The 205,014-nt window shown below is 59.4% G+C and carries 184 protein-coding genes, 3 tRNA genes, 1 rRNA gene and 3 pseudogenes (1 of these 191 running past the window's edge); 92 read left to right on the plus strand and 99 right to left on the minus strand.

The window, feature by feature from the left end; translation table 11 throughout:
• The 4 genes and pseudogenes from KGB21_RS29530 to KGB21_RS02550 all read left to right on the plus strand — a co-directional run.
• A pseudogene (locus tag KGB21_RS29530) lies at nucleotides 1-84 on the plus strand (cache domain-containing protein); its annotated part reaches 939 nt to the left of the window's first position; the annotation flags it as partial.
• A 93-nt stretch (nucleotides 85-177) separates the two neighbouring features.
• Nucleotides 178-942 (plus strand): methyl-accepting chemotaxis protein, encoded by a 765-nt coding sequence (locus tag KGB21_RS29535; protein ID WP_411741311.1) that lies wholly within the window; start codon nucleotides 178-180, stop codon nucleotides 940-942.
• Nucleotides 943-1,137: 195 nt separating this feature from the next.
• On the plus strand, nucleotides 1,138-1,410 hold the full coding sequence (locus tag KGB21_RS02545) for a type II toxin-antitoxin system Phd/YefM family antitoxin (RefSeq protein ID WP_034148568.1): 273 nt from the start codon (nucleotides 1,138-1,140) through the stop codon (nucleotides 1,408-1,410).
• The gene (locus tag KGB21_RS02550; protein ID WP_034148567.1) at nucleotides 1,407-1,739 is read left to right on the plus strand and encodes a type II toxin-antitoxin system RelE/ParE family toxin; all 333 of its coding nucleotides are present in this window, start codon (nucleotides 1,407-1,409) and stop codon (nucleotides 1,737-1,739) included. The genes KGB21_RS02545 and KGB21_RS02550 overlap by 4 nt, the downstream gene beginning before the upstream one ends.
• A gap of 8 nt (nucleotides 1,740-1,747) precedes the next feature.
• Here KGB21_RS02550 and KGB21_RS02555 read toward each other — a convergent pair whose 3' ends face one another.
• From KGB21_RS02555 to KGB21_RS02575, 5 genes are all read right to left on the minus strand, one after another.
• Nucleotides 1,748-2,350: a DUF924 family protein gene (locus KGB21_RS02555; protein WP_223503429.1), complete on the minus strand. Its 603-nt coding sequence runs from the start codon at nucleotides 2,348-2,350 to the stop codon at nucleotides 1,748-1,750.
• A gap of 3 nt (nucleotides 2,351-2,353) precedes the next feature.
• Nucleotides 2,354-3,364, minus strand: a complete 1,011-nt coding sequence (locus KGB21_RS02560) for a class 1 fructose-bisphosphatase (RefSeq protein WP_223503431.1) — start codon at nucleotides 3,362-3,364, stop codon at nucleotides 2,354-2,356.
• A 276-nt stretch (nucleotides 3,365-3,640) separates the two neighbouring features.
• Nucleotides 3,641-5,011, minus strand: a complete 1,371-nt coding sequence (locus tag KGB21_RS02565) for a DUF3999 domain-containing protein (RefSeq protein ID WP_034148564.1) — start codon at nucleotides 5,009-5,011, stop codon at nucleotides 3,641-3,643.
• Nucleotides 5,008-8,217, minus strand: coding sequence for a DUF2339 domain-containing protein (locus KGB21_RS02570; RefSeq protein WP_034148563.1), 3,210 nt, complete (start codon nucleotides 8,215-8,217; stop codon nucleotides 5,008-5,010). The genes KGB21_RS02565 and KGB21_RS02570 overlap by 4 nt, the downstream gene beginning before the upstream one ends.
• 149 nt (nucleotides 8,218-8,366) lie before the next feature.
• Nucleotides 8,367-10,817, minus strand: coding sequence for a glycogen/starch/alpha-glucan phosphorylase (locus KGB21_RS02575; protein WP_223503434.1), 2,451 nt, complete (start codon nucleotides 10,815-10,817; stop codon nucleotides 8,367-8,369).
• Between the two features lie 257 nt (nucleotides 10,818-11,074).
• On the opposite strand from KGB21_RS02575, the gene KGB21_RS02580 reads away from it, so the two are divergent.
• Nucleotides 11,075-11,512, plus strand: a complete 438-nt coding sequence (locus KGB21_RS02580) for a YkgJ family cysteine cluster protein (RefSeq protein WP_034148561.1) — start codon at nucleotides 11,075-11,077, stop codon at nucleotides 11,510-11,512.
• Between the two features lie 186 nt (nucleotides 11,513-11,698).
• On the opposite strand, the gene typA is transcribed toward KGB21_RS02580, so the two are convergent.
• On the minus strand, nucleotides 11,699-13,519 hold the full coding sequence (gene typA / locus KGB21_RS02585; protein ID WP_034148560.1) for a translational GTPase TypA: 1,821 nt from the start codon (nucleotides 13,517-13,519) through the stop codon (nucleotides 11,699-11,701).
• A gap of 139 nt (nucleotides 13,520-13,658) precedes the next feature.
• Nucleotides 13,659-15,113 carry a tRNA uracil 4-sulfurtransferase ThiI gene (thiI, locus tag KGB21_RS02590; RefSeq protein WP_223503435.1) on the minus strand — a complete coding sequence of 485 codons (1,455 nt, stop codon included), beginning with the start codon at nucleotides 15,111-15,113 and terminating at the stop codon, nucleotides 13,659-13,661.
• A 328-nt stretch (nucleotides 15,114-15,441) separates the two neighbouring features.
• Here thiI and glnA point away from each other — a divergent pair, with 328 nt between their 5' ends.
• The 4 genes from glnA to ntrC all read left to right on the plus strand — a co-directional run bounded on the left by glnA (nucleotide 15,442) and on the right by ntrC (nucleotide 20,417).
• On the plus strand, nucleotides 15,442-16,848 hold the full coding sequence (glnA, locus tag KGB21_RS02595; RefSeq protein WP_034148558.1) for a glutamate--ammonia ligase: 1,407 nt from the start codon (nucleotides 15,442-15,444) through the stop codon (nucleotides 16,846-16,848).
• Between the two features lie 202 nt (nucleotides 16,849-17,050).
• Entirely contained in the window at nucleotides 17,051-17,575 is a 525-nt protein-coding gene (locus KGB21_RS02600; protein WP_223503437.1) for a DUF4124 domain-containing protein, read from the plus strand.
• 323 nt (nucleotides 17,576-17,898) lie between these two features.
• Nucleotides 17,899-18,984: a nitrogen regulation protein NR(II) gene (glnL, locus tag KGB21_RS02605; RefSeq protein ID WP_034148557.1), complete on the plus strand. Its 1,086-nt coding sequence runs from the start codon at nucleotides 17,899-17,901 to the stop codon at nucleotides 18,982-18,984.
• Nucleotides 18,981-20,417 carry a nitrogen regulation protein NR(I) gene (gene ntrC, locus KGB21_RS02610; protein ID WP_223503440.1) on the plus strand — a complete coding sequence of 479 codons (1,437 nt, stop codon included), beginning with the start codon at nucleotides 18,981-18,983 and terminating at the stop codon, nucleotides 20,415-20,417. The genes glnL and ntrC overlap by 4 nt, the downstream gene beginning before the upstream one ends.
• 520 nt (nucleotides 20,418-20,937) lie before the next feature.
• Here ntrC and KGB21_RS02615 read toward each other — a convergent pair.
• Nucleotides 20,938-21,378: a hypothetical protein gene (locus KGB21_RS02615; RefSeq protein WP_223503442.1), complete on the minus strand. Its 441-nt coding sequence runs from the start codon at nucleotides 21,376-21,378 to the stop codon at nucleotides 20,938-20,940.
• On the opposite strand from KGB21_RS02615, the gene trmL reads away from it, so the two are divergent.
• Nucleotides 21,377-21,832, plus strand: a complete 456-nt coding sequence (gene trmL, locus KGB21_RS02620; protein ID WP_034148554.1) for a tRNA (uridine(34)/cytosine(34)/5-carboxymethylaminomethyluridine(34)-2'-O)-methyltransferase TrmL — start codon at nucleotides 21,377-21,379, stop codon at nucleotides 21,830-21,832. The genes KGB21_RS02615 and trmL overlap by 2 nt on opposite strands.
• A 162-nt stretch (nucleotides 21,833-21,994) precedes the next feature.
• On the opposite strand, the gene secB is transcribed toward trmL, so the two are convergent.
• From secB to KGB21_RS02635, 3 genes are read right to left on the minus strand one after another with little or no spacing between them, the layout of a single operon-like run.
• Nucleotides 21,995-22,480: a protein-export chaperone SecB gene (gene secB, locus KGB21_RS02625; protein WP_034148553.1), complete on the minus strand. Its 486-nt coding sequence runs from the start codon at nucleotides 22,478-22,480 to the stop codon at nucleotides 21,995-21,997.
• 43 nt (nucleotides 22,481-22,523) lie between these two features.
• Nucleotides 22,524-22,778, minus strand: coding sequence for a glutaredoxin 3 (grxC, locus tag KGB21_RS02630; protein ID WP_007939440.1), 255 nt, complete (start codon nucleotides 22,776-22,778; stop codon nucleotides 22,524-22,526).
• 1 nt (nucleotide 22,779) lies between these two features.
• On the minus strand, nucleotides 22,780-23,193 hold the full coding sequence (locus KGB21_RS02635) for a rhodanese-like domain-containing protein (protein WP_034148552.1): 414 nt from the start codon (nucleotides 23,191-23,193) through the stop codon (nucleotides 22,780-22,782).
• A 154-nt stretch (nucleotides 23,194-23,347) separates the two neighbouring features.
• Between KGB21_RS02635 and gpmI the strand changes: the two genes are divergently transcribed.
• The 4 genes from gpmI (at nucleotide 23,348) to KGB21_RS02655 (ending at nucleotide 28,553) form a co-directional block, all read left to right on the plus strand.
• Nucleotides 23,348-24,877 carry a 2,3-bisphosphoglycerate-independent phosphoglycerate mutase gene (gene gpmI / locus KGB21_RS02640; RefSeq protein ID WP_034148551.1) on the plus strand — a complete coding sequence of 510 codons (1,530 nt, stop codon included), beginning with the start codon at nucleotides 23,348-23,350 and terminating at the stop codon, nucleotides 24,875-24,877.
• A gap of 252 nt (nucleotides 24,878-25,129) precedes the next feature.
• Nucleotides 25,130-26,422 carry a murein hydrolase activator EnvC family protein gene (locus KGB21_RS02645; RefSeq protein WP_034148550.1) on the plus strand — a complete coding sequence of 431 codons (1,293 nt, stop codon included), beginning with the start codon at nucleotides 25,130-25,132 and terminating at the stop codon, nucleotides 26,420-26,422.
• 32 nt (nucleotides 26,423-26,454) lie between these two features.
• Nucleotides 26,455-27,774, plus strand: a complete 1,320-nt coding sequence (locus KGB21_RS02650; protein WP_034148549.1) for a S41 family peptidase — start codon at nucleotides 26,455-26,457, stop codon at nucleotides 27,772-27,774.
• Nucleotides 27,775-27,776: 2 nt separating this feature from the next.
• A complete protein-coding gene (locus tag KGB21_RS02655) occupies nucleotides 27,777-28,553 on the plus strand; it encodes a divergent polysaccharide deacetylase family protein (protein ID WP_034148548.1) in 777 nt (258 codons plus the stop codon).
• A 106-nt stretch (nucleotides 28,554-28,659) separates the two neighbouring features.
• Here the strand turns inward: KGB21_RS02655 and KGB21_RS02660 are convergent, their stop codons facing one another.
• From KGB21_RS02660 to KGB21_RS02690, 7 genes are all read right to left on the minus strand, one after another.
• Nucleotides 28,660-29,415 carry a substrate-binding periplasmic protein gene (locus tag KGB21_RS02660; protein ID WP_034148547.1) on the minus strand — a complete coding sequence of 252 codons (756 nt, stop codon included), beginning with the start codon at nucleotides 29,413-29,415 and terminating at the stop codon, nucleotides 28,660-28,662.
• Nucleotides 29,416-29,493: 78 nt separating this feature from the next.
• Nucleotides 29,494-30,264, minus strand: a complete 771-nt coding sequence (hisF, locus tag KGB21_RS02665; protein WP_034148546.1) for an imidazole glycerol phosphate synthase subunit HisF — start codon at nucleotides 30,262-30,264, stop codon at nucleotides 29,494-29,496.
• Nucleotides 30,265-30,273: 9 nt separating this feature from the next.
• Entirely contained in the window at nucleotides 30,274-31,011 is a 738-nt protein-coding gene (gene hisA / locus KGB21_RS02670; RefSeq protein ID WP_015093076.1) for a 1-(5-phosphoribosyl)-5-[(5-phosphoribosylamino)methylideneamino]imidazole-4-carboxamide isomerase, read from the minus strand.
• Between the two features lie 42 nt (nucleotides 31,012-31,053).
• The gene (locus tag KGB21_RS02675; protein WP_020795737.1) at nucleotides 31,054-31,311 is read right to left on the minus strand and encodes a DUF2164 domain-containing protein; all 258 of its coding nucleotides are present in this window, start codon (nucleotides 31,309-31,311) and stop codon (nucleotides 31,054-31,056) included.
• A complete protein-coding gene (hisH, locus tag KGB21_RS02680; protein ID WP_008080553.1) occupies nucleotides 31,312-31,950 on the minus strand; it encodes an imidazole glycerol phosphate synthase subunit HisH in 639 nt (212 codons plus the stop codon).
• On the minus strand, nucleotides 31,950-32,543 hold the full coding sequence (gene hisB, locus KGB21_RS02685; protein ID WP_007939452.1) for an imidazoleglycerol-phosphate dehydratase HisB: 594 nt from the start codon (nucleotides 32,541-32,543) through the stop codon (nucleotides 31,950-31,952). The genes hisH and hisB overlap by 1 nt, the downstream gene beginning before the upstream one ends.
• A gap of 265 nt (nucleotides 32,544-32,808) precedes the next feature.
• Entirely contained in the window at nucleotides 32,809-34,470 is a 1,662-nt protein-coding gene (locus KGB21_RS02690; protein ID WP_034148545.1) for an OFA family MFS transporter, read from the minus strand.
• A 334-nt stretch (nucleotides 34,471-34,804) separates the two neighbouring features.
• On the opposite strand from KGB21_RS02690, the gene KGB21_RS02695 reads away from it, so the two are divergent.
• The 5 genes from KGB21_RS02695 (at nucleotide 34,805) to KGB21_RS02715 (ending at nucleotide 39,028) form a co-directional block, all read left to right on the plus strand.
• The gene (locus tag KGB21_RS02695) at nucleotides 34,805-35,209 is read left to right on the plus strand and encodes an acetyl-CoA sensor PanZ family protein (RefSeq protein ID WP_034148544.1); all 405 of its coding nucleotides are present in this window, start codon (nucleotides 34,805-34,807) and stop codon (nucleotides 35,207-35,209) included.
• Between the two features lie 78 nt (nucleotides 35,210-35,287).
• Nucleotides 35,288-37,516 carry an AsmA family protein gene (locus KGB21_RS02700; protein ID WP_223503444.1) on the plus strand — a complete coding sequence of 743 codons (2,229 nt, stop codon included), beginning with the start codon at nucleotides 35,288-35,290 and terminating at the stop codon, nucleotides 37,514-37,516.
• The gene (gene mutY, locus KGB21_RS02705; protein WP_223503446.1) at nucleotides 37,513-38,580 is read left to right on the plus strand and encodes an A/G-specific adenine glycosylase; all 1,068 of its coding nucleotides are present in this window, start codon (nucleotides 37,513-37,515) and stop codon (nucleotides 38,578-38,580) included. The genes KGB21_RS02700 and mutY overlap by 4 nt, the downstream gene beginning before the upstream one ends.
• On the plus strand, nucleotides 38,577-38,849 hold the full coding sequence (locus tag KGB21_RS02710; RefSeq protein ID WP_003220737.1) for an oxidative damage protection protein: 273 nt from the start codon (nucleotides 38,577-38,579) through the stop codon (nucleotides 38,847-38,849). The genes mutY and KGB21_RS02710 overlap by 4 nt, the downstream gene beginning before the upstream one ends.
• Nucleotides 38,850-38,952: 103 nt before the next feature.
• Nucleotides 38,953-39,028: transfer RNA gene (locus KGB21_RS02715), tRNA-Phe, on the plus strand.
• A gap of 83 nt (nucleotides 39,029-39,111) precedes the next feature.
• On the opposite strand, the gene KGB21_RS02720 is transcribed toward KGB21_RS02715, so the two are convergent.
• Entirely contained in the window at nucleotides 39,112-39,561 is a 450-nt protein-coding gene (locus KGB21_RS02720) for a hypothetical protein (RefSeq protein ID WP_034148655.1), read from the minus strand.
• A 261-nt stretch (nucleotides 39,562-39,822) separates the two neighbouring features.
• Between KGB21_RS02720 and KGB21_RS02725 the strand changes: the two genes are divergently transcribed.
• The 4 genes from KGB21_RS02725 to KGB21_RS02740 all read left to right on the plus strand — a co-directional run bounded on the left by KGB21_RS02725 (nucleotide 39,823) and on the right by KGB21_RS02740 (nucleotide 42,824).
• Nucleotides 39,823-40,875 carry a YhcG family protein gene (locus KGB21_RS02725; protein ID WP_223503448.1) on the plus strand — a complete coding sequence of 351 codons (1,053 nt, stop codon included), beginning with the start codon at nucleotides 39,823-39,825 and terminating at the stop codon, nucleotides 40,873-40,875.
• Nucleotides 40,876-40,946: 71 nt separating this feature from the next.
• A complete protein-coding gene (locus tag KGB21_RS02730; protein ID WP_223503450.1) occupies nucleotides 40,947-41,912 on the plus strand; it encodes an alpha/beta fold hydrolase in 966 nt (321 codons plus the stop codon).
• A gap of 36 nt (nucleotides 41,913-41,948) precedes the next feature.
• Nucleotides 41,949-42,365, plus strand: a complete 417-nt coding sequence (locus tag KGB21_RS02735; protein WP_034148654.1) for a hypothetical protein — start codon at nucleotides 41,949-41,951, stop codon at nucleotides 42,363-42,365.
• A 6-nt stretch (nucleotides 42,366-42,371) separates the two neighbouring features.
• A complete protein-coding gene (locus KGB21_RS02740; protein ID WP_034148518.1) occupies nucleotides 42,372-42,824 on the plus strand; it encodes a hypothetical protein in 453 nt (150 codons plus the stop codon).
• Nucleotides 42,825-42,897: 73 nt separating this feature from the next.
• Here the strand turns inward: KGB21_RS02740 and gabP are convergent, their stop codons facing one another.
• Entirely contained in the window at nucleotides 42,898-44,289 is a 1,392-nt protein-coding gene (gabP, locus tag KGB21_RS02745) for a GABA permease (protein ID WP_034148517.1), read from the minus strand.
• Nucleotides 44,290-44,842: 553 nt separating this feature from the next.
• Here gabP and KGB21_RS02750 point away from each other — a divergent pair.
• The 6 genes from KGB21_RS02750 (at nucleotide 44,843) to KGB21_RS02775 (ending at nucleotide 49,562) form a co-directional block, all read left to right on the plus strand.
• Complete coding sequence (locus tag KGB21_RS02750) at nucleotides 44,843-45,616, plus strand: ABC transporter ATP-binding protein (protein ID WP_223503452.1); 774 nt, start codon at nucleotides 44,843-44,845, stop codon at nucleotides 45,614-45,616.
• Nucleotides 45,617-45,629: 13 nt separating this feature from the next.
• The gene (locus KGB21_RS02755) at nucleotides 45,630-46,376 is read left to right on the plus strand and encodes an ABC transporter substrate-binding protein (protein ID WP_223503453.1); all 747 of its coding nucleotides are present in this window, start codon (nucleotides 45,630-45,632) and stop codon (nucleotides 46,374-46,376) included.
• Between the two features lie 78 nt (nucleotides 46,377-46,454).
• Entirely contained in the window at nucleotides 46,455-47,150 is a 696-nt protein-coding gene (locus KGB21_RS02760; RefSeq protein WP_223503454.1) for an ABC transporter permease, read from the plus strand.
• Nucleotides 47,147-47,836 carry an ABC transporter permease gene (locus tag KGB21_RS02765; protein ID WP_034148513.1) on the plus strand — a complete coding sequence of 230 codons (690 nt, stop codon included), beginning with the start codon at nucleotides 47,147-47,149 and terminating at the stop codon, nucleotides 47,834-47,836. The genes KGB21_RS02760 and KGB21_RS02765 overlap by 4 nt, the downstream gene beginning before the upstream one ends.
• Complete coding sequence (locus tag KGB21_RS02770; RefSeq protein WP_223503456.1) at nucleotides 47,817-49,046, plus strand: methyltransferase; 1,230 nt, start codon at nucleotides 47,817-47,819, stop codon at nucleotides 49,044-49,046. Before KGB21_RS02765 ends, KGB21_RS02770 begins: the two co-directional genes overlap by 20 nt.
• Before the next feature lie 440 nt (nucleotides 49,047-49,486).
• Nucleotides 49,487-49,562 (plus strand) — tRNA-Thr (locus KGB21_RS02775).
• Nucleotides 49,563-49,639: 77 nt separating this feature from the next.
• Here KGB21_RS02775 and KGB21_RS02780 read toward each other — a convergent pair.
• From KGB21_RS02780 to KGB21_RS02795, 4 genes are all read right to left on the minus strand, one after another.
• Nucleotides 49,640-50,482 (minus strand): oxidoreductase, encoded by an 843-nt coding sequence (locus KGB21_RS02780; RefSeq protein WP_034148511.1) that lies wholly within the window; start codon nucleotides 50,480-50,482, stop codon nucleotides 49,640-49,642.
• A 63-nt stretch (nucleotides 50,483-50,545) separates the two neighbouring features.
• On the minus strand, nucleotides 50,546-51,256 hold the full coding sequence (locus KGB21_RS02785) for an SDR family NAD(P)-dependent oxidoreductase (RefSeq protein WP_223503458.1): 711 nt from the start codon (nucleotides 51,254-51,256) through the stop codon (nucleotides 50,546-50,548).
• 44 nt (nucleotides 51,257-51,300) lie between these two features.
• Nucleotides 51,301-51,945 (minus strand): DsbA family oxidoreductase, encoded by a 645-nt coding sequence (locus KGB21_RS02790; RefSeq protein ID WP_034148509.1) that lies wholly within the window; start codon nucleotides 51,943-51,945, stop codon nucleotides 51,301-51,303.
• Nucleotides 51,942-52,160 (minus strand): tautomerase family protein, encoded by a 219-nt coding sequence (locus tag KGB21_RS02795; protein WP_034148508.1) that lies wholly within the window; start codon nucleotides 52,158-52,160, stop codon nucleotides 51,942-51,944. Before KGB21_RS02795 ends, KGB21_RS02790 begins: the two co-directional genes overlap by 4 nt.
• 267 nt (nucleotides 52,161-52,427) lie before the next feature.
• Between KGB21_RS02795 and KGB21_RS02800 the strand changes: the two genes are divergently transcribed.
• Genes KGB21_RS02800 through KGB21_RS02810 form a run of 3 tightly spaced genes read left to right on the plus strand, consistent with a single transcriptional unit; the run spans nucleotide 52,428 to nucleotide 55,758 of the window.
• Entirely contained in the window at nucleotides 52,428-53,768 is a 1,341-nt protein-coding gene (locus KGB21_RS02800; protein ID WP_034148507.1) for a CHASE2 domain-containing protein, read from the plus strand.
• 39 nt (nucleotides 53,769-53,807) lie between these two features.
• Entirely contained in the window at nucleotides 53,808-54,170 is a 363-nt protein-coding gene (locus tag KGB21_RS02805) for a hypothetical protein (RefSeq protein ID WP_034148506.1), read from the plus strand.
• Between the two features lie 10 nt (nucleotides 54,171-54,180).
• Nucleotides 54,181-55,758: a M48 family metallopeptidase gene (locus tag KGB21_RS02810; protein ID WP_223503460.1), complete on the plus strand. Its 1,578-nt coding sequence runs from the start codon at nucleotides 54,181-54,183 to the stop codon at nucleotides 55,756-55,758.
• A gap of 100 nt (nucleotides 55,759-55,858) precedes the next feature.
• On the opposite strand, the gene KGB21_RS02815 is transcribed toward KGB21_RS02810, so the two are convergent.
• The 5 genes from KGB21_RS02815 to KGB21_RS02835 all read right to left on the minus strand — a co-directional run bounded on the left by KGB21_RS02815 (nucleotide 55,859) and on the right by KGB21_RS02835 (nucleotide 63,266).
• On the minus strand, nucleotides 55,859-57,163 hold the full coding sequence (locus tag KGB21_RS02815; protein ID WP_034148504.1) for an OprD family porin: 1,305 nt from the start codon (nucleotides 57,161-57,163) through the stop codon (nucleotides 55,859-55,861).
• 477 nt (nucleotides 57,164-57,640) lie between these two features.
• Nucleotides 57,641-57,853 carry a hypothetical protein gene (locus KGB21_RS02820; RefSeq protein ID WP_034148503.1) on the minus strand — a complete coding sequence of 71 codons (213 nt, stop codon included), beginning with the start codon at nucleotides 57,851-57,853 and terminating at the stop codon, nucleotides 57,641-57,643.
• Between the two features lie 246 nt (nucleotides 57,854-58,099).
• Nucleotides 58,100-59,206 carry an agmatine deiminase gene (gene aguA / locus KGB21_RS02825; protein ID WP_034148502.1) on the minus strand — a complete coding sequence of 369 codons (1,107 nt, stop codon included), beginning with the start codon at nucleotides 59,204-59,206 and terminating at the stop codon, nucleotides 58,100-58,102.
• Nucleotides 59,207-59,211: 5 nt separating this feature from the next.
• Nucleotides 59,212-60,090 (minus strand): N-carbamoylputrescine amidase, encoded by an 879-nt coding sequence (aguB, locus tag KGB21_RS02830; protein ID WP_223503462.1) that lies wholly within the window; start codon nucleotides 60,088-60,090, stop codon nucleotides 59,212-59,214.
• A gap of 263 nt (nucleotides 60,091-60,353) precedes the next feature.
• Entirely contained in the window at nucleotides 60,354-63,266 is a 2,913-nt protein-coding gene (locus KGB21_RS02835; RefSeq protein ID WP_223503464.1) for an aminotransferase, read from the minus strand.
• A 189-nt stretch (nucleotides 63,267-63,455) separates the two neighbouring features.
• Between KGB21_RS02835 and rfbC the strand changes: the two genes are divergently transcribed.
• The 4 genes from rfbC (at nucleotide 63,456) to KGB21_RS02855 (ending at nucleotide 67,793) form a co-directional block, all read left to right on the plus strand.
• On the plus strand, nucleotides 63,456-64,001 hold the full coding sequence (gene rfbC, locus KGB21_RS02840) for a dTDP-4-dehydrorhamnose 3,5-epimerase (RefSeq protein WP_034148499.1): 546 nt from the start codon (nucleotides 63,456-63,458) through the stop codon (nucleotides 63,999-64,001).
• A gap of 97 nt (nucleotides 64,002-64,098) precedes the next feature.
• The gene (locus KGB21_RS02845) at nucleotides 64,099-65,907 is read left to right on the plus strand and encodes an ATP-binding protein (RefSeq protein WP_034148653.1); all 1,809 of its coding nucleotides are present in this window, start codon (nucleotides 64,099-64,101) and stop codon (nucleotides 65,905-65,907) included.
• Nucleotides 65,904-67,298: a sigma-54-dependent transcriptional regulator gene (locus KGB21_RS02850; RefSeq protein ID WP_034148498.1), complete on the plus strand. Its 1,395-nt coding sequence runs from the start codon at nucleotides 65,904-65,906 to the stop codon at nucleotides 67,296-67,298. Before KGB21_RS02845 ends, KGB21_RS02850 begins: the two co-directional genes overlap by 4 nt.
• A 39-nt stretch (nucleotides 67,299-67,337) precedes the next feature.
• On the plus strand, nucleotides 67,338-67,793 hold the full coding sequence (locus tag KGB21_RS02855; protein ID WP_034148497.1) for a YiiD C-terminal domain-containing protein: 456 nt from the start codon (nucleotides 67,338-67,340) through the stop codon (nucleotides 67,791-67,793).
• Between the two features lie 167 nt (nucleotides 67,794-67,960).
• On the opposite strand, the gene cysQ is transcribed toward KGB21_RS02855, so the two are convergent.
• Nucleotides 67,961-68,788, minus strand: coding sequence for a 3'(2'),5'-bisphosphate nucleotidase CysQ (gene cysQ / locus KGB21_RS02860; protein ID WP_223503466.1), 828 nt, complete (start codon nucleotides 68,786-68,788; stop codon nucleotides 67,961-67,963).
• The gene (gene nudE / locus KGB21_RS02865) at nucleotides 68,785-69,351 is read right to left on the minus strand and encodes an ADP compounds hydrolase NudE (RefSeq protein ID WP_034148495.1); all 567 of its coding nucleotides are present in this window, start codon (nucleotides 69,349-69,351) and stop codon (nucleotides 68,785-68,787) included. The genes cysQ and nudE overlap by 4 nt, the downstream gene beginning before the upstream one ends.
• Before the next feature lie 91 nt (nucleotides 69,352-69,442).
• Between nudE and yrfG the strand changes: the two genes are divergently transcribed.
• Nucleotides 69,443-70,105, plus strand: coding sequence for a GMP/IMP nucleotidase (gene yrfG / locus KGB21_RS02870; protein WP_223503468.1), 663 nt, complete (start codon nucleotides 69,443-69,445; stop codon nucleotides 70,103-70,105).
• Between the two features lie 154 nt (nucleotides 70,106-70,259).
• Here yrfG and lysM read toward each other — a convergent pair whose 3' ends face one another.
• Nucleotides 70,260-70,700 carry a peptidoglycan-binding protein LysM gene (lysM, locus tag KGB21_RS02875; protein WP_034148493.1) on the minus strand — a complete coding sequence of 147 codons (441 nt, stop codon included), beginning with the start codon at nucleotides 70,698-70,700 and terminating at the stop codon, nucleotides 70,260-70,262.
• A 136-nt stretch (nucleotides 70,701-70,836) separates the two neighbouring features.
• Here lysM and KGB21_RS02880 point away from each other — a divergent pair, with 136 nt between their 5' ends.
• The 4 genes from KGB21_RS02880 (at nucleotide 70,837) to KGB21_RS02895 (ending at nucleotide 75,796) form a co-directional block, all read left to right on the plus strand.
• Complete coding sequence (locus tag KGB21_RS02880; RefSeq protein WP_223503470.1) at nucleotides 70,837-71,724, plus strand: LysR family transcriptional regulator; 888 nt, start codon at nucleotides 70,837-70,839, stop codon at nucleotides 71,722-71,724.
• Nucleotides 71,725-71,816: 92 nt separating this feature from the next.
• Nucleotides 71,817-72,656 carry a formate dehydrogenase accessory sulfurtransferase FdhD gene (gene fdhD / locus KGB21_RS02885; protein WP_223503472.1) on the plus strand — a complete coding sequence of 280 codons (840 nt, stop codon included), beginning with the start codon at nucleotides 71,817-71,819 and terminating at the stop codon, nucleotides 72,654-72,656.
• The gene (locus tag KGB21_RS02890) at nucleotides 72,653-75,001 is read left to right on the plus strand and encodes an FdhF/YdeP family oxidoreductase (RefSeq protein ID WP_034148490.1); all 2,349 of its coding nucleotides are present in this window, start codon (nucleotides 72,653-72,655) and stop codon (nucleotides 74,999-75,001) included. The genes fdhD and KGB21_RS02890 overlap by 4 nt, the downstream gene beginning before the upstream one ends.
• A gap of 303 nt (nucleotides 75,002-75,304) precedes the next feature.
• Entirely contained in the window at nucleotides 75,305-75,796 is a 492-nt protein-coding gene (locus tag KGB21_RS02895) for a glycine zipper domain-containing protein (protein WP_034148489.1), read from the plus strand.
• Nucleotides 75,797-75,867: 71 nt separating this feature from the next.
• Here KGB21_RS02895 and KGB21_RS02900 read toward each other — a convergent pair whose 3' ends face one another.
• The 3 genes from KGB21_RS02900 to KGB21_RS02910 form a co-directional block, all read right to left on the minus strand.
• Nucleotides 75,868-76,287 (minus strand): acyl-CoA thioesterase, encoded by a 420-nt coding sequence (locus KGB21_RS02900; RefSeq protein ID WP_223503474.1) that lies wholly within the window; start codon nucleotides 76,285-76,287, stop codon nucleotides 75,868-75,870.
• Nucleotides 76,288-76,430: 143 nt separating this feature from the next.
• On the minus strand, nucleotides 76,431-77,657 hold the full coding sequence (locus tag KGB21_RS02905) for a 3-hydroxyacyl-CoA dehydrogenase (protein WP_223503476.1): 1,227 nt from the start codon (nucleotides 77,655-77,657) through the stop codon (nucleotides 76,431-76,433).
• Between the two features lie 200 nt (nucleotides 77,658-77,857).
• Nucleotides 77,858-79,786 (minus strand): ATP-dependent DNA helicase RecQ, encoded by a 1,929-nt coding sequence (locus KGB21_RS02910; protein ID WP_223503478.1) that lies wholly within the window; start codon nucleotides 79,784-79,786, stop codon nucleotides 77,858-77,860.
• Between the two features lie 472 nt (nucleotides 79,787-80,258).
• On the opposite strand from KGB21_RS02910, the gene KGB21_RS02915 reads away from it, so the two are divergent.
• From KGB21_RS02915 to KGB21_RS02930, 4 genes are all read left to right on the plus strand, one after another.
• A complete protein-coding gene (locus tag KGB21_RS02915) occupies nucleotides 80,259-80,549 on the plus strand; it encodes a hypothetical protein (RefSeq protein WP_034148485.1) in 291 nt (96 codons plus the stop codon).
• A gap of 401 nt (nucleotides 80,550-80,950) precedes the next feature.
• On the plus strand, nucleotides 80,951-81,247 hold the full coding sequence (locus tag KGB21_RS02920; protein WP_223503480.1) for a hypothetical protein: 297 nt from the start codon (nucleotides 80,951-80,953) through the stop codon (nucleotides 81,245-81,247).
• Nucleotides 81,248-81,482: 235 nt separating this feature from the next.
• Nucleotides 81,483-81,836 (plus strand): DUF1493 family protein, encoded by a 354-nt coding sequence (locus KGB21_RS02925; protein WP_223503563.1) that lies wholly within the window; start codon nucleotides 81,483-81,485, stop codon nucleotides 81,834-81,836.
• Between the two features lie 43 nt (nucleotides 81,837-81,879).
• Entirely contained in the window at nucleotides 81,880-82,734 is an 855-nt protein-coding gene (locus tag KGB21_RS02930) for a DMT family transporter (RefSeq protein WP_223503565.1), read from the plus strand.
• A 61-nt stretch (nucleotides 82,735-82,795) separates the two neighbouring features.
• Here the strand turns inward: KGB21_RS02930 and KGB21_RS02935 are convergent, their stop codons facing one another.
• From KGB21_RS02935 to KGB21_RS02945, 3 genes are all read right to left on the minus strand, one after another.
• Nucleotides 82,796-84,337 (minus strand): phosphoenolpyruvate carboxykinase, encoded by a 1,542-nt coding sequence (locus tag KGB21_RS02935; protein WP_034148482.1) that lies wholly within the window; start codon nucleotides 84,335-84,337, stop codon nucleotides 82,796-82,798.
• Between the two features lie 180 nt (nucleotides 84,338-84,517).
• Nucleotides 84,518-85,420 (minus strand): Hsp33 family molecular chaperone HslO, encoded by a 903-nt coding sequence (gene hslO, locus KGB21_RS02940; protein ID WP_034148481.1) that lies wholly within the window; start codon nucleotides 85,418-85,420, stop codon nucleotides 84,518-84,520.
• Nucleotides 85,421-85,637: 217 nt separating this feature from the next.
• Nucleotides 85,638-86,042, minus strand: coding sequence for an RNA-binding S4 domain-containing protein (locus KGB21_RS02945; RefSeq protein ID WP_046815335.1), 405 nt, complete (start codon nucleotides 86,040-86,042; stop codon nucleotides 85,638-85,640).
• 233 nt (nucleotides 86,043-86,275) lie between these two features.
• Here KGB21_RS02945 and KGB21_RS02950 point away from each other — a divergent pair, with 233 nt between their 5' ends.
• Nucleotides 86,276-86,737: an ATP-dependent zinc protease gene (locus KGB21_RS02950; protein ID WP_172668673.1), complete on the plus strand. Its 462-nt coding sequence runs from the start codon at nucleotides 86,276-86,278 to the stop codon at nucleotides 86,735-86,737.
• The gene (gene rimK, locus KGB21_RS02955; RefSeq protein WP_034148478.1) at nucleotides 86,734-87,639 is read left to right on the plus strand and encodes a 30S ribosomal protein S6--L-glutamate ligase; all 906 of its coding nucleotides are present in this window, start codon (nucleotides 86,734-86,736) and stop codon (nucleotides 87,637-87,639) included. Before KGB21_RS02950 ends, rimK begins: the two co-directional genes overlap by 4 nt.
• 111 nt (nucleotides 87,640-87,750) lie before the next feature.
• Here the strand turns inward: rimK and KGB21_RS02960 are convergent, their stop codons facing one another.
• Together KGB21_RS02960 and ompR are read right to left on the minus strand one after the other, a co-directional pair.
• On the minus strand, nucleotides 87,751-89,064 hold the full coding sequence (locus KGB21_RS02960; protein ID WP_034148477.1) for an ATP-binding protein: 1,314 nt from the start codon (nucleotides 89,062-89,064) through the stop codon (nucleotides 87,751-87,753).
• A gap of 103 nt (nucleotides 89,065-89,167) precedes the next feature.
• On the minus strand, nucleotides 89,168-89,908 hold the full coding sequence (ompR, locus tag KGB21_RS02965; RefSeq protein WP_020795794.1) for a two-component system response regulator OmpR: 741 nt from the start codon (nucleotides 89,906-89,908) through the stop codon (nucleotides 89,168-89,170).
• A 361-nt stretch (nucleotides 89,909-90,269) separates the two neighbouring features.
• Between ompR and KGB21_RS02970 the strand changes: the two genes are divergently transcribed.
• The 7 genes from KGB21_RS02970 (at nucleotide 90,270) to tauD (ending at nucleotide 98,732) form a co-directional block, all read left to right on the plus strand.
• On the plus strand, nucleotides 90,270-92,594 hold the full coding sequence (locus KGB21_RS02970; RefSeq protein WP_223503482.1) for a Tex family protein: 2,325 nt from the start codon (nucleotides 90,270-90,272) through the stop codon (nucleotides 92,592-92,594).
• Complete coding sequence (locus KGB21_RS02975) at nucleotides 92,594-92,977, plus strand: PaaI family thioesterase (RefSeq protein WP_034148475.1); 384 nt, start codon at nucleotides 92,594-92,596, stop codon at nucleotides 92,975-92,977. The genes KGB21_RS02970 and KGB21_RS02975 overlap by 1 nt, the downstream gene beginning before the upstream one ends.
• A gap of 272 nt (nucleotides 92,978-93,249) precedes the next feature.
• Entirely contained in the window at nucleotides 93,250-94,833 is a 1,584-nt protein-coding gene (gene gshA, locus KGB21_RS02980; RefSeq protein ID WP_034148474.1) for a glutamate--cysteine ligase, read from the plus strand.
• A 259-nt stretch (nucleotides 94,834-95,092) separates the two neighbouring features.
• The gene (tauA, locus tag KGB21_RS02985; RefSeq protein ID WP_034148473.1) at nucleotides 95,093-96,070 is read left to right on the plus strand and encodes a taurine ABC transporter substrate-binding protein; all 978 of its coding nucleotides are present in this window, start codon (nucleotides 95,093-95,095) and stop codon (nucleotides 96,068-96,070) included.
• A 16-nt stretch (nucleotides 96,071-96,086) separates the two neighbouring features.
• Nucleotides 96,087-96,881 (plus strand): taurine ABC transporter ATP-binding subunit, encoded by a 795-nt coding sequence (tauB, locus tag KGB21_RS02990; RefSeq protein ID WP_034148472.1) that lies wholly within the window; start codon nucleotides 96,087-96,089, stop codon nucleotides 96,879-96,881.
• Nucleotides 96,878-97,711 (plus strand): taurine ABC transporter permease TauC, encoded by an 834-nt coding sequence (gene tauC, locus KGB21_RS02995; protein ID WP_223503484.1) that lies wholly within the window; start codon nucleotides 96,878-96,880, stop codon nucleotides 97,709-97,711. Before tauB ends, tauC begins: the two co-directional genes overlap by 4 nt.
• A gap of 181 nt (nucleotides 97,712-97,892) precedes the next feature.
• Nucleotides 97,893-98,732, plus strand: a complete 840-nt coding sequence (gene tauD, locus KGB21_RS03000; RefSeq protein ID WP_034148470.1) for a taurine dioxygenase — start codon at nucleotides 97,893-97,895, stop codon at nucleotides 98,730-98,732.
• 172 nt (nucleotides 98,733-98,904) lie between these two features.
• Here tauD and mgrA read toward each other — a convergent pair whose 3' ends face one another.
• The 3 genes from mgrA to KGB21_RS03015 form a co-directional block, all read right to left on the minus strand.
• Nucleotides 98,905-99,942: an L-glyceraldehyde 3-phosphate reductase gene (gene mgrA / locus KGB21_RS03005; protein ID WP_223503486.1), complete on the minus strand. Its 1,038-nt coding sequence runs from the start codon at nucleotides 99,940-99,942 to the stop codon at nucleotides 98,905-98,907.
• 177 nt (nucleotides 99,943-100,119) lie between these two features.
• Nucleotides 100,120-101,439, minus strand: a complete 1,320-nt coding sequence (locus KGB21_RS03010; RefSeq protein ID WP_223503488.1) for an LLM class flavin-dependent oxidoreductase — start codon at nucleotides 101,437-101,439, stop codon at nucleotides 100,120-100,122.
• A gap of 2 nt (nucleotides 101,440-101,441) precedes the next feature.
• Nucleotides 101,442-103,688, minus strand: a complete 2,247-nt coding sequence (locus tag KGB21_RS03015; RefSeq protein ID WP_223503490.1) for a TonB-dependent receptor — start codon at nucleotides 103,686-103,688, stop codon at nucleotides 101,442-101,444.
• 207 nt (nucleotides 103,689-103,895) lie between these two features.
• Here KGB21_RS03015 and KGB21_RS03020 point away from each other — a divergent pair, with 207 nt between their 5' ends.
• Nucleotides 103,896-104,936, plus strand: coding sequence for a LacI family DNA-binding transcriptional regulator (locus tag KGB21_RS03020; protein ID WP_034148466.1), 1,041 nt, complete (start codon nucleotides 103,896-103,898; stop codon nucleotides 104,934-104,936).
• Nucleotides 104,937-104,974: 38 nt separating this feature from the next.
• Here the strand turns inward: KGB21_RS03020 and KGB21_RS03025 are convergent, their stop codons facing one another.
• From KGB21_RS03025 to KGB21_RS03035, 3 genes and pseudogenes are all read right to left on the minus strand, one after another.
• Complete coding sequence (locus KGB21_RS03025; RefSeq protein ID WP_411741303.1) at nucleotides 104,975-105,439, minus strand: type II toxin-antitoxin system HicB family antitoxin; 465 nt, start codon at nucleotides 105,437-105,439, stop codon at nucleotides 104,975-104,977.
• Nucleotides 105,436-105,617, minus strand: a pseudogene (locus tag KGB21_RS03030) (type II toxin-antitoxin system HicA family toxin). Before KGB21_RS03030 ends, KGB21_RS03025 begins: the two are co-directional and overlap by 4 nt.
• 132 nt (nucleotides 105,618-105,749) lie before the next feature.
• Entirely contained in the window at nucleotides 105,750-106,640 is an 891-nt protein-coding gene (locus KGB21_RS03035) for a LysR family transcriptional regulator (RefSeq protein WP_223503492.1), read from the minus strand.
• Between the two features lie 113 nt (nucleotides 106,641-106,753).
• Between KGB21_RS03035 and KGB21_RS03040 the strand changes: the two genes are divergently transcribed.
• Together KGB21_RS03040 and KGB21_RS03045 are read left to right on the plus strand one after the other, a co-directional pair.
• Complete coding sequence (locus tag KGB21_RS03040) at nucleotides 106,754-107,494, plus strand: SDR family oxidoreductase (RefSeq protein ID WP_223503494.1); 741 nt, start codon at nucleotides 106,754-106,756, stop codon at nucleotides 107,492-107,494.
• Nucleotides 107,495-107,626: 132 nt separating this feature from the next.
• Nucleotides 107,627-107,887 (plus strand): hypothetical protein, encoded by a 261-nt coding sequence (locus tag KGB21_RS03045; RefSeq protein ID WP_034148462.1) that lies wholly within the window; start codon nucleotides 107,627-107,629, stop codon nucleotides 107,885-107,887.
• A 1-nt stretch (nucleotide 107,888) separates the two neighbouring features.
• On the opposite strand, the gene betT is transcribed toward KGB21_RS03045, so the two are convergent.
• The gene (gene betT, locus KGB21_RS03050) at nucleotides 107,889-109,844 is read right to left on the minus strand and encodes a choline transporter BetT (protein ID WP_172668672.1); all 1,956 of its coding nucleotides are present in this window, start codon (nucleotides 109,842-109,844) and stop codon (nucleotides 107,889-107,891) included.
• A gap of 432 nt (nucleotides 109,845-110,276) precedes the next feature.
• Entirely contained in the window at nucleotides 110,277-111,203 is a 927-nt protein-coding gene (gene epsC, locus KGB21_RS03055) for a serine O-acetyltransferase EpsC (protein ID WP_034148460.1), read from the minus strand.
• A 190-nt stretch (nucleotides 111,204-111,393) separates the two neighbouring features.
• Here epsC and KGB21_RS03060 point away from each other — a divergent pair, with 190 nt between their 5' ends.
• The 12 genes from KGB21_RS03060 (at nucleotide 111,394) to KGB21_RS03115 (ending at nucleotide 123,842) form a co-directional block, all read left to right on the plus strand.
• The gene (locus tag KGB21_RS03060; RefSeq protein WP_034148459.1) at nucleotides 111,394-112,407 is read left to right on the plus strand and encodes a D-cysteine desulfhydrase; all 1,014 of its coding nucleotides are present in this window, start codon (nucleotides 111,394-111,396) and stop codon (nucleotides 112,405-112,407) included.
• Nucleotides 112,408-112,692: 285 nt separating this feature from the next.
• Complete coding sequence (gene tcyJ, locus KGB21_RS03065; RefSeq protein WP_034148458.1) at nucleotides 112,693-113,487, plus strand: cystine ABC transporter substrate-binding protein; 795 nt, start codon at nucleotides 112,693-112,695, stop codon at nucleotides 113,485-113,487.
• Nucleotides 113,487-114,152: a cystine ABC transporter permease gene (tcyL, locus tag KGB21_RS03070; protein WP_034148457.1), complete on the plus strand. Its 666-nt coding sequence runs from the start codon at nucleotides 113,487-113,489 to the stop codon at nucleotides 114,150-114,152. The genes tcyJ and tcyL overlap by 1 nt, the downstream gene beginning before the upstream one ends.
• Before the next feature lie 4 nt (nucleotides 114,153-114,156).
• Entirely contained in the window at nucleotides 114,157-114,912 is a 756-nt protein-coding gene (gene tcyN / locus KGB21_RS03075) for an L-cystine ABC transporter ATP-binding protein TcyN (protein WP_034148456.1), read from the plus strand.
• Nucleotides 114,913-115,404: 492 nt separating this feature from the next.
• Nucleotides 115,405-116,169, plus strand: coding sequence for a hypothetical protein (locus KGB21_RS03080; RefSeq protein ID WP_223503495.1), 765 nt, complete (start codon nucleotides 115,405-115,407; stop codon nucleotides 116,167-116,169).
• A 360-nt stretch (nucleotides 116,170-116,529) separates the two neighbouring features.
• Nucleotides 116,530-117,771, plus strand: a complete 1,242-nt coding sequence (locus tag KGB21_RS03085; RefSeq protein WP_034148454.1) for an SfnB family sulfur acquisition oxidoreductase — start codon at nucleotides 116,530-116,532, stop codon at nucleotides 117,769-117,771.
• A 23-nt stretch (nucleotides 117,772-117,794) separates the two neighbouring features.
• Nucleotides 117,795-118,988 carry an SfnB family sulfur acquisition oxidoreductase gene (locus tag KGB21_RS03090; RefSeq protein ID WP_223503497.1) on the plus strand — a complete coding sequence of 398 codons (1,194 nt, stop codon included), beginning with the start codon at nucleotides 117,795-117,797 and terminating at the stop codon, nucleotides 118,986-118,988.
• Nucleotides 118,988-120,346, plus strand: coding sequence for an LLM class flavin-dependent oxidoreductase (locus tag KGB21_RS03095; protein WP_223503499.1), 1,359 nt, complete (start codon nucleotides 118,988-118,990; stop codon nucleotides 120,344-120,346). The genes KGB21_RS03090 and KGB21_RS03095 overlap by 1 nt, the downstream gene beginning before the upstream one ends.
• Nucleotides 120,347-120,419: 73 nt before the next feature.
• Nucleotides 120,420-121,229: a MetQ/NlpA family ABC transporter substrate-binding protein gene (locus KGB21_RS03100; protein ID WP_034148451.1), complete on the plus strand. Its 810-nt coding sequence runs from the start codon at nucleotides 120,420-120,422 to the stop codon at nucleotides 121,227-121,229.
• A 2-nt stretch (nucleotides 121,230-121,231) separates the two neighbouring features.
• Entirely contained in the window at nucleotides 121,232-122,353 is a 1,122-nt protein-coding gene (locus tag KGB21_RS03105; RefSeq protein ID WP_223503500.1) for a methionine ABC transporter ATP-binding protein, read from the plus strand.
• Complete coding sequence (locus KGB21_RS03110) at nucleotides 122,343-122,987, plus strand: methionine ABC transporter permease (protein ID WP_034148449.1); 645 nt, start codon at nucleotides 122,343-122,345, stop codon at nucleotides 122,985-122,987. Before KGB21_RS03105 ends, KGB21_RS03110 begins: the two co-directional genes overlap by 11 nt.
• A 219-nt stretch (nucleotides 122,988-123,206) precedes the next feature.
• On the plus strand, nucleotides 123,207-123,842 hold the full coding sequence (locus KGB21_RS03115; RefSeq protein ID WP_223503502.1) for a class I SAM-dependent methyltransferase: 636 nt from the start codon (nucleotides 123,207-123,209) through the stop codon (nucleotides 123,840-123,842).
• Between the two features lie 60 nt (nucleotides 123,843-123,902).
• On the opposite strand, the gene KGB21_RS03120 is transcribed toward KGB21_RS03115, so the two are convergent.
• The 3 genes from KGB21_RS03120 to KGB21_RS03130 are packed head-to-tail and all read right to left on the minus strand — an operon-like array spanning nucleotide 123,903 to nucleotide 129,120.
• Nucleotides 123,903-126,956, minus strand: a complete 3,054-nt coding sequence (locus KGB21_RS03120; RefSeq protein ID WP_034148447.1) for an efflux RND transporter permease subunit — start codon at nucleotides 126,954-126,956, stop codon at nucleotides 123,903-123,905.
• Nucleotides 126,953-128,020, minus strand: coding sequence for an efflux RND transporter periplasmic adaptor subunit (locus tag KGB21_RS03125; RefSeq protein ID WP_034148446.1), 1,068 nt, complete (start codon nucleotides 128,018-128,020; stop codon nucleotides 126,953-126,955). Before KGB21_RS03125 ends, KGB21_RS03120 begins: the two co-directional genes overlap by 4 nt.
• On the minus strand, nucleotides 128,017-129,120 hold the full coding sequence (locus tag KGB21_RS03130) for an efflux RND transporter periplasmic adaptor subunit (protein ID WP_034148445.1): 1,104 nt from the start codon (nucleotides 129,118-129,120) through the stop codon (nucleotides 128,017-128,019). The genes KGB21_RS03125 and KGB21_RS03130 overlap by 4 nt, the downstream gene beginning before the upstream one ends.
• Nucleotides 129,121-129,327: 207 nt before the next feature.
• On the opposite strand from KGB21_RS03130, the gene KGB21_RS03135 reads away from it, so the two are divergent.
• Nucleotides 129,328-130,524, plus strand: a complete 1,197-nt coding sequence (locus tag KGB21_RS03135) for an AAA family ATPase (RefSeq protein WP_223503503.1) — start codon at nucleotides 129,328-129,330, stop codon at nucleotides 130,522-130,524.
• Nucleotides 130,525-130,640: 116 nt separating this feature from the next.
• Here the strand turns inward: KGB21_RS03135 and KGB21_RS03140 are convergent, their stop codons facing one another.
• The 12 genes from KGB21_RS03140 to KGB21_RS03195 all read right to left on the minus strand — a co-directional run bounded on the left by KGB21_RS03140 (nucleotide 130,641) and on the right by KGB21_RS03195 (nucleotide 143,094).
• Complete coding sequence (locus KGB21_RS03140) at nucleotides 130,641-131,522, minus strand: transporter substrate-binding domain-containing protein (protein WP_034148443.1); 882 nt, start codon at nucleotides 131,520-131,522, stop codon at nucleotides 130,641-130,643.
• Complete coding sequence (locus KGB21_RS03145; RefSeq protein ID WP_223503505.1) at nucleotides 131,519-132,301, minus strand: amino acid ABC transporter ATP-binding protein; 783 nt, start codon at nucleotides 132,299-132,301, stop codon at nucleotides 131,519-131,521. The genes KGB21_RS03140 and KGB21_RS03145 overlap by 4 nt, the downstream gene beginning before the upstream one ends.
• Entirely contained in the window at nucleotides 132,298-132,957 is a 660-nt protein-coding gene (locus KGB21_RS03150) for an amino acid ABC transporter permease (RefSeq protein WP_034148441.1), read from the minus strand. Before KGB21_RS03150 ends, KGB21_RS03145 begins: the two co-directional genes overlap by 4 nt.
• The gene (locus KGB21_RS03155) at nucleotides 132,938-133,603 is read right to left on the minus strand and encodes an amino acid ABC transporter permease (RefSeq protein ID WP_034148440.1); all 666 of its coding nucleotides are present in this window, start codon (nucleotides 133,601-133,603) and stop codon (nucleotides 132,938-132,940) included. Before KGB21_RS03155 ends, KGB21_RS03150 begins: the two co-directional genes overlap by 20 nt.
• A 634-nt stretch (nucleotides 133,604-134,237) precedes the next feature.
• Nucleotides 134,238-135,020 carry a MetQ/NlpA family ABC transporter substrate-binding protein gene (locus tag KGB21_RS03160; RefSeq protein ID WP_034148439.1) on the minus strand — a complete coding sequence of 261 codons (783 nt, stop codon included), beginning with the start codon at nucleotides 135,018-135,020 and terminating at the stop codon, nucleotides 134,238-134,240.
• Nucleotides 135,021-135,269: 249 nt separating this feature from the next.
• Complete coding sequence (locus KGB21_RS03165) at nucleotides 135,270-136,193, minus strand: sigma 54-interacting transcriptional regulator (protein ID WP_223503506.1); 924 nt, start codon at nucleotides 136,191-136,193, stop codon at nucleotides 135,270-135,272.
• Between the two features lie 56 nt (nucleotides 136,194-136,249).
• Nucleotides 136,250-136,831 (minus strand): alpha/beta hydrolase, encoded by a 582-nt coding sequence (locus KGB21_RS03170; protein ID WP_223503508.1) that lies wholly within the window; start codon nucleotides 136,829-136,831, stop codon nucleotides 136,250-136,252.
• A 261-nt stretch (nucleotides 136,832-137,092) separates the two neighbouring features.
• Nucleotides 137,093-137,494 (minus strand): ExbD/TolR family protein, encoded by a 402-nt coding sequence (locus KGB21_RS03175; RefSeq protein ID WP_034148436.1) that lies wholly within the window; start codon nucleotides 137,492-137,494, stop codon nucleotides 137,093-137,095.
• Between the two features lies 1 nt (nucleotide 137,495).
• Nucleotides 137,496-138,221 (minus strand): MotA/TolQ/ExbB proton channel family protein, encoded by a 726-nt coding sequence (locus KGB21_RS03180; protein ID WP_223503510.1) that lies wholly within the window; start codon nucleotides 138,219-138,221, stop codon nucleotides 137,496-137,498.
• 44 nt (nucleotides 138,222-138,265) lie between these two features.
• Complete coding sequence (locus KGB21_RS03185; protein ID WP_034148434.1) at nucleotides 138,266-139,084, minus strand: energy transducer TonB; 819 nt, start codon at nucleotides 139,082-139,084, stop codon at nucleotides 138,266-138,268.
• 273 nt (nucleotides 139,085-139,357) lie between these two features.
• Entirely contained in the window at nucleotides 139,358-140,698 is a 1,341-nt protein-coding gene (locus tag KGB21_RS03190; protein ID WP_034148433.1) for an aryl-sulfate sulfotransferase, read from the minus strand.
• A gap of 23 nt (nucleotides 140,699-140,721) precedes the next feature.
• A complete protein-coding gene (locus tag KGB21_RS03195) occupies nucleotides 140,722-143,094 on the minus strand; it encodes a TonB-dependent receptor (RefSeq protein ID WP_223503512.1) in 2,373 nt (790 codons plus the stop codon).
• Between the two features lie 166 nt (nucleotides 143,095-143,260).
• Here KGB21_RS03195 and KGB21_RS03200 point away from each other — a divergent pair, with 166 nt between their 5' ends.
• Nucleotides 143,261-144,205 (plus strand): LysR family transcriptional regulator, encoded by a 945-nt coding sequence (locus tag KGB21_RS03200; RefSeq protein ID WP_223503514.1) that lies wholly within the window; start codon nucleotides 143,261-143,263, stop codon nucleotides 144,203-144,205.
• 328 nt (nucleotides 144,206-144,533) lie between these two features.
• Nucleotides 144,534-146,150 (plus strand): alkaline phosphatase family protein, encoded by a 1,617-nt coding sequence (locus tag KGB21_RS03205; RefSeq protein ID WP_223503516.1) that lies wholly within the window; start codon nucleotides 144,534-144,536, stop codon nucleotides 146,148-146,150.
• Between the two features lie 237 nt (nucleotides 146,151-146,387).
• Here KGB21_RS03205 and KGB21_RS03210 read toward each other — a convergent pair whose 3' ends face one another.
• Nucleotides 146,388-147,308 (minus strand): TauD/TfdA dioxygenase family protein, encoded by a 921-nt coding sequence (locus KGB21_RS03210; protein ID WP_034148429.1) that lies wholly within the window; start codon nucleotides 147,306-147,308, stop codon nucleotides 146,388-146,390.
• A 182-nt stretch (nucleotides 147,309-147,490) separates the two neighbouring features.
• Here KGB21_RS03210 and KGB21_RS03215 point away from each other — a divergent pair, with 182 nt between their 5' ends.
• Nucleotides 147,491-148,411: a LysR family transcriptional regulator gene (locus KGB21_RS03215; protein WP_034148428.1), complete on the plus strand. Its 921-nt coding sequence runs from the start codon at nucleotides 147,491-147,493 to the stop codon at nucleotides 148,409-148,411.
• Nucleotides 148,412-148,534: 123 nt separating this feature from the next.
• Here KGB21_RS03215 and KGB21_RS03220 read toward each other — a convergent pair whose 3' ends face one another.
• Nucleotides 148,535-149,548, minus strand: a complete 1,014-nt coding sequence (locus KGB21_RS03220; RefSeq protein ID WP_034148427.1) for an ABC transporter substrate-binding protein — start codon at nucleotides 149,546-149,548, stop codon at nucleotides 148,535-148,537.
• Nucleotides 149,549-149,935: 387 nt separating this feature from the next.
• Here KGB21_RS03220 and KGB21_RS03225 point away from each other — a divergent pair, with 387 nt between their 5' ends.
• The 3 genes from KGB21_RS03225 to KGB21_RS03235 are packed head-to-tail and all read left to right on the plus strand — an operon-like array spanning nucleotide 149,936 to nucleotide 153,971.
• Complete coding sequence (locus KGB21_RS03225; RefSeq protein ID WP_223503518.1) at nucleotides 149,936-151,534, plus strand: ABC transporter permease; 1,599 nt, start codon at nucleotides 149,936-149,938, stop codon at nucleotides 151,532-151,534.
• Entirely contained in the window at nucleotides 151,531-152,346 is an 816-nt protein-coding gene (locus KGB21_RS03230) for an ABC transporter ATP-binding protein (RefSeq protein WP_034148425.1), read from the plus strand. The genes KGB21_RS03225 and KGB21_RS03230 overlap by 4 nt, the downstream gene beginning before the upstream one ends.
• A gap of 14 nt (nucleotides 152,347-152,360) precedes the next feature.
• Nucleotides 152,361-153,971, plus strand: a complete 1,611-nt coding sequence (locus KGB21_RS03235; protein ID WP_223503520.1) for an arylsulfatase — start codon at nucleotides 152,361-152,363, stop codon at nucleotides 153,969-153,971.
• Nucleotides 153,972-154,088: 117 nt separating this feature from the next.
• On the opposite strand, the gene KGB21_RS03240 is transcribed toward KGB21_RS03235, so the two are convergent.
• Nucleotides 154,089-155,162 (minus strand): fatty acid desaturase, encoded by a 1,074-nt coding sequence (locus tag KGB21_RS03240; RefSeq protein WP_223503522.1) that lies wholly within the window; start codon nucleotides 155,160-155,162, stop codon nucleotides 154,089-154,091.
• A gap of 100 nt (nucleotides 155,163-155,262) precedes the next feature.
• Here KGB21_RS03240 and KGB21_RS03245 point away from each other — a divergent pair, with 100 nt between their 5' ends.
• The gene (locus tag KGB21_RS03245) at nucleotides 155,263-156,267 is read left to right on the plus strand and encodes an AraC family transcriptional regulator (RefSeq protein ID WP_034148422.1); all 1,005 of its coding nucleotides are present in this window, start codon (nucleotides 155,263-155,265) and stop codon (nucleotides 156,265-156,267) included.
• 140 nt (nucleotides 156,268-156,407) lie between these two features.
• Here KGB21_RS03245 and KGB21_RS03250 read toward each other — a convergent pair whose 3' ends face one another.
• Entirely contained in the window at nucleotides 156,408-156,773 is a 366-nt protein-coding gene (locus KGB21_RS03250) for a response regulator (protein ID WP_034148421.1), read from the minus strand.
• A gap of 157 nt (nucleotides 156,774-156,930) precedes the next feature.
• On the minus strand, nucleotides 156,931-157,617 hold the full coding sequence (locus KGB21_RS03255) for a Crp/Fnr family transcriptional regulator (protein ID WP_034148420.1): 687 nt from the start codon (nucleotides 157,615-157,617) through the stop codon (nucleotides 156,931-156,933).
• Nucleotides 157,618-157,701: 84 nt separating this feature from the next.
• On the opposite strand from KGB21_RS03255, the gene KGB21_RS03260 reads away from it, so the two are divergent.
• Complete coding sequence (locus tag KGB21_RS03260) at nucleotides 157,702-158,223, plus strand: DUF962 domain-containing protein (protein WP_034148419.1); 522 nt, start codon at nucleotides 157,702-157,704, stop codon at nucleotides 158,221-158,223.
• 127 nt (nucleotides 158,224-158,350) lie between these two features.
• On the opposite strand, the gene KGB21_RS03265 is transcribed toward KGB21_RS03260, so the two are convergent.
• The 6 genes from KGB21_RS03265 to dibA form a co-directional block, all read right to left on the minus strand.
• Nucleotides 158,351-159,340 carry a sulfate/molybdate ABC transporter ATP-binding protein gene (locus KGB21_RS03265; RefSeq protein ID WP_034148418.1) on the minus strand — a complete coding sequence of 330 codons (990 nt, stop codon included), beginning with the start codon at nucleotides 159,338-159,340 and terminating at the stop codon, nucleotides 158,351-158,353.
• A gap of 4 nt (nucleotides 159,341-159,344) precedes the next feature.
• On the minus strand, nucleotides 159,345-160,217 hold the full coding sequence (gene cysW, locus KGB21_RS03270; protein WP_133840051.1) for a sulfate ABC transporter permease subunit CysW: 873 nt from the start codon (nucleotides 160,215-160,217) through the stop codon (nucleotides 159,345-159,347).
• A 12-nt stretch (nucleotides 160,218-160,229) separates the two neighbouring features.
• On the minus strand, nucleotides 160,230-161,048 hold the full coding sequence (gene cysT, locus KGB21_RS03275; RefSeq protein ID WP_034148416.1) for a sulfate ABC transporter permease subunit CysT: 819 nt from the start codon (nucleotides 161,046-161,048) through the stop codon (nucleotides 160,230-160,232).
• A 69-nt stretch (nucleotides 161,049-161,117) separates the two neighbouring features.
• On the minus strand, nucleotides 161,118-162,131 hold the full coding sequence (locus KGB21_RS03280; RefSeq protein ID WP_034148415.1) for a sulfate ABC transporter substrate-binding protein: 1,014 nt from the start codon (nucleotides 162,129-162,131) through the stop codon (nucleotides 161,118-161,120).
• Nucleotides 162,132-162,255: 124 nt separating this feature from the next.
• Entirely contained in the window at nucleotides 162,256-162,438 is a 183-nt protein-coding gene (gene oscA / locus KGB21_RS03285; protein WP_007941032.1) for a sulfur starvation response protein OscA, read from the minus strand.
• A gap of 301 nt (nucleotides 162,439-162,739) precedes the next feature.
• Nucleotides 162,740-164,659: a phosphodiesterase DibA gene (gene dibA, locus KGB21_RS03290; protein WP_223503524.1), complete on the minus strand. Its 1,920-nt coding sequence runs from the start codon at nucleotides 164,657-164,659 to the stop codon at nucleotides 162,740-162,742.
• 147 nt (nucleotides 164,660-164,806) lie between these two features.
• Here dibA and desA point away from each other — a divergent pair, with 147 nt between their 5' ends.
• Both desA and KGB21_RS03300 read left to right on the plus strand, forming a co-directional pair.
• Nucleotides 164,807-165,988 carry a delta-9 fatty acid desaturase DesA gene (gene desA, locus KGB21_RS03295; RefSeq protein ID WP_034148413.1) on the plus strand — a complete coding sequence of 394 codons (1,182 nt, stop codon included), beginning with the start codon at nucleotides 164,807-164,809 and terminating at the stop codon, nucleotides 165,986-165,988.
• A 254-nt stretch (nucleotides 165,989-166,242) separates the two neighbouring features.
• Nucleotides 166,243-167,232, plus strand: coding sequence for a GGDEF domain-containing protein (locus KGB21_RS03300; RefSeq protein ID WP_034148412.1), 990 nt, complete (start codon nucleotides 166,243-166,245; stop codon nucleotides 167,230-167,232).
• A gap of 109 nt (nucleotides 167,233-167,341) precedes the next feature.
• On the opposite strand, the gene KGB21_RS03305 is transcribed toward KGB21_RS03300, so the two are convergent.
• From KGB21_RS03305 to gabD, 3 genes are all read right to left on the minus strand, one after another.
• Nucleotides 167,342-168,556: a response regulator gene (locus KGB21_RS03305; protein WP_034148411.1), complete on the minus strand. Its 1,215-nt coding sequence runs from the start codon at nucleotides 168,554-168,556 to the stop codon at nucleotides 167,342-167,344.
• Nucleotides 168,557-168,693: 137 nt separating this feature from the next.
• A complete protein-coding gene (gabT, locus tag KGB21_RS03310) occupies nucleotides 168,694-169,971 on the minus strand; it encodes a 4-aminobutyrate--2-oxoglutarate transaminase (protein ID WP_034148410.1) in 1,278 nt (425 codons plus the stop codon).
• A 184-nt stretch (nucleotides 169,972-170,155) separates the two neighbouring features.
• Complete coding sequence (gene gabD, locus KGB21_RS03315; protein WP_223503525.1) at nucleotides 170,156-171,598, minus strand: NADP-dependent succinate-semialdehyde dehydrogenase; 1,443 nt, start codon at nucleotides 171,596-171,598, stop codon at nucleotides 170,156-170,158.
• Between the two features lie 347 nt (nucleotides 171,599-171,945).
• Here gabD and KGB21_RS03320 point away from each other — a divergent pair.
• Nucleotides 171,946-172,022 (plus strand) — tRNA-Arg (locus KGB21_RS03320).
• A 170-nt stretch (nucleotides 172,023-172,192) separates the two neighbouring features.
• On the opposite strand, the gene KGB21_RS03325 is transcribed toward KGB21_RS03320, so the two are convergent.
• From KGB21_RS03325 to KGB21_RS03365, 9 genes are all read right to left on the minus strand, one after another.
• Nucleotides 172,193-172,459 (minus strand): hypothetical protein, encoded by a 267-nt coding sequence (locus KGB21_RS03325; protein ID WP_034148408.1) that lies wholly within the window; start codon nucleotides 172,457-172,459, stop codon nucleotides 172,193-172,195.
• Nucleotides 172,460-172,494: 35 nt separating this feature from the next.
• A complete protein-coding gene (locus KGB21_RS03330; RefSeq protein WP_034148407.1) occupies nucleotides 172,495-173,058 on the minus strand; it encodes a YbhB/YbcL family Raf kinase inhibitor-like protein in 564 nt (187 codons plus the stop codon).
• A gap of 196 nt (nucleotides 173,059-173,254) precedes the next feature.
• Nucleotides 173,255-174,760, minus strand: a complete 1,506-nt coding sequence (locus KGB21_RS03335; protein WP_223503527.1) for a YdgA family protein — start codon at nucleotides 174,758-174,760, stop codon at nucleotides 173,255-173,257.
• Between the two features lie 284 nt (nucleotides 174,761-175,044).
• Entirely contained in the window at nucleotides 175,045-175,680 is a 636-nt protein-coding gene (locus tag KGB21_RS03340) for a hypothetical protein (protein WP_034148405.1), read from the minus strand.
• Nucleotides 175,681-175,772: 92 nt separating this feature from the next.
• Nucleotides 175,773-177,221, minus strand: coding sequence for an efflux transporter outer membrane subunit (locus KGB21_RS03345; protein ID WP_223503529.1), 1,449 nt, complete (start codon nucleotides 177,219-177,221; stop codon nucleotides 175,773-175,775).
• Nucleotides 177,218-178,105: an HlyD family secretion protein gene (locus KGB21_RS03350; RefSeq protein WP_223503530.1), complete on the minus strand. Its 888-nt coding sequence runs from the start codon at nucleotides 178,103-178,105 to the stop codon at nucleotides 177,218-177,220. The genes KGB21_RS03345 and KGB21_RS03350 overlap by 4 nt, the downstream gene beginning before the upstream one ends.
• Nucleotides 178,102-178,311, minus strand: a complete 210-nt coding sequence (locus tag KGB21_RS03355; RefSeq protein ID WP_034148402.1) for a DUF1656 domain-containing protein — start codon at nucleotides 178,309-178,311, stop codon at nucleotides 178,102-178,104. Before KGB21_RS03355 ends, KGB21_RS03350 begins: the two co-directional genes overlap by 4 nt.
• The gene (locus KGB21_RS03360; protein WP_223503532.1) at nucleotides 178,308-180,380 is read right to left on the minus strand and encodes an FUSC family protein; all 2,073 of its coding nucleotides are present in this window, start codon (nucleotides 180,378-180,380) and stop codon (nucleotides 178,308-178,310) included. The genes KGB21_RS03355 and KGB21_RS03360 overlap by 4 nt, the downstream gene beginning before the upstream one ends.
• Nucleotides 180,377-180,805, minus strand: a complete 429-nt coding sequence (locus KGB21_RS03365) for a MarR family winged helix-turn-helix transcriptional regulator (protein ID WP_034148400.1) — start codon at nucleotides 180,803-180,805, stop codon at nucleotides 180,377-180,379. The genes KGB21_RS03360 and KGB21_RS03365 overlap by 4 nt, the downstream gene beginning before the upstream one ends.
• A gap of 194 nt (nucleotides 180,806-180,999) precedes the next feature.
• Here KGB21_RS03365 and KGB21_RS03370 point away from each other — a divergent pair, with 194 nt between their 5' ends.
• Together KGB21_RS03370 and KGB21_RS03375 are read left to right on the plus strand one after the other, a co-directional pair.
• Nucleotides 181,000-181,278, plus strand: coding sequence for a hypothetical protein (locus KGB21_RS03370; protein WP_034148399.1), 279 nt, complete (start codon nucleotides 181,000-181,002; stop codon nucleotides 181,276-181,278).
• On the plus strand, nucleotides 181,275-181,559 hold the full coding sequence (locus tag KGB21_RS03375; protein ID WP_223503534.1) for a type II toxin-antitoxin system RelE/ParE family toxin: 285 nt from the start codon (nucleotides 181,275-181,277) through the stop codon (nucleotides 181,557-181,559). The genes KGB21_RS03370 and KGB21_RS03375 overlap by 4 nt, the downstream gene beginning before the upstream one ends.
• Before the next feature lie 4 nt (nucleotides 181,560-181,563).
• Here the strand turns inward: KGB21_RS03375 and KGB21_RS03380 are convergent, their stop codons facing one another.
• Nucleotides 181,564-181,809 (minus strand): DUF2789 domain-containing protein, encoded by a 246-nt coding sequence (locus KGB21_RS03380; protein ID WP_034148397.1) that lies wholly within the window; start codon nucleotides 181,807-181,809, stop codon nucleotides 181,564-181,566.
• 157 nt (nucleotides 181,810-181,966) lie between these two features.
• A complete protein-coding gene (locus KGB21_RS03385) occupies nucleotides 181,967-182,428 on the minus strand; it encodes an aminoacyl-tRNA deacylase (RefSeq protein ID WP_223503536.1) in 462 nt (153 codons plus the stop codon).
• 197 nt (nucleotides 182,429-182,625) lie between these two features.
• Here KGB21_RS03385 and KGB21_RS03390 point away from each other — a divergent pair, with 197 nt between their 5' ends.
• Both KGB21_RS03390 and KGB21_RS03395 read left to right on the plus strand, forming a co-directional pair.
• Entirely contained in the window at nucleotides 182,626-183,159 is a 534-nt protein-coding gene (locus tag KGB21_RS03390; RefSeq protein WP_223503538.1) for an NfeD family protein, read from the plus strand.
• A gap of 2 nt (nucleotides 183,160-183,161) precedes the next feature.
• Nucleotides 183,162-183,920 carry a slipin family protein gene (locus tag KGB21_RS03395; protein WP_034148394.1) on the plus strand — a complete coding sequence of 253 codons (759 nt, stop codon included), beginning with the start codon at nucleotides 183,162-183,164 and terminating at the stop codon, nucleotides 183,918-183,920.
• A gap of 10 nt (nucleotides 183,921-183,930) precedes the next feature.
• Here KGB21_RS03395 and KGB21_RS03400 read toward each other — a convergent pair whose 3' ends face one another.
• From KGB21_RS03400 to KGB21_RS03415, 4 genes are all read right to left on the minus strand, one after another.
• On the minus strand, nucleotides 183,931-185,499 hold the full coding sequence (locus KGB21_RS03400) for an efflux transporter outer membrane subunit (RefSeq protein ID WP_223503540.1): 1,569 nt from the start codon (nucleotides 185,497-185,499) through the stop codon (nucleotides 183,931-183,933).
• The gene (locus tag KGB21_RS03405) at nucleotides 185,496-186,563 is read right to left on the minus strand and encodes an HlyD family secretion protein (protein WP_223503542.1); all 1,068 of its coding nucleotides are present in this window, start codon (nucleotides 186,561-186,563) and stop codon (nucleotides 185,496-185,498) included. The genes KGB21_RS03400 and KGB21_RS03405 overlap by 4 nt, the downstream gene beginning before the upstream one ends.
• A gap of 26 nt (nucleotides 186,564-186,589) precedes the next feature.
• Nucleotides 186,590-188,125, minus strand: coding sequence for an MFS transporter (locus KGB21_RS03410; RefSeq protein WP_223503544.1), 1,536 nt, complete (start codon nucleotides 188,123-188,125; stop codon nucleotides 186,590-186,592).
• A 189-nt stretch (nucleotides 188,126-188,314) separates the two neighbouring features.
• Entirely contained in the window at nucleotides 188,315-189,235 is a 921-nt protein-coding gene (locus tag KGB21_RS03415; RefSeq protein ID WP_034148390.1) for a LysR family transcriptional regulator, read from the minus strand.
• A 248-nt stretch (nucleotides 189,236-189,483) separates the two neighbouring features.
• Between KGB21_RS03415 and KGB21_RS03420 the strand changes: the two genes are divergently transcribed.
• Nucleotides 189,484-190,287, plus strand: coding sequence for an RHS repeat-associated core domain-containing protein (locus KGB21_RS03420; RefSeq protein ID WP_080757958.1), 804 nt, complete (start codon nucleotides 189,484-189,486; stop codon nucleotides 190,285-190,287).
• 30 nt (nucleotides 190,288-190,317) lie between these two features.
• Here KGB21_RS03420 and KGB21_RS03425 read toward each other — a convergent pair whose 3' ends face one another.
• From KGB21_RS03425 to KGB21_RS03440, 4 genes are read right to left on the minus strand one after another with little or no spacing between them, the layout of a single operon-like run.
• Complete coding sequence (locus KGB21_RS03425; RefSeq protein ID WP_223503546.1) at nucleotides 190,318-191,184, minus strand: ABC transporter permease; 867 nt, start codon at nucleotides 191,182-191,184, stop codon at nucleotides 190,318-190,320.
• A gap of 22 nt (nucleotides 191,185-191,206) precedes the next feature.
• On the minus strand, nucleotides 191,207-192,067 hold the full coding sequence (locus tag KGB21_RS03430; protein WP_034148388.1) for an ABC transporter ATP-binding protein: 861 nt from the start codon (nucleotides 192,065-192,067) through the stop codon (nucleotides 191,207-191,209).
• 5 nt (nucleotides 192,068-192,072) lie between these two features.
• Entirely contained in the window at nucleotides 192,073-193,098 is a 1,026-nt protein-coding gene (locus tag KGB21_RS03435) for an ABC transporter substrate-binding protein (protein ID WP_034148387.1), read from the minus strand.
• Nucleotides 193,099-193,115: 17 nt separating this feature from the next.
• Nucleotides 193,116-194,003 (minus strand): TauD/TfdA dioxygenase family protein, encoded by an 888-nt coding sequence (locus KGB21_RS03440; RefSeq protein WP_223503548.1) that lies wholly within the window; start codon nucleotides 194,001-194,003, stop codon nucleotides 193,116-193,118.
• A 226-nt stretch (nucleotides 194,004-194,229) separates the two neighbouring features.
• On the opposite strand from KGB21_RS03440, the gene KGB21_RS03445 reads away from it, so the two are divergent.
• Nucleotides 194,230-194,595 carry a hypothetical protein gene (locus tag KGB21_RS03445; RefSeq protein WP_034148385.1) on the plus strand — a complete coding sequence of 122 codons (366 nt, stop codon included), beginning with the start codon at nucleotides 194,230-194,232 and terminating at the stop codon, nucleotides 194,593-194,595.
• A gap of 157 nt (nucleotides 194,596-194,752) precedes the next feature.
• On the opposite strand, the gene lapD is transcribed toward KGB21_RS03445, so the two are convergent.
• Together lapD and lapG are read right to left on the minus strand one after the other, a co-directional pair.
• Nucleotides 194,753-196,699 carry a cyclic di-GMP receptor LapD gene (gene lapD, locus KGB21_RS03450; protein WP_223503550.1) on the minus strand — a complete coding sequence of 649 codons (1,947 nt, stop codon included), beginning with the start codon at nucleotides 196,697-196,699 and terminating at the stop codon, nucleotides 194,753-194,755.
• A 14-nt stretch (nucleotides 196,700-196,713) separates the two neighbouring features.
• Entirely contained in the window at nucleotides 196,714-197,406 is a 693-nt protein-coding gene (gene lapG, locus KGB21_RS03455) for a cysteine protease LapG (protein ID WP_223503552.1), read from the minus strand.
• A gap of 198 nt (nucleotides 197,407-197,604) precedes the next feature.
• On the opposite strand from lapG, the gene KGB21_RS03460 reads away from it, so the two are divergent.
• The 5 genes and pseudogenes from KGB21_RS03460 to KGB21_RS03480 all read left to right on the plus strand — a co-directional run bounded on the left by KGB21_RS03460 (nucleotide 197,605) and on the right by KGB21_RS03480 (nucleotide 204,602).
• Nucleotides 197,605-198,315 (plus strand): GntR family transcriptional regulator, encoded by a 711-nt coding sequence (locus tag KGB21_RS03460; RefSeq protein WP_034148091.1) that lies wholly within the window; start codon nucleotides 197,605-197,607, stop codon nucleotides 198,313-198,315.
• Between the two features lie 665 nt (nucleotides 198,316-198,980).
• A pseudogene (locus tag KGB21_RS03465) lies at nucleotides 198,981-199,756 on the plus strand (DUF3050 domain-containing protein).
• Complete coding sequence (locus KGB21_RS03470) at nucleotides 199,753-200,682, plus strand: diiron oxygenase (protein WP_223503554.1); 930 nt, start codon at nucleotides 199,753-199,755, stop codon at nucleotides 200,680-200,682. Before KGB21_RS03465 ends, KGB21_RS03470 begins: the two are co-directional and overlap by 4 nt.
• Nucleotides 200,683-200,695: 13 nt before the next feature.
• Nucleotides 200,696-204,112 (plus strand): non-ribosomal peptide synthetase, encoded by a 3,417-nt coding sequence (locus tag KGB21_RS03475; RefSeq protein ID WP_223503556.1) that lies wholly within the window; start codon nucleotides 200,696-200,698, stop codon nucleotides 204,110-204,112.
• A gap of 22 nt (nucleotides 204,113-204,134) precedes the next feature.
• On the plus strand, nucleotides 204,135-204,602 hold the full coding sequence (locus KGB21_RS03480) for an SRPBCC family protein (protein ID WP_223503558.1): 468 nt from the start codon (nucleotides 204,135-204,137) through the stop codon (nucleotides 204,600-204,602).
• A gap of 104 nt (nucleotides 204,603-204,706) precedes the next feature.
• Here KGB21_RS03480 and rrf read toward each other — a convergent pair.
• Nucleotides 204,707-204,822: ribosomal RNA gene (gene rrf / locus KGB21_RS03485) — 5S ribosomal RNA — on the minus strand.
• Nucleotides 204,823-205,014 lie beyond the last annotated feature (192 nt).

The following is a 205,014-nucleotide window of genomic DNA, read 5'->3' on the forward strand; positions in this document are numbered from 1 at the left end:
GGCGAAGGTGACCTGACCAAGCGCCTGACCATTCACGGCCACGACGAGTTCGGCGCATTGGGGCTGTCGTTCAACCGCTTCGTCGAGCGGATTCATACTTCGATCATCGAAGTGTCCTCGGCCACCGGCCAGGTCAACGAAGTTGCCCTGCGCGTGGTCGCGGCGTCCAACTCGTCGATGTTCAACTCCGACCAGCAAGCCTCGCGCACCAGCAGCGTCGCCGCGGCGATCAACCAGCTCGGCGCCGCCGCCCAGGAAATCGCCCAGAACGCCGCCCTCGCCTCTCAGCATTCGAGTGATGCGCGCGCCTTGGCCGAAGACGGTCAGCAGGTCGTCGACAAGACCATTTCGGCGATGCATCAGCTCTCGGCGAAGATCAGCGATTCGTGCGGCAACATCGAGACGCTCAACAGCAACACCGTCAACATCGGGCAGATTCTGGAAGTGATCACCAGCATCTCCCAGCAGACCAACCTGCTAGCCCTTAACGCCGCCATCGAAGCCGCCCGTGCCGGTGAAGCCGGACGCGGTTTTGCCGTGGTTGCCGATGAAGTGCGCAACCTCGCCCATCGCACCCAGGATTCGGCGCAGCAAGTGCAGAAGATGATCGAAGAACTGCAAGTCGGCGCCCGCGAAGCCGTGAGCACCATGACCGACAGCCAGCGCCAGAGCGAAAGCAGCGTCGGCATCGCCAACCAGGCCGGTGAACGCCTGGGCAGCGTGACCCAGCGCATCGGCGAGATCGACGGCATGAACCAGTCCGTGGCGACCGCGACAGAAGAGCAGACGGCCGTGGTGGAATCGATCAACGTCGACATCACCGAGATCAACACGCTGAACCAGGAAGGTGTGGAGAACTTGCAGTCGACCTTGCGTGCGTGTGCGGATCTTGAACAACAGGCGGCACGATTGAAGCAGTTGGTGGGTAGTTTCAGGATCTAAGGCGCTCTCACTGGTCTCATCGCTGGCAAGCCAGCTCCCACAGGGATTCTCTGCCGTAAAGATAGACTGTGATTGGCAAAAACCCGATGTGGGAGCGTGCCTGCTCGCGATGGCGGTATCACTGATCGCCCCAATCTGACACTAGACTGAATTAAGACTAAACTCGGTCTCACTCATTCTGCCGAGATCCACGCCATGAAGCTTTCATCTCAAATAAAGCCAATCAGCTATTTGAAGAGTCATACCGCCGAAATCGTCAAGACACTCACAGAAAGTCGCGAGCCTTTGGTGATTACCCAAAACGGTGAAGCAAAACTGGTCGTCATGGACGTGAAAAGTTTTGAGGAGCAAGAAGACACGATGGCTCTTTTAAAGCTTCTGGCAATGGGAAATCGTGAGATCGAGGAAGGCAAGTTTCGCGATGCCGAGGATGTTTTCGCTGACCTGGACAAGGTTGACCATCAATGAGTTTAAAGGTCGTCATTCTTCAGTCCGCCGAAACAGACTTGAAAGACCTTCGTACCTACCTCATCAAACATTTCTCAAGCCAAACCTGGCAAAGCACCTATTCCAGCCTTAAGGCCGCCATCCGCCATTTGGGCGCGCAGCCCTATTCAGGGTCGATACCGGAAGAAATCGAAAAGCTGAATCTCAGCCAGTATCGACAAGTCGTCTCTGGCATGAACAGGGTCATCTATGAGATTCGTGAACAGACAGTCTTCGTCCATATCATTGCCGATACGCGAAAAAGCCTGCCAAACCTGCTAATGAAACGGCTGCTTCAAGGCAATCCTTAAGGACGTCGTTAGAACCGCGACCCCGGCTTCGAAAGAAACGCCAATTCCTCAGCCGTACTCTCGCGCCCCAACACCGCATTCCTGTGCGGAAACCGTCCAAACTGCGCGATCACTTTCTGATGCCGCTCGGCGAAATCCAGGTAATCGGCAAATAACGCCTGATCAGCCGCCGGTTGCTGCGCCACCAATTCGATGTAACGCGAGACGCCTTCATTCTGCACCGCCAGATTTTCGCAATGCTCGAACACCAGCAAAATGAACACCTGCTGGATGGGCCGTAGCTGCCGATCGAAATCCGCAGCGATGCCTTGGGCGACCAGCGCCTGGGCCCTTGTATCACCGGAATAAGTCTTGGGAGAGTCGCGAAAGATCATTCGCGGGAGTTGATCGAGCAACAGCACCAACGCCAGCCAACCTTCGGGGCATTGCGCCCAATCGGTCAATTCGCCGGCCAGTGCCTGTTCGACCTGGCCCCCGAAACGCTCGCGCGCTTCGAGGTCCTGGCTGTCGCGCTTGCCGAACCACAACTTGCCCTTCTGCGCCGCCACTTCTTTGGCTGATTCGGAGTTTCCGAACCACCATTCGAGCAACGGCTGCCAGGGCGCGGTCATGGTTTATTCCTTGTGGTAAGCCGTCACGCGTGCAACTTCTTCTTTCGAACCGAGGAACACCGCTACGCGCTGGTGCAGGCCGTCCGGCTGGATGTCGAGGATGCGTTGGTGACCATCGGTGGATGCGCCGCCCGCTTGTTCCACCAGGAACGACATCGGGTTGGCTTCGTACATCAGGCGCAGTTTGCCCGGCTTCGACGGCTCACGGCTGTCGCGTGGGTACATGAACAGACCGCCACGGGTCAGGATGCGGTGTACGTCGGCGACCATCGCGGCAACCCAACGCATGTTGTAGTTCTTTTTCAGCGGGCCTTCATCGCCTGCCAGCAGCTCGCTGACGTAGCGTTGTACCGGCGCTTCCCAGTGACGCTGATTGGACGCGTTGATCGCAAATTCCTGGGTGGACTCAGGAATGGTGATGTTTTCGTGGGTGAGTACGAAACTGCCCATTTCACGGTCCAGGGTGAAGCCTTTCACGCCGTCGCCCAGGGTCAGGATCAGCATGGTCTGTGGACCGTAGATCGCGTAACCGGCGGCCACTTGCTGGGTGCCTGGCTGCAGGAAGGCCTTTTCATTCAAAGGTTCGTTCTGGCTCAGGTATTCGTTCGGGCAACGCAGTACTGAGAAGATCGTGCCGACCGGGGCGTTGATGTCGATGTTCGACGAACCGTCCAGCGGGTCGAATACCAGCAGGTACGCGCCTTTCGGGTATTTGCCCGGGATCTGGTAGGCGTTGTCCATTTCTTCGGACGCCATGCCGGCCAGGTGACCGCCCCATTCGTTGGCTTCGAGCAGGATCTCGTTGGAGATCACATCGAGCTTCTTCTGCACTTCGCCCTGGACGTTTTCAGTGCCCATGCTGCCCAGAACGCCGCCGAGGGCGCCTTTGGACACGGCGTGGTTGATCTCCTTGCAAGCACGCGCCACCACTTCGATCAGGAAGCGCAGATCGGCAGGAGTGTTGTTGCTGCGGGTCTGCTCAATCAAATAGCGACTCAAGGTAACGCGGGACATGGAAGGCTCCGGAGAATGGGGGGGGCTAAAAACCCGCGCAGTTTAACGCGAGTCGGGGCGTATTTCCTCCTATCAGACGTGATCGGCTGAAGAGAGTTCATGCGCGGGGTTTAGCGTAGATCGAATTGGTCTGGAAGTGAGCGTAAATGTCGCGGTCATATCAGCATTTCTATCGACTGAACGGCCGTAATCGCTGGCAAGCCAGCTCCCACAGGTACTGCGCTTTCCTTGTGGGAGCGGGCTTGCCCGCGATCTGGCGCGCAGTGCCAGCCTTTCTCAAGTGTTGGTTGGTGGTTTGCGCAGCAGACTGAACGCCATCGCCGCCAGAAACAAAACACTGAGCAACAACACCGCCCACAGGCCAAATTTCTTCCAGTCAGTACCAATCTCCACCGGTACTGTCGAAGCCGGCGGGGTCACTACCGCCCCACCTTCAATCGAAGCCCAACCCAATGTCGCCATCTTCGCCGCGCTGTAATCCGGAATCAGCGTCGCCAACGGCAGGTTCGCCGCCTTCACCGTCGAACTGCCCAGCGCCAGCGTGTAAGGCCCCGGCCCCCGCGCCAGAAACACCAATTGCGTCGCGCGCACGGCAAATTTGATCGTGGGTGCTTGCGCCCCAAGGCCACCGCCGCGCTCATCCACTGTCAGCTTCAACTGCTGCACGGTTTGTCCCGACAACTGCAATTCGTTTTGCACCACGTCCTGGCCATTCTCGGTCAGGCGATAAAGCAAACCGCTGTTCAGCGGCTGCCACGGCAGGCTGCTGTCCCGGCGACCGGCCAAGATCACGGGCGCCAGGCTGTTGGGCTGGCTCAACTCGATCTGCACCCGCTCGACGTTAAGCCCCGTCGGCAATTGCCAGGTGTATTCACCGGCCTTCACGCTACTGCCGGCCAGCGCTTGCGACCAGACCAACGGCAGCGGCAAGCTGCGGGGGCTGGCGCTTTGCAGTTGCGCCGAAGTCAGGATCGGCGCCGATTGCGGCGTTTTCCACAGCAATCGCAAATAGCGCGCCGACTGCCCCGGCAGGCCGACTTCGTGCTGCTCGACCCGTTCGTCGGCAAACGTCAGCCGCGCCACTTGCCCCTCGCCCCAGGATTGCCACTGCTGCAAATCGTCGCTGGCCTCAATGCTGAACCGCTGGAAACCGTCATGTTCGCTGGTCCAATCGAGGATCAGTTGCTGCAACGGCGCCTTGATCGCGCTGGCGTCGAGCAACCAGCCGCGCAACGCTTCTTCACCGGCTTCCAGTTGGCTGGAAGGCTGCACTTCGACCAGCGAGCCGTTGGCGTTCGATTGCACACGCACGCTCGGTGCGCGTTCGGTGGCATCCGCCGCGTTGTACAGCGGGAACCATTTGACGTCGGTCAGCGTGCGGTTGTCGTCGACCTGCGCGGTTTCCCGAGCCAATGCATAGGCCTGTGGTTCACCGGCGGCGTTGAACACCCGCACATCGCTCAGGTCGGTCTGGCGCGCATTCAGTTGCACGGTCAGGGGCAGCTCGAGGCGATACCACGGGCCGTCACCGCTGACCGACAGCGGCACTTGCGTGGCAAAGTCCGCCGGTTTCTCCTGAGCGGCCGCTGCCAGCGCCACACCCATTGCAACAATGCCCAACCAGCCAAGGTTCAGCTTCTGACTCAAGACGACACTCCTTCGGTTTCCGGCGCCGGTTTTTCCGCATCCGGCGCAGTTTCGACGCGTTTGGGTGGCAATGGCGCGAAATAGCCGACCACCAGCAGCAACACGCCAACGCCGATAAACGAGACGATCCGCGCCAACCCGCCGCGGTTACTTAATTCGACAAAGAACAGTTTGGCCACCACCACGCCGATCAACGCCGCGCCGACCAGCCAGACTTCACGGCGATGCCGCAAATGGCCGCCAATCATCAGGCTCAGGGCCATCAAGGTCCAGACAATCGACAGACCGGCCTGCACCAACATCGAGTCCAGCAACGCATCCCACTCGAACGGCACACCGCTCCAGTGATGCGCCGTGCGCATGACCACTACCGTGAAGAACGTGAACAGCGAAACGCCGGCGACCATTTGCGTGGCATAAGAGGCGTAGTCCTTGCGGATCGCCAGTTGCGGCACGGCACTGCGCGACCAGACGTAGATGCCGAACAACGCAAACAACAAACCCAACTCCAGCGGATTGATCAGCGGCACATAGGGCAGCGGCTCGGCGGCGCCGTCGCTGACGATATTGGCGAGCCAGAACCAGCCCAACATCAGCAAAGCCAAAGGCGCGGCGGCGTAAACCCGATATTCCCGGGCATAAGCCGACACCGGCCAGGGCCAGGCACGCGGGGAAGCCATCAGCACCAGATACAGGCTCGGCAGAATCGCCCAACCCAGCCAGCGCCAGGCGTTGTACTGCTCGGACATCAGCAGCAGTCCATATCGCAGCTCCAGCGCCAGCACCCCAATCAACAGCCAGCAACCAAGCACGTGCGCGGCACTCAGCGCCCACGCCGGCAGCATCGGCGCCAAGCGGCGCAGCGAGATGAAATGCACAACGAAGACCGACGTCCACACCAGCCAACCGAAGTCAGCCGCCGGGTGATAACGCGAATGCCAAGCGCCGAGCAATACCAGGCCGGCCGCCGGAATCAGCAAGGTGCAGAGCAGTCCCAGCGATGGCCATTTCAAGCGCAGGGCCAACACCGTCCACAACGCAACACTCAAGGCTGCGACGGCGAGCAAGAACGTCGCTTGCAGATTCAGCGGGGCAAAGCGCAATACCTCGGTAACCCAAGCCAGCGCCCACCAGCCTGCACCCCACACCAGCAACGCTTGAGAGAAACGCTGCAAAGCCAATCCATCGAACGCCTTGGGCGGATTGTCCAAGTGCAAGCGCCACGCCCCGAGCAACGCCGCCAGCCCCAACACCAGCGGCGTCCAGAACCCACCATGGGCCAATGGCTGCAACGCGTCGCCGGCCTGCAAAGCAAACAGATCCGAGCCTGCCATCAGGAATAAAACGCCACCGAGCAATTGCACGGCAAACGCGCTGAACAGGAACGTGCGCGATGGCAATCGCAGGCCGACAAACAACGTCGCCAACCCGGCCAACGCCCAACTGATGACCGTGCCATGGGTGAAGAAGAACAGCGGCGCCAGCAGATAGAGGAACGTCAGACCGAGACAGGCCAGCACCGGCAATCCTTTACGCTCCCAGGATTTCGTGTGCTCGGGCAACGCTTTGTGCAATTGGTAGAAACTGAACAACAAGGCGCAGCCCAGCAACAATGCGCCCAAGGGCGCGCCGCTGATCAGGCTGCTGTCTCCACTGCGCAGTTCGCTGAGGAACGCCAACGCCGAACCCAGTTGCAGCAACAAGGCAAAGGCCCGCGCCAACGGCCGCTGTTGACGCAGACCGAGCCAGAAAATCCCCGCGCCTTCCACCGCCCACGCCGCTGTCGTCCAGCGCGCATCGAGCCCCAACGGGATTGCCAGGCTGGTGAAGATCACGCCCAACGCCAGGCAGGTTTCCGTCAGCAGCAGCGCCTTTCCACCCATGAGTAGCCGAGCCAAACCCATGTAGATAATGCCCAACGCCAAGGCGCTGAACGCGGCAGCGAACTCAAGATGCTGGACCAGCGCGAACTGCAAGCCGAAGCCCACCAGCGGCGGACCGAATAGCAGTGTGCCGTCGACGTAATCACCTTTGCGTGCTGACCAGCGAAGCAGCGCCTCACGGCTGTCGTCTTCAGGCGTATCTGACAATTCCAGCAGCTTGCGCCGCGCGAATAACAAACCGATGGCCAGGTACATCAGGAAGAACAGGATCAGGAACGGCTCTGTGCTCCAGAGCAAGTCCGGCGTGTAGGAACGTATACCCCAGACAAAACCAATACCGAAGGTGCCGTTGAAGCCGATCACGTTCAGCAAACGCCAAGCCTTGAACCACGCAATGGCAAAGATCCCGGCATTGAGCAATGCGAAGTAGCTGAACAGCGCGACGTGGCTACCGGCCCCGGTGGACACCAGGAGGGGAGCGGCGAAACCCCCGAGCGCAGCGGCGGCAGCCAGTCCCAGGGAATCCTGGGTGATGGCGAGAATCGCCGAGAACACCGTCACCGCCACCAACAGGCCAAACGCCGCCGTGGGGTCGAGCAACGGATGCAGGCGCATCGCGGCAAACACGGTCAGGTACAACACGGCGATGCCGGTGCCTTGCAGGATCAAGGCGTACTGGCTGTTGCGGGCCCTCAGCCACCAGCCTAAACCGAGCAACCCCAGCGCTGCTGCCGCGACGCCGGCGTAGCGTAATTCGATCGGTATCACCACGCCCTCGGTGGCGTAGCGCAACAGGAAGGCCAGACCGAGAAACAACAGCACCACGCCGACCCGGAGCACCGTGTTGCCGCCAAACAGCCATGCGCGGGCACCGCTGATGGCGCGGTCGATGAGGTTAGGTGCGCGAGGGGTGGCGGGTTGTTGCGGTTCGCGGGCGACTGGTTTCCAGGCATCCACGGGGAGCGGGCGGCTGGCTTCGGTCGTGGTGACGGGATCAAGTTCGGGCGGCAGTTCCCAGATCAGTTGCGGCGCTTCGACAATGTCTGGGATTGAAACGGACTTGGTGACAACAGGTTCGCCGACTGCTTGCGGTGAGGTGGCACCCGACACGTCCAGCACGGCCAGCCGTTGCTCGACTGCATGCAGCGCAACCCGCGCCTGTTCCAGCAAACGGCGCTGCTCGACAGTTTGGGAATCCAGACGACCGATGCGAATGGCCTGGCCGATTCCCAAACCCAGTAGCGCGCCCAGCAGCGCATCGCCGAACGACTCGTCGAGTATCCAGCCCACAACGAGGCCAATCAGCATCAACATCCATTGCATGGTCGATATCCCTAAGCGCAATCCGGAAAGATTAGCGTAGCCAGCTCCAAAAAAGATCGCAGCCTCCGGCAGCGCCTACATTGATCCTGTAGGAGCTGCCGAAGGCTGCGATCTTTTACGGCCGCCAGTATATCGACCCGACTGAAAAGTTACCCCAACGCCTTCCAGATATCCGTAGCGTACTCGCGAATCGTCCGGTCCGATGAGAACCAGCCCATGCGTGCCGTGTTCAACACCGCTGAACGCCACCATTCGTTAGAGTCGTGCCAGTGGGCTTCGACGCGCATTTGCGCGTTCCAGTAGGAATCGAAATCGGCGCACACCAGGAAGCGATCGTAGTCCACCAGCGAATCGATGAGCCCGGCATAACGGGACGGATCATCCGGCGAGAACACCCCGCCGCGAATCGCTTGCAGTACGTCGTTGAGCCGATGGGACGCAGCAATGTCCGGCACCGCACTGAACTCATGGTTCTGCTTACGCGCTTCAACCTGCTGCGCGCTGAGGCCGAAAATGAACATGTGCTCGGCGCCGATGCGCTCGCACATTTCCACGTTCGCGCCGTCCAGCGTGCCGATTGTCAACGCGCCGTTGAGTCCGAACTTCATGTTGCTGGTGCCCGAAGCTTCGAACCCTGCGGTGGAAATCTGCTCGGACAAGTCCGCCGCCGGAATAATACTTTCCGCTAGGCTGACGTTGTAGTTGGGCAGGAACACCACTTTCAACAATCCGCGCACGGTCGGGTCGTTGTTCACCACCCGGGCGATGTCGTTGGTCAATTTGATGATCAGCTTGGCCTGGTGATAGCTCGCGGCAGCCTTGCCAGCGAAGATTTTCACTCGCGGCACCCAGTCGATTTCCGGCTCGGCGCGAATTGCCTGGTACAGCGCCACGGTGTGCATGAGGTTGAGCAGTTGTCGTTTGTACTCGTGGATCCGCTTGACCTGCACGTCGAACATCGCCGCCGGGTTGACCGCCACCCCGAGTCGTTCGTGAATGATGTACGCCAGGGCTTTTTTGCTGTGCAGGCGCTGCTCGGCGAAGGCTTTGCGGAATGCGGTCTTCTCGGCGAACGGCTCAAGATCCAGCAGACGCGCTTCCGGGTTATCCAGCAGGTCCGGGCCGAGGGCGTCGACCAGCATCGAGGTCAGTTCCGAGTTGGCCTGATACAACCAGCGGCGGAAGGTGATTCCGTTGGTCTTGTTGTTGATCCGCTCTGGATAGAGTTTGTGCAGTTCAGAGAACACGGTTTTGCGCATCAGCTGCGTGTGTAACCCGGACACGCCATTGACGCTGTGGGAACCGAGAAACGCCAGGTTGCCCATGCGCACACGGCGGCCGTTGTCTTCTTCGATCAGCGACACCGCGCGCAGCACGTCGAAGTCATGGATGCCTTTGGCGCGCAGCGAGTCGATGTGCTGGGCGTTGATCAGATAAATGATCTGCATGTGCCGCGGCAACATGCGCTCCATCAAACCGACCGGCCAGGTTTCCAGTGCTTCCGGCAACAGCGTGTGGTTGGTGTAGGACAGCGTGTCGACCGTGACCTGCCACGCGGCGTCCCACGCCACGTCATAGACGTCGACCAATTGCCGCATCAGCTCGGCCACGGCAATCGACGGGTGAGTGTCGTTGAGCTGGATCGCCGCGTGATCGCCCAGCGTCAGTACCGAGGTGTGCATGTTGCGATGGCGGCGCAGCAAATCCTGCAGGGACGCGGCGACGAAGAAATATTCCTGGCGCAGACGCAATTCCTGACCGGCCTCTGTGCTGTCCGCCGGGTACAGCACGCGGGAGATACTTTCGGCCCGCGCTACTTCGGCAACCGCGCCCAAGTGGTCGCCGGCGTTGAAGCGCTCGAGGTGCAAATCTTCCATCGCCCGCGCACGCCACAAACGCAGCGTGTTCACACTCGCGCCGCGCCAACCGACCACCGGCGTGTCATAGGCAATGGCCCGCACGGTTTCCGCCGGATGCCAGACTTGCTTGGACTTGCCGCTTTCATCGGTCACGGTTTCGACGCTGCCGCCGAAGCCGATCGGGTAAACCACTTCCGGCCGCTCGAATTCCCAGGGGTTGCCGAAATCCAGCCAGTGCTCGGTCTGTTCCTGCTGCCAACCGTCGACGATGGCCTGGCGGAACAAGCCGTGTTCGTAACGAATGCCGTAACCGTGTCCGGCGATGCCGAGAGTCGACATGCTTTCCATGAAGCACGCCGCCAGACGACCGAGGCCGCCGTTGCCCAACGCCGCATCGGGCTCCAGCAGGCGGATGCGTTCCAGGTCCACGCCGAGTTCGGTCAGGGCCTCGCGTGCCACATCAAGCAAGCCTAGGTTGCTCAAGCTGTCGTAGAGCAGCCGGCCGATGAGGAATTCCAGGGAGAGGTAATAAACGCGCTTCTGGCCTTTGCGATAGATCTGCCGCGTGTGGTCCATCCAGTGCTCGACCATGTGATCGCGCGCTGCCAGCGCAATGGCTTCGAACCAGTCGTGGTCGAAGGCGTGATCCGGGTCTTTGCCCACCGCGTAGGTGAGTTTGGTCAAGACGGCGTCGCGGAATGCGGCCACCTCTGCTTCGCGAACAAGTGGTTCTTGAGTCATCGATAAGACCTCGAGCGAGCTTTGAGTTGTCTGAGCCTAGACGGTCTGACAGGCGGTAGAGGCTCCGGTTCGGCAGTTTTTCCCGTTAGTGCGAATTGGGTCGGCAATCCATTGTCGTGTACTTGAATCAATGCAGGTGCCGTGCCGGATTAGCGGTGGTGTTGAGCGGTGACGAAAAAAATCTGGCGAAAGGTTGTTCAAAAATCCACCAGTCCCGGTATGATCGCGCGCCCTGATGCACACGCTGGTAACAACCGATGATGAAGCCGAACCTGATCGCCGCTGCGGAGATCGACCGCCTCGATACCTGGGCCAAGTACTCCGCCCCGATGTGCGGCTCCTGCATGTCCAGCTGCTGCACGCTGCCGGTCGAGGTCAAGATCAAGGATCTGATCCGCATCGGTGTGGTCGATGAGTTCGAGATGGGTGATCCGCCGAAGAACATCGCCAAGCGCCTGCAAAAGGAAGGCCTGGTCGAGCGCTTTAACCAGAAGTCGGGAATCTTCACTCTCCAGCGCATGAGCAACAACGATTGCCTGTACCTGGATCGTAAGAGCCGTCTGTGCACTATTTATGAAAAGCGCCCGGATACTTGCCGCAACCACCCGAAAATCGGCCCGCGGCCGGGGTATTGCGCGTACAAGCCGAAAGAAGTTGTGCGCGAACAGTATTCGCGGAGTATCGAGCGGTTCTGACCGGTTACATCCGTGGCGAGGGAGCTCGCTCCCGCTGGGTTGCGCAGCGACCCCAAAATTTTACGACTGCTGCGCAGCCGAGCGGGAGCAAGCTCCCTCGCCACAAAGGCTCGGCGTAAATCGCAGACAAACAAAAACGCCCCCGGTCTCTCGACCGGGGGCGTTTTCGTTAAGCCAGGCTAAATGTTACGCCTTGGCTTTCTTGGCAGCGCGGGTACGCTCGCTTTCGTCCAGGATCTTCTTGCGAAGACGGATGGACTTAGGAGTGACTTCACACAGCTCGTCGTCCTGGATGAATTCCAGAGCCTGTTCCAGGGTGAAGCGAACAGGTGGAACCAGAGCGATGGTTTCGTCTTTACCCGACGCACGCATGTTGTCGAGCTTCTTGCCCTTGGTAGGGTTAACGCCCAGGTCGTTGTCACGGCTGTTCAGACCAACGATCTGACCGTTGTAGATTTCCTGACCGTGCTCTACGAACAGCTTGCCACGTGCCTGCAGGGTTTCCAGGGAGTAGGTCAGCGCCTTGCCGGTTTCAACCGAAACCAGAACGCCGTTCTGACGGCCGGACATGTCGCCCGACTTCATCACGTCGTAACGGTCGAAGATCGAGGTCAGGATGCCAGCACCGTTGGTCAGGGTCAGGAACTGGTTACGGAAACCGATCAGACCACGAGCAGGGATGTTGTATTCCAGACGTACACGGCCTTTGCCATCCGGCACCATGTTGGTCAGGTCGCCTTTACGCAGGCCCATCTCTTCCATCACCTTGCCTTGGGATTCTTCCGGCAGGTCGATGGTGACGTTTTCGAACGGTTCGTGCTTCACGCCGTCAACCAGACGGATGATCACTTCCGGACGGCCTACAGCCATTTCGAAGCCTTCGCGACGCATGGTTTCGATCAGTACCGAGAGGTGCAGTTCGCCACGGCCGGAAACCTTGAACTTGTCAGCCGAGTCGCCTTCTTCAACGCGCAGTGCAACGTTGTACAGCAGCTCTTTGTCCAGACGTTCCTTGATGTTACGGGAAGTCACGAACTTGCCTTCTTTACCGCAGAATGGCGAGTCGTTTACCTGGAAGGTCATGGAAACGGTTGGCTCGTCGACGGTCAACGGCTTCATCGCTTCAACGGTGTCCGGGTGGCACAGGGTGTCGGAGATGAACAGCGAGTCCATACCGCTGATGCACACGATGTCGCCTGCAGCAGCTTCGTCAACGTCTACACGGTGCAGACCGTGGTGACCCATCAGCTTCAGGATACGACCGTTACGCTTCTTGCCGTCGGCGCCGATAGCGACAACCGGGGAGTTCGGCTTGATGCGACCACGAGCGATACGGCCAACACCGATAACACCCAGGAAGCTGTTGTAGTCCAGTGCGGAGATCTGCATCTGGAACGGACCGTCACGGTCAACAGCCGGCGCGGGTACGTTGTCGACGATCGACTGGTACAGCGGGGTCATGTCTTCAGCCATTTCGTTGTGGTCCAGACCGGCAATACCGTTCAGGGCCGAGGCGTAGACGACTTTGAAGTCCAGCTGTTCTTCGGTGGCACCCAGGTTGTCGAACAGGTCGAAGATCTGGTCCAGAACCCAGTCCGGACGCGCGCCTGGACGGTCAACCTTGTTGATGCACACGATCGGACGCAGGCCGGCTTCGAAAGCCTTCTTGGTCACGAAACGGGTTTGCGGCATAGGGCCGTCTTGAGCGTCAACCAGCAGCAGAACGGAGTCAACCATCGACATTACGCGTTCAACTTCGCCGCCGAAGTCGGCGTGGCCCGGGGTGTCCACGATGTTGATGTGGTAGCCGTTCCAGTTGATGGCGGTGTTTTTCGCCAGAATGGTAATACCGCGCTCTTTTTCCTGGTCGTTGGAGTCCATCACGCGCTCGTCGTTGAGCTCGTTGCGCTCCAGGGTGCCGGATTGACGCAGGAGTTTGTCTACCAGGGTGGTTTTACCATGGTCAACGTGAGCAATGATGGCGATGTTGCGTAGATTTTCGATCACTTGTGTATCTCGATCAGAGGATTCGGTGTGCTGACAAGTCTTGGCAGCGATTAACAGTAGCGTCCGTAAAAGCCGTTACAGCTTGACGGTGGCATCGGGGGGCCGGTGACGCAGGCCACAGGCAAACAGCCCCGGGCACTTAGCTCGGTCGATAAACGCGCACATTGGCATGCCCCTCACTGAGCAAATGGTGGGCATGCAGGCGACTCATCACGCCTTTGTCGCAATACAGCAGGTACTGGCGAGTAGGGTCCAGTTCCTTGAAACGAGCGTTCAGTGCATAAAACGGCATCGTCTGTACCTCGATACCAGCAAGCTCCAGCGGGTCATCTTCAGCGGCATCCGGGTGACGGATGTCGATGACGATCTGACCGGCCAGCGCATCGCTGACTTCTTCAATCTGTACGTCCTGGCCCAATTCATCGATCACGCGATCGATCGGTACCAGTTTGGCGTTCTCGAGCGCACGCTCAAGGACGGCCATGTCGAACTCTTTCTCTTCGTGCTCCACGCGATGGCGTTTTGCAGCGGTCTTGGGGTTCACCGAAATGACCCCGCAGTATTCCGGCATGTGCTTGGCGAAGTCGGCGGTGCCGATTTCGTTGGCCGTATCGATGATGTCCTGCTTGTGACTGGCGATCAGCGGGCGCAGCACCAGCTTCTCGGTCACGCAGTCGATCACGTTCAGGTTCGGCAATGTCTGGCTCGAAACCTGGGAGATCGCTTCACCGGTGACCAGCGCCTCGATCTGCAGCCGATCAGCAATTTTCGACGCAGCGCGCAACATCATACGCTTCAATACTACGCCCATATGACTGTTATCGACTTTGCCGAGAATTTCTCCGAGCACTTCCTCGAACGGCACACTGACAAATAGCACGCGTTGCGAGCTGCCGTACTTCTTCCAGATGAAGTGCGCGACTTCCATCACGCCCAGCTCGTGGGCCCGTCCACCCAGGTTAAAGAAGCAGAAATGGGCCATCAGGCCACGGCGCATGATCTGGTAGGCCGCGACGGTGGAATCGAACCCGCCGGACATCAACACAAGCGTCTGTTCCAGTGCTCCCAGCGGATAACCGCCGATGCCGGTGTGCTGGCTGTGGATCACGAACAACCGTTGGTCGCGAACTTCGATGCGAACTTCGATTTCAGGCTTTTTCAGATCGATCCCGGCGGCACCGCACTGTCGGCGCAACTGGCTACCGACGTATTTCTCGATGTCTATGGAGCTAAATGGGTGCTTGCCGGCGCGTTTGCAACGCACCGAAAAAATCTTCCCGGCCAGCGCATCGCCGTAATGCTGTTTGCACTTCTCGACGATGTCGTCGAAGTCGCCCAGCGGGTATTCGTCGATTTGCAGGAAGTGCGCGACGCCCGGCATGCAGCTCAGGCGCTCGCCCATCTCTTTCAGGGCCTTGGGATCGCTGACGCGGGTTTCCAGCTCGAGGTTGTCCCACACGCCGTTCACCACCACAGCCGGGTCCAGATCGCGGAGCACGGCACGGATGTTCTTGGCCAACTGACGGATGAAACGCATCCGTACCGGGCGGCTCTTGATGGTGATCTCGGGGAAGACTTTTACGATTAATTTCATGGAAACAGCGCGCGCAGGGCCTGCCGAAAAAGGGGGGCGCGGATTATAGCGGAAATTGCTCAAGGTTTAACCAGTTAATGTGCAGAAGGTTTTGCGCGCACCAAAACGGGTCACTTTCACTTTCCAGCGCCACATTAAGGAGCGCATTTTTCTGCTTTAAGAAGCTTTGCACGTCTATAAGCGTGAATTTGGGGCAAAAAACCCATGGTGGGGCACTGGCATGCAATTTGCTCCCTTGTGAGGCAGGTTGCCTTGGCAGAGTATTCGCGCCGGCATCACAAACATTTAAGGGCATCCACTACCAGCCCTAATCCACCCGGAGGACACTATGTCGAAGTCGGTTCAACTCATCAAAGATCATGACGTCAAGTGGATTGATCTGCGCTTCACAGACACCAAGGGCACTCAGCACCACGTGACCATGCCGGCTCGCGATGCGCTGGATGATGACTTCTTTGAAGTCGGCAAAATGTTCGACGGTTCCTCCATCGCTGGCTGGAAAGGCATCGAAGCCTCCGACATGATCCTGATGCCGGACGACTCCACCGCTGTCCTGGACCCGTTCACCGAAGAGCCGACCCTGATCCTGGTCTGCGACATCATCGAACCTTCGAGCATGCAAGGCTACGACCGCGACCCACGTGCGATCGCCAAGCGCGCTGAAGAACACCTGAAATCCACCGGTATCGGTGACACCGTATTCGCTGGTCCAGAGCCAGAGTTCTTCATCTTTGACCAAGTGAAGTTCAAGTCCGACATCTCCGGCTCCATGTTCAAGATCTACTCCGAACAAGGCTCCTGGATGTCCGACCAGGACATCGAAGGCGGCAACAAGGGCCACCGTCCAGGCGTCAAAGGCGGCTACTTCCCGGTTCCACCGTTCGACCACGACCACGAAATCCGTACCTCCATGTGCAACGCACTGGAAGAAATGGGCCTGACCGTCGAAGTTCACCACCACGAAGTGGCAACTGCCGGCCAGAACGAAATCGGCGTCAAGTTCAACACCCTGGTGAAGAAAGCCGACGAAACCCAAACCCTGAAGTACGTTGTACACAACGTTGCTGACGCTTACGGCCGCACCGCGACCTTCATGCCTAAGCCGCTGTACGGCGACAACGGTTCGGGTATGCACGTACACATGTCCATCTGGAAAGATGGCAAGAACACCTTCGCAGGCGAAGGCTATGCCGGCCTGTCCGATACCGCCCTTTACTTCATCGGCGGCATCATCAAGCACGGTAAAGCCCTGAACGGCTTCACCAACCCGGCGACCAACTCCTACAAGCGTCTGGTTCCAGGCTTCGAAGCTCCAGTTATGCTGGCCTACTCGGCTCGCAACCGCTCCGCTTCGATCCGTATTCCTTACGTGTCGAGCCCTAAAGCCCGCCGTATCGAAGCTCGCTTCCCGGATCCGGCTGCCAACCCGTACCTGTGCTTCGCCGCCCTGTTGATGGCTGGCCTGGACGGTATCCAGAACAAGATTCACCCTGGCGATGCTGCTGACAAAAACCTGTACGACCTGCCGCCTGAAGAGGCGAAAGAGATCCCACAAGTTTGCGGCAGCTTGAAAGAAGCCCTGGAAGAGCTGGACAAAGGTCGTGCGTTCCTGACCAAAGGCGGCGTTTTCAGCGACGATTTCATCGACGCTTACATCGCCCTGAAAAGCGAAGAAGAAATCAAGGTACGTACCTTCGTACACCCACTGGAATACGAGCTGTACTACAGCTGCTAATCCGGTAGCGCCTGCGCAAGCGGCGTGACAAGAAAGGCCTCCTTCGGGAGGCCTTTTTTTGTGCCCGTCATTTCACGGCTCCTACAGACGGATTTGTGATGTTTGGGAAAACCCGTAAATCATGCCCAAATGTTTAGCGACTTGGGTCTACCACCAACCCTGCCCTATGCTGCACCTATCGCTTTCGTTTCCGGTCGATTTTATGGGTCGTGGTTTTCTCTTCATCCTTTTGCTGATCGCCCTGCCCGTATCGGCGCAGATCTACAAGTACACTGACGCCGAGGGCAACACGGCCTACAGCAATCAACCACCTGACGGTGTGAACGCCCAGCCGGTCGAGCTGCCGCCGCTCAATCGCGTCGAACCCTTGTCGCCTCCTGCGCCCCCGACTCAACCCAAACCAAAGGAACAACCCCAAGCCGCCTACGAGGTGCTGGAACTCACCGGTCTGCCCACCACCGAAGCCCTGCGCGCCAACAATGGCACCTTCACCGTCAACGCACTGATCAAACCGCGTCTGCAAGCCCCTCATCTATTGAGACTGCTTCTGGATGGCCAACCTTACGGCCAGCCAACCAACGTACCAATCCTCCAATTGGTGAACATCGACCGCGGTGAACACAGTCTGGCAGTGCAAGTGATTGACGGCGAAACCGTGGTTCAGCAGAGCTCGACAGTCACTTTTTACGTGCAACGGGTGCGAAAGCATCGAGGGCCTGGGCGCTGATCGGGTGCCTTCAAACGCATCTTCGGCCGACGACCGAAATCCCCACTTACCGACGAACCCGAAGAAAAAAGTTCGTTCTTGCACCTTTCAAACGTCGTTCAGCTTTGCGCACTATATTGGTGCGATTCGTTGCACTGCGCTCACACTTCAACCCATTTTGGTTCGAAAGTACCCGCGTTAGCTGGCAGTACGCCACGCAATCGAGCGTCAAACGCCCGTTTCAGGCGTTTAACGCTTCTTTTCGGAGCCTTGGTTTGGTTTTTGCATTTTCCCCGCATCAGCGCTTTTTTCCTGCGCGCCGCCCTGCTCCAAAAGAGGTCCCGATGACCATTAGCGACGCACTGCACCGCTTGCTACTCGACAACCTCACCACCGCGACCATCCTGCTCGACGCCGAATTGCGCCTTGAGTACATGAACCCGGCGGCGGAGATGCTTCTGGCCATCAGCGGCCAGCGCAGCCATGGGCAATTCATCAGCGAGTTATTCACCGAATCCACCGAGGCGCTGAATTCCTTGCGTCAGGCGGTGCAGCAGGCGCACCCGTTCACCAAACGTGAAGCGATGCTCACCGCCCTCACCGGCCAAACCCTGACCGTCGATTACGCCGTGACGCCTATCCTGAGCGATGGCAAGACAATGCTGCTGCTCGAAGTCCATCCCCGTGACCGCTTGCTGCGTATCACCAAGGAAGAAGCGCAACTGTCGAAGCAGGAAACCAGCAAGATGCTGGTGCGCGGCCTGGCCCATGAAATCAAAAACCCCCTGGGCGGGATTCGCGGCGCGGCGCAATTGCTGGCCCGTGAGCTGCCGGAAGAAAGCCTGCGCGACTACACCAACGTCATCATCGAAGAAGCCGACCGCCTGAGAAATCTGGTGGACCGCATGCTCGGCTCCAACAAGCTGCCGTCGCTGGCGATGTGCAACATCCACGAGGTGTTGGAGCGCGTCTGCCATCTGGTCGAGGCCGAAAGCCAAGGCTGCATTACATTGGTGCGTGACTATGACCCAAGCATTCCCGACGTCCTGATCGATCGCGAACAAATGATTCAGGCAGTCCTGAATATCGTGCGCAATGCGATGCAGGCCATCAGCAGCCAGAACGAGTTGCGCCTGGGCCGCATCAGTTTGCGCACCCGCGCCATGCGCCAATTCACCATCGGCCACGTGCGCCATCGCCTGGTGACCAAGATCGAAATCATCGACAACGGTCCCGGCATTCCTGCGGAACTCCAGGAAACCATCTTCTTTCCCATGGTCAGCGGTCGTCCGGACGGTACCGGGCTCGGCCTGGCCATTACCCAGAACATCATCAGCCAGCACCAGGGCCTGATCGAATGTGACAGCCACCCAGGCCACACCACTTTCTCGATCTTTCTGCCACTGGAACAAGGAGCCACATCGACATGAGCCGTAGTGAAACCGTGTGGATCGTCGATGACGACCGTTCTATCCGTTGGGTCCTGGAAAAAGCCTTGCAGCAAGAAGGCATGACCACACAAAGCTTCGACAGCGCCGATGGCGTGATGAGCCGCTTGGCGCGCCAGCAGCCGGACGTGATCATCTCCGACATCCGCATGCCCGGCGCCAGCGGCCTGGACCTTCTGGCGCGGATTCGCGAGCAACACCCACGGCTGCCAGTGATCATCATGACCGCGCATTCCGATCTGGACAGCGCTGTCGCGTCCTATCAGGGCGGCGCGTTCGAATACCTGCCCAAGCCGTTTGACGTTGATGAAGCGGTTTCCCTGGTCAAGCGTGCGAATCAGCACGCTCAAGAGCAACAAGGGATGGAAGTCCCGGTCGCACTCACCCGCACCCCGGAAATCATCGGCGAAGCGCCGGCGATGCAGGAAGTGTTTCGCGCTATCGGGCGCTTGAGCCATTCCAACATCACCGTGCTGATCAACGGCGAATCCGGGACCGGTAAAGAACTGGTGGCCCACGCCCTGCACCGTCACAGCCCGCGCGCGGCTTCGCCGTTCATCGCGCTGAACATGGCGGCGATCCCGAAGGATTTGATGGAGTCCGAACTGTTCGGCCACGAAAAAGGCGCGTTCACCGGCGCGGCCAACCTGCGTCGCGGACGCTTCGAACAGGCTGACGGCGGTACGCTTTTCCTCGATGAAATTGGCGATATGCCCGCAGACACGCAGACCCGATTGCTGCGCGTACTGGCCGATGGCGAGTTCTACCGCGTTGGCGGCCATGTGCCGGTCAAGGTTGACGTGCGGATCATCGCCGCAACGCACCAGAACCTGGAAACCCTGGTCCACGCCGGGAAATTCCGTGAGGACTTGTTCCACCGCCTCAACGTGATCCGTATCCACATCCCGCGCCTGTCGGACCGTCGCGAAGACATTCCGACCCTGGCCAAGCACTTCCTCAGCCGTGCTGCGCAAGAGCTGGCCGTCGAGCCGAAGTTGCTGAAAAGCGAAACCGAGGAATACCTGAAAAACCTGCCATGGCCGGGCAACGTGCGTCAGTTGGAGAACACTTGCCGCTGGATCACGGTGATGGCTTCCGGGCGCGAAGTGCACATTGGCGACTTGCCGCCAGAGCTGCTGAGCCTGCCGCAGGATTCGGCACCGGTGACCAACTGGGAGCAGGCGCTGCGTCAGTGGGCCGATCAGGCGTTGGCACGCGGTCAATCGAGCCTGCTCGACAGCGCTGTGCCGGCATTTGAGCGGATCATGATCGAGACCGCCCTGAAGCACACCGCCGGTCGCCGCCGCGATGCTGCTGTTTTGCTGGGCTGGGGGCGTAATACCCTGACTCGCAAGATCAAGGAGCTGGGGATGAAGGTTGATGGCGGGGATGATGATGAGGGGGATGAGGGTTAAGTCCGGCTTCAGATTCCAGTAGTCCGCAAAAAGATCGCAGCCTTCGTCAGCTCCTACAGGGGTACGCAATTCCCTGTAGGGCCGACGAAGGCTGCGATCTTTTTTTGCTTGTGCACCGCCGCAATGCACCGTGAACCGCAATCGCGCACGCCAACTGATCCGAAAACCCGCCTGCGTTCGTAACCGAACCCTTATCGAAAAAACACGAAAGCCCCGATTTACGGGGCTTTCGGCGTATCGAAACGACTTTTTATTTCCATTTATTAAATTCTGGCATGCCCCCTGCAATAGTCCCTTCAGTGATTCAGTTCACTACCCAGTTTCGGGGACCTTGGTACAGGCAGGCCGGGGATTCCCCTCTTTACACCGGGCTCACACCGCACTCGCGACGAGCCCTCCCGTTTTGGGGTCCTTGGTACAGGCAGGCCGGGGATTCCTTCTTTACACCGGGTTCACGCCGAAATGCGCGAACCCTCCCGTTTCGGGAACCTTGGTACAGGCAGGCCGGGGATTCCCTCTTTTATTGCTCTCGGAGATGGATCTCCAGCCTCCAGCGGTCATCGACCTCGCTACCGGCCCAGTCGCCCTGCAGCGGTCGGGCCGCCACCAGCGTCAGCAACAATCCCCCGTCACTCAATCGCGTTCGCCAGTTCACGTCCTTGCCGTTGAGCTTGAGCTGACCTTTTTGCGCCTTGCCTTCTGCTTCGAACAACAGCGCGATGCTGCCTTCCACTATCTCGCCGTGGGTCTTGGGTTCATTGTTGAACCACACCACCAGGCCGTCGTCCGTCACTTCAACCTGCTGCAATTGGCTGGGGTCCGGGGTGGTCAGGCGACCGATCATCAGCCCCACCATCACACCGACAATCGCCAGCGATCCCATTACGCGCGGGAATAGTTTCGAACGAGGGTCGGCTTGCGGCGTAGAATGCCGCTCATCTTTACCTTCGGAGCCGTGCATGTTTCACGTCATCCTTTTCCAACCAGAAATTCCGCCGAATACCGGCAACGTTATCAGGCTGTGCGCCAACAGTGGCTGCCACCTGCATTTGATCGAACCGCTGGGCTTCGAGATGGACGACAAGCGCCTGCGCCGGGCCGGCCTCGACTATCACGAGTATGCCACCCTGCAGCGCCACGCCGACTTGGCCAGTTGCCTGGAAAGCCTCGGTCATCCACGGGTGTTCGCCTTCACCACCAAGGGCTCGCGGCCGTTTCACGACGCCAGCTTCGCCCCGGGTGATGCGTTCCTGTTCGGTCCGGAAAGCCGTGGCTTGCCGGCCGACGTTCTGGACGCTCTGCCCGCCGAGCAACGCTTGCGATTGCCGATGCGCGAAGGTTGCCGCAGCCTGAATCTGTCGAACACCGTGGCGGTGGCCGTGTACGAAGCCTGGCGCCAAAACGACTTCAAGTAACCCCACGGTCCAATGTAGGAGCTGCCGCAGGCTGCGATCTTTTGATCTTGATTTTTTAAGATCAAAAGATCGCAGCCTGCGGCAGCTCCTACAGGAGGATGCGGAGCAGTCCATAAAAAAAGCGCCTGTTACGGCGCTTTTTTCATGGAGCAAACGAAGCTTTTATTGCACGGTCGGAGTCTCGCCCGCCGCTTGCATGCGTTGCAGCTCTTGCGCGTACAGGGCGTCGAAATTCACCGGTGCCAGCATCAGGGCCGGGAACGAGCCACGGGTCACCAGGCTGTCCAGCGCTTCACGAGCGTACGGGAACAGGATGTTCGGGCAGAACGCGCCGAGGGTGTGGCTCATCGAAGCGTCGTCGAGGTTCTTGATCAGGAAGATACCGGCCTGTTGCACCTCAGCGATGAAGGCCACTTCGTCGCCGTTCTTCACGGTCACCGACAGGGTCAGGACGACTTCGTGGAAATCGTTTTCCAGAGCCTTTTGACGAGTGTTCAGATCCAGACCGACGCTCGGCTCCCACTGCTGGCGGAAGATCGCCGGGCTTTTCGGGGCTTCAAAGGACAAGTCACGTACGTAGATGCGCTGCAAGGAGAATTGCGGTGCGGTTTCTTCTTCGCTAGCTGCAGTGTTCTGTTGGTCAGTCATCTCAGATCCTTTCTGATCTTGGGTCTTTTATAGGGTACGGAGTTCAGGCCTTGAGCATCGCGTCGAGCTTGCCGGCGCGCTCCAGGGCAAACAAATCATCACAACCACCCACGTGGGTGCTGCCGATCCAGATCTGCGGCACGGACGTGCGTCCGGCTTTCTGAGCCATTGCGGCACGCACCTGCGGCTTGCCATCGACCTTGATCTCTTCGAAGGCCACGCCTTTGTTCTCGAGCAGGTACTTGGCTCGCGAGCAGTAAGGGCAGTAATCGCTGGAATAGACGACGACGTTGTTCATATCACTTCACCAGCGGCAGGTTGTCGGCTTTCCAGCTGGACACACCACCGGACAGCTTGGCGGCAGTGAAGCCAGCCTTCACCAGCTCACGGGCGTGAGTGCCGGCGGTCTGGCCCATGGCGTCGACCAGGATGATGGTCTTGGCCTTGTGCTTTTCCAGCTCGCCAACGCGTGCGGCCAGTTTGTCGTGAGGAATGTTCAACGCGCCAACAATGTGACCGGCGGCGAAGTCCTTGGTCGGACGAATGTCGATTACCACGCCTGCGTCTTTGTTGACCAGGCCAGTCAGTTCGCCCGTGCTCAGGCTACGGCCGCCACCTTGCATCTGATAGGCGATCAGCGCGGCCAGCAGTACGACGAAGATACCGACGAGAATGTAGTGGTTAGTGGCAAATTCAATCAGGTGAGCAACCATCGAAGGAGGTTCCAGGGCGTTAAAATGTCGGCCAGTATACACAGCCCCTAGGGTGGGCCAAACCCCGTCCGGCGGTGACGTGGCCGGAACTTCGCATTAAACTGCGACTCCCTTTTTCCATTACTCCTTTTTACCTCAGCCACGAGTGGATTCCATGACTACCACGCCTAAACCTTTGGTCCTGATGATTCTCGACGGCTTCGGTCACAGCGATAACCCCGAATCCAACGCGATCTTTGCCGCGAAGAAGCCCGTACTGGACCGCTTGTGGGCCACCGTGCCCAACGGCCTGATTTCGGGCAGTGGCATGGACGTCGGCTTGCCGGATGGCCAGATGGGCAACTCCGAAGTCGGCCACATGAACCTCGGCGCCGGTCGCGTGGTGTATCAAGACTTCACTCGCGTGACCAAATCGATCCGCGACGGCGAGTTTTTCGAGAACCCGACCATCTGCGCCGCAGTGGATAAAGCCGTTGCTGCCGGCAAAGCCGTGCACTTCATGGGCCTGCTGTCCGATGGCGGCGTGCACAGCCACCAGGATCACCTGGTCGCCATGGCCGAACTGGCTGCCAAGCGTGGCGCCGAAAAAATCTACCTGCACGCCTTCCTCGACGGCCGCGACACCCCGCCGAAAAGCGCGCAATCGTCGATCGAGCTGCTGGACGCCACGTTCCAGGCATTGGGCAAAGGTCGCATCGCCAGCCTCATCGGCCGTTATTTCGCGATGGACCGCGACAACCGTTGGGACCGTGTATCCCAGGCCTACAACCTGATCGTCGACGGCAATGGCGAATTCAACGCCGCCACCGCTCAGGAAGGCCTGCAAGCCGCTTACGAGCGTGGCGAGAGCGACGAATTCGTCAAAGCCACCTCCATCGGTGAGCCGGTAAAAGTCGAAGACGGCGATGCCGTGGTGTTCATGAACTTCCGCGCCGACCGCGCCCGTGAACTGACCCGTGTATTCGTCGAAGACGACTTCAAGGAATTCGAACGCACCCGCCAGCCGAAACTGGCTGGTTTCGTCATGCTGACCCAATACGCCGCCAGCATTCCCGCGCCATCGGCCTTCGCCGCCGGCAGCCTGGAAAACGTGCTGGGCGATTACCTGGCGAAAAACGGCAAGACCCAGCTGCGCATCGCTGAAACCGAGAAGTACGCCCACGTGACCTTCTTCTTCTCCGGCGGTCGCGAAGAACCGTTCCCGGGCGAAGAGCGCATCCTGATCCCGTCGCCGAAAGTCGCCACTTACGACTTGCAGCCGGAAATGAGTGCACCGGAAGTCACCGACCGTATCGTCGACGCCATCGAAAACCAGCGTTACGACGTGATCGTGGTCAACTACGCCAACGGCGACATGGTTGGCCACAGTGGCGTGTTCGACGCGGCGGTGAAAGCCGTTGAATGCCTGGACCAGTGCGTCGGTCGTATCGTCGAGGCGCTGGAAAAAGTCGGTGGCGAAGCGCTGATCACCGCCGACCACGGCAACGTCGAGCAAATGTCCGACGCATCCACTGGCCAGGCGCACACCGCGCACACCACAGAGCCAGTGCCGTTCATCTATGTCGGCAAGCGCGACCTGAAGGTCCGTGAAGGTGGCGTTCTGGCGGACGTAGCGCCGACCATGCTGAAGCTGCTGGGCCTGGAACAGCCGGCGGAAATGACCGGGACTTCGATTCTGGTTTAACCCGGCCGCACAAGCACTGAAATACCCTTGTAGGAGCTGGCTTGCCAGCGATAGCAATTTGACAGTCAGCATCTATGCTGACTGATCATCCGCCATCGCTGGCAAGCCAGCTCCTACAGTGTTTGTGGTGGTTTTAAAGATTAAATCTCCCAGCATCTTGTTCCAGTTATCACACAGTCAGAAATGGGCATTTTTTTTGCTGCGCATGGCGGGCATACTAGGCCGTCCCTTTCCCTGGTGCCGCCCGCCTCTATGCTCCGCGTCCTGATAGCCCTCGCCCTGACTTGCCTGCTCCAACCGGCCTTCGCTGACGAGCGCACGCAAACCCAACAACAGTTGGACGCTACGCGTCAGGACATTGCCGAGCTGAAAAAGCTGCTGGGCAAGCTCCAGGAAGAAAAATCCGGGGTGCAGAAGGATCTCAAAGGCACCGAGACCGAAATGGGCAAGCTCGAGAAGCAGGTCGATGCCCTGCAAAAAGAGCTGAAGAAGAGCGAATCCGAGCTGCAGCGGCTCGATGCAGAGAAAAAAAAACTCCAGAGCGCGCGCACTGAACAGCAACGACTGATCGCCATCCAGGCCCGGGCGGCCTATCAGAACGGTCGTCAGGAATACCTGAAGCTGCTGCTCAACCAGCAGAACCCCGAAAAATTTGCCCGCACCCTCACCTATTACGACTACCTGAGCCAGGCCCGCCTGGAGCAGCTGAAGAATTTCAACGAAACCCTGCGCCAATTGGCCAATGTCGAAAAAGACATCGCCATGCAGCAAGCGCAATTGCTGGTGCAGCAAAGCAGCCTCGAATCCCAGCGTGGCGAACTCGAGAAAGTTCGCCAGGAGCGCCAGCAAGTTCTGGCCAAGCTCAACGACGACGTGAAAGCGCGCGACCAGAAACTGGCAGCCCGCGAGCAGGATCAGGCAGACCTGTCTAAAGTCCTTAAAACCATTGAAGAAACCCTGGCTCGCCAGGCTCGTGAGGCAGAAGAAGCGCGGCAAAAAGCGCTGATCGCCCAGCAGGAAGCCGAAAAAAAGCGTTTACGTGAGGCCCAGGCTCAAGCAGATGAGACTGACGCCCCACGCAAACCGGTTAAATCAACACCTGGCGCATTGGTTTCAAGCTCCGGCGAAACCTTTGGCGGTGCATTTGCGTCAACTCGCGGCAAACTTCCATGGCCTGTCGATGGTCGACTGTTGGCGCGCTTCGGCGAAAGCCGTGGCGACGACGCCCGGACCAAATGGGACGGCGTGATGATCGGTGCTTCCGCTGGTAGCACCGTGCATGCGGTGCATGGCGGGCGCGTGGTGTTCGCCGACTGGTTGCGCGGCGCGGGGCTGCTGGTGATCCTCGATCACGGCAACGGTTTTTTGAGTCTTTACGGTCACAACCAGACACTGCTCAAGTCTGCGGGTGACGTGGTTAAAGCCGGTGAGTCCATTTCCACTGTCGGTAGCAGTGGTGGCCAGGACACACCGGCTCTGTATTTCGCGATTCGTCAGCAGGGTCACCCGAGTGACCCGGCACAATGGTGTCGCGCGCAAGGATAAGCGCGCTGCCTACATTCAGGAGTTCGTTCGACATGCTGCATTTGTCCCGCCTTACCTCGCTCGCCCTGACGATTGCCCTGGTGATCGGCGCGCCGTTGGCGTTCGCCGCTCAACCGGCCCCGGCAGTCGCGCCTGCGGGCACTGCTGCAACCACCAAGGCGCCATTGCCGCTGGAAGAGTTGCGCACCTTTGCCGAGGTCATGGATCGGATCAAAGCGGCGTATGTCGAGCCGGTAGACGATAAAACCCTGCTGGAAAATGCCATCAAAGGCATGCTCAGCAACCTTGACCCGCACTCCGCCTACCTCGGCCCGGAAGACTTCGCTGAATTGCAGGAAAGCACCAGCGGCGAATTCGGTGGCCTGGGCATCGAAGTCGGCGCCGAAGACGGATTCATCAAAGTGGTGTCGCCAATCGACGACACCCCGGCATCCAAGGCTGGCATTCAGGCCGGCGACTTCATCGTCAAGATCAACGGTCAGCCAACCCGTGGCCAGACCATGACCGAAGCCGTGGACAAGATGCGCGGCAAGATCGGCGAAAAAATCACCCTGACCCTGGTCCGCGACGGTGGCACACCGTTCGACGTGACACTGGCCCGCGCGATCATTCAAGTGAAGAGCGTGAAGAGCCAGTTGCTGGAGTCCGGCTACGGCTACATCCGCATCACCCAGTTCCAGGTCAAGACCGGCGAAGAGGTCTCCAAGGCCTTGGCCAAATTGCGCAAAGACAACGGCAAGAAGCTCAAAGGCATCATCCTCGACCTGCGCAACAACCCGGGTGGCGTGCTGCAATCGGCAGTTGAAGTGGTCGACCACTTCATCACCAAAGGCCTGATCGTTTACACCAAGGGCCGAATCGCCAACTCCGAGCTGCGCTTCAACGCCACCGGCAAGGATGAAAGCGAAGCCGTGCCAATGGTCGTGCTGATCAATGGTGGCAGCGCCTCGGCGTCGGAAATTGTCGCGGGCGCCTTGCAGGATCAGAAACGTGCAGTGGTCATGGGCACCACCAGTTTCGGTAAAGGCTCGGTACAAACCGTGTTGCCACTGAACAATGACCGCGCCCTGAAAATCACCACGGCGCTGTATTTCACGCCGAACGGCCGCTCGATCCAGGCCCAGGGCATCGTCCCGGACATCGAAGTGCGCAAGGCCAAGATCACCAGCGAGCAGGACGGCGAATACTTCAAGGAAGCCGACCTGCAAGGTCACCTCGGCAATGGCAACGGTGGCGCCGACAAACCAACCGGCTCCAGCGGCAAAGCCAAGCCTATGCCGCAGGATGACGACTACCAATTGGCCCAGGCCCTGAGCCTGCTCAAAGGGCTGAGCATCACCTCCGGCCGTTGAGAATGGGTCTGCGCTTAATCCTCATCCTGTTGTGCTGCCTGGCGGGTACTGCTCACGCAGAATCCGCCGGGTCGACGCCTCACAAGGCCTATCTGACGCTAATCATCGATGACCTTGGGCAAAGCCTGCCCCGGGATCGCCGTGTATTGGCGCTGCCCGGCCCAGTGACGGCGGCGATCATGCCCGACACGCCCCACGCCACCGAGTTCGCCCGCGAAGCCCATCGCGCCGGCAAAATCGTCATCCTGCACATGCCCATGGACCCGGCCACCGGACCGTTCGCCTGGCATCCCGAGTTGCCCCTCGGAGAACTTGAGAAGCGCCTCGACGCGGCTTTCAAAGCGGTGCCCTACACCGCAGGCATCAATAATCACATGGGCAGTCGCATGACCGCCCAGCAACCGGCGATGGCCTGGTTGATGGCGAATCTGCAAAGTCGACACAAAATCTTCCTGGACAGCCGCACCAGCGCACAGACTGTCGCCGCCGCAGAAGCACAGAAGATTGGTTTGGCGAGCGTTTCGCGGGATGTGTTTCTGGATGACGAGCGCACGGAAGCAGCAATCTTCACGCAGTTACGGACAGCGATCAGCCTGGCGCACAAGCAGGGTTCGGCGGTGATGATCGGGCATCCGTATCCGCAGACGCTGGCGGTGCTGGAGCGTGAGTTGCCAAAGTTGAAGGCACAGGGGATTGAGTGGATCGATATCAAGCAGATGGTCAGCGTGCGCGGTAATCGGGCGATGGCAGCGCATGGAAAGGATGGCGTTTACCGCTGATTGGCTCGTCGCCGATCACTGTAGGAGCCGGCTTGCTGGCGATGCGGCCTCGAGATTTGCATTGCCCTTTCGGCCGCCATCGCTGGCAAGCCAGCTCCTACAGGGATTACAAATACCGCGCCATGATCTCGTCGACCTTGCCTTCCTTGCGCAACTGATCCAGCGCTGCCTGAAGTCTGGCAACCGTTTCGTCCGGCACATCCTTGTTCAGTGCCAGGTACAGCTCGGCGCTGTTAAAGCGCAAAACGGTCTTGAGCCCGCTCACGCCTTCCTGACGCGCCAGATAGCGCCCGGCCGGATCGCCGGTGGCCCACAGGTCAATCTGCCCGTTGACCAGTTTCTTCGCATTGTCCTGATCGCGCAGCACCACCACCGGCTTCAAGCCCTGCTTGGCCAGGGTCATGGCAATGGCGTCACCCTTGTACGCACCGATCTTGTACTTTCGCGCGTCATCCAGGGTTTCGAGGGTGATTTTGCTGTCAGCCTTGGCCAGCATGATCCAGTCGTCCGGACCGATCGGCCCGACCCACTTGAAGAGTTTCTCTCGGTCGGGCAACCGCGCCATCACGAACGCGCCGTAACCGGGGTTTTCCAGGGCGAGTTTGTACACTCGCTCCCAAGGAAAGCGCAGGGTCAGGCTATAGGTAATGTCGGTACGCTTGAATATTTCACGAACGATGTCCGTAGCAATGCCATCGATGTTCTCGCCCTGGGCGAAATTCTTTCCATTCTTCGCCATGTTGTACGGCGGGAAGTTTTCCGTCAGCAACACAATGTCGGTGTCGGGACTGTCTGCAGCTTGCGCTGTGCTGATAAACAACAGGGAAGTGCTGGCGAGGGCTAGAAGAAGGCGTTTAAGCATGTCTGGCTACCGAAATCCATGGCGTACCCAAGAGTGCCTTGAGCCCGCCATGATGTCTACTGGCCTGCATCGGTTTGTTTAACGCATCACGATTCCGCGATGGGCCATATACGCCTTGGCTTCCTGAACGGTGTATTCGCCGAAGTGGAAAATACTCGCCGCCAATACCGCGCTGGCGTGACCTTCGAGAATGCCGTCAGCCAAGTGCTGAAGATTGCCGACGCCGCCGGAGGCGATCACCGGAATGCTCAAGGCATCGCTGATGGCGCGGGTGACGCCGAGGTCGAAGCCGTTCTTCATGCCGTCCTGATCCATGCTGGTCAGGAGGATTTCGCCGGCACCCAGGCCTTCCATCTTCTTCGCCCACTCAACGGCATCGAGCCCGGTCGGCTTGCGGCCACCGTGGGTGAAGATTTCCCAGCGCGGGGTTTCGCCCGGAGCGGAGACCTTCTTCGCATCGATGGCAACAACGATGCACTGCGAGCCGAAATGCTGTGCGGCTTCGCCGACGAACTCCGGATTGAACACCGCTGCGGTGTTGATCGAGACCTTGTCCGCGCCAGCGTTCAGCAGGTTGCGAATGTCTTGCACGGTACGCACGCCACCACCCACGGTCAGCGGAATGAACACCTGGCTGGCCATGCGCTCGACGGTGTGCAACGTGGTGTCGCGGCCATCGACGCTGGCGGTGATGTCGAGAAAGGTAATCTCGTCGGCACCCTGCTCGTCGTAACGACGAGCGATTTCCACCGGGTCACCGGCGTCGCGAATGTTTTCGAATTTCACACCCTTGACCACCCGGCCGTTGTCCACGTCCAGGCAAGGGATGATGCGTTTGGCCAGCGCCATGGTCAGTCCTCAGCCTTTGTACGAATCGCAGAAAGCTTGCGCTTCAGCGACGTCGAGGGTGCCTTCGTAGATCGCCCGGCCGGTGATTGCGCCGATGATGCCTGGCGCCTTGGCGTCAAGCAGGGTCTTGATGTCACCCAGGTTGTGGATGCCACCGGAAGCGATCACCGGGATCGATGTGGCGGCGGCCAGCGCGGCGGTGAACGGCACGTTGCAGCCCTGCATCATGCCGTCTTTGGCGATATCGGTATAAACGATCGCGGACACGCCGTCGGCTTCAAATTGCTTGGCCAGGTCGATCACCTGGATGGTGCTGATTTCAGCCCAGCCGTCGGTTGCGACGAAACCGTCCTTGGCATCCAGGCCAACAATCACTTTGCCCGGGAACGCACGGCAGGCTTCAGCGACGAAGGCCGGATCTTTAACAGCTTTGGTGCCGATGATCACGTAGCTCACGCCAGCCTTGACGTAGTGCTCGATGGTTTCCAGGGAGCGGATACCGCCGCCGATCTGGATCGGCAGGTTCGGGTAGCGCTTGGCGATGGCGGTGACCACTTCGCCGTTGACCGGCTGGCCTTCGAAGGCGCCGTTCAGGTCGACCAGATGCAGACGGCGGCAACCACCCTCCACCCACTTGGCAGCCATGCTCACCGGGTCATCGGAGAACACCGTGGAATCTTCCATGCGGCCCTGGCGCAGACGAACACAGGCACCGTCTTTAAGATCGATAGCGGGAATAATCAGCATCTGGCAAACCTTCAAATTCGAATGTTCAGCTTGGCTCGGAAATCAGTTTTTCTCGAGCGCCCACAGGTCGCTTTCGATGCTTTCGAACCTCTCTTTGAGGTGCGCCTGCACATCGAAAATCGCCCTGTTGTAATAGTGCGGAGCAATTTCGCGGGTAAACAACTCAAGGATTTCGGCCGCTTCGAACGAACCCAGGTCCAGTTCGAAGCGATCCTCCATGAAGCGCTTGATCTTGTGATTGGCCTCGCTCTCCTGCTCGGGAGTGAGGGTCAGGATCGGCGGCTTCTTCTTGACGGCCATTTACCAGCGACCATCCCACGCAGCGAAGTTCTGCAGCAATTGCAGGCCATGGGTATGGCTTTTCTCCGGGTGGAACTGCACGGCGAAACGCGAGCCATCGGCCAGCGCCGCAGCGAAATCGACACCGTAGTGACCGCCACCCACCACCTGACGCGCATTGGCGGCGGCGATGTAGTAGCTGTGCACGAAGTAGAAACGCGCCATGTCCGGAATGTCGTGCCACAGCGGGTGACTGACCTTCTGCTTCACTTCGTTCCAGCCCATGTGCGGCACTTTCAGGTGTTCGCCGTCTTCATGCAGGTCTTTGCCGAAGAACTTCACCGCGCCCGGGAACAGGCCGATGCAATCAACGCCATCGTTCTCTTCACTGGTGTCGAGCAAGGCTTGCATGCCGACACAGATGCCAAGGAACGGACGGTCCTGGCTGACTTCACGCACCAGCGAATCGAAACCGAGACGACGGATCTCCGCCATGCAATCGCGAATCGCACCGACACCGGGGAAAACCACCCGGTCGGCTTCGCGAATCACGTTGGCATCGCTGGTGATCAGGACCTTGCCGGCACCGACGTGCTCGAGGGCCTTGGCCACCGAGTGCAGGTTGCCCATGCCGTAATCGATTACCGCGACTGTCTGCATTACAGAACGCCCTTGGTCGATGGCATTTGCCCGGCCATGCGGTCATCGAGCTCAACGGCCATGCGCAGGGCGCGGCCGAAAGCCTTGAACACGGTTTCGATCTGGTGGTGAGTGTTGTGCCCACGCAGGTTGTCGATGTGCAGGGTGACGTTGGCGTGGTTGACGAAGCCCTGGAAGAACTCCTGGAACAGGTCAACGTCGAAACCGCCGACGGTGGCGCGGGTGTACGGAACGTGCATCTGCAGGCCTGGACGGCCGGAGAAGTCGATCACCACGCGCGACAGCGCCTCATCGAGCGGCACGTAGGCGTGACCGTAGCGACGGATGCCTTTCTTGTCGCCGATGGCTTTGGTGAAGGCCTGGCCGAGGGTGATACCGACGTCTTCCACGGTATGGTGGTCATCGATATGCAGGTCGCCCTTGCTGACAATATCCAGGTCGATCAGCCCGTGGCGGGCGATCTGGTCCAGCATGTGCTCAAGAAAAGGAACACCGATATCGAATCGGGCCTTTCCGGTGCCATCAAGGTTGATCGAGGCTTTGATCTGGGTTTCCAGAGTGTCGCGCTCGACAGACGCCATACGTTCGGCCATCACCAGCTCCGCAAAATCATTGGGCGAAAAAGGCAACCATTATAGGGGCGCGGGCGCGAAACAGAAACACGGGAGGTGATATCGCTGACGGACAGAAACCCGTGCTGTCGGGGCTGTACATGTCAGTACAAGTCGGCGCTCATTGCGAACGCACGGCTTTTAACCCCGTAGGAGCCGACTTGCTGGCGATCCAGACGCCGCGGTTTTGCAAGCATACCGCGTGATCGTTCATCGCCAGCAAGCCGGCTCCTACAGGAGGTCGGTGTTAGTGGAACAGTACTGCCGTCTTCTGCAGGGTCACCCACACACCCCACGCCAAAGGAATACCCACCGCCAGCCAGGCAGCAAGCGCCAGAGGTTTGGTGCCCGGCGCAGCTTTCCACTCCAGCGACGTGCTGGCGTCAGCACCCTTGTCGTGACCCAGCGCCTGTTCGGCAGCCAGTTCAGCGTCGGTCATGAAGTACTTGTCAGCCACCGGACGCACCAGCAGGTTGCAAATGAAACCCAGCACCAGCAGGCCGGCAAGGATGTACAAGGTGATGTCGTAAGCTGCCGCACGCTCAACGCCGATGCTCAGCTGATATTCACGCAGGTAGTTCACCAGCACCGGACCCAACACGCCCGCCGCTGCCCACGCCGTCAGCAGACGACCGTGAATCGCGCCGACCATTTGCGTACCGAACAGGTCCGCCAGGTACGCCGGAACCGTCGCGAAACCACCGCCGTACATCGACAGAATGATGCAGAACGCCGCCACGAACAGCGCGACGCTGCCCAGATGACCCAAGTTTGGAATCAGTCCATACAGGGCAAAGCCCAGGGCGAAGAACACGAAGTAGGTGTTTTTGCGACCCAGGTAGTCCGAGAACGAGGCCCAGAAGAAGCGGCCACCGATGTTGAACAGGCTCAGCAAACCGGTGAAACCGGCAGCGATGGCCGCGATAGAAGCCAATTGCCCGGCGTCCAGCTGACCGAACGCCTGGTCCGTGCCCAGCAACTTGCCGCCAAACACTTCCTGCAACAGCGGCGAAGCCATGCCGAGGATGCCGATACCGGCCGATACGTTCAGGCACAGCACCAGCCATACCAGGCGGAACTGCGGGGTTTTCCACGCCACGTTCACGTGCACGTGACGGTGAGTGATCATCGCGTTCGCAGCTTTTTTCGCCGGAGCGGTCCAGCCTTCAGGCTTCCAGCCGGTTGGCGGAACGCGATAAGACAGCGCGCCACCGATCATGAACACGAAGTAGATCGCCGCCATCGCCACGAAGCTCTGCCATACGCCAACGCCTTCTGGCGAACCGAAGTGGCTCATCAGCGCTGTCGCCAACGGTGCACCAACCATCGCACCACCGCCGAAGCCCATGATCGCCATGCCGGTCGCCATGCCGCGCTTGTCCGGGAACCACTTGATCAGGGTCGACACCGGCGAGATGTAGCCCAGGCCCAGGCCGATACCACCAATAACCCCGGAGCCGATCCACATCAGCCAGATCTGGTGGGTATAGATACCCAACGCCGAAATCAGCAGACCGCCACACCAGCACAGCGCCGATACAACGCCAGCCTTGCGCGGCCCGGCGTGTTCCAGCCAGCCGCCCCAGATCGCTGCCGAGCAACCGAGGAAGATGAAGAACAGGGTGTAGATCCAGCCGAGCATCGAAATCGGCCAGTCGCATTGCGACGAGAAGACTTGAGCGATGAAGCTCATGTCCGGCGCGCAAGTCACCGCCTTGGTAACGCCCAGCGCCTTGGACAGTGGCAGCCAGAACACCGAGAAGCCGTAAGCCATGCCGATGCACAGGTGGATGGCCAGAGCGGCCGGTGGCACCAGCCAACGGTTAAAACCGGGCTTGGCGATGATTCGCTCCTTGGACAGGAACGAGGGCTGGTCGGCATAGCCGTCCGCCGTGATACTCGTGGTCATTGTTTATCCCCCAATTATTAGTATGGTTCGCCAGCCAGCCACTCTTTACCCCCAGCCTTAAATGCAACGCAGGCATGACTGTGTTATTCCGGGTAAAGCTCCATTTTGGTGCGGCATCACGTCGCAGAAGGACGGACGAACGGGCGAAGGTTACCATTTGCACGTGACAGAAAAACCAAACTGATATCACGTTTTGTACGTTATCCGATCTCGTTACCTGTAGGAGCTGCCGAAGGCTGCGATCTTTTGATTTTGCTTCTGGTTACAAAAGATCAAAGGATCGCAGCCTTCGGCAGCCCCTACAGAGCGTGTGTACAACTTCACAGGAACCACCATGCCGATCATTGTCGAGTCGTTGCAACAAATCACTCCTCAGGACCAACAAGACCTCCAGAAGATTTACCGCGACGCTCCGGATTGGCTGTTCAGCCCATTTACCGGAGATGAACATCTGATCGAAGACTGCCTGCGTGATGGCTCGCTGATCGCCGGGCGCTTCAATGATCGGCTACTGGGCGCGGCACGCCTGCAACGGCACGCTGACGTCTGGCATTTGTCTCAAATATGCGTACGAAAAATCACCCGTCGTCGTGGCGTTGCCGAGCGACTGGTGCACGAAGCACAAAGAATGGCCGCACAATCGGGCGCCATCTTGCGCCTGCTGGCACCCGCCGGACACTTGGAAGCACAGGCATTGGCGGCCAAGCTGCACATTCCGCTGGATACAGAGTCAGCGTGATCGCCGACCGGTCGTCCGTTCTGGAGCGCTATACTCCTCGGCTAAATTTCGAATTCGACTAATTACAAGGACTCGCCCATGAAAGCGTTCGGCAAAATCCTGGGTCTGGTACTTCTCGGGCTGTTGCTGATCATTGTGGCGCTGGGCTTTGCCCTGACCCACCTCTTCGATCCCAACGACTACAAAGACGAGATCCGCCAGATTGCCCGCGACAAGGCCCACATCGAGCTGACGCTCAATGGCGATATCGGCTGGAGCCTGTTCCCGTGGCTGGGCCTGGAATTGCACGATGCCGGTGTTGCGACCCTGGCCAAACCCACCGAGCCGTTCGCTGATTTGCAGATGCTGGGCTTGTCGGTGCGCGTGCTGCCGCTGCTGCGCCGCGAAGTGCAGATGAGCGATGTACGCGTCGAAGGTCTGAATCTGCGCCTGAACCGTGACAAGGACGGCCACGGCAACTGGGAAGACATCGGCAAGGTGCCGGTCGCTGCCAGCCCCGCTGGCACGCCTCCCGCCACGCCTGGCGAACCTGCATCGCAAACCACCGTCCAGGTGGAAAAACCGGCCCAGCCGATTCGCCTGGACATCGACAGCCTGACCGTCAACAACGCCCGCGTTGAATACAACGACGAGAAGACCGGCAAGCAGTTCAGCGCCGAAAGCATCCAGCTGAGCACCGGCCCGGTGCATGATTCCACCAACATCCCGGTCAAACTCACCGCGTTCCTGGGCACCAACCAGCCGGTTCTGCGAGTCCGTACCGAACTGAATGGTGAAGTGCGTTTCGAACGCGCGTTGCAGCGTTACAAACTCGAAGACATGAAGTTGTCCGGTGAAGTCGCCGGCGATCCGCTGCAAGGCAAAACCATGACCTTCGCCGCTCAGGGTCAATTGCTGCTGGACCGCGCCGCCAACGTTGCCGAATGGACCGGCATCAAAATTTCCGCCAACCAACTGCGCGCGCTGGGTGAACTGAAAGTCAACGACCTCGACAAGACGCCACAGATCAGCGGCGGAATTTCCATCGCGCAATTCGATTTGGCGAAATTCGTCGACAGCATCGGCCAGAAACTCCCGGCCATGGCTGAAGGCAGCCTGAGCAAAGTCGAACTGGCCACACGCCTCGCGGGGACGCCGACCAGCGTAGTGCTGGATGACATCAATCTGAAAGTCGACGACAGCACCTTCAGCGGCCGCATCGCCGTCGAAGACTTCGCCAAGCCATCCTTGCGGGCAAATCTCAAGGCCGACACCTTCAACGTCGACCGTTACCTGCCGCCGAAATCGGCCGAAGCCAACAGCGCAACACAAGTGCGTCAGGCCGAAGTCGCCAGCACCGAAGCCGATGCCATGGCCGGCGCCGGCAGTACGCCGTTGCCGCAAGCACCGACCAAAGACGCATGGAGCAACGAGCGCCTGCTGCCGGTGGAGCGCCTGAGCAAACTGGACGTTGACGCCGACCTGACCTTTGGCCAACTGACCCTGGAAAAACTGCCGATTCAAAACGCAACGCTCAAGGCCAACGGCCAGGGCGGACTGCTGACTTTGGCAAACCTGCGCGGCGATCTGTACGCCGGCAATTTCGAAGCCTCCGGCACCCTCGATGTGCGCCAGCCAGTGCCCGCGCTGAACTTGCAGACGAAAATCAGCCGCGTACCGGTAGAAAAAATCCTCGAAAGCCAGGGCAAGAATCCCCCGGTCAAAGGTCTGGTCACGCTCAATAGCAACGTAACCGGCAACGGCAACAGCCAGAAAGCGCTGATCGAAACCCTCAACGGCACCACCAGTTTCGTCATCAACAATGGCGTACTGCTCAACGCCAACCTCGAACAACAGCTGTGCAAAGGCATCGCCACGCTCAACCGCAAAACCCTTAGCGGCGAGCCACGGGGCAAGGACACACCGTTCGAGGAGCTCAAGGGCAACCTGACGTTCCGCAACGGCGTGGCCAGCAACCCGGACCTGAAGGTGCGCATCCCGGGCATGACCGTCAAAGGTGACGGCGATGTCGACCTGCGTGTGCTGGGCATGGACTACCGCGTGGGCATCGTTGTCGAAGGCGATACCAGCGCCATGCCGGACCCGGCTTGCCAGGTTGGCGAGAAGTTTGTCGGCATAGAGTGGCCGCTGCGTTGTCGTGGACCGCTGGAACTGGGTGCCAAGGCATGCCGCCTCGATAACGAACGCATGGGTCAGGTGGCGAGCAAACTGGCGGGCGAGCGCATCAGCGAGAAAATCGACGAGAAGCTGGGCGACAAGGTCAGCCCGGAATTGAAAGATGCACTCAAGGGGCTGTTCAAGCGATGAGAGCCGAGCAGTTTTCAACGGCGGTGCTGGAATGGTTCGACCGCCACGGCCGGCACGATTTGCCCTGGCAGCAGGACATCAACCCGTATCGGGTGTGGGTCTCGGAAATCATGTTGCAGCAAACCCAGGTCAGCACCGTGCTGAATTACTTCGACCGTTTCATGGCTTCGTTGCCGACAGTCGAAGCCCTGGCCGCCGCGCCGGAAGATGAAGTGCTGCACCTGTGGACCGGCCTGGGTTACTACACCCGCGCGCGCAATTTGCAGAAGACAGCGAAGATCGTCGTCGAGCAGTACGGCGGTGAATTTCCCCCTGATGTGGAAAAACTTACCGACTTGCCGGGTATCGGCCTGTCCACCGCCGGGGCCATTGCCAGCATCAGCATGGGCCTGCGCGCGCCGATCCTCGACGGCAACGTCAAACGCGTGCTGGCGCGATTTACCGCGCAAGAGGGTTATCCGGGGGAGCCGAAGGTGGCCAAACAGCTCTGGGCCAACGCTGAGCGCTTTACGCCGCATGATCGGGTCAACGCCTACACCCAGGCGATGATGGATCTGGGCGCCACGCTCTGCACCCGCAGCAAACCGAGCTGCCTGCTCTGCCCGCTGGAAAAGGGCTGCGAAGCGCACATGCTCGGCCTGGAGACACGCTACCCGATTCCCAAACCGCGCAAAGCCGTGCCACAGAAACGCACGCTGATGCCGTTGCTCGCCAACGGTGACGGCGCGATTCTGCTTTACCGTCGCCCTTCCACGGGTCTGTGGGGCGGTTTGTGGAGCTTGCCGGAACTCGACGACCTCGACGACCTGCAACACCTCGCCTCGCAACACTCGCTGGAGCTGGGCGACCAACAGGCACTGCCGAACCTGATTCACACTTTCAGCCATTTTCAGTTGTCCATCGAACCCTGGCTGGTTCAGGTCCAGGAGGCCAGCCATCACGTGGCCGAGGCCGACTGGCTCTGGTATAACCTCGCCACCCCGCCGCGCCTGGGCCTTGCTGCCCCGGTCAAAACCTTGCTCGAACGCGCGGCCGCCGTATTGAACGCAGGAGAGTCGTCATGACCCGCACCATCATGTGCCGCAAGTACAAAGAAGAATTGCCCGCCCTGGAGCGCGCTCCATTCCCGGGCGCCAAAGGTCAGGACATTTTTGACCACGTCTCGGCCAAGGCCTGGGCTGACTGGCAAAAGCACCAGACGCTGCTGATCAACGAAAAACGCCTGAACATGATGAACGCTGAAGATCGCAAATATCTTCAGGGCGAGATGGACAAGTACTTCTCCGGCGAGGATTACGCCAAGGCCGAAGGCTACGTTCCGCCTGCCGAGTAAGCCCGTAAAATCGGGGGTCGGATCGTAAGCGACGGTAATAATTAAATATTTTTTGAAAACTTGCTTGACGACCCCCTGAAAAACCCGTTTAATGCGCCCCGTTGCCCAGATAGCTCAGTCGGTAGAGCAGGGGATTGAAAATCCCCGTGTCGGCGGTTCGATTCCGTCTCTGGGCACCAAATACCGAAAACCCTGAATCGCAAGATTCAGGGTTTTTTTATGCCTGCCGGAAATGGAAGCAGGCTTGGCGACTCGCCGCTCCCTAACTGTCACCATTCCAATGGAAGACCAAATTGCGAGCAGCGCCGCTGCTAACATCCGCAGTGTCACGCCGCTCCTCACCATTGCGTGTCGCGACGACAATGTATTTGCCGGCAGGCAATTTCACATACACCAGTGGACCAGCTTCATTCAGCGTCAGCACGGTCTGACCTTGGGCTTTCTGGATAACTACGCTCACATCAGGAATGTATTCATTCCCTGCCCCGACAGAGAACGTCATGTGCAGGTTATAGCCAGTGGTCTGCTGGATGGCCTTTGACTCATCCTCACCTATACCGCCGGACAGGTAAGTAATCCCGTTCTGCTCCTGCCGTTGAACCTGCACGGCCGAACTGTCGATGGGCTCAAGGCTGGCGGCAGGCAACACAGCTGGAAACATCAGCACGCTGAAGGCGGTGATGGGCAACATCAGTGAATGGAAGAATTTCATGATGGTGACTCCCGGGCTCTTTAGAACCCATTCGTTACCTACGTTTGATTGGCTGCTGAAGGGTTGTGTTTTAGATTGATTCAACCTTGGGTTGAGTACGAAACGTACTACATGAGGCACTCCCAGGATCTGACCCGGTGTCAGCTCCGTCCTGCAAGCGAACCCGGTATTTCTGGCCGATTTCTCAGCGTCGCCCTGCATCTTTGCCCCAAGCCCTTTTGCCATTCTCTTCTGCCTGATCAAACCGATGCGGAAGTCTTCATGAGCGCGCTGAAACCCGGTGACACCCAAGACCCACAAATCAATTCACTGCTTGGCAATCCCGGCGAATTGATCCGCCAGGCACGCCGGAAAGTGTTGCGTGCAGTCGATACCATTCAAGTGCAAACCTGCTGGCAAATCGGTCGGCATATCGTTGAGTTCGAGCAGGAAGGGGCTCGGCGGGCGGGTTACGGGAAACAACTGCTGTCGACTCTGGCAACGGCGCTGACAGCGGAGTTTGGCAAGGGCTTTGATGCCTCCAACCTTCGCTACATGCGCCTTTTCTATCAAGCCTTCCCCATTCGTGACGCACTGCGTCACGAATTGAGCTGGACCCACTACCGCAGACTGTTGAGAGTCGACAACGCAAGCGCTCGCCTCTGGTACATGAACGAGTCAGCCAGCCAGAACTGGTCAAGCCGGGCACTGGAACGCCAGATCAACACGCTCTACTACGAACGCCTGTTGGCTAGCCGCGACCGCTGCGCCGTCAAGCAAGAGGCCGCGGTCAATATTCAGCAAATGAAGGGCAGCCCTCGGGACTTAATTCGTGATCCGGTGGTGGCGGAGTTTCTTGGCTTGCCCCACGCGGGCAGACTTCAGGAAAGTGAGATCGAACAAGCTCTGATCGAGCAGCTCCAGGGCTTCCTGCTCGAACGGGGCAAAGGCTTTGCCTTCATCGCTCGCCAGCAGCGCATCAGCACTGACAGCAAGGACTTCTACATCGATCTGGTGTTCTACAACTACCTGCTCAAGTGCTTCGTCATCTTCGATATCAAACGCGGTGAGCTGACCCATCAGGATGTGGACCAGATGGATATGTACGTGCGCATGTACGACGACCTCAAACGCGGCGTGGAAGACGGCCCCACTGTCGGCATCATTCTCTGCGCACAAAAGGATGAGTCCGTGGTGCGTTACTCGGTGCTGGAGGGCAACGAACAATTGTTTGCCAGCAAATACCAGCTAGTACTGCCCAGCGAAGAAGAGTTGCGTGCGGAGCTGGATCGAGAGCGGGCGGTACTGGAAGAACGGCTCAATCAAAATCAGTGATGGTTCCGGTGGATTGTTCATCTGCAACTCGAAGACTATCGTTGGCAGCTATCCGCAAAGGAACGGCGCCGATGAATTTGCAGGAAACACCACCACTGGCCTCCACTCAAATCGAGTTGCCGTTGACGGCAGATGCCCTTGGCGAATCCTTCAAGGAGCCCGCCGCGGATGGCTTCGCACTCGGTGGTTTCACATGGAGGCACGCGGCCCAGGACTCCACTCGGCCCGTCGTCGTCATCAACGCCGCCACCTCGGTCCGCTGCCGGCATTACTCACGCTTCGCCGATTATCTGTTCGCCAACGGCTTCGATGTCATCACTTATGACTACCGAGGTATCGGCGAATCGCGTCCGGCCTCGATCAAAGGGCTTCGGGCTTCATGGACAGACTGGGGCGCGCTGGACTTCGAGGCCATGCTCAAGCGCGCACAGCGAGAATTCCCCGGTCAGCCTGTCGATGTGGTCGGACACAGCTTTGGCGGCTGTGCAGCGGGACTGGGAGCCTCGGGAGATATGATCCGGCGCTTGGTGACCGTTGGCGCTCAATTCGCTTATTGGCGCGACTATGCGCCCGCCCATCGCTGGCGGATGTTTGGCAAGTGGCATGTGGTAATGCCTTTGGTGACGATGATGTGCGGTTACTTTCCCGGCAAACGCCTCGGCTGGCTGGAAGACACGCCCGCGGGCGTGGTGCGCGATTGGAGCACGCCCACGGCCCGCTACGAAACTCGCCCAAGTGGCCGCGTAATCAACGATCGCCTGCCCTTCGCCAGCGTCACCGCAAAAACCCTCGCGATCAGCATCAGCGACGATCCCTACGGCACAATCCCTGCCATCGAACGCCTGCTCGGCTACTTCACCGGCAGCACAAACACTCACCTGCGCATTGCCCCCGAAGACATCGGAGAACAAGAAGTCGGACATTTCGCCTTTTTTCGCAGCGCATACCAAGCCACACTATGGCCCATTGCATTGTCCTGGCTGCAAACCGGCGAACTGCCCCCCGACACACCCGGGCGGACAGTGCCTCGCAGCTAGCCCTCTGCCCTTTCAACGAATTACGGAATGACGCCCATGGCCTCCGCCAACAAGCAGCAGAAACGCGCCACTCGCGCAAAGGCCAAGGCCAAGCAGAACCGCACCCAACGCGCTGCCGCGCCGGTCGAGCTGGATCCGAATGACGATCGCATTGATTTCGAGTCGGTGGACCTGACCGAATTGTTCAAGAAAATGATCGACGCCGAAAAAATCAGCCAGCAAGCCCTGTGCACGGCTTTCCTCGAAGACCCGCTGCTGGAACTGGTCTACGAGCAGGAAGGCGAAGAAGGCGCGATGGACTTCATCCTCGCTGCGCTGATCGAGTATCGCCAATGGTCCACCGAGACCGACGAAGCCGGCGCCTTGGCGTGGATCGAATCCCCCGCCTTCCAGGCTGACTACGTGGCGGCGTCCGACGCTATCGCCGCGCAAACCCAACAGAAACCGAACTGAGTTCCCATGGCCTCCCTGAACAAGCAGCAGAAACGCGCCAAGCGCGCAAAAGCCAAAGCTAAACAAATCAATATCCACGGCCGCAAACCCGCCGCGCTGGACGATGACCTCGGCCACCTCGCCGAGCCGATCCCGGAATACACCCTGGCGATGTTCAGCAAAATGCGCGATGCGGAAGCCGTAAGCCGCGGCGAGATGCTCTCGGTTTTACTCTCGGATCTCGCCTTTATCATCGTCGACCATCCTGAATTGCTGGACATGGAAAACGCCGACGACGAAGGCATGGCCGCCACCCACCTGGCCGCTGACATGCTGATCGACTACCGCATGTGGGCCGACGGCATGGACCGCGAGACCGCCCAGGCCTGGCTGAGCGAACCGCAGTTCATCGCCGATTTCGGCATTGCACTGGACGCTTATCGAGAGTCGCTGGATGCGCCGGAAGAGAAAGGCGAGTAAATACTCACCGCCAGAAACAAAAACGGCCGCTTGTCATCACTGACAGCGGCCGTTTTGCGTCATGCGGTACGAATCAGTTCAGTACCACCGCACCCGCTTTCTGCACCTTGCGACGTCGAGCAACCAGCAAACCGGAAGCCACCACCAGAGCGCTGAGCAGTCCGGTCGCGAGGATTTCCACGCGGTGGGCGTCCTGGAACAGCATGATGGTCAGGGCTGCGACGATGAACACGATCACCGCGTAGGTCAGGCCCGGGAACAGCCACATGCTGAAGACGATTTTCTCACCGCGAGCCATACGCTGCTTGCGCATGCGCAGTTGCGAGATCGCGATCACCAGGTACACCAGCAGCGCAATGGCGCCGGAGCTGGCCAGCAGGAATTCGAACACCGCGGCCGGGGCGACGTAGTTGGCGAAAGTTGCCAGGAACGCTGCGCCAGTGGACAGCATTACCGCCCAGTATGGCGTGCCACTTTTGTTGGTACGGGTGGAAACGGCTGGTGCATCACCGCGCTTGCCCAGGGAGAACAACATGCGGGACGAGGTGTAGAGCGCCGAGTTCAGGCAGCTGGTCACGGCGACCAGTACCACGATGTCGACGATCATCTTGGCGTTCGGGATGCCCATGCGCTCAAGCACGGTCTGGTAAGAACCGAGGCTGGCCAGGACCGGATCATTCCATGGCACCAGGGCCACGACGATGAAGATCGAGACGAGGTAGAACAAGCCGATCCGCCAGATCACCGAGTTGGTGGCCTTGGAAATTTGCTTGCCTGGGTTCTTCGATTCCGCGGCCGCGATGGTCACGATCTCGGTACCCATGAAGGAAAACATGGTGGTCAGGATGGCACCCAATACTGCGCCCATGCCGTTTGGCAGGAAGCCTTGGGTGTCGAACAGGTGTGATACCCCGCTCACCTGGCTGCCTGGCAGGAAGCCGAAGATGGCCATGACGCCAAGGACAATGAAGCCGATGATCGCCAGAACCTTGATCAGGGCGAACCAGAACTCGAACTCGCCGTAGTTCTTAACGCTGAACAGGTTGGTGACGGTCAGCAGCATGGTGATGACCAGGGCGAAGGCCCAGATGTCCACGCCCGGGAACCAGGCATGCAGGATAGTCGCGGCGGCGTTGGCTTCCAACGGGATGACGAGCACCCAGAACCACCAGTACAGCCAGCCGATGGTGAAGCCGGCCCAGTGACCAATCGCGCGATCGGCGTATGTCGAGAAGGAGCCCGTGTCCGGCGAGGCAACAGCCATTTCACCGAGCATGCGCATCACCAACACCACCAGCATGCCGGCGGCGGCGTAAGCCAGGAGCACGGCCGGGCCTGCTGCAGCAATGGCGTGGCCCGAGCCAACGAACAGGCCGGCACCGATAACCCCGGCGATCGACAGCATGGTGACATGCCGCGGTTTGAGCCCCTGTTCGAGGCCGTTAGAGCTTTGGGTACTGCTCATTGAAACTACCTTTGTAAGGAAAAGCGAATGCGTGCATCCCGCTTGTGTTCGCTCTTGTAAAAAGAAACAAACGGGGCGTTCCGGAATCTGCACGCAATATTTGCGCCAAAATGTTTCAAAACCATCTAACACGGGAATTCCGCCCTGACCGGACAGTCATCGCAAGCCATTGAAATTAATGGCACTTTGCCAGAACGTTACCCAGCGACTCACTTTATTGAACGAAGCAGCGCACCGGAAACACACCTGAAAACGGTACGACGCACGATAAAAGTGCGGATCTGCAACCTTTGGCCCGTTAGCGCTTCCAACCCCCCGCCAAAGCTGGCAACATCGCGCCTTTTTTTACGCGACAGCCCGGAAAACTCTCGTTCAAACGGCTGTTCGGTTGTTGATGGGGCGACAGTCTGCTGTGCCGATGCGACAACCTGCCACACGCCACCCGTTTACTGCCCGTAGCGCTGTTGGCTGCCTTTGAAACGCTATGCTAGCTTGGCCGCCTCGCCAGGAAGGCCACCCAACAGCAGGAGCGAATACACAATGAGGAACGCACATGGCTGAGGCCACGCCCGCGCTTGAAATCCGCAACTTGCACAAACGCTACGGCTCGCTGGAGGTGCTCAAAGGCATCTCGCTGACCGCCCGCGACGGCGATGTGATCTCGATCCTGGGTTCTTCCGGCTCCGGCAAGTCAACATTCCTGCGCTGCATCAACCTGCTGGAGAACCCGCATCAGGGCCAGATTCTGGTGGCCGGCGAAGAGCTCAAGCTCAAAGCCGCGAAGAACGGTGAACTGGTCGCAGCCGACGGCAAGCAGATCAACCGCCTGCGCAGCGAGATTGGTTTTGTGTTTCAAAACTTTAATCTGTGGCCGCACATGAGCGTGCTCGACAACATCATCGAAGCCCCGCGCCGCGTACTCGGCCAGAGCAAGGCCGAGGCTATCGAAGGCGCCGAAGCGTTACTGAACAAGGTCGGCATCTTCGACAAGCGCCACGCCTACCCGGCGCAATTGTCCGGCGGTCAACAACAACGCGCGGCCATCGCCCGCACCCTGGCCATGCGGCCGAATGTCATCCTGTTCGACGAGCCCACCTCCGCGCTTGACCCGGAAATGGTCCAGGAAGTACTTAATGTCATCCGTGCACTGGCCGAAGAAGGCCGCACCATGTTGCTCGTGACCCACGAAATGGGCTTTGCCCGTCAGGTCTCCAGCGAAGTGGTGTTCCTCCACCAGGGCTTGGTAGAAGAGCAAGGATCGCCACAGCAGGTGTTTGAAAACCCGCTTTCGGCGCGCTGCAAACAATTCATGTCCAGCAACCGCTAACGGAGCTACCCGCATGCAGAACTACAAAAAGGTCTTCCTGGCTGCCGCCGTCACCCTGGCGTTCAGTGCCGGTGCCATGGCCGAAACCCTGAAGATGGGCATCGAAGCGGCCTACCCGCCGTTCAACAATAAAGATGCCAGTGGCAATGTCGTTGGCTTCGACAAGGAAATCGGCGACGCCCTGTGCGCCAAGATGAAAGTCGAGTGCACCGTCGTGACCTCCGACTGGGACGGCATCATCCCGGCCCTGAACGCCAAGAAGTTCGACTTCCTGATTTCCTCGATGTCGATCACCGACGAGCGCAAGCAAGCGGTGGACTTCACCGACCCGTACTACTCCAACAAACTGCAATTCATCGCCAAGAAAGACGTCGACTTCAAAACCGACAAGGCTTCCCTGCAAGGAAAAGTGATCGGTGCACAACGTGCGACCCTCGCCGGCACCTGGCTGGAAGACAACATGGAAGGCGTTGAAGTCAAACTCTATGACACCCAGGAAAACGCCTACCTCGATCTGACCTCCGGTCGTCTGGACGGCATCCTGGCCGACAAGTACGTCAACTACGAGTGGCTGAAAAGCGACGCCGGCCGTTCTTACGAATTCAAGGGCGACCCGGTGGAAGAAAGCGACAAGATCGGTATCGCGGTGCGTAAGAACGACCCGATCCGCGCCAAGCTGAACCTGGCGCTGAAAGAAATCGTCGCTGACGGCACCTACAAGAAGATCAACGACAAGTACTTCCCGTTCAGCATCTATTGATACTGACCTGCCGGACCGGCGCCGCCTTCAGACGTCGCCGGTCCCCGGCCTTGCCTGCCGCGATTTGAAAAGAAATCCATGATTATCGACCTCTACGGATTCGGCCCGGCGCTCGCCGCTGGCGCGCTGATGACTGTGAAACTGGCACTCTCGGCCCTGTGCCTGGGGCTGGTGCTCGGTCTGCTTGGCGCCTTGGCCAAGACTTCCCCGTACAAGCCGCTGCAATGGCTTGGCGGCACTTATTCGACTTTGGTTCGCGGTATCCCGGAATTGCTCTGGGTGCTGTTGATCTATTTCGGCACCGTGAATCTGATGCGTGCCCTGGGCGAGCTTTTCGGCAACCCCGACCTTGAACTCAACGCCTTCGCCGCTGGCGTGATTGCGCTGGGCCTGTGCTTTGGCGCCTACGCCACGGAAGTGTTTCGCGGCGCGATCCTCGCCATTCCGAAAGGCCATCGTGAGGCCGGCGTGGCCCTGGGCCTTTCGAAGTGGCGGATCTTCACCAAGTTGATCATGCCGCAGATGTGGCGCATCGCCCTGCCCGGCCTGGGCAACCTGTTCATGATCCTGATGAAGGACACCGCACTGGTGTCGGTGATCGGCCTGGAAGAAATCATGCGTCACGCGCAAATCGGCGTGACCGTGTCCAAGCAACCGTTCACCTTCTATATGGTCGCGGCGTTCATGTACCTGAGCCTGACGATCCTGGCCATGACCGGCATGCACTTCCTGGAAAGACGCGCCGCTCGCGGCTTCGCGAGGAGCACCCAATGAACTGGGAAGTCATCATCAAGTGGCTGCCGAAACTGGCCCAGGGCGCAACCCTGACCCTGGAACTGGTGGCGATCGCCGTGATCGCCGGCCTGCTGCTGGCGATTCCACTGGGCATCGCACGCTCGTCGCGCCTGTGGTGGGTGCGGGCGTTTCCTTACGGCTACATCTTCTTTTTCCGTGGCACGCCGTTACTGGTTCAGCTGTTCCTGGTCTACTACGGCCTGGCGCAGTTCGACGCGATCCGTAACAGTTCGATGTGGCCCTACTTGCGCGATCCGTTCTGGTGCGCCACCGCCACCATGACCCTGCACACCGCGGCCTACATCGCCGAGATCCTGCGCGGTGCGATTCAGGCGATTCCACCGGGCGAGATCGAAGCGGCGCGAGCGCTGGGCATGTCCAAGGCCAAGGCAATGATCTACATCATGCTGCCCCGCGCCGCGCGCATCGGCCTGCCGGCCTACAGCAACGAAGTGATCCTGATGCTCAAGGCCAGCGCCCTGGCCAGCACCGTAACCTTGCTGGAACTGACCGGCATGGCCCGTACCATCATTGCCCGCACTTACCTGCCGGTGGAGATCTTTTTCGCCGCCGGCATGTTCTACCTGGTGATGGCTTATGTGCTGGTGCGCGGCTTCAAGCTGCTGGAGCGCTGGTTGCGCGTCGATGCCTGCCAAGGACGCTGATTCCCACGTACTGACGGGCGAGACCCTACTCGCCCGTTTCACGGCGCTCGATGCTTTTCTGACACAGCATCAGGCGCTGTGGAAACCTCGACCGTTCACTCATCTGCAACTTCCTTGGGAAACCTCCTACCCCGAGTTGGCCACTTGGCTACGCGGGCGCTCGCTGGAAGACGCGGAAAACGCTCACAACCAACCCGCCCTTCTGGATGCGCCGGAGCCTTTTGCTTCGTTGGCTGCGATGTCACTGGAATTGAGCACGATAGGTGAACTGCCCGCGCATGCGCTAGAAGCACCGGGTCATCGCCTGAATGTTGATGTGCCAGGACGCAAGTGGGAGCAAATCGAAGCCTTCGCCAGTCGTTTGTCGTTTGCTTCTGCCCCCACACATTGGCTGGATTGGTGCTCGGGTAAAGGACACTTGGGGCGTCGACTGCTACAAACCGGCCAACAGCTGACATGCCTGGAATATGACCCGGCGCTGGTTGCCAGCGGCCAAGCCCTCAGCCAACGTCACCAGTTGCATGCGCTGCATGTCGAGCAGGATGTGCTCGCGAGTGAAGTGGCCGCCCTGATAAAGGCTGACCACACACCCGTCGCCCTGCATGCCTGCGGGGATTTGCATGTGAGATTGATCCAGCTCGCCAGCGCGGGAGGCTGCAAGCAACTCGCCGTCGCACCGTGTTGCTACAACCGGATCAGTCTGTCCCAGTACTCACCGATTTCCTCGTCCGCACAAAGATCCGGCCTACAACTGTCCCTCGACGATCTCGCGCTGCCAATGAGTGAAACCGTCACCGCCGGCGCTCGCGTCCGACGTCAGCGCGACACCTCCATGGCGCGGCGCCTGGCTTTCGACCTGCTACAACGGCAACTGCGCGGCATTGACGAATACTTGCCAACTCCGTCCCTTTCCAGCACCTGGCTTGATAAACCGTTCACCGAGTACTGCCATCATTTGGCCCGACTAAAAGACTTATCCACAATCGGCTCGCAAGACTGGTCAGCCCTGGAGGCTGCCGGTTGGCAGCGCCTGGCGCAAGTCCGCAACCTGGAGCTGCTGCGCGGGCTTTTCCGACGCCCGCTGGAGCTTTGGCTGGTTCTCGATCGAGCGCTTTTTCTCCTTGAGCAGGGCTACACCGTTCAACTCGGCACCTTCTGCAAAACCCCGCTCACACCGCGCAATTTGCTGATATTGGCGGAACGCGATTAATCCATCACAGCCTGTGGATAACTCTGTTGATGAAAATATCGTGGATCCAATATTTACAGCTGTTTCAGGGGTGAAACGATACTGTTCAGTTTTCGTACACAAAATAAAAAACCCGTAAAACAGTGATTTGCGCACAAATGAGAACGGATCCACAAATCCGTCATATAGACGGCCCGACACAAATCCCGTTGTGCATAAGCATTCGACGAAAAGGACATAACCGCCGTTCTAAAGGGCTGCTTGAGCAGAAAACGAGAATTCTCTGCGACTGATAAACCTGTAAAGGTTTTCCACTAAAAGCGTGGAAAGTAGAGGAGCGATTACCGCGCTAGATCACAAGCGGAGAGCGCTATTAATCCTCGACAAAGGCTTACGCAAAAATAGTCAGAATTCAGGGGTTTACAGAACCAACCCAATCGCTATAATCGTCGCCCTGACACGCCGGTATAGCTCAGATGGTAGAGCAACTGACTTGTAATCAGTAGGTCCCGGGTTCGATTCCTGGTGCCGGCACCATACAAAACAAAGCCCTCGTAGCAATACGAGGGCTTTGTTGTTTCCGGGATTTGAATTTCCTACGCCAACGGTTTCGATCAATCGAACTCCGTCGATGCCGAAAGATGCTCCCAGGCATCGATTTCCGCCTGCAGGTTTGCAATTTTTTGGCGCACCAGCCCCACCGCATCCTTACCCAGTAACAAATGAACCGGCGGCTTCTCTGCAGCCACCAGGGTCAACAATGCCTGCGCAGCTTTGTGGGGATCGCCCGCCTGCTTGCCGCTCTTTTCTTCTCGCGCCTTGCGGACCGGATTGAACACTGCGTCGTAGTCATCCAGCGTGCGACCCGATCGGATCATCGAGCGGCCTGCCCATTCGGTTCGAAACGAGCCCGGGGCCACGGCCGTCACGTGGATGCCCAGACCTTCTACTTCTTTGGCCAGCGCTTCACTGACACCTTCAAGGGCGAATTTGCTGCCGCTGTAGTAAGCGATCCCCGGCAAGGTGATGAAGCCAGCCATGGAAGTGATGTTGACGATATGCCCGCTGCGCCGTTCTCGCATACCAGGCAGAACCGCCTTGATCATTGCCACCGCGCCAAACACATTGACGTCGAACTGACGTTGCATTTCAGTCAGCGGCGACTCTTCGAGAATGCCTTCATGACCGTAACCGGCGTTGTTCACCAGCACGTCTATCCGGCCTACCTCACGAAGGATATCGGCCACCAAGGGTTCAATCGCCGCAAAGTCTGTGACGTCGAGTACTAACGCTTTGGCGCGATGTGCGTGCAGGGCTTCGAACGCAGCCCGCTCGGCTTCGCGCCGCACCGTCCCCACCACCGTGTGCCCCGCCGCCAGCGCTGCTTGTGAAAAAGCCAGGCCGAAGCCCGAGCTGACCCCGGTGATCAGGAAAACCTTGTGAACGTGGGCGTTCATGGTGCGCTCTCCAAATAAAAACGCCGTCGATATCGATCGACGGCGTTGTGGACAGGTGAGGTCTTAGTGACCTGCGCTCTGACCACCATCCACGTGCAGGATTTCGCCGGTGACAAACTTGGCGTTGTCCAGGTACACGACCGCCTGAGCAATGTCTTCGATCTCGCCCATGTGCCCGACCGGGTGCAGTGCGCCGAGTGCGGCGTGGGTTTCTTGGCCGTGCATCGGGGTTTTGATGATGCCCGGGGAAACCGCGTTCACCCGAATACCGCGTTTGGCGTATTCGATGGCCAGGGATTTAGTTGCTGCGTTCAAGCCACCTTTGGTCAGCGAGGCCAGTACCGATGGCACGCCGTCGATGGCGTGGTCTACCAGGCTGGTGGTGATGTTGACCACGTGACCGCTGCCCTGTTTTTCCATTTCGGCGATAGCCAGTTGGGTGATGTAGAAGAAGCCGTTGACGTTCACCGACAACACGTTCGCGTAGTCTTCTGCGGTGTACGCGGTGAACGGCTTGGCGATGAAGATCCCGGCGTTGTTGATCAGGGTGTCGACGCGGCCGAAACGGGCGATCGCTTCACGAATCACGCGCTGTGCCGTCACTGGTTCGCCGATGTCGCCAGCCACGGTGAGGATGTCCGGATCGGTCGATGGCTTGATCGAACGCGAGGTCGCGACGATCTGGTAACCGAGTTCACGGAAGGCCTTGACCATGCCGTCGCCGAGACCTTGGGATGCGCCAGTGATGACAACGACTTTTTTCGAATTGCTCATGATGAACCTCTACTAATTAAATGATGGTTTGAAAAAGCAACTAATCAGGCCTGCGCCATTTGTCTCAACATCTGTTCGTAGTACTCGACCGACTGCGATCCGGACACCAGGTGGCGGCCATTGAGCACCATGGCCGGCACCGAATTGATGCCGTGCTGCCGGTAAAACTCCTCAAGCTCACGCACCTCGTCGGCAAACTCGCCAGACGCCAACACCTGGCGTGCACGCTTCTCGTCCAACCCTGCTTCTACGGCCAAGCGCACCAGCGTCGGCTGATCACTCGGGTTCTGGCCTTCGCTGAAGTAAGCGCGCAGCAGGATCTTTTTCAGCGCCACCTGACGCCCTTCCTCTAGCGCCCAAAGCAACAACCGGTGAGCGTCGAAGGTGTTGTAGAAGTGGGTGCGCTTCTCCAGGTCGAACTTGAAGCCGATGGCATTGCCGCGTTCGATCTGCATCGCTTTGCCATTGGCGACGTCCTGGGCGGTACGTCCGTATTTGCGCATCAAGTGCTCGACCGCTTTTTCGCCTTCGGCCGGCATGTTCGGGTTGAGTTCGAAAGGCTTGTAGGTCAGCTCGACCGACACCTCACCCGCCACGTTCTCGATCGCCTGCTCCAGCGCCGTCGCTCCCAGTGCGCACCACGGACACACCACGTCGGAGACGAAATCGACGGTGACCGACGGCGTCATGACTGCCCCTCTTCCGCCAGTTGCTTGCGGTACTGAGTGGTGGTGATCCCGGCGTAACCCCAGTTATCGGTGTCGACTTCTTCGATGACGATATGGGTCAGGTCCGGACGCTTGTTGAGGACGCGTTCCAGTGTTCCAGTGATTTCCGCGATCACCTGAGCTTTCTGCTCAGTGGTAACGCCATCGCGGGTGATGCGTACGCTTACGAAAGGCATGAGGGAAACTCCAGTGACCTTCCCGTCGGGATGATGGGAGAGGCGTTGGAGCTCAATGTATGGAGTTAGCTGGAGGGGATAAAGGTGGGAACGGGAACATCATTAGTTACGCGGTGTAATGGGTTGCGGTGCCGATGATCGGCTGAAAACGCCTGCACCCATCCTGGATCATTGGCGCCAGAACGACCACCCATAAAAGATGGCACCTTGACATCAGCCATCGCATTCACTTAAAACGTCGGCTCATTTGACTTTATCGAGACAGGGATGTCGGCCAGACCACCACTATTTTCTCGATGGCAGTACGTGCTTGGAGCCCTTGTCGTCGCCCTCGCTGTGCTTGACCCTTTCGGGCTTTCAAGTTCGAGCAACAATGCCTCGGCGCAATGGCTGAATCGGGTATTTGCCAGCAGCTACAAAGACACCGGGCAACAGCAAATCGCGGTCATTCTGATCGACGACGCGTACCTGATGCGCAACAACACACACTGGCCAATGCCATACGGCGAGCAAAGCAAGCTGTTCAAACGCTTGCTGGCGTACAAGCCGAAGGCCGTATTCGTGGATTTCCTGTATAGCCACGATCACTCCGTGGGCGACCCGGCTCAGGGTAGCCAGTTACTGGCCAACGTCTTCGAACGCTACCGCCATCAGGGCATTCCATTGTTGTTGGCCAATACGGGCCAGGAACGCGGCGAAGAGGGACAGGCCAACACGCTGGCCAATCTGGCCAGGGTCAGCAGTCCGGCATTGGTCGTGTGGAGCGGGTTGGGCGATAAGTACCCGCTGGCGTTCGAAACGCCGCTGGGTCCCATGGAAACACCGGCGCTCTCAATGTATCGCCAGTATTGCCAGGCCAATTCCTGCGTTGATCTTCCAAGCGATATGCAAGCCGCCATTGAGGCGCCCCCCATGGCCATTCAGTGGGGAGTCAATCTCGCCCCACAACAGATGCGCATCGCCGATATCGCTCACTGCTCCGCACCCAAAGGCTTCTTCGTCGATATGGCGAAAGAGTTTTTCCAGGCGATTTTCTGGAAGCTCGCCGGGCCCGATCAATCGCGCTGCCTCTATAACTTCACACTTTCGGCCAGCGACCTGGAGGCCAGTACACCCGAGGACCGAGCCCTGCTCGCCGAACTGCTGCGTGATCGCCTGGTACTGGTCGGCGCCAACATCACCTCCACCGGCGATCTGGTCCATTCGCCCGTGCACGGCAAAATCCCCGGCATTTACCTGCATGCCATGGCGCTGGATAACCTCATCACATTGGGCATGAACTATAACCGTGAGCCGGCCAACCTGCCGAGATCCGATGTCAATTGGCTCGACCTGGTGGAGATTGCGCTGCTTGGGCTGATCGCGCTGCTGAAAGCGTTACATGAGCGACAGAGTCCAGCGTCGGGAATCATCGGAATGAACGTCGGAAGAAGCGGTTTTTTCAGCTCGTCGCTCCTGTCCTTCGCACTGGTCGTTAGCGTGCTCCTGCTACTGAGCTACGGGCTTCACAAGTTCCACTACACACCCGTCAATGTGCTCGCTGTCCTGATGATTTCGCTGGCGATATTCAGCGAAAAAATCCAGGAATTTTTTGCCCGCAAGAACTGATTGCCCACGCATTCTCATCAAATAAAAAAGGAATCAAGGATGACCAGAACAGCCCTGTTTTTACTTGCCGCCGTATTCAGCCAGGCAGTTTTGGCCGCCGCGCCCACTGTTGAAGCATTTCTCGCCGATCCGATCGCGTTGCTCGACGAACAAGGAAAACTCGAACGCGAGCTGCCGTTGAAGGACGCACCGAAAAATCCGCTCCCGGTGCTGCAATACAACGAGTCGCTGGAGCTGGTGCAGGTTGAACTGGCGGGCCGAAAAGTCTGGCTGGACACCATGGACTTGCGCTTGAACCCCAGCAAAATGGTGAAACTGCCGTGCCAGAAAATGCCGGCAAGCAAGATTGCCGACAGCCAGAACAACTCGACCATCGGTTTTGGTGCGGGCTGCAAACAATAAGGGGTCGGTCATGAAAAGGTCTGTCCTTGCGCTGTCGATCCTCGCCGGTTCGTTGCTCAGCGGCTGTAGCACCCTCAATGGCGCCAATGATGCGGTGATGAACCTGGTAGGTCCTTCGACTCAATCCAGAGTCGCCGGTAAGTACGTCGAAAACGCAGACGTTCGTCAGCACTACAAACTCGACGTGCAGCAACAGAGCAAACAGCGCTTGAGCTATGACGGCCACGCCATTCCCGCCCATGAGACCCGCCAGAACAATCTGGTGGATATCCCGATGCTGCAGAACTACTTGCAGGGCATCGTCACCAGGTTGTCCAAGGGCTGGCCCGGCGAGATGCCTGCGTTGCAGGTACGGATCACCGACAGCTACAGCTTCGGGCCGTCGGCGGATTCGGTAGGTAATGTGTTCGTTCCGCTGGGCATGCTGGATAACGTCGAAAGCGAAGACGAAATCGCGGCCATGCTGGGGCACGAAATGAGCCATGTGCTGCTGCGCCACCACGATCGCGTGGCGGCCTTCAAGGAGCAGAAAGAACTGATGACCAACATCGCCACGACGGTGGTGTTCGCCGCGATGGCCTCCAACACCGGCGTGGACCGCAGTTCCGGAACGATGAAGTTGATCAGCAAGGATCCCCTCGGTACGCAAAAGACCATTGGCAATACGGTTTTATACACCGCACTGGCCAACAGCTTTTCGGACAACATCTGGAGCACGGCCTGGGGTCGTAGCCAGGAAGATCAGGCGGATCTGTTGGGCACCGACTTGATGATCCGTGCCGGATATGCGCCTCGTGCCGCCAGTTACAGCCTGCAACGCCTGAACGATTTCCAGGGCAAACAAAAGCCGCTGCTCGGCAGCTTTCTCAGTGAACGCAAGACCGCGATGCAGCAATCACTTGAGCACTTCAATCTCAATAGTTTCACCAAAGAACTGGATGTACTGATCAATCAGGGACTGACCACCAGCATCACCGCGACAAGTGAGTACTTCAATCGCTCGCACATGTCACCGATGGACCGCGATGAGGAGCTTCGACAGTACCTTCAACGCGAGTACCGCCAGGAGCGCCGAGCCCGGGTCGATACACGCAGCTGGCCGAAGGTCCGCGATGCCGCGCCCGTCGTTGCCGCCACGCAGGCTTACAAGGACGCTTACGCGGCGACCGCCGCACTGGAGCAAGGCAAGCTGAGTGAGGCCGACGCACTTAACCAGCGTGCGCTGTCCTCGCCGGTAAAAGACCAGCCCGGCATTCGTCGAACCGCATTTGCCGTGCATATTGCGCAAGGCAAGAGCGCCGAAGCACTGAAAGATCTTGAGTCAATCAAGGATTGGTCACTGGCCGGCCCGTCCATCTATGACCTGATGATCGGTTACCACCTCAAGCGCGGTGATGCTCAATCGGCACTGGCCATGATCGACAAGGCAGAGCGGAACCTGGGTTCGGAAGAATTGTTCATTACCGAAAAGCTGCTGGCCAACCAGCAACTCAAAAACGCTGCACAGGTGCAGGCGGTTCTCAGTAAGTGCGAGCAGTACCCCACCCGCAAGGAAAGCTGCAAAAAACTGGCTCCGGTAAAAGCCTGAAGCCACAGTCACTGCAAAACCTTAAGCAAAAAGAAGCCCCGAACCAGTCGGGGCTTCTTTTTTCCAGCCTTGAGTCAGGCCTCGATACTGCAATCGATCATCAGAAAATATTGATCGGGTAATCCACAAACACACGCACTTCGTTACCGCTGACGTTGTACTCGCTCGACTTCTGCGACACGCGCAGGATCGAGCTGCGCAGTTTCACGCTCAGGTCTTTGGCCGGGCCGCTTTGTACGACGTACTTGAACTGGTTGAAGATTTCGCGCTCGGTGCCGCCTTCGCTGGTGGAGGTGGTGATGTTGTCACCGCGCACGTAAGCGAAGTTGTAGCTCAGGCCCGGAACACCGAAGGTGCTGAAGTCCAGGCCGTAGCCCAGCTGCCAGCTGCGTTCGTCTTCAGCGTTGAAGTCGGACCAGTAGGAGTTGGCCAGGTAGATGGTGTTGCCACCGTCACCGACGCGGTTTTGATCTTTCTGGTAGCCGCCGTAGGCGTAGCCCAGGTTGCTGTCGCCGGTGCTGCGCTGGTGAGCGAGGGTGAACGAGTGCGGGCCGGTGGCGAAGGTCGCTGCCAGGCTCCAGATCTTGTTGTCGTCACCGGTGACGATGCTTTCGCCGGGGATGGTGTTTTCGCGGACGTACGCACTATCCAGTTTGGTGCGGTAGCCGTTGAAGTCCAGGGTCAGGGACTGATCCTTGTCGATCGGGAAAACGTAGTTGGCGTTCACGTACTGCTTCTTCAACACGTCTTCAACGTCGGACGCATACAGCGCAGCCTTGAATTGTTCGGTGAACTGATAGCTACCGCCCAACACGTTGATCGACTTCAAGCCACCACTATCACGGCCTTCAGCGCTTTTACGCGATTCGGCGGTGAAGCGACCGGCGTCCAGTTGCAGGCCCTTGATCTCCTTGGAGGTGATCAGGGTGCCGGTGTAGCTTTCCGGCAGCAGACGCCCGTTGTCGTAGCTCAGCACCGGCAGGGCCGGCATCTGGTCACCGTAGGTCAGCGTCGTGCTGGACAGGCGGAATTTGACGGCTGCGCCGCCTTTGGCCAAGTCATCAGCCGGCTCGCCGCTGGCACCTTTCTTGAAGAAATCGATACCTTGTGCGCCGCTACGGTCTTCATTGCGCTCCAGATTGAGTGCGTACAGACCGAAGGCATCCACACCCACACCAACGGTGCCTTGGGTGAAGCCGGAGGAGAACGTACCGATGGCGGCTTGGCCCCACTCGGATTTATCCGGGTTGCCATCTTTGTAGTCGCGGTTCATGTAGGCGTTGCGCAGTAGCACTTTGAGGCTGCTGTCTTCAACAAATCCCTTGGATTCGGCCTGGTCGTTAGCCATGGCCTGTGTAGCGCTCAAAATCCCCAGAGCGATCAGACTGATTCGCTTGTTCAACATGTTGTTTTCCTTATTACGGGTTGAAACGCGCTGTGTCGAACGGCTGAAACGGCACTATTGCGCTCTTTTTTCATTCCGCAAACAAAAAGGCCCGCCCACGATCACTCGCGGCGGGCCTTTTTATTATTTTAGGGTCATGGCGGTCAGCCACAGGCGTTGGCCGAATCGTAGCCGCGCCCTTATTGATGTGTCAATTTCGTGAATCGTCTGTTACCAGGCAAAAATCGTCTAAGAAATGCCTTTACTTGGCAGAAAAACTCAATCGGCGCGCGGCATGAAGAGTTTGAATCCACACAATCTCCTGTAGGCGCTGGCTTGCCAGCGATAGCGGTTTTTCATCCGACATCAACGTTGGATGGGATGGCCTCATCGCTGGCAAGCCAGCTCCTACAGGTGGGGTGTCCGCGTCTTCGCCCATAAAAAAAGCGCTGCCATCCTGGCAGCGCTTTTCTTTTATCAATCCGTTGTTTTTTCTTCTTATCCTTCCATCACATCCCACAACGCATCCAGTTCCGCTTCGCTGAATAAACCAGCGGGGTAGCGCTCGATCATCGTCCGGCGCGGATCACATTCTGCGATCTGACGCGTTCCATTGGACTTGAACCAGTGCGCCAGGATCTGGAGCGATTCACCATTGACTGCCAGGGGATGCAACGTCCGCTCGCTCACCACATTCACTTCGGCGTTCATTTCAGCGCTCTCTCCTGGTTTGTGAGCGGCCTAACTTATCCAAGGTTTATGACAGAACAACTAAGTTCTCCCCCTCCCTGCATTGCACCATCGCAGATACAAGAGCTATGCCAAGGTCTGCGAACTGTCGACAAGCGGATACAAAAAAACCCGCAGTCCTGAAGGGCTGCGGGCTTGCCAGGAGGCAGTGCGCGAAAACGTTTGCCTGAATGATTTCGCCGCTAACTCAAGCTGTTACAACTGCACTCACTCTTTGTGCGGCGCTGGCTGTTGTTGGGTAAGGCAGTGAATGTTGCCGCCTCCCAGTAACAGTTCACGGCCAGGCACCATGACCACTTCGTGCTGCGGAAACAGGGTCTGCAAAATCTCTTTTGCCGGACCATCCAGCGGGTCGTCGAAACTCGGGGCGATGATGCCGCCGTTGACGATCAGGAAGTTCACGTAGGAACCCGCCAAACGCACGGACGGATTACGTTCCTGAGTGCCATCCACCGGGTCGACACCGGCGCATTCTTCCTCGGTCGCATACAGCGGCCCTGGAATCGGCATCTTGTGCACCGTAAATGGGCGACCTTTGGCATCGGTGCTGCTTTGCAGCACTTTCATTGCAGCCTGGCAGCGTGGGTAGTTTGGATCCTGCGGGTCATCGGTCCAGGCCAACAGCACTTCACCCGGACGCACGTAGCAGCAGAAGTTATCCACATGACCGTCGGTTTCGTCGTTGTACAAACCGTCCGGCAACCAGATGATTTTATCCACAGCCAGGTTGGCGCTGAGCACCGCTTCGATTTCCGCGCGGTTCAGGTGCGGGTTGCGATTGCGGTTGAGCAGACACTCTTCGGTGGTGATCAGCGTGCCTTCGCCATCCACGTGGATAGAACCGCCTTCAAGCACGAAGCCTTCAGTGCGATAGCGTTGGCTGCGCTCGATCTCAAGGATCTTGCCGCCCACCTGCGAGTCGCGGTTCCAAGGCGAATACAGTCCGCCATCAAAGCCGCCCCAGGAGTTGAAATCCCAGTTCACGCCGCGGACTTCGCCGCTGTTATTAATGACGAATGTCGGGCCGGTATCGCGGACCCAGGCGTCGTCGCTGGACATTTCTACGACGCGGATATTCGGCACGTCCAAACGGGCACGGGCGTTTTCGTATTGGCCGGCGGAGACTGCCACCGTGACCGGTTCAAAACGGGCGATGGCTTTGGCCACCGCGACGTGCGCGGCTTGCGCCGGTTTGCCGCCCAGGCGCCAGTTGTCCGGGCGCTCGGGCCAGATCATCCAGGTCTGGGTTTGGGGTGCCCACTCGGCCGGCATGTAGAAGCCGTCTGCGCGAGGGGTGCTGCTCAAAGTGGTCATGTCGATCAGGACTCCAGGGTACCGTCGAGGGTTTTCAGCGCGCTGTACAGGTTCGGACGACGGTCACGGAACGAGCCCCACGCGCTACGGATGTGTTCCAGTTGGTCGAGGTCGAAGGTGTGAACCAGAATGCCTTCTTCGGTTTCGTTGAGTTCCTGCACCTTCTCGCCGAACTGGTTGGCGATGAACGACGAACCATAGAAGGTAATGTCGTAGCCGTCTTGTTCTTCGTTGCCGATGCGGTTACTGGCGATCAGCGGCATCAGGTTAGCGCCGGCGTGGCCCTGTTGCACGCGTTGCCAGTGATCGCGGGACGAAATGGCCTTGTCGTGCGGCTCACTGCCGATGGCGGTCGGGTAGAACAGAATTTCCGCGCCTTGCAGCGCCATGCTGCGCGCGGCCTCTGGGAACCACTGGTCCCAGCAAATGCCCACGCCGATTTTCGCGTAACGGGTGTTCCACACTTTGAAGCCGGTATCGCCCGGGTTGAAGTAATACTTTTCGTGGTAGCCAGGGCCGTCCGGGATGTGGCTTTTCCGATAAATCCCGAGGTTGCTGCCGTCGGCATCGATGATCGCGATGCTATTGAAACGCGCGCGGCCCGCCAGCTCATAGAAGCTGATCGGCAGCACCACTTGCAGTTCCTTGGCGACTTTCTGGAAATGCTTGATGGCGACGTTGTCTTCAACCGTCGTGGCCAGTTGCAGGTAATCCGGGTTCGGCTTCTGGCAGAAGTACGGCGCTTCAAACAGTTCCTGGATCAGGATGATCTGTGCACCTTTGGCAGCGGCTTCGCGCACCAGCCTTTCAGCGACTTCGATGTTGCCTTCGAGGTCCCAGGAACAGGCCATCTGAGTGGCGGCGACGGTAACGTTACGGCTCATGAATCATCTCCGGGCAAGTGCGTGACGGTCGGGCATGGTTCATCCACGCCCTGGCATTGGCGACTTTATATCCGATAAAAATCGGCTTTAGAAGCTAATAATGTGCAATTCGTCTAAATATAAGCACTTATTCCCGATAACAATCGAATTACCACCCAGAAATGTAGGAGCTGCCGAAGGCTGCGATCTTTTGATCTTCAGCGCCATGAATGGCAAAGAAAAATCAAAAGATCGCAGCCTGCGGCAGCTCCTACAGGGGCGGATCAGAGGTCTTCGTTCAATACTTTCGAGAGCATGTCGACGAAGAAATCCACACTCTGGCGCGAGGTCACCATCGGCGGTTTGATTTTCAGGACGTTCAGGTAATCACCGGTCGGCTGCATGAAGATTCCCAACTCACGCAAGCGGTCGCACAGCGCTGTGGTTTCTTCGGTGGCCGGCTCCAGGGTTTCGCGGTTGCGGATCAACTCCACCCCCAGATAAAACCCGGAACCATGCACCGCGCCCACCAACGGATGAATATCGATCAGCGCTTCAAGACGCTCCTTGAAATAGCCGCCAACGACCTGAGCGTTTTCCCAGAGTTTTTCTTCTTCCATCACATCCAGCACCGCCATGCCGATCTGGCAACTCACCGGGCTGCCACCCGCGGACGAGAAGAAATAGCCCTCGGCCTCTAGCGCTTCGGCGATTTCCCGGCGGGTAATCACCGCGCCCAGTGGCTGGCCGTTGCCCATGCCTTTAGCCATGGTGATGATGTCCGGCACCACGCCTTGCTCTTCGAAGCCCCAGAAGAAATGGCCCATACGCCCGTAGCCGACTTGCACTTCATCGGCAATGCACACACCGCCCCGGGCGCGAACCATGGCGTACACCTGCTGCAAGTAACCCGGCGGCAGCGAAATACCACCGGCATTGCCGTACACCGGCTCGCAAATGAAACCGGCCAGCTGACGTTTTTGTTCGGCGATTTTCGCCAGGTTGTGTTCGACGCTGCGCACGTAATCCGGCGCACTGTCCGGGCCGCGGAATTCGCCGCGATAGGTATTCGGCGCAATCACCGGGTGCACCCAGTCCGGACGGCTGCTCAAGGCCTTGGGGTTGTCGGCAATCGAAGTCGACACCGCGTCCGCGCCCACGGTCCAGCCGTGGTAAGCCTCCAGCACACTGAGCATGTCGCGCCCGCCGCTGTAGGCCCACGCCAGGCGAATCGCCAGGTCATTGGCCTCGCTGCCGCTGTTGACCAGGAACACGCGGTCCATGGAGTCCGGCGCCAGCTTCAGCAAGCGTTCGGAAAATTCGGCGACGGCGGCGTAGTTGAACCGCGAGTTGGTGTTGAGCAGCGACCATTGACGGCTGGCTACCTCCGCCATACGCGGATGGCCGTGGCCGAGCACCGCGACGTTGTTGAGCATGTCAAGGTAGGAGCGGCCCTGCATGTCAATCAGGTGATTGCGCCAGCCGCGCTCGATGCGCGGCGGGTCGACGTAATAGTGTTTTTGCGTGCGGGCGAAACTGGCGTCGCGACGGGCCAGCAAGGTGGGCGCGTCGAGTTCTTCTTCCGCATCGCAGGCCAGCCCCAGCAGCGCCGCCGGTGACGGGCACAACGCTTTCCAGGCATCTGCGCGCGACGGGGTACAAAACAATGGCGTCGTTAGCGTCGCACCACGACTCAACTGCACAATCAGTGGCCCGCTGACCGAACCCAGCACCTGGCCTTTGACCAGCGCAGCGCCCGCGTGCAGCGACGGCGTTACGCCCCACAGCCGAACACTCAGTTGCGGGCCGTCGAGTTGCAGCACGCCCGGCGCCGGCTGATGGACGATGCCGGCAAACGGCGATTCCACCGCCGTGCCATCAGGCACACGCAACTCGACGTGCAACGGACAGGTGTCCGGTTCGATGGCGCTGTCCGGCCGGGTGCGGGATAAACGGTATTGCCCGTAACGACTGGCCGCCAGACCGTGCGCAGCGGCGGCCTCGTTCAACAACCGCTGATCGATACCCTCCTGCTCCCAGTTACCGGCCTCGAAATGCGGGCTGAGTACACCCAAATCGATCAATGCAAATTCACGCCCGACCAGGCTTGGCAGCAGCGGCGCGAAATCTTCGCTGCCGATGGCAGGAAGGTTTTGCCCGACAGAACTCAGAATCGCGGCTTCCATCAACGCCAGCGGCACCGATGTCGCCACACTGAAAATCTCCCACTCATGGGTCAGGTTGTCGCGGCTGTAGTCGTTACCCGGATCGATGCTGACTTGCTGCTCACCGCTGAGCACCAGCACCGCCGCGCGAGCGACGATCAGCGGCCACAGCGCCAGCAACTCTTCATGGGTCAGCGGATTGACCGCGTGATAGGCCTGCACCGCCGGCAAGATGCAAAACGGATCGCCATCGGCGTGGTGCAGCAATGCGGCGCAGGTCACCGACAGATCGGTGATACGCCAGGTGCGAATCAAATCGCCGAAATCGATCACGCCCTGCAACTGCCATTGACGCTCAGCGTCGCGCTGCCACACCACGTTGTCGTCGGTGATGTCCATATGGATGGCCTGTACCGGCAACTTATCCACCAGAGGTTGCAGATGGCGCTCGGCTTGCTCCGCCGCTTCGGCGATCAGCTTGCGCTGGGCATCATCCTGGATCACCGGCAGCAAATGCGTGATCAACGCCTGGGCATGGCGGGCATCCCACTGCAGTGTGCGCTCCAGCCCCGGATGGTCGAACGCCGCCAGCGCCAGGTCCATCTCGCCGCACAAGCGACCGAAGCCGGCCACCACCGTGCGGTTGAAATGATCAAGGTGGGTCAGGGACTGGCCTTCGATGTAGTCCAGCAGGCGCACGTGCACCGCTTGCCCGCCGACTTCAAGGGACAGTAAGTCCGCGCCGTTTTTCGCCGGGATCACCCGCGGTACGTGCACGTCCGGGTGTTCGCCCAAATGCTTGAGCCCGGCGTGCTGGGCTTGCAGTTCCAGCGCCGAATAGTCGCCACGGCAGATTTTCAGGACAAAACGGCCCTGGTCGCTGTCGACGCGATAGTTCAGGTCCTGCTGGCTGCCGAGGGCCTGCAACCTGCCGCTGAGCCCGTAATGGTTCTGCAACAGCTCGAGCGCTTGCTCCGCAGAGACTTGCGGGCTGGGCAAACTGGCGCGATGAATCAACGTGGCGAGCGGCATACAACGACCCCTGAAGTTTTATTAGGCGCCTATATCGCCACTGCTCGGGGCGTTACGCAACCCCCCGTTCACCGGTCTGACGACCAACCGGCCTCACACATGAACAAGGAAAAAATGACCCGCCACTCGCCTTGATCAAGACTCTGCGCAAGAATGTTGACCATCAACGCCCATTACTGGAGTAACACCATGAATGTAGTCACCACCGACCTGCCCGGTGTTCTGATCATCGAACCCAAGGTATTTGGTGACGAGCGAGGTTTTTTTTACGAAAGCTTCAACGCAAAGGTTTTCCAGGAAGCTACCGGCCTGAACGTCAGGTTCGTTCAGGACAACCATTCCCGCTCGCAAAAAGGCGTAGTTCGTGGCCTGCATTACCAACTGGAAAATACCCAGGGCAAACTGGTTCGAGTCACGGTCGGTGAAGTACTCGATGTGGCAGTGGATATCCGCCGCAGCTCGCCACATTTCGGCAAATGGGTGGCGGTACGCCTGTCCGCCGAGAATCACCGCCAGCTCTGGGTACCGGAAGGTTTTGCCCATGGATTCGTGGTGTTGAGCGAGTACGCCGAGTTCCTCTACAAGACCACCGACTACTACAGCCCGTCATCCGAGCGCTGCATTCTGTGGAACGACCCGGACCTGGCGATCGACTGGCATTTGGACGCCGAACCGCAACTGTCAGGCAAGGATAAGGCCGGGGTACTGTTCAAGGACGCTGAAGTTTTTGCCTGAAACGCAGGTTGAAGCTTCACCCCGCAGCCTCAAGGTGCGCAGACTGCGCCCGCAAGCCTAGGCATAATGCGCCTGTACCCACAGGCGCTCGATGCTCATGACCCCGACTCTCCCCCGCAGACCTCGATGGCGCAGCCTGGCATTGCTCGCCTTATGCCTGGCGCCGTTGCTGTGGCCGCTGGAGCATCTGGCCGAGCGCTACTACCGCAGCGAACTCGCCGGCCAGAACCGTCAGACCCTCGACCTCTACGTCGCCAACTTGCTGGGCACCCTGCACCGCTATGAAGTGTTGCCGCAGATCCTCGGCGATCTGCCTGCCCTGCGCGCGGTGCTTGGGGCGCCGGACGACAGCGTCACCCAAGGCAACGCCAATCGCCTGCTGAAAAACATCAGCACCCAGACCGGTGCCGAAGTGATGTACCTGATGGACACCACGGGCAAAACCCTGGCCGCGTCCAACTGGGACAAACACGACAGTTTCGTCGGGCGCAATTTTGCCTTCCGCCCTTACTTCAGCGAAGCCATGGCCGGGCGACTCGGGCGCTTTTTCGGGCTGGGTACCACTTCCGCCAAACGCGGGTACTTTTTCGCCGCTGCCGTACGTAATGGCGAGAAAATTACTGGCGTGCTGGTGGTCAAAGTCGACCTTGATCACACCGAAAGCCTGTGGGGCAAAACCCCGGAGCAATTGCTTCTGACCGACCATAACGGTGTTGTGATTCTGACCTCGCGGCCGGAATGGCGCTTCCGCTCGACCCGGCCATTGAGCGAAGACGAGCGCAAGGCCATCACCGCGATCCAGCCTTATCCAACCCGCGATCCGAAGCCGTTGAGGCTCAATCCCAACGCTTGGCTGACCCAGACCCAGCCCATCGCGGAAACCGGCTGGAATGTCAGCATCCTCGCGCCGCGGACCCTGATCGACCGCCCGGTGCGCACCGTACTCGCCATCGGTGGCGCGACGTTGTTGGTGGTGATGCTGTTGCTCGGCCTGATGATGCAACGCCGCCGCCATTACCTTGAACGAATCGCCTTCGAAGCCAAGGCACGGCGCGAACTGGAAGGCCGGGTCGCCGAGCGCACCAGCGATCTGGAAGGCCTCAACCGTCGACTGAAACAGGAAGTGTTGGAGCGCGAGCAGGCCCAACAAGAGCTGGTGCGCGCCCAGGATGACCTGGTGCAGGCCGGCAAATTGTCGGCACTGGGGACGATGTCAGCGAGCATCAGCCACGAACTCAACCAGCCGCTGGCGGCCATTCGCAGCTATGCGGAAAACGCCGAAGTGCTGCTCGATCATCAGCGCACCGACGATGCCCGCGGCAACCTCAAGCTGATCAGCGAATTGACCGGGCGCATGGCCTCGATCATCGCTCACCTGCGCGCCTTCGCCCGCCGCGATCGCCACGCCCCGGAAAGCGTCGCCCTGCAACCAGCGCTGGACGATGCCCTGGCGTTGCTGGCCAAGCGTCGGCGCAGCATGGAAGTCGAACTGATCCGCGACTTGCCCGCCGCCACGTTGTGGGTCGAGGCCGGGGAAACCCGTCTGCGCCAGGTGCTCGGCAATCTGCTCGCCAATGCTTTGGATGCCCTGACCGAAAAAGGTCCGCCGCGTAAACTCTGGCTGAGTGCCCAGTCCACCGCCGATGGCGTCAACCTGTACATTCGCGACAATGGCCCCGGTTTCTGCCTGGAGGCACTTGGTCGCGCCAGCGAGCCCTTCTACACCACCAAGACCCGCACGCAGGGTCTGGGTTTGGGCTTGGCGATCTGCGAAACACTGATGCGCGCCTTCGGCGGTGAACTGTCGTTCGCCAACCACAAGGAAGGTGGCGCGTTGATTACCCTGAAGCTGCGCGCCGGCGCACCGGGTGTGAGCCTGCAACCGTCCGAGGACCGAAGTGCATGACCATCGACAACCGCATCCAGGTCGTCTTGATCGACGACGATCCCCATCTGCGCCAGGCCTTGAGCCAAACGCTGGATCTGGCCGGCCTGAAGATTCTGCCGCTGGCCGAAGCCAAGGGCCTGGCCGCGCAACTGGAGCGTGACTGGCCGGGCGTTGTCGTCAGTGATATCCGCATGCCAGGCATGGACGGTCTGGAATTGTTGACCGAACTCCACGCCCAGGACCCGGAACTGCCGGTTCTGCTGATCACCGGTCATGGCGACGTGCCGCTGGCGGTGCAAGCCATGCGCGCCGGGGCCTATGACTTCCTGGAAAAACCTTTCGCCAGCGACGCCCTGCTCGACAGCGTGCGCCGCGCCTTGGCCCTGCGCCGCTTGGTGCTGGACAACCGTAGCCTGCGTCTGGCCCTGAGCGATCGCAATGAGTTGAGCACCCGTCTGGTTGGCCATTCGCCGTCGATGCTGCGCCTGCGCGAGCAAATCGGTGCGTTGGCGGCGACCAAGGCTGACGTGTTGATCCTCGGTGAAACCGGTGCCGGTAAAGAAGTGGTGGCTCGGGCGCTGCATGACTTGTCGAGCCGACGCAACGGACCGTTCGTGGCGATCAACGCCGGAGCACTGGCCGAATCGGTGGTCGAGAGCGAGCTGTTCGGGCACGAGCCGGGCGCCTTCACCGGCGCGCAGAAGCGTCGCATCGGCAAGTTCGAATTCGCCAACGGCGGCACATTGTTCCTTGATGAAATCGAAAGCATGAGCCTGGATGTGCAGGTGAAATTGCTGCGTTTGCTGCAAGAGCGGGTGGTCGAACGCCTGGGCGGCAATCAGCTGATTCCGCTGGACATCCGCATCATCGCCGCCACCAAGGAAGACCTGCGTCAGTCCGCCGATCAGGGACGTTTCCGCGCCGACCTGTATTACCGCCTGAACGTCGCACCGCTGCGCATTCCACCCCTACGCGAGCGCGGTGAAGACGCCTTGATGCTGTTCCAGCACTTTGCCGATGAAGCCAGTGCCCGGCACGGCTTGCCGCCCCACGAACTGCAACCGGGACAACGCGCCATGCTGCTGCGCCACACTTGGCCCGGTAACGTGCGCGAACTGCAGAATGCCGCCGAACGCTTTGCTTTGGGCCTGGAATTGGCGCTGGATAACAACGAATCGCAAAACCCGTCCGGCGCGCCGATCGAAATGGTCAGCGGCGGCCTGAGCGAGCAAGTGGAAAACTTCGAAAAAACCCTGATCGCCGCTGAACTGGCACGCTCCCACAGCTCGGTGCGCAGCGTCGCCGAAGCGCTGGGCGTTCCGCGCAAGACCTTGCACGACAAACTGCGCAAGCACGGTCTGAGCTTCGCCGACAGCGGTGCCGCCAGTCACACCGACGAACTCGATTGAGCCACCGTCAAATCATCAACTGCCAATAAGAGGCCCTGAATGAGCCGCGAAAGTCGTCAACTGGAATCAGTCCTCCACCACGACATCCCCCTCACCCGGGACATGGGACTCAAGGTGCTCGACTGGCATGACCAGCAACTGCGCCTGCACTTGCCGCTGGACGCCAACGTCAATCACAAGAGCACCATGTTCGGCGGCAGCCTGTACTGCGGCGCGGTGCTGGCGGGTTGGGGCTGGCTGCATTTGCGCTTGAAGGAGGAAGGCATCACCGACGGGCACATCGTGATTCAGGAAGGGCAGATCAGCTATCCGCTGCCGGTGACGGGCGACGCCCATGCCATTTGCCAGGCGCCGAGTGCACAGGTGTGGAAGAAGTTTCTGACGATGTACCAGCGCTATGGACGCGCGCGACTGACGTTGGCTACGCGGGTGTTGAATGCGGGGAGTGATGAGGATGCGGTGCGGTTTGTCGGGCAGTACGTCCTGCACCGGTAATCATCAACACCTACAAAAAACCTGTGGCGAGGGAGCTTGCTCCCGCTCGGCTGCGCAGCAGCCGCAAATCACGCAACCGGGTTTACTGATGTTGCTCGGTGCCTGGGTTTGGGGCCGCTACGCAACCCAGCGGGAGCAAGCTCCCTCGCCACAATATGTTGTGAAGTTCAGGCCCGGGCCAGTTCCAACAACTTCTCGCGCCATGCCGCCTTCGCCGGCAGCGCCAAAAAGAACTCGTTCAACAACGACTCCCGCGCCGGATAGCTGAAAGGCACGCCGCTCAACTCCAGCACCTCACCGCCCGCGCCTTCCAGCACGCCTTGCGCTGCCGCTGTGTCCCACTGCGAAGTCGGCGCCAGCCGTGGGTAACAATCCGCTGCGCCTTCAGCCACTAGGCAAAACTTCAATGAGCTGCCGATATTCGCCAGTTCCAGCTCACCCAGACTGGCACTCAATCCCGCCAGCAAACGCTCCTGCTCAGGGCTGGAATGCCGCCGGCTGGCAACCACTGTAAAGGCCTCGCCCGGTGCCGGTACGTCACGCACTTGAATGGCCACCGGCGTGCTGCCCTTGTCACTCCGCCACGCCCCCAGTCCGGCACCGCCCACGTAAAAGCGCCCATTGGTCGGCATCGAAACCACACCAAACACCACCCGCCCCTGCTCGATCAAAGCGATGTTGACGGTGAACTCTTCACTACCGGAAATGAATTCCTTGGTCCCGTCCAGCGGGTCGACCAGCCACCAGCGTTGCCACCCGGCGCGCACGCTCTGGGGGATATTGGCGTCCTCTTCGGACAACACCGGAATACTCGGATCAAGCGCCGTGAGCCCGGCCAGAATCAGGTGATGAGCCGCCAGGTCTGCCGCAGTGACGGGCGAGTCGTCCGATTTGGCAGTTACCGCTGTGCCCGTGCGCCAGAACGGCAGGATCGCGTCACCGGCCTGCAATGCCAGTTCAACCACCGGCTCCATCAATGGATGTGGGAAATTCATGGCAGAAACACTCCACGTTGAGTCAGCAGATCACGAGCCAGATACAGAGCCGCCAAAGCGCGGCCCTCGGTGAATTGAGGGTTTTGCGCCAAGGCCGAGAGTTCGCGCAGATTGACCTTGCCCAGGCCCATCGGCTCAGGCTCATCGCCCTCAAGACGTTCTTCATAGAGATCGGTGGCCAGCACCACCTGGATTTTCTGGCTCATGTAACCGGGCGACAGTGACAGCTCGGTCAGATGCTCCAGTTGCCGGGCACCGAAACCGGCTTCTTCCTTGAGCTCACGCTCAGCCGCTGCCAACACGTCTTCACCGGGCTCGATCAAACCTTTTGGCAGCGACAGCTCGTAGGCATCGGTGCCGCCGCAATACTCTTCGACCAACACGGCGTGATCCGCATCGAGCATCGCCACGATCATCACCGCGCCATAACCCGCGCCCTTGCCGACCAAACGCTCATAGGTGCGTTCCACGCCGTTGGAAAAGCGCAGCTTCAGCTCTTCGACGCAGAATAAACGGCTGGTGGCGACAATCTCGCGGGCGAGGATGGTGGGTTTCTGGCGCATGAGCGGCTCCTGGGCAATAGCGGGTTACTATACCCGGCCTATCCTGATTGTTGTCTTCGGATACCTTTTTTTACCGCTGGAGAAGTTTTTTATGTCCCTGCTGCCCTGGCGCGACATCGACACTGTTCTGCTGGACATGGACGGCACGCTGCTGGACCTGCACTTCGACAACCATTTCTGGCTGGAGCACCTGCCCCAGCGTTATGCCGAGTTGCACGGGGTGAGCCGGGCCATGGCCGAGCTGGAACTGCAGCCATTGTTCGAACGCAATGCCGGGCAGTTGCAGTGGTACTGCCTGGATTTCTGGAGCGCCGAATTGAAGCTGCCGGTGCGCGAACTGAAACTCGAAACCGCGCACCTGATCGCCCTGCGCCCAGATGCCGATACGTTCCTGGCGGCGATCAAACGGGCCGGTAAACGCGTGGTGATGATCACCAACGCGCACCGCGATTCCCTGTCCTTGAAGCTGGAGAAAATCGAACTGGCGCCGTACTTCGAGCGTTTGATCAGCTCCCACGATTACGGCTTTCCCAAGGAAAACCCGCAGTTCTGGGAGGCGTTGCAGGCAGACATCGACTTCGAGCCGGCGCGTAGCCTGTTTATCGACGATACGCTGCCAATCCTGCGCAGTGCCCGGGATTTTGGCGTGGCCCATCTGTTGGCCGTGCGCGAGCCGGACAGCCGCAAGGGGCCGAAGGACACGGCAGAGTTTGCGGCGGTGGGGGATTATCGGGAGCTCATTACCGGGCTTTAGACCCGACACGTCATTGTGGCGAGGGAGCTTGCTGCCGCTCGGCTGCGCAGCAGTCGCAATTCAACTGACGCGATCTATTAGATAGAACGCATTGGCCGGATTGGGAGTGCTTCGCACTCCAGCGGGAGCAAGCTCCCTCGCCACAGGTGTTGTGTTATTCAGGAATACGTAACGACTGCCCTGGATAGATCTTGTTCACATCCTTGAGCATCGGTTTGTTGGCCTCGAAGATTTTCTGATATTTGTTGGCATCGCCATACACACGCAGGGAAATGGCGCTCAGGGTGTCGCCCTTCTCGACCACCACAAATTTCGCGGCCACTACTACAGGCCCGGTCACGGTGATCTGATCATCCACACTGCCGACACCGGCAATATTGCCCACTGCAAGCAGGATTTTTTCTTTCTCTTCCTGACTCGCCACTTCACCGGTCACAGTGACCTTGTCACCATCGACTGTCGCCTGCACATTTGGATTACCCAGGCCGACTTTGCTGATGTGTTCCTTTAACTGCTCGCTGGCATTGGCGTTTCCCGGCGTCAGTAAATCCAACAGTTTTTCGCCAGCTTCTTTCACAAAGCTCAAAAGACTCATGGTGCACTCTCCTTGGTTTTCGGGTTCCAGACGCAAAAGCCTAGACCACACCCGTCACTTGCGGATTCAACCCGACCAATGACGCCGCTTCCCGCCAAGCGATAGAATCCGCCCCTTCCCGAACACTGGAGCGAAGATGGACATCAAGCAGCTGAAATTCCTCATCGCTCTCGACGAAACCCGGCATTTCGGCCAGGCCGCCGCGCGCTGCCACATCACCCAGCCAACCCTGTCGATGCGCCTGCGCAGCCTCGAAGAAGAACTCGACCTGCCGCTGGTCAATCGCGGCCAGCGTTTCGAAGGCTTTACCGCACCGGGTGAACGCGTACTGGCCTGGGCTCGCACGGTTCTGGCGGCCTATGACGGGTTATACGCCGAGGCCGCCGCATGTCGCGGCAATCTGGTCGGTACGTTGCGTTTGGGCGTTGTGCCGCTGTCGAGCTTCGATCCTCTGCCGCTCATGCAACGCCTTCACGCCGAACACCCGAGCCTGCGCTTCGAACTCTCGGCATTGAGCTCCGAGCAGATCCTCGAACAACTGGCGAACAACCGCCTGGATATCGGGGTTTCCTACCTGGAACGCCTGGACAGCGAACGCTTCGAGTCGCTGACCTTCAGCGAAGCACGCATGGGCCTGCTCTACGATCAGCGCTTCTTTACCTTCAGTGAGGCGTCGCTGAGTTGGGAATCGTTGATGGAGCTGCCATTGGGCATGCTCACCAGCGGCATGCACTTTCGCCAGTCCATCGACCACAACTTCCACATCCGCGGCCTGACACCGCAACCGCTGTTGCAGACCGATGCGGTGCATCAACTGTTACAAGCTGTGCACGGCGGCCTGTGCTGCGCCGTGATGCCGCTGGACGGTGGCCTGGAAAACCTCACCGATCACCTGCGCCTGCACCCCATCGAAAATGCCCAGACCCTCGCCCGGCTGGGGCTGATCATGCGTCGTAGCGCCCCTCGCTCAGCGTTGGCGGAAGCTTGTTTCGCGATTTTTCAGCAATCGCTGCCTAGCTCTTGATCGACGCCATCTATCGGTAGATCAGTATTAGCGATTAGACGCGACAAGTTGTCGCGCCTAGTCTTAAAGCTGATCAAACCGCCGGTGATGCCATGAACGCCAAGCGCCCTGACTGCTCGGCGCCCGCCCCAAAAACGCCCGAGCCCGCTGCCAGCCAGACCTACAGCTACAGCAACCTTGAATACTCGGAATCAGCCAGCACTGCGTTGGCCGAGGAAGTCGCGTTGGCGATTGCCTATAACGGCATCAGCCAGGCGGTGATGCTGGTGACTCCGACGGATCTCGAAGACTTCATCGTCGGGTTCAGCCTGGGCAGCGGCATCATCCAGGACGCCACTGATATCTACGACCTGCAACTCAGCGGCTCGGGGTCGGCGCAATACGCGCAAGTGACCATCGCCAACCGCGCCTTCTGGAACCTCAAGCAGCAGCGTCGGCAACTGGCCGGCACCAGCGGTTGCGGGCTCTGTGGCGTGGAAGCGGTGGAGCAGGCGTTGCCGGACCTCCAGGTGTTGCCCGGAGCGCCACTACCACCTGCAGAATGGCTCGACGGCCTGCGGCAGCGCATCAACGAGTTCCAGCCGCTCGGCCAGTATTGCGGCGCGGTGCATGCGGCCGTGTTCATGAACGACAAGGGCGAACTGCTGCTGGGTCGAGAAGACATCGGCCGGCACAACGCTCTCGACAAACTGATCGGTGGCTTGATCCGCCGCAACATCCCGATCACTGGCGGGCTGGCGATTGTCACCAGCCGGTGCAGCCTCGAATTGATCCAGAAAGTCTTGCGCGCCGGTATCCAGACACTGGTCAGCCTGTCGTCGCCCACGGGCCTCGCCGTGCAATGGGCCCGTCGCCACAACCTCAATCTCATCCATTTGCCACAAAAGAATGCGCCGCGGGTGTACAGCCCGGCTTTGGAGAATCAAGCGTGAGTCAACACCGTCAAGCCGATCAGACACCCGTACCTCGCTACAAACCCTACAAAGGCCCGGCCGGTGGCTGGGGTGCACTGATCAGCGTGGCCCAGGCCTGGTTGACCAGCGACAACGCCCTGAAAAACCTGCGCATGATGCTCAAGACCAACAAGAACGGCGGCTTCGACTGCCCGGGTTGCGCCTGGGGCGATTCCAATGAAGCCGGCATGGTGGCGTTCTGCGAGAACGGCGCCAAAGCGGTGAACTGGGAAGCGACCAAACGGCGTGTCGATGGCAAATTCTTCGCCAGGCACAGCGTCACTTCGTTGCTGGAACAGAGCGACTATTGGCTTGAGTATCAGGGTCGCCTGACCGAGCCGTTGAGCTATAACGCCGAAACCGATCGTTACCAGCCCATCAGCTGGGACGATGCCTTCGCTCTGATCGCCAAACACCTGCAAGGCTTGTCGAGCCCGGATCAAGCCGAGTTCTACACCTCGGGCCGCGCCAGCAACGAAGCGGCGTTTCTCTATCAATTGTTCGTGCGCGCCTATGGCACCAACAACTTCCCCGACTGCTCGAACATGTGCCACGAAGCCAGCGGTGTGGCGTTGTCGCAAAGTGTCGGTGTTGGCAAAGGCACCGTGACCTTCGACGACTTCGAACACGCTGATGCGATTTTTGTCTGGGGTCAGAACCCTGGCACCAATCACCCACGGATGCTCGAACCGTTGCGCGAAGCGGTGAAACGCGGCGCGCAAGTGGTGTGCATCAACCCGCTGAAAGAGCGCGGGCTGGAACGTTTCCAGCATCCGCAGCACCCGATCGAAATGCTCACCAACGGTTTTAAAGCGACCAATACCGCTTACTTCCGTCCAGCCTTGGGCGGTGACATGGCAATCATGCGTGGCATGGCCAAGTTCCTGTTGCAATGGGAGCGCGACGCGCAGAAGGCCGGTGAGCCTGCCGTGTTCGATCACGATTTCCTCAACGAACACAGCGCCAACGTGCTGGAGTACCTCGGCATCGTCGACGACACGCAATGGGAACAGATCGTCGAGCAATCCGGCCTGACCCTTGTTGAAATCGAGCAAGCGGCGCGGATGTACCTCAAGGGCAAGAACGTCATCATGTGCTGGGCGATGGGCATCACCCAGCATCGCCATTCGGTAGCGACCATTCAGGAAATCGCCAACCTGATGCTGCTGCGCGGCAACATCGGCCGGCCGGGCGCGGGCCTGTGCCCGGTGCGTGGCCACAGCAACGTGCAGGGCGACCGGACCATGGGCATCAACGAACGCCCGCCGGCGGCGTTCCTCGATGCGCTGGAGCGGCGCTTCCAGTTCAAGGTGCCGCGTGAAAATGGCCACAACGTGGTCGAGGCGATTCATGCCATGGCCGAAGGTCGCGCCAAAGTGTTTATCGCCCTGGGCGGCAACTTCGCCCAGGCCACCCCGGACAGCCCACGGACCTTCCAGGCCCTGAGCAATTGCGACCTGACCGTGCAGATCAGCACCAAGCTCAACCGCAGCCATTTGGCTCACGGCAAAGACGCGCTGATCCTGCCGTGCCTGGGCCGTACCGACATCGACCGACAGACCGAAGGCCCCCAAGCGGTGACCGTCGAAGACTCGTTCAGCATGGTCCACGCCTCCAACGGCCAATTGGAACCGCTGTCGAACCAGATGCGCTCTGAGCCGGCGATCCTGGCCGGCATCGCCGCCGCCACGCTGGGCAGCAAACCCGTGGACTGGAACTGGCTGGTCGCCGACTACCGGCGCATCCGCGACCTGATCGCCGACACCATTCCCAACTTCAAGGACTTCAACGAGAAGATCAAGAACCCGGGTGGCTTCTATCTGGGCAACAGTGCCGGTGCGCGCAATTGGAACACGGCGTCGGGTCGAGCCAATTTCAAGCCGAACCTTTTGCCCAAGGATCTGGTACACGAACGCACCCGTGCCACCGGCAAGCTGCCGGACCTGATCATGCAATCGATGCGTTCCCACGATCAGTACAACACCACGATCTATGGCCTCAACGATCGTTATCGCGGAGTGAAGGGGCAACGTGATGTGCTGTTCGTCAACGAAGCCGACATCATTCGCCTGGGCTTCAAGCCGGGGCAGAAAGCTGACATCGTGTCGATCTGGAATGATGGCGTGGAACGTCGGGTGAAGGGCTTTACGCTACTGGCGTTTGATATCCCGGCGGGGCAAGCGGCGGCTTACTACCCGGAAGTGAACCCGCTGGTGCCGCTGGAAAGCACCGGGGATGGCAGCCATACGCCGACGTCGAAGTTCGTGGCGATCCGGTTGGAAGCGGCGAGTGAGACCGGGTTGATTTTGGCCAGATCGGCTTAAAGCAAAAACAAAAGATCGCAGCCTGCGGCAGCTCCTACACCGATACCTGTAGGAGCTGCCGCAGGCTGCGATCTTTTGACATTATTGCTGGCACAACAACTTTTCAACCGCCCACAAAAAAGGCCGTTTTTTCACAAAAACGGCCTGTCCGAAGTAACTAAAGACCGGCGAAAAACCGTTAAGTTCCGCCCAAAAAACAGCAACTTATAGAAATGTGCTGAAGTCGTGTTACTCGTCGGATTTCGATTGTCACACCTCTGACACAGCCTCAGGATCGCGTCGTCATCCCCTTGAGGTTCCTTTATGAAGTTCTCCTCGATTCTCTTGTTGTCCCTTGGCCTGGTCAGTGGCATCGCTTCTGCTGGCGGCAACACCGAAGCCGGTGTGGGCGGCGCATTGGGCGGGGTTTTGGGCTCGGTCGTCGGTCAGTCACTGGGCGGCAATACAGGTTCCACCATCGGCGCGGCCCTGGGCGGTGCGGGTGGTAGTGCAGTCGGCGCAGACAAACACAGCCGTGGCGAAGCCGCCATTGGCGGTGCGTTGGGCGCAGCGGGCGGTAACGTGGTCGGCCGCAGCGTGGGCGGCACCACCGGCAGCCTGATCGGCTCCGCAGCAGGCGGCGGCGCCGGTGGCGCGCTGGGTAACTACATGGGCAACAAGGCCGATGATGACGACGACGATGATCGTCGTTATCGTGGCCATGATGGTCGTCGTTACTACCGTGACGGCCACCCAGGTCGCGGTCATGCCTACGGCCATCGCAAGCACCACAAGTACTATCGTCATCGTGACTGATCCCGGAATACCGGAATGTTCACTGACAAACAGAAATCGCAGCCCGAGGGCTGCGATTTTTTTTGCCTGATTTAAACCATCAGACGTTCCATCGCACTGCGCAGGTTGTCCGGTATCGCCACCGGCTGATTCGAAGCCCGGTCGACAAACACATGCACAAAGCGCCCCGCTGCACAGGCTTCGTCCTCGCCTTGCTTGAACACCGCCAACTCATATTGCACCGAACTCTTGCCCAGTTTGCCGACCCGCAAACCGATCTCGATCCGCTCCGGGAATGCGATGGAGGCAAAGTAATCGCAAGCTGAGCTCACCACGAACCCCACCACCTCACCGTCATGGATATCCAGACCACCAACTTCGATCAGGTAAGTGTTCACCGCCGTATCGAAGAAGCTGTAGTAGGTGACGTTGTTGACGTGGCCGTAGGCGTCGTTGTCGTGCCAGCGGGTGGTGATGGGTTGGAAGTGTGGATATTCGGTGCGTTGGGGCATCAGTATTGGTTCCTGGAGTTGGGTTGCCAGTCTATGTCGAAAACCGTGTCGCATTCATCGCTGGCAAGCCAGCTCCCACAGAACATTGCTCCCCCTGTAGGAGCTGGCTTGCCAGCGAAGCATCGGTTCAGGCAATTCATCACTCAACGATCAGCAAACCCCTTACCCGCCACCGCCAACTCCCCAATCAACCGCGCCGGCTGCCAGTGGTCACCTTGGCGCGTTTCCAGCGCCAGCAGGCGCTGATGAATATCCGCCAACCCTTGCTGATCCGCCCAAGCCATCGGACCACCCTTTTCCGCAGGGAAGCCATAACCATTGAGGTACACCAGATCGATGTCATGAGCCGATCCGGCGATCCCTTCCTGCAGGATTTTCGCGCCTTCGTTGACCAGCGCCAGCAAGCAGCGCTCCAGAATTTCCTCCTGGCTGATCTCACGACGATGGAAGCCCAAACCTTCACTCACTTCCAATACCAATGCATCAACTAGCGGGTCGTGTTCCGCCTGACGACTGCCCGGCTCATAATGGTAAAAGCCGTTGCCGCTCTTCTGGCCGAAACGGCCCAGCTCACACAATCGGTTATCCACCTGCACTTCTGGCGCATCCTGCCCCACGCCGGACAGCTGCCGGGCGCGCCATTGCAGGTCGACACCCACTACGTCGAACATGCGGAACGGCCCCATGGCAAAACCGAAACCTTGCAGCGCCGCATCCACCTGATACGGATAAGCGCCCTCCAGCAGCATCTTGCGCGCCTCAAGCACGTAGGTATTGAGCATGCGATTGCCGATAAATCCGTCGCAGTTGCCCGCCACCACACTGACCTTGCCCATGCGCTTGCCCAACGCCAGCGCGGCCTCAAGCACCGCCGGAGCAGTCTGGGCACCGCGGACGATTTCGAGCAGTTTCATGATGTGTGCCGGGCTGAAAAAGTGCAGGCCCAGGACTTGTTGCGGACGGCGCGTAACGGCAGCGATCGCGTCGATGTCCAGCGCTGAAGTGTTGCTCGCCAGAATCGCTTCAGGTTTGAGCAGGCCATCCAGTTCGCGGAAGATTGACTGCTTGAGTTCGAGGTTTTCGTAAACCGCTTCGATGACCAGGTCGACGTCGCGGATGGCCGCGTAATTGGCGGCTGCCGTGACTCGGGCGATGCGGGCTTCTGCCTCGGCCTGATCAATACGCTCCTGTCGCACGCTGTGGGCGTAGGTGTCGGCGACGGCAACCAGAGCCTGCTCAAGCATCTGCGGATTGTTATCGACCCATTGCACCGCCACGCCGGCGTTGGCCAGGCACATGACAATGCCACGGCCCATGGTGCCCGCGCCGATCACGGCTGCGCGCTGAATGTTGAACGGTGTCTGGTTCATCTCTTGTTCTCTTGTTGGCGATCCAAAGACAGCCCTCACCATAGTCAGCCACCGCGCATTTTTGAAATTTATTCCTGTGATGAGCAACATTCAGCGCGTGGATGCAACCGATGATCCCCTGTAGGAGCTGCCGAAGGCTGCGATCTTTTGATCTTAAAAAGCAAAGTCAAAAGATCGCAGCCTTCGGCAGCTCCTACAGGTTAGAGATTCGCTTCGGCCCACCCCCGCACCTCGGCATACGGATAATCTTCCAGCACCGCAAACCCCGATATCGTCCGCGCCTTGAGCTTGGTGAACAGCGGCACACTGATCCCGCACAGAAACCGCGTCACTCGCTCTGCCGAGGGCAGGCTGCCAGTGTGCTGCTCATGCTTGTGGATAAACTCGCCACACAGCGCCTCGAAGTTTTTATCCACAAGGGCCGGCATCTCCGGCGGTGTCGGGAGCCGTGCAACCTGCCCATGGCACACCGAGCAATGCCCGCATTGCTGCGGGGCGTTGCTGTCGCCGAAATACTCGGCCAACCGGAAACCCAGGCAACGCTCGGTGGCAAACAAATCCAGCATGGCGTGGATTCGCGCGATCTCGGTTTGTTCGTGCCGGGTGAAACCGGCGTGAAGTTCAGCGCTGAGTGTCTGCGGGTCAAAGTCTGTTTGCAGCAGGGTATAGACCTCGGTCATCAACTTGCTTTCAAGCTCGACCCAGCCCTTCTCCTGAAAATAATCCAGCGCCTTGACCACCCGGTTGCGCTCGGCCTGGTGTTGCTCGTACAACGCGTCGAAGTTAACCGTGGCCCAGCTCCGTGCACGCTTGGAGGTCTGGATGATCGCCGCGACGAAATCCTTGCGCTCGCCTTCGAATCGGGCCAGCAACGCCTCGGGTTCCTCCAGGTATTTGAAACGGTACTCAGCGTAGTAGGCGTAACGCGGGGCAATGATTCCACGCAGCTCCAGCTGCACCAGCAACGTCTTGAGCGGCAGCTGGCGAATGTTGCTGTTATCCGCCAACGGCCCCAACAGAAACTCCCACTCCCCTTGCGGCGCACACGCTTGCAACTCGTCGACGACATGGCGGATACCGTCGAGCTCAGGGGTATCACCGTAAACAAAGTTTTCCAGCACGTTGAGGCTGTCGCGATTGGCCAGCACCAGGCAATCGGACGTCTGCCCATCACGCCCGGCACGGCCGATTTCCTGGCTGTAGTTTTCGATGGATTTGGGCAGGTCGAAATGCACGACGTTGCGGATATTGCTCTTGTCGATGCCCATGCCGAAGGCGATGGTCGCGACGATGCAATTGGACTGCCCGCCCATGAAGCGTTTCTGGATGCCGTCACGTTGGTCATGGGGCAAACCGGCGTGATAGGCCTCGGCCTGTATGCCGTTGCGTTGCAGATGTTCGGCAATGTGCTCGGCGGTTTTCTGCAGGGTGACGTAGACGATGCTCGGCTGATCGGGACGTTCACTCATCCACTCGACAAGACGTCGGCGTTTGTCCGGACCGCGCACCGGTTCTACCCACAGATTGAGGTTCGGTCGATAGAAACCCGTGGTCACCACGTCATCGGGAGCGATGGCGAATTTCGTCTGCATGTCGACAATGACCTTGGGTGTCGCCGTAGCCGTCAGCAGCAAAACCTGGGGGATGTTGAACTGCCGCTGGTAGTCCGGCAGCTTGAGGTAATCCGGGCGGAAGTTGTGGCCCCATTCCGAGATGCAGTGCGCTTCGTCCACCACTAGCAACGAGATCGGCACTTGCTGCAGGAAATTGCGGAAACGCTCATTCTTGAGGCGCTCCACCGAGATCATCAAGATCTTCAACTCGCCGGACCTGGCGCGGGCCATCACGTCACTGGCGTCATCGCGGCTCTGGGCCGAATCGATACTGCCCGCGGCAATGCCATGACGCTGCAGGAACGCCAACTGATCCTGCATCAATGCCAACAACGGCGAGACCACCAGCGTCAGGTGCGGGAGCAACACTGCCGATAATTGATAGCACAGGGACTTGCCGGAACCGGTGGGAAAAATAGCCGCCGCTGAACGCCCCGCCAGCACGGCGCTGACGGTTTTCTCCTGACCGGGTCGAAACTGTGGATAACCGAAAACCTGTTCCAGGGTGTTGTGCATAAGCTGTCACTCCGTTGACTGCTGCGAAGAGCAAAGCCTAGCCGGCGATCGCAGCGAGTCGAGAAAAGGTCGGGGCAAAAAACGATACGGGATGATACAGCGGATGGCGGGCCGGCATGCCAGGCTTGAAGAATTGGCTGAATGACAAATCGCTATCGCGGGCAAGCCCGCTCCCACAGTTGATCTTCAGCGAACGTATATTTTGTGCTCAACCGAAATACCTGTGGGAGCGGGCTTGCCCGCGAAGAGGCCGGAACATCCACCACACATCCCGAAATGACCTACAGCGTCTGAAGCCCCTTCAACCAAGACGTAATCCGTTTCCTCACACCCAATCAAATACCCTACAAAACCTGTCGACCTCAGCCGTCTTGTCGCACAGCGCCGCGCCCTTCTATAGTTTCCGGCACGGCTGAAAACAGTGTCTCGGCCTGCCGGGCACACTTGCCGATTTCGCACAGGACCTACCTCGATGACCACCCCCGATCCACTGACCCACCGCTACCGCCCACTCAAAACCCGCTACGGCGAAACCCCGGTATTGGTCATCGACACCGAAGCCGACCCCTTCGAAATCCTCGACGCCGCCCGCCAACGCATCCGCGCCGCCAGCGACCTGCTCGAAACCCTGTATTGCCTGTGCTTCAAACAGGCCGACACCAGCGACATCCCCAACATCGTCAGCGCCCTGTACCTGCTAACCCAGGACGGCAACGACCTGCTCGACATCGCCCGCCAACGCCTGCCGAAACTCACCGGCTAAGTCCCACCCCATTTTCCTGTGGGAGCTGGCTTGCCAGCGATGAACGATAACGCGGTGCCATGTGGACAAGTCCGTCAGCAACGCCCTATCAAAGCTTCGGCAACGTCCTACAAAAGAAGACACCTTGTCGGCTATCGCCAACCAGTGACTCAAACCTATAGTCCGGACTGTCGCTGCCGAATCAGCGGCTCGGGTTTGGTCACTCGATGGAATACATAAACGCATCCGTTGTAAGCTGCCGGCACCTCAAGTGTCTGCACGCTATATGGTGGCTGTGTTTGGGACGCCTTATGGCGTGCCGGTCTTATGTATTCCTCCGGTTGACCAACCCGAACACAGTCCGCCTCCATCGCTTGGTCACGATGACAGCGGTTCATCCGATGCACTTGAGAATACATAAAATGAATAAATTAAATCCGTTCCCTGATCGCTACCGCCCACTCCAAACCAACCTCACCGACACCACCCCGCTAATCATCGACACCGAAGCCAACCCCCAAGACATCCTCGAATCCGCTCTCCAGCGCATCCGAGCCTCCAGCGAATTGCTCCGAACCCTGCACTGCCAAAGCTTCCTCGACGGCGACATCGAAGACATCCCGCACATCACCCACGCGCTCTACCTGCTGACCCAGGACGGCTGCGACCTGCTCAAAGTCGCCCAGCAACGCATGCTCAACTGGAAAGCTCCGATCTAACATCAACTTCAGATCGCTCCCACGCACTGCGCAGGAGCGATCAAGTAACAAGATTTGCTCCGATGGGAAACAAAGTCGTCGAACGCTGGAGATAGCCATGAGCAGATTTTTTTATGACCTAATGGAAAGCGTGCAACAGATGAATGAGATTCTGCGGAACGAAAGTCTGCTCCGATCCTTCCACTCTATTCCAACGACCAATAAGATCAGTCCAAGCCTACCCGGACACCCCGCAATGAACCTCGCCCCCAACCTCCCCGACGACCCAGCCCTCCACCAGCTCATCCAGCTCCTGCACGAAGAACTCGGCTTCCCCGAGCGCAAAGCCATCAGCCTCAGCACCTCGATCAATTTCGACCTCGGCTGCAACGGTGCCGACGCACAACACCTGATCGAAACCCTGGAAGAACACTTCACCATCGACTTCGTGGATTTCGACAGCTATCGCTATTTCCAGCCCGACGGCTACGATGTGAATCTAAAGCGAAAAGCCAAGGGACGCGGCGAGAAGGTGCCATTGACCATCGGCATGCTCTACCGGGCTATCAAGGCCCTGCGCTGGGACACGGATGAGCTAGAAGGCCTATAACGTCCCCGGCGCATAACGATAAGGACATTGCGTGGACGTACTGATGGGCTTGTTGGCTGCCTTGTTATGGGGCGGGACGGATTTTCTGGTGGGTTTGAACGCCCGCGCTGTAGGCGTCAAACGCGCCGTGTATTTCGGTCAGGCGCTGGGCTTCGCCATTATGAGCCTGCTGCTGATCGCCTTCCCCGTGTTCATTCTGCGATCGATGGCCGCACCGCTTGATGTCTGGTTGATTGGCGTCGCTGCCGCCGTGCTGACCGTGTCCGGCGCGCTGGCCTTATCCAAGGCCTTCGCCCTCGGCAAAGCCTCCATTGTGGCGCCGCTGGTGACCTCTTACGGCGTAGTCACCACGTTGTTGTCCTGGGCCGGCGGCGAGCAGATCAGCCTGCTCCAGTTACTGTGCATCGTTCTGTGCGTCATTGGTGTGATCCTCTCCAGCATTCATTCCGACCCGAAAGTGCCACACACCACGCAGGCAAGCAGTTCCATTGCCTATGCGTTGCTGGCGGCGGTCTTCTACGGCATCAGTTTCTGGCTACAAGGTCGTTTTGTACTGCCGATACTTGGGCCGGTGACGATGCTCTGGCTAGCGTATCTGGTCGGGCTGATGGTGCTGGTGGTGATCGTAGTAAGGATCCACGACGGCCTGAAAATACCACCGCTGAAAAACTGCCTGACACTGACGGGTGCCAGCCTGATGAACCTCGGCGGTTTTTCATCGTTTGCCTGGGGTGCGGTAGCCGGCTCGGTGTCGGTGGTGACCGTCATCAGCACCTTGTCGGGCGGGATTGCGGCGATTCTGGGGTATGTATTTTTCAAGGAGCGACTGGGCAAGGTGCAGGTGCTGGGGGTCATGCTGGTGCTGGTCGGAGCGTTTGTATTGCACCTTAAAACCTGAAACCCCCGCGCACAAAAAAGCCGCCCCGAAGGGCGGCTTTTTCATTGCATCAAACCAACACTTACAACTTAGGGCCCGCAGCCTTGATCGCGTCGCTCACTTCGAACTTCTTGAAGTTCTCGATGAACAGGCCGGCCAGTGCTTTGGCGGCTTCGTCGTAGGCGGCTTTATCAGCCCAGGTGTTGCGTGGGTTCAGCAGGCCAGTCTCAACGCCCGGTACGGCCAGTGGCACGTCGAGGTTGATGGTGTCCAGGTGCTCGGTCTCGGTGCCGATCAGCGCGCCGCTCTGGATCGCTGCGATCACCGCACGGGTGGTCGGGATGTTGAAACGCTTGCCGACGCCGTATCCACCGCCGGTCCAGCCGGTGTTGACCAGGTAGACCTTGGAGCCGAAGCCGCGGATGCGCTTGATCAGCAGTTCAGCATATTCGCCGGCCGGACGCGGGAAGAACGGTGCGCCGAAGCAGGTGGAGAAGGTCGACTTGATGCCGGTGCCCGAACCCATTTCAGTCGAGCCCACCAGAGCGGTGTAGCCGGACAGGAAGTGGTAGGCCGCTTGTTCTTCGTTGAGAATCGACACTGGCGGCAGCACGCCGGTCAGGTCGCAGGTCAGGAAGATTACAGCGTTCGGCTCGCCGCCCAGGTTCTTCTCGGAACGCTTGGCAACGTGCTCCAGCGGGTAAGCGGCGCGGCTGTTCTGGGTCAGGCTGACATCAGCGTAGTCGGCGTGCTTGGCATCGTCGATGACGACGTTTTCCAGGACTGCGCCGTGCTTGATGGCTTTCCAGATTACTGGCTCGTTCTTCTCGGACAGGTCGATGCACTTGGCATAGCAACCGCCTTCGATGTTGAACACCACGCCTTCGCCCCAACCGTGTTCGTCGTCACCGATCAGGTAACGGCTTTCGTCGGCGGACAGGGTGGTTTTACCAGTGCCGGACAGACCGAAGAACAGGGTCACGTCGCCTTCTTCGCCGATGTTGGCAGCGCAGTGCATCGGCAGCACATCGGCGGCCGGCAGCAGGAAGTTCTGCACGGAGAACATGGCTTTCTTCATTTCACCGGCGTAACGCATGCCGGCAATCAGCACTTTCTTCGCAGCGAAGTTGAGGATCACGCAACCGTCGGAGTTGGTGCCGTCACGCTCAGGCACGCACTCGAAGTTGGCGACGTTAAGCACTTGCCACTCTTCACGGCCAGCCGGGTTGTACTGGGCCGGATTGATGAACAGGCAACGACCAAACAGGTTCTGCCAGGCAGTCTGGGTGGTCATCTTCACGGCCAGGTAGTGCTCGGAAGCCGCACCTACATGCACGTGGGAAACGAAGTGCTCTTGCGCGTTGTTGAAAGCCTCAACGCGGTTCCACAGGGCATCGAACTTGTCGGCCGGGAACTTGCGGTTGATCGGGCCCCAGGCGATAGCGCCTGTGGTGCTCGGCTCATCAACGATGAAACGATCGACTGGCGAACGGCCGGTACGGTGACCGGTACGAACAACCAGTGCGCCGGTATCGGCAAGCTCGCCTTCACCGCGGTTGAGGGCTTCTTTAACCAGATCATCAACACTCAGATCGGTGTACACGGCGTTATTGGCTTGCGTCATGAGGTTCCCCGTCGGCCAGTGGCCGAGTGCTCCAAACGTTTTTGTAGTAGAAAGTCGTGCACTACTACCGCGAAAAAAGTGGCCCGGATTATGCCAGAAAAGCCCAAAAAGAGTAGGCCCCTCCTGTCGTAACGGCGTTATTCCGGCGCTAACCAGTGAATTTACCTGCGCTGAAACGTTTTAGTGACGGGTAACTGACGGCGTATCGACACCCGCGCCGGCGAACAATTGAGTGACATCGGCGGCGTCGAACAGGTACTGCTGGTTGCAAAACTGGCAGTCGATCTCGATTTTTCCACCGTGCTCGACCACCAGGTTCTGCGCGTCTTCCATACCCAGACTGACCAGCGCATTGGCCGAGCGTTCGCGCGAGCAGCTGCAACGGAAACGCAGTTTTTGCACATCGAACAGTCGCACCTGCTCTTCGTGGTAGAGGCGATGGAGCACGGTTTCGTTGTCCAGGCTCAGCAGTTCGTCGGCGGTCAACGTCCCACTCAACGCGGTGAGGTGCTGCCAGCTGGCGGCGCGTTCTTCTTCGTCTTTCAAGCGGTCGGCGGGCAGTTGCTGCAGCAACAGGCCACGGGCGCGACGGCCATCGGCGCAGAGCTTGATGCGCGTGCCGATCTGCTGGGACATGACGAAGTAGTTGGTGAAGCAATCGGACAAGGTTTCACCATCCAGATCGACCACGCCCTGGTAGCGCTGGCCCTGTTTCGGGTCGATGGTCAAAGTCAGCGAACCGTCGGGCATCAGGTCGGCCAGGGTGGCGTCGGGGGCGATCCGGTCGGCCTCGTAACGGGCCAGGCCACGGATGTCGCGCTCGCTGGAGCATTCGATCATCAGCAACGGGATCGGGCCTTCGGAACGGGCCTGAAGAATCAGCAGACCATCGAACTTCAAGGTGCCGACCAGCAACGCCGCAGCCGCCATCAGTTCGCCGAGCAGTTGCGCAACCGGCTCCGGATAGGCGTGTTTGGCCAGGACTTCAGCGTAGCTGAGTTCCAGCGAAACCATCTCGCCGCGGGTGTCGCTGTCATCGAAGATGAAGCGTTGGGTGAAGTCGTTATCCGGTAGGTCGGTCATAAGTCTGGGTATCTGAAGTGGTGACAAAAGTGGTGACAGAATTCGAAGTTACGCCTTAGCCACAGAGTTTCGCTGTCTGGTTATGGCTTACAGGCCAGTGACTGTGTGCGCTTTACGACGAACGGCACATGCACGGCAGGCGAATTACCTCATATGGCTACGCAAAGGCGCAATTACAAGTCTTGGGCGGATTGATGTGATCGGCGGCCCCGGTGAATCATTCGTTGCTGCTGCCTCGAAACTTGAACAGATCGCGGCGCTGTTTCTTGCTCGGTTTGCCATCGGTGCTCACACCCAGGGCGCCTGCCTTGCGTTCAGCGGCGGCGTTTTCGCGCTTGGCGATGCTGGCTTCGGTTTCGGCGTACAGCGTCTGCGCTTCCGGCGCGCCACGGCGCACGATCGACAGCGCCTGGACCACCACGGTGCGTTCCTCAAAACCGGTGCGGATCACGAATTCATCGCCAATGCGCGGCTCCTTGCCAGGTTTGCAGCGCTCGCCCCGACAATGCACCTTGCCGCTTTCAATCGCCGCTTTGGCCAAGGCGCGGGTTTTGTAAAACCGCGCAGCCCACAACCATTTATCGAGGCGGACTTTGTCGTCCTCATCGTTTTTTTGTGCCATGGGATTTCCTCGCTCTGAAATATTAGTGAACTGTACTACCGTTCTGTCGTACCAAGAATTACTCCGTCCCGGACTACAATGCTGACATTCCAGAACCGCCTTGCGGGGCTGGAAATCCGGGCCGTAGATATCTGTCGCCTTTTAACCATTATTCTGCGTGAATACCGCGAAATCGGCCCCCTGCGGCCAACGCGGTATCTACCGGTTGAGCAATTTTGAAGACATTTGACCATTTGACCGTTGTCGGTCTGCGCGAGTGGGTGGCGCTCCCGGATTTGGGAGTCGCCGGCCTTCGGGCAAAAATCGACACCGGCGCCAGCACCTCCAGCCTGCACGCCACCGATATCGAGACATTCGATCGCGATGGCGAGCAGTGGGTGCGTTTCACGGCGCACCTGGGCACGGTGGTGCAGTTGCGGCACCGCCGTTGCGAGGCACCGCTGGTGACGAGAAAAACCATTAAAAGCTCTAACGGTCACGCGCAGGTGCGATACGTGATCAGCACCACCCTGGCCCTCGGTGACCGGGTCTTTCGGGTCGAGTTCACCCTCGCCTGCCGCAAGTCCATGCGTTATCGCCTGCTATTGGGTTCCAAAGCCCTGATCGACGGCCAGTTGGTGGTCAATCCAGGCATTAAATATGTACAAGACAAGCCGGTGTTCCCGGTATCTACCTCCTCCACAGGTGTTGCATGAAGATCGCTGTGCTGTCGCGGAACCCGCGTCTGTATTCCACCCGTCGCCTGGTCGAAGCCGGTACCGAACGCGGCCATGAAATGGTGGTGGTCGATACCCTGCGCGCCTATATGAACATCGCCAGCCACAAGCCTCAGATCCATTATCGCGGCAAACCGCTGGAAGGTTTCGATGCAGTGATCCCGCGGATTGGTGCATCAGTGACGTTTTATGGCTGCGCGGTATTGCGCCAGTTTGAAATGATGGGGGTATTTCCGCTCAACGAATCAGTGGCCATCGCCCGTTCGCGGGACAAACTGCGCTCGTTGCAATTGTTGTCTCGCCGCGGGATCGGTTTGCCGGTCACCGGTTTTGCCCACTCCCCCGACGACATTCCCGACCTGATTGCGATGGTCAACGGCGCGCCGCTGGTGATCAAAGTGCTGGAAGGCACCCAGGGTATCGGCGTGGTGCTGTGCGAAACCGCTACGGCTGCAGAATCGGTGATTGAGGCGTTCATGGGCCTCAAGCAAAACATCATGGTTCAGGAATACATCAAGGAAGCGGGTGGCGCCGACATTCGTTGCTTCGTGGTGGGCGACAAAGTGATTGCAGCGATGAAGCGCCAGGCCAAACCTGGGGAGTTTCGCTCCAACCTGCATCGCGGCGGCAGCGCCAGCCTGATCAAGATCACACCGGAAGAGCGCATGACCGCACTGCGTGCGGCGAAGGTCATGGGGTTGGCGGTGGCGGGTGTGGATATCCTGCGCTCCAATCACGGGCCATTGGTGATGGAAGTGAACTCGTCACCAGGACTTGAAGGGATTGAGACCACCACTGGCAAGAACGTGGCGGGGATCATCATCGAGCATCTGGAGAAGAATGGCGGGCCGAATATGACCCGGACCAAAGGCAAGGGTTAACTCAGAGCTTTTGTGGCGAGGGAGCTTGCTCCCGCTCGGTTGCGTAGCAGCCGCAAACGGGAGTCCTTCGGCCTCCAGCGGGAGCAAGCTCCCTCGCCACAAGGACGATTCCTAAACCGCGTCTCTAGGCAACATCAGACCCAACGGCAAGCGCACCCGCGCTTCAAGACCTCCACCGGTACGGTTGCGCAGCTCAACGTTGCCGCCGTGCATCGAAGCAATCCGCTTCACAATCGCCAAGCCCAATCCAGTGCCCTTGCCGCCCCGGGCACGATCACCCCGGGTAAACGGGTTGAAGATGGCTTCCAGCTCCGACGGATCGATACCGGCGCCGCGGTCCATGACGCTTAGCACCACGTACGGCGCGGCAGTGTCACCCGAAACATAGGCGGCCACTTCCACGCCACTGCCTGCGTGATGCAACGCATTGCCGATCAGGTTATTTAGCAGTCGCTTCATCGACACCCGGCGCAGCGGAAACGGCTGGATAGGCTCCAGACGCAAGTGCACTTTTTCTTCGGTCTGGTTGTACGGCGCGGCGACTTCACGAACAAGATCGCTCAGGTCCACCTCTTCCACTGTCTCATCGCGGCCATCGCGAATGAACGCCAGGAACTGGTCGAGAATCGCATCCATGTCTTCGATGTCACGGACCATGTCGTCGGTGAGGTCGTTGCGGTCGCCCATCAACTCCAAAGACAACCGCAAACGGGTCAGCGGCGTACGCAAATCATGTGAAACCCCGGCCAGCATCAACTCACGCTCGCGACCGGCCTGTTCGACGTCTTCGGCCATCTGGTTGAAGGCGCGATAAACCTCGGTCATTTCACTCGGCGTATCGCTGATCGGCAGACGCACGCTGCGACCCTGACCGAGTTGCCGTGCGGCATACACCAGACGTTTCAATGGTTGGTTGAGCTGGCTGACGAAGATCCATGCCGCGGCAGTGGACAGCAAGCCAATGGCGAGGAACCAGCCGAGGACATTCCAGATTTTCTGACCGCGCAATGGGTGCGGGTATAGCGGTACTTTCAGCCAGCCTTCACCCAGGCTTGGCGCTCGCACCCACAACGCCGGCGGTGCATGCATGCGCAATCGCACCTCAGTGTCCGCGCCCAGCTCGGCCTGCATCTGCCGTTGGTAGATCTCGCTGTAAGGCCAGTGTTGTTCACCTTCCGGCACACCGGCGCCTACTACGCGTATCAAAGGTACGGAGTCGGCAATCTTGTCGCGGTTCTGTTCGTCGGCGGCCCAATAGGCGCGCAGCGTCAGGGCGACGCCGTGGCTGTACTGGCGGTCCACCAGCACGTCTTCGTTCATCAGCAGATAAACCAGCGTCAGTGCCTTGGAGAACAGGACGACGATCAGCACCAGCCACAGGGTGCGGGAGAAGAAGCTCTGGGGGAACCAAACCGGGGTTTTCATGGATAACCGCTACACACTTGCAGGAGCGAGCGATGCTCGCATATTGCGGATCGCGAGTCTGCGGACAATGTCATCCGCACGACCCGCTCCTACAAATCGCCGATCACTTGGTGGCGGCGCCATCCGGCACGAATACGTAACCCACGCCCCAGACAGTCTGGATGTAACGCGGCTTGGACGGATCAGGTTCGATCATCCGGCGCAGGCGGGAGATCTGCACGTCGATGGAACGCTCCAGGGCATCCCACTCGCGACCACGGGCCAGGTTCATCAACTTGTCACGGGTCAATGGCTGACGGGCGTTCATCACCAGGGCCTTGAGCACCGCGAACTCACCGGTGGTGAGCATGTGCACTTCTTCGCCGCGCTTGAGCTCGCGGGTGGCCAGTGACAGCTCGTAATCACCGAAGGTCACGCTTTCGTCTTCGCTGCCCGGGGCGCCTGGCACCGGGGCCGATTGACGACGCAACACCGCTTTGACGCGAGCCATCAGCTCGTCCGGGTTGAACGGCTTGGCCAGGTAATCGTCGGCGCCCAGCTCCAGGCCCTTGATGCGGCTCAGCTCGTCGCCCTTGGCGGTGAGCATGATGATCGGAATCTGATTATTCGCGCCGCGCAGGCGGCGGCAGGCGGTCAGGCCGTCTTCGCCGGGCAGCATCAGGTCGAGGACGACCAGGTTGAACACTTCGCGCGCCAGCAGGCGATCCATTTGCTCGGTGTTCGGTACGGCGCGGGCACGGTAGCCCTTGCTGACGAAAAAACGCTCCAGCAGGCTGCTGAGGCCCGGATCGTCGTCAACAATTAGAATTTTTTCGCCTTCAGCAATGTTTGCAGTGCTGCTCATTGGATGCTCCTTTGATCTCGGCGCGCATTATGGCGTAGCTGCCGTTATACGCACCGTGTGCATTGTTAGCAGATTTTTCCTTTACCGCCAGAAAACCGGCCATTGTGCCCGCAGCCTGCGATGCCCCCGAACGGCAGAACGCTGGTTATAATGCGCGGCCATTTGTGTCAGGCAACATCAGACAGGTACTACAGACAGGCGCCATTTATTTTCATGGCGTCGGCAGTAATTGTTCGATTTCACGGGTCAACGGAGTGCCTGTTGACCCAGGTAGCGGCGCAGCCCGGGCCGCTCAACCAGACTCGCCAAGCCTCTATCTCTGCGCCTGCGAGCCTGCTTTCACAATTTGTCAGGTGGTTTTATGGACAGCATCAACAGCCGCATCGCCGAGGAACTCGGTGTACGCCCACAACAGGTCGAAGCGGCCGTCGCGCTACTCGATGAAGGCTCTACCGTGCCCTTCATCGCCCGTTACCGGAAAGAAGTGACCGGCAGCCTCGATGACACCCAGCTGCGTCATCTGGAAGAGCGTCTGCGCTACCTGCGAGAACTCGACGAACGGCGCATCAGCATCCTTGCCAGCATCCAGGAGCAAGGCAAGCTGACCCCGCAACTCGAACGCGACATCAAACTCGCCGACACCAAGACCCGCCTCGAAGACTTGTACCTGCCGTACAAGCAGAAGCGCCGCACCAAGGGCCAGATTGCCCTGGAAGCCGGCCTCGGCGACTTGGCTGACGGCTTGTTCAACGACCCGAGCCTGAGCCCGGAATCCGAAGCCGCTCGCTTCGTCGATGCCGAAAAAGGCGTGGCTGACGTGAAGGCCGCCCTCGAAGGCGCCAAGTACATCCTCATGGAGCGCTTCGCCGAAGACGCCGGCCTGCTCGACAAACTACGCAACTACCTCAAGCAGGAAGCCACCCTCAGTGCCCGCGTGATCGCCGGCAAGGAAGAGGAAGGCGCCAAGTTCCGCGACTACTTCGAACACGACGAACCGCTGAAAAGCATGCCGTCGCACCGTGCGCTGGCGATTTTCCGTGGCCGCAACGAAGGCATTCTCAGCTCCGCGCTGAAAGTCGGCGATGAACTGCCAGGCACCATGCACCCGTGCGAAGGCATGATCGGCCAGCAATTCGGCATCCAGAACCAGAATCGCGCCGCTGACAAATGGCTGGGTGAAGTGGTGCGCTGGACCTGGAAGGTCAAGCTCTACACCCACCTCGAAACCGACCTGCTGGGCGAGCTGCGCGATGGCGCGGAAACCGAAGCGATCAATGTGTTCGCCCACAACCTGCACGACCTGCTGCTGTCCGCCCCGGCCGGCCCTCGCGCCACCCTGGGCCTCGACCCGGGCCTGCGCACCGGTTGCAAGGTGGCCGTGGTCGATTCCACCGGCAAACTGCTGGATCACGCCACGGTTTACCCGCACGTACCGCACAACAAGTGGGATCAGACCCTCGCGATTCTTGCCGCCCTGTGCGCCAAGCATGCGGTGGACCTGATCGCCATCGGCAACGGCACCGCCAGCCGTGAGACCGACAAGCTCGCTGCCGAGCTGATCAAAAAATACCCAGCGATGAAGATGACCAAGGTCATGGTTTCCGAGGCCGGCGCATCGGTTTACTCGGCATCGGAGCTGGCTTCCAAGGAATTTCCGGACCTCGACGTGTCGATCCGTGGCGCGGTGTCGATTGCCCGTCGCCTGCAAGACCCGTTGGCGGAACTGGTGAAAATCGATCCGAAATCCATCGGTGTCGGCCAGTACCAGCACGACGTGTCGCAATTGAAACTGGCGCGCGGCCTGGATGCGGTGGTGGAGGATTGCGTGAACGCCGTGGGCGTGGACGTGAACACCGCTTCCGTGGCGCTGCTGGCACGGATCTCTGGCCTCAACGCGACCCTGGCGCAAAACATCGTCAGCCACCGCGACGAACACGGCGCTTTCAAAACCCGCGCTGCGTTGAAGAAAGTCGCGCGTCTGGGCGAAAAAACCTTCGAACAGGCTGCCGGTTTCTTGCGTGTCATGAACGGTGACAACCCGCTGGATTCGTCGGCGGTTCACCCGGAAGCCTATCCGCTGGTGCAGCGCATTGCCGCTGAAACCGACCGCGACATCCGCTCGCTGATTGGTGACGCCGCGTTCCTCAAGCGCCTTGATCCGAAAAAATACACCGACGAAACGTTCGGTTTGCCGACCGTAACCGACATCCTGCAAGAGCTGGAAAAGCCGGGTCGCGACCCGCGTCCCGAGTTCAAGACCGCCGAGTTCCAGGAAGGCGTCGAAGACCTCAAGGACCTGCAACTGGGCATGATCCTCGAAGGCGTGGTGACCAACGTGACCAATTTTGGCGCGTTCGTCGACATCGGCGTGCATCAGGACGGTTTGGTGCACATCTCTGCGCTTTCGGAGAAATTCATCAAGGATCCACGGGAAGCGGTGAAGGCCGGTGATGTGGTGAAAGTGAAGGTCATGGAAATCGACATCCCGCGTAAACGCGTGGGCCTGTCGATGCGCATGAGCGACACCCCGGGCGAGAAAATCGACGGCGCTCGCGGTGCACGTCCGGGTTCGGCGCCACGCCAATCCCAAAACACTGCACCGCGCAAGGAAACCACGGCGGCGGCTCCGGCCAACAATGCCATGGCTTCGCTGTTCGCCAACGCCAAGCAGTTGAAGAAGCGTTGATGGAGATCCCTGCCGGGTATACCGAAAGCGCTTTTTTCAAGCTGCTGGGCTGTCGCCTGCACAGCCTGGAAACCGGGGTGGCGCAAGTCGCCCTGGCGCTGGAACCGGAGCTGCGCAATCGCGCCAACAAGATGCACGGCGGGGCCTTGTTCAGTCTGGTGGACATTGCCATGGGGCTGGCCTGTTCCAGCACCCACGGCTTTGACCAGCAGAGCGCGACTATCGAGTGCAAGATCAACTACATCCGCGCCGTCGCTGACGGCGAGGTGATGTGCACGGCGCGGGTGATTCACCCGGGCCGTCGCACGCTGGTGGTCGAAGCTGATGTGATGCAAGGCGACAAACTGGTCGCAAAAGCACAAGGCACGTTCGCTGTCCTGTAGCTAGTCGCCACCGATTTGAGTTAATTTCGGCGCAATGAATCCTGTGGGAGCGAGCCTGCTCGCGATGGCGGTGTGTCAGACGGCAAAAATATTGCCTGACACTCCCTCATCGCGAGCAGGCTCGCTCCCACAGGGATTGTGCGGTTATTGACTGACCGGCATATGGCCTGAGCGGCTCCAAAACCAGGCGAAAACGCCAGTTTTAACTTCACCCTTGTAGACCGTCTTGCCCACCCCCATATTGGGGCGACTGACGCGTGAAGGAATCCAACTTGAGCGAACTTCTCAACCGCCGCCTGGCTCTGCTCGGCGAGCGCGCTAACCTCTCTCTGCTCGAACAGTGCCTTCACGGCATCGAACGTGAATGCCTGCGCGTGACCGATGAAGGTCGCCTGGCGCAAACGCCGCACCCGGAAGCTTTGGGTTCCGCGCTGACCAACGAACAAATCACCACCGACTATTCCGAGTCGCTGCTGGAGTTCATCACCCCGGCCCTGCCCGATCCTGCCGATACGCTGGCGAGCCTGGACAGCATTCACCGCTTTGCCTACAGCAAGCTCGGCAACGAGTACCTGTGGAGTCCATCGATGCCGTGCCCGTTGCCGGCCGAGGAAGATATCCCGATCGCCTATTACGGCACGTCCAACATCGGTCAGCTCAAGTACGTCTACCGCAAGGGCCTGGCCCTGCGTTATGGCAAGACCATGCAGTGCATCGCCGGGATTCACTACAACTTTTCCCTGCCGGAAAAACTCTGGCCGTTGCTTAAAGAGGCCGAAGGCTTTGTCGGCACCGATCGCGACTTCCAGTCGGTGTCCTACATCGCACTGATCCGCAACTTCCGTCGCTACAGCTGGCTGCTGATGTACCTGTTCGGCGCGTCGCCCGCGCTGGACGCCGGTTTCCTGCGCGGTCGCTCGCATCAGTTGGAACAACTCGATCCGCACACCCTGTATTTGCCGTACGCCACCAGCCTGCGCATGAGCGATCTGGGTTACCAGAGCAACGCCCAGGCTGGCCTGACGCCGTGCTACAACGACTTGACCAGCTACATCGACAGCCTGCGCAAAGCGGTGGCCACGCCGTACGCGCCCTACGTCGAAGTCGGCACCCACAAGGACGGTGAGTGGGTTCAGCTCAACACCAACATCCTGCAGATCGAAAACGAGTACTACTCCAACATCCGCCCGAAACGCGTGACCTACACCGGCGAGCGGCCGATTCAGGCGCTGATGGCCCGTGGCATCCAGTACGTCGAAGTACGCTGCCTGGACATCAACCCGTTCCTGCCGACGGGCATCGACCTCACCGAATCGCGTTTTCTCGACGCCTTCTTGCTGTATTGCGCGCTGAACGACAGCCCGTTATTGACCAACACCAGCTGCAACAATGCGACCTCCAACTTCCTCAGCGTGGTCAAGGAAGGTCGTCGTCCCGGCTTGCAACTGCAACGCAACGGGCAACCGGTCGACCTGAAAGAGTGGGCAGGCGAATTGCTGGAAAACATCGCGCCACTGGCGGCGTTGCTGGATCAGAGCCACGGTGGTGATGCTCACAGCAAAGCGCTGGATGCGCAGCTGGCCAAGGTCAAGGACCCGTCTTTGACGCCTTCGGCCCAAGTGTTGGCGGCGATGGCCGAGCACAAGGAAAGCTTCGCCGAGTTCTCCCTGCGCCAGAGCCGCGCCCATGCCGAGTTTTTCCGTAGCGAGCCGTTGCCGGCCGAGGAACAGGCCAAGTTTGAAGAACTGGCGCGTTCGTCGCTGGCTCAACAGACCGAGCTGGAACAGAATGAAGTCGGCGACTTCGATGTGTTTGTCGGGTCGTATCAGGCGAGCATTCTGGCGATCAGTAACTAGCTGCTATCCCCTGTGGCGAGGGAGCTTGCTCCCGCTCGGCTGCGCAGCAGCCGCAAAATCAGACGACCGAAGAATTTGATTGTCTGGAATGGGAGTCCTTCGGCCTCCAGCGGGAGCAAGCTCCCTCGCCACAAAAGCGATCTGGTTCTTAGAATTTTCCGCTCATAAGCTCATTCGAAAAAGTTATTTATTTTCGGATTCTTAGATCATTTAGTCTCCTTTCACGCCGACTCTCGGTCGCCTGACAAGGAGCTTCCCAATGAAACTGCATTTCCCTCTTCGCTTGCTGGCGGCCGCGTCTTTGGCTGCGGCGAGTTTGTTTGCCCAGGCGGCTGACGTGACTGTCGCCTACCAGACCACCGTTGACCCGGCGAAAGTCGCCCAGGCCGACGGCGCTTACGAAAAAGCCACCAAGGCCGACATCAGCTGGCGCAAGTTCGACAACGGTGCCGACATCATCGCCGCCATCGCCTCCGGTGACGTGCAGATCGGCTACCTCGGTTCCAGTCCCCTGACAGCGGCAATCACCCGAAAAGTACCGGTGGAAACCTTCCTCATCGCCACCCAGATCGGCGCCGCCGAAGCGCTGGTCGCTCGCGACGGTTCGGGGATCAAGACGCCACAAGACCTGATCGGCAAGAAAATCGCCGTGCCATTCGTATCCACCGGCCACTACAGCCTGTTGGCCGCGCTGAAGCACTGGAACATCGACCCATCGAAAGTCACCGTCCTCAACCTCGCCCCGCCAGCCATCATCGCTGCGTGGAAACGCGGTGATATCGACGCCACCTACGTTTGGGACCCGGCGCTCGGTGTGGCCAAGGAAAACGGCAAAGTGCTGATCACCTCCGGCGAACTGGCCAAGTTCGGTGCGCCGACCTTCGATGCCTGGATCGTGCGTAAAGACTTCGCAGAGAAGCACCCGGACATCGTCACCGCGTTCGCCAAAGTGACCCTGGATGCCTACGCCGATTACCGCAAAGACCCGAAAGCCTGGCTCGCCGATCAAAGCAACGTCGACAAATTGGTAAAACTGTCCGGCGCCAAGGCCAGCGACATTCCGCTGCTGCTGCAAGGCAACGTCTACCCGCTGGCGGCTGATCAGGTGACCACCCTCGGCGCACCGACCACCAAAGCGATCACCGACACCGCCGTATTCCTCAAGGAACAAGGCAAGGTCGAAGCCGTGCTGCCGGACTACGCCCCTTACGTCAGCGCCAAGTTCATCACCAACTGATCGGGAGTTAACCGCGATGGCCTTGCTACAACTGGAGCGCATCAGCGCACAGTACCCCGGTGCAGCAGAACCTGTGCTGGCGGATATTTCCCTGACCCTGGGGCCCCAGCAATTGCTGGTCGCCCTTGGCCCGTCCGGCAGTGGCAAGACTTCGCTGTTGAACCTGATTGCCGGTTTCGTCGAGCCCAGCGCCGGGCGCATTACCCTCGACGGTGTGCCGGTCAAAGGCCCAAGCGCCGAACGCGGCGTAGTGTTCCAGGACGACGCCCTGCTGCCGTGGCAAGACGTGCTGGCCAACGTTGGTTTTGGTCTGGAGTTGGCTGGCATTGCTCGGGACAAACGCGAAATCCGTGCGAGGGAAATGCTCGCACTGGTGGACCTTTCCGGTTTTGAAAACCGTCGCATCTGGCAACTCTCTGGCGGACAGAAGCAGCGTGTCGGCCTGGCCCGTGCGCTCGCCGCCGATCCTCGCGTTTTGCTGATGGACGAACCCTTTGGCGCCCTCGATGCTTTCACCCGCGAACAGATGCAAGAGCTGCTGCTGCAAGTCTGGCGCCGCACTGCCAAACCGGTGTTCCTGATTACCCACGACATTGAAGAAGCGGTGTTTCTTGCCACGGATCTGATTTTGCTGGCACCGAATCCGGGGCAGATCGTCGAGCGGCTGAGCCTGGATTTCGGTCAGCGTTACGCCGCCGGTGAGTCGGCGCGCTCGATCAAGTCCGACCCACGTTTTATCGAAACCCGCGAACACGTACTCGCCAAAGTGTTCTCCCAACGCAGCGCCGCCCAGCGGCAGGAGCGCGCATGAGCAGCTACGAAATTCCTGCCGCAGCGGTAAAAACAGGTTCTACGGTCATCCCGGTGCGCCGCCGTTTGAGCACTCGCTGGATCAGTGTGCTGACGCTCATCGCGCTCGTGTCCATTTGGTGGGCCGTTACGGCAACCGGACTCATTGAACCGCTGTTCCTGCCACCACCGTCTGCCGTTCTGCAAAAAGGCTGGCTGCTGGTGACCACAGGCTACATGGATTCGACTCTGTGGCAGCACCTGGGCGCGAGCCTCAGCCGCATCGGTTTGGGGCTTGGCTTCGCCGTACTGACGGCTGTTCCGGTCGGCATCGCCATCGGCCACAACCGCATCGCTCGCGGCGTTCTCGATCCGCTGATCGAGTTCTACCGTCCTATTCCACCGCTGGCTTATCTGCCACTGATCGTGATCTGGTGCGGCATCGGTGAGTTGTCGAAAGTGCTGCTGATCTACCTGGCGATTTTCGCCCCGATCGCCATCGCTACCGCTACCGGTGTGCGCACGGTCGACCCGGCGAAATTACGCGCTGCGCAGTCGCTGGGTGCGACCCGCGCGCAGTTGATTCGTCATGTAATTTTGCCCAGCGCCCTGCCGGACATTTTGACTGGCGTGCGCATTGGCCTCGGCGTCGGTTGGTCGACACTGGTCGCCGCCGAATTGATTGCCGCCACCAGCGGCCTGGGTTTCATGGTGCAGTCGGCCGCGCAATTCCTGGTCACCGATGTGGTGGTGCTGGGAATTCTGGTAATCGCGCTGATTGCCTTCGCCATGGAGATGGGCTTGCGCGCCTTGCAGCGCAAACTGGTGCCATGGCACGGCCAGGCACACTGAAGCTTTTTTCAATGTGGGATCAGCTACCTTGATGCCCCCCTTTTTTTGAATCAACCCTGCTGCGATCTTTTGCTTTTCGGTTGAAGAGCAAGATCAAAAGATCGCAGCCTGCGGCAGCTCCTACAGGGGCAGTGTTGTTCACAAAATTGATGTACGACACCCAGAATTGAAGAGATCCAACATGAGCAACTTGACCATCGTCCCTCTAAGCTCTGCCCTCGGCGCCCAGATCAGCGGCGTCGATGTCAGCCAGCCGCTGAACCTGGAACAGCGTGACGCCATCGAACAAGCCCTGCTCAAGCATCAGGTGCTGTTCTTCCGCGACCAGCCAATCACCCCGCAGCAGCAAGCGCGATTCGCCGCTAATTTCGGCGACCTGCACATTCATCCGATCTACCCGAACGTGCCGGAACAACCGGAAGTGCTGATCCTCGACACCGCCGTCACCGACGTGCGCGACAACGCGATCTGGCACACCGACGTAACCTTCCTGCCGACCCCGGCCATGGGGGCGGTACTCAGCGCCAAGCTGTTGCCGGCGTTTGGTGGCGATACGTTGTGGGCCAGCGGCATTGCGGCGTATGAAGCGTTGTCGGCACCGATGAAAACCTTGCTCGAAGGCCTGACCGCCACCCATGACTTCACCCGTTCATTTCCGCTGGAGCGCTATGGCAATACGCCTGAAGCGTTGGCCCAGTGGGAAGAGACTCGACGCAAGAATCCGCCCCTGTCGCATCCGGTGATCCGCACCCATCCGGTGAGCGGGCGCCGTTCGTTGTTCGTCAACGAGGGCTTCACTTCGAAGATCAACGAGCTGTCGGAAACTGAAAGCGAGGCGATTCTGAAGTTCCTGTTCGCCCATTCCACGCGCCCGGAATTCACCATTCGCTGGCGCTGGCAGCAAGACGACATCGCGTTCTGGGACAACCGCGTGACTCAGCATTACGCGGTGGACGATTACCGCCCGGCGCGGCGGGTGATGCAGCGGGCGACGGTGTTGGGGGATGTGCCGTTTTTTTAAGATCAAAAGATCGCAGCCTGCGGCAGCTCCTACATGGAAATCCGATCCCTGTAGGAGCTGCCGCAGGCTGCGATCTTTTGCTTTAAAGCGATGACGGTGGATCAATCGGCAATGATGGCGCCTGATTCACCGCTATCGCCAGCAAGCCGGATCCTGCAGAGGCTGGATCGCGTTACTCAGCGGTAGAAGGCTTCTCCCACAGATTGATCCCGCCCTCTTGGGCGAACCGGTCAATCTCCGCCAGCTCTTCAGCACTGAAGCTCAAATTCTTCAACGCCCCGACGTTCTCGATGATCTGCTCCGGCCGGCTCGCGCCGATCAACGCCGAGGTCACGCGCGGGTCGCGCAGGGTCCAGGCCAGCGCCAGTTGCGCCAGGCTCTGGCCGCGACGTTTGGCGATCTCATTGAGCGCTCGCACGTGGGCAATGTTGGCATCCGACAAATGCGAAGCCTGCAACGAACCACCGCCCGGACGATTGACCCGCGCATCCGCTGGTACGCCGTTGAGGTACTTGTCGGTGAGCAAACCCTGCGCCAGCGGCGTGAAGGCAATGACGCCGGTGCCGAGTTCGTCGGTGGTGTCCAGCAGGTCCTTTTCTACCCAGCGGTTGAGCAGGTTGTAGGCCGGTTGATGGATCAACAACGGGACTTTCCACTGTTTGAGCAGCGCCGCTATTTCACGGGTTTTCACGCCGGAGTACGAAGAGATGCCGATGTACAACGCCTTGCCCTGTTGTACGGCCGTGGCCAGTGCGCTGGCGGTTTCTTCCAGCGGGGTGTCCGGGTCGAATCGGTGCGAGTAGAAAATGTCGACGTAGTCCAGACCCAGGCGTTGCAAACTCTGGTCGAGGCTGGCGAGCACATACTTGCGTGAACCGCCGCCCTGGCCGTAAGGACCGGGCCACATGTCCCAACCGGCCTTGCTGGAAATGATCAGTTCGTCGCGGTACTGCTTGAAATCTTCACGCAGCAAACGGCCGAAATTGATCTCGGCGCTGCCGTACGGCGGGCCATAGTTGTTGGCCAGGTCGAAGTGGTTGATGCCCAGGTCGAAAGCCGTGCGTAGCAATGCACGTTGGGTATCGATCGGCGTGCTGTCGCCGAAATTGTGCCACAAGCCCAGGGACAGTGCCGGCAGCACCAGACCGCTGCGACCTACGCGGCGGTAAGGAATGGAGTCGTAGCGGTTTTCGGCAGCGGTGTAAGTCATCGAATCCTCTCTTGTTGAGGTTACTTTTATCCGGAATCAGACATTAATCCTGTGGCGAGGGAGCTTGCTCCCGTTCGGGTGCGCAGCAGCCGCTGTCTTGACAGAGCGTGCCAACGACTTTCGGGGGCCGCTTCGCGCCCCAGCGGGAGCAAGCTCCCTCGCCACAAAAAACCTTTTTCACACAAATCTGTTGGAAGGCCTGGCCAACCCGAGGTTCTGGCGCAAGGTCCGGCCTTCGTATTCGGTTCTGAACAACCCACGCCGTTGCAGTTCCGGCACCACGCCTTGCGCGAAGTCCTCCAGGCCACCAGGCAGATGCGGCACCAGCACGTTGAAGCCATCCGCGGCGCCCTGCTCAAACCACTCCTGCAAACGGTCGGCAATCTGCACCGGCGTTCCCACCAGGCTGTAATGCCCGCGCCCACCGGCAATCCTGCGACCCAATTCGGCGAGGCTGAGGTTCTCCTTGCCGGCCAGTTCCGTCAGCAGTTTCTGACGGCTTTGCTGCCCGCTTTCAGTCAGCGGCAACTCCGGCAACGGCCCGTCCAGCGGGTACTTCGATAAATCGAAGTTGCCCAGCATACGCCCAAGCAAGGCCACGCCAACCTCGGGTTCGACTAATTGCTGAAACGTTTCACACTTTTCCTGCGCTTCGCTCTCGGACTGGCCGACGATCACAAAAACACCGGGCATGATTTTCAGGGAGTCGGCGCTGCGACCGTATCGACTCAAACGTCCCTTCAAGTCGTTATAAAACGCCTGGGCATTGGCCAGCGACGTCTGCGCGGTGAACACCACTTCGGCCGTTTGCGCCGCCAGTTCACGACCGGTTTCAGAAGAACCGGCCTGCACGATCACCGGTTGCCCCTGCGGCGAGCGCGCCACGTTTAGCGGGCCTTTGACCCGGAAATGTTCGCCGACATGCTCCAGTGCGTGGACTTTTTCCGGATCGTAGTACGTACCACTGTTTTTATCGCGGACAAAAGCGTCGTCTTCCCAACTGTCCCAGAGCCCGGTGACCACCTGATGAAACTCCCGCGCCCGGCTGTAGCGCTCAGCGTGACCGAGATGCTCGACGCGACCAAAATTTTGCGCTTCGGCAGCATTGTCGGACGTCACCAGATTCCACCCCGCGCGCCCCCCTGAAAGATGATCCAGCGAAGCGAATTTGCGTGCGACGTGGTACGGCTCGTTGTAGCTGGTGGTGGCCGTGGCAATCAGCCCTATATGCTCGGTCACCACGCTCAAGGCCGAGAGCAGCGTCAGCGGCTCGAAGTGATCAGAGCGGGCCATGCGACTTGCAATATTCCCGGTCGGCGCAGCGATGCTGTCGGCGAGGAACAATGCGTCGAATTTCGCCGCTTCGGCAATCTGCGCCAGGCGCTTGTAGTGGGCGAAATCCAGGCCAGCGTCAGCCGGCACTTGCGGATGACGCCAGGCGGCGACGTGGTGCCCGGTCGCCATCAGGAAGGCGCCGAGCTTGAGCTGACGAGTCATGGTCAGAAATCCTTGCGCAGTTGCACGCCGAAGTAGCGCTCGTCGTCACGGGGCACGGCGCGGTAGATGTAGTTGCCGCCACTGGCCAGCAGCGGTGAGTAGGACTTGTCGGCGAGGTTCTTGCCCAGCAGCGCCACACGCCAGCCGTTGTTATAGTCGGCCAGGGCGACGCTGGCGTTCCAGATGCCGTAGGCGCCTTGTTTGGTGTCGACGTTCTGGCTGATGTCGTACTGCACTTCGCTCTGCCAGCTGAAATCGGTACCCAGCTCGATATCCAGGCCGTTATCCAGCGGGATGCTGTAGTCGGCACGCACGTAGCTTTTCCAGTCCGGGCTGTACGGCAGTGGCTTGCCGTCGACGTTGCACGAGGCCGCCGCACCGGCCGGGCAGGCGAATTCGTCGATGCGTGCGCGGGTGTAGGCCAGGGCGCCGGAGAACTTCAGTTGCTGGGTGGCCTGCAACGCGTAATCGAGTTCGACGCCTTCAGTGCTGACACTGCCGGCGTTGATCAGGCGGGTCACCACTTGCCCTGCCACGGTGTCGAAGAAGTTCGCCTGGTAGTTGTCGTAGTCGCTGTGGAACACCGCCAGGTTGGTGGTCAGGCGATTGTTCCAGCTGGTGGCCTTGATACCAGCCTCCCAGGTGTTTGAGGTTTCCGGTTTCAGCGCCTCGGTGTCCCGGGGCTGCATGTTGAAGAACACGTTGTAGGCCGGACCTTTGTAGCCACGCGAGTAGGTCAGGTAGGTGGTGACGGCGTCGCTCAAGTCGTACTGCACGCCGAGCCGTCCGGACCAGCCGTCTTCATCCACTGATCCCGAGCTGCTGGTGCCCGGCTGAATACCGCTGACAGCGACGGCCGAGGTCGAGACACGGCGGTGATCGTATTCCAGATCGTCGTGGGTGTAGCGCAGGCCGGCGATGCCGCGAAAATCCGAAGTGAAATTGAGCGTGCTTTCACCGAACACCGCGTAGCTGTCGCTGGTGGTGCTGTAATCGGCGACGCCACGGTTAACGCTGGTGGGCGTGGTCAAGGTCCGCTGGTACGTCTCGTCGTCCTTGCCGTGCATGTAGAACAAACCGCCGACGTATTCGAGGAACTCACCTTTCGGCGAAGCCAGGCGCAGCTCTTGCGAGTATTGGTCGAAGGCCAGGTCACCCTTGTCGGCCGTGCCGGGGAACGCCGCGGTCACCGTGCTCAAACGGTCGCCGTCCTGATACTGGGTGTTGTCCCAGCCGCGCCATGCGGTGATCGAGGTCAGCGAGTAATCGCCCAGTTGCCAGTCGAGTTGGCCGGACAAGCCTTTGTTGATGTCATCGACGTGGGTGCGGGTTTCGGTGTTGATGTCGCGGTTGTCGCTGGAAGCCCGCACCGGGTTCAGGGCATTGGCGAACGCCGGGGTCAGGGACTGACTGACCACGCCATTGGGCGCGTCGTCGTGGGACTGCATGTAGTCGGCGATCAGGGTGAAGGTCACGTCGTCATTCGGGGTGAACTCCAATTTGCCGCGCGCGCCTTTGTGGTTGTAGCCGTTGACCTCCTGACCGTTGTATTCGTTGTCGACATTGCCGTCGTAGGTGCCGAACAGCGTGGTGATCGAGCCTTTGAGCGTGTCCGGAATCAGGCTGCCGCCGAGGCCGAAACGGGTGCGACTTTCGTTGCCGCTGTAGAACGACTGGTCGATGTAGCCGTGGGTTTCGGCGGTTGGGGGCCGGCTGGTGATGTTGAGCACGCCGGCCGAAGCGTTCTTGCCGAACAGCGTGCCTTGCGGGCCGCGCAGCACTTCGACGCGCTCCAGATCCAGCAGGTCCAGGGTCGATTGGCCCGGACGGGCATAGACCACGCCGTCGATCACCGTGGCCACGGTCGGCTCGACGCCCGGCGAGGTGGAAATGGTGCCGACGCCCCGGATGAACAGCGACGTGTCTTTGTTCGACGCGCCGGTGCGGAAATTCAGCGATGGCACTTCCTGGACGATGCTAGATACGCTGGTGCGGTTGTCGCGTTCAAGTTGCTCGCCATCGAGCACAGTTACCGCCACCGGGATTTTCTGCAGCGACTCTTCGCGGCGGGTCGCAGTGACTGTCACGGATTTGAGGGTGGGCTCTTGATCGCTGCTGTCAGCGGCGAAAGCGCCCGGCACGGGCAGCGCGGCCAATCCGGCGAGCAGCCAGCCCAGATGCTTGCGGCGTGGTGTGGCGGCGCGAATCGACTGCGCCAGTTTTTGTGATTCCCCAAGAATGAAATGCATGGTCTGCCCGCTCGAAAAATTGCCCTGATCCGCTGCCGTTCTGCGTCGACAGCGCCTGTGAAGTTGTCTTGGGCATTCGCTCGAGCGAGTAGCAGACAGAACGCTTTGTTAGCGCTAACATCGCCAGTATTGGCAACCCCCACATAGAGCGTCCAATACTGAAAAATTACTTTTATATGCCATTTGGTTTTTAAGAGGAATCGCCCGTTGAATGAAGACAAGCCCCGCAAACGCCGTGGTGCCGGCCGCGTCACCCTCAATACCGTGGCTCGGCAGGCGGGTGTGTCGGCGATCACGGTGTCGCGCTACTTCAATCAGCCAGACCAGGTGTCGCCGGAACGACGCGAGCGCATCGCCGCCGTGGTGGCAGCGCTGGGTTATGTCCCCAACCTGGTGGCCGGGGGGCTGGCGTCGGCCCGTGGCAAGATCGTCGGCATGGTGATCCCGAACATCTCCGGGCCGATCTTCGCCAACACCATTCAGGGTTTCAGCGACACCCTCAGTCGCCATGGTTATCAGCTGTTGCTGGCGTCGAGTTACTTCGATGCCGTGCAGGAAGAAAGCGCCGTGCGCGCGTTTCTCGGCTGGTCGCCGGCAGCGCTGGTGCTGACCAGTCACTTCCACAGCGCTGGCACCGAAAAGATGATTGCCGAAGCGGATATCCCAGTGATCGAAACCTGGGACTACCAACCCGAGCGCGAACCGCTGCAGATCGGGTTTTCGCATTTTGAAGTAGGCGTAACAGCCGCACGTTACCTGCACGGCAAGGGTTACCGGCGGATTGCTTTTGTACAGAACAGCGCGCCGGGGGACTTCAGTGCGCTGGAGCGGCGTGACGGCTACGCGGCCACCGTTCGTGAGTTGGGGCTGGAGCCCTGGGTGTTTGCCCCGAATGCCGATCGCCCACCGTTCGAAGCCGGCAAGCAAGCGATGCAAGCCCTGATGAACACCTCACCACGCCCCGACGCCATCATCTTCGCCAACGACAACCTCGCCGCCGGCGGTTTGCTGGCCGGGCAACGGGCCGGCCTGAACATCCCGCAAGACTGCGCGGTACTTGGGTTTGGCGATTACCCCTTCGCCGAAATGCTCCTGCCAAGCCTTAGCACCATCAAGCCACCGGCACTGGAAATCGGCGTCCTCGCCGCCACCCGCGTATTGGAAAGCCTGGGGGTGTTGCCGGTGGCGGATGAGGTGCAGCGCTTGAATCTGCTGGAGTGCCGGGTGATTGAGCGGGAGAGTGCTTGAACGATAAGCAACCTTCATTAATCAGCCCAGCTTCGGTGTCAGGCTGATAACTCGCGCAAAGCTGCCGCCGCCAAAAAACCAGATCTTGAGCTGTAACGCTGGTCCCGTCTGACGGTCTGGTCAATTCGCTCAAGCAGCTGCTCAGGCAACGTTGCATTGAAACGTATCGACTTGCCGAAATAAGGTGTGATATCGAAATCCACCACGCCCCACACACCGCCAGCATATTCGGGGTTTTCGATATGGGCATCGATCTCGCGTACCTGAGGCAGCGGATCCCCATCGGCGACCAGACCTTCGTAGTGCAGGGACAATGCCTCTTTCACGTTTTCGAACGCCTCGGCAACTGTGCCGCCTGCGGAGAAGCAACCCGGTACATCCGGGACGATCACTCCGTAGTCTGAGTCGGCATCCTTGTGCAGAACAACCGGAAATTTCATGTAGATGAATCCTTCCTGAGACAAGTCCGCATCGGGACTCTCGTATCCGATGACAGGCCTCATTTCAGACCTGCCTGTTTCAATATGCTGTTGATCGTTCCCTTTGGAAGATCAGAATCAGGGTGATTGATTGTCACCCTGCCTGGCTTATGCAAATGCTTGTATTGATGGTGGCTGCCTTTTACAGCCACCGGATACAACCATCCTCCTCGATCATCCTGATCATTTCCCTACTTCGCATTTCCTTCGCCCTTTTTCGACAGCAATGGCTGCGTACTTTAGGTAGGTCGAAGCGATAGCAATACACACAATACACACTTGGCAAAATAATAGCCGCTCAGGACGGAGTCGACTTTTTCTCTCGGACCGGCGGCTACCGCGCTTTAGCAAACACCTCCCCCAACCAATCCACGAACACCCGGACCCGTGGCGACATGTGTCGGTTGTGTGGGTACAGCACTGAAACAGGCATGGGCGGTGGCGGTGTCTCGGTGAGGATTTCCTTGATCAGGCCTTGGGCGATCTGCGTTTCCATCCGGTAATGCGGGCACTGGATCAGGCCCAATCCGGCTATCGCCGAAGCGGCGTAGATTTCCGCGCCGAATACGGAAACGGCGCCATCGATGGCGACTTCCTTGAGCTCGCCATTGACCATGAATTCGAACGGGAACAACTTGGCGGTGGTGCGAGAAACGTAATTCACCGCGCGATGGTTTTTCAGGTCGTCGAGGTTTTTCGGTTCGCCGTATTTGCGCAGGTAGGCCGGGCTGGCACAGGTGATCTGGCGCAGGTTGGCGACGCGTTTGCCGATCAGCGTGGAATCGCTCAAGGTGCCGGCGCGCAGCACGCAATCGATGCCTTCGCTGATGAGGTCGACCTGGCGGTCGGCCTCGCTGATGGACAGTTCGATGTCCGGGTAACGCGCCATGAATTGCGGCAGGGCCGGGATTACGAAATGCCGGGCCAGGGTGCCATGCAAATCCACCCGCAAGCATCCTTTCGGCGCCACGCTGCGAAACGCCAGTTCGGCTTCTTCCAGTTCCGCCAGCAACTGCACACACCGCTGGTAGTACGCCTCGCCATCCAGCGTCGGACGTACCTTGCGTGTGCTGCGCTCCAGTAATCGTGTGCCGAGCCAGGCTTCAAATTTATTGAGCGTGTGGGTCAGCGTGGCTCGTGGCAGGTTCAGGTCGTCCGCCGCCAGGGTGAAACTCGAGCGCTCGTAGATCCGCACAAACACTTTCATCGCTTTGACTTGATCCACGGCGAGCACTCGATTGTTGGCGATTTTTGAACAGTCAAGGCAACTCTGGTGCATTTATCGGCCTGAGTAAACATGTGAAATTGGCTTCACACCCATTCTTCAGGACCACCGCCATGACCCATCAAACTTCGAAAGTTGCCATCGTGACCGGCGCCGCCCGCGGCATCGGCGCAGTCATTGCCAAACAACTGGCGAGCGAAGGTTTCGCCGTCGCCATCAACTACGCCAGCAGTGCCACCGAAGCCTCAAGACTGGTGGTGGAATTGCGTCAGGCCGGGCATCAAGCCATAGCGATCAAGGCTGACGTGGCCATCGCCGACGACGTGCGGCGGATGTTCGACGAGACCGAAACGCAACTGGGCAAGGTCGATGTGCTAGTCAACAATGCCGGCATTCTCAAGGTGCTGCCGTTGGCGCAGCACAGTGATGAACTGTTCGAGCAAACTTTCAATATCCATGCACGTGGCACCTTCAACACCCTGCGCGAAGCCGCCACGCGCCTGAACGATGGTGGGCGGATCATTAATTTTTCCAGCAGCACCGTCGGCCTGAACCTGCCGGGCTATGCGGTGTACATCGCCAGCAAAGCGGCGGTGGAATCACTGACCCAGGTGTTTGCCAAAGAGATGCGAGGGCGCAATATCACCGTCAATGCGATCGCGCCTGGGCCGGTGGCGACCGAGCTTTTTTTGCACGGCAAGAGTGAAGAGCAAATTCAGAACTTCGCGAAGATGGCGCCGCTGGAGCGTCTGGGGCAGCCAGAAGATATTGCTCGCGTTGTGTCGTTTCTGGTCGGGCCGGATTCGGCTTGGGTCAATGGGCAGATTCTGCGGGTCAATGGCGGGTTGGTTTAAGCTGCTGTGGAGGCAGGCTCGACGCCATCGCTGGCAAGCCAGCTCCTACAAGGGTTGAACACAAAACCTGTAGAAGCTGGCTTGCCGGCGAAGGCGGCCTCAAAAGCAGCACCCCACTGGAGGAAATCCGCCATGCACACATCCATCATCATCACCTTCGGCCTGATCCTCCTGGCGCTGATGCTGTTCATCGGCGAGAAAATCGGATTCACCCGCCAGACCCTGGCCTACAGTTTTATCGTGCTGTGGCTGGCCCTGACGCTGATCAACGGCGCCGTCGGCATGGTGCATGCCGGCCAGCCATTGGGCACGGAGCTGGCCGTTGGCAGCGCCGTGTTCGGTATCCCGGTGGCGGCGCTGGTGTTGTTCATGGTGCTGACCACCGAGACATGAATCAACGCACCAGATGCAAGAACTGCATGTGCCGCTCGTACTGATCAAGGATGTCGTTGATCACCTGCTCCTTGGTGTAGCCCACCAGATCGTAGTCCTGACTGCCCTCGCTCAAATGCACTTCGGCCCGGTAATAACGACGGTTGTTGAGCTCCTTGGAGCCCATGCCGCCACGGGCGAATGACGGCGTGAAATAACCGCGCATCTGCACTTGATAGATGAACGGATGCTCTTCACCGTGACCAACTTCCAGGCTGACGCTGTCATTCACCGGCTCCGGGTGAGTGATGACACTCAAGCCCTTTTCAACGAACACCGCCGAAACCTCTTCGATGGCCGGACGCACCGTCGAGTCGAGGAAGCGATAAACCTCGTCCCGCGATGGAAAATGCACGGCCTGACTCAAACGCTGACGCCAGCCACCGCGCCGCGAGCCTGACACCGGCGCGAGGGAATGCAGTTGCGCGATCTGCTTTTGCGATTCCAGATAAAACGCCTTGTGCAGGCCCCACATCATCAACAGCAGAATCAGCGAGAACGGCAACGAGGTCAGCACCACCGCCGACTTCAGCGCATCGATGCTGCCGGAAAACAGCAGCGCACTGGTCACCAGCGCGGTCATCGCGCCCCAGAACACCCGCAGCCATTTCGGTCCGTCTTCATCGGGGTTGCCGCCCTTGGCGGACAGGGTCGACAACACCACCGTGCCAGAGTCGGCCGAGGTGACGAAGAATACGAAGCTGATGAACACCGTGACCGCGATAACGGTTTTGCTCCACGGATAGGTTTCCAGCAGCAGGTAAAGGGTCATCGATGGATTGTCGATGGCCGACATACCCAGCGCACTCATGCCGTGATTGAGCACCTGGTCGATGGCGCTGTTACCGAAGATCGACATCCACGCCAGGGTGAAACCGAGCGGGATCAACAGCACGCCGAAGACGAATTCACGGATGGTGCGCCCACGGGAAATCCGCGCGATGAACAGGCCCACGAACGGCGACCACGCAATCCACCAGGCCCAATAGAACACCGTCCAGCCGCCCAACCAGTCGCTGGGTTTGTCGTAGGCGTAGAGGTCGAAACTCTTCATCGGCAACGCGCCGAGGTAGTCACCGACGTTCTGGATAAGGGTGTTGAGCAGGTGCTGCGTCGGGCCGGCGAACAACACGAACAGCAGCAACGCGCAGGCCAGCAGCATGTTGATGTCGGACATCACCCGCACGCCTTTGTCGACGCCGGATACGGCGACGATGATCGCAGCGCCCATCATCAGCGTGATCAGACCGACCTGAATCCACTGGGTGTGGGCGATGCCGAACAGATAATCCAGGCCCGAGTTGAGGTGCAACACGCCGAAACCCATGTCGGCACCGAGGCCGAACACCGTGGCGATGATGCCGAAACCGTCCACTGCGTAACCGATCGGGCCATTGATGCGCTTGCCGATCAGCGGGTACAGCGCCGAGCGCAACGCCAGCGGCAGGTTGTGGCGATAGGCGAAATAGGCCAGCGCCATGCCGACGAAGGCGAACACGCCCCAGCCATGCAGGCCCCAATGCAGAAACAGAATCTGCATCGCCTGACGCGCCGCCTCCGCCGTGCCTGCCTCGCCTTGCGGTGGCTGGAGCATGTGGGTCAGCGGTTCGGACACGCAGAAGAAAAACAGCGTAATGCTGATCCCGGCGGCGAACAGCATGCCGGCCCAGGACAAGTAACTGAACTCGGGCTCGTCGTGGTCGGCACCGAGCTTGATCTTGCCGTAGCCGGACAAGGCGGTGACCACCACGAAGACCAGATACAGCGTCATCGCGAGCATGTAATACCAGCCGACCGTATTGGCCGCCCAGTTTTGCGCCGCCAGCAACCACGCGCCGGCCTGCTCGGGCATGGCGATGACAACGACGCCGAACAACAAAATGAAACTCGCCGCAAAGTAAAACACCGGCGGATTCATGCGGACCAGGCCGCTTGAAGGAATGGACGATGCACTCATGATCGGTGCACCTCGAGGGGGTAAAACGTGGCTGTAGAAATCTGACTCAGCAAAGGCAAGCCTCCTGTTGTGAGCGGGCGGCGAACCACCGGTTTAACTTGAATGAACGTTCAAGTTAAACATGGATAGGGCGCTAAGGACTAATCCCAGGGCTCGGCGGTCGTGGTTGTACGCTAGCTCAGGGAAAGCTATGTGGTGGAATTTGGAAGATTGATTCGGCACCTGCACAAATCAAATGTGGCGAGAGAGCTTGCTCCCGCTGGGCTGCAAAGCAGCCCTAAAACATGCACCCCGTTTTTTTTCAGATAAGTCCAGGTGACCGGCTTATGCGGCTGCTGCGCAACCGAGCGGGAGCAAGCTCCCTCGCCACAAAAGCACTGCGCATCGCCGGACCTATTTCTGCGTCCCATCATCATGCTGCAAATTAGCCTGGGTCAGGTTGCTGCCCGCCGGCACGCTGCGGGTCAGCCAGACGTTACCGCCGATGGTCGAGCCCTGGCCGATGGTGATCCGCCCCAGAATCGTCGCACCGGCATAAATCACCACGTCATCTTCGACAATCGGATGCCGCGGCTGGCCCTTCTGCAACTGGCCGTCTTCGTCTGCCGGGAAGCGCTTGGCGCCCAAGGTTACGGCCTGATAAATCCGCACCCGTTCGCCAATGATCGCCGTCTCGCCGATCACCACGCCAGTCCCGTGGTCGATGAAGAAACTGCGGCCGATCTGCGCGCCCGGGTGAATATCGATGCCGGTGGCCGAGTGGGCGATTTCCGCGCTGATTCGGGCCAGCAACGGCAACCCGGCGCGGTACAAATGGTGAGCCAGGCGATGGTGAATCACCGCCAGAATGCCCGGATAGCAGAGCAGCACTTCATCGACGCTGCGTGCTGCCGGATCGCCGTGATAGGCCGCCAGAACGTCGGTGTCCAACAGGCTGCGCAGCCCCGGCAACGCGAGGGCGAAGTCCTGGATGATCTGAATGGTCTTGGCTTCAACTTCAGTGTCGGCCTGGGTGCTGTGGCGAGCGGCGTAGCGCAATTCGAGTCGCGCCTGCGCCAGCAACGCATTCAACGCGACGTCGAGCGTGTGACCGACGTAGAAGTCTTCACTCTCTTCACGCAGGTCCACAGGTCCCAGACGCATCGGGAAAAGCGCACCGCAGAGGGCTTCGAGAATCTCCGCCATGGCGGCTCGGGAAGGCAACTCGCGACCGCCCTGTTCGGTGCTGGCGCGGCCGTTTTGCGCACGCCACTGGTCACGCGCCGTGCGCAGTTGGCTGACGATGGTCTGCAATTGCCAATGGCTGGAACGCTCACTCACGGTAAAAACTCCTCACGAGCGGCCGGAGAGTCTGGCCGCGTCAACGGCGAATACTTTACGGCATGGTCCGCGGGCCAAATTAAGAACCAATTGTGCTGTGGTAAGTATCATTGGCTATAAGCGATTGGCGGTTGCCCAGGCTTTTTTGCGTGCCTATAGTCCCTTCATCTTCCACCGCCAGTACGGAACTATGTCCAATCAAGAGCCGATCAAACAGCAGCTTGCCCGCTTCAACCGTCTCGACCTGCTCAATCAGCCCACCGCCCTGGAAAAACTCGAACGCCTGTCGACCTGGCTGGGCCGTGACGTGTACGTCAAACGCGATGACCTGACACCGCTGGCCATGGGCGGCAACAAACTGCGCAAACTCGAATACCTGGCCGCCGATGCCTTGGCGCAAGGTGCCGACACCTTGATCACTGCTGGCGCAATTCAGTCCAACCACGTGCGCCAGACCGCCGCCATCGCCGCCAAGCTCGGCCTTGGTTGTGTAGCCCTGCTGGAAAATCCCCTGGGCACCGATGACGCCAACTATGTTGGCAACGGCAATCGACTGTTGCTCGACTTGTTTGATGCCAAAGTCGAGTTGGTGGAAAACCTCGACAACGCTGACGATCAACTGCATGCCTTGGCGCAACGCCTGCGCAGCAATGGCAAGAAACCGTATCTCGTGCCGATCGGGGGTTCCAACGCGTTGGGTGCTTTGGGTTATGTGCGTGCAGGCTTGGAACTGGCCGAACAGATCAAGGACACCGGGCTGAATTTCGCCGCTGTGGTTCTGGCCTCCGGCAGCGCCGGTACCCATAGCGGTCTGTCGTTGGCGTTGAGTGAAGCACTGCCGGATTTGCCAGTGATTGGCGTCACGGTGTCCCGCAGTGACGAGGACCAGCGCCCGAAAGTCCAGGGCCTGGCTGAGCGAACGGCCGAATTGTTGGGCGTGACGTTGCCGGCGAGTTTCAAGATCGAACTGTGGGACGAGTATTTCGCGCCGCGCTATGGCGAGCCGAATGCCGGGACGCTGGCGGCGGTCAAGTTGCTGGCGGGGCAGGAAGGCCTGTTGCTTGACCCGGTCTACACTGGCAAGGCGATGGCCGGGTTGCTCGACGGGATTGGGCGTCAGCGTTTCGATGAAGGCCCGATCATCTTCCTGCACACCGGTGGGGCGCCGGCGTTGTTTGCCTATACGAGCTTTTTGAAGGACTGAGGATCAAAAGATCGTAGCCTTCGACAGCTCCTACAGGTGTACGCCGACCCTGTAGGAGCTGCCGAAGGCTGCAATCTTTTCAGGGCTCAACACATATTCACTAATTGCATAACAAAAATAGAATTTATTATTTTCTAATCTAAAAGCGTCGTCTTATAGTCACGCCGCAGGCGAATTTGCAGCGAGACGCATACGCTGCTTTAGGGCAGGATATCGCTGACGTTGAAATCCCGAATTTGCCAACTTTCCTTAAGCGTCTTCCATAAGAAAACACAGGGGCTTGTCATGAATTTTTCCGCACTACGTCGAAATCTGCTGGTGGGTTCGCTGGGCCTGGCACTGAGCGCCGGCCTGATCGGCCAGGCAGTGGCCGGTGAGCAACTGCAACAAATCAAGGACAAAGGCGTGATCAACGTCGGCCTGGAAGGCACTTACCCTCCGTTCAGTTTCGTCGATGCCGACGGCAAACTGGCCGGCTTCGAAGTCGAGTTCTCCGAAGCCCTGGCCAAAGAGCTGGGCGTCAAGGTCAAACTGCAACCGACCAAATGGGACGGCATCCTCGCCGCCCTGGAGTCCAAGCGTCTGGACGCTGTGATCAACCAGGTGACCATCTCCGAAGAGCGCAAGAAGAAGTACGACTTCTCCGAGCCTTACACCGTTTCCGGGATTCAAGCGCTGGTTCTGAAAAAGAACGAAGGCTCCATCAAGTCCGCCGATGACCTGGCCGGCAAGAAAGTCGGTGTGGGCCTGGGCACCAACTACGAACAATGGCTCAAGGACAATCAGCCGAAAGCCATCATCAAGACTTATGACGATGATCCGACCAAGTTCCAGGATCTGCGTGTAGGCCGCATCGACGCCATTCTGATCGACCGCCTCGCCGCACTGGAATACGCCAAGAAGGCAACCGACACTGTTGCCGCCGGCGCAGCGTTCTCCCGCCAGGAAGCCGGTATTGCCCTGCGCAAAGGCGAGCCGGAACTGCTGGCTGCGGTGAACAAGGCCATCGACAAGCTGCGTGCCGACGGTACGCTGAAAAAGCTTTCGGAAAAATACTTCAGCGCTGACGTCACTCAATAATGGAAGAAGCTTTCCAACTCGCACTGGATTCCGCGCCCTTTCTGCTCAAGGGCGCGTACTACACGGTCATCTTGAGCCTCGGCGGGATGTTCTTCGGCCTCATCCTGGGCTTCGGCCTGGCACTGATGCGCCTGTCGCGCTTCAAGCTGGTGAGCTGGATCGCCCGCATCTACGTGTCGTTCTTTCGCGGCACGCCGTTGCTGGTGCAACTGTTCGTGATCTATTACGGCTTGCCGCAATTGGGCATGGAACTCGATCCAATTCCGGCGGCCATGATTGGTTTCTCGCTGAACATGGCCGCTTACGCCTGTGAAATCCTGCGTGCCGCGATCAGCTCGATCGAACGCGGCCAATGGGAAGCGGCTGCCAGCATCGGCATGACCCGTGCGCAGACTCTGCGCCGGGCCATCCTGCCGCAGGCGATGCGCACCGCGTTGCCACCGCTGGGCAACAGCTTCATTTCGCTGGTCAAGGACACCGCGCTGGCGGCCACCATCCAGGTGCCGGAGCTGTTCCGTCAGGCACAGCTGATTACCGCCCGCACCTTCGAAGTTTTCACCATGTATCTTGCCGCCGCGCTGATCTACTGGATTCTTGCCACGGTGCTTTCGCACCTGCAGAACAAGTTGGAAGAGCGGGTCAATCGGCACGACCAGGAGTCCTGACCCCATGATTGTCGTGGAAAAACTGACAAAGCAGTTCAAGGGTCAAGTCGTGCTCAACGGCATCGATCTGCAAGTGAAGGAAGGCGAGGTTGTGGCGATCATCGGGCCGAGCGGCTCGGGTAAAACCACCTTCCTGCGCTGTCTGAACTTCCTCGAAGAACCCACCAGCGGCCGGATCAAGGTCGGCGATATCGAAATCGATACCAGCCGCCCGCTGAACCAGCAGCAAAGCCTGGTGCGGCGTTTGCGCCAGCACGTGGGTTTCGTGTTCCAGAACTTCAACCTGTTCCCCCATCGCACTGCCCTGGAAAACGTCATCGAAGGCCCGATCATCGTGAAGAAGATCCCGCATGCCGAAGCCGTTGCCCTGGGTAAAAAGCTGTTGGCCAGGGTTGGCCTGGCAGGCAAGGAGGACGCTTACCCGCGCCGCCTCTCCGGTGGTCAGCAACAACGTGTGGCGATTGCCCGCGCGCTGGCGATGGAGCCGGAAGTGATCCTGTTCGACGAACCGACTTCAGCGCTCGACCCGGAGTTGGTGGGCGAAGTGCTGTCGACGATTCGCAGCCTGGCCGAAGAGAATCGCACCATGGTCATCGTCACCCACGAAATGGGCTTTGCCCGCGACGTGGCCAATCGGGTGGTGTTTTTCGACAAGGGCGTTATCGTCGAACAAGGCGAAGCGAAGGCCCTGTTTGCCAACCCGAAAGAAGAACGCACGAAACAGTTTCTTAGCAAGTTTCTGAATAACGCGCACAACTAACACCCCTCGACCCCTCGCAACAACTGTTAACTTCCATGGATGGAAGTTACACCACAGCCGCTCCAATCCGGTAAAAACAACTTTTCACTACTATGACTCTGACCATGGCTACAGGAATTTTTACTATTACTAGCGGTACATATGTACGTCCCGCATCAGATTTATCCTGCCTAAAATCCAAGAATCCCCGACAGAAGCCTGCTACAGCGCCTGCGGGCGTTTCGGCATAAAAACCACAATACCCCGCAGTCTAGTTCGACAGCCCAGTACAGTTTATTAACGTAAGTCCGTAGGAACTTTCTGAATAACGCAATAACTGACGTCCAACTAATAATTTCCATTGACACTTATTCGACCGCACTCTTATCTAGCTCACAACAGACGCTAAATACTGTCTAAGAGCCGGAATAACTTTCCGCTTTGTTACTTTTCAACCACGCCTTTTGAACTTTCAGAAACGGACTTCACTGCAAGGCTTCAAGGAGAGAAACCATGACCAGTACCTCGAATAAAACCGAACTTGCGGCCCCGACCCTGGCGCAATCCCACAAAACCGGCATCAACATCACCTCGGCGGCCCATCTGCTGATCGATGTGCCGCCCTACCCCGCGATGGACGAAGGCGACCTGATCGAGCTGTTCTGGGACAACTGCTACATCGCCTCCCGAGCGCTGACAGCCAAGGATGTTGGCCAAGCCGTTCAGCTTCGTGTCCCCGAAAGTTTCATTACCAATGGCACCTCGCGCCTTCACTACCGGGTCATGCAGATTGGCCAGGGGCAGTCGGTATCCCACGCCAGACACGTACAGATCAAGCTCGATTGCCCCGGTGGCCAGCCGTCAGCCCTGTGTGGCGACGAAAACCAGTCCCTTGCACCGGTCTGCATCCCGGAGACGATTCGCCGTCAGGGGGTGAATCCGAACCAGATCAAGCGCGGCGTGCCCTTGACCATCGAGCCGTACCTGAACATGGCCATCGATGACGAAATCACCCTTCGCTGGGGCGATGTGCGGATGGATTTGCCCCGGCTAAAGGCCAGCGATTTAGGCCAGCCGATTCAGGTCTGGGTACCACCGGCGATCATCATCGAGGCCGGCGAAGACCTGCGCCTGGAAGTGACTTACTGCATCCTCGACCGCGTGGGTAACAACTCGCGCTGGGCGCCGGCGCGTACGTTGAAGATTGGTTGTGCCAATCCCTATCTCAGGGTGCCGCCCAAGAAAACGCTCAAGGCAGCCGAACAAAAAATCAGCTGATGCCTGAAAAGATCGCAGCCTTCGGCAGCGCCTACAGGGGTTTGGCGTACACCCTGCAGGAGCTTCCGAAGGCTGCGATCTTTTTTGCGGCTGCAACAATGCTGCCCTGAACTGTTGCCCCAGAAACAACTGTTGCCCCATGAACAGTTCATATAGACACACTTCTATTCATATTCCTAAAAGTTAGTTCATAACTTATTTATAAACGCTTAGGGTATATGCACCGGACCACCGGACCTTCTTGTTTTCGTACGCCGCACACCGCGGTGCTTCCATGAGATGTGAGGTAGGTATGGTCCGGAACACAATCACCCCAGTGCAGATCGCCAGGGCATTGAGTGCAGCCAAGGAGTGGCGCTGATGTCCAGTCTGGCAGATGCAATCGTCCACAGTGATTTGGACGTCGCCCCGTTGTTGTTGCCCGCGCAAGTGCTGCGCAACGACGCACAAGCCATTAAAGCCGCCCATGAGCTGGCGCAAGTCGCCCGCCTGCAAGCGGCCAAACGTGACCAGCAGCGCAAGCTGCCGTGGTCAGAAATAGAACAGTTCACCCGCAGCGGCCTGGGCAGCATTGCCATCCCGCGCGAGTACGGTGGCCCGCAGGTTTCGTTCGTCACCCTGGCAGAGGTTTTCGCGATCATTTCCGCGGCGGACCCGGCGCTGGGGCAGATCCCGCAGAACCAGTTCGGCATCCTCAACCTGGTGCTCGGCAGCGCTACCGAGGCGCAGAAAAAACAACTGTTCAAAAGCGTTCTGGAAGGCTGGCGCATCGGTAATGCCGGGCCGGAGCGCGGCAGCAAAAACACCCTGGAGCTCAAGGCTCGGATCACCGCTGATGGCGATGGTTATGTCCTCAACGGGCAGAAGTTTTACTCCACCGGCGCGCTGTTCGCGCACTGGGTCGCGGTCAAGGCGCTCAATGACGACGGCAAGCAAGTGCTGGCTTTCGTGCGTCGCGGCACGCCGGGTTTGCGCATCGTCGATGACTGGTCCGGTTTCGGCCAGCGCACCACCGCCAGCGGCACCATTTTACTCAACAACGTGCGGGTCGACGCCGAGCTGGTGGTGGATAACTGGAAGATCAACGACAAGCCCAACATTCAGGGCGCCGTCTCGCAATTGATTCAAGCCGCCATCGATGCCGGCATCGCCCGTGGTGCCATCGACGACGCCATCGATTTCGTGAAAACCCGCGCTCGCCCGTGGATCGACGCCAACGTCGAACGGGCCAGCGATGACCTGTACGTGATCGCTGACATCGGCAAACTGAAAATCGAACTGCATGCCGCCGAAGCGCTGCTGCGCAAGGCCGGGCAGGTGCTCGATCAGGTCAACGCCGCGCCGCTGACCGCCGAGTCCGCCGCCCGCGCTTCGATTGCCGTGGCCGAAGCCAAAGTGCTGACCACCGAAATCTCGCTGCTGGCCAGCGAAAAGCTGTTCGAACTGGCCGGCAGCCGCGCCACCCTCGCCGAATTCAACCTCGATCGCCACTGGCGCAACGCCCGCGTGCACACCCTGCACGACCCGGTGCGCTGGAAATATCACGCGGTGGGTACCTACCGCTTGAACGGTACTTTGCCGGCACGCCATTCCTGGATCTGACGACCAGACATCTGGAGAAACACATGACAATTTCTCAACACGTCGCGGTCATCACCAGCGATGAGCAAGCTCTGATCGTCGCCAGCGACCTGGCCGAAGATTTCAAACGCGACAGCGCCGTGCGCGACCGCGAACGCCGTTTGCCACACCCGGAGCTGGAAGTGTTTTCCCGCTCGGGCCTGTGGGGCATCAGCGTGCCGAAGGCATACGGCGGCGCCGGCGTTTCCAACGTCACCCTGGCCAAGGTCATCGCACTGATTTCCCAGGCTGATGGCTCGTTGGGCCAAATCCCGCAGAACCATTTCTACGCCCTCGAAGTGCTGCGCGTGAACGGCAGCGAAGAGCAGAAAAAACGTCTGTACGCCGAAGTGCTGGCCGGTCAGCGCTTCGGTAACGCGTTGGCGGAACTTGGCACCAAAACCGCCCACGACCGCGTCACAAGCCTGACGCGCGATGGCGACGGCTATCGCATCAACGGTCGCAAGTTCTACGCCACCGGCGCGATTTACGCACAACGCATCCCGACCTCGGTGGTGGATGAAAACGGCGTGCAGCAACTGGCGTTCGTCCCGCGCAACAGCAAAGGCCTGACCGTCATCGACGATTGGAGCGGCTTCGGCCAGCGCACCACTGGCAGCGGTTCGGTGGTGTTCGAAGATGTCTACGTCGCAGCCGAGGATGTGATCCCGTTCCAGAGCGCTTTCGAGCGCCCGACTCCGGTCGGTCCGTTGGCGCAGATTCTCCACGCCGCCATCGACACCGGCATCGCTCGCGCGGCCTATGAAGATGCACTGCATTTCGTGCGCACCAAAACCCGGCCGTGGATCGACGCCACCCATGAAAAAGCCACCGATGACCCGCTGACGATCAAGAGTTTCGGCTACTTGAGCATCCGTTTGCACGCTACCGAGGCGCTGCTGGAGCGCGCCGGCGAATTCCTCGACAAGGCCCAGGCCAACACCAACGCCGAGACCGTTGCCGCCGCGTCGATTGCCGTCGCCGAAGCACGTGCCATCAGCACCGAAATATCCCTCGCCGCCGGCACCACGCTGTTCGAACTGGCCGGCAGCCAGGCTACCCTGATCGAACACGGTCTGGATCGCCACTGGCGCAACGCCCGGGTGCATACCCTGCACGACCCGGTGCGCTGGAAATACCACGCGGTCGGCAACTACTACCTCAACGATGAAAACCCGCCACTGCGGGGAACCATCTGATGGCCGACGCGAAAAAGAAGATCCTGCTCAACGCGTTCAACATGAACTGCATCGGGCACATCAACCATGGCCTGTGGACGCATCCACGGGACACCTCGACCCAGTACAAGACCATCGAGTACTGGACCGAACTGGCGCAACTGCTGGAGCGCGGACTGTTCGACGGCTTGTTCATCGCCGACATTGTCGGTGTCTACGACGTCTACCAGAACTCGGTCGACGTGCCGCTGAAAGAGTCGATCCAGTTGCCGGTCAACGACCCGCTGCTGCTGGTCTCGGCCATGGCCGCCGTCACCAGAAACCTCGGTTTCGGCCTCACCGCCAACCTCACCTACGAACCGCCGTACCTGTTCGCCCGACGCATGTCGACGCTGGATCATTTGAGTCGCGGACGGGTCGGCTGGAACATCGTCACCGGCTACCTCGACAGCGCCGCCAAGGCCATGGGCCTGAGCGAGCAGGTCGAGCACGACCGCCGTTACGACCAGGCCGACGAGTACCTGGAGGTGCTTTACAAGCTCTGGGAAGGTAGCTGGGAAAACGGCGCGGTGCTCAACGATCCGCAACAACGGATCTACGCGCAGCCTGAGAAAGTGCACAAGGTCGAGCACAAGGGCGAGTTCTATCAAGTCGAGGGTTATCACCTGTGCGAACCCTCGCCGCAGCGCACGCCGGTGCTGTTCCAGGCCGGCAGTTCGGATCGCGGTTTGCTGTTCGCCGGTCGGCACGCCGAGTGTGTGTTCATCAGCGGCCAGACCAAAGCGTCGACCAAGGTGCAAGTGGACAAGGTCCGCGCCAGCGCCGTCGACGCCGGGCGTAATCCCGAGGACATCAAGGTGTTCATGGGCTTGAACGTGATTGTTGGCGCGACCGAAGAACTCGCCTGGGCCAAGCACGCCGAATACCTGAGCTACGCCAGCGCCGAAGCCGGTGTGGCGCATTTCTCGGCATCCACCGGGATCGATTTTTCCGAGTACGCCATCGACGAACCGATCCAGTACGTGAAGAGCAACGCGATCCAGTCGGCCACCAAAAACCTGCAAAACAACGACTGGACCCGGCGCAAATTGCTCGAGCAACACGCCCTTGGCGGGCGCTACATCACCGTGGTCGGCTCGCCTGAACAAGTGGCCGACGAGCTGGAATCGTGGATCGCCGAAACCGGCCTGGATGGCTTCAACCTGACGCGGATCGTCACGCCGGAAAGCTATGTGGATTTCATTGAACTGGTGATCCCGCAGTTGCAGCGTCGAGGGTCGTACAAGACGGCTTACGACAATGGCAGCTTGCGCGAAAAGCTGTTTCACGGTGAGGCGCATTTGCCTGAGCAACACACCGGATCGGCTTACCGCCGCTAAAAGCATCGCTGGCTTGCCAGCGATGAGGCCCTAACAAACACCCCAAATTTATGCACTGACTGGAATAAACATCATGACCAAGAACTACCTCTCTCACCCAGTCAAAGCACTGGCCCTGGCCCTCGGCCTGTTCAGCTCTGCGGTTTTTGCCGCCGATGCGCCACTGAAAATCGGCACAACCGCCGCCTTCGCCATTCCTCTGGAAGCGGCAGTCGAAGAAGCCGGCAAACAAGGCCTGAAAGTCGAGCTCGTCGAGTTCACCGACTGGATCGCGCCCAACGTCAGCCTCGCCGCCGGCGACATTGACGTGAACTACTTCCAGCACATCCCCTTCCTGGAAAACGCCAAGAACGCCTCCGGGTTTGACCTGGTGCCCTTCGCACCGGGGATCATCAACAACGTCGGCCTCTACTCGAAGAAATACAAAAGCTTCGACGAACTGCCGCAAGGCGCGAGCGTCGCCATCGCCAACGACCCGATCAACAGCGGTCGTGGTTTGCAGCTGTTGGCCAAGGCTGGCCTGATCACGCTCAAACCGGGCGTGGGCTACAAAGCCACCGAAGAAGACATCATCGCCAACCCGAAGAAAATCAAAATCCTGCAGGTCGAAGCGGTGCAACTGGTACGCGCTTATGACGATGCCGATCTGGTCCAGGGCTACCCGGCCTATATCCGCTTGGCGAAGACCTTTGATGCCGGCTCTGCCCTGCTGTTCGACGGCCTTGATCACAAGGAGTACGTGATTCAGTTCGTGATCCAGCCGAAAAGCAAAACCGACCCGCGCCTGATCAAGTTCGTCGACATCTACCAACACTCGCCGGCCGTTCGCGCCGCGCTGGATAAAGCCCACGGCAAGCTCTACCAAGCTGGTTGGGAGAGCTGAGGATGACGGCGGCCACGCAACGGCGACTGGACATTCCAGAGCACAGGAATGCTGAACAGACCGAGCTGCACCCAGAGCTCAATCGTGCCCACGTGCGCTTCATCGGCCTGGGCAAAACCTACGAAGGCCAGCAAGGCCCGGTCGCCGCCCTGCAAGGCATCGACCTGGCGATCCAGCGTGGCGAAGTGTTCGGCATCATCGGCCGCAGTGGTGCGGGCAAGTCGTCGCTGATCCGCACCATCAACCGTCTCGAACAACCGACGTCTGGGCGCGTGTTGATCGATCAGGTCGACATCGGCGAGTTCGATGAAGATCGCTTGGTGGCGCTGCGTCGACGCATCGGCATGATCTTTCAGCACTTCAATTTGATGTCGGCCAAGACGGTTTGGCAGAACGTCGAATTGCCGCTGAAAGTCGCCGGTGTGCCCAAGGAAAAACGCGAGCAGAAAGTCCGCGAACTGCTGGAACTGGTCGGCCTGCAAGGCAAACACAAGGCTTACCCGGCGCAACTGTCCGGCGGGCAGAAACAGCGCGTCGGCATCGCCCGCGCACTGGTCCACGACCCGGCGATTTTGCTTTGCGACGAAGCCACTTCGGCGCTGGATCCGGAAACCACACAATCGATCCTCGGCCTGCTGCGCGAGATCAATCAACGCCTGGGCTTGACCATCATTTTGATCACCCACGAGATGGCGGTGATCCGCGAAATCTGCGATCGCGTCGTTGTCCTTGAACATGGGCGAATCGTCGAGCAAGGCCCAGTGTGGGAAGTCTTTGGCAACCCGCAGCATGAGGTCAGCAAGACCTTGCTCGCGCCGTTGCAGCATGCGCTGCCGTCAGAGCTGCAAAGTCGTTTGCAGGCTCAACCCAAGTCCCCGGATGATGCCGTCGTGCTGCGCCTGCAATTCACCGGGACAGCGCACGACGAACCCGACGTCGCCGCCCTGTTCAGCGCCCTCGGAGGCCGAGTGCGCTTGCTGCAAGGTGGCGTCGAACGGATTCAGGGCCACGCCCTCGGGCAACTGCTGCTGGCCGTGACGGGGTCGACCCTTGGCGCCGAAGAGTTGCGTCAACGCGCCGGGCAATGGGCGCAAAAGGTGGAGGTGCTGGGTTATGTGGTTTGATCGTTTGCTGCAAGGCTTCATCGATACGTTCTTGATGGTTGGTGTGTCGTCGCTGATCGCGCTGCTGGCGGGCATTCCGTTGGCTGTAATCCTGGTCACCAGCTCCAAGGGCGGCATCTATGAAGCGCCGGCGCTGAACCGCGTATTGGGTGCGTTCGTGAACCTGTTCCGCTCGATTCCGTTTCTGATTTTGATGGTGGCGTTGATTCCCTTCACCCGGTTGATTGTCGGCACCACGTACGGTGTGTGGGCCGCCGTGGTGCCATTGACCATCGCGGCGACGCCGTTCTTTGCGCGCATTGCCGAAGTCAGTCTGCGCGAGGTCGATCACGGACTTATCGAAGCGGCGCAAGCCATGGGTTGCCGGCGTGGGCATATCGTTTGGCATGTGCTGTTGCCGGAAGCGCTGCCGGGGATTGTCGGTGGGTTCACCATTACGCTGGTGACCATGATCAACTCGTCGGCCATGGCCGGAGCGATCGGTGCCGGTGGGCTGGGGGACATTGCGTATCGATACGGGTACCAGCGGTTTGATAGCCAGATCATGCTGACAGTGATTGTGTTGCTGGTGGCGTTGGTGGCGGTGATTCAGTTGGGTGGGGATCGGTTGGCTCGGGGATTGAACAAGCGCTAGATCCTTGGTGCGTCAGGAGCCTTTGTGGCGAGGGAGCGTGCTCCCGCTCGATTGCGCAGCAATCGCAAAACCAGACACATAAATTTCTCTGACACACGTCATTGATGGTTTTGGGGCTGCTTCGCAGCCCAGCGGGAGCAAGCTCCCTCGCCACAGATTGCACTGCCACAATTCTCATGGCGTATATTCGGCAAATCCCAATTGCCTGCGCAGCCGACCATGAAACAAACCCCCGCCGATCTCGACCAAATCACTTCCACCACCCTGGGCCATTACAACTCGGTGGCAGAAGGTTTTCGCGAAGGGACGCGCGATCACGATGTCAGCCAGAACATTGATGCGCTGTTGCGGCATATTCAGGGTAAGGCGCCGTTCGACATTCTCGACTTTGGTTGCGGGCCCGGTCGTGACCTGCAAACGTTCACCCGCACGGGCCACAAGGCTGTCGGCCTCGACGGTTCGGAGAAGTTTGCGCAAATGGCCCGTGAGGACAGTGGTTGCGAAGTCTGGCAGCAGGATTTTTTGAAACTCGATCTTCCGGCCGAACGCTTTGACGGGATTTTCGCCAATGCGGTGCTGTTTCACATCCCGCGCCAGGAATTGCCTCGGGTGTTGAAGGAATTGCGCGAGGCATTGAAGCCAGGTGGTGTGCTGTTCAGTTCCAATCCTCGTGGCGAGAATCAGGAAGGCTGGAACGGGCCGCGCTATGGGGCGTATCACGATCTTCAGGCGTGGCAGCAGTTGCTGACCGAGGCGGGATTTGAGGAGCTGGAGCATTACTACCGGCCGGCGGGGCTGCCACGGGAGCAGCAGCCTTGGTTGGCGAGTGTCTGGCGTCGCGCCGATATCGGTTGAAGATCAAAAGATCGCAGCCTGCGGCAGCTCCTACAGAGGCTGCGATCTTTTGCTTTTAGGCTATGCAGACTCTTTCTTAGGCTCGCGAATCCTGTACCAGGCCACATACAACGCCGGCAAAAACAGCAGCGTCAGCAGCGTGGCGACAATGATCCCGCCAATCATCGCGTAAGCCATCGGCCCCCAGAACACTTCCCGGGCAATCGGGATCATGCCCAGGCTCGCCGCCGCGGCGGTCAGCAGGATCGGTCGCCGACGATGTTCTGTGGCTTCCACCACGGCATCCCACGGTGAAGACCCTTGAGCCTCGAACTCCTCGATCTGGGTCACCAGGATCACCGAGTTGCGGATGATGATGCCGATCAGTGCGAGGATGCCGAGGATCGCCACGAAGCCCATCGGCGTTCCGGTGGGCACCAGCGCCAGCACCACGCCGATCAAGCCCAGCGGCGCGACGCTGGCCACCAGGAACATCTTCTGCACGCTGTGCAACTGAATCATCAGGAAGGTGGCCATCAGGAACACCATCAACGGCACGACCTGGTTAATCGGCCCTTGGGCCTTGGCGCTTTCCTCCACCGTACCGCCCGTGGCGACCTTGTACCCTGCCGGCAACGCCGCGGCGAATTTTTCGATATCCGGCTTGAGCAGTGTCACCAGATCGGTCGGCTGAATATCACCGACCACTGCGGTCTTGATGGTGATCGTCGGTTTGCGGTCGCGGCGCCACACCAGCGGTTGCTCCAGTTCGTAGCGCACGGAAGCAAACGCCAGCAGCGGAATCGAGGTGCCGCCCGGGGTGAGGATCTGCAGGTTTTGCAGGGTTTCCGGCGAACCGCGCTCGGCATCCACGGCGCGGCCGACCACGTTGATCAGGTAAATGTCGTCGTCGACCTGAGTCACCGTCGAGCCGCTGACGATGCTGTTCATCAGGTTCGCCACGTCTTCGGACGACAAACCAAGTTGCCGCGCCTTGTCCTGGGCGATGTCGATGCGCAGCACCTTGCCTGGCTCGTTCCAGTCGAAAATGATTTCGCCGATGTGCGGGTTTTTGTCCAGTTGGCTGGCCAGATCGATCGCGTGCTTGCGCACCTGATCGATGTCCGGGCCGCTGACGCGGTACTGGATCGGCCGCCCCACGGGTGGACCCATTTCCAGCGCTTGCACGAAACTGCCGATGCCAACGAAGTCCTTGCGCAAACGCTCACGCAAGCGATCGCTGAGCGCTGCGCGCGTTTCAAAGTCTTTGGCGACGATCACCAGTTGCGCGTAGTAAGGGTTCTGCAGTTGCTGGTCGAGAGGCAGATAAAAACGAATCGCGCCCTGGCCGACGTAAGTACTCCAGCGCACGATATCCGGGTCACCCTTGAGCGTCGCTTCGAGCTTGTCCACAGCCTTGCGGGTCTCATCGATGGAGGCGTTCTGCGGCAGGTTCAGGTCCACGAGGATTTCCGGGCGATCCGAGGACGGGAAGAACTGGTTCTGCACAAAACGCATGCCGACTACCGACAGCGCGAACAGCAGAACGGTGAAGCCGATCGCCCACCAGCGGTTGCGCATGCTCCACAGCAGGCCACTGTTGAAGGCCCGCCCCAGACGCCCCGGCTCAGCCGAGTGCGGCTTCACTTTGGCGCTGAGGATGTGCACGCCGATCACCGGGGCGAACAACACCGCGACAATCCACGAAACGAGCATGGCCACGGCGATCACCGCAAACAGGGTGAAGGTGTACTCGCCGGCCGAGCTGGCGTTCAGGCCAATCGGCACGAAGCCGGCGACAGTCACCAGGGTCCCGGTGAGCATCGGGAACGCCGTGGAGGTATAGGCAAAAGTTGCCGCCTGCTCCTTGGTATCGCCCAGTTCCAGCCGCGAGACCATCATCTCGACCGTGATCATCGCGTCATCCACCAGCAGGCCGAGGGCGATGATCAACGCGCCGAGGGAAATCCGCTGCATGGTGATGCCGCTGTATTCCATGAAGACGAAGACCATCGCCAGCACCAGCGGGATCGAGCACGCCACCACCAGCCCGGCGCGCACGCCGAGGCTGATGAAGCTGACCACCAACACGATCACCACGGCTTCGAACAGCGCGCTGGTAAAGCCACCGACGGCTGCTTCCACCACGACAGACTGGTCGGACACGTTGTGCACGCCAACGCCCACCGGCAGATTGGCCGTCAGTTCGCTCACGCGCTGATGCAGTGCCTTGCCAAAGGCCTGGATGTTGCCGCCCGTTTGCATGGCAATGGCCAGACCGATGGCTTGCTGGCCGTTGTAGCGAAACTCCGGCGTCGACGGGTCGACGTAGCCACGGCGGATATCGGCAATGTCGGCCAGACGATAGAAGCGATCATTGAGCCGCAAGTTGACGTTGGCCAGATCCTTCTCGGAGATGAACTGCCCGGAAGTGCGCACGGAAATCCGCTCGGGACCGGCCTCGATCACCCCGGCCGGAGTTACGGCATTCTGGGTTTGCAGGCTTTGTACGACTTGCTGTTCGTCGATACCCAGCGCCGCCAGTTTGCGGGTCGAGAAGTTCAGGTAGAGAACTTCGTCCTGCTGGCCGATCATCTCGATCTTGCCCAACCCCGGCACACCCCGGATATCGGCACGTGCCTGCTCAACGTAGTCTCGCAACTGGCGCATCGACAGGCCGTCAGCGGTAAAGGCATAGATAGAACCGAACACGTCGCCGAACTCGTCGTTGAACGACGGCCCCTGAATACCCTGGGGGAACGAGTAGCGAATGTCGGTGATCTTCTTGCGCACCTGGTACCAGATTTCCGGAATGTCCTTGGCCTTGGTGGTGTCGCGCAGGTACACGTAGACCGTGGATTCGCCGGGGCGGGTGTAGCTTTTCACGTAATCGAGGGAATCAAGCTCTTCGAGTTTTTTCTCGATACGGTCGGTGACCTGCTTGAGGGTTTCCTCTTGAGTCGCACCGGGCCAGCGAGTCTGTATCACCATGGTCTTGATGGTGAACGACGGGTCTTCCTCGCGGCCCAGGTTGATGTACGAGAACACGCCCATCAGCAGAGAGACAAACATCAAATACCAGACAAACGACTGATGTTTGAGCGCCCATTCGGATAAGTTGAAACTCCCTTTCATTGCGGGCTGCCCTCATCGACTTTCACTTTTTGCCCCGGTTTGAGGCTGTTCACACCGGCACTGACAATTCGTTCGCCGGACTTCACCCCATTGGCCACCACCACCGTAGTGTCGGTACGACTGACGATGCTGACGTCTCGTGGGGATACGGTTTGCGCCTGCGTGTCGACGATCCAGATGCGCGCTTTGCCATCGACCTCCTGCAATGCGCTCAAGGGTAGTTCGATACGCGGCGTGATCGCCGAGCTCAAGGTCACGCTGATTGCCGTACCGAGGCGAAACGCGGTCGGTGTTTCGCTCAGGGTCAGGCGCGCGCGCCGGGTGCGGGTTGCGCTTTCGGCCTGGGGTTCGATTTCACGTACGGTGGCCGTGGTGGCGATGTCCGGGTTCAGTTGTGAGGCGACCTGGAAGACCACGCCTGGGGGCAATTGATCGACCAGGGTGTCGGGCAGGTCGATCACCGCTTCCTTGATGTCCGGTTGCGCCAGGGTCACCACCTGCTGGCCGGCGGTAACGACTTGCCCGGCTTCGGCATTCCACGCCGTCACCACGGCCTTGTGATCGGAGCGCAATTCAACATAGTTGAGTTGGTCCTTGGCCTGGCTGACAGCAGCCTTGGCCTGATCGAGCGAGGCCTGAGTGGTTTTCAAGTCCGTCTGCGCGGCGTCCAGTTGCGCCTGCGAACCCACGCCACGATCGAACAATTGTTGCTGGCGCCGGGCGGTGGCCTGGGCATTGATTAATTGCGCCTGGACACTCGCCAGATCGCCCTCGGCCGAGCGCAACTGGTTCTGCTGGTCGGTGGGGTCGAGCGTAGCGAGCAAAGCACCCTTCTCGACTTCGGCACCGACATCCACGCTGCGGCTGGCAATACGTCCCGGCACCCGGAAACCGACGTTGGATTCGTATCGGGCCTGGATGCTACCGGCGAAGCGCCCGAGGTTTTGCTCGCCCAGCGCCTCGACCTTGATCGACAGCACGGGACGAATCGGCTCAGGCGGCGGTTCTTTTTTCGAGCAGGCCACCAGCATCACACCGGCCAAAAGCAGTAAAAGACGCTTCATGGCTGAGCCCCCTCGGACAGTTCCTTGTAGGTGTTTTCGGCGATCTCCACCTTCACCCCGGGGTGCAGCAACTGGCCGCCAGCGACGACGACTTTTTCGCCACCCGTCAGGCCGGCGCTGATGATGACTTTACCGGTCAGGTAGCGGCCCACCGTAACGTCGTGCAATTGCGCCTTGCCCTCACCGTCCACCATCCACACCGCCGGCTTGCTGACATTTTTCGTCAGCGCCGACCACGGCAGTTCCACGGCAGATTTACCCCGGGTATTGGCGGTGGCACTCACCACCGAGCCCAACTGCATGCCTTGGGGCAACCCGTCGAGAGTGACTTTGACCTGCACCGTACCCGTTTGCTCGGAGACGGCCGGGGTGACTTCCCGAACGGTCCCGGTAGTCTTGATCGCCGGATTATCCAGCAGGCTGACCACCACCGCTCTATCAGACGGCGGCTCGGCCAACAGCGATTCGTAGACGTTAAACACTGCGTCCCGCTCACCGTCCCGGGCCAGGCTGAAAATCGGCACCGTGGCCTGCACGACCTGGCCAACCTCGGCCTGCCGCGCCGTGATCACACCCGGCGCATCGGCGATCAACGCGGTGTAGCTCAATTGCTCACGGGCGTTGGCCAATTGCGCCTGGGCCGCCGCCAGCGAGCTTTGACTGCTGCGCAATGCGGCTTGGGCGGAATCGTATTCGCTTTGGCTGGTATAGCCCTTGGGCAGCAGTTTTTGCTGGCGTACGAAGGAGGCGGCGTTCTGCTTGACCTTGGCCTGCTCGGAGACAACCTGAGCCAGCGCCGAGTCAACGTTGGTTTGCAGGTCCTTGGGATCAAGACGGGCAAGCACCTGCTTGGCCGAAACCCGGTCACCGACATCCACCGTACGCTGGATGATCTTGCCGCCAACGCGGAACGACAGTTCGGTCTGCACCCTTGCCTGCACATCGCCGGTCAGCGTGATGTTGGCGGCGTACTCGGCCGGCTTGACCTCTTGCACGAAGACCCGTGGCCGGTCCTTCTCGACCGGTTGTTCTTTTTCACAAGCACTCAGCAAAGCCAGGAGGCTCAGGCCAAGCGCAATTTTCAATCCGGGACCAGCCATGCAGACTCCTTTGCGTTTAACGGGCGCGATTCGTCTGTCAGCTTAGAACAGGCTTTAACCTTCGCCCACGCAAATTTGCCATTTCCTCTGTATGCGCTGCCGAAGGCTGCAATCTTTTGTATTTAAATGATCAAGATCAAAAGATCGCAGCCTGCGGCAGCTCCTACAATGCTCCGCTATCTATGCGGGTCACAGAGAACGTCTTCCATGCTTAAAACCCTCGCGGTGGCCAATTATCGCTCAATCAACAAACTGGTGATCCCGCTGGGTCGGCTGAACCTGATCACTGGCCCCAATGGCAGCGGCAAATCCAATCTCTACCGTGCTTTGCGTCTGCTGGCAGAAACCGCTCAGGGCGGCGTGGTCAATGCGTTGGCCCGTGAGGGTGGACTGGATTCGACCTTCTGGGCCGGTCCGGAAACCATCACCCGGCGCATGCACAACGGTGAAGTGCCAATCGAAGCGACGGTACGACACGGGGTTAAGCGCCTGCGGTTAGGGTTTAACGGGGAAGACTTCGGTTACTCGATCAGCCTTGGGCTCCCCGATTCCAACGGTCATTTCATGTTGCCCGGGTACAGCGCCCCTATTCCGTCACGTTTCAGCCTCGACCCACAAATCAAGCGCGAGTGTTTATGGGCCGGGCCCTTCTATCGTCCGGCGAGCCTGCTGGTGGACCGTGACGGCCCGCTGATCCGTGCGCGCGCCGACCGTAGCTGGGACGTGCTGGCACAACACACGCCGAATTTCGACAGCCTGTTCGATCAGGTCGGCAGCCTGCGTAACTCGCCGGAGGTGCTGGAGACGCGTGAGTTCATCCGCCGCTGGCGCTTCTACGATCACTTTCGCAGCGACGCCGATGCACCGGTGCGTCAGCCACAACTGGGTACGCGCACGCCGGTGCTGCACCACGACGGCAGAGACCTGGCGGCAGCGTTACAGACCATTATCGAAATCGGCGACCCCGAGGCATTGCAGAACGCGATCAGCGACGCTTTTCCCGGCGCACGACTGCATATCGAGCCGCTGGCGGGCGGACGCTTTGCGATCGAGTTTTATCAGGAAGGATTGTTGCGGCCGTTGTCGGCGGCGGAATTGTCGGACGGGACCTTGCGTTACTTGCTGCTGATAGCGGCGCTGCTGACGCCTCGACCACCGACATTGATGGTGCTGAACGAACCGGAAACCAGCCTGCATCCGGACCTGCTGCCGGCGCTGGCACGCTTGATCATCCGCGCGTCCGGAGAGTGTCAGGTGTGGGTGGTGTCCCACGCGCGGCGATTGATTTCGGCGTTGCAGCAAGATCCGCAATGCAATTGCATTGTGCTGGAGAAAAACCTCGGCCAGACCGGGATCGTCGGGCAGCGGATGCTGGATGAGCCGGCGTGGTATTGGCCGGATTAGGCGGTGCCCGAGAAATCCAATCGCTGGCAAGCCAGCGCCTACAGGATTGAGGTGATCCCTGCAGGAGCCGGCTTGCTGGCGATGACGGCTGAAAAATCGATACAAAAACTAGAGAGTCACCCCTGCCACTTCCCACCCTCGACAATCACGCTCTCAGGCTTGGTGTCATCGCTCAGCTCTTTACGCACGTATTGGTCGTACAGCTTGAGCAGATATTTCTCTTCACCCAACTTCGCCAACTCGGCGTTCACCCAGTCGCGCAGTTCGATGTTGCCCTTTTTCACCGCCGGCGCGATCGGCGCTTCAGCGCCCAGGGTCTGGCTCAGCACGCGGTAGCCAGGGTTCTGCTTGGCCCAGCTGAACAGCACCAGATTGTCTTGTGCATAGGCATCACCACGACCGTTGGCCAGGGCTTGCAGGGACTCGGAGTTTTTCTCGAACTTCAGCAGTTTCCAGTCCGGATGATTCTTGGTCAGCCAGATATCGGCGGTGGTGCCGGTGGTGACGATGGTCGTGCGGGTCGCCAGGTCATCGAGGTTTTTCACCGCGCTGTCCTGCGGCACCAATGCCTGAACGGCGACCTTGAGGTTAGGGTTGGTGAATTCCACCGCTTCCTTGCGCTCCGGCGTGACAGTCATGTTGGCCAGGATCAGATCGACCTTGTCGCTTTGCAGGAACGGAATACGGCTTGCCGGTTCCACGGCAACGAACTCGACCTTGTTTTCATCGCCCAGCAGGTCCTTGGCAAACTGGCGGCCAATGTCGGTATCGAAACCGACGTAGCGCCCGGCTTCATTGACAAAACCGAACGGCGGCTTGTCAGTGAAGACGCCCACGATCAGTTTGTCCCGCGCCTTGATCTTTTCCAGATAGCTGGCTGGCGCCGTGCTTTCGCTGGCAACTTTCGGCTTGGCGGGCTCTTCGGTTTTGTTGCAGCCGGCCAGCAGTGCAAGGCCCAGCAGTGGCAGAAGCAAGAGTGAAGACTTGGCAGTTTTCATGGCAGTTCCAGTTCCTTTGTTTGAGTCGTTTTGGGTAGTGCGGCGACGTAGGAGAACTTCTCCAGGAACTGCTGCGCTCGTGCGGTTTGCGGGTTCGTAAAGAAAATCTCGGGAGGGTTTTGCTCAAGGATTCGCCCGGCATCCATGAACACGATGCGGTCGGCCACGGCGCGGGCGAAGGCCATTTCGTGGGTGACGATCAGCAGGGTCATGCCCTCACGGGCCAGACCCTGAATCACTTCCAGCACTTCCTTGACCATCTCCGGATCAAGGGCGGCGGTGACTTCATCGAAGAGCATGACCTTGGGGTTCATGCACAGCGAACGGACAATGGCGATACGTTGTTGCTGGCCGCCGGAGAGCTGTCTTGGAAACGCATCGCGCTTGTCCAGCAGGCCCACGCGTTCGAGCAACGCTTCAGCCTGGGCGCGGGCGTCGCGGCGATCACGCTTTTGCACTTTGACCGGGCCGAGCAACAGGTTGTCGAGCACACTCATGTGCGGGAACAGGTGATAGTTCTGGAACACCATGCCGATCTGCTGGCGCACTTCGCGCCAATCGGTGGACTTGTTCAGCAGCTCTCGGCCAATGAATTTCAGGCTGCCGCCGTGGGCGACTTCCAGACCATTGAGGCAACGCAGCAATGTACTTTTGCCGCAGCCGCTGGGGCCGAGGATGACGATGACTTCGCCCGGCCTCACGCTCAGGTCGATGTCTTTGAGCACCTGATGCTCACCGAAAAACTTGTTGAAACCCTTGAACTCGATCAATGCGCTCATGCTTGCGTCCAGCGCCGTTCCAGCACGCGCGAGGCGGCCGACAACGGGTAGCAAATGAAAAAGAAAAACAGAAACAGCGCGCCGTAGATCAGCACAGATTCGTAGGTGCGTTCGATGATCTGCTGGCCGACCTTGATCACGTCCACCACACCGATCAGCACCGCCAGGGAACTGGTCTTGATGATTCGTGTGTAGACGTTGATGGTCGGTGGCGTCATGCGTTTCAGCGCTTGCGGCAGCAGCACGTAGCCGTAGAGTTGCGGGTCGCTCAGACCAATCGACAGCCCGGCTTCACGCTGCCCGCGCGGCAACGAATGCAACGCACCGCGCACCACCTCGCCGACTTCACTGGCGCCCCACAGCGACAGCACCAGCACCGCGCACCAGAAGCTCGGAATGCTCAGGCCAAAGAAAATCGGCAAACCGAAGAACAGCAAATACAACCAGACCAGCACCGGGATCGCCCGAAACAGTTCCAGATAGACCCGCAGGATTGCGTTCAGCCACGTCACATTCAGCGTGCGCAACACGCCGTAGAGCACACCACCGACGGTGCTGATGGCGATGCTCAAAAATGAAATCGACAGGGTTTGCGCCGCGCCCCTGCCCAGTTGCGGCAACGACACCCACAACAACTCAAGACCCGAACTGGCCATGCTGGAGCCTCCTTTCCAGACGGCTGAGCAACAGCGACAGCGGCAAAAACAGCAGCACGCAAATCAGCGTCAGCACGGCGAGCATTTCGTAGGTTTTGTAATAGAGGGCGATGTAGCTCTTGGTGGTGTACAAAATTTCCGGCACCGCCACCGCCGAGACCACGGTGGTTTCCTTGAGCAGGAAAATGAAATTGGCAAACAGCGACGGCAAACTGAGGATGCCGGCCTGCGGCATGATCACGTAACGCAGCAATTGCCCGTGGGACAGGCCGATGGAACGACCGGACTCGAGTTGCGCCTGAGGCACGGCGTCCACGCCGGCACGCAGCACTTCAGTGAGATAAGCGCCGCCGAGGAAGGTCATGGTGATGATTGCCGCGGCAAAACCCGAAACCTTGATGCCCAACGCAGGCAAGGCGAAATAGACGAAGAATAACTGGATCAGCAGCGGTGTGTTGCGGGCCAATTCGACATAGAGGCCAACCAGCCGCTGCAAGTAAGGCGTACGGAACACCAGAATCGTCGCGTTGATCAGCGCCACCAACAACGAGGTGCCGATGGCGATAAATCCGACCTGCAGTGTCACGCCCACGGCCTTGAGAAACGCCGGCAGGGTGCTGAGGATAAATGCGTAATCGAAGTTCATTGAACATCCTGGATGCCGCTCGGTAAGCGACGGTGGTGCAGTCCACGGGCCATGGATAACGGTCCGGCAAGCACCAACTTTAAAGGTATAAAAATCATAATTTAAATACCGTTAAAGCATATTGATATCACGCAAAAAACTATCCCGGGCATTTGCCGAGGCGACGGAAGACGACTATTTTCCTTTGCGCCGTAGGAAGGATCTTTTTTTCGATTTGCCCCTCCAAGGACGGACCGCTTTTGGCCAGACTCCCCCGGCCGATCACTCACAAGGACGAGAACATGGCAGATGCAAAAGTGCTGCAACCGATGAATCCGCAGGACATCGTGAAGTTATTGGTGGCGCTGCGCCGGGCGTTGAAGGCCAGGGTGGCCTGAATTTCATCAGTGAATGAGGTCGGTTTTTTGTGGCGAGGGAGCTTGCTCCCGCTCGGCTGCGCAGCAGTCGCAAACCCAGGCAACGCGGCTTGTATCACCTACCGCATACACATGTTTTGGGGTCGCTTCGCAACCCAGCGCGAGCAAGCTCGCTCGCCACAAAAAGCTCGCTCGCCACAGATTATCGATACACAAAAAAACGCCGACGCTGCATCAGCCGTCGGCGTTGGAAACCTTGAAGGGGTTTACCTCGCGAATCAGAACGCCGGCAGTACCGCGCCGCTGTACTTCTTCTCGATGAATGCTTTCACTTCCGGGCTGGTCAAGGCTTTGGCCAGTTTCTGGATGGCGGCGCTGTCCTTGTTGTCAGGGCGAGCCACCAGGAAGTTCACGTAAGGCGAATCTGCACCTTCGATCACCAGCGCGTCTTTAGCCGGGTTCAGACCCGCTTCCAGCGCGTAGTTGGTGTTGATCATGTCCAGGTCAACTTGATCCAGCACGCGCGGCAGCATGGCCGATTCCAGTTCCTTGAACTTGAAGTTGTGCGGGTTCTTGGCGATGTCTTTCGGCGTAGCCAACGCGTTTTTCGGGTCTTTCAACTCGATCAGGCCAGCCTTCTGCAGCAGGATCAGGGCACGGCCGCTGTTGCTGCCTTCGTTAGGAATGGCAATGGTCGCGCCGTCTTTCAGCTCGGCCAGGGTTTTGACTTTCTTCGAGTAGCCACCGAACGGTTCAACGTGAACGCCGATCACGGTCACCAGATTAGTGCCTTTACCTTCGTTGAAGCTTTTCAGGTACGGCAGGGTCTGGAAGTAGTTGGCGTCCAGACGCTTCTGGTCGACCTGCACGTTAGGCTGAACGTAGTCGGTGAAGACTTTGATTTCCAGGTCCACGCCTTCTTTGGCGAGGGTTGGCTTGATCAGTTCAAGAATCTCGGCGTGTGGAACCGGGGTCGCCGCGACCACCAGTTTCTCGCCAGCCTGGGCCAGGCCCGCAGTCAGGGCAGCCGCCAGTGCGGTGAACAACAGAACCTTTTTCATGCAGTGTCCTTATCGAAAATCACAGTCGCTTGTGGCGACGGCTAGATATTAAGTGCCAGCGAAGTGCTATCGCCGGCGTGGAGCGGACAATACCGGGATTTTATATTCCCGAACAATATCTTTTATTCACTTTCATATTCCATTTTGTTCATTCCGCTCTAGCTCGCGCATTCCCTGTAGGAGCTGGCTTGCCAGCGATGGCGTCTGAACAGAAAAACCGCGGAGGCCCAATCGCGAGCAAGCTTGCTCCTACAGGAGGCCGGTGTTTTTGAGAATTTGCTTTAGGGCTTGTTTATCGGCGGTTGAGCCATTGGCGAGAATCCGCTTGAGCTGCTGTTCGATCTGCGCCAGACCTTCATCCGGCAAATTCAAATGCTCCGGCAGGATCTCGTCGCCGGTACTCACCAGCAACGCAAAATGAATGACATTTTCCAGCTCGCGGGTATTGCCCGGCCAGCTGTGTCGCTCCAGCACTGCTTGCGCAGCCTCGCTGATCAGCGGCACTGGCAGATCCAGTCGCTGGCTGTAGATGCCGAGGAAGTATTCGGCCAGCGACAGGATGTCGCCCACCCGCTCGCGCAGGGCCGGCAGTTCGAGCTGGCCTTCGCTGAGGTAGTGATAGAGCCGCTCATGGAATTTGCCGGCAGCGACAGCCTGGGCCAGGTCGATGCTGGTGGCCGCGACAAGCCGCACATCCACCGGGCTCGGCTGATGCGCACCGACGCGCGTCACTTCGTGGTTTTCCAGAGCGGCAAGCAATTTGATCTGGATCGGCAGCGGCAGGTCGCCGATCTCATCCAGGTACAACGTGCCGCCGTTGGCCGAACCGAACCAGCCGGCGCGACTGCTGGCCGAGCCGCTGTAACTGCCGGCGGCATAGCCGAACAATTCGGCATCGGCGTAGGTCGGGCTGATCGCGCCGCAATTGACCGAGACGAACAATCCGCCGCGATCGCTGGCGCGATGGATGTGCCGCGCCAACAGTTCCTTGCCGCTGCCGGTTTCACCACGGATCAGCACCGAGATCGAACGCGGCGCCAGTTGCTCCAGCTCCTGACGCAATTGCCGCGAGCGCGGATCTACGAAAACCAGCGCCTTGGCGCGGATGCTCAGGGGGCTTTTTTCAGCGTCGGGAAAGGTCAGCAGTGGCTGGCCGAAGGTTTCAAAACTCATGGCAGGCTCCCGCCCAAAACCGCCGAACGACGGGGGCGTTGAAAGAAATAATAGATTCAGGCGCGGCGCAGGGCGTGGTGTTCCATGCGGTTTTGCAGACGATAGAGATAGGCAAAACCCTGCTCCCAACGCTGATGACCCGACTTCACATTGATATGCCCGGCACCCGCCAGGATCCCCGCTTCCGCGCCCCAGTTACGTGCCAGCTCCAGAGCCCGCGGCGCGCTGACGGCGGCGTCGTTGTCGGAGCTGACGACCTGGCTGGGGAATGGCAGCAGATCCGTAGGAATCGGTGCGAAATTGCGCAGGGCTGGCGCGCAGGCCGGGCGTTCGACGTCCGCCGGAGCGACCAGCAACGCACCGCGTACCTGACGCAAAAACTGCACAGGCGCGGTAGCCGCCCAATGCGCGACGGTGATGCAACCCAAGCTGTGGGCAATCAGGATGACGGGGGTGCTGTCGGCGGCAATCGCCTCGGCCAATGCCGCCACCCAGTCTTCACGACGCGGCGTCAGCCAGTCGTCCTGCTCCACCCGTGCGCTGTTCGGCAGGCTGTTCTGCCAGTGGCTTTGCCAATGATCTTCCGGCGATCCTTGCCAGCCCGGCACGATCAGGTAGCGAATTGATTCGTTGCGCATGGGTGAGCTCTCCTGCTGCGTGTCTGTTCCTGATCGAGTATAGGGACGGGATTTATATTCGTTAAGGAATAAGAAGCTATTTATTAAGACCTATATCGAATAACAATGTAGGAGCTGCCGCAGGCTGCGATCTTTTGATCTTGCTTTTAAAAAGATCAAAAGATCGCAGCCTGCGGCAGCTCCTACAGGTTTTGTGTCTGGCCGGAATAAAAAAGGGGCCGCACCCTGCCAAGGAGACGGCCCCGGAAAATCGAAAATTTGTCAGCGCGCGGTGATCACCGACAATTTGGTGATCCCTGCCCGCTCAATGGACGCCATGGCCCGAGCCACTTCGCCGTAATTCACCCCATCGTCGGCCTGCAATTGCACCCGTACTTCCGGGTCCTTGGCCTTGGCCGCCTGTAGATTGAATTCCAGCAAATCCGGCTGGATTTCATCCTTGTTGATAAACAGCTTGCCGGCCCCGTCGATGCTCACCACCAGCGGGTCCTTCTGCTCCACCGGCGCCACGGCTTCGGTCTTGGGCAGGTTGATCGGGATCGCATTGGTCAGCAGCGGCGCGGTGACGATGAACACCACCAACAGCACCAGCATCACGTCCACCAGCGGTGTCACGTTGATCTCGCTCAGCACCTCATCACTGTCTTGCGTGGAGAAGGCCATATCAGGATGCCTCCTTCACTTTCTGCGCGTTGCCCGATGCCGTGACTTTGTGCGCCGTCGGGTGGATCAACACGCGGAACGAACTCTTCTGTGCCAGGCTGTAGAAGTCGTGGGCGAAGTCATCCAGGTCCGCCGCCGTCAACTTCAAACGGCGCAAAAAGTAGTTGTAAACCAGCACTGCCGGCACCGCGACGGCGATACCCACACCGGTGGCGACCAACGCCGCGCCAATCGGCCCGGCGACTGTTTCCAGGCTCGCCGAGCCCGCTGCGCTGATGCCTTTCAACGCCTCCATGATTCCCCACACCGTGCCGAACAAACCAATGAACGGCGACGTACTGCCAATACTCGCGACCACCGCCAGCCCGGTTTCCAGCGAGCGGCGTTCGCGCACGATCTGCTGGCGCAAGGCCCGCTCAAGGCGATCCTGATGATTGATCGCCTGGCTCAAGTCCGCAGCCTGTGGCGCCTCGCCCACCTGGATCGCCGCATAACCGGCCTGTGCCACCCGCGCTGCAGCGCCGGGCTGGGTTTCGGCTAGCTCAGCCGCCGAATCCAGACTGGAAGCAGCCCAAAACTGCTTATGAAATTTTCGGTCTTGAGCTTTCAACCGACCGAACTGCACACCCTTGAGCAATGCCAGGCCCCAAGTGGCGACAGAAAAAACCACCAGCAGCCAGATCACCGCGCTTTCGATGGATTCGAGTGGAGATGCCAATAACGTCATGGTGAATTCCTCGTGTAAACGTTTCGCGCGAATTAGGTTTCGGTTTAATGAATCTTGAAATCGATGGGCACGCTGACCCAGCCGTCCTGGGCGACATCGCCCTGCTTGGCGGGCACGAAACTCCAGCGTTTCACAGCACTTAATGCCGCCTCATCGAGCGCCTCGCGGCCACTGCTTTTCTGAATCTGGATCTCGCCGGGCTTGCCGTTGGCGAGTACATGCACGCGCAGCAATACCGTGCCTTCCCAACCGCGACGCTGGGCCAGCGACGGGTATTCCGGCGCCGGGTTTTTCAGGTACGCGGCGTTGGCCGAAGCCGGCGTCACTGGCGCGGGCGCCGGTGGTGCAGGTGGCGCCGGAGCTGCGACAGGCGCTGCCGGTTGTGGCGGTGCGGGCGGTTGCTCGACTGCTTTTGGCGCTGGTTTCGGCACTTGTTTAACGATCGGCTTTGGCTTGGGAATCGGTTTTGGCGGCGCCGGTTTTGCTGCCAATTCGTCCACCACGGGCGGCGGCGGCTCGACCACCGGCGGTGGTGGAGGCGGCGGTACCGGTGGCGGTGGTTCGACCACGGGCGGCGCCGGACGCGAAAACTCGATGGTCATCGGCGGAATTTCCGGCGGCACGATCGGCAAGGCTTTGGTCGGCTGCTGATTGACCCAGTAGATCACCGCGCCGTGCACCAGCAACGCCAGCACACCGAGCAGGATCGTTTCGCGTCGGCTCAGGATGCCCTTGGGCACACGCTGCAAGCGCAGCTGGCCCAAGGGCACGCGGTGTGCCCGCCCGAGGTCGACCAACTCGCCACCTGGCGCCTGGCGCCAAAGCACCTCGTGTGCGCTGGCAGCGGTCTGGACATTGCCCATTGATTTACTCCCTGCGGTCTCTTTGCGAATGACCCGATACGCCGAACCCGACATCCCCCGAACGACGTATCGATGGGTTAATCATTGAGCTAGACGCTTATCTCTTAAAGTAATCTTTAACGTTATGTTTAGATCAATAACGAATAATCGAAACATTCGATTCGCTGCAGGCCTTGGCCCGTAAGGGCTCCGGCCAAGTGAGCGAAAACACATGCTTTTAAGGCATTGAAAATATTCCCGCAGAGCATGGTTTTCGGCGCACCGGCGGCGTCATCAGCGACTGGCGTTGGTCTGCTGCACGCCAACTGCCGGCGCGATCACCGCCGTTTCCGAGCGCGGCGTATCCTTCGGAACCCAGTCGTAACTCACTGGCAGCGCGCGGTAGACCCAGTTGCTGACGGCGTCGCTGCCCGGCGCTTTGCCCAGATAAGGGCTGAGGTATTCCCAGACGTTTTCACCGCTGGCCGTCACCTGGAAAAACCGCCCGTTCATGCCTTCATCGATCAACGTATTGCCGTTCGGCAAACGCCGGGCGCTGCTGATGAACGAGCTGTAAAACGCCCACCCTGGTTGCTTCGAATTGGCGGCGCTGTACTGCCAGACGATTTCGTTTTTCAGCGGGTCGATTTCCAAAACCCGCGAGCCGGAAATCAGCCCCAACGTGACGGACGGATAACCCGCCGAACCCTGGTTATCGAACACCAGCAAATTGCCCGCACCCGGCAGGCCGGCGGGAATGATGTGAGCGTCATGCTGACCGACGAACTGATCCACCGGACGCGGCAGTTTTTGCGCGGTTTTCGGGTTGATCAGCGGCAGGTTCGGGCCGAGGCGCCAGACCACTTTGCCGCTGTGCTTGTCGATGATTGCGATGAAGTTGGCGTTGCGCGAATCGATCAGCAGGTTGTCCGGGCTGAAGCGTTTGTCGCCCGCGTCGAACCACTTGTTCGGCCCCACGAGGCTGAGGTTGTTGATGTGCAGGTAGTCCGGGTCGTTGCTGGCGTATACCAGTTTCAGTTGCTCGGCCGTGAAGCCGAATTCATCGAGGTGCTCGGACGCCAGCCACTGCCATTTCACTTCGCCCTTGGGGCTGACTTCGTAGATGGCGTCGTCGATAACTTCGGGGACTTTGAACCCGGCAACCTTGTGCACCTTGTTCGCCAGCACCACGGTGTTGCCGTTGCTCAAACGACGCTGATCATGGTGTTGCTGCGCTGCACCGCCGGGTGCCTTGTCGCCCCACTGCCAGACCACTTTGCCGTTCCAGTCCAGCTCGCCGATGCTCTGATTGCCCAGGCCATTGCCGGCCGAACCGAGCTTGCCGGGGTCCTTGTCGCCGAGTTGCAGCAACACATGACCGCGCTCGCCACCCACCAGTTTCGGGTCGATGATCGCCGAAGGGAAACCCGCCTGGGGCCAGGATTTCACTTCGTTGCCGTTCATGTCGATCAGATGGGTCTGCTTGTCGGCGCCGCTGAAAATCACGTACTGGTTAAAGGCCTTGGCCGGGTCGTATCGAGTGACGCCGGTGGGATAAACACTGGGCGCCGCGAAGGCCCCGGCGCTGATTACCGCGCCGAACAACACCGGCAAAGCCGCTTTGATGCTCAACATAATGGTGCTCCTTGAATGTCTGATCAGAAGTCGTAGCGACCGGTCACGCCCAGGGTCCGTGGCGTGCCGAGCAAGCCTTCGTAGCCACCGTTGGCGGCGGTCCAGAGCGTCGTGTAGTAGGTTTTATCGAAGGCGTTTTTCAGCCACAGCGAGACGTCCCACTGCCCCTGTTTGAAGTCGCCGCGCAGGCCGGTGGACAGGTTGACCACGGCGTAGCTCGGGATCTGGCCGTAGTCGGAGTCCTCCACCGTGCCTACGGCTTTCGAACGGAAGGCGTAGCTGCCGGTGACGTACTCTTCGAGACCGTTACTCAGGTTCCATTTGTATTCGCCGTTGGCGTTGCCGATCCATTTCGAAGCGCCAACCACCTGGTGGCCGGTGAGGTCGCAAGAGGCTGGAGCGCCCGGCGCCAGGCTGACTTCCGGCGGGCATGGCGCATCTTTGTAGGAGAGGTAGCTGACGTCGTTGTACGAGCCGTTGAAGTTCAGCGTCAGGCCACGCAACGGGATCAGCGTGCTTTCGAACTCAACGCCACGCGAACGCACGGAACCGGCGTTGGTCAGGTATTGCACGCGGTTGACGTCGTCGTAGGCGTTGGTTTGATAGCCGTTGACCTGGGTCCAGAACACGTTGGCGTTAAGCTGCAGGCGACGATCCCAGAGTGTGCTTTTGAAACCGAGTTCAGCGTTGTTGGCGCGCTCGGTGCCGATCAGCAGCGAGTCGGCGCCGGCGACCGGGGCGGTGCCGACGGCGAGGTTCACGCCGCCGGATTTCTCGCCGTGGGACAGGGTGGCGTAGCCGAGCAGATTCTCATTGAAGTGGTAGCTGAGGTTCAGCAGACCCGAAGGGCTGGAGCTGTACTGATTCAAATCACCGGAGTCGTAAGCCCCGGCGCGCCCGCGTCTGGCCGTAGCGGCCGCGCCGGTCACCGCCACACCACCCTCTGGCGCATTGCGGTTGACCCAGGCGTTTTTCTCTTCGTAGGTGCCGCGTATACCAGCGGTGAAGTCCAGCCGTTCGGTGAGGTGCCAGGTGCCTTGGGCAAACAGGGCGAAGCTGTCGGTTTTAATGTGGCCTTTGCCGACACTGTTCACGTTGGCCAATGCGCCCGCTGGCGTGCCGCTCCAAATGTCGGCTTGCGGGCCGTAATAAGCGAAGGACTTGTTGTCCAGGTCGTTGCCGAAGTAGTAGGCGCCGAGCACGTAGTCGAAGAACCCGCCTGTAGGCGAGGCCAGGCGAAATTCCTGCGAGTACTGTTTGTCTTCCACCGAGACCCCGGCGTTGTACGTTGACGAGACGTTCAAGCCGTCGTCGTTACGCGGGGTGAAATTCCACCAGCGGTAGGAGCTGATCGACGTCAGGGTGAAGTCACTCGGCAGCGTCCAATTGGCCTCGACCGACGTACCGCCCTGGTGCACGGTGACGTGTTGTTCGTCGTTCAGATTGACCTTTCGGTGCGTGCCATTGACCAGCGTGGCCCCCGCTGCCGCAGCCCGGGACTGGTAGAGGTTGACGCCATTGATGGTCGGCCCGGTGTCGTACAACACGCGGGTGCCGGCGCTGGAATCCTCTTCGTTGTAGTCGCCGATCCAGCGCAAGTTGAACGTTTCATTCGGCTTGAACAGCAACTGCGCACGGAAGCCATCGCGCGAGCCGCCGTTCAAGTCATGGCCGTCGTATTCGTTCTTGATGTCACCGTCACTGCGGGTGCGATAAGCGGAGAAACGACCGGCGAGTTCGTCATTCAACGGGCCGGAAAGGGTGCCCTTGGTCTGGAAGTAACCGTCCTCGCCCACCGAGGTTTCGATGCTGCGCTCCGGGGTGAACGTCGGCGCCCGCGTGCTGATATTGATCACGCCAGCCGTGGTGTTTTTGCCGAACAACGTGCCTTGCGGACCGCGCAGCACTTCGAGCTGCTCGATGTCCATCAAGTCGAACACCGCCATGCCCGGCCGGCCGAGGTAGACGTTGTCGATGTACAGCCCGACGCTGCCCTCCAGGCCATCGCTAGCCGGGTTGTTGCCCAGGCCACGGATCGACACGCTGGACTGGCGCGCATGCATGTAGGCGACGTTGACGCTGGGTACCAGTTGCTGCAGATCCTGGATGCGATAAACCCGCTGGGTTTCCAGCGCCTGACCGCTGACCACGCTCATCGGGGTCGGTACTTCCTGCGAACTTTCCTCGCGACGGCGGGTGGTTACGGTCACGGTTTCCAGCTGCGCGCCGTCAGTCTTTGCCTGGCCCGATGCGGTTTTTGCCGGTACCTCTTCCGGGGTGGCCGTCTCGGCCGCGTAGCCTTGGGTCCAACTGGCGCACCCGGCCAGCATCAGGGCCAGAGGCAGGCGCTTGAGCCGTCGGGGTGTGAGGGGTGACGCAAGGTTCAACGGACTCATGAGGCGGCTCCTGGGCAAAAAACACACAGCGACTTTTCAGCAGTGCATATTCTTTAAAGTTATTTATTTATGTTTTTACAAAGATTTACTGCATAAGAGATTGCCTTTATAAGGAAACGACCTAATGCATAGCCAATGCATTTCCCCGATATTTTTGATGTGAAAAATGCATATCGACTTGCGCCAGCTCCGCCACTTCATCGCCCTCGCCGATCAGCGCAGCTTCGTCGCGGGTGCCACGGCCGTGAACCTGTCGCAGTCGGCGTTCAGTCGCAGCATTCAGGCGCTGGAGCACAGCGTCGGTTGTCAGTTGGTGGATCGCGGGCGCAAGGATCTGGCGCCGACCAAACAGGGCCTGGTGTTGCTCGAACACGCGCGACGGCTGGTCAGCGGCGCGCAGCAGATGGCCAACGAGATCAGCCAGTTCAATGGCCTGGAGGCCGGCGAGTTGCGCTTCGGCTGCGGCCCGGCGCCGGCGGCAGGATTGATCCCCAGGGCCATCGGCTGTTTCATTGGCCGCTACCCCAAGGCGCGGGTGCAATTTCAGGTGGATGACTGGCAAAGCCTGAGCAAGCGCCTGCTGAGCGAAGAGTTCGAATTCTTTGTCGCCGACACGCGTCAGTTCGAAGCCGATCCGGACTACCTGACCCAGCGCCTGCGCCCACGCAAATGGCATTTCTGCTGCCGCGCCGGGCATCCGTTGGCGGGTCGTGAAAGCGTCAGTGCCGCCGAGTTGATGAGCTATCCGATGGCCGTCACCATCCGCCCGCCGAACCTGCGCAAAGTCATCGTCGATCTCAGCGGACGGCCGGATTTCACGCCCAACGTGGAATGTGAAAGCAGCTACAGCCTGCTTGGCGTGGTGATGCGTTCGGACGCGATCGGCATCGTCGGCGAATACTCCGATGCGCTGCATAACGCCAGGGGTGAACTGGTGCGTTTGAAGATCGATGGGCTGGCCGATGACCTGGAGGAGTTGTACACCCGCTACGGGATTGTCAGCCGCGCGGGGTATCGATTGTCACCGTTGGCCGAGGCGATGATTGCGCAGATCAAGGAGGTGGATGCGCTGGATGAAGAGGTGTGTTCGCTGGAGAATTTTGCCGTCTGAGCTGGCCTCATCGCTGGCAAGCCAGCTCCCACAAGGTTCTGTGGTGGGCACATAATTTGTGAGCACCATCGAATCTGTTTGAGGTGTGTTCGCTGGAAAATTTTGCTGTCTGATCTACCGCCATCGCTGACAAGCCAGCTCCTACAGTGGATCGGTGTGAACCCATAATCTGTGATCAACACAAAAAACTGTGGGAGCTGGCCTGCCAGCGATGGCGTCGGCCCAGACAACGATGCACCCCGTGCATAAAAACCATTCCCCAAACGCACTTGCCTCAACCCCGCCCCACCAGCGAAAAACCTCGCCTGTCTTTTGATCGGTGAACCCCATGCCCAACACCCCAAACCCCGTGCGCAACGTGCTGTACATCATGTGCGATCAACTGCGCCGCGATTACCTGTCGTGCTACGGCCACCCGCATTTGCACACGCCGAACATCGATCGTCTGGCCGCTGCCGGCGTGCGTTTCAGCCGTGCTTACACCCAGGGCACGATCTGCGGACCGTCGCGGATGTCGGCCTATACCGGGCGCTACGTCAGCAGCCATCAAGTCGCGTGGAACGCCGTGCCGTTACCGCTGGAAGAACTGACCATCGGTGATTATTTGCGCCCCCACGGCATCCGCACCGCGCTGGTGGGCAAGACCCACGCCACGCCTAATCTCGATGCTTTGGAACGGCTGGCCATCGACCCGCTTGGCGAACAGGCTTCGGAGCTGAACGAAGTCGGATTCGAGCCGTTTTTTCGGCATGACGGCATCTTTCCCGACGACCCGTTGTTCGATGACAAACGCGAATCCGCGCCTTACACCCACTACCTGCGCGACCTCGGTTATGCCGGGCGCAATCCGTGGCACGACTGGGCCAACGCTGGCGAAGGCGATAAAGGCGAAATCCTCAGCGGCTGGAAAATGCGCAATGCCCATCTGCCGGCGCGCATTCCGGAGCAGCATTCGGAAACCGTCTACACCACCGACCGCGCCCTCGACTTCATCGCCGAGCAGGGTGAGCGGCCGTGGTGTTTGCACCTGTCGTACATCAAACCCCACTGGCCCTACATCGCTCCGGCGCCGTATCACGCGCTGTATGGCGCGCAACACGTGATCGAGCCGGTGCGTCCAGCCGAGGGTGAGGCCAGTGATCATCCGGTGTACCACGCGTTTCGACAGCACGAGGAGAGCCTGAATTTCTCCAGGGATGAAGTGCGTTTGAATGTGATCCCGACGTACATGGGCCTGATCAAACAGGTCGATGACCAGCTCGGGCGGCTGTTCGATTTTCTTCAGAGCAGCGGTCGTTGGGATGACACCCTGATCGTGTTCACCAGCGACCACGGCGACTTCCTTGGTGACCACTACCTCGGGGAAAAAGAGTTTCTGCTGGAGCCTGCGGTAGGCGTGCCACTGATCGTCCGCGACCCGCGCCCGACGGCGGATACAACGCGTGGTTCGGTGGATGAGCGACTGGTGGAAACCATTGACGCACTGCCGACGTTCCTTGAGGCGTTGGGGTTGCCAAGTGCCGAACATCGACTTGAAGGACGCTCGCTGATTCCGCTTCTGCACGGCACAAACACCGACTGGCGCCGCTTTGCGATCAGCGAATACGACTATGCGTTTCAAGCACCGGCGCGGGAGCGGCTGCAACAGCCGATTGACCGTTGCCGCATGACCATGGTCCGCAGCGAGCGCTGGAAATACCTGACGTACGACGGCTTTCGGCCGCAGTTGTTTGATCTGTTGAATGATCCGCAGGAGTTGCGGGATCTGGGTGCAGACCCGGCGTATGCCGCGGTTCGGGAAGAGCATGCGGGGTATTTGTTTGAGTGGGTGCGTGGGTTGAAGCGCAGGACCACTATCAGTCATCAGGAGATTGATTTGCGTGGGCAACGGTTTCGCTATGGTGAACCGGAAACCGAGAAAATGGTGCCGATCGGCGTGTGGTGAAAAAGCATCGCTGGCAAGCCAGCTCCTACAGGGGTTGGCGTTGTTCACATCCAATGTGTTCAACACCGCCCCACTGTGGGAGCTGGCTTGCCAGCGATGGCGTACGATCAATCGCCGCCGACATCCGCAGTAAAAGCATCGCCAGCAAGCCGGCTCCTACAAGGGTTGGTGGTGTTCACATTCATTGTGATCAACACCGCCTCCTGTAGGAGCCGGCTTGCTGGCGATGGCGTGCGATCAAATGCCGCCGATATCCGGCCCTTTCACCGTCAGACTGCGCTGCCCGGAAACCCCGATCGCCACTTCACCCTTGAGCGTCACGCGGCGCACTACTCGGTCCTGGGTGCCGTAGTCATCCACCGCGTAATGCTGGGTGGAGCGGTTGTCCCAGATCGCCACATCACCGGCCTTCCAGCGCCAGCGCACGGTGTTTTCCTGGCGGATGACGTGGCTTTGCAACAGGCCGAACAGGTGCGCCGAATCGGCCTGGGAATAGCCCTTGATGCGCTTGACGAAGTGACCCAGCAGCAAGCTTTTCTCACCGCTGATCGGGTGTACGCGCACCACTGGATGCTCGGTTTCATAAATGGTCGAGGTGAAGATCTTGCGGTAGCGCTCCAGCTTCTCCTCAGAAACGTCCGGCTTGCCACCCGCATAGTCGTACTCGTTGCTGTGCACTGCCACGAGTTTGTCGGCCAGTTCGCGCAGCTCCGGCGCCAGTTCGTTGTAAGCCGTAGCAGTATTGGCCCACACGGTGTCGCCACCGAACGCCGGGGCAACCACCGAGCGCAGGATCGAGGCTTTCGGGTAGGCGTCGACGAACGTCACGTCGGTGTGCCAGGAATTGGCGCGCTGACCTTGGGCACCGTCCAGTTCAAGCAGGAAACGGGTGCCGTCACGCACCGGCACGGTCGGGTGCGCCACGGGTTCGCCGAGCAGGTGAGCGAAGGCTTCCTGGCTCTGATCGTCGAGGTGGGCCTGCTCACGGAAGAAGATCACTTTGTATTGCACCAGCGCCTGCTGAATCGCCTCGACGGTGCTGGCGTCCAGTTCACCGGAGAGTTTCACGCCACGGATCTCGGCTCCGATCCGACCCGCCACCGGATGGATTTCAAGCGCGTGAACAGCAGGTTTTACAGCTAAAGCGGCATTGCTCATGGGTAGACCCTCGATCGGACTGCTGACGGTTGGCGGCAGCGAAACAACGCTCTATCTATATTCACTTTAGATCTAATAGATAATCACATGCTTCGTTGACGGAATAAGAGCTTGCATTTAAAACCTCAACCAACCCTCGTCGCAAATGCCTTCGAGCTATTTTTAGGATGCCGGGAAAGCATATGGATCTTCGCCAGTTACGCTACTTCATCGCCCTCAACGAACACCGCAGTTTCGTCCGTGCGGCGGACGCCATGGGTATCACTCAACCGGCGTTCAGCCGCAGTATCCAAGGGCTGGAGCAAGAGTTCGGCTGCGTGCTGGTGGACCGTGGCAACAAGGAATTGCGCCCTACGCCCGAAGGCCTGGTGGTGCTGCAGCATGCGCGCAGCCTGGTGCAAGGCGCGGCACTGCTCAGCGCCGAAGTGACGCAGATGACCAAACTCGACGCCGGTGAGTTGCGTTTCGGTTGCGGACCCGCCCCGGCGGTAAAACTGGTGCCGGATGCGGTGGCGCAGTTCATCAATGCGCACCCGAAAGTGCGCACCTGTTTCGAAGTGGATAACTGGGAAAAACTCAGCCGCGCCCTGAGCCGGGAAGAGATCGAATTCTTCATCGCCGACATCCGTCATTTCGAAGCCGACCCGAACTTCCAGACCCAAGCCCTGACGCCCAAGCGCGGGGTGTTTTTCTGCCGCCCCGGACATCCGCTGCTGGCCAAGGAAAGCCTGTCGACCAACGACATGTTCGATTACCCGCTGGCCACCACACTGATCCCGCCGGGCATTCGCAAGCTGCTGGCGAATCTGAGTGGGCGCATGGATTTTTCCCCAACCATCGAGACGGAGCATTATCCGGCGCTGGTGAAAATCGTGCTGCAATCGAACGCGATTGGCGTGGGGACGGAAGAAGCGTTTGTCGAAGACATCGCCCAGGGTTCGCTGGTGCTGCTGCACTGGCGCAATCTGCCGCAAAACATCGAGAGCATGAATGCACGCTGCGGAATCGTCAGTCGCACCGGGTTTCGGTTGTCACCGGCGGCGAGGGCAATGATTGAGATGTTGGTGGCGGTGGACAAAAAGGAGATCGCTGTCGCGGTTTGATGGCCTCATCGCTGGCAAGCCAGCTCCCACAGGGGTCTCCAGTGAACACAGATTTTGTGAACACCAGAAAAAACCTGTGGGAGCTGGCTTGCCAGCGATGGCGTCCGCTCAAACACCGACGATTCAGAGCTTGGCAGCAGCCAACTCAGGCGCCACCCAATCACTCACTTTGAACGGCTTGCGAATCAGCTTCTGCTGCGAAGCCAGGTCCACCGCATCCTGCAATTTACCGAGGAACACCGGATCCAGGGTCGACGGGAAAACCTCGCTCAGTTTCTGGTCCTTCAAATCCTCGGTCAGGATCACCGACGGATAACTCGCCAGCCCCGACACCAACTGGATGTAGGCGTCCTTGTTGCTGTCCTCGGTCAGCCATTGCACCGCCTGCTGCTGAGCCTTGAGCAGTTTCGCCACCACCTCCGGGTGCTCGTCGACAAACTTGCCATTACCCAACAATACCGCCTGAACACTGCCCGCGCCGCCCAGGTCCTTGGTGTTCAACGGCAACTCGGCCAGGCCTTTGGCTTGCAACGCGGTCAAATTGGAACCGCCCCATGACGCATCGATCTGCTTGGCGGCGAGTGCCGCGACCGCACCGTTGAAATCCAGGTTGATGATCTTCAGATCCTTCTCGCTCAAACCCTGGCTAGCCAGCGCCGCATCGAACGACAACTGAGTGGCAGTACCGCGAAAGATCGCCACGCGTTTGCCTTTGAGGTCTTGCAGGGTCTTGATCCCCGAGCCCGGCACCACGCCGAGGTAATGCTTCACCCCACGTGCAGAGGCACTCAGCACGCGCGTATCGAGACCATTGGACTTGCCGATGATCGCCGCCAGGTCGCCGAGGTACGCCAGATCGACCTGGCCGTTGGCGAAGGCTTCATTGATCACAGGCCCCGCTCCCTTGAAGAAATTCCACTGGATCTTGATGCCCTGATCGGCAAAGGCCTTTTCGAAGATCTGCTGGTCGCGCAGCACATCCACCACGCCGCCCGCGCTGTGTTGCGTGCCGGCACTGAGGTCGGGCACGGCGATGCGGATTTCCTTGAGTTCGGCAGCCTGGGCGGTGAACGCCAGCAAGCCTGCCAGGGCCGGTACGGCGAATAGGCTGATGACACGTTTGAAGGGGATGTTCATGGGTGCGGCTCCTGGTGGCGACGGCATTGAGGAGCAGAAAGTAGGCTGAATCTGGACCTGCACTTAAATACTATAAATTCACATTTTTATATCTTTTAGAACTAAGCGAGCAAATACAGGCTTCGCGGAGCGATATGCATAGACAGCATCGAAAATATTCTCCGAATGCATTGGATGCGCATGGGCTGGAAGCCTTAAATGGTCTCGCTTATCTCTCAATAGTATTGAAAGTAAATTTAATAGATCAAAAACACATATCTGTAGGAGCTGGCTTGCCAGCGATCCCGGACAACCAAGTCGGTCAGACACACCGCCTCGCTGGCAAGCCAGCTCCTACAGAGATTTGCGTTGTTTATAACGCTCGCTATCCGACAACGGAGGTCGCCCATGGCCCGTGTTTCCCTGCTCAGCCTGCCGCTGGCTGCCTCACCGCTCAATGGTCGGCGGCTCTGGCCAACGCTGAGCCAACGACTCTTGCCCTGGCTACTGCCACTCAGCCTGTTTGCCCTGTGGTGGCTGGCAAGCCGCAATCAGTGGATGAGTGAACAAATCCTGCCGGCGCCGTCGCTGGTCTGGAACAGCGCCGTTGAACTGTCCCAAGGCGAGTTATGGAGCCATTTGTGGATCAGCCTGCAACGCCTGTTCTGGGGCCTGCTCGCCGGGATCACGGCAGGTGCGATATTGGGTGCCGCGCTGGGTTTCAGCCGCACACTCGAACGCTTGGTGTTCCCGACATTCGCCGGGTTGTCGCAAATCCCGACGCTGGCGTGGATTCCGTTGTTCATGGTGTTTTTCGGCATCGGCGAAGTATTGAAACTGGTGGTGCTGATCAAGGCCATCGTGGTGCCGGTGACTCTGCACACGTTGGTCGGCGTACGCGATGCACAACCCAAGCTGCGTGAAGCGGCTGCGGTGCTGCGCCTGCCGCCACGCCTGCTGATCCGTCGCCTCGTCCTGCCCGCCGCACTACCAGCCTTCATGGCCGGCGTACGCCTGGCGCTGGCCGCAGGCTGGACCTCATTGCTCGCCGTCGAACTGCTCGCCTCCAGCGAAGGCATCGGCTACCTGATGGTCTGGGCGCGACAGCTGTTCATGCTCGACATCGTGTTCGTCTGCATTGTCGTGATCGGTTTGATCGGCGTGGCCATGGATCGCGGCATCGGCCTGCTGGACAGAAAACTGGTGCACTGGCCACATCCCGCCACAGCCGAAATCCGCAGAGGCCCGAAGTATCAAGGCTGGCAGCGCCTGCAGCCCTGGTTGCTGCCGTTGGTGTTGCTGTTGTTGTGGCAACTGGCGACGAATCAGCAATGGGTCGACGCCAACATTCTGGTCAGCCCGTTGTCGGTGCTGGAAACCACGTGGGACGGTTTGCTCGACGGTACATTAATCAGCGGCATGACCTTGAGCCTGGGTCGCACCTTGGGCGGGCTGTTGCTCGGCGGTGGTCTCGGTTTTGCCTTGGGCCTGTTGCTGGGATTGTCGCGCACAAGCGAACGGGTACTCGGCCCGACCCTCGCCGCGCTGCGTCAGATCGCGATTTTCGCCTGGGTGCCGCTGCTCACCGCATGGTTCGGCCTGGGCGAACTGGCCAAGTGGGTGTTCGTTGGTCTCGCTGCTTTTTTTCCGCTGTTCATCGCGACCCAACGCAGCGTCGCAAACCTCTCGCCGCAACTGAATGAGGCCGCCCAAGTGTTGCGCCTTAATCTGCGGCAACGTCTCCGCCGATTGGTATTGCCGGGGGCCGCACCTGGGATTTTCGCCGGGCTCAGGTTGAGCCTGATCTATGCCTGGCTCGGCACCATCGGCGCCGAATATTTCATGCCGTCCAACGGCGGCATCGGCAGTCAGATGATCGGCGCCCAACAACTGCTGCGCATGGATTTGATCATGGCCGGCATGTTGCTGGTCGGCCTCACTGGCGCCCTGCTCAACCTCATTGGCCAACGCCTGGAAATCCGCGCTACCCGCTGGAGACACGCATGAACGCACCCATCGTCAGCTTCAACCATGTAGGCAAATCCTTCGACGTCGACGGCTTTGAACTGGAGGCCATTCGCGAATTCAACCTGGACATCGCCGAGGGTGAATTCGTCGCCATCGTCGGTTCCAGCGGCTGTGGCAAATCCACGTTGCTGCGCTTGCTGGTGGGCCTCGATACGCAATTTCGCGGGCAGATCAGCGTCGATGGCAAAGCCGTCAGCGGCATCGGCGGCGAACGCGGCATCGTCTTTCAGGAACACCGTTTGTTCCCGTGGCTGACGGTGGCCGACAACATCGGCCTGGGCCTGGTCAACGAGCCCTTGAGCGCTGATGAAAAGCACAAACGCATCAGTGCCTTCATCGACCTGGTGGGCCTGCGCGACTTCACCCGCGCCTATCCGCACCAGCTCTCCGGCGGCATGGCGCAACGGGTGGCAATAGCTCGTGGCCTGGTGGCCAGCCCACGGATTCTGCTGCTGGACGAACCCTTCGGCGCCCTTGATGCCCTGACCCGCCAGCAGATGCAGGACGAACTGCTGGCGATTCGCGCGCGGGCAAAAATCACCACGATTCTGGTCACCCACGATGTCGAGGAAGCGATCTTTCTCGCCGACCGCGTGGTGGTGATGGAGCCGCGTCCCGGACGCATCAAAAAAGTGGTCGACATCGCCCTGCCCCATCCGCGCCAGCGCAGCAGTTTCGACTTCCATCAACTGCGCGAAGAGCTGCTGCACGAACTCACCAGCGACGACCACTACCAACCGCCGGTGCCGGTGCAGGTGCGTGATTTGCCGCTGTCCTTCATTGCCTGCTGAACAGGAGATTCTTGATGCCGCAACGTCCCAACTTTCTGGTGATCCTGGCCGATGACCTGGGCTTTTCCGATCTCGGCGCATTCGGCGGCGAAATCAGTACGCCCAACCTCGACGCCCTCGCCAACAACGGCCTGCGCCTGACCGATTTCCACACCGCGCCGACCTGCTCGCCGACCCGTTCGATGCTGCTGACGGGCACCGATCATCACATCGCCGGCATCGGCACCATGGCCGAAGCGCTGACCCCGGAGCTGATCGGCAAACCCGGTTACGAGGGGCATCTGAATGACCGGGTCGTCGCCTTGCCCGAGCTGTTGCGCGAGGCCGGTTACCAGACCTTGATGAGCGGCAAATGGCACTTGGGTCTGACCGCCGAACTGGCGCCCCATGCCCGGGGTTTCGAACGTTCGTTCTCGCTGTTGCCGGGTGCCGCCAACCACTATGGTTTCGAGCCGACCTATGACGAGCACACGCCGGGCCTGCTCAAATCCACCCCAGCGCTGTACATCGAAGACGATCAATTCATCGACGAACTGCCGAAGGATTTCTATTCCTCCGATGCCTTCGGCGACAAGCTGCTGCAATACCTCAAGGAGCGCGACCAGACCCGGCCGTTCTTCGCTTACCTGCCGTTTTCCGCGCCACACTGGCCGTTGCAAGCGCCTGCCGACGCGGTTGAAAAATACCGTGGCCGCTACGACGCAGGTCCCGATGTGCTGCGTCTGGAGCGCCTGGAAAAGCTCAAGGCGTTGGGGCTGATCGAGGCGGATGTGGAACCGCATCCACTGATCCAGCTCAACGCTCAATGGGACGCGTTGAACGACGAACAACGGCAGATTTCCGCGCGGGCGATGGAGGTGTATGCGGCGATGGTCGAGCGCATGGACTGGAACATCGGTCGCGTCGTCGATTACCTGCGCAAACAGGGGCAACTGGACAACACCTTCATCCTGTTCATGTCCGATAACGGTGCCGAAGGCGCGCTGCTGGAAGCCTTTCCGAAGTTCGGTCCGGAACTGCTGACCTACCTCAATCAGCATTACGACAACAGCCTGGACAACATCGGTCGCGCCAACTCCTACGTCTGGTATGGGCCGAACTGGGCGCAAGTGGCGACCGCGCCCTCGCGGCTGTTCAAGGCGTTCACCACCGAGGGTGGCATTCGCGTGCCCGCGCTGGTGCATTACCCGCAACTGCCGCTCAAGGGGCAGATCAGCCACGGGTTTGGCACGGTGATGGACGTCACGCCGACCATTCTCGATCTGGCCGGGGTGCGTCACCCGGGCAAACAGTGGCGCGGCAAGCCAGTAGCGGAACTGCGTGGAAAGTCGTGGCTAGGGTTTTTGTCCGGCGAAACGGCACAGGTGCATGACGAGCACACCGTGACCGGTTGGGAATTGTTTGGTCGCCGGGCGATTCGTCAGGGGCAATGGAAAGCGGTCTACATCCCGGGGCCGGTGGGGCCGGCGACCTGGCAGCTTTATGATTTGGGCAGCGATCCGGGGGAGATTCATGATCTGGCGCTGAGCCGGCCGGAGAAACTCAATTTGCTGATCGAGCATTGGCAGAAGTATGTGGATGAGACCGGGGTGATTTTGAGTGAGTCGCCGTTTCAGCCGGATTGAGGTGGTCTGACAGATCGCTATCGCTGGCAAGCCAGCTCCCACACTGATTTGTGCTGAACGCAGATTTGGCATTCACCACGGAAACTTGTGGGAGCTGGCTTGCCAGCGATGGGGCCCTCAGACCCGCACACCCTCTACGTTTTCACCCCGAACTTCCTCTTTACTCACAAACCGATTCGCCCGCCCAAACGTCCCCAAATCATTGAACCGCACCCCCATCTCCCGCATCACCTTATGCGCCACCGGCACGGTCAACTGGCGAATGTAAAACGGTTCCTTCACCACAAAATGATGAATCCCGTGGCTGCTGCCAAAGTTGAAGCAGAACGCCTGCAACGGCCACAGCCACCAGGCGTTCAGCACTTGGCACTGCTGCATCACGTTCCCCGGCTCGATGTCGCCGTAGTAGTGCATGTTCGAGCTGATGAAGTGCAGGCAGAACGTGCGCAATACGTTCGGGCCGATGATCACCACTGCCGCGATATCAATCACGTGCATCACCGACAACGTGGTCGCCGACCATTCGATCGGCGCGCCCAGCAGATAAGCGATGCCGTTCGCGGCATGGAAGCCGAGAAACACGTACCACGCGCCCCAATGCATCAGCGCCAGCGGCGCATAGACCTTCAGGGTGCGCTTGATGATGCTGAACTTGTGCGCCCAGGTCTTGGCTCGCAACATGCGAATGAACGCTGACATGATGTTGTCGCCAATCATCAGCAAGCGCGCGAAACCCCAAGGCTCGCCGTTGGTGATGGCGCGTTCTTCCATGTCGGTTTCGGAGCCGGACACCTTGTGGTGATTGAGGTGCAGATGACGGCGGATCCACGGATTGATGGTGCTCGGCCGCGCCAGCCAGACCAGGCCCATCATCAGGTTGTGCGGCACCCGCTGCTTGCGGAAGTACATGCTATGAATCAAATCGTGCTCAAGTTCGTGGGTCAACGAAGCGAAAAAAGCGTTGAGCAGCAAGCACACCCACCAGGCCATATAGCCTTCGATGTAAAGCACCGCCGAACCAATCATCCCCGCCAACGCGAAGGCCAGAATGCCCGCGCCCAAGGCGTCCTGGTGCGTCAGAACCGGGTAGCGCTGGCGCAGTTCGACGCCCTTGGCCAACACCACTTCGCGAATATGGGCTGATCGCTGAGCGGCATTCAGTCGCTGGGGACTTGCAGAAGTACCTTGCATGCTTCCATCCTCTGGTTATTGATGTTCGCATCCTGCCTGCTTCACCTACCCGAAGCGGTAGCCGAGAACGCCAACCTGTTGACCGGAAGCGCCAATCAGCATGACTGAACCGACCTCCCTCGCCAGCTGGACCCGCGCATTGCGCAAGCAACTCGATGCCTTGGGCTTCGACAGCACCAGCCTGTGCCAGCAAGCGGGACTCGATCCGCAGTTGATGGAAGACCCGAACGCGCGCTATCCATTGTCCGGCACCACGCGCCTGTGGGAATTGGCGGTACAGGTCAGCGGCGACCCGGCGATTGGTTTGCGCGTGTCACGTTTCGTCAGCCCGACCACCTTCCACGCGTTGGGTTATGCGCTGGTGGCCAGCGGCAGCCTGCGTGAAGTGTTCGAACGCATCGTGCGCTATCACCAGGTGGTCAGCGATGCCCTGGAACTGGAGCTGACCCGCACCGAGGATCGCTACCTTTTTTGCCTGAAAATCCCCTGCGGCAACCCGGCCCCGGCCTTTGAAGCCATCGATGCGTTCATGGCGATTTACGTGCGCACCTGTCGCAATCGCCTGGGCCGGGACTACGCGCCACTGGCGACGTACCTGCGGCGCCCGGAGCCGGCAGACGCGCATCAATGGCATAAAGTCTTTCGCTCGCCGGTGCACTTCGGCGCCGACGAAGACCGGCTGGAATTCGCCCTTGTCGACTTCGACAGTCACCTGGATGACGCCAACCCGGAACTGGCCGAGCACAACGAAACCGTGCTCAGACGCACCCTTGCGCAACTCAAGCCGCTGACGTGGGAGCGCAAGGTCCGCGATGCCATTGAAGAGCAACTGCCCGAAGGCGAACCCAGCGCCGAACACATCGCCAAGGCCCTGCACCTGAGCCTGCGCAGCCTGCAACGGCACTTGGCGGATGAAGGTTGTCGGTTCGATACGCTGCTCAACGAAAGCCGCGAAAACCTGGCGCTATTGCACCTGCGCGATCCGCAATGCTCATTGAGTGAGATCAGTTATTTACTGGGGTTTGCCGATACCAGCAGCTTCAGCCGCGCGTTCAAGCGCTGGACGGGGATGACGCCGGGGCAGTTTAGGGATGGGTTGCGCTGAGTTCTTCGCGGGACGTACCGGCCTCATCGCTGGCAAGCCAGCTCCCACAGGTTTTTCGGTTGACCATGCAATTGTGATTCACACCAATCACTGTGGGAGCTGGCTTGCCAGCGATAGCGATTGTTCAAACACCACAGGATTCAGCGACCCTGACCGCGCCGCAGCAACTTGCGCACCCGCTTCACCAGGTCACTCACGGCAAATGGCTTGAGCAGGTAGTCATCCTCATGCAACTCCAACCCGCGCAGGCGATCTTCGATGCCGTCGGTGGTGGTGAGAAACAGCACCGGCGTCTCACCGAGTTTGCGGATCTGTTGCTGCAACTGCCAACCATTAAGCCCCGGCAGCATGACGTCGAGGATGATCAACTCGTATGCGCCTTCCTCGATAAAGCGTCTGCCGTCCATTCCGTTGACCGCTACATCCACCGCAAAACTCGCCTCGCTCAGGCCATTGGCCAGAAGTTTGGCGAGTTCGGGTTCGTCTTCCACAAGCAACACACGCATGGCACACCTCGATTAACGTCAGCACAGGCTAGGCGCCTTCGCGGGTAAAGCCCACCTTTATTCCCCTGTAGGAGCTGGCTTGCCAGCGATGACGGCCTCGCAATCGCCGCGCATCTGAGGATTGATCGCCAGCAAGCCGGCTCCTACAGGTTTCGGTTCAAACCACAATCAACGCTCTTAACCGCTGCACATCCAGAATTTCAATCTCGCCATAACCCAACTTCAAAATTCCCTGCCCCTGCAAATCCTTGAGGATCTGATTGGTGGTCTGGCGTGACAGCGACAGCATTGAAGCAAGCTGCTCCTGCGGCAGTTGCAGAACGCGGCGCGGTTCGTCGAGTTCGCCGTAGCCTTCGGCGATCATCAGCAAGCGATGCGCCAGCCGTATCGGGGCCGGCATCAGGCTCAGCTGTTCGAGATTGATGAAGGTCAGGCGCAGTTTCTGACTCATCAGCAGCGCCAGTTGCCGCCAATACACCGGCTGTGCATCCAGCAACGCCAGCAGCGCGGTTTGCGGGATGTGCAGCAGCGTGCACGGGCCCATTCCATACGCATCGTGGGTGCGCGGCTGGCCATCGAACAGGCAGATTTCGCCGAACCAATGCGGCGCCTCCACCAGGCTCAATAACGCCTCTTTGCCTTGCTCGTTCACGGCGCCGATACGCACCGCGCCTTCGAGCACCGCGTACAGGCCACAGGGCTGATCGCCACGCTGGAACAAGCGCTGCCCCGCCGACAACCGCCGCACCTTTGCGGCGTCCAGCAGACTATCCTGTAGGGAAACAGGCAAATGGCTGAACCACTGACCGCGCAACAGGCGTGGACGCCAGACCTGCATATCCATGAAAACTCCTAGAGATTGTCGCCTGGCTGACAGAGCAAGAAGTGGCCCCGAGGCATGATCGTTCACCCTACAGGAGGAATAACAATGAAAAAAAGCCTCGTTGACCATCTGAGTCAATACGCCGCCTACCACCGTGACCCGCGCAACATCGCCACGCACTTCGTTGGCATTCCGCTGATTGTGGTGGCGGTTGCAGTGCTGCTGTCGCGTCCGCAATGGGCCGGAGGCTGGCTTTCACCGGCGATGCTGGTAGCGCTGGCCTCCGCGTGGTTTTACCTGCGCCTGGAATTACGTCTTGGGGTGCTGATGACCGTGTTGCTAGGCCTGTGCGTTTGGGCGGGACAAGTGTTGGCGCAGCAAAGCACGCTGGTGTGGTTGAGCAGCGGCGTGGCGATGTTTGTGATTGGCTGGGCGATTCAGTTTGTCGGGCACCACTACGAGGGGCGTAAACCGGCGTTCGTCGATGATGTGACGGGGTTGATTGTCGGGCCGTTGTTTGTGGTGGTTGAGCTGGCGTTTTTGCTGGGGATGCGGAATGAGTTGAAGGAGCAGATCGAGGCGCGGGCGGGGGGTGTGCGGGTTAATCCAAAAAAAGCGGCGGCTTGACCGGATCTGTAGGAGCCGGCTTGCTGGCGATAACGGTGCATATGACACACCGCGTTATCGTTCATCGCTAGCAAGCCAGCTCCTACAGGGATTTGTGTCGATCACCGAAGGCTGCGATCTTTTGATCTTAAATGTTCGCGACTTTCTGCCAGACCTTCGGCTTGAAGAACAGCGTCTCGCCCTTCGCCAACCCGATCAGGCTGTCGTGATCCTTCACCACTTCGGCCTCGATCAGATCGCTCTGCCCTTCAACCTTCAGCGTCACCCGCGTCGTCGCGCCCAGCGGACGGATATCCCGGACCTCGGCCGCATGGTGATCATCCAGTTCATGCCGCGACAGCGACACTTCGTGCGGACGGAACAACACGTGCTTGTCTTCGCCCAGGTGCAGACGGTTCGAATCTCCCAGGAAGTGATAAACGAAATCGCTGGCCGGATTTTCGTAGACGTCGCCCGGCGAGCCGATCTGCTCGATCACACCCTTGTTCATCACCACGATACGGTCGGCAACTTCCATCGCTTCTTCCTGGTCGTGGGTCACGAATACCGAGGTCAGGTTGATGTCTTCGTGCAGGCGCGCCAGCCAGCGGCGCAGTTCTTTACGGACCTTGGCGTCGAGGGCGCCGAACGGTTCGTCGAGCAGCAGCACTTTGGGCTCCACCGCCAACGCACGGGCCAAGGCAATACGCTGACGCTGACCGCCTGAAAGTTGTTCCGGGTAGCGATCCGACAGCCAATCCAGTTGCACCATGTTCAGCAGTTCGTGAACCTTGGTTGCGATCTGGCTTTCGCTCGGGCGCTGGTTTTTCGGCTTCATGCGCAGGCCGAACGCGACGTTGTCGAACACCGTCATGTGGCGGAACAAGGCGTAGTGCTGGAACACGAAACCGACGTTGCGATCACGCACGTCGTGGCCGGAGACGTCTTCGCCGTGGAACACGATATTGCCCTGATCCGGGGTTTCCAGACCGGCAATGATCCGCAGCAGCGTGGTCTTGCCGCAGCCGGACGGGCCAAGCAGCGCCACGAGTTCGCCGCTTTGAATGTCCAGGCTGATGTTGTCCAGCGCCTTGAACGCATTGAAATTCTTGCTGACGTTACGCACTTCGATCGACATGAATTCATTCCTCCGCGGCGCTGGCGCGCAGGCGGTTAATACGGTTTTCGCTCCACTGCTTCAGCAGCAGGATGAAGAGCGCCATGATCAGCAACAGGCTCGCCACGGCGAACGCGGCCACGTGGTTGTATTCGTTGTAGAGGATCTCGACGTGCAACGGCAAGGTGTTGGTCACCCCGCGAATGTGCCCGGAAACCACCGACACCGCACCGAATTCACCCATGGCCCGCGCGGTACACAGCACCACGCCGTAGATCAGGCCCCATTTGATGTTAGGTACGGTAACGTGCCAGAACATCTGCCAGCCATTGGCCCCGAGCAAACGCGCGGCCTCTTCTTCCTGGGTGCCCTGCTCCTGCATCAACGGGATCAGCTCACGCGCCACGAACGGCACGGTGACGAAAATCGTCGCCAGCACAATGCCCGGCAAGGCGAAGACGATCTGAATGTCGTGGTCCTGCAACCACGGCCCGAACAGGCCTTGGGCGCCAAACATCAGCACGTAGACCAGACCGGCGATCACCGGCGATACCGAGAACGGCAGGTCGATCAGCGTCACCAGCATGCTCTTGCCGCGGAACGAGTATTTGCTCACACACCATGCGGCGCTGACGCCGAACACCACGTTCAGCGGTACTGAAATCAGTACGGCAATGACCGTGAGCTTCAGTGCGGACAACGCATCCGGTTCGAAGATCGCGGTGAAGAACGCACCGAGACCATTTTTCAGGCCCTGGGACACCACGATGAAAAGCGGTAATACCAGGAACAGCGTGAATACCAGCCAGCACAGGCCGATCAGTATGCGTCGCGACGTCGCGCTGCCACGGCGGGCGGCGTTGGCCGAGGAGGCAGCTGCAATAGACGATTGGGACATGTTCGCGCCTCCTTATGGGGTTTCGATGCGCCGCTGCAGCAAGTTGATCAGCAGCAACAGAATGAAAGAAACCACCAGCATCAGTACACCGATGGAGGTAGCGCCGGTGTAATCGTACTGGTCGAGCTTGACCATGATCAGCAGCGGCAGGATCTCGGTTTTCATCGGCATGTTGCCGGCGATGAAAATCACCGAACCGTACTCGCCGACCCCGCGGGCAAAGGCCAGGGCGAAGCCGGTCAGCCAGGCTGGCAGCAATGCCGGCACCAGGATATGGCGGAAAACCTGCAACGGTTTCGCACCCAGGCACGCTGCGGCTTCTTCGACTTCACGCGGAATATCAGCCAATACTGGCTGTACGGTACGTACTACGAATGGAAGTGTCACAAAAGTCAGGGCAAGGGTGATGCCGAGCGGGGTGTAGGCGATCTTGAATCCCAAATCCGCTGCAAATTGACCGACCAGACCGGTCGGGGTGTACAACGCGGTCAGGGCAATACCGGCCACGGCGGTGGGCAATGCGAACGGCAAGTCGATCATCGCATCGATGATTTTTCGTCCAGGGAAGGTATAGCGCACCAGCACCCAGGCCAGCAGCGTGCCGATGATGCCGTTGATGATCGCGGCATAGAGCGCGGTGCCGAAGCTCAGCTTCAACGCCGCCAGCACCCGTGGCGCCGAGATGATTGCCCAGAACTGATCCCAGGTGAGTTGAGCGGCATGCACGAACATCGCCGCCAGTGGTATGAGCACAATCAGGCTGAGGTACACCAAGGTGTAACCCAGCGTCAGCCCGAAGCCGGGTATGACGGGGGAGATACGACGCGACATAAAAGTCCTTGGTTGAGAATGCGCAAAGCCCCGAAGATAAATCCGGGGCTCCTTGATAGCTATTTAAGATTACTGCGCCTGGTAAATCTGGTCGAACACGCCGCCGTCGTTGAAGAATTTCGGCTGCGCGGTTTTCCAGCCGCCGAAGTCTTTATCGATCGTCACCAGATCCAGTTTCGGGAACTGCTGGGCGTATTTGGTGGCCACATCCTTGTCACGTGGACGATAGAAGTTTTTCGCCGCGATTTCCTGGCCGGCCGGGCTGTACAGGTGCTTGAGGTAGGCTTCGGCGATCTGCTCGTTGCCTTTTTTCTCGGCATTCTTGTCGACTACGGCCACTGGCGGCTCGGCGAGGATCGACAGCGAAGGCACGACGATTTCGAACTTGTCGGCGCCGCCATCTTCTTTCAGGGCCAGAAAGGCTTCGTTTTCCCAGGCCAGCAACACGTCGCCCTGACCGTTGTTGACGAAGGTGATGGTCGAACCGCGAGCACCGGTGTCCAGAACTGGCACGTGCTTGAACAGGGTCTGTACGTATTCCTTGGCCTTGGCTTCGTCACCACCGTTGGCTTTCAAGCCGTAGGCCCAGGCGGCGAGGAAGTTCCAGCGCGCACCGCCGGAGGTTTTCGGGTTCGGCGTGATCACCGAAACGTCGTTCTTGACCAGATCGCCCCAGTCCTTGATGCCTTTAGGGTTGCCCTTGCGCACCAGGAACACGATGGTCGAGGTGTACGGCGTGCTCGCTTCCGGCAGACGCTTCTGCCAGTCGGCCGGCAGGGTCTTGCCCAGCTTGGCGATTTCGTCGATGTCACCGGCCAGGGCCAGGGTCACCACGTCGGCGCGCAGACCGTCGATGACCGCGCGGCCCTGCTTGCCCGAACCACCGTGGGACTGCTGGATCTTCACGTTGTCGCCGGCATGATCCTTCTGCCAGTACTTCACGAACTCAGCGTTGTAGTCCTGATACAGCTCACGGGTCGGGTCGTACGACACGTTGAGCAGTTCGTAATCCTTGGCAACCGCGGAACCAGCAAAAAGGGCGCTGGCCAGGGCGGCCAAAGCGAAATGGCGAATCGACGACATGGTGAAAGCTCCTGGAATTCTAATTGTGTTGGCTAGTTCTTATGGATTTCTGGAATCGCGGTGTCGGTTCATGGATCGCTCTCTGTAGGAGCTGCCGAAGGCTGCGATCTTTTGATCTTTCGCTTCAGCTCGGTTTGTTGCCCGGGTTCTGCAAGCGGAATTTTTCTTTGCGTTCGATCTGAACGACCTGGGCGTTGTGGACGGTGATTTCCACTGCGCCAAACCGCAGATCGCGCAGGGCGCTCTGGATTTCACGCAGGATGGTTGCTTCGTCCTGGCCGTCAACGCTACGTAGAGATGCGCTCATGGTGCTGCTCCTTCGACTGAGAGGTTGCCTGGCAGTGGCGGCACTGCTTGCGGCGTGAGACCAATAGTAGAGAGGCGCAGATATTCTTAAAAAGACTATTTAAGAATGTTTATATAACCAGAAGACATTATTTGGCGGGACAAGGGTTTGGGAGGATTTTCCTGCATTTCTGAAACACACACATTCCTGTGGCGAGGGAGCTTGCTCCCGCTGGGTCGCGCAGCGGCCCCCATCTTTACGCCTGCTGCGCAGGCGAGCGGGAGCAAGCTCCCTCGCCACAAATAAGAAGCAGATTACGCGTTCAAGCAATCACCGGCGCATGCATCCAGTCCAACTGCCCAGGCGGCACTGGCCGCCCAAACCAGTATCCCTGGCCGAGATCACAGCTTTGCTGCAGCAAAAACGCCGCTTGCTCGACCTGCTCGATCCCTTCGGCATGCACCTGCATCCCCATGCTTTTGGCTAGCGCAATGATCACCCGCACAATCGCCGCGTCGTCCTCATCCCACGGCAACCCAGCGACAAAGCCCTGATCGATCTTGAGCTTCTGCACCGGCAACCGCTTGAGCCGCAGCAGTGACGAATACCCCGTGCCGAAATCATCGATGGCCAGCCGCACACCCAATTCGCGCAGTCGATGCATTTGCTCCAGCGCGACTTCCGGATCTTCCATCACCGCGCTCTCGGTGACTTCCAGTTCCAGACAAGCCGGATCCAACCCGGTCTCACGCAACACCTGGGCGACTTGCTGGTACAACTCACGACGGGCGAACAGGCGCGATGACACATTCACCGCAACAAACGACAACTTCTCGCCAGCCTGTTGCCACTCGCACATCTGCTGACAGGCCTGACGCATCACCCAGGCGTCGATTTCGGCGATCAATCCGGTTCGTTCGGCCACGGGAATGAATTCTGCCGGCGACACCACACCGCGTTGCGGATGCGCCCATCGCACCAGCGCCTCGACACCAATCACTCGACTACTCAGAAGGTCGTGCACTGGCTGGTAGAAAACCCGCAACTGCTGCAAATCCAGCGCCCGACGCAATTCGAATGCAATTTCCACCCGTTGCTGGGCATGGGCAGTCAATTCTTCGGTATAGAGCGCATAACCGTTGCGGCCAGTGCTCTTGGCCTTGAACAGCGCCGAGTCAGCATTGCGCAACAATTGTTCGGCGCTGAGGGCATCGCTGGGGAACAGGCTGATGCCGATGCTGGTGTTGATAAACAATTGATGTTCATCGATCGGGAATGGCTCCTTCAAACCCTCGATGATTCGTTGAGCCAGCACCGCAGCCTGACCCGGCTGCGGGCAACTTTCGGCCAGCACCGCGAATTCGTCGCCACCCAATCGCGCCAGCGTGATGCCGGGTCCGAACATGGCATTCAGGCGCTGCGCTACCGCCTTGAGCAATTGGTCACCCAGGGTGTGCCCGAGGCTGTCGTTGATCATCTTGAAGTGATCCAGATCGATCATCAGCAACGCACAGCCGCGCTTGTGGACCTGCGCCGATGCCAGCGCCTGTTCGGCGCGATCGGTGAACAGCAAACGGTTGGGCAAGTCGGTAAGAGGATCGTGGTGCGCCAGGCGCATCAATTCGTGTTCGGAATTCTTGATCGCGCTGATGTCGGAAAACACCGCCACGTAATGGCTGCGCCGCCCCCGGTCGTCGTGAATGATGCGGATGGTCTGCCATTGCGGGTAGATTTCGCCGCTTTTGCGTCGATTCCAGATTTCCCCGCTCCACTCACCGGTGCTATCGAGGGTGGCAAACATGTCTTGGTAAAACACCGGCGGGTGATGGCCGGACTTGAACAGATTGGGCCGCTGACCCAGCACCTCTTCACGTTGATAACCGGTGATCTCCATGAAGGCGCGATTGACATGAACGATCAATCCTGCGTGATTGGTGACCAATACCCCTTCGCGAGTGCAATCGAACACGGCGGCGGCCTGACGCAAACGCTCACGATCTTCGCTGCGCTCGCGCAATCTGGCACCGACACCAAGGCACCGAAACAACCTCGCACGGGCAATGAAGATCAACCCGGCGCTTAGCACCACCCAGGCATAACCGTGGATCAGTTGCCAGCGCATTAGCTCGGCCGAGTCATCGAAGAAACTGTTCAATAAATAGTCACTGAGCTGTAGCCAGACCACAGCAAGCAACAGGTAAAGCAGCGCTGCACGCACGGCATCGCGATAGCTGGCAGACATAAGGCTGTCCATATCCCTACAAAAAAGACGGGATTATAGGTTAATGACACATCCAGCGACTCTTATCTGAAAGGGCGACTGGTTTTATCTGTGGGCTTAGTGATAATGCAACGGCTGTTTTTTTCTTTATCGAGGGCCCTATAGCCTATGTGGTACGAAGGTTTTCTCGGCTTGTCGCCCTGGTCACTGGTGGCAGTCACCCTGCTGATGACCCACGTGACAATCGTCGGCGTCACGGTCTATCTGCACCGTTACTCGGCCCATCGCTCGCTTGAGCTGAATGCTGGCCTGAAGCATTTTTTCCGTTTCTGGCTGTGGCTGACCACGGCACAGAACACTCGCGAGTGGACCGCTATCCACCGCAAGCATCACGCCAAATGCGAAACCGTCGATGACCCGCACAGCCCGGTCATCAAAGGCTTGTCCACCGTTCTGCGCAAAGGTGCCGAGCTGTACCGCGCCGAAGCGGAAAACCCCGAGACCCTGCGCATCTATGGCAAGAACTGCCCGGAAGACTGGATCGAGCGCAATCTCTACACCCGCTTCCCGTTGCTCGGTGTGGCGATCATGGGCGTCATCGACCTGCTGCTGTTCGGCACCATCGGCATCACCATCTGGGCCATCCAGATGATGTGGATCCCGGTCTGGGCCGCCGGCGTGGTCAATGGCCTGGGCCATGCCATTGGCTACCGCAACTTCGAATGCCGCGATGCGGCGACCAATCTGGTGCCTTGGGGCATCCTGATCGGCGGCGAAGAACTGCATAACAACCATCACACCTATCCTAATTCGGCAAAATTGTCGGTGAAGAAGTGGGAATTCGATATGGGCTGGGCATGGATTCAAGTGTTCAGCTTTCTGCGCCTGGCCAAGGTGCAGCGGGTCGCGCCGATTGCCCACCGTGTCGAGGGCAAAGGCAGCCTGGACATGGACACCGCCATGGCGATCCTCAACAACCGCTTCCAGATCATGGCCCAGTACCGCAAATTGGTGATCGGCCCGCTGGTCAAGCAAGAGCTGGACAAGGTCGATCACTCGGTCCGTCACCAGTTCCGCCGCGCCAAGCGTTTGCTGTCCCGGGAAACCAGCCTGCTGGACGACAAACACCATGTGCGCATCCAGAACATGCTCGAACACAGCCAGGCGCTGAAGGTAATTTACGAAAAACGCCTGGCCTTGCAGCAGATCTGGGTCAAGACCAGCTCAAATGGTCACGATATGCTGGCGGCCATCAAGGATTGGGTACACGAAGCCGAAGCGAGCGGGATTCAATCCTTGCGCGACTTCGCCGATCAGCTCAAAACCTACTCCCTGCGCCCGACTGCCTGACTCGGTCGAAGGGTTGCCGTGTGGCGAGGGAGCTTGCTCCCGCTCGGCTGCGCAGCAGTCGCAAAACCTGACGACGCGTTTTTAACCGACAAAACGCGTCGCCAATACCGCCCGGCAGGAGCAATCTCCCTAGCCACAATTAGCGGGAACTTCGCACCAAATCCTCCCTCTCAAAGACACTTCGCCCTCCAGGCGGGCTTCGTTGTAGCCGCTTACGAATCCGAAGCGGCGCACGCCCTTTGAGATTTGTGCAAATGGTCAATCAAAACCATCAAGACTCATCCCTTCCGCCGTGGCCCGAAGCCGCGCAAACCCTACTGGCGTTGATGCACGCCCAAGGTGAAGTGGCGCGCCTGAGCGAGCGTGAACAGCTGTTCAGCACCCTTTTGGTGAGCGTTAACGCGGTGCTTTGGGCTTTCAACTGGGAAACCCGCCAGGTGCTCTACGTCAGCCCGGCCTATGAACGGATTTTCGGCCGGCCAGCTGATCTGCTACTAGCCGACTACAACCAGTGGCGCGACGCCATTTACCCCGACGACCTGGAATATGCCGAGCGCAGTCTGGCAGACGTACTGGAAAAAGGCGCCGTGGAAGATCGCGAGTACCGCATCATTGCCGCCGATGGCCAAGTGCGCTGGCTCAGCGACAAATGCTTCATCAACCGACAGGCCGAACCGGGGCAGCCCGTGATCATTGTTGGCATCGCTGAAGACATCACTGACAAAAAACAGATGGAAACCGAGCTGCAACGTCTGGCCACCACCGACGCCCTGACCCAGAGCAGCAACCGCCGGCACTTCTTCGAAGGCGCCCACCGCGAGTTTGAACTGGCGCGGCAACAAGGCACGCCGTTGTCGTTCCTGATGATCGATATCGATGACTTCAAAGTGATAAACGACACCTACGGCCACCAGGAAGGCGACAACGTGCTGCAACGCATCGCCGACGGCGGACGCGCTGCGCTACGTCGAGGCGATCTGTTTGGGCGCATTGGCGGTGAGGAATTCGCCGCGGTATTCCCGGGCTGCACGCCGGACCTTGCCCTGCAAGTGGCCGAGCGCGTGCAACGGGAGATCCAGCGCTTGAGATTCAGCCATGACGGCCAGACATTTGGCATTACCGTCAGCCAGGGACTGACCAGCCTCACTGACGAGGATGAAAACGTCGACAGCCTGTTCGCCCGCGCGGACTCGGCGATGTATCAGGCAAAGCGCGAGGGCAAGAACCGGATTGTCACCGCCTGACCGTCCAACACAAACCTCCTGAAGGAGCTGGCTTGCCAGCGATTCCAGACGACTCGGTCAGCCAGATACAACGCCATCGCTGGCAAGCCAGCTCCTACAGAGTTCAGGCTTACTTCTTGCGCATCCGCATCAACTCCGGCAAGCCGATCTTGAGCAACCGCGCCGTTCGGCTCTTGGCCAATTCTTCGATGCCCTCATGCTCGGTCAACCGCGCCAGTTGTCCCGCCATGTTCATCACCAACGCTTCCCGGGAGTAAACCCCACCACCGAGCTGATAGACCGCCGCAATCAGCTCGCGCAGCTCCAGCGGCAGCCGCCAGCGGGTGCGCAAGGCCGAACCGTAGGCCGCGCTGAATTCAGCCAGCGCCTCGCCGACCGTTTCTTGCTCATCCAGCTCACCACCGGCCTGCTTCCACTCCTGCAAGCAGCGCAGCAACGCCAAGTCACCAAGTCGATGGAGCATGCCGGCGCAGTAGCATCGCGCCTGATCCAGATCGAGCAAGCGTGCCAGCGTCCGCGCGTATTCCGCCGTGTGCAGCGACAAGTCCCAATAACGCTCCGCATAGTCCGACAGGAACGGGTCGCTGAGCCGTGCACTGCGCTTGAGGGCCAGCCCGAGAATCAGGTTCATGCTCTGCCCAGTGCCCAATCGATGCAGCGCCTGGGCCAGGGTTTGTACTGCCGTACCATGGTGCTGGGCTGCGCTGTTGGCAGCGGCGATCAGCACGGCGGTGACTTGTGGATCGGTACGGATTTCATCTTCCAGCACCGTCAAATCCAGGCCCTCTGGATGAAGACTGCGCTTGACTGCCAACTGCACGTCAGTCATCAGCGGTGCGCCTTCGGCCAGCTCGCGACGACGCTCAAGGAATATCGACAAGGTCATGCCTGGCGCCAGCGCCGGTATTTCGCACGACACCTCTTCACCGGCATCGAGCAATAAGCCCTGCAAGCGATGAGTCAGGCTTTCCATGTTCAGGGGTTTGGTCAGATACGCGGCAGGCGCCAGAGGCAAGGCTTCGCGTACGCTGGCGCTGTCGCTACGGCTGCTCATCAGAATGAAGGGCAACGGCGGATTGCGTTTGCGCTGACGCACATTGCGCAACACATTCAGGCCATCGACACCGGGTAATTCCCAGTCGACGATCACCAGGTCGTACGGATTGGCGGCCAGCAGTTCGAGCGCCTGTTGGCCGTCGGCACACAAATCCAACCGCGCGTCGCAGCGGACGTTCAACAACACTTCCTTGAGCAAATCGCGGGACCAGGGATCGGCCTCGGCGATCAGCACTCTTGGAATGGCGGGTAAATTTACGACAGTCATTACAGCTCTCCCTGGCAATGCCTGAACCTTAGCGAATGCTGGCCCTTCGATACAGCGCAATTGCGCCGGATGTGTTTCGCGGGGCATGAAAAAACCCGCCGCAGCGGGTTTTTTGTCGATCAGGTCACACTCGGTGATCAGAGCTCGGAGAAGCACTCTTCGATGATCGCCAGACCTTTGTCCAGTTGCTCGTCCGGCGAGGTCAGCGGTACCAGGACGCGCAGAACGTTGCCGTAGGTGCCGCAGGACAGCAGGATCAGACCCTTGTCGCGAGCCTTGGCCACAACGGACGCCACGGCTGCAGCGTTCGGCTTGTGGCTGTCGCCGTCTTCGAACAGCTCGACCGCGATCATCGCGCCCAAGGCACGCACTTCACCGATTACCGGGTACTTGGCCTGGATGGCTTTCAGACCGGTCACCAGACGCTCGCCGACTGCCTTGCAGCGGTCCAGCAGGTGCTCTTCTTCGAACACTTCCATTACGGCCAGGGCCGCGGCGCAAGCGATCGGGCTACCGGCGTAAGTGCCGCCCAGGCCGCCTGGAGCGATGGCGTCCATGTATTCGGCCTTGCCGCACACACCGGCCAGCGGGAAGCCGCCAGCGATGGATTTGGCGAAGGTGGTCAGGTCGGCAGCAACGCCCATCTGTTCCATGGCGAAGAAGGTACCGGTACGGCCAGCGCCGGTCTGTACTTCGTCAGCGATCAGCAGGATGCCGTGCTGGTCGCACAGGGCACGCAGACGCTTCATGAATTCTTTCGGAGCGACGTAGAAACCACCTTCGCCCTGAACCGGCTCGATGATGATGGCAGCGATGTCACGCGGCTCGGCGTCGTTCTTGAAAATGCGCTCGATGCTGGCGATCGAATCGTCGATGCTCACACCGTGCAGTTCGTTCGGGTACAGCGCGCGGAACACGCCGCCAGGCATCAGGCCCATGCCGGCCGAGTAAGGCACGACTTTACCGGTCAGGCCCAGGGTCATCATGGTGCGACCGTGGTAAGCGCCGGTGAAGGCGATCACGCCGGCGCGGCCAGTGGCGGCACGGGCGATTTTCACGGCGTTTTCTACGGCTTCGGAACCGGTGGTCACCAGCAGGGTTTTCTTGGCGAAATCACCTGGCACCTTGGCGTTGATTTTTTCGCACACTTCTACGTACGGTTCGTAAGCCAGAACCTGGAAGCAAGTGTGGGTCAGCTTGTTCAGCTGCTCGGTCACGGCGGCGATGATTTTCGGGTGCACGTGGCCGGTGTTCAGCACAGCGATGCCGCCGGCGAAGTCGATGAACTCACGACCTTCAACGTCGGTCACGGTCGCGTTTTTCGCGGACTCGGCGAAGATCGGGTGAATCTGGCCAACACCACGTGGAACTGCATTGGTACGGCGGGCCATCAAATCAGCGTTAGTCTTGCTCATAAAGTCCTCATTCGCCGCTCATCGGTCGGCGTGGTTCAAGGATTAAGCGGCGGGGAAGTAACGACGGCAGCATGCGATGATCGACTGCCGCAGCGTTCCCGGCCACAGAGAAAATTCCGGTTTGAAACAACGCAAAGGGACAGCGCTCTCGTGCCCTTTGCGTTTGAAGCAATGCCCTGTGAGCTTAGATGCCCAGGCAGAGGTATTTGATTTCCAGGTAATCTTCGATGCCGTACTTGGAGCCTTCACGGCCCAGGCCCGAGGCCTTGATGCCGCCGAACGGCGCGACTTCGTTGGAGATCAGCCCGGTGTTGACGCCGACCATGCCGTATTCCAGGGCTTCAGCCACACGGAACACACGACCCAGGTCGCGAGCATAGAAGTAGGAAGCCAGACCGAACTCGGTGTCGTTGGACATCGCGATCACTTCGGCTTCGTCTTTGAAGCGGAACAGCGGAGCCAATGGACCGAAGGTTTCTTCCTTGGCCACGGCAGCGTTGTTAGGCACGTTGGTCAGAATGGTCGGCTCGAAGAAGTTGCCTTCAATGGACTTGCCGCCGGACAGCACGGTGGCGCCTTTGGAAACGGCGTCAGCGATGTGCTCCTGGACCTTGGCCACGGCTTTTTCGTCGATCAGCGGGCCAGTGGTGGTGCCGTCTTCCAGACCGTTACCGATCTTGAGCTTGGCCACGGCCACTTTCAGCTTCTCGGCGAATGCGTCGTAGACCGAATCCTGAATGTACAGGCGGTTGGCGCAGACGCAGGTCTGGCCGTTGTTGCGGTACTTGGAAATGATCGCGCCTTCGACGGCCTTATCCAGGTCCGCGTCGTCGAACACGATGAACGGCGCGTTGCCGCCCAGTTCCAGGGACACTTTCTTGATGTCCTTGGCGCATTCCGACATCAGTTGACGACCGATTTCAGTCGAACCGGTGAAGGACAGTTTGCGCACGATCGGGTTGCTGGTCAGCTCGCTGCCGATGTCGCCGGCGCTGCCGGAAACAACGCTGAACACGCCAGCCGGAATGCCGGCGCGCTGGGCCAGTTCAGCCAGGGCGAACGCGGAGTATGGGGTTTGCGAAGCAGGCTTGAGCACCATGGTGCAACCGGCGGCCAGGGCCGGGCCGGCTTTACGGGTGATCATCGCGGCCGGGAAGTTCCACGGGGTGATGGCAGCGGTCACGCCGATTGGCTGCTTGATCACGATCAGGCGCTTGTCTGGCTGGTGGCCCGGAATCACATCACCGTAAATGCGCTTGGCTTCTTCAGCGAACCACTCGATGAACGAAGCGGCGTAAACGATTTCGCCCTTGGCTTCGGCCAATGGCTTGCCTTGTTCCATGGTCATCAGGCGAGCCAGGTCGTCCTGGTTTTCGATGATCAGCTCGAACCAACGACGCAGCTTGTTCGCACGATCTTTGGCGGTGAGTGCACGCCAGGCTGGCAGCGCTTTGTCAGCAGCTTCGATGGCACGACGGGTTTCGGCAGCGCCCATTTTCGGCACGGTGCCCAGAATTTCGCCCGTTGCCGGGTTGTTGACCTTGATCGTCTGACCATTGTCCGCATCTACCCAAGCGCCATCGATGAAGGCTTGTTGGCGGAACAACTGGGTGTCTTTAAGCTGCATGTCGGCTTTCCTTAACAGCACCGCGCACGCGCGGAGCAAATTATGATTGTAGAAAGGCGCCTCGGTAGGCTGCCGTCAGGGAAATCATTCACCGGGCTGAAGCACATAAATAGCGCACGGAATGAACTCGTGCGGTTCAGCACCCAGACAAGAGCGTTTGAAATCTCAAACGAATCCTAGGATCAAAGGGGGTAAAGGACAATAGGGCGTTCGAAAAAAAGAACGAAAACGTCTTTTTTGCTGCATTTTTCTGATCAACGTATCAAACGCAAGTTACGCTTTGGAAAAACCGAGGCGATTCAGCAGCATGGACGCCCGCAGTGCATATGAGTATCATGGCGCCCGCTGCACCAGTAGCTCAGCTGGATAGAGTACTGCCCTCCGAAGGCAGGGGTCGTGGGTTCGAATCCCGCCTGGTGCACCATACTGTAAAAACGAGAAAGCCCCAGATCGTAAGGTCTGGGGCTTTTTTGTGGCTGGCGGAGATCCCTGTAGGAGCTGGCTTGATGGCGATGACGGTCGTTCAGTCGACATCGCCTTACCTGACACACCGCTATCGCCCGCAAGCCGGCTCCTACAGGGATTGAGGTTTTTTCACTCGGTCGTCCAGTCAAACTCGTCGTATTCATCATCCTCGTCATCCTCAAAGAGCTCCTCTTCAAGGTCGTCGTCTTCGACAGCCGCTTCTTCCGGCTGATTCAGCAGAAAATCCTTACGACTCTCGGTAATTGCTCTCCGCAGTTCCTCACCCTTTTGCGGGCAGTTGAGCATTTGGGCGATGCGGTCGATTTTTTTTGCCACGGCATCCTCCAACGCATCGGCTATGGCCCGATAGTGCGCGTTTTCGGGCTTGAATGCCAAATCGCCGAATTCGGCTCAAACGTTCTGAAAAACCTTCAGCGGTGATATCGCCGCACCACACTGCTGTTTTTCAACACATGGCCTTTGATTTTCTCCAGTAACTGCGCGCGGGTCAGGCCGGCAGGCAAGGCATCCGGCGCCAGGTCCAGGGCGTAGATCTGAATGATGTAATGGTGCGCACTGTCGCCCACTGGCGGGCACGGGCCGACGTAACCTGTGGTGCCTTTGCTGTTCGTACCACCCATGCCTTCCAGCGCGGATTTGGCGCCGACACCGGCCGCAATCTGGTGAGTGGCGGCCTTGATGCCGTAATGCACCCAATGATCGACACCCTGACCTTTCTGGCCGTCCGGGTCGTGCATGACGATGGCGTAGCTGAGCGTGCCCGCAGGGCCGGCGTTCCAGTTCAGCGCCGGTGAGACATTGTGCCCGCCGCAACCGGCGGCATCGCTGGCGGCGGCGGAGGTGAACAGTCGGTCATCCGATACACCCGGGATATTGAGGGTGAAACGCTCCTGGGCCGCCTGCGCCGGAAATTGCACGCAAAGGGCGACGGCTACGGCCGCGAGCCAAGGGTTGAGAGAGGTCAATCGGGTCATGCCGGATACCTTGTGCGGGTGGGGCCGTCGTCGGCGTGCAAACTATAGCCGGACCGTTTGCGCGGTGGCAGTGGGATTTGGATGAACAATTCGGTTTCACAAACATGTAGGAGCTGCCACAGGCTGCAAGCTTTTGATTTTTCAAGATCAAAAGATCGCAGCCTGCGGCAGCTACTACAGGGGAATTGCAGCGCGCTTACTGAACCTCGCCAACCCCGCCAAACTTGCTCATCACGAACCCGACGAACTCTTCGACGGTCATCTTCTGCCCGTTGAATTCCACCTGGTTGTTGGCGTAATGCAGTTTGCTGACGATGTTATTACCGTCCAGTTTCGCCAGCTGCGTACCGACGGCCATGCTGCCGAACATGTCGGCGGTGGCGGTGGCTTGATCGGCGATCAGTTTGGCGTCGGTCTGACCGTCGATTTGCGACTGCACGGTGAACACGTCAACCAGCATTGGCTTGGATACTTGCAGATTGATGTCCAGCAAAGCGATCAGTTGTCGCACCAATTGGTCTGCGGGCAAGTCGATCGTTTGTGGCTTGGTCAGGTTCAGCACCAGGTTGGCGCGGCTTTCGCCATGGGTGGTGGTGAACGACAGGTTCTCCAGAGCCACTTGCGGGCCGGCGGCGAGCAGTTGCTCCAGATTGGTTTTTAGCTGCGCTTCTTCCGCTTCGGTCAGGTTCAGCTCTGGTACTGGCAGGTTCGCTTCGGCAGCTTCGGCGGCGGCCTGTTCGTAAGGCTGCAACTTGGTCTGGTAAATCTGCATCAGCGCCATCGTCGAAGGAATGTCGAGGTTCTTCAGGCTCATGGCCATTTGTGCCGAGCCGACAGGCTTGCCGTTCAAGGACACTTCGCCAATTTTGTAATCGGCACGCCCGGAAGCGCTGGTGCCCGATTCCTCGGTGTGGTTTTTCATCTCGAAACTCTTCAAGCCCAGCACTGACTGTTTCGGGCCGAAGGTGGTTTTGCTGTTCTTCAGCTCGACCGTGTTTTCACCGGTGTAAAAGCCGTAGGTGCTTTTGCTCAGATTGCTGGCCAGCGTGAGGCCGCTTAATTCGACCTGCACCGGCGCCTGATCTTCAGAAACAGTGGTCAGCTTCAGGCTGTCCATGTAGCCATCGGCCTTGACCTTCTGCGCCTGGGCACTGGCCGCGACGTCGACCTTCAGGCCGGAGAATTTCACGCTGGATTTGTCGTCCAGGGCCGCTTCCAGTGGCAGCAATTCGAGATTGCCGTTGGTGGAATTGTCGTAGCCGATATTGACCACGCCTTTGAGCGGCGAGGCGTCCTTGGTGGCGGCGAACCATTTTTCCGTGAGCGGCGTTTTTTCCAGTTCGTAGTGACTGGTGGCCATGACCGGCAACCACTTCAGCGACATCAGGCGTGAAAACGGCAACGGGCCGTGTTCGACGTTGTCGACAAACAGCAACTCGATCGGCGACTCGCCAAACATTTCACCTTCGCCCTTCAGGCGATAGTGCGCGGTGCTGCTGAATACGTGGCGCTCCAGCGACACCAGTTCCAGCGACGCGGTGCCTTTGTGCCCGACCAACGCGGCCTGCAACTGCTGGTTGGCGTCAGCCAGGGAGCTGTTCAGCACGCCTTCGATTTTGGTGCCGGTGTACCAGGCACCGCCGACGCTGATTGCACCGATAGCGACAACAATTCCCAGGAGCACGCCTGCTGATTTATTCATGAATGACCCGATCAATGTCCGTAGTTGAAGGTGTGGTCGTCTTCCCTGAACCCATGACGGGTTGCGGTCACGACTGCGCTGAAAGTGGGGTGCAGATTAGCATCAGGCACGGTGGGCGGCCCAATGATTAACGGTGAAAGAGTGTTTATGGGACGTTGCTGCAAGACGCGACCATTGCGGTGTTGATTCGATTGCTATCGCTGGCAAGCCAGCTCCTACGGGAATTGTGTGAAACCTGTAGGAGCTGGCTTGCCAGCGATGGCGTCAGTGTCATCAACACAGATTCAGGAATACTGAACCTCAATCTCATCCAGCTGATGATCAAAGGTCTTGAGCCGCGCCGTCCAGGTGTACACCAGCACTTCAAAATCCCGATTGATCACCGCCCCGCCCGTCACTTCCCCACGCGGGTCGCAGAAGTCCAGTTGATAGCGCTCGCGGGCCATGGCCGTGGCGACGTCCGCCAGCTCCCGGGCGTTGTTGAGCCAGTGTCGACCGTCGTCAGCCACTTGCTTGTCCAGCTCCAGGCATTGTTTCTTCAAGGTTTCGAGACTCTTTTCCAGCGGCGTGCCGGTGAGTTCGCCCATGACTTCCTGGAACGTGCGCCCCGGCTGCCAGTAACTGCCCCAGAAATAGCGATCGAACACCGTTTCGACACGACGCAGCGCGACCTTAGTGTCCCAGATCAGCACCAGGGTTTTGCCTTGTTCGAGTTGTCTTTTTTTGATTCGCTGGGTCTGGACGGACGCCCAGGCCACCACCGCGATAGACATCACGGCAATCAGCGCGGTGGCGCTGTCGAGGAACACCAGAGCCTTGTCGATCTGGTGGGCCAGCATGATGCCGTAGAAGTAGGTCGCCGAAAGCAGCACTAACGCCACGACGGCGCACCAGAAGCCGAGAGCATAAGGGTTTTTCATTATTGGTTTCCCCATGACCTGCGCGAGCCTTGTGCGAAGCAAGGGCACTTTTCGCGAACGCCCCTGCAACACTTCAAAGCATAGCAACGGCCTCAGGGTTTGCCGGAGTTCGATGCTTGCGTTCGTCCGCTTTCCCAGCCACCGCCCAACGCGAGGAACAAATTGATCTGGCCCATGGCAACTTGCGTGTTCGCGCTGGCCAGTTGCGCCGTGACGTCGGTGTAGGTGCGAGTCGCTTGCAGGTCCGCCAGGAACGACGCGCGACCGGCCTGGAAGAATCGGTGAGTCTGGTCCGCCGCCAGTTTCGCCGACTGCTCGGCATCCGCCAGAGCGTCACGGCGTTGTAGCAGTGCCGAGTACTGAGCCAGGCTGGTCTGGGTTTCGCGAATGGCGTTGAGCACAACGCCGTCGAAATGCGCCAACACGCCTTGGGTCGTGGCTTCAGCTTCGCGGATGCGTGCGCGGGTGCCGTTGGACGGCACGGTCCAGCTCAGCGATGGCCCAAACCCCCAGCGATTGGTCGACGGTTCGCCGAGATTATCCAGGATACCGACGGTGCCGATGGTCGCGCCGATGCTGATGTTCGGGTACAGCTCGCCCGTGGCAACGCCGATGCCGGCGGTCGCGGCGGCCAATCGACGCTCGGCTTGCCGCACGTCGGGACGTCGCTTGAGTAACGCGGCACCATCGCCAACCGGCACCAATTGCGCGATTTTCGGCAACTCGGCGCACGTCGCGGTGCCGGGCGGCAATTGATCCAGCGGTTTGGCCAGCAGCATCGACAAGCGGAACAATCCAGCCTGACGCGCCGCTTCATAGCGCGGCATGTCGGCGCGCAGGGATTTGAATTGGGTTTGCGAGCGGGTGACCTGGGTTTCGTCGCCACGTCCGGCGTCGCGCAAACGCTGGATCAGTGTCGTGCTCTGTTCTTGCAGGTCGAGGGAATGCTGGGCGATTTCCCGTTCTTCGTTGGCCGCGCACACTTGGGTGTAAGCCCGAACCACATCCGCCACCAAGGTGATGCGGGCGGTATCGGCGGCGGCCTGGGTCGCATCGGCATTGGCCTTGGCCGCTTCGATGCCACGCTGCAGCGTGCCGAACAGGTCGAACTGGTACGACGCGGAAATGCCGATATCACCGATGTTAGCCACCGGCACTTTTTCCGGCTGCAGGAACGCTTCGCCGGATTCCTGCAAACGCTGGGCGCCCATCTTCACGCCGCCGCTCCAGCCGCCCGCCGCCTCGGCCTCGTCAACTTGCGCACGCGCCCGCAGCAGACTGGCCGCTGCCACGCGCAAATCGGTGTTGGACGCCATGGCTTGCTGGACCAATTGGTCGAGTCGCGGGTCTTGATACAGACGCCACCAATCGGCAGGCACCGGCCCCGAAACCACCGGTTTGCCGTCTACCGCCAACTCGCCTTGCAAGTCTGCCCGATGGATGGCCGCCTCGTCCGGCAAGTGATAATCCGGCCCTACCACCTGACACGCCGACAGCAACAGGCCTAATCCGGCGACGGCTAAACCTGAGGCTTTGCTCATTGCGCCGGCTCCCGCTGCTGATCGTCGATGATCGATACCGTGGCCGTACGCCCGGCGATCATGCGGAAATCCGCCGGCACGTCATCAAAAGCGATCCGCACCGGAATCCGCTGCGCCAGCCGCACCCAACTGAACGCCGGGTTGACGTTGGGCAACAGGTTGCTGCCGCTGGTGCGGTCGCGGTCTTCGATACCGGCGACGATGCTTTCCACGTGGCCGCGCAAACGCGCACGGTCGCCGACTACGCGGATGTCGACGCTCTGGCCGACATGAATGCCGTCCAGTTTGGTTTCTTCGAAGTAGCCGTCGATGTGAAAGGAGTTGCTGTCGACGACGGACAACACTGGCCGGCCGGCACTGACGAATTCCTTGGCTCGCGGTGCGCGGTCGTTGACGTAGCCGTCCACCGGGCTGCGAATTACCGAACGGTCGAGGTTGAGCTGAGCACTGTCCAGCGCCACTTGCGCTTCCATCAATGCAACCTGGGCGCGAGCGACCTTGGACTGACTTTCTTCCAGTTGTTCGCCCGGCACCAGATTGCCGAGGCCCTTGTTGCGTTTGGCTTCGCGCTGGGCCTGGGCGAGGGTTTCTTCGCGGTCGGCGACCGCTGCTTTCGCCTGGCGCAAGGCCAGTTTGAAACGGTCCTGGTCGATGCTGAACAGCACTTGGCCGCGCGTCACCAACTGGTTGTCCCGCACTTCAACTTGCTGGATCAGCCCGGACACGTCCGGCGCGATTTGCACGATGTCGGCACGAATGTGCCCGTCGCGGGTCCAGGGTGCGAACATGTAATACAGCACCATGCGCCAGACCACGACGACCGCAAAGGTCACGATCAACAGGGTCAGGACCACACGACCGAGGGTTAAAAACGGTTTTTTCATGTCATCAGGTATCGACTGAGTGAGTCCACGGCGCCAAGCAGCAAGGCGTAGAGAGCCACGTTAAACAATGCCCGGTGCCAGACCAGACGGTAAAAGTGCAGGCGCGTCAGCACCCCGTGCACCAACAGGAACAACAGGTACGTAATGCCCATCAGCACCAGCAGCGTGGGCAGGAACACCCCGCTGATATCCAGATCACCGATCATAAAGGCGCTCCATCGATGCCATGGGGAAGCGGTTCTTCGAGCTCGGCGGAACCAACAAATTCGACGCCGGGCAACAGGGCCAGGCGCAAGCCGCTCAGCGCATGCAGCAAATGCAGGCGGGTTTCGTCGTCGCCCGCGCCACTCAAGGCACGGCGCGTGCGGTCGAGAGTCATCAGCAATGCGCTCGGTGCCGGCAGTCGTTCGCCGGCCTTGAGGCACGTTTTGAAGTATTCGCCGACCTCGGCCACTACTTGGCGCAACAGTGCGTTCGGCTCTCCGTGGATACGCGGCGCATAGGCGAGCAGGTCCAGCAGATTCAGCGCCACCCGAACCTCCCGCAAGGCGATGCCGGTGTCCTGGCCGGTCATGGCCAAGCGCGGCAAATGCTGCATCAGCCGGTCGAGCATCTGCACGCCTAGGTGCCGGTGGTCGGCCAAGGTCGCCGGTTCGGTGAGACTGACGATGTCGCGCCAGCTGAAACGGGTCAGGCGCTTGGCCGCGAGTTCGGCACCGAATGGCCGGGCGATCAGGGTCCAGACAAACGCAAACAGCAAGCCGACGGGGCCGGCCAGGTTGGAGTTGGCAAAGCTGAGGAAATCCGCGTCGTAGGCGCCCTGGATACTGATGAAGGACGACGTGTTAACCAGGATCAGGAGCATCCCCAGATAGAACTGCGGCTTGACCGTCAAAGTGCCGATGCAGATGAACGGCACAGCGAACGCCAGCACCAGCATCGGGAAATCATGCAGGTTGGGCAGCACCAGAAACAGATAAAGGCTGGCGAACAACACCGACATCGCCGTCCAGAAAAAGAACCGGTAGATCTGCGGCGCCGGGTCGTCCATCGAGGCGAAGAAACTGCATGCCACCGCCGCCAGAATCACCGCAGCGCCACCGTCGGTCCAGCCGAGCAAAATCCACAGCACCGAAGCGACAATGATGGCGGTGACAGTGGACGCTGCCGAATAGAGCATCAAGCCGCGATCCAGAAACGGCGACAGCCGACCCAGGCGCCAATGCCGATACACCGCGCGCCAGGTGTCCTGGCTTTCGCACTGGATGGCGACTTGCAGACTGCGACAGTCCTGCCACAAGTCGATCCATTCCCCGAGGCGATAGAGGGCATTGGAAAACAGCAATTGCTTGCGATCCTCCAGCGCCTGGGCACTGGGTTGCAGGGCTTCGATTTGATCTTTCAGCGCCTGCCAGCGGTCAATGTCGGCGTCTTCATGCTCAAGCCATTCGCTGGCGGCACTGAGCAGCGGTGCGAACTTGTCCACAAGCTCTGGCGTGCGCCGCTCAAGGGCGTAGAGCGCGTCGTCGAGGGCATCGATCACGGTCAACAGGTGGATCATCCGCCCGCGCAGCATCTTGGTGTTGCGCACCGTTTGTGGTCGCGCGCCTTCATGGGGCAACTGGCCGATCATCAGTTCCAGGGTGTTGAAGTTCGCCACCATCGCCATGCGCAACCCGCTGACTTCTTCCGGCTGCACGTTGCGGCTGAGGAAGCGCAGGCTGTAGGTCGAGGCATCGGCAAACCATTTGCTCACCGAATCGTTGAACACCGGCGCCAGCCGCCGGGGCCAGAACATCGCGCCGACGACCGCCGCAACAGCAATGCCGAGGAAGATTTCTTCAGTGCGTGCCTCGGCCACGTCCCACACCGCCAACGGATTATCCACTACCGGCAGGGCAATCAGCGGCAAGGTGTAACCGGCGAGCATCAACGCATAGTTGTTGGCCGTGCGCAGATGCAGGGAAAGGAACAGCAACGTGCCGGTCCACAGCGCAATGACCAACACCAGCATGTAGGGACTCTGCACAAACATCGGCACGAACATCACCGCAGCGGCGGCCCCGAGAAAGGTACCGATTGCGCGGTATAACGCCTTGGAACTGGTAGGACCGACAAATGGGCTGGAGACGATATACACCGTGGCCATCGCCCAATATGGACGCGGCATTTGCATGAGCAAGGCGATGTACAACGCGATCATCGAGGCTGCGAACGTACGCACACCGTAGAACCAGTCCCGTGCCGGGGGCATGCCGGAAAAAAAACCGTTCAAGGATTGATCACCGGCAAATGGCTGGCCGATTCGAAGGCTTTCAATACGCGCAGCGTGGCTTCCAGATCACGCTGGTCGATGCCTTCGAGCACTTCATTGCGCAAGCGCACCAATTCGACTTCGACAGCTTGCACCAGGGTTCGACCGGCGTCGGTCAGACTCAGGCATTTGGCGCGGCGGTCCTGGGTGTCTTCGGTGCGGCAGACATACCCGGAATGGCACAACTGATCGAGCAAACGCACAAGGGACGGGCTCTCCATCCCCGCCGCCTGCGCCACCGTCACCTGCCGCACACCCTCGCCCAGACGCCCGATCATCAACAATGGGACGGCACAGGCTTCGGAAATTCCATAGTTGACCAGCGTGGTCTGGCAGATCTTCCGCCAATGCCGAGCGGCGACCACCATGGAGCTGCTGATGTTCATCTGGAGAGCGTCGAGATTATTCGGCACGAGGGGAAACACACTGTTAGTTTGCTAACTATCAATATGGCATTGGGAGGGATTTTTCGTCAAGTTTTGAAACAAATCGACCGTCAATCCGTATCAACTTCCCCAAGGGCCAGCGAAGTACTGAAAACGTATATACTTTTTCTACACAAACCCCGGGAAGGCAGGGCATGTCAAAACAAGCCGTTTTTACGATGAAACTTGAGTCTGAATTGCGCGAACAGTTCATGGCAGAGGCAGAAGCTGCTCATCGCCCTGCCTCGCAAATCGTTCGGGAAATGATGCGCCAGTTTGTTCAAACGCAACGAGAGTCCCGCGAGTACGATGCGTTCCTGCAACGCAAAGTGGACATCGCTCGCGCTTCGATGCACACCGGCGATGGTCTGACGAGCGATGAAGTTGAAGCAGAATTCGCCGCCAGGCGCAGGCGGGCGACCCTACAAGAATGAAAATAACCTGGACGAAAGAAGCAGCACAGGATCGTGCAGACATTTGGGATTATTTGCATGCCGTCAATCCAAAAGCAGCCATCGAAATGGACAGCCGTTTCAGCGATGCGATATCCCGGCTTGCCAACGACCCGGAAAGTGGTCCTGCCGGAATCATCGCAGGCACTCGCGAACTGATCCCACACCAGAGCTACCGCATTGTTTATGAGAGGTGGGCGGATTCACTATGGATACTGGCCGTTGTTCATACCTCTCGACAGTGGCCGCCTGAGAAGAGTTGATTTTCTAAACCCCCCGCCCCTTCCTCAACATCACATCCAACTGATCCACCACCTCTGCCCAATCGGCATCATCCAGAATTTCAGTGCGCAGCAGATCGGCCTGGCTCGGGCTCCAGAAGAACGCATCCGCCAGATGCAGTTCCGGTTTGAGCGGCGAGTGGGTGGCGATGAATTTATCGATGTTCTCGGCGTCGTCGGGCAGGCCGAGTTGTTTGAACAGGGAGGGGAGGCTGTGGGTTGGGTTTTCCATGTCTGACTCCTTTGGAATGGATGGGCGACCGGCTCGCGGTCAATCGCGGGCAAGCCCGCTCCCACAGTGATTTGTGTGTTGCCAAAAACTGCAAATACACCACAAAACCTGAGGTAGCGGGCTTGCCCGCGATGGCGATGTCACTGAACCGCAAAACCTAATAACTCAACTCCCGCACCTGCGCATGCGGCACCATTTTCAGAAATTCCGGCATGTTCATGTGCACCAGGTTGATGTGATTGCCGGCTTCCAGGTAGATGTCTTTCTGCCGGGTCAGCAGCGGGTCGATGACCACGTCGAGCCCATAGGCCTCACCCAGGGCAGGCACGGCGCCGCGTTCGCAATCATCAAACAGGTGCGGTAAGTGGCTTTCCCGGGAAACTTGCCATTCGCCGCTGGTGCGCACTTTGCTCAGGTCCAGATGACGGCTGGCAGGCAGCACGGCCATCAGGTAATGACCATGGTGGTCGTCGAGGATTACCGATTTGGCCATCCGTTCGGCAGGAATGCCCGCGACCCGCGCCGTTTCGAGGCTGCTGGCCGAATGTGGGTGGGTGACGATGTCATATTCGCATTGAGCCCGGTCCAGGCTTCTTTGCACGGTTCTTGCCATACGCATGATGCACCTCGGTGTCCGCAACAACCTCTGGCGGACAATGGTTGACGCTTTTTCACGTACTGAAAGTCTAGGCCCGCCGGGGCAATCCGGCGGGAAATCCGCCCATCGGACACGTCGACAACTGAGCAAAATTCATACAACCCGCCACTCAACTAGACTGTATACAGAACCACCCAGCGACTCTCCCGGAGGGTCACGTGAACACTCGCTGTTGTGCCATTGCGTTGCTGCTGGCGTTGAGCGGATCCGCCTTCGCCGCCGACACCGCTGGACTGCCGACGCCCGACCCGATCGGCATATGGCTGATCACCTTCGGCATCGCATTCCTGATCGCCGAAGCCGCCCTGCCCAATTACGGCGTCGTCGGCTTGGGTGGGATCGTGATGTTCGTGATTGGCGCCGTAATCCTGACCAATGCCGAAATGCCCGTTCCGCTGATGATCGGCCTGGGCCTGATCAGTGCGCTGCTGCTGATTTTCCTGCTGATCCGCGCCCTGAAAACCCGACCGCGCCACACGGTCAGCGGCGATGCCGGATTGCTCGGCAGTGTGACCCCTGTGTTGTCATTGCAGATCGGCGATGCCTGTCACGGCTGGGTGCATTTGCAGGGCGAACGCTGGCAAGTGTCGAGTGCCAAACCCCTGCAGATCGGTCAGCGCGTCCGGGTAGTGGCACGCAAGGGCTTGATGCTGGAAGTCGCCGCGACTGACGCGGTTCCGGTTGGAGAATGAACATGGGCTTGCAACTGGGTTTTGTCGCGCTGCTGCTACTGCTGATCGCGTTGGCGGGAGCGACGTTCCGCATTCTGCGTGAGTACGAGCGCGGGGTGGTGTTCCAGCTCGGGCGCTTCTGGCAGGTTAAAGGCCCCGGTCTGATTCTGTTGATTCCGGTGGTGCAGCAAATGGTCCGTGTCGACTTGCGCACCGTGGTCCTCGATGTTCCGCCCCAGGACGTGATCACCCGCGACAACGTTTCGGTCAAGGTCAATGCCGTGCTGTACTTCCGCGTCCTCGACCCGCAGAAGGCGATCATCCAGGTCGAAGACTTCCTCATGGCCACCAGCCAACTGGCGCAAACCACCTTGCGCGCGGTGCTGGGCAAGCACGAACTCGATGAATTGCTGGCCGAACGCGAACGGCTGAACATCGACATCCAGCAAGTGCTCGACGCCCAGACCGACGCCTGGGGCATCAAGGTGGCCAACGTCGAAATCAAGCACGTCGACCTCAATGAATCGATGATCCGCGCCATCGCCAAACAGGCCGAAGCGGAGCGCGAACGCCGGGCCAAAGTGATCCACGCCGAAGGCGAATTGCAGGCCTCGGAAAAACTCATGCAGGCCGCCGAAATGCTCGGCCGCCAACCAGGCGCCATGCAGTTGCGCTACATGCAGACGCTCAGCTCGATTGCCGGCGACAAGAGCTCGACCATTGTCTTCCCGCTGCCGATCGAGTTGCTCAAGGGCATGGCGGATCTGTCGTCAAAACCTTGAACGCGGACGGTTACTCGGTCTGCGCGGCTAATGGATACACCGACTGCCATCCGCCGCCGAGTGCCTTGTACAAGCCGACCATCGCCAGCGATACGCCGGTCGAACTTTCGACCCATTGCTCCTGAGTCGCCAGTAACGCGCCTTGCACGGTGAGCACGTTGACGAAATCCACCACGCCCTCAACGTATTGCTGCTGTGCTGTTTGCAAGGCGATCTGGTTCTGCCGCACGGCTTCGGCGAGGCTGTCGCGGCGTAGTTGGCTAGCGTTGTAGGCGCTCAGTTGATCGTCGATTTCATGCCATGCACCCAGCACGGTTTGCTGGTAGGCGATGGCCGCTTCCTGTTGCTGGGCTTCACGCAAATTCAGCACGCCGCGCAAACGACCGCCGTCGAACAATGGCAGGCTGAATTGCGGGCCGATGCCGAACGCACGCGAGCCCCATGAGCCGAAATCGCTCAACTGCATGGCTTGCGAACCGACGTTGCCCGACAGCGTAATCCGCGGATAGAAATCGCCCTTGGCCACGCCAATACTCGCGGTCGCGGCATGCAGGCGCGCTTCGGCTTCGCGGATGTCCGGGCGACGCTCGGCCAGTTGCGACGGCAAGCCAATGGCAACCTGACGCGGGGTTTGCGGCACCGGCGCGTCGGTGGATAACTCGGTCGCCAGCGCTTGAGGCGGTTCGCCCATCAACAGGCTCAAGGCGTTGATCAGTTGAGACTGACGCTGCTCCAGCGCTGGCAGGCGCGATTCGATGGCCGCGACTTGCGCGGCGGCTTCGGCGACATCCAGATCCGTCGCGACACCGTCGGCCAGGCGCAACTGCGAAAGCTTCAGACTGTGGCGGGCGACGTCGAGGTTCTGCTCGGTGACGGCGCGGGTGTTTTGCACACCGCGCAGTTGAATGTAGTCCTGGGCGGTTTCAGCGAGCACCGACAACAGCACGCCGCGACGGTCGTTTTCCGCGACTTCCAGCGTGGCATCAGCGGCTTCGGTTTCGCGCCGTACGCGGCCCCAGAAATCCAGCTCCCACGACGCGGAGAAACCGGCATCCCAAAGGTTGAACGCGGAGTTGCCATTATTCCCCGACGGGTCCATCAAGCCTTCGCCGCTGTTGCGTTTACGGGCGTAACTCCCCGTGGCAGCGGTATTCGGATAGCGGTCGGCGGTGATCACCTGGCGTACGGCGCGACTTTGCTGCAAGCGGCTGCTGGCGAGCTTCAGGTCGAGGTTATCGGTCAGGGCGCGCTGAGTGAGGGCCGAGAGTTTCGGATCGTTGAAAACCTCCCACCAGCGCTCGTTCATTGTTTCGTCGGTGGCTTGGCTGGCGGCAGCCTGGGATGGTTTCGACCATTCGGCGATTTGCTCTGCCTGTGGTTTCTGAAAATCCGGGCCGACAGTGCAGGCGCTCAGCGCAACCAAACTCAACATGACCAATGCTGACCGGGCGCGGGCCTTGTGGCGAGGGAGCTTGCTCCCGCTGGGCTGCGAAGCGGCCCCAAAATTTGCGAGCGCTGCGCACTCGAGCGGGAGCAAGCTCCCTCGCCACAGGGGTTGGTGTTTGCCGAAAAAACTCATCGCTGCGCAACCTCATGCTCAGTGCCAGCGCTTGCGGTATCAATCCTCGCCTCCACCGACATCCCCACCCGCAACCGCGCAGCCAATGGCTGACCCGGTTCCAACACAATCTTCACCGGAATCCGCTGCACAACTTTGGTGAAATTACCGGTGGCGTTATCCGGTTTTACCGAGGCAAACGTCACCCCGGTGGCCGGTGCAATGCTCTCAACCCGCCCGTTCAGCTCGGCACCGCCAAAGGTATCGACGCGCACCGTCACGTCCTGCCCCGGCTGCACATTCGTCAATTGGGTTTCCTGGAAATTGGCCACCACGTAGGCCTGCGCCAGCGGCACCACGGCGAGCAATTTACTGCCCGGCGTGACGTAAGCCCCGACCCGCACCGCACGCTCGCCGACCATGCCATCCTGCGGCGCGACGATGCGGGTGTAGGACAGCTCGTAACTGGCGATTTCCAGCTTCGCCTGCGCTCGTTTCAGGCCACCTTCGGCGCCGTCACGTTGCGCCGTGAGGATGTCCACTTGCTTGCGTTCAGCCGCCAGCACTGCCGTGACATTGGCCAGCCGAGCACCCGCCTGATCGATGCGCGTGCGCGCCTGCTGAGCGTTCTGCACGGTACCGGCGCCGACCCCGGCAAGGTGGTTGTAGCGGTTCAGTTCATGTTCGGCGAAGGCCATTTCAGCCTTCGCCGACACCACGCTTGCCTGCGCCTGAGCAATCACCGAAGCCTGCCGCTCAAGGGTTGCCCGAGCGTTTTGCAGTTGCGCCTGGGCCACCAGCGTTTCGGCGGAAGCCGCTTCGGCAGCAGCGCGCAGATCGCGGTCATCGATCAGCGCCAGCAACTGCCCGGCCTTGACCTGTTGGTTGTCTTCGACCAGCACTTCCTTGATGAACCCGGCAACGCGCGGCACCACCAGCGTGTAGTCCGCCGAAACATAGGCGTCATTGGTGTTCTGTTGCGTGCGCTGACCAAACAGGTCGGGTGCCAGCAGGTAAATAAACACGCCCAGCGCGATCACGACGGCAACGCCCACGGCCACTTTTTGCTTTGATTGAGTCGTCATAAAAACCTTCAGTTTCAGTGGAGCATTCAAGTCGGTGCGCGCGGCGGATAGATCCGCGTCGGCATCCAGAAAATCAGCAGGATCAGCGCCATAGCGACGCCAGCCATGCACAAATAGAGATCCGACGCAGTCAGCACCACGGCCTGCGCATGCAGCCGGTGGGCGAGGCCTGCACTGTCGGAATCGACCAAGGGTGAGTTACCGAGGCGGTCCACCAACATCGTTGAATGAAAGTGCAACCGCGCCGTGGTCAAGGTCTCCAGCACGCCGGTGGCGATCACCGACGCCAGGCCTTTCACGGTGTTGAACCAGGACGACGCAAACGGGCCGTCCATCGGGGAGATGCTGCCGGTGGAGAGCATCAACAGCGGCAGCACCGCCATGGGTTGACCGAAGATTTGCAGCAGTTGCAGGACGTAGAAATCGTCGCGAATCCACGCCGACGTCAATTGCGATCCACCGATGCAGGACAGCACCAACATGCTCAGGCCGATCCCCAGCACCCAGCGACAATCGAACCAGCGCAGGTTGCACAGCGCCGCCACCAACGGCAGCGCAATCAGTTGCGGCAATGCTGCCAACAGAGTGATCGGCGCGGTCTGCACCGGGCGATAACCCTGGACCTGCGCCAGGTAACTGGACGGAATAATGATCACCGCCAGCAACACCACCAGCACCCCGGCCAGGGTCAGCAGGGCGAACGAAAGGTTGCGGATGCCGAGCATCTGCATCTTGAAAAACGGGATCGGCTGCGACCATTCGTTGATCAGAAACAGCACCAGCAACAGCGACCCGGCCACCAACAAAAAGCTGATCAGGCTCGACTCGAACCAGTCCAGCCGATTGCCTTGCAGAATGCCGACCACCAGCATGCAAATCGCCGGAAAACCCAGCAGCAAACCGCGCCAGTTGAATTGCTTGAAGCGCTCCAGCCGTAGTGGGTCCTGGGGGATTCCATAAGCCACAGCGAGCATGGCAATCAGGCACGGCGCGACGACTTGCCAGAAGGTCCACTGCCAGCCGACATACTCGGTCCAGAGCCCGGCCAGCGGCGTGCCCAGCCCCGGGCCGAACGTGGCCGTCAGGGCATAACCGGCCAGGCCATACAGCTTCACGTTGGCCGGCAAAAAACGCAGGGCGACGGTCATCAGCATCGGTGGCAGCGCGCCGCCGGCGAGCCCTTGCAACGTGCGCAGGAGCAACAGGCTTTCGTAGTTCGGCGCCAGCGGGCACAACACGCCCAACAGCGTGAAAGCGCTGATGGCGCAGAGAGTGAAACGCCGCAACGAGAATGTCACCGCGCACCACGGCGCGAAGGCCATGGCCGCCACCGAAGTCGCGGTGTAACTGGCAACCAGCCAGGTGCCTTCGTCATAGCCGATGGCCAACGCACCGCGGATATCGGCCAGGGCGACTTTGGTCACCATCTCGTTCAGGCCCGAGACCAGCACCGCCAGCAACACGCCCACCAGGCCAATGATGATCCGCGGGCCGAAGACCGGTGGTGCGGCGGCCGTAGGGCTGGCCGCAGCGACAGGTGCCGTGACCGTGAGGGAAGTCATTGCTGCAAGCTCCGGAATTTGAACATCGGAGCATTCTATGGAGCGCGAGCCATTACGAAAATTTACTTATCGGCAGGTTATAAGTGCGCCAAACGCAGCATTAAGATCAAAAGATCGCAGCCTTCGGCAGCTCCTACAGGGGTTCGCATGTACCTGTAGGAGCTGCCGAAGGCTGCGATCTTTTGATTTTCAAACAGGTTGCGCCGCCATCCAAGTCTCGTCACAGCACGTTTTCAGCGTTTCGCGCAGCCAGCGGTGTGCAGGATCATTGTCGAATCGCGGATGCCAGGCCTGGGTCAGCATGATGGTCGGCAACGGAATCGGCAGGGTGAACGAACGCAACTTCAAACCCAAACGACGTACGCTCAACAGCGTTTCCTTGGGCACCGGCAGGATCAGGTCGGAATCGGGCAAGGCAAACATCGCTGCATGAAAACTCGGTGCAATCACCGCCACCCGCCGCTCCAGTCCCAAGGCGTTAAGCGCCGTATCAATCGGCCCACGGGCGATACCGCGGCGAGACATGCTGATATGGGAAAACCCGGCAAAACGTTCGGCGGTGATTTCTTCATCGAGCAACGGATGATCCTCACGCACCAGGCCGACAAACTGGGTAGAAAACAGATTCTGCACTTTCACTTCCGGCATCAGCGGCCGATTGTTGCTGACGCTCAAATCGATGCGGCCCTCGCGCAAGGCTTCGTCATCGCCATCGCCTTCCGGCACGAAACGTAATTCACAATGCGGCGCCTGGCGCTCCATGGTGTCGAACAGCTTGCCGCCGTAGATGCCGATGAAGAAATCGTTGGCGCGAATGCTGAAACGCCGCCGCAAACTGCCCAGGTCCACCACCCGGGCCGAGTGGAACAACTGCGCGGCTTGCTCCACCACTTCCCTCACCTGCTCGCGCAGTTCAAGTGCTTTGGGCGTCGGCACCAATCCTCGGCCGGCGCGCACCAGAATCGGATCACCGATGGCCTCGCGAATTCGCGTCAACGTCCGGCTCATCGCCGCCGGGCTGAGGTTCATCCGCCGCGCCGCACCCACCACACTGCCCTCGTCGAGCAAGGCGTCGAGGGCAACTAACAAATTCATGTCAGGCAATTGCATAGCGAGCACTCATATCTATTCGTCACTGACTCAAACGCAATCCTAACAGCGAACCCATCTGTAGGAGCAAGCTTGCTCGCGATGGCCATAACGCGGTCCCTCAGGAAATCCGCGTGATCGTTTATCGCGAGCAAGCTTGCTCCTACAGCCGAAAGCACTATCAGTTCTGATAGTTCTCAATCTTGGGTGAGGCGAGTAGAAATAAAGGCCAATAACCTCTCGGCCCTATTCTTTCGAAGTACTCTCAAATGACTCAAGCCAAAACCGTTTACCCAGAGAACCAGAGCCAGCGACGCACGATGCTGCTCGCAGTAGATCTCAAAAACTCGGTTCTCGCGGAAATCGACGCGAGCAACCCCAACCAACTTGCGTACTCGCCCTACGGCCAGCAATCCTCAAAGCGTGAGGTCATGACGCGGCTGGGGTTCAACGGTGAAATGCGCGAGGCGAAACCTGGATGGTATTTGCTGGGCAACGGTTATCGAACTTACAACCCACGGTTGATGCGTTTTCATAGCCCGGACAGTTTGAGTCCGTTTGGTGAGGGGGGATTGAATGCGTATATGTATTGTGAAGGGGAGCCGGTGATGAATTCGGATCCGACGGGGCGATCGGTATGGGCGCTTTCTCGTTTCGTGCAGTCAATGACGGGCAGAGTGGGCAACGTAGCCATTCAGATGGTCAGTAAGACTGCGACCACCGTCGGCAGCGGTGTCTCGCAGGTATTGGGAGCTACTCGGAGCGCGGTTCTGAGCGCGAAGAAGGTTTTTACTGACAATTTTCTATTTGATCAGAAGGTTATGCGAGAACTTGGACCCCCACCACCCACGATTTCACAATTACAACGGGCTGATCGGGTGTTCGCTCCAAACCGATACGTTAATGGATACGAAAGTCGGTATATATCTCGACATCCAACCACATCAAGAGCTACTCGGCCAACTTCACTACCTCGAGGCAACGGTACCTCCGGAATTACAGTCGACAGGCGCGTTTCAGAATACACAGGCAATACGGGCAACCCCGTAACGCGCATTCGTGATGCAAACTGAATACTGCTCCATAAGCGCGGTGAGCCACGCTCACCGCACCATCCCCCACCGCTTCACCGTCACTCTCTCCAACGAATCAAACACCAGATTCTCCACCAGCAACCCAATCAAAATCACCACCGCCAACCCGGCAAACACCTTATCCGTATACAACTCATTGCGATTCTGAAAGATGTACCAGCCCAATCCACCCTTGCCGCTAGTAGCACCAAACACCAATTCAGCAGCGATCAAGGTACGCCAGGCAAACGCCCAGCCGATTTTTAGCCCCGCGAGGATCGACGGCAGTGCCGCCGGGATCAGGATAAACAGCACAAACCGCATGCCCTTAAGGCCGTAATTTCGGCCAGCCATGCGCAGTGTTTCCGAAACACCAAGAAACCCCGCATAGGTGTTCAACGCCAAAGCCCAAAGCACCGAATGCACCAGCACAAAAATCAAGCTGTTCTGCCCCAACCCAAACCACAGCAACGCCAGCGGCAACAGTGCAATGGCCGGCAGCGGGTTGAACATTGAGGTCAGCGTACTGAGCAAATCGCGGCCGAATTGCGTCGACACTGCCAGCGTCGTCAAGCCAAACGCCAGAACGATGCCGATCAGGTAACCCTTGATCAGCACCACCAGGGAAATCCACACCTTGCCCAACAACTCGCCGCTGAGCAGTCCGTCGTACAGCGCATGTGCGGTTTGCATGAAGCTCGGCAGCAGCAGGTCGTTGTTTGTGTAACGCGAAGCGGCTTCCCACAGTACGGCGAGCAAAATCAGGATCAGGCTTTTACGAATCCAGCCCTGTTGCCACAAACGCTGGCCCAGTGGCAGTTCGCGTTCCAGCGGCACGCTAGTCAGCGGTTGCAGAACAGTTTCGAATTCTTCACGCGGGGATGATAAATGGCTCATCGGGCCCTCCTCTCAAACTGGCTCAATAAGCGATGCGGATGTCGGCGAAATCCAGTTCACGCTCGGTTTCCGGCGACTGGCCTTCATCGAACAACAACCGATGGATGCGCCGCGCCGACTCCTGGAATGCCACGCCACCGAGGCTATGCAAATCGTATTGATGACTGTGGACTTCCGCGCGTACCCGCCCCGGATGCGGCGACAACAGCAAGATGCGATTGCCCACCACCAACGCCTCTTCGATGGAGTGCGTGACAAACAGCAGCGTGAAGCGCACCTCTTCCCAGAGCAGCAGCAATTCTTCCTGCATCTTGCGCCGGGTCAGGGCATCGAGTGCGGCAAAGGGTTCGTCCATCAACAGGATTTTCGGTTGCATGGCCAACGCCCGGGCGATGGCGACTCGCGCCTTCATGCCACCCGACAAGGTATGCGGATAAGCATCGGCAAACGCCGCCAGACCGACCTTCTCCAGGTAGTGCAGCGCTCGTTCTTCTGCCTCTTTGCGCTTGAGGGTTTTCGACGCCAGCAGCGGAAACATCACGTTCTGTTTGACGGTTTTCCACGGCGGCAGTTGATCGAATTCCTGGAATACGACGATCCGGTCCGGCCCCGGCGCATCGACGCGCTGACCTTGCAGACGGATCTCGCCTTCGACGGGCTGGATGAATCCGGCAGCCGCTTTGAGCAGTGTCGACTTGCCGCAACCGGATGGCCCGAGAAGGACAAAGCGGTCCGCCGGGTCGATTTCGAAACTGACTTGGTGGGTCGCTCGAACCACACGTTGTGGCGTGCGGTATTCGAGGCTGACGTTATCGACCGACAACAGCGCCTGGGCTTTTGCGTTCGGTTTGCTGACCGTGTGGCCTTGCAAAGGGGCATTCATTTCGATCAGCTCCCTTGCAGCGGCTTGGCGTCCTGGAAGAAGTAATCCTTCCACGAATCCGGTTTGTTTTTGATCGCGCCCACGCGGTAGAGGAACTCGGCCAGCGGGTAGGTATTTTTCGGCGTGACGCTGAATTCGAACTGCGGGTTGTCGATGATTTTCAGCAACTCGGCGCGGTCGATTTTCGCCTTGGTGACGCGGATGTAAGTGTCCGCCGCCGCGCCTTTATCGTTCTGCGCGAATTGCGCGGCTTCGGTCAAGGCGTCGACAAAGGCTTTGTAGGTTTTCGGGTTTTCATTGCGGAATTTCTCGGTAGCGAACAGCACCGTCGGTGAGTTCGGGCCGAGCAGGTCGTAGGTGTTGAGCACTACGTGCACGTTCGGATTGGCCAACGCCTGATCCTGGAACGGCGGGTTGGAGAAGTGCCCGCTCAACTCGGTACCGCCAGCGATCAGCGCCGCCGTGGCATCAGGGTGCGGGACGGCGATGGTGTACTTGTCGAGGCGATTGAATTCCTTGTCACCCCATTGCTTGGCGGCCGCGTATTGCAGGAAACGCGACTGCACCGACACACCCACCGCCGGCACGGCGATGCGGTCTTTCTCGGTGAAGTCAGCAATGGTTTTGACCTTCGGATTGTTGCTCACCAGGTAGTACGGGAAGTTGCCCAGCGAAGCCACGGCTTTAACGTTTTGCTTGCCGTGGGTGCGGTCCCAGATGGTCAGCAGCGGGCCGACGCCGGCACCGGCAATGTCGATGGAACCGGAGAGCAACGCATCGTTGACCGCGGCGCCACCGGACAGCTGGGTCCAGTCGACCTTGATGTCGATGCCTTCCTGCTTGCCGTACTTCTCGATCAGGTTCTGATCGCGCACCACGTTGAGCAGCAAGTACACAATGCCGAACTGTTCGGCGATGCGGATTTCACCTTCGGCATGGGCCGCAGTCGGCGCCACGAGGCTGCCGGCGATCAGGCTGAAACCCAGGCCGATGGCCGCGGCCAGCGGTGCAAAGGGTAGACGTTTGGACATGATCAATCTCCGACAAATCAGAAAGGCGCGTCGCCCTGGATGGTGGTGCGATACAGCTTGCGGCGCAGATGGCTTGGGCATCCGGCGGCAAGGTGGATCAGCGAACGGTTGTCCCAGAACACCAGGTCATGGGGCTGCCACTGATGGCGGTAGATGTTTTGCGGCAATACGCTGTGGGCGTAGAGTTCGTCGAGCAGTTGCTTGCTCTCGTCTTCCGGCAGGCCAACGATGCGGGTAGTGAAACCCTCGCTGACGAACAACGCCTTGCGCCCGTTTTCCGGGTGGGTACGCACCACCGGGTGAATGACTTCGGCGACTTGCGCCAGTTGTTCCGGCGTCAGGGTCGGGCGCCAGTTGCCTTCGAATTTGGTCTCGCTGTAGCGCGCCGTGTAGGAGTGCGCCGCCGAGCGACCTTCGACCGCTTTGCGCAGCGCCTCGGGCAGGTTGTCCCAGGCTTTGTGCATGTCGGCGAACAAGGTGTCGCCGCCTTCGGACGGCAGTTCCTGGGCATGCAGCATCGAGCCCAGGCTTGGCAGTTCTTTGTAGGAGAGATCGGAATGCCAGAACTTGCCGGCATCGCCGAGGCCGATGGATTGGCCGTTTTCAATGATGTTGGAAACGATGAGAATTTCTGGATGCCCGGTCAGCAGGAACTGCTTGAGCACATGGATCTGCAACACGCCAAAACGGCGGCTGAAATCGATCTGCTGCTCGGGGGTAATGCGTTGGTCGCGAAACACCACCACGTGATAATCCAGGTGCGCACGATGAATGCGCGCAAAATCCTGATCATTGACCGGGCGGGACAAATCGAGACCGATGATTTCGGCACCCACCGCACCGCTGAACGGGCGGATTTCGAAAAATTGTGGTGCGATGCTTGGCGATGTTGAAGCTGCGGACATAAATCACTCCCACGCACGGCACGCTCAAGGGCGCGCGCGTCGATCAGAAACTCACGGATGTCGTGTTGGTTCGTGTCGTGCGGCGCGCCGATTGGTCGGCAGGTACGCAGGGGATTAACTTTATAGATATAAGAACGCGAATTTAAATACCGTTAGCGAATAACCATATGGCTTAATTCACCTATGCTGCTGACAGCATGACGCTGTTCACTTGTGAGGGATGTTTATGTTCTACGTGCAACGCGACACAGACGGCCAACTGATGCGCGTGGAAGCCGAAGCTTACGCCGAATCCACGGAAACGCTGCCGGCTGACCACCCTGATCTTCAGGAGTGGTTTGCCAATGAAGTCGTGGCCACCAGCCACAAGCAACTGCAGCAAATCAAACAGCTCAAGCAACTGCGCCAGAGCGACCTGGAGATGATCCGGGTACTCGACGACCTGATCGAAGTGCTGATCAGCAAAGGCGTGATTCGCGTCACCGACCTGCCAGCACCCGCGCAGGCCAAACTCATGGACCGCAGCCAGGCCCGGGAAGCGTTGGGTGGGTTGAGTCATTTGGTTGATGATGATGAGGAAGGGTTTATCTGAACCTATCGCTCGTCAGCGTCTGAACTGACGCTATCGCGAGCAGGCTCGCTCCTACAGGGTTTTGTGTTGCACACAAATCCTGTGGGCATCACCGATCAAACTGTGGGAGCGAGCCTGCTCGCGATGGCGGGATCACAAACGACTCAAATCCCAACACCTAAGCCCATGGCTTCGGCTCACCCACGAGCCGCCCCTGAACCCCATACACCCCCATCTCGCGAATCACCGCCAACTCCCCGTCAGTCTCAACTCGCTCGGCAATCAACGGCAAATCGATGCTATGGGCCGCACGCTGAATGGCCTCGATGAACAGGCGCTTGTCACTTTCCTGATCAATCGCACGGATGTAACTGCCGTCGATCTTCAGGTACGCCAACCCGAGCCGCGCCAGGTTGCCGATCATGCTGAAGCGCCCGCCAAAGCGCTGCAGGCTCAGCGAGAACCCGAGCTCACGCAGACGCCGTGTCAGGTCTTCGAGTTGCGCTTGCTCGGGCAATTGTTCTTCGCCGATTTCCAGGGTCAGCCGCGGCCCCAGATCAGAATGCGCACGTAGCGTTTCGAAAACCGCGTTCAACGCCTGCGGATCGCTCAGGGTGGCCGACGACAGGTTCAGCGCCAGCGACTCCTCGTGGCCGGCCATCTGCTCCAGCACCAGCTCCAGCATCAGCCGATCGAGCCGCGCCGCCCAGCCAAACCGCTCCAGCCACGGCAGGAAGTGTCCGGCCGGAATGGTCTGGCCCTGATCGTCGATCAGGCGCGAAAGCACCTTGTAGTGCAGCACCAGTTGCGTGTCCTGACTCGCCACCACCGGTTGGAAATACAACTGGAAGCGCCGCTGATTCAGCGTCTGATCGAGCAGGTTGTGCCAGGCATGATGATCGTCGCCGACGCGGTCCAGGGCGCTGTGATCGAGGCAGACCCAGTTCGAATCCAACTGGCCTTCAGCCTGTGCCAAGGCCTGATCAGCCAGCCCGAGCACCGCTTGTGGCGCGTCGCCATGAACAAACGGCGCCAACCCGATGGCGGCCACCGAGGGAACGTCGGTGGCGCCGGTCGCATGCAGGCTGGCCAGGCTGTTGTCCAGTTGCTGAGCCAGTTGCAGCGCTTCCTCGCGCACCAACCCTGGCGCCAGCACGGCAAATTCACCACCACGAATCCGTGTGACCAGGTTCAGGGTTTCCGGGAATTTGGAACACTCGCGAGACAACAGCTCGCCGACCGCACGCAGCAAGGCGTCAGTGCGCTGACCGCCCAGACGTTGGTTGAGACCGGCCAGATCCTTGACCCGCAACAACAGCAAATAACCTGAACTGGCCTGCTCGGGGTTGCTCACCCGCGCGTTCAACTGCATCTCGAAATAACGTCGGTTGGCCAACCCGGTAAGGTTGTCCTGATAGGACTCGACGCGCAGCTTTTCACTGCGTTCGGCCTGCTCCTGAAACAGCGCCTTGAGCTTCTCGACCATCTGGTTCATGGCCTGCACCACGCGTCGCAATTCAGGCGTGCGCGGCAGGTCTGGCAGGCTGAGAAATTCGCGACGGGCAATGGCATGGGACTGCTGGACCATGTAATCCAGAGGCTTCAATTGCCGGCGCAGCAACAGTGCGCCCAGGATCGCGCTGACCACGCCGCAGATCAGTAACCAGGCCAGGCTACCCAAGGCGCTCTGCCACAACTTGGCCAACGCGAACATCGGGTGACTCACCACCTCGACCCGCGCGGCCTGCTCCCAGCCACGGCTGACAATAGCATCGCCACCGGCGGGCTCCAGGCCGATCAACCTGACGAACCACTCCGGCACTTTGGTATCCGTGGGGATGCCGCTGCGCTCGACCAGTGTCTTATCGTTGGATAAATCCACGACCCGAATTTTCGCGTAGTAACCACTATCGAAAATCGAACTGACCAGCAGTTCGGTCATCGCCGGGTCGTCGATGTTTGGCGTCAAGGACAGCGCCAGCGCCGTCGCCGCGTCCTGGGCATGGGAGCGCAACTGATTGACGTACTGGGTTCGCGAGCTCTCCAGGCTGACCATGAAGCTGCCGGTAAAGGCGACGATCAGGAACAGACAGATAGCGATCAACAGTTGTTTGAACAAAGACATCTAAAGGCGTGCTCCTAATTTATCGACTCGACCGGGAAACCTTCGGCCTGCATTTTCTTCAGCACATCCTGCCAGCGGGACAAGCGTTTGGTGTCACCGACCCTCTGGTTGCCCTTGGCGCCCGGTAACCACATCCCTTCAGCATTGAAAGAGTAGACCGGCAGCAGATCCGTTCGTTGATTCGCCGGTTTGATGGTGTCGACCAGGCTATCGAGCACCAGCGGAATGGCGTCCGGAGTCGGGTAGTAGGTCAACACCATGTGCGCGCGATTCTGGCGCAAGGCCTTTACGTAGGTGATCCGCAGCTTGTCACTGGAAACGCCGAGATGCCGCAGGCTGAAATATTTGGCGATTGCGTAGTCTTCGCAGTCGCCGGCGCCTTTCCACAGGGCTTCGATAGGGGTTTCCCAATAATCGACCTGGCGCCAGAGATCCTGGTCTTCGACATAACGCACCTGACTGTTGAAGAACCGGTTGACCACGTTGAGTTGTTGCAGCTCGCCGATCTGCTTCTGGGTGGACAGCAGGCGTTGCCAATCATCAATGCGTTGCTGACCTTCGCCCAAAGGTCCGTACAATGCCTGCGCCCGGCGGCTGATCAGGGAAAAATCCCAATCGGCATGCAAGCCGCCCAGCAGCACGCTGGCCAGCAGCAGTGCGCCAAGCAGGCGGCGCAAAATCCGGGAGATCGGGTTACATACCGCCAATGCCAGGCATCCAGGGTAAATAGGGTAGAAGTCGGTTGATGGTGTAGGTTAGCCCAGTAAAAAACAATGGCACGATGCGATCACTGATGGCGCGCTAAACTGAGAGAAGGCTTTCCACCGGGCGTTTGACAACATGGCGGACTGTCACTAGGGTCAGTTGGATCCAAAAAATAATTCAATCATTCAGGGTGCGTAGTTGTGACACAAAAGCCCAACCCCCTCAGCAGTATCAAGGTCAACGGGCCGATTCCCGCTCATTTGGCACGCTCGGTGATCGAGGAAACCTTGCGCTCGGCCATTCTCGACGGACGCATTCCCTGCGGTACTGCCCTGCGCCAGCAAGACTTGGCCGACCTGTTTGGCGTCAGCCGCATGCCCGTGCGCGAAGCCTTGCGCCAGCTCGAAGCCCAGGCATTGCTCAACGTGGTCGCCCATAAAGGCGCGGTGGTCGCGCCGTTGGTACAGGGCGATGCCGTGGAAACCTACGCTTTGCGGATCCTGCTTGAATCCGAAGCGCTGCGCTTGTCGGTTCCTCTGCTTGAGGCGTCGGACATCAATCAGGCCGCCCGCTTCATCGACGAACTGGAAACGGAGCACGACTACAGCGAAATTGGCCGACTCAATCGCCTCTTCCATATGTCGCTCTACAACAAAGCCCCCAATCGCCGACTGCTGAAGCTGGTCGAAGACGGCTTGAACGAAGAAGAGCGTTTTCTGCGTTTCAACCTGGAAGCCATGGGCCTGGGCAAATTGTCCCAGGAGGATCACCGTGCGCTGTTGCGAGCCGCTGAGGAGCGGGACGTCGAAGGTTCGGTGAAACTGCTCGAACATCACCTCAATCGTGGGGTCGAGGTCATCACGCGCTACCTCGCCAGCCCTGAAGCCCAGAGCAGAAAAGCCGCCAAGTGACGCCGATCTAATGTGGCGAGGGGGCTTGCTCCCGCTGGGCCGCGCAGCAGCCCCAAAAATTTTTTTACTGCCATGACGCCCTGACAGACTGAGTGACTGCACCGCATCCGGACGGGAGCACGCTCCCTCGCTACACAAACCGCTTACAAATTCCCCTCCCTTTCATCCTTCCCCGATCCGCACACTCCGGTGATAGCGGCTGCCTTGAATTACGCTCACTCTTGGGTCGAAACCTACGGAAGGAGCCTTGCCACGGGAACGGAAGAGTCGGCGTCACCCCTGTCCAACTTCCCCCCTTCAAATCACCTCAACGATTTAAATTAGAAAGTTGCTTCGAGTGAGGCATTCACTCTTTACTAAAATTCTGACTTATATAAGCCGGAAGGAGTAACTACATCCAAATAAAACTTACATAAAAGATTCTATTGGAACTTGTCGCGCTTGAAAAATATCAACTTTTAATATCTAACAAAATGACTTGCCGAATACTTTATTTGTGTATTAGTTTTTCCACGCCGCCAGCGATCGCGGGCTGCAGGGCCAAGCACATCTGAGACACGTGCAAAAACAGATCAATTTGTTTGAGGCACTCGCTCGCCAACTTAAAACTTTAACCGGCCATCAGAGATTGATCACACTCATCTATAACTCATAAAGGTTCGTCCATGAAATCAACTAAAGCGCATCTCGACCAAAAGAAAACCGAACTGAGTGCACACCCGATTTTCTCCGAAATACATTCGCTATCGGTGTTGCAACGCTTCATGGAATCCCATGTATTTGCGGTGTGGGATTTCATGTCGCTGACCAAACGCCTGCAACGGGATCTGACCTGCACCCACCTGCCCTGGCTCCCTCCGCGAGATCCGCAAGCGGCGCGGTTGATCAACGAGATCGTGCTGGGTGAAGAGTCTGATGACCGCCCGGCCCAGGGTCACTACAGCCACTTCGAACTGTATCTCGATGCTATGCGTGAGATAGGCGCGAGTACGGCCGCAGTCGAACGCTTCGTGGCACTGCAACAGTAGGCGTGAGTTACGATGTGGCGCTGCAAAGTGTGGACGTCAACCCGGCGGCGGCGCAGTTCGTACGTCACACACTTCACACCGCGCTGCACGCGCCGGGCCACAGTGTGGCGGCGGCGTTTCTACATGGCCGCGAGAGCGTCATTCCGCAAATGTTCCAGCGCATTCTCGACGACTGGGGCATCGGCATCGAACAGGCGCCGACCTTTCGCTATTACCTCGAACGGCACATTGAAGTCGATGCCGAAGACCACGGCCCGGCGGCGGAAAAACTCCTCGCGCGACTGGTCGATGGCAATCCGCAGCGTGAAGAAGAGGTGTATGCCAGCGCCATCGCCGCGGTGGAAAGTCGTATCGCGCTGTGGGACGGCTTGCGCCTGAGCATGGGCGAATCCGTCACGGAGATGACCTCATGAACGCCGCCGACTACCAATCCTTCGCCGACGCCTGGGAAAGCCGCGCCACCATCCGCACCCGGCCGCGTCGCGTACTGGAGAACGACGACAAACTGATCTACCCCCTGAGCCGGCAACCACTGGTGCTCAGCGAAACGTTCCTGCGCGAGTGCCCGCAACAGCGCGACTTTGCCCTGGTGCAGACGCTCTACAAATTCATCAACGACGTGGTGATCTTCGAAACCGAGATCGTCGACAAGACCGCTCGCAGCATCGCCAAGAATCGCTTCGCACTGGCCTTTCCGTTCGCCTGCCGTTACGACGCCATGACCGTAGTCGTAGACGAAGATTATCACGCGCTGGTGGCGATGGACTTCATGCAACAGACCGTCGCCATGACCGGTATCACGCCCATCGACCTGCCCGAAGAAATCGAGCTGAGCCGGGCGATCCCGGCGGCTGTGGCACTCGCGCCAGAACACCTGCGCAGCGCCGTGGAGCTGATTTGCGTGGCCATCGCCGAGAACACCGTGACCGGCGATGTCGCGGCGTTCGCCAAGGACGAAACGGTCAAGCAGTCGATCAAGGGTTTGATGGCCGACCACTTGCTGGATGAAGGCCGCCACTCCGGGTTCTGGTCCCGGATGGTGCGCATCTACTGGCACACCGCGTGCGAAGACGACCGCCAGTGCATCGCGAAGATCCTGCCGGTGTTCATCGGCCACTACCTGACCAACGACATCCAGAAGTCCTTCGACTTTCGCTTGATCGACGCCTTGCAAATCAACGACGCAACGCGCCACACGCTCAAGAGCGAAGTATCGGGGCTGGCCTTCCCGATCAATCGGCATCACCCACTCGTGGCCAACATCGTGCGGTTCTTCCGCAGCAGTTCGCTGCTTGATTCGCCGTGCGTGCAAAACGCCTTGAGCGACTACCTGATTTGACGAGGAGCACATCATGAGACGTCTCGACATTCTGCTCGTTGGCCGCAGCCAGGCCCTGACCGATCTGGCGCTGGAACTTGAACAACACGGTCATTCTTTGACACGGGTGGCCGCGCTCGGAGAGCTGACACCGGGTAGTGCGGATCTGCTGATCGACGATGCCAGCCTGCTGCTTGAAAGTCTCAGCGATGCGCCGCGACTGACGCTGGAACTGGGTGTCGGCCCCTCGGGTGCTTCCGACCTTCCGTCGCTAGATTTGCTGTGCTCCATCGGTTCGACGTTACTCACTCGTTTGCCAATCGCGAATGAGCCTTCGGGCAATGGCCAGGCGTTGCGTCTGCGCACAGTTGCGGAATTGGTGGGTCACGTGGCGCTACTGGTCAGCCGCTTCTCCCGGGATGCCGAGTATTTTCTCCTCGCCGAACCGGCCACCCCGGCGCATTTCGATCGAATAGAAAATCTGCAATGGCTGGAGAGCCTGGCGTACGTGCATCGTTTCAACGCCACCGCGCAGCCGCGTCTACTGCAATTGGCACAAACGCCGATCATCGAGCGACTTGAACAGCGCTTTATCCAGTGCGCCGAACGCCCGGCATTGAACATCTCAGGTTCGTCCATCGACTATCGCCAATTGCACGCGCAAAGCCGCGCCATCGCCCGGCATTTGCAACCGCTGCTCGATAAGTATCGAGGGCCATTGGTCGTGGGAATTTGCCTGCCCAAGTGCAGTGCGTTGTATGCGGGAATTCTGGCGATTCTCGGCGTCGGTGCGGTGTACCTGCCATTGGAGCTGAGCCATCCGCTACAGCGCCAGCAGTACATCCTGTCGAACGCTGGCGCTGTTTTACTGCTGCATGACGGGCAGCACCCGCTCGCTGCAGAAATGCCGGCGCTTGATATCACCGGCATCGACTTCGACGAAGAGAATCTCGATCAACCCTTGATGCGCCTTCGTCTCGATCTCGACGCACCGTGCATGGCGCTCTACACCTCGGGCACCACCGGCCACCCCAAAGGCGTACTGCTGAGCCAGGCCAATCTCGCGCACTTCACGGCGTGGTATGCGGACTATGTGCAGTTGACCGAAGAGAGTCGTGTGCTGCAGTTTTCGTCGCTGAGTTTTGACTCGTCGCTGATCGATATTTTCCCGACCTTGCTGCAAGGTGCGGAGCTGATCGTACCTGATGAAGATCAGCGTCGCGACCCGCTGCAACTGGTGGAGCTGATCCGTTATCAGCAACTGAGCCACGCCTTTTTGCCTCCGGCGTTGTTGAGCATCCTACCGCTGGAGCAACTGCGAAACCTTGATCACGTCATGACCGGCGGCGATGTTTGCGAGCCTTGGGTCATCCAGCAACTGACGCGCCAAAGCAAGTTCTACAACCTTTATGGTCCCACCGAAGCGACGGTACTGATTACCGCGCGGCAACTGCAAACCGGCGACAACAATCGGACGCTGGGCGGACCGATTGCAAACAGCCGGGTGCTGATTCTCGATGAGGAACTTCAGCCGGTAGCCGAGCAAACCGTCGGCGAGTTGTACATCGTCGGGCCAGGGGTGTGCCTGGGTTACCTGAACAATCCGCAGCAAACCGCCGAGCGCTATTTGACCCTGCGTCTGCCGAAGGGCGAGCATTTGCGCGCCTATCGCACCGGCGACATGGCGAAGTGGACCGGTGACGGCATCGAGCTGTGTGGGCGTCGCGACAACCAAGTGAAGATCCGCGGGTTCAGGGTCGAGCCGGAAGAGATCGAGCGCTGCCTGCGCGACAGCCAGTTGTTCGGTCAGGTGGCGGTCGTCATCGACAGCAATCGACGGATTCTGGCCTTCCTCGCCCAGCCTCGGGAAGATCAACCTGGCAGCGCTCGCGAAGCGTTGAAAGCTCATGCGGCGCAGCATTTGCCAGACTACATGCAGCCCAGCGCCTGGACCGCACTGACGAGCATGCCGTATTCCAGCAATGGCAAGGTCGATCGTCAGGCACTGCTGAAACTGCCGGTCAGCTGCATTGAAAACGGCTCGCGGTGTTTGCCCGTCAGTGACGATGAAGTGCTGTTGCGGGAAATCTGGGCCGAACTGCTGGAGTTATCCGCCTGCGATATTTCCACTGACGAAAGCTTCTTCAATCTGGGCGGTCATTCGATTTTGCTGTCTCGGATGTTGCTGCGCCTGCGCGAAGAGTTCGGCCGCAGCATTTCGATCAACCGCTTTATCGAACTGCCCACTATCGCAAAACTGGCGACGCTGGTGCGCGGATCCGGCAGCGAAGAGGTGCTGAGTGAAAAGGCCCTGTCCGACGCCGACCGCGAACTGGAAGTGCAGCCACTGCCCGTCAGCCGCATGGGCGACGTGCATAAGGTAATCGTCACCGGCGCCAACAGCTTTGTCGGTGTACACATCGTTGAAGCTTTGCTGGCGCGGGGGGCAAGCGAAGTAGCCTGCCTGGTCCGCGACGGTGGCGGGCAATCGGCTGTCGAGCGTTTCGCCCAGGCCTTGCGGGAGAATCGCCTGGAGCACCTGGACCTGAATCGCGTGCAAGTCTACGCGGCAGATATCACGCGCCCGGAACTGGGGCTGGCAGCCGACGTCTACGAGCGACTGGATCGAGAGTTCGGCGCTTTGGTGCACAACGCTGCCAACGTTAATCACGTACTCGATTATGAGTCGCTGGCGCGGGACAACGTTGAGCCGATTTTCCAGTGTCTGCGACTGTGCGAAGGGCGCAGCAAAAAGATCTTCAACTTCGTTTCGACACTCTCAGCTTCCAGCACGATTTCCGCCGATGGCCGGGTGCTGGAGATGCCCGCCGCCCAGACCCCGCCGATTTACATCAAGAATGGCTACAACCTGTCCAAATGGGTCGGCGAGCGGATCCTCGAACGCGCACGACAGCGCGGTGTGCGGGTCAATCTCTATCGCCCCGGCAACATCAGCTTCAACAGCCTCACGGGTGTGTGCCAGCCACACAAGAACCGTTTAATGCTGATGCTCAAGGGCTCGATACAACTCGGCCAGGTTCCGGAGTTTTCGCTCAATTTCGACCTGATGCCGGTGGACTTCCTCGCCGGCTTTATCGCCTTCCATGCCAGCCGTTATCAACCGGACAAAGCGGTATTCAACCTGCACAACCCTGAACCGCTGGACTGGGACACCTACGTTGCATCCTTTCGCGAAACCGGCCGGCAGTTTTCCATGGTCAGCGTCGCAGACTGGCAACAGCAACTGCGCCGTGTCGATAGCGACAACGCGCTGTTCGGCGTGCTGGGTTTCTACCTCAACGGCTTCGAAGAAGACATCGGCGACATCTCGATGATCGGGCACGACAACGCCCGGGCCGGCGTGCGTCAGATGGGCACGCGCTATCCGGAAAAATCCCCGGCGCTGCTGCGTCGCGGGTGCGACTACCTCAAAGAAATCAACTTCATCTGATTCAACCCAATGGAGCAAAACCATGAGCACACTGCACCCCGATACCCTGATCAAAAACCCGCAAGGCTGCCAAGTTGTGTCCTCGGTGGAAGTGCCTGCCGATGCCGGACAGGTTTGGGCCGTGGTCGGTAACTTTGCCGGTTTCGACCGATTCATTCCGGCGCTGTCGCACATCGAGATGACTGGTGAAGGCGTGTCATCCCTGCGCAAGAAATTCTTCAAGGACGGCAACCTGGTAGTCGAGCAACTCAACTCCCGTGACGATGAAGCGCTAAGCATGACCTGGACCACGATCTACAACACATTGGGCGTGGGCAATTTGTGGGCGGCGATGAGTGTGGATTCGTTAGATGCGGGCAGGTCGCGGGCTACCTGGACCATCATTGCCGAACCGGCACAGGGTGGTGCCGAGACGCTGTCGGGGTTTAAGGATTTCGTACAGGGTTTTGCCGATGATGCGATGAACAATGTACTGAAACTGTTTATGTAAGACGCGAAAAAGCCCGTTTTGGAGACGCTCCAAAACGGGCTTTTAGTACCCCTGAAACGACAAAACCCCTGTCTGCGTTAGCAGACAGGGGTTTCGGAATTCAATCTTGACGATGACCTACTCTCACATGGGGAAACCCCACACTACCATCGGCGATACATCGTTTCACTGCTGAGTTCGGGATGGGATCAGGTGGTTCCAATGCTCTATGGTCGTCAAGAAATTCTGTGTGTCAGTCCGTCTATGACGACGTGCTGACGAATTCTTGATGTTTCTACTTTAAAGACAAAACCCCAACTGCTTTCGCAATTGGGGTTTCGGAATTTAATCTTGACGATGACCTACTCTCACATGGGGAAACCCCACACTACCATCGGCGATGCATCGTTTCACTGCTGAGTTCGGGATGGGA

This window comes from Pseudomonas sp. GL-RE-29 (genome assembly GCF_019947275.1).
Classification (GTDB): domain Bacteria; phylum Pseudomonadota; class Gammaproteobacteria; order Pseudomonadales; family Pseudomonadaceae; genus Aquipseudomonas; species Aquipseudomonas fluorescens_A.

Excerpts from the sequence above, each read along its gene's own strand:
- KGB21_RS29535 (WP_411741311.1), top strand. The coding sequence starts at position 178 with ATGTTCAACTCCGACCAGCAAGCCTCGCGCACCAGCAGCGTCGCCGCG.
- KGB21_RS02545 (WP_034148568.1), top strand. The coding sequence starts at position 1,138 with ATGAAGCTTTCATCTCAAATAAAGCCAATCAGCTATTTGAAGAGTCAT.
- KGB21_RS02550 (WP_034148567.1), top strand. The coding sequence starts at position 1,407 with ATGAGTTTAAAGGTCGTCATTCTTCAGTCCGCCGAAACAGACTTGAAA.
- KGB21_RS02555 (WP_223503429.1), bottom strand. The coding sequence starts at position 2,350 with ATGACCGCGCCCTGGCAGCCGTTGCTCGAATGGTGGTTCGGAAACTCC.
- KGB21_RS02560 (WP_223503431.1), bottom strand. The coding sequence starts at position 3,364 with ATGTCCCGCGTTACCTTGAGTCGCTATTTGATTGAGCAGACCCGCAGC.
- KGB21_RS02570 (WP_034148563.1), bottom strand. The coding sequence starts at position 8,217 with ATGCAATGGATGTTGATGCTGATTGGCCTCGTTGTGGGCTGGATACTC.
- KGB21_RS02575 (WP_223503434.1), bottom strand. The coding sequence starts at position 10,817 with ATGACTCAAGAACCACTTGTTCGCGAAGCAGAGGTGGCCGCATTCCGC.
- KGB21_RS02580 (WP_034148561.1), top strand. The coding sequence starts at position 11,075 with ATGATGAAGCCGAACCTGATCGCCGCTGCGGAGATCGACCGCCTCGAT.
- thiI (WP_223503435.1), bottom strand. The coding sequence starts at position 15,113 with ATGAAATTAATCGTAAAAGTCTTCCCCGAGATCACCATCAAGAGCCGC.
- glnA (WP_034148558.1), top strand. The coding sequence starts at position 15,442 with ATGTCGAAGTCGGTTCAACTCATCAAAGATCATGACGTCAAGTGGATT.
- KGB21_RS02600 (WP_223503437.1), top strand. The coding sequence starts at position 17,051 with ATGGGTCGTGGTTTTCTCTTCATCCTTTTGCTGATCGCCCTGCCCGTA.
- glnL (WP_034148557.1), top strand. The coding sequence starts at position 17,899 with ATGACCATTAGCGACGCACTGCACCGCTTGCTACTCGACAACCTCACC.
- ntrC (WP_223503440.1), top strand. The coding sequence starts at position 18,981 with ATGAGCCGTAGTGAAACCGTGTGGATCGTCGATGACGACCGTTCTATC.
- trmL (WP_034148554.1), top strand. The coding sequence starts at position 21,377 with ATGTTTCACGTCATCCTTTTCCAACCAGAAATTCCGCCGAATACCGGC.
- KGB21_RS02615 (WP_223503442.1), bottom strand. The coding sequence starts at position 21,378 with ATGCACGGCTCCGAAGGTAAAGATGAGCGGCATTCTACGCCGCAAGCC.
- secB (WP_034148553.1), bottom strand. The coding sequence starts at position 22,480 with ATGACTGACCAACAGAACACTGCAGCTAGCGAAGAAGAAACCGCACCG.
- grxC (WP_007939440.1), bottom strand. The coding sequence starts at position 22,778 with ATGAACAACGTCGTCGTCTATTCCAGCGATTACTGCCCTTACTGCTCG.
- KGB21_RS02635 (WP_034148552.1), bottom strand. The coding sequence starts at position 23,193 with ATGGTTGCTCACCTGATTGAATTTGCCACTAACCACTACATTCTCGTC.
- gpmI (WP_034148551.1), top strand. The coding sequence starts at position 23,348 with ATGACTACCACGCCTAAACCTTTGGTCCTGATGATTCTCGACGGCTTC.
- KGB21_RS02645 (WP_034148550.1), top strand. The coding sequence starts at position 25,130 with ATGCTCCGCGTCCTGATAGCCCTCGCCCTGACTTGCCTGCTCCAACCG.
- KGB21_RS02650 (WP_034148549.1), top strand. The coding sequence starts at position 26,455 with ATGCTGCATTTGTCCCGCCTTACCTCGCTCGCCCTGACGATTGCCCTG.
- KGB21_RS02655 (WP_034148548.1), top strand. The coding sequence starts at position 27,777 with ATGGGTCTGCGCTTAATCCTCATCCTGTTGTGCTGCCTGGCGGGTACT.
- KGB21_RS02660 (WP_034148547.1), bottom strand. The coding sequence starts at position 29,415 with ATGCTTAAACGCCTTCTTCTAGCCCTCGCCAGCACTTCCCTGTTGTTT.
- hisF (WP_034148546.1), bottom strand. The coding sequence starts at position 30,264 with ATGGCGCTGGCCAAACGCATCATCCCTTGCCTGGACGTGGACAACGGC.
- hisA (WP_015093076.1), bottom strand. The coding sequence starts at position 31,011 with ATGCTGATTATTCCCGCTATCGATCTTAAAGACGGTGCCTGTGTTCGT.
- KGB21_RS02675 (WP_020795737.1), bottom strand. The coding sequence starts at position 31,311 with ATGGCCGTCAAGAAGAAGCCGCCGATCCTGACCCTCACTCCCGAGCAG.
- hisH (WP_008080553.1), bottom strand. The coding sequence starts at position 31,950 with ATGCAGACAGTCGCGGTAATCGATTACGGCATGGGCAACCTGCACTCG.
- hisB (WP_007939452.1), bottom strand. The coding sequence starts at position 32,543 with ATGGCCGAACGTATGGCGTCTGTCGAGCGCGACACTCTGGAAACCCAG.
- KGB21_RS02690 (WP_034148545.1), bottom strand. The coding sequence starts at position 34,470 with ATGACCACGAGTATCACGGCGGACGGCTATGCCGACCAGCCCTCGTTC.
- KGB21_RS02695 (WP_034148544.1), top strand. The coding sequence starts at position 34,805 with ATGCCGATCATTGTCGAGTCGTTGCAACAAATCACTCCTCAGGACCAA.
- KGB21_RS02700 (WP_223503444.1), top strand. The coding sequence starts at position 35,288 with ATGAAAGCGTTCGGCAAAATCCTGGGTCTGGTACTTCTCGGGCTGTTG.
- mutY (WP_223503446.1), top strand. The coding sequence starts at position 37,513 with ATGAGAGCCGAGCAGTTTTCAACGGCGGTGCTGGAATGGTTCGACCGC.
- KGB21_RS02710 (WP_003220737.1), top strand. The coding sequence starts at position 38,577 with ATGACCCGCACCATCATGTGCCGCAAGTACAAAGAAGAATTGCCCGCC.
- KGB21_RS02720 (WP_034148655.1), bottom strand. The coding sequence starts at position 39,561 with ATGAAATTCTTCCATTCACTGATGTTGCCCATCACCGCCTTCAGCGTG.
- KGB21_RS02725 (WP_223503448.1), top strand. The coding sequence starts at position 39,823 with ATGAGCGCGCTGAAACCCGGTGACACCCAAGACCCACAAATCAATTCA.
- KGB21_RS02730 (WP_223503450.1), top strand. The coding sequence starts at position 40,947 with ATGAATTTGCAGGAAACACCACCACTGGCCTCCACTCAAATCGAGTTG.
- KGB21_RS02735 (WP_034148654.1), top strand. The coding sequence starts at position 41,949 with ATGGCCTCCGCCAACAAGCAGCAGAAACGCGCCACTCGCGCAAAGGCC.
- KGB21_RS02740 (WP_034148518.1), top strand. The coding sequence starts at position 42,372 with ATGGCCTCCCTGAACAAGCAGCAGAAACGCGCCAAGCGCGCAAAAGCC.
- gabP (WP_034148517.1), bottom strand. The coding sequence starts at position 44,289 with ATGAGCAGTACCCAAAGCTCTAACGGCCTCGAACAGGGGCTCAAACCG.
- KGB21_RS02750 (WP_223503452.1), top strand. The coding sequence starts at position 44,843 with ATGGCTGAGGCCACGCCCGCGCTTGAAATCCGCAACTTGCACAAACGC.
- KGB21_RS02755 (WP_223503453.1), top strand. The coding sequence starts at position 45,630 with ATGCAGAACTACAAAAAGGTCTTCCTGGCTGCCGCCGTCACCCTGGCG.
- KGB21_RS02760 (WP_223503454.1), top strand. The coding sequence starts at position 46,455 with ATGATTATCGACCTCTACGGATTCGGCCCGGCGCTCGCCGCTGGCGCG.
- KGB21_RS02765 (WP_034148513.1), top strand. The coding sequence starts at position 47,147 with ATGAACTGGGAAGTCATCATCAAGTGGCTGCCGAAACTGGCCCAGGGC.
- KGB21_RS02770 (WP_223503456.1), top strand. The coding sequence starts at position 47,817 with ATGCCTGCCAAGGACGCTGATTCCCACGTACTGACGGGCGAGACCCTA.
- KGB21_RS02780 (WP_034148511.1), bottom strand. The coding sequence starts at position 50,482 with ATGAACGCCCACGTTCACAAGGTTTTCCTGATCACCGGGGTCAGCTCG.
- KGB21_RS02785 (WP_223503458.1), bottom strand. The coding sequence starts at position 51,256 with ATGAGCAATTCGAAAAAAGTCGTTGTCATCACTGGCGCATCCCAAGGT.
- KGB21_RS02790 (WP_034148509.1), bottom strand. The coding sequence starts at position 51,945 with ATGACGCCGTCGGTCACCGTCGATTTCGTCTCCGACGTGGTGTGTCCG.
- KGB21_RS02795 (WP_034148508.1), bottom strand. The coding sequence starts at position 52,160 with ATGCCTTTCGTAAGCGTACGCATCACCCGCGATGGCGTTACCACTGAG.
- KGB21_RS02800 (WP_034148507.1), top strand. The coding sequence starts at position 52,428 with ATGTCGGCCAGACCACCACTATTTTCTCGATGGCAGTACGTGCTTGGA.
- KGB21_RS02805 (WP_034148506.1), top strand. The coding sequence starts at position 53,808 with ATGACCAGAACAGCCCTGTTTTTACTTGCCGCCGTATTCAGCCAGGCA.
- KGB21_RS02810 (WP_223503460.1), top strand. The coding sequence starts at position 54,181 with ATGAAAAGGTCTGTCCTTGCGCTGTCGATCCTCGCCGGTTCGTTGCTC.
- KGB21_RS02815 (WP_034148504.1), bottom strand. The coding sequence starts at position 57,163 with ATGTTGAACAAGCGAATCAGTCTGATCGCTCTGGGGATTTTGAGCGCT.
- KGB21_RS02820 (WP_034148503.1), bottom strand. The coding sequence starts at position 57,853 with ATGAACGCCGAAGTGAATGTGGTGAGCGAGCGGACGTTGCATCCCCTG.
- aguA (WP_034148502.1), bottom strand. The coding sequence starts at position 59,206 with ATGACCACTTTGAGCAGCACCCCTCGCGCAGACGGCTTCTACATGCCG.
- aguB (WP_223503462.1), bottom strand. The coding sequence starts at position 60,090 with ATGAGCCGTAACGTTACCGTCGCCGCCACTCAGATGGCCTGTTCCTGG.
- KGB21_RS02835 (WP_223503464.1), bottom strand. The coding sequence starts at position 63,266 with ATGCCGCTCGCCACGTTGATTCATCGCGCCAGTTTGCCCAGCCCGCAA.
- rfbC (WP_034148499.1), top strand. The coding sequence starts at position 63,456 with ATGAATGTAGTCACCACCGACCTGCCCGGTGTTCTGATCATCGAACCC.
- KGB21_RS02845 (WP_034148653.1), top strand. The coding sequence starts at position 64,099 with ATGACCCCGACTCTCCCCCGCAGACCTCGATGGCGCAGCCTGGCATTG.
- KGB21_RS02850 (WP_034148498.1), top strand. The coding sequence starts at position 65,904 with ATGACCATCGACAACCGCATCCAGGTCGTCTTGATCGACGACGATCCC.
- KGB21_RS02855 (WP_034148497.1), top strand. The coding sequence starts at position 67,338 with ATGAGCCGCGAAAGTCGTCAACTGGAATCAGTCCTCCACCACGACATC.
- cysQ (WP_223503466.1), bottom strand. The coding sequence starts at position 68,788 with ATGAATTTCCCACATCCATTGATGGAGCCGGTGGTTGAACTGGCATTG.
- nudE (WP_034148495.1), bottom strand. The coding sequence starts at position 69,351 with ATGCGCCAGAAACCCACCATCCTCGCCCGCGAGATTGTCGCCACCAGC.
- yrfG (WP_223503468.1), top strand. The coding sequence starts at position 69,443 with ATGTCCCTGCTGCCCTGGCGCGACATCGACACTGTTCTGCTGGACATG.
- lysM (WP_034148493.1), bottom strand. The coding sequence starts at position 70,700 with ATGAGTCTTTTGAGCTTTGTGAAAGAAGCTGGCGAAAAACTGTTGGAT.
- KGB21_RS02880 (WP_223503470.1), top strand. The coding sequence starts at position 70,837 with ATGGACATCAAGCAGCTGAAATTCCTCATCGCTCTCGACGAAACCCGG.
- fdhD (WP_223503472.1), top strand. The coding sequence starts at position 71,817 with ATGAACGCCAAGCGCCCTGACTGCTCGGCGCCCGCCCCAAAAACGCCC.
- KGB21_RS02895 (WP_034148489.1), top strand. The coding sequence starts at position 75,305 with ATGAAGTTCTCCTCGATTCTCTTGTTGTCCCTTGGCCTGGTCAGTGGC.
- KGB21_RS02900 (WP_223503474.1), bottom strand. The coding sequence starts at position 76,287 with ATGCCCCAACGCACCGAATATCCACACTTCCAACCCATCACCACCCGC.
- KGB21_RS02905 (WP_223503476.1), bottom strand. The coding sequence starts at position 77,657 with ATGAACCAGACACCGTTCAACATTCAGCGCGCAGCCGTGATCGGCGCG.
- KGB21_RS02910 (WP_223503478.1), bottom strand. The coding sequence starts at position 79,786 with ATGCACAACACCCTGGAACAGGTTTTCGGTTATCCACAGTTTCGACCC.
- KGB21_RS02915 (WP_034148485.1), top strand. The coding sequence starts at position 80,259 with ATGACCACCCCCGATCCACTGACCCACCGCTACCGCCCACTCAAAACC.
- KGB21_RS02920 (WP_223503480.1), top strand. The coding sequence starts at position 80,951 with ATGAATAAATTAAATCCGTTCCCTGATCGCTACCGCCCACTCCAAACC.
- KGB21_RS02925 (WP_223503563.1), top strand. The coding sequence starts at position 81,483 with ATGAACCTCGCCCCCAACCTCCCCGACGACCCAGCCCTCCACCAGCTC.
- KGB21_RS02930 (WP_223503565.1), top strand. The coding sequence starts at position 81,880 with ATGGGCTTGTTGGCTGCCTTGTTATGGGGCGGGACGGATTTTCTGGTG.
- KGB21_RS02935 (WP_034148482.1), bottom strand. The coding sequence starts at position 84,337 with ATGACGCAAGCCAATAACGCCGTGTACACCGATCTGAGTGTTGATGAT.
- hslO (WP_034148481.1), bottom strand. The coding sequence starts at position 85,420 with ATGACCGACCTACCGGATAACGACTTCACCCAACGCTTCATCTTCGAT.
- KGB21_RS02945 (WP_046815335.1), bottom strand. The coding sequence starts at position 86,042 with ATGGCACAAAAAAACGATGAGGACGACAAAGTCCGCCTCGATAAATGG.
- rimK (WP_034148478.1), top strand. The coding sequence starts at position 86,734 with ATGAAGATCGCTGTGCTGTCGCGGAACCCGCGTCTGTATTCCACCCGT.
- KGB21_RS02960 (WP_034148477.1), bottom strand. The coding sequence starts at position 89,064 with ATGAAAACCCCGGTTTGGTTCCCCCAGAGCTTCTTCTCCCGCACCCTG.
- ompR (WP_020795794.1), bottom strand. The coding sequence starts at position 89,908 with ATGAGCAGCACTGCAAACATTGCTGAAGGCGAAAAAATTCTAATTGTT.
- KGB21_RS02970 (WP_223503482.1), top strand. The coding sequence starts at position 90,270 with ATGGACAGCATCAACAGCCGCATCGCCGAGGAACTCGGTGTACGCCCA.
- KGB21_RS02975 (WP_034148475.1), top strand. The coding sequence starts at position 92,594 with ATGGAGATCCCTGCCGGGTATACCGAAAGCGCTTTTTTCAAGCTGCTG.
- tauA (WP_034148473.1), top strand. The coding sequence starts at position 95,093 with ATGAAACTGCATTTCCCTCTTCGCTTGCTGGCGGCCGCGTCTTTGGCT.
- tauB (WP_034148472.1), top strand. The coding sequence starts at position 96,087 with ATGGCCTTGCTACAACTGGAGCGCATCAGCGCACAGTACCCCGGTGCA.
- tauC (WP_223503484.1), top strand. The coding sequence starts at position 96,878 with ATGAGCAGCTACGAAATTCCTGCCGCAGCGGTAAAAACAGGTTCTACG.
- tauD (WP_034148470.1), top strand. The coding sequence starts at position 97,893 with ATGAGCAACTTGACCATCGTCCCTCTAAGCTCTGCCCTCGGCGCCCAG.
- mgrA (WP_223503486.1), bottom strand. The coding sequence starts at position 99,942 with ATGACTTACACCGCTGCCGAAAACCGCTACGACTCCATTCCTTACCGC.
- KGB21_RS03010 (WP_223503488.1), bottom strand. The coding sequence starts at position 101,439 with ATGACTCGTCAGCTCAAGCTCGGCGCCTTCCTGATGGCGACCGGGCAC.
- KGB21_RS03015 (WP_223503490.1), bottom strand. The coding sequence starts at position 103,688 with ATGCATTTCATTCTTGGGGAATCACAAAAACTGGCGCAGTCGATTCGC.
- KGB21_RS03025 (WP_411741303.1), bottom strand. The coding sequence starts at position 105,439 with ATGAGGCCTGTCATCGGATACGAGAGTCCCGATGCGGACTTGTCTCAG.
- KGB21_RS03040 (WP_223503494.1), top strand. The coding sequence starts at position 106,754 with ATGACCCATCAAACTTCGAAAGTTGCCATCGTGACCGGCGCCGCCCGC.
- KGB21_RS03045 (WP_034148462.1), top strand. The coding sequence starts at position 107,627 with ATGCACACATCCATCATCATCACCTTCGGCCTGATCCTCCTGGCGCTG.
- betT (WP_172668672.1), bottom strand. The coding sequence starts at position 109,844 with ATGAATCCGCCGGTGTTTTACTTTGCGGCGAGTTTCATTTTGTTGTTC.
- KGB21_RS03060 (WP_034148459.1), top strand. The coding sequence starts at position 111,394 with ATGTCCAATCAAGAGCCGATCAAACAGCAGCTTGCCCGCTTCAACCGT.
- tcyJ (WP_034148458.1), top strand. The coding sequence starts at position 112,693 with ATGAATTTTTCCGCACTACGTCGAAATCTGCTGGTGGGTTCGCTGGGC.
- tcyL (WP_034148457.1), top strand. The coding sequence starts at position 113,487 with ATGGAAGAAGCTTTCCAACTCGCACTGGATTCCGCGCCCTTTCTGCTC.
- tcyN (WP_034148456.1), top strand. The coding sequence starts at position 114,157 with ATGATTGTCGTGGAAAAACTGACAAAGCAGTTCAAGGGTCAAGTCGTG.
- KGB21_RS03080 (WP_223503495.1), top strand. The coding sequence starts at position 115,405 with ATGACCAGTACCTCGAATAAAACCGAACTTGCGGCCCCGACCCTGGCG.
- KGB21_RS03085 (WP_034148454.1), top strand. The coding sequence starts at position 116,530 with ATGTCCAGTCTGGCAGATGCAATCGTCCACAGTGATTTGGACGTCGCC.
- KGB21_RS03090 (WP_223503497.1), top strand. The coding sequence starts at position 117,795 with ATGACAATTTCTCAACACGTCGCGGTCATCACCAGCGATGAGCAAGCT.
- KGB21_RS03095 (WP_223503499.1), top strand. The coding sequence starts at position 118,988 with ATGGCCGACGCGAAAAAGAAGATCCTGCTCAACGCGTTCAACATGAAC.
- KGB21_RS03100 (WP_034148451.1), top strand. The coding sequence starts at position 120,420 with ATGACCAAGAACTACCTCTCTCACCCAGTCAAAGCACTGGCCCTGGCC.
- KGB21_RS03105 (WP_223503500.1), top strand. The coding sequence starts at position 121,232 with ATGACGGCGGCCACGCAACGGCGACTGGACATTCCAGAGCACAGGAAT.
- KGB21_RS03110 (WP_034148449.1), top strand. The coding sequence starts at position 122,343 with ATGTGGTTTGATCGTTTGCTGCAAGGCTTCATCGATACGTTCTTGATG.
- KGB21_RS03115 (WP_223503502.1), top strand. The coding sequence starts at position 123,207 with ATGAAACAAACCCCCGCCGATCTCGACCAAATCACTTCCACCACCCTG.
- KGB21_RS03120 (WP_034148447.1), bottom strand. The coding sequence starts at position 126,956 with ATGAAAGGGAGTTTCAACTTATCCGAATGGGCGCTCAAACATCAGTCG.
- KGB21_RS03125 (WP_034148446.1), bottom strand. The coding sequence starts at position 128,020 with ATGAAGCGTCTTTTACTGCTTTTGGCCGGTGTGATGCTGGTGGCCTGC.
- KGB21_RS03130 (WP_034148445.1), bottom strand. The coding sequence starts at position 129,120 with ATGGCTGGTCCCGGATTGAAAATTGCGCTTGGCCTGAGCCTCCTGGCT.
- KGB21_RS03135 (WP_223503503.1), top strand. The coding sequence starts at position 129,328 with ATGCTTAAAACCCTCGCGGTGGCCAATTATCGCTCAATCAACAAACTG.
- KGB21_RS03140 (WP_034148443.1), bottom strand. The coding sequence starts at position 131,522 with ATGAAAACTGCCAAGTCTTCACTCTTGCTTCTGCCACTGCTGGGCCTT.
- KGB21_RS03145 (WP_223503505.1), bottom strand. The coding sequence starts at position 132,301 with ATGAGCGCATTGATCGAGTTCAAGGGTTTCAACAAGTTTTTCGGTGAG.
- KGB21_RS03150 (WP_034148441.1), bottom strand. The coding sequence starts at position 132,957 with ATGGCCAGTTCGGGTCTTGAGTTGTTGTGGGTGTCGTTGCCGCAACTG.
- KGB21_RS03155 (WP_034148440.1), bottom strand. The coding sequence starts at position 133,603 with ATGAACTTCGATTACGCATTTATCCTCAGCACCCTGCCGGCGTTTCTC.
- KGB21_RS03160 (WP_034148439.1), bottom strand. The coding sequence starts at position 135,020 with ATGAAAAAGGTTCTGTTGTTCACCGCACTGGCGGCTGCCCTGACTGCG.
- KGB21_RS03165 (WP_223503506.1), bottom strand. The coding sequence starts at position 136,193 with ATGAGTTTTGAAACCTTCGGCCAGCCACTGCTGACCTTTCCCGACGCT.
- KGB21_RS03170 (WP_223503508.1), bottom strand. The coding sequence starts at position 136,831 with ATGCGCAACGAATCAATTCGCTACCTGATCGTGCCGGGCTGGCAAGGA.
- KGB21_RS03175 (WP_034148436.1), bottom strand. The coding sequence starts at position 137,494 with ATGGCCTTCTCCACGCAAGACAGTGATGAGGTGCTGAGCGAGATCAAC.
- KGB21_RS03180 (WP_223503510.1), bottom strand. The coding sequence starts at position 138,221 with ATGACGTTATTGGCATCTCCACTCGAATCCATCGAAAGCGCGGTGATC.
- KGB21_RS03185 (WP_034148434.1), bottom strand. The coding sequence starts at position 139,084 with ATGGGCAATGTCCAGACCGCTGCCAGCGCACACGAGGTGCTTTGGCGC.
- KGB21_RS03190 (WP_034148433.1), bottom strand. The coding sequence starts at position 140,698 with ATGTTGAGCATCAAAGCGGCTTTGCCGGTGTTGTTCGGCGCGGTAATC.
- KGB21_RS03195 (WP_223503512.1), bottom strand. The coding sequence starts at position 143,094 with ATGAGTCCGTTGAACCTTGCGTCACCCCTCACACCCCGACGGCTCAAG.
- KGB21_RS03200 (WP_223503514.1), top strand. The coding sequence starts at position 143,261 with ATGCATATCGACTTGCGCCAGCTCCGCCACTTCATCGCCCTCGCCGAT.
- KGB21_RS03205 (WP_223503516.1), top strand. The coding sequence starts at position 144,534 with ATGCCCAACACCCCAAACCCCGTGCGCAACGTGCTGTACATCATGTGC.
- KGB21_RS03210 (WP_034148429.1), bottom strand. The coding sequence starts at position 147,308 with ATGAGCAATGCCGCTTTAGCTGTAAAACCTGCTGTTCACGCGCTTGAA.
- KGB21_RS03215 (WP_034148428.1), top strand. The coding sequence starts at position 147,491 with ATGGATCTTCGCCAGTTACGCTACTTCATCGCCCTCAACGAACACCGC.
- KGB21_RS03220 (WP_034148427.1), bottom strand. The coding sequence starts at position 149,548 with ATGAACATCCCCTTCAAACGTGTCATCAGCCTATTCGCCGTACCGGCC.
- KGB21_RS03225 (WP_223503518.1), top strand. The coding sequence starts at position 149,936 with ATGGCCCGTGTTTCCCTGCTCAGCCTGCCGCTGGCTGCCTCACCGCTC.
- KGB21_RS03230 (WP_034148425.1), top strand. The coding sequence starts at position 151,531 with ATGAACGCACCCATCGTCAGCTTCAACCATGTAGGCAAATCCTTCGAC.
- KGB21_RS03235 (WP_223503520.1), top strand. The coding sequence starts at position 152,361 with ATGCCGCAACGTCCCAACTTTCTGGTGATCCTGGCCGATGACCTGGGC.
- KGB21_RS03240 (WP_223503522.1), bottom strand. The coding sequence starts at position 155,162 with ATGCAAGGTACTTCTGCAAGTCCCCAGCGACTGAATGCCGCTCAGCGA.
- KGB21_RS03245 (WP_034148422.1), top strand. The coding sequence starts at position 155,263 with ATGACTGAACCGACCTCCCTCGCCAGCTGGACCCGCGCATTGCGCAAG.
- KGB21_RS03250 (WP_034148421.1), bottom strand. The coding sequence starts at position 156,773 with ATGCGTGTGTTGCTTGTGGAAGACGAACCCGAACTCGCCAAACTTCTG.
- KGB21_RS03255 (WP_034148420.1), bottom strand. The coding sequence starts at position 157,617 with ATGGATATGCAGGTCTGGCGTCCACGCCTGTTGCGCGGTCAGTGGTTC.
- KGB21_RS03260 (WP_034148419.1), top strand. The coding sequence starts at position 157,702 with ATGAAAAAAAGCCTCGTTGACCATCTGAGTCAATACGCCGCCTACCAC.
- KGB21_RS03265 (WP_034148418.1), bottom strand. The coding sequence starts at position 159,340 with ATGTCGATCGAAGTGCGTAACGTCAGCAAGAATTTCAATGCGTTCAAG.
- cysW (WP_133840051.1), bottom strand. The coding sequence starts at position 160,217 with ATGTCCCAATCGTCTATTGCAGCTGCCTCCTCGGCCAACGCCGCCCGC.
- cysT (WP_034148416.1), bottom strand. The coding sequence starts at position 161,048 with ATGTCGCGTCGTATCTCCCCCGTCATACCCGGCTTCGGGCTGACGCTG.
- KGB21_RS03280 (WP_034148415.1), bottom strand. The coding sequence starts at position 162,131 with ATGTCGTCGATTCGCCATTTCGCTTTGGCCGCCCTGGCCAGCGCCCTT.
- oscA (WP_007941032.1), bottom strand. The coding sequence starts at position 162,438 with ATGAGCGCATCTCTACGTAGCGTTGACGGCCAGGACGAAGCAACCATC.
- dibA (WP_223503524.1), bottom strand. The coding sequence starts at position 164,659 with ATGTCTGCCAGCTATCGCGATGCCGTGCGTGCAGCGCTGCTTTACCTG.
- desA (WP_034148413.1), top strand. The coding sequence starts at position 164,807 with ATGTGGTACGAAGGTTTTCTCGGCTTGTCGCCCTGGTCACTGGTGGCA.
- KGB21_RS03300 (WP_034148412.1), top strand. The coding sequence starts at position 166,243 with ATGGTCAATCAAAACCATCAAGACTCATCCCTTCCGCCGTGGCCCGAA.
- KGB21_RS03305 (WP_034148411.1), bottom strand. The coding sequence starts at position 168,556 with ATGACTGTCGTAAATTTACCCGCCATTCCAAGAGTGCTGATCGCCGAG.
- gabT (WP_034148410.1), bottom strand. The coding sequence starts at position 169,971 with ATGAGCAAGACTAACGCTGATTTGATGGCCCGCCGTACCAATGCAGTT.
- gabD (WP_223503525.1), bottom strand. The coding sequence starts at position 171,598 with ATGCAGCTTAAAGACACCCAGTTGTTCCGCCAACAAGCCTTCATCGAT.
- KGB21_RS03330 (WP_034148407.1), bottom strand. The coding sequence starts at position 173,058 with ATGACCCGATTGACCTCTCTCAACCCTTGGCTCGCGGCCGTAGCCGTC.
- KGB21_RS03335 (WP_223503527.1), bottom strand. The coding sequence starts at position 174,760 with ATGAATAAATCAGCAGGCGTGCTCCTGGGAATTGTTGTCGCTATCGGT.
- KGB21_RS03340 (WP_034148405.1), bottom strand. The coding sequence starts at position 175,680 with ATGAAAAACCCTTATGCTCTCGGCTTCTGGTGCGCCGTCGTGGCGTTA.
- KGB21_RS03345 (WP_223503529.1), bottom strand. The coding sequence starts at position 177,221 with ATGAGCAAAGCCTCAGGTTTAGCCGTCGCCGGATTAGGCCTGTTGCTG.
- KGB21_RS03350 (WP_223503530.1), bottom strand. The coding sequence starts at position 178,105 with ATGAAAAAACCGTTTTTAACCCTCGGTCGTGTGGTCCTGACCCTGTTG.
- KGB21_RS03355 (WP_034148402.1), bottom strand. The coding sequence starts at position 178,311 with ATGATCGGTGATCTGGATATCAGCGGGGTGTTCCTGCCCACGCTGCTG.
- KGB21_RS03365 (WP_034148400.1), bottom strand. The coding sequence starts at position 180,805 with ATGAACATCAGCAGCTCCATGGTGGTCGCCGCTCGGCATTGGCGGAAG.
- KGB21_RS03370 (WP_034148399.1), top strand. The coding sequence starts at position 181,000 with ATGTCAAAACAAGCCGTTTTTACGATGAAACTTGAGTCTGAATTGCGC.
- KGB21_RS03375 (WP_223503534.1), top strand. The coding sequence starts at position 181,275 with ATGAAAATAACCTGGACGAAAGAAGCAGCACAGGATCGTGCAGACATT.
- KGB21_RS03380 (WP_034148397.1), bottom strand. The coding sequence starts at position 181,809 with ATGGAAAACCCAACCCACAGCCTCCCCTCCCTGTTCAAACAACTCGGC.
- KGB21_RS03385 (WP_223503536.1), bottom strand. The coding sequence starts at position 182,428 with ATGCGTATGGCAAGAACCGTGCAAAGAAGCCTGGACCGGGCTCAATGC.
- KGB21_RS03395 (WP_034148394.1), top strand. The coding sequence starts at position 183,162 with ATGGGCTTGCAACTGGGTTTTGTCGCGCTGCTGCTACTGCTGATCGCG.
- KGB21_RS03400 (WP_223503540.1), bottom strand. The coding sequence starts at position 185,499 with ATGAGTTTTTTCGGCAAACACCAACCCCTGTGGCGAGGGAGCTTGCTC.
- KGB21_RS03405 (WP_223503542.1), bottom strand. The coding sequence starts at position 186,563 with ATGACGACTCAATCAAAGCAAAAAGTGGCCGTGGGCGTTGCCGTCGTG.
- KGB21_RS03410 (WP_223503544.1), bottom strand. The coding sequence starts at position 188,125 with ATGACTTCCCTCACGGTCACGGCACCTGTCGCTGCGGCCAGCCCTACG.
- KGB21_RS03415 (WP_034148390.1), bottom strand. The coding sequence starts at position 189,235 with ATGCAATTGCCTGACATGAATTTGTTAGTTGCCCTCGACGCCTTGCTC.
- KGB21_RS03420 (WP_080757958.1), top strand. The coding sequence starts at position 189,484 with ATGACTCAAGCCAAAACCGTTTACCCAGAGAACCAGAGCCAGCGACGC.
- KGB21_RS03425 (WP_223503546.1), bottom strand. The coding sequence starts at position 191,184 with ATGAGCCATTTATCATCCCCGCGTGAAGAATTCGAAACTGTTCTGCAA.
- KGB21_RS03430 (WP_034148388.1), bottom strand. The coding sequence starts at position 192,067 with ATGAATGCCCCTTTGCAAGGCCACACGGTCAGCAAACCGAACGCAAAA.
- KGB21_RS03435 (WP_034148387.1), bottom strand. The coding sequence starts at position 193,098 with ATGTCCAAACGTCTACCCTTTGCACCGCTGGCCGCGGCCATCGGCCTG.
- KGB21_RS03440 (WP_223503548.1), bottom strand. The coding sequence starts at position 194,003 with ATGTCCGCAGCTTCAACATCGCCAAGCATCGCACCACAATTTTTCGAA.
- KGB21_RS03445 (WP_034148385.1), top strand. The coding sequence starts at position 194,230 with ATGTTCTACGTGCAACGCGACACAGACGGCCAACTGATGCGCGTGGAA.
- lapD (WP_223503550.1), bottom strand. The coding sequence starts at position 196,699 with ATGTCTTTGTTCAAACAACTGTTGATCGCTATCTGTCTGTTCCTGATC.
- KGB21_RS03470 (WP_223503554.1), top strand. The coding sequence starts at position 199,753 with ATGAACGCCGCCGACTACCAATCCTTCGCCGACGCCTGGGAAAGCCGC.
- KGB21_RS03475 (WP_223503556.1), top strand. The coding sequence starts at position 200,696 with ATGAGACGTCTCGACATTCTGCTCGTTGGCCGCAGCCAGGCCCTGACC.
- KGB21_RS03480 (WP_223503558.1), top strand. The coding sequence starts at position 204,135 with ATGAGCACACTGCACCCCGATACCCTGATCAAAAACCCGCAAGGCTGC.